Raw genomic sequence first — 228,519 nt, forward strand, 5'->3', positions numbered from 1 at the left:
ACGCCCGGTTACATTCCGAACCCGGAAGCTAAGCCTTTCAGCGCCGATGGTACTGCAGGGGGGACCCTGTGGGAGAGTAGGACGCCGCCGAACAATCTTTGAAGGACCCTTGGTCCCAGCGTGCATGCTGGGACCAAGGGTCCTTTTGTTTTTGCTGGGCCCGCATCAGTGTGTCTGGTGCGGGAGAATGGCTGTAGTACATGAAGACAGGAGTCACGCCGATGTCCACCAACTCTCCCGACGACCGGTCGGGCCGCGAGCCGCGGCGCCGGGACGCCGGCGACCGGCGGGAGTTCCGCGGCTCCGGTCCGCGCCGCGACGGCGGTCGCGGTGGTTTCCGGCGTGACGATCGCCACGATGACCGACCGCGCGGGCCGCGCCGCGATGACGACCGTGACGGATTCCGCCGCGATGACCGTCGTGATGAGCGGCGTGATGATCGTCGCGACGACCGCAGGGACGACCGTCGCGACGAGCGCCGGGATGACCGCAGGGACGAGCGCCCGCGTGGGCCTCGTCGGGACGACGACCGAGGCGGCCGCCCGGGCGGCTATGGGCGCCGCGACGACCGGGGCGGCCGTCCGACCGGACGTTACGAGCGCCGTGATGACCGGCGTGACGATCGGCGCGATGACCGCCGTGATGAGCGGCCGCGTGGGCCACGTCGTGATGACCGCGACGGTGGCTTCCGGCAGGGCGGTTTCCGCCGGGACCGTGACGATCGGCCGGGCTTCCGCCGGGACGACGACCGTGGTGGCTACCGGCGCGATGACCGTCGTGATGAGCGGCCTTCGTACCGCCGTGACGATGACCGTGGCGGGTTCCGCCGTGACGATCGTGATCGTGGCGGCCGGGGTGGCGGCTATGAGCGTCGTGATGAGCGGCCCTCGTACCGCCGGGATGACGACCGCGGCGGGTTCCGTCGTGATGAGCGGCGTGATGACCGTGGTGGGTTCCGTCGCGATGACCGTGATCGTGGCGGCCGGGGCGGTGGCCATGAGCGTCGTGATGAGCGGCCCTCGTACCGTCGTGATGACGACCGCGGTGGATTCCGTCGTGACGACCGTCGTGATGAGCGGCCTTCGCACCGCCGTGACGATGACCGCGGTGGGTTCCGCCGTGACGACCGCCGTGAGGATCGTCGGGATGAGCGGCGTGATGACCGGCCCCGTGGGCCGCGGCGTGATGACCGGGACGGGGGGTTCCGGGGCGGTCGCGACGACCGCGGGCCGCGTCGGCCGTACGGTGGTCGGGTCCGTGACGATCGGCGGGCCGGCGGCGGTGGCTTCCAGCGCCGTGACGACCGCGCGGGGGGCTACGGGCGCCGCGACGACCGTGTCCGGGACCGCGACCGTGAGCCGATCAAGCGGATGCCGATCCCCGAGGACGTCACCGGCGAGGAGATCGACAAGGGTGTGCGGCAGGAGCTGATGAGCCTGCCGAAGACGCTCGCCGAGGACGTCGCCAAGAACCTCGTCATGGTGGCCAAGCTGCTGGACGACGACCCCGAGCGGGCGTACCAGTACTCGCGCGTCGCCCTGCGGCTCGCCTCCCGGGTGGCCGCCGTGCGCGAGGCCGCGGGCTTCGCCTCGTACGGCGTCGGCAAGTACGCCGAGGCGCTCGCGGAGTTCCGCGCCGCGCGGCGGATGACCGGCAACTCCGATCTGTGGCCGGTGATGGCGGACTGCGAGCGCGGCATGGGCCGTCCCGAGCGGGCGCTGGCCATGGCCGGTGAGCCGGAGGTGCAGAAGCTGGACCGGGCCGGTCAGGTCGAGATGCGGATGGTGGCCGCGGGCGCCCGGCGCGACATGGGCCAGGCCGACGCCGCCGTGGTCACCTTGCAGAGCCCGGAGTTGGCCTCGCATGCCATCCAGCCCTGGACCGCCCGGCTGCGCTACGCGTACGCCGACGCGCTGCTGGCGGTGGGCCGCGAGGAAGAGGCCCGTGAGTGGTTCGCCAAGGCGCTCGAGGCGGATCAGGGCGGGACCACGGACGCGTCGGACCGGCTCGCCGAGCTGGACGGCGTCGAGTTCGTGGACGCCCTCGACCTGGAGCAGGAGACGGACGACGAGGCTCCTCGGCCGGTCGAGGAGCCCACGGCCGTCGAGCCCATGGACGCGACGGAGGACGCGGTAGAGGAAGAGGCCGGGGACGAGGCCGAGGGCGAGGGCGCCGAGGAACCGGCCGGAGAGGCCAGGCCGGTGGCGGAGACGACGTCCGAGGACGGTCAGGCCCGGCCCGAGAAGGCCGGCGACGACAGCTGATGCCACAAGGGGGCGGGATTCCACACCGGGATCCCGCCCCCTTCGCATGTCCGCGGCCGTAAGGCTCACGCATGTCCCCGGCTGAAAGGCTCAACCCAGCGTCAGGCTCCGCAGCACCAGCCCTGTCGCCGGTTTCGGCCCGAAGGACGTCGACTTGTGCGGCATCGCGATGCCCTGCCGCGCCAGTTCGTGTACGACGTCCTCGCGCACCGGATGCATCAGCACCGCCGTACCGCCCAGCCGCTCCGCCTGCTCGACGGCCGCCGTCGGGTCGTGGATGTAGCCGATGTGCTCGGGGGTGTCCGGGACGTCCCACAGCTGGTCCAGCAGGGTGTGGTGGAGCACGGTCGCGTCCAGCGTCCGCCATGCCTCCGGCCGTCCCTCGGGGATCGTTCGGGCCAGCCGCTCGGGGTCCGGCCGATCCAGGAGGTGGAAGCGGCCGTCCCCGGCCAGCAGAAAGGCGTTTGGCGCGCCGGGTTCGGCGTGGGCCGCCTCGGCGAGTGTCTCCAGGGCGCGGGGGAGCGGGCCGTCGATCGTCCGCACCCGGAAGGCGCGCCGCGCCGCCGCGAGCGCGTCGTCCGGTGACAGCCGGCGGAGCAGCCGGTGGATGGCCCGGACCCGGAGCGGATAGCGGGCGGTGTCGACGAGCAGGACGAGTCCGTAGTCCCAGGGGCCGGGCTCCCGCCGCTCCTCGCGCAGCCGCAGATAGGTGGCCCAGCGGTGGTGGCCGTCGGCGATGAGGGCCTGGTGGTGGCGGAGGTCCGCGGCGACCTCCACCAGGTCGGTGGGGTCGGTGACCCGCCACAGATGGTGGTCGACGCCGTCCTCGGTGGTCGTGGAGAGCAACGGCTCGCCCCGGATGGTGCGTTCGATGACCCGCGCGGCCCCGCCGACCCCTTCCCCGCCGATTCCGTTCCCGCCCGTTCCGCCACCACCGGTTCCGTACCCGGAGGCTTCGTTCGCCGAGGTCCCGTTCCCGTTGCCGCGGTAGGCGAGCAGCAGCGGTTCGAGATGGGCCGCGGTGGCGCGCATCAGATCGGCTCGGTCCTCGACGATATGCGGCATGACCTCCTCGTGGGGGAGGACGATGCCCTCCTCACGGCGGCTCAGCCGCAGCGCGCCGATCAGCCCGCGCTGGAGGGTAGGCCCGTCGCGCTGCTCGTAGACGTAGAGCGCGGGTTCGGGGTCCGGGGCGAGCACTCCGTCGGCCTGCCAGCGGCGCAGTGTCTCGGCGGCCTGGCGGTGGCGGGCCTCGGGGGTGTCGGCCTGCGGCAGGATCAGCCGGACGATGTTGTACGGGTCCGCCGTCTCGAGCTGGCGTAGTCCGTCGGGTCTGACGACCACGTCGTAGGGCGGTGAGGTGACGGCGGCGAGACTGCCGACCCGCTCCGCGACATAGCGCAGCCCCCGGAAGGGGGTGAGCTGGAGACCCTGTCCGCCAGGCCCTGGAATGCTCATCAGTGAATGTTATGCCCCGGGCGGCGATACGCGATGATCGGGGGAGAAGCGTACAGATTCGCGAGGAGTGGCCCCATGAACCAGCCTGTCCGCACCCGGCCCGAGCCCAGTCGGCGGCCGCTGAACGAGGCGTACGACACGGCCCTGCTGGACCTCGACGGGGTGGTGTACGCGGGCGGCGAGGCGATCGACCACGCCGTGGAGTCGCTGGTCGCCGCGCGGGACGACGGGATGCGGCTGGCGTATGTGACCAACAACGCGCTGCGTACGCCGGCGGCGGTGGCCGAGCATCTGACGCGGCTCGGGATGCCCGCAGGCGCCGACGATGTGATCACCTCCGCGCAGGCGGTCGCCCGGCTGATCTCCGAGCAGTTGCCGCAGGGGGCGCGGGTGCTGGTGATCGGTGGGGAGGGGCTGCGGGTGGCGCTGCGCGAGCGCGGGCTGACCCCGGTGGACTCGGCGGACGACGACCCGGCGGCGGTGGCGCAGGGGTACGGGGGGCCGGACCTGCCCTGGGCGCGGCTGATGGAGGCGGGGTACGCGGTGGCGCGCGGGGTGCCGTGGTTCGCCTCCAACCTGGATCTGACGATTCCCAGCGGCCGGGGCATCGCCCCGGGCAACGGCGCGGCGGTGGAGGTCGTGCGCATCGCGACGGGCAAGTCCCCGCAGGCCGCGGGGAAGCCGCTGCCGCCGATGCACCGGGAGACGATTCTGCGGACCGGCGCCCGGCGGCCGCTGGTGGTCGGGGACCGGCTGGACACCGATATCGAGGGCGCGTACGCGGGCGGGGTGGACTCGCTGCTGGTGCTGACCGGGGTGACCACGCCCGCACAGCTGTTGGCCGCCGAGCCCGGACACCGGCCGTCGTATGTGGACCGCGACTTGCGGGGGCTGCTCACCCCGCAGCCGGAGGTGGAGCCGGACGGGGTGGCGGGCGGGTCGGCGGGCGGCTTCCGGTGCGGGGGCTGGACCGCACGGGTCGAGAACGGCGCGCTGGTGCTGGACGGCGGGGGCGATCAGCCGCTGGACGGGCTGCGGGCGCTGTGCGCGGCGGCGTGGGCCGAGGCGGGGGACGGTGTGAGTGGCGCGGACGCGGGGAAGGCTCTGGCGCGGCTGGGGCTGTGAGCCGGTGCGGTCTGGGCGCGGTAGGGCTGTGCGCCTACGCCGCCGGGCCGTGCGCCGACGCTGTCGGGGGCTGTGAGCCGACAGCGGTCCGGCTGTGAGCGAACTCGCGGTCCAGGGAGCCCGCATGGATGTGGCCAATGGGACTTAGGGTAACCTAACTTAACCTGAGTCCCGATCGGCCGTGCTGTGAGGTGGAGTTCCGCGTGACCCTGGTCAGTCCGGCGAAAGCCGGGCCCGAGACAGCGAGCGCGCCGCCCCGGCGGCGCACCGCGCGCCGTGCGGCCGGGCTGGTCGCCTCCCTGGGCGTGCTGCTGGCGATCGCCGCGGCGTCCATCGCGATCGGTGCCAAACCGATTCCGCTGGACCAGGTGTGGCACGGGCTGTTCCACTACACCGGCGGCGACACCGATGTGGTGATCCGGGACGTACGGCTGCCGCGCACGATCCTCGGGGTGCTCGTCGGCGTCGGCCTCGGCCTCGCGGGCGCGGTCATCCAGGCGCTCACCCGCAATCCGCTCGCCGACCCCGGGCTGCTGGGGCTGAACGCGGGCGCGTCCGCCGCCGTCGTCTCGGCCATCAGCTTTCTCGGCATCACCTCCCTCACCGGCTATGTGTGGTTCGCGTTCCTCGGCACCGCCGTCGTGTCCGTGCTGGTGTACGCGCTCGGCGGCAGCCGGAGCGCCACCCCGGTGCGGCTCGCGCTCGCCGGGATGGCGGTGTACGCGGCGCTTTACGGATACGTCAACGCGGTGGAGCTGCTGGACACCGCGGCGCTGGACAAGATGCGCTTCTGGACGGTCGGCTCACTCGCCTCCGCCAATATGACCGTGGTCCGGCAGGTGGCCCCGTTCCTCCTGGTCGGCGCCGTGCTGGCGGTGGCGCTCGGCCGTTCGCTGAACGCCGTGGCGCTCGGCGACGACACGGCCCGCGCGCTCGGCAGCAACCTCAACCGCACCCGGGCGCTCTCGATGCTCGCGGTCACCCTGCTGTGCGGGGCCGCGACCGCCGCCTGTGGGCCGATCGCGTTCGTCGGGCTGATCGTGCCGCATCTGGTCCGCGCGCTGACCGGGCCCGATATGCGCTGGATCCTGCCGTACGCCGCGGTGCTCTCGCCCGTTCTGCTGCTGGGCGCCGATGTGATCGGCCGGCTGGTCACCCGGCCCGCGGAGCTCCAGGTCGGCGTCGTCACCACCTTCGTCGGCGGGCCCCTCTTCATCTTCCTCGTACGCCGCCGAAGGATGGCCCAACTGTGAACGCGAGCAAGCGCATCAGCAAGCCGGGGACGCGCGGGGTCACGGTGCGCACCGCAGGTCTCTCGCTGCGCCTGGACATCCGCGGTGCGGTCGTGGGGCTGCTGCTGATCGCCGTGGCGCTGGTGATGAGCGTGGTGCTGATCGGCACCGGTGACTTCCCCATCGCCCCCGCCGATGTGGTGCGCACGCTGTTCGGCGACGGCACCGTGGCCCAGGACTTCATCGTCAACGAACTGCGGCTGCCGCGGGTGCTGGTGGGGCTGCTGGTCGGCGCGGCCCTGGGGCTGGGCGGGGCGATCTTCCAGTCCATCTCCCGCAATCCGCTGGGCAGTCCGGATGTGATCGGCCTCGGCCAGGGGGCGGCGGCCGGGGCGCTCACGGCCATCGTGCTCATCAAGGGCGATCCGAGTGTGGTCGCCACCGGGGCCGTCCTCGGCGGGGTGCTCACCGGGATCGCCGTCTACGCACTGGCCTGGCGGCAGGGCGTCCATGGGTATCGGCTGGTCCTGGTGGGCATCGGCACCTCCGCGACGTTCACCGCCGTCAACGGCTATCTGCTCACCCAGGCCCATCAGGAGGACGCGGCGCGTGCGGTGATGTGGCTCACCGGCTCGCTGAACGGCCGCGACTGGGACCAGGTCTGGCCGCTGCTGTCCGTCTGCGCGGTGCTGCTGCCCGTGGTCCTCGGCCATGCCCCGGGGCTGCGGATGCTGGAGATGGGCGACGACAGCGCCTACGCCCTCGGGGTGCCGGTGGAGCGGACGCGGATGGTGATGATGGGCGCGGCCGTGCTGCTGACCGCGTCCGCCACGGCCGCCGCCGGGCCCGTCGCCTTCGTGGCGCTGGTCGCCCCGCAGCTGGCCCGCAGGCTCACCCGCTCACCGGGTCCGAACCTGCTCCCCGCGGCCTGGATGGGCGCCGCACTGCTGGTCACCGCCGACTGGGCCTCACAGCGCGCCTTCGGGGCCGATCAGCTGCCGGTGGGGGTGCTCACCGGGATGCTGGGCGGCGCCTATCTGCTGTGGCTGCTGGTGAGCGAGCGCAAGGCGGGGCGGATATGACGACACGGGGCGCGGGCGCCGGTGGCGGAATGACGCCGGGGCGGATATGACGACTGTGGACACGACCCGGACGGAAGAGGACATGGACAAGGACACCCGGCAGACCGCGGCCTCCAGCCCGAGCGGCGCTCCGGACCAGCGGCAGCGGCTCATGGCGGAGGGGCTGACCCTCGCCTACGACCGGCGCACGGTCGCCGAGGAGCTGTCCGTCACCATCCCCGACCACTCCTTCACGGTGATCGTCGGGCCGAACGCCTGCGGTAAGTCGACCCTGCTGCGCGCCCTGTCCCGGATGCTCAAGCCGGTGGCCGGATCGGTGCTGCTGGACGGGCAGGCGATCGGCTCGCTGCCCGCCAAGAAGGTCGCCCGCACCCTCGGGCTGCTGCCCCAGTCCTCGATCGCGCCGGACGGGATCACCGTCGCCGACCTGGTCGCCCGCGGCCGCTATCCGCACCAGGGGCTGCTGCGGCAGTGGTCGGAGACGGACGAGCGGATCGTCGGTGAATCGATGGCGGCGACGGGGGTGGCGGAGCTCGCCGATCGCTATGTCGACGAATTGTCCGGCGGTCAGCGTCAGCGGGTGTGGATCGCGATGGCCATCGCCCAGCAGACCCCGCTGCTGCTCCTCGACGAGCCCACGACATATCTGGACATCCAACACCAGATCGATGTGCTGGATCTGTGCGCCCAGCTCCACGAGGAGCAGGGCCGTACCCTCGTCGCGGTTCTGCACGACCTGAACCACGCCGCCCGCTACGCCACCCATCTCATCGCGATGCGGGGCGGGGAGATCGTCGCGGAGGGGGCGCCGGGGGACGTGGTCACGGCGGAGCTGGTGGAGGGGGTCTTCGGGCTGCCCTGCCAGGTGATCGACGACCCGGAGACGGGGACGCCGCTGGTCATCCCGGCCGCCCGCCGGTCCCGTACGGCACGGGTCGAGGCGCCTCTGGCGGCGGCCTCGGCGAGCGAGTCCTGAGGGGCGGCGGTGGCTCGGAGGGCGGCGATGGCGTGGAGGGCGGTGGCTCGGAGGCGGCTGGAAGGGCGTCCTCGGCGCGGCTGGGGGTGCGGTGCCCGCCTTGAGGCTGGGGGTGCCCGTCTTGAAGCCGGAGGTGCCCGTCTTGAAGCCGGGGGTGCCCGCCTTAAAGCAGCTTCCGCAGCCGCAGCAGATCGCGCAGCCCGGCCTCGAGCTTGATCCGTCCGCTGCCCCACGCCCGGGCGAAGTGCAGCTCACCGTCGACCAGGGCCACCAGGTCGTCACCGGTCATCGCCAGCCGGATCTGCGCACGCTCGGTCGGCGCGCCCGACAGGGTCGTCACATCCTCGATCCGGCTGTCCACGAGACGGCCGATGAAGGTGGTGTCCAGGTCGGTGATCCAGCAGCTGACGGAGCGATCGAGCGCGGTAGCGCTGCGAAGGTCCCCGTTCGCGGAGGCGAGGTTCTCCGCGAGTTTGTCGAGTGCGCTGCGGCACTGTTGCAAGGTCGCCATCGCGGACGACGTTACCGCAGGTCCCGTACGTCGGAGAACGAGGGATTCGCGGTAGCGTCGGGGTCATGAGCGAGCCGATGCCGGCCGGATGGCCCGGCCCACAGCCCGAGCCGGCGGCCGAGCGGGCCCCGGAGGCCGCGCCGGAGCCGGTTCCCGGGCCCGTGCGGGAGCCCGTTTCCGCTTCCGTGCCCGAGCCGGTTTCGGCTTCCGTGCCGGAGCCGGTGTCCGCCTCCGTGCCCGAGCCGGTTTCGGCTTCCGTGCCGGAGCCGGTGTCCGCCACGGAGCCGGTTGACGCCCCCGTGCCCGAGCCGCCCGGCCCCGCCGATCCGGCCCCGCTCGGCGTGGACCGTACGCCCACCGGCGTTCCCGAGGTGGACGCCCGGCTCGGTCGGCTGGCCGATGCCGACCTCCTCGCGACGAGCGGCCATCTGGAGGTGTACGAGGATGTCCACCGGGGCCTGCGCGACACGCTGACGGCACTCGACCGGCGCCCCGGGCCCCCGCCGCCCGGTCCGCGGCCCCCGTCCGCCGCGTAAACGACCTCGTAAACAACTTCGTAAGCGACCTCGTAAGCGACCTCAGGAGCTGAACCACCCGTGGCAGTGACCCGTCCACGACGCGCACGACTCGACGCGGAGCTGGTCCGCCGCGAGCTGGCGCGTTCGCGTGAGCATGCCAGCCAGCTGATCGCCGCGGGCCGGGTCACCGTCGGAGGGGCGGTGGCGACGAAACCGGCCACTCAGGTGGAGAAGAGCGCGGCCGTCGTGGTGATCGAGGACGCCGGCGATCCGGGCTATGTCTCGCGCGGCGGCCACAAGCTGGCGGGCGCGCTGCACGCCTTCAGCGAGGAGTACCGGCAGGGCGCGGGCGCGGGACAGGACCCCGGGGTCCGCCCGGTCCCCGGCGCGGAGCTGAAGGTTGCGGGGCGCCTGGCGCTGGACGCGGGCGCGTCGACCGGGGGCTTCACGGATGTCCTGCTGCGTGCGGGCGCCGCGCGGGTGCTCGCCGTGGACGTCGGCTACGGCCAGCTCGCCTGGTCGCTTCGGAGCGATGAACGCGTCAGTGTTCACGACCGTACGAACGTACGCGAGCTGACACTTGAGCGGATTGGCGGGAAGCCGGTGGACCTGGTGGTCGGTGATCTCTCCTTCATCCCGCTCGGGCTGGTACTGCCCGCCCTCGTACGGTGCGCGGCGCCCGGCGCCGATCTTGTGCTGATGGTCAAACCGCAGTTCGAGGTCGGCAAGGAGCGGCTGGGCAGCGGGGGCGTGGTCCGCAGCGCCGAACTGCGCGCCGAGGCGGTGCGTACGGTGGCCGGACGGGCGGCGGAACTCGGACTGGGTGTGCTGGGCGTAACGGCCAGCCCGCTCCCGGGGCCGTCGGGCAATGTCGAGTACTTTTTGTGGATGCGCGCCGGGGCGCCGGCACTGGACCCGGCGGATGTTGACCGTGCAGTGGCGGAGGGGCCCAGTTGACCACTTCAGAAGCAGCGCAGGAGAAGGAAGCAGTACCCGACGCGGCGCGTATGCCGTCGACGCGGGCGGCCGAGCCGACGGCGGACCGGACCGTCTTCCTCCTCGCGCACACCGGCCGCCCCGCGGCCATCCGCAGCGCCGAGCTTGTCGTCCAGGGGCTGCTGCGCAGCGGAATCGGGGTGCGGGTGCTCGCTGCCGAGGCCGCGGACCTGCCGCTGCCACCCGCCGTCCAGCGTGTGGACGCGGACCGTGATGTGCTGAACGGCTGTGAGCTGCTGGTCGTGCTCGGCGGGGACGGGACGCTGCTGCGCGGCGCGGAGTTCGCCCGGGTCTCGGGCGTGCCGATGCTCGGGGTGAACCTCGGCCGGGTCGGCTTCCTCGCCGAGGCGGAGCGGGACGACCTCGACAAGGTCGTGGACCGGGTGGTGACTCGGCAGTACGAGGTCGAGGAGCGGATGACGATCGATGTGCTGGTCCGCAACGACGGGCACATCGTGCACACGGACTGGGCGCTGAACGAGGCGTCGGTCGAGAAGGCCGCGCGTGAGCGGCTGCTCGAGGTGGTCACGGAGGTCGACAACCGCCCGGTCTCCCGCTTCGGCGGCGACGGCGTGGTCTGCGCGACCCCGACCGGCTCCACGGCGTATGCCTTCTCGGCGGGCGGGCCGGTGGTGTGGCCCGAGGTGGAGGCGCTGCTGATGGTGCCGATCAGCGCCCATGCGCTCTTCGCCAAGCCGCTGGTGACGTCGCCCAAGTCGGTGCTCGCGGTGGAGGTGCAGCCGCAGACGCCGCACGGGGTGCTGTGGTGTGACGGTCGGCGCACGGTGGAGCTGCCTGCGGGGGCGCGGGTGGAGGTGCGGCGGGGGGCGGTGCCGGTGCGGCTGGCTCGGCTTCACCACGCGTCGTTCACGGACCGGTTGGTCGCCAAGTTTGCGCTTCCGGTGGCGGGCTGGCGGGGGGCGCCGCACTAGGGGGTGTCCGGCGGGTTGTGCCGCCTGCGGCGGGCTGTTCCCCTACCCGCCCCTCCCCGAACCCGGGGCTCCGCCCCGGCCCCCGCTCCTCAAACGCCGGAGAGGCTGAAAGACGGGTCTCGGCCCCGGCCCCCGGGGGCCCCTGCAAAGGGGCGGAGCCCCGCAACCCCGCCCCCGGCGTTTGGGGTGCGGGGCGGAGGTGGAACCCCTCGTTCCAGCCTCCCGGCGTTGGGAGGGCGGGGTTGCAGCCTCCGGTGTTTGGGGTGGGGTCGGGGGCGGAGCCTCATGTTGCAGCTCCTCCGGGGTTTGGAGTGTGGGGTTGGGGGCGGAGTCGCTTCTTCCAGCCCCTGGCGTTTGAGGTGCGGGGCCCGGGGCGGAGCCCCTTGTTGCAGCTCCCGGATTTTTTTTGGGGGGCGGGGTCGGGGGCTTGTCCCTTGTGCCGGCCCCTGGCGTTTGGGGTGGGGGCGGAACGCCTTGTTCCAGCTCCCTTGCGTTTGGGGTGCGGGGCAGGGGCGGAGTTCCTTGTTTCAGCTCCCTTGCGTTTGGGGTGCGGGGTCGGGGCGGAGCCCTATGTTGCAGCCCCTGGCGTTTGGGGTGGGGGGTTGGGGGCGGAGCCCCATTTTGCAGCCTCTCCGGCGATTGAGGAGCGGGGTCCGGGGCGGAGCCCCGGCGGGGGCGAGGGGCGGAGCCCCTCGTTTCGGGAAGGGGCGGGGTGGGGGCTCTCCGCCGGAGGCACCCGCACCCCCACCCACCCGGGCAGATGTGCGGGCCGACCCCATAAGTGGCGCCCCTTCGTCGCATCGCACCGGCCAAACCTCGTATGGTCTTTCACGTGCTGGAGGAGATGCGGATACGTGCGCTGGGCGTCATCGACGACGCGGTCGTCGAGCTGTCGCCCGGCTTCACCGCGGTGACCGGTGAGACCGGCGCGGGCAAGACCATGGTCGTCACCAGCCTCGGGCTGCTGCTGGGCGGCCGGGCCGACGCCGCCCTGGTGCGGATCGGGGCCAAGGCGGCGGTCGTCGAAGGGCGCCTTACGGTCGACGCCCGCTCGGCGGCGGCCGTAAGGGCCGAGGAGGCGGGGGCCGAACTTGAGGACGGCGTGCTGCTGATCAGCCGTACGCTCTCCGCCGAAGGGCGGTCGCGCGCACATGTGGGCGGCCGTTCGGTCCCCGTGGGGCTGCTGGGCGAGCTGGCCGACGATCTGGTGGCCGTGCACGGCCAGACCGATCAGCAGGGCCTGCTGCGCCCCGCCAGGCAGCGGCAGGCGCTGGACCGGTACGCGGGGGCCGCGGTGGCCGGGCCCCTGGAGAAGTACGCGGGCGCGTACCGTCGGCTGCGCGCCGTCTCGGCTGAGCTGGAGGAGCTGACCACGCGCGCCCGTGAGCGGGCGCAGGAGGCGGATCTGCTGCGTTTCGGCCTCGAGGAGGTCGCGGCCGCCGAGCCGCGCCCCGGGGAGGACGAGGAGCTGGCGGCCGAGGCCGAGCGGCTGGGGCACGCCGAGGCCCTGGCGTCCGCCGCCGCCGTCGCGCACACCGCCCTCGCCGGGAACCCGGAGGACCCGGAGGGCGTGGACGCGGCCACCCTGGTCGCGGGCGCCCATCGCGCCGTGGAGACCGTGCGCTCCCATGACCCGGCGCTCGCCGGGCTCGCCGACCGGATCGGCGAGGTCGGCATCCTGCTGTCCGACGTGGCCGGGGACCTCGCCGGGTACGCCGACAACCTGGACGCCGACCCGATCCGCCTGGCGGCCGTCGAGGAGCGCCGCGCCGCGCTGACCCAGCTGACCCGTAAGTACGGCGAGACGATCGCGGATGTGCTGGTCTGGGCCGAGCAGGGCGCCGCCCGGCTGGCCGAACTCGACGGCGACGACGACCGTATCGGCGAGCTGACCGCCGAGCGCGACGCGCTCCGCACCGAGCTGGGCGAGCTGGCGCAGGCGCTCACGGACGCCCGTACGGAGGCGGCGGGGCGCTTCGCGGAGGCGGTCACCGCCGAGCTGGCCTCGCTGGCGATGCCGCACGCCCGGGTCACGTTCGCGATCCGCCAGACCGAGACTGAGGAGGACGGCATTGAGGTGGGCGGCCGCCCGGTCGTCTTCGGGCCGCACGGCGCCGACGAGGTCGAGCTGCTGCTCGCCCCCCACCCGGGCGCCCCGCCGCGGCCGATCGCCAAGGGCGCCTCCGGAGGCGAGCTGTCCCGGGTGATGCTCGCGGTCGAGGTCGTGTTCGCGGGCTCCGACCCGGTGCCGACTTATCTCTTCGACGAGGTGGACGCGGGCGTCGGCGGCAAGGCGGCGGTCGAGGTGGGCCGCCGGCTGGCCCGGCTCGCCCGCTCCGCGCAGGTCGTGGTGGTCACCCATCTGCCGCAGGTCGCGGCCTTCGCCGACCGGCATCTGGTGGTCGAGAAGACCAACGACGGGTCGGTGACCCGCAGCGGGGTGAAGGCCATGCAGGGCGAGGACCGCGTACGGGAGCTGTCGCGGATGCTCGCGGGCCAGGAGGACTCCGAACTCGCGCGGGCGCATGCCGAGGAACTCCTGGAGGCGGCACGCGCCGGACGCTGACGACCCGCGGCGCGCGCGTGACACCGGCCTTTCGTCGCGGGGCATGGCCGCCGCCCCTTCGCTAGGACCCGCACACCGGGCGCTGACGCTTTGAGGCGCGCCTGGGACGCTGGCGGTTCGAGGCGTGTGCGGGGTGCTGCCGGTTCGAGGCGTGTGCCGGACGCTGGTCCTTCGCGGGGCGTGGGGCGCTGGCCTTTCGTAAGGTGGCGCGTGCGGGATGCCGCCCCTTCGTGGCGTGCGGGATGTTGGCCTTTCGCTTCGAAGCGTGCGTAGGACGCTGGCCCCTCGCGGGGCGGCGCGCGCGGGACGTCGGTCCTTCGCGGGGCGCGGGTCGTTGACGGTTCGCGGCGTGCCCGGGACGCTTGCCCTTCACGTGGCGTGGGGCACTGGCCTTTCGCTTCGAGGCGTGCGCGGGACGCTGACCCTTCGCGGGGCGGCGCGCGTGGGGCGCTGGCCTTTCGTAAGGTGGCGCGGGCGGGATACCGACCCTTCGCGGCCGTGCGAGACGTTGGCCCTTCGCTTCGCGGCACACGCGGGAGGCCGACCCTTCGCGGGGCGTGGGATGCCCCCTTCACAAGGCGGCGCGGGCGATACGTCGACCGACCCTCCGCGTCGAGGCGGGTGGAACGCTGACCCTTCGTGGTGGGCGGAACATCGACCCTTCACCCGAAAGGGTGATACCGCGGACGTGCGGACGGGCTCGGGGCAGACATGGCCTGGGGGGCGTTGCGACGAGGGTTCGGTGAGTGCTGGCATCCTTGGGCCGTCCCCTTCTCGACCCGTTCACCATCTCAGGAGCTCCGCCCGCGTGAGCAGTAGCTGCACCCCGGTCCCGCCGCACGGGCAGCCGTCGCTGCACGCCGTCCAGGTGCTGGGTGGTGGGAGTTCGGGCAGCGGGGTGCATGTGCGGTCGCTGGCGGCCGGGCTGGTGGCGCGCGGACTGCGGGTGACCGTGTGCGGGCCCTGGAGCGCCGAGCGGGGCTACGGCTTCACCCAGACCGGAGCTCGGTTCACCGGGCTCGACGCGCTGACGGACGCCGGGAGCATGGCGTCGCTGCGCAAGGCCACCCTCGGAGCGGCCCTGGTGCACGCCCACGGGCTGCGCTCGGGGCTGCTGGCGGCGGAGGCGCTGCGTGGCCGGAATGTGCCGCTGATCGTCACCTGGCACACCCGCCTGGACGCCGAGGGGGCGCGAGCCCGTCTCGTCCGGCTGATGGAGCGCCGGGTGGCGCGGGCCGCCGCGATCGTGCTGGGGGTCTCCTCGGATCTGGTGGACCGGGCCCGGGCCCGCGGTGCGCGTGACGCGCGGCTGGCCCCGGTCGCGGTGCCCGCCCCGCGCCGGGTGCCGGAGACCGGCGATGGCCGCCGTCAGAAGGCGCGGGCCGAACTGGGCGTGGTGGAGCGCCCGTTGCTGGTCACGGTGGGACGGCTGGAGGCGATGGCCGGACATGGCCCACTGCTGGACGCGGCGCGGCGCTGGCGGGCGCTGGATCCGCGGCCGCTGCTGGTGGTGGCGGGGGAGGGGCCGGACCGTGCGGTGCTCCAGCGCCGGATCGACACGGAGGCGCTGCCGGTGCGGCTGCTGGGGCGGCGGGACGATGTGCCGGGGCTGCTCTCCGCGGCCGATGTCGCGGTGCTCTCCAGCCGCTGGGAGGCGCGCTCGCTGCTGGCCCAGGAGGCGCTGCACGCGGGGGTGCCGCTGGTGGCGACGGCGGTGGGCGGGGTGCCCGAGCTGGTCGGGGACGCGGCCGAACTCGTCCCGTACGGCGACCCCGAGGCCCTGGCCGACGCCGTGAGCGGGCTGCTCGCCGACCCGGTGCGCCGGGTGGAACTCACCGCGGCGGGGCGGGCGCGGACGGCCGACTGGCCGACGGAGGACGACACCGTCGCCCATGTGCTCAGCGTCTATGACGAGTTGGTTCAGACCTTTCTGCGTGAAGGGGTTGACGGGCCCGGTCGTTGATCGGCAGGGTGCAGGGCAGGAACGCGAGAGCGCTCTCAACAGCGCGCCTCCCGTCACCCCCCACGCCATTTTCCCGGCAACCCCCACTACGCCGAGGAGCACCATCATCATGATCAGTCGCAGGAAGCTGCTGGGTGGAATCGCTGCCTCCGCCGCCGCCGCGGGAACCGGTCTGGCCCTCGCCGGCGGCCGCGCCAGCGGCGCGCCGAGCGCGAAGGCGGCCGCCTCTCTGCCCCTGACCATTGCCAACAAGACAGGGAAGTACGACAACGGGTCGGTATGGCTCTACATCGTCGGCAACGCGGGCGACCAGCAGGTCCGGGTCACCCCCGACGGCACCACCGCCCCCGTCGCGCTCTCCGACAACGGCTCGGACGGCTTCACCGACTACGCGATCCCGCTGTCCGGAAGCGGGGACACCAAGCTGAACCTGCCTCAGATGTCCGGCCGGATCTATGTCGCGCTCGGTTCGAAGCTCAAGCTCAAGGTGGTCGAGGACGGCGCGGGCAAGGCCGCGCTCCAGTACCCCGCGGGATGGGTGTCCGGCGACCCGAACTTCGACATCCTGCACGACTGCGCGGAGTTCACGTACAACGACTCCGGGATGTTCTGCAACACCACCATGGTGGACATGTTCAGCGTCCCGCTGTCGATCCACCTCACCGGCGCCGAGGACCAGACGACCGGCACCCTCAAGGACGGTGCCCGTGACAAGGTCTTCTCCGACCTCGCCGGAGTCGACGCCTTCAAGAAGCTGATCATCGGCGACAATCTGCGGGTGATCGCTCCGGGCCATGGCATGGCCTCGGGTCTGTTCGCGGAGGACTACTTCGCGTCCTACGTCGACCAGGTCTGGGACGCCTACGGATCGAAGGACCTCAAGGTCACCACCAACGCGGGTACCTTCACCGGCCGGGTGAGCGACGGGAAGTTCTCCTTCACCGGACCGGCCTCGGTCTCCTTCGACAAGCCCTCCACCAAGGACGTGCTGTTCTGCGACGGCGCCCTGGCCGCGCCCAACGACGGGACGACCGGCCCGGTCGCGGCGATCCTCGGCGCGGGCTTCAACCGCAGCACGCTGCACAACGCCGACGCCCAGCCGACCACCGACCCGGCCGCCTTCTACGGCGAGGACGTCACCAACCACTACGCCAAGGCCATGCACGCGGCGACCGTGGACGGCAAGGCGTACGGCTTCGCCTTCGATGACGTGGCCGAGTTCGCGTCCTACATCCAGGACACCGCCCCTAAGGAGATCACGCTCACCCTGACCCCGTTCTGAGCCGCGGTTCGGCACGGAGCGGCCGGGCGGGGAGGTGTCCGCGGCGCCACGGCGGGGCGGCGCCGCGGACGGGTGAGGGAGCCCCTCCCCGCCCGGCGGTACGGGGGGACGCCGGGCGGGGGAGCCCGGGCGCGGCGGGGCGGCCCCGCGAACGCGCGCCGGGGCGGCCCCCGGAACGCGTGGCGGGGCCGCCCCGCGAACGCGTCACCTCACATGGCGGCGGGCCTGGAGGGCCACCCCCAGGGCGAGGACCGTCCGGGGGTCCTCCAGGTCGCTGCCGAGCAGCCGGGAGATCCGGGCCAGCCGGTCGTACAGCGTCTGGCGGTTGAGGTGCAGCGAGCGGGCCGTCTCCGCCTTGCGGCCCGCATGCCGCAGATACGTCTCGAGGGTGGGCACCAGCGGCGGACGGGCGGTGCGGTCATGGGCGAGCAGCGGACCGATCACCCGGTCGACGAAGGCGGCCAGATCGCCGTGCTCCCGCAGTCGCCACAGCAACAGGTCGACATCCAGGCTCCGTACGTCGTACCAGCCCCGGTCGGCCGGACCGCACGCCGCGTTCGCCGCCTCCGCCGCGTGCCGCAGCTCGGCGCCGGCCGCGTCCCAGCCGACCGCGAGCCCGGCGACCACTACCGGCGGCCGGGCGGCGGCCCGCTCCGGCCAGGCCCGCTCCACCGCGGCCCGCAGCGCCGCCGCGATCCGTTCGGCCACCGCGCCGCGCTCGGTGGCGCCGCGCAGCCCCGCCAGCAGCGGAACCCGCCCCTCCGGAAGTCGTACGCCGAGCAGCACCGGCACCCCGACCCCCGCCAGCTCCTCCTGGAGGGCGTGGGCCAGCGCAGCCCAGCTCTCCTGGCCCCCGGCCAGCGGCCGTGGATCCTCCACCAGCCGCATCACCACCGGCAGCAGCGGCCCGCCCGGGCCCGGCCGGAAGCCCAGCACCCGGGCCTGCGCGGGGGCGTCCGACGCCTCGATCCGGCCCTCCGCGAGATCGGTGAGGAAGTCCCCGCGCCCGCGCGCCGCCAGCTCCTCCTCCTGGCGCGCCCGCAGCAGCACCACCGCCAGCAGATCCGCCGTCCGCTCGGCCGCGATCCGGTGCACCGGGCCCAGCGGCCCGGCCACCGGCAGCACGGTCAGCCGCGCCCGTACGGCACCGGGGCCGGGCCCGCCGCCCGGGATGTCGGCCATCACACTGCCCGCCGGAGGTTCGGGCCGCTCGGCCGCGCGCCGCGCCCGCAGCCCCTCCCACACCTGGAGCGGATCGGCCGCGCCCGCCGGGGGCGTACCGCCCGCCCCCGCCGCGTACAGCAGCTGCCCGTCGGGGGTCTCCAGGAAGACCGGATTGGCCGCGAAGGCGGCGAAGTGGCGCAGGATCTCCGGCACCCCGCCGCCGCTCAGCAGCACCTCGGTGGCCTGCCGGTGCACCACTTCGGCCTGGCGCAGCAGGGCGTAGTGCTCATTGACGATCTCGGTGTGGATCTCCTCGGTGACCGCCACGAACGGCACCTCGCGGTGGAGTTGTACCAGCGGCAGCCCGCACGAGCGCGCCGTCTCCACGACCGGCCCCGGCAGCGTGCGGAACCGCGGCCCCAGCTCCACCACCAGCGCCGCGATGCCCCGCTCGGCGAGCCGGCGGACGAAGGCGCGCTGTTCGGCTGGGCGCGGCCCGACCCCCAGACCGGTGGTCAGCAGCAGCTCACCGCCCTTGAGCAGCGCGGCGATATTGGGCGCCTCGCCCGCGTGCACCCAGCGCACCGGGCGGTCCAGCAGCTCTTCCCCGGACACCACCTCGGGGAGCCCGCGGCGCAGGGCGGGAAGGGCGAGGGCTCGCGCCACGGTGATCGTTCCCTGCGGTTCCATGCCGCCACGCTAAGGGGTCCGCTGGGAGTGCTCTGACCTGTCGGCGATCGTCCGCGGCGCCGTCGTGGCTGGTCGCGCCCGCGCGGCGGAGCCGCACATCGACACGGCCCCACGCCCCTTCGGGGCGCCACCGAACCGCAGCCGACTTCCGCCGATCCGCTCAGCCCGCCCGATGCCCCGGCTCGATCCGTCCGGGCCCGGCCGGCTCCGCGGCCCCGACCGCCGGAGCCCCGACCGCCGGACCCCGCCCGGTGTGCCGAACCCACGACCGGATCCCGGCCCTGCGGCTCGCGCGTGCCGAACGTCCGGGCGAGGGCCGCGCCCGGACGGGGAGGGGTGCCCGGGCCCTCAGGGCCCGGGCCGGGGATCAGCCTCCGTACGCGCCGGACGCCGTCAGCCGCAGCGCGGTGTCGATCAGCGGCACATGGCTGAACGCCTGCGGGAAGTTGCCCACCAGCCGCTGGTTGCGCGAGTCCCACTCCTCGGACAGCAGCCCGAGGTCGTTGCGGAGCGCGAGCAGCTTCTCGAAGAGCTTCCGGGCCTCGTCCACCCGGCCGATCATCGCCAGGTCGTCGGCGAGCCAGAACGAGCAGGCCAGGAAGGCCCCTTCGTCGCCCTCGAGACCGTCCACCCCGGCGTCCTCGCCCGCGGTGGGGTAGCGCATGACGAAGCCGTCCTCGGTCGACAGCTCCCGCTGGATCGCCTCGATGGTGCCGATGACGCGCTTGTCGTCCGGCGGCAGGAAGCCCATCTGCGGGATGAGCAGCAGGGAGGCGTCCAGCTCCTTGGAGCCGTAGGACTGGGTGAAGGTGTTGCGCTCGGCGTCGTAGCCCTTCTCGCAGACCTCCCGGTGGATCTCGTCGCGCAGCTCCCGCCAGCGGTCCAACGGGCCGTCCACATCGCCGGATTCGATCAGCTTGACGGTGCGGTCGACCGCGACCCAGGCCATCACCTTGGAGTGCACGAAGTGCCGGCGCGGGCCGCGCACCTCCCAGATGCCCTCGTCCGGCTCGTCCCAGTGGTCCTCGAGGTAGCCGATCAGCTTCAGCTGGAGGATGCTCGCGTAGTCGTTGCGCGCCAGACCCGTCATATGGGCCAGGTGCAGCGCCTCGGTGACCTCGCCGTAGACATCGAGCTGGACCTGGCCCGCCGCGCCGTTGCCGACCCGGACCGGCTGGGAGTTCTCATAGCCGGGCAGCCAGGTCAGCTCGGCCTCGGCCAACTCCCGCTCGCCCGCGATGCCGTACATGATCTGGAGGTTCTCCGGATCGCCCGCGACCGCGCGCAGCAGCCATTCGCGCCAGGCGCGCGCCTCCTCGCGGTAGCCGGTGCGCAGCAGCGAGGAGAGGGTGATCGCCGCGTCCCGCAGCCAGGTGAAGCGGTAGTCCCAGTTCCGGACGCCGCCGATCTCCTCCGGGAGGGAGGTGGTGGGCGCCGCGACGATGCCGCCGGTGGGGGCGTACGTCAGCGCCTTGAGCGTGATCAGCGAGCGGACCACCGCGTCCCGGTAGGGGCCGTGGTACGTGCACTGCTCGACCCACTCCCGCCAGAACGCCTCGGTGGCCTCCAGCGCGACCTCCGGCTCGGGCAGCGCGGGCGGCTCGTTGTGCGAGGGCTGCCAGCTGATGGTGAAGGCGATCCGGTCACCGGGGCCCACCGTGAAGTCGGAGTAGGTGGTGAGGTCCTTGCCGTAGGTGTCGGCCTCGGTGTCCAGCCACACCGAGTCCGGACCCGCCACGGCGACGGTCCGGGTGTCCACCCTGTGCACCCAGGGCACGACCCAGCCGTAGGAGAACCGCATCCGCAGCGACGAGCGCATGGGCACCCGGCCGCTGACCCCCTCGACGATCCGCACCAGTTGCGGGGCGCCGTCACGCGGCGGCATGAAGTCGATCACACGGACCGTGCCACGCGGAGTGTCCCACTCCGACTCCAGGACCAGCGAGTCGCCGCGGTAGCGGCGGCGGTCGGCGGCGGGCGGCTCGCTCCCCGTGGGGGAGGCGGGCCCCAGCCGCCAGAAGCCGTGTTCCTCGGTCCCCAGCAGACTGGCGAAGACGGCATGGGAGTCGAAGCGAGGCAGGCACAGCCACTCAACCGTCCCGTCTCTACAGACGAGAGCGGCCGTCTGCATATCACCAATCAGTGCGTAATCCTCGATACGCCCGGCCACGTGCATTCCCCATTCGAACGGCCGTATTGCCCCGGAGGGCGCTTCTTACGGTCTCGGAAAATTCTGACGAGCTCTTGTACCGGGGGCGTGCTGGTGGTGCCGTGCCGGGGTGGCTCGCATGCGTGCGTCCGAAGAGGATACGACGGCGAGCGGTGATCCGCTTGAGCCCGTCCACATCGTGGCTCGCATCTCGCGCCCGATCGGGTGGCCAGGTCACGCATGGTGTTCGGGCGATTGCGCAGACCGATCGCGGGAACCAGGTCATCAGCGACCGCTCCGGGGCGCTGATACCCTGGTAGCCCGTGGAGCGGCGGGCACAAAACCCCCGAACCTCAGCGACGGCTCCCCCGGACCCCGGAACGGCTGCCGTACGCACACTCACGACGCGACCACGGGAGCCCCCTCTTGGCCATTGCCGCTAAACCCATGACGACCAAGCACCTCTTCGTCACCGGGGGTGTCGCTTCCTCACTCGGCAAGGGCCTTACCGCCTCCAGTCTGGGGGCTCTGCTGAAGGCGCGCGGGCTGCGCGTCACCATGCAGAAGCTCGATCCGTATCTGAATGTCGATCCGGGCACGATGAACCCCTTTCAGCACGGCGAGGTGTTCGTCACCAACGACGGCGCGGAGACCGATCTGGACATCGGCCACTACGAGCGCTTCCTCGACGTCGACCTGGACGGCTCGGCCAACGTGACCACCGGCCAGGTCTACTCCACCGTAATCGCCAAGGAGCGGCGCGGTGAGTACCTCGGGGACACGGTGCAGGTCATCCCGCACATCACCAACGAGATCAAGCACCGCATCCGGCGCATGGCCACCGACGACGTGGACGTCGTCATCACCGAGGTCGGCGGCACCGTCGGCGACATCGAGTCGCTGCCCTTCCTGGAGGCCGTCCGCCAGGTCCGGCACGAGGTCGGCCGGGACAACGTCTTCGTGGTGCACATCTCACTGCTGCCCTACATCGGCCCGTCCGGCGAGCTGAAGACCAAGCCCACCCAGCACTCGGTGGCCGCGCTGCGCAGCATCGGCATCCAGCCGGACGCGATCGTGCTGCGAGCCGACCGCGAGGTCCCGACCTCCATCAAGCGCAAGATCTCGCTGATGTGCGACGTGGACGACGCGGCCGTGGTCGCCGCCATCGACGCCAAGTCGATCTACGACATCCCGAAGGTGCTGCACTCCGAGGGCCTGGACGCCTACGTCGTCCGCAAGCTGGATCTGCCCTTCCGCGACGTGGACTGGACCGAGTGGGACGATCTGCTGGAGCGGGTCCACCAGCCCGACCACGAGGTCACCGTGGCGCTCGTCGGCAAGTACATCGACCTGCCCGACGCCTATCTCTCCGTCACCGAGGCGCTGCGCGCCGGCGGCTTCGCCAACAGCGCCCGCGTCAAGATCAAGTGGGTCACCTCCGACGACTGCAAGACGGCGGCGGGCGCCCGCGAGCAGCTCGATGGCGTGGACGCGGTCTGCATCCCCGGCGGCTTCGGCGACCGCGGGGTGATCGGCAAGGTCGGCGCGATCACCTACGCCCGGGAGAACAAGATCCCGCTGCTGGGCCTCTGTCTCGGGCTCCAGTGCATCGTCATCGAGGCCGCGCGGAACCTCGCGGGCATCGAGGGCGCCAACTCCACCGAGTTCGAGCCCGCCACCACCGACCCGGTGATCTCCACCATGGCCGAGCAGCTCGACATCGTCGCGGGCGAGGGCGACATGGGCGGCACCATGCGGCTGGGCATGTACCCGGCCAAGCTGGCCGAGGGCTCGATCGTCCGCGAGGTCTACGACAACCAGCCGTATGTCGAGGAGCGCCACCGCCACCGCTACGAGGTCAACAACTCCTACCGCGGTGAGCTGGAGAAGAAGGCCGGAATCGTCTTCTCCGGCACCTCCCCCGACAACAAGCTCGTGGAGTACGTGGAGTACCCGCGGGAGGCCCACCCCTATCTGGTCGGCACCCAGGCCCACCCCGAGCTGCGCTCCCGCCCGACCCGTCCGCACCCGCTCTTCGCGGGCCTGGTGAAAGCGGCGGTCCTGCGACAGACCGCAGCTCACACCCGGGGTGCGGGCGTCTGACCGCTACGGTTGACGGGGGCGGGCGGCCGGTGCGGCCCCACCGCCCCGTCACCGCACGTGGAAAGGACGCTGAGACAAGCATGCGCATCCAGGACACTCCCGAGGAATGGCAGGTCACCGCCACCGCCACGCCGTTCACCGGCAACAAGACGAGCGTGCGCACGGACGAGGTGGAGATGCCCGACGGCAGCCGGGTCAAGCGCGACTACCAGGTCCACCCAGGCTCCGTCGCCGTCCTCGCCCTGGACGAGGACGGCCGGGTGATCGTGCTGCGGCAGTACCGGCACCCGGTCCGCCAGCGGCTGTGGGAGATCCCGGCCGGACTCCTGGACATCCCCGGTGAGAACCCGCTGCACGCCGCCCAGCGGGAGCTGTACGAGGAGGCGCACGTCAAGGCCGAGGACTGGCGCGTGCTCGTCGATGTCTACACCTCGCCCGGCGGCTGTGACGAGGCCGTGCGGATCTTCCTCGCCCGGGAGGTCTCCGCAGCCGAGGGCGAGCGGTTCGAGGTCTCCGAGGAGGAGGCCGACATGGAGCTCGCCCGGGTCTCGCTTGAGGAGCTGGTGCGCGGCGCCCTCGTGGGCGAGCTGCACAACAACTGCCTCGCGGTCGGCGCGCTGGCGCTGCACGCCGCGCTCGCCGGTGACGGCATCGACGCCCTCCGCCCCGCCGACGCCCCCTGGCCGGCCCGGCCCTTCGCCGCATAGGCGCAACGGAACCGGCGCACAGGCCCGACGGAACCGGCGCACAGGCCCGACGGAACCGGCGCGCGGGTCCGACGGAACTGGCGCGTAGGCCCGACGGAACCGGCGCGCGGGCCCGACGGAACCGCCGCGTAGGCACCACGGAACCAGCGCACAGGCCCGCGGAGACGGCGCGCGGGCCCGCCGCGCCGACGCCTGGCCCGTGGAACCGGCGCCTGGGGCCCGCCCGGGTCCGGTGAAGATCCGATGGAGTGATTTTCGGTCCGTGCTGTGGGCCGCGAGTGCCGGGTACCTGACGCGGAGTGAACTACGCTCATAGTGAGCCGAAGGGGCTCGTACGCGCAGGTGGACGGGAGTGGGCCCGTGGCTGAGCAGGCGGTCGACACCGATGGGGGGCCGGCGGCCCCCCAAGAGCGGCAGCCGTCGTCCGCCGCGCCCGCTTCGCCCGCTTCGCCCGCTTCCGGCCGTCCGTCCCAGGACGATCCGACGGTCTCCTCCGACACCCCGCCCCGGCAGCGCCGCGCCGCGAGTGCCGGAACCGGGCGCGCGGACGCTCAGGACGGCGGGGTGTGGAGCGGGGCGACCCGGGCCGTGCTGTTCGCGGCGGCGGCCTCCGTGGGGCGGGGGTTCGCCGGGCGGCGGCGGGAGCTGCTCGCGCTGCGGGCCGATATCGAGCGCGCGGGCCTGGACACCCTCGCCGGCCGCAAGGCCGCCCGCAGCCGGGTGCTGCTGATCGCGGGCCGCCCCGGCTGGGGCCGTACGGCGCTGGCCGAGGAGCTCGCCAGGCGGCTCGCCGACGACTATCCCGACGGAGTGCTCGGAGCCCGGCTGACGACCTCCGCCGGAGACCCCGTTCCCACCGAGCGCACCGCCCGCGAGCTGCTCGGACGGCTCGGTGTGACCGCCCCGCCCGGCGCGGACGAGGACGATCTGAGCGAGGCGCTGCGCGCGGCGCTCGACGGCAAGCGGGTGCTGCTGCTGCTCGACGACGTGGCCGGGGCCGAGCAGGTGGACGCGCTGCTGCCCGATGAGCCCGGCTGTCTGGTGGTCGCCGTCTCGCGCGGCCCGCTGACCGGGGTGCCGGATGTGCGGCCGTGCACGGTGGGCGGGCTGGATGTGAGCGCGGCGGTCGGGCTGCTGGCGCAGTACACCGGCCCCACCCGGATCACCTGCGACCCGGTGGCCGCGCAGTCCCTGGTCGAGGAGTGCGCGGGGCAGCCCGCCGCGCTCGTCCTGGTCGGCGGCTGGCTCGCCGCCTGCCCCCAGGCGTCGGTCGCCGACGCCCTGGCCCGGCTGCGCGAACTGCCGCCGGACGAGGGCGACCTCGACCACGGCGCCCGCCCCCTGACCCGCGCCTTCCGGCTGGCCTTCGCCGCGCTGCCGTCCGCCGTCGCCCGGATGCTGCGGCTGCTGGTGCTGGTGCCCGGCGGCTCGGCCGACGCCCAGATCGCCTCCGCGCTGGCCGGGTGCTCGGTGGCCGACGGCGAGGCGGCGCTGGAGGGCTTCGCCGCGTACGGGATGCTGCGCCCGCGCGGACCGGGGCGCTACCAGGTGCCCGGCTGCCTCTATCCGCTGCTGCGGGACCGGCTGGCGGCCGAGGAGCGCCCGGCGGAGGTGGAGCTGGCGCGGGCGCGGATGCTGGAGCGGACCGTACGGCAGCTGCACGCGTGCCGGCTGGCCGCCGACCCCGCCGGTTCGCCGGGCCGTAAGAAGCTGGCCGGGATGCCGAAGCCGCTGCGGTTTTCGTCGTCGGCGGAGGCGGCCGGCTGGCTGGAGGAGCGGCTGCCCACGCTGATCGAGGCCGCCCGGCTGGCCGTGGAGACCGGCCGACTCGACACCCTGGCACGGCGGTTGGTGGCCGCGCTGACCCACGCCCTGACCGCCCACCGGGGCGCCGCGGGTGCCGCGGTGGAGCTGTACGGGCTGCATCAGCTGGTGCTGGACGTGGCCCGGCGCCGCGACCTGCCGGTGGAGCGGGCGGCCGCGCTGCTGAACCTCGGGGATCTGGACGGCGGGGCGGGCCGGGTGGACAAGGCCCTCGCCCGCTACAAGAGCGCCCTGGAGGCGGCCCGCGCCTCGGGCGATCCGTATACGACCGGCCGCGCGCTGGAGTCGATCGGCGGCACATACGAGGAGCTGGAGGACTGGCACCGGGCGGCCGACTGGTACGGACGCGCCCTGGAGCTGCGGCTGAGCCGCCGCGATCTGCCCGCGGCCGCCCGGCTGTACGCACGGCTCGGCACCGTCCACGGCTACGCGGGGAAGTGGGGCGAGGCGCTGCGCGACTGGCGTGCCGCATCGGCCGCCTGCCGCCGCGCCGGGGACCGGCCGGGGTACGCACGGGCGCTCGGCGGCACCGCGGAGGCCCAGGAGCGCGCGGGGCGGCCGAAGGAGGCGCTGCGCACCTGGGCGGAGGTCGCCGCGGCCGCCCGGACCTGCGGTGACACCCGGCTGCACGCCGATCTGGCGCTGCATGTGGCGGACGCCTTGGACCGGCTCGGCGGGGATCCCGCGGTGGCCCGGTCGCTGCGCCGCACCGCCCGCAGGATCGAGGCGGACGGGGCGGAGGACACGGGTTCGTCATCTCAGAGTGACGAGAGAAACCCAGCCGACCTACGAAATCAGTAGTGGTGCTCCAAAAGATTGGTGCATTGCAAGGCTAGACAGTGCGAGGTCCTTCATTAGACTGGCTGTACCGCGATTGTTGCGGTCGTCTCCGGCATGCGGACGCGTTCCGGTTTGCCTGTCTATGGTCGATGGTGTATCGAGCAGTGGCCGGCTATGGCGATATGTTCCTTTTCCCCCATTCAAGGACCGTGGTCGACGTGAAGGTCGGTATCCCCCGCGAGGTCAAGAACAACGAGTTCCGGGTGGCCATCACCCCCGCCGGTGTGCATGAGCTGGTCCGTGGCGGCCATGAGGTCGTCGTCGAGCGGAGCGCGGGCCTCGGCTCCTCCATCGCCGACGAGGAGTACATCGCCGCCGGTGCGCGCGTTCTCGGCACCGCCGACGAGGTGTGGTCCGCCGCCGACCTGCTGCTGAAGGTCAAGGAGCCCATCGCGGAGGAGTACCACCGGCTGCGCAAGGGCCAGACGCTCTTCACCTATCTGCATCTGGCCGCCTCCCGGGCCTGCACCGACGCGCTCCTGGAGTCCGGCACCACCGCCATCGCCTATGAGACCGTCGAGAGCGCCAACCGCGCCCTGCCGCTGCTCGCCCCGATGTCCGAGGTCGCGGGCCGGATCGCGCCGCAGGTCGGCGCGTACCACCTGATGCGCTCGGCCGGCGGCCGCGGTGTGCTGCCCGGCGGGGTGCCGGGTGTGGCCGCCGCGCGGGCCGTCGTCATCGGCGGTGGCGTCTCCGGGTGGAACGCCGCCCAGATCGCCATCGGCATGGGCTTCCACGTCACCCTGCTCGACAAGGACATCAACAAGCTGCGCGAGGCCGACCGGATCTTCGGCAACCGCGTGCGGACCATCGCCTCCAACGCCTTTGAACTGGAGAAGGCCGTCCTCGACGCCGACCTGGTCATCGGCGCGGTGCTCATCCCGGGCGCCAAGGCGCCCAAGCTGGTCACCAATGAGCTGGTGTCCCGGATGAAGCCGGGAAGTGTCCTTGTCGACATCGCGATCGACCAGGGCGGCTGCTTCGAGGACTCCCGGCCCACCACCCACGCCGAACCGACCTTCGAGGTGCACAACTCGGTCTTCTACTGCGTGGCCAACATGCCCGGCGCGGTGCCGAACACCTCCACCTACGCGCTCACCAACGCCACGCTTCCGTACATCGTGGAGCTGGCCAACCGCGGCTGGCGGGACGCGCTGCGCCGGGACGCCGCGCTGGCCAAGGGGCTCAACACCCATGAGGGCCAGGTCGTCTACGGCCCGGTGGCCGAGGCGCACGAACTGCCGGCCGTCGAGCTGGGCTCGCTGATCGGCTGAAGAACACCGGGAGTTCACCGGCCCCCGTACGACGCGCGGAGCGCACCCGGCTCCGGCCGCCGGGGCCGGTGAACTCCCGTTGCCGTTCGGTCAACCCGAACCGTCAACCACATGTCAACAACGGGCATCCGGCCGGGTCTTGTCGATGGGCGAGGCCCGGCCGAAGGCGTGTCCGCTGTGTCCCGTATCGAAGGCCGGCCATGGCTCGGCCAACTCGCCCTAAATGCAACTATTCAGACGCTTTATGCGGTGGTGAAATCTCCGCGGCACCGTTCACACGCCCTTGACATTGGGGTGTTCGATTGCCGACACATCGTGCCGTGTCCGGTGGATTGTGTTGCTGCGGACCGGTGACACGCCATAGAGTCGCCAACCGTCGGCATGGTGTCACGCTGACCTATAGAGAAATTTCCTGGTCACCAAGGAGGTAGGACGACTTGTGAATGAGTCGACATTTTCTCCCGGGGGTGGTCAACCAGGATCGGCTGCGCGGGGCCAGGGTCCCTCGGGGCTCGAGGCTGTCGGCTCCGTCGCTGTCCGTACCTTCGCAACCCACCAGAGCCCGACGACAGCCCACCAGAGCCACAGCATGGACGGCCATCACGTGAACGCCATGGCCGGCGACCAGGGGGGCACGGATCCCGCCCGCTTCGCCGACTACGACGACCTCCCCGACGGGCACTTCTACGACCCGGACGCGGAGTACGAGCCAGACCCCGAATACGCGGCCACGCTCGCGCCCGACGCTGCCCGGCAGCGCCGCGAGCGCATCGGCCCCACCGGGCGCCCGTTGCCGTACTTCCCGATTCCGGGGCCGCTGACCGATCACGGTCCTGCGAAGATCATCGCGATGTGCAACCAGAAGGGCGGGGTCGGCAAGACCACCTCCACCATCAACCTGGGCGCGGCCCTGGCCGAATACGGCCGCCGGGTCCTGCTCGTCGACTTCGACCCGCAGGGCGCCCTGTCGGTCGGCCTCGGGGTCAACCCCATGGAGCTCGACCTCACCGTCTACAACCTGCTCATGGAGCGGGGCATGTCCGCCGACGAGGTGCTGCTGAAGACGGCCGTGCCCAATATGGACCTGCTGCCCAGCAATATCGACTTGTCGGCCGCCGAGGTGCAGCTGGTGAGCGAGGTCGCCCGGGAGTCGACCCTTCAGCGCGCGCTCAAGCCGCTGATGGCCGACTACGACTACATCGTCATCGACTGTCAGCCCTCGCTCGGTCTGCTCACCGTCAACGCGCTCACCGCGGCGCACAAGGTGATCGTGCCGCTGGAGTGCGAGTTCTTCGCGCTGCGCGGTGTGGCGTTGCTCACGGAGACGATCGAGAAGGTCCAGGAGCGGCTCAACCCCGACCTGGAGCTCGACGGCATCCTCGCGACGATGTACGACTCACGCACCGTGCACAGCCGTGAGGTCCTGGCCCGCGTGGTCGAGGCGTTCGACGATCACGTCTACCACACGGTCATCGGCCGTACGGTCCGCTTCCCCGAGACCACGGTCGCGGGCGAGCCGATCACCACGTACGCGTCCAACTCCGTCGGTGCCGCCGCCTATCGTCAGCTTGCCAGGGAGGTGCTCGCCCGGTGTCACGCCGAGTGAGTCTGCCGGGAGCCGACGAACTGTTCCGCACCACGGGAGGGATGGCGCTCCAGTCCTCCTCACCCGCCTCCGGGCGCCGCCAGGCGAACGGCGAGGGCCCACGGGTGCCCCCGCCCGCCGCCGAGCCCGAGGCGGGCGGCGAGCCACGCGACGGGCAGGAGCGGCGCGCGGACGGCGAACAGTCGGGCTCCGGCGAACACACCGGACGGGAGACGGCGGCCCCCCAGGACGCGGTCGGCGAGCGGCGCCCTGCGGCCGGGGACCGGCCCAAGGGCCGCCAGGCCCAGAGCGGTTCGGCCGCGGCGGCCGAGCAGAGCGGCCAGGCCCGCCGCCGCGCCCGTGCGGCGAACCGCCGGCCCAGCGGGCGCGAGCGCCATGACGAGAAGATCACGGTCTATGTCTCCGCCGAGGAGCTGATGGACCTGGAGCACGCGCGACTGGTGCTCCGCGGCGAGCACGGGCTCGCCGTCGACCGCGGCCGGATCGTCCGCGAGGCGGTCGCGGTCGTCCTCGCCGATCTCGAGTCGCGCGGCGACGCGAGCATCCTGGTGCGCCGCCTCCGCGGCCGTTGACCGGGCTGGGCGATAGCCTGCCCGGTCGTACGGGCTGCCCCGCCCGGCCCTGAGCACCCTGGACCGCGATGCCGACGAACGACGCTCCCGCCCCGCCGCCCCGACCCCCTCGCCGCAGCCTCGGCCGGGGCCCCGGCACGGCGCCCCCCACCGCGGGCCCTGACCGTCCCACCGCGCCCCCTTCACAGCACCACGACGCACAGCACCCCGCCCCGGACGCCCCGGCCCCGCAGACGGCCCCCCAGAGCCCCGCTCCGCCGCCCGAGCCCGCCGCCCCGCCCCCGGCGGCCGGGGAGCCGCAGGACGATGCCCCAGCGGCGCCAGAGGCCCCTCCGGAGCCGGTTGCCGCGCCTGAGCCGGTTGCTGAGCCTGAGGCGGTCGCCGAGCCTGAGCCGGTCGCCGAGCCTGAGCCGGTCGCCGAGCCTGAGGCGGTCGCCGAGCCCGAGCAGATGGTCCCTGAGCGGACGGCGGTCGAGCCGACGGTGCCTGAGGCGACGGTGCCTGAGGCGACGGGGGTCGAGCCGGAGCCGGTGCACGCACGGGCCGACCTCGATGTGGCGCCCACCGCGGGCGGGCACGGCGGCGAGGCGGCAGGGGGCGAGAAGGACGCGGGCGACGGGACCGAGGAGGCGGGTGACGGCGCCGGGGCCGGGGAAGTGGGAGACGGCGGCGACCAGGGCGGGCAGGCCCGAGGCGAGCCCCCGGGCGAGACCCAAGACGATGACGGTGGCCATCGGTTCACCGTGCGGCTGGACAACTTCGAGGGGCCCTTCGACCTCCTCCTCCAGCTGATCTCCAAGCACAAGCTGGACGTCACCGAGGTCGCCCTCTCCAAGGTCACCGACGAGTTCATGGCCCATATCCGCGCCATGGGGCCGGACTGGGACCTGGACCAGACGACCGAGTTCCTCGTCGTCGCCGCGACTCTGCTGGACCTCAAGGCGGCCCGGTTGCTGCCCGCCGCCGAGGTCGAGGACGAGGCGGATCTGGCGCTGCTGGAGGCCCGCGACCTGCTCTTCGCCCGGCTGCTCCAGTACCGCGCGTACAAGCGGGTCGCGGACATCTTCAACGACCGGCTGGTGGCCGAGGCGGCCCGCCACCCCCGTACCGTCGGCCTGGAGCCGCACCACGCCGAGCTGCTCCCCGACGTCGTCATCAGCATCGGCCCCGAGGGCTTCGCCAAGCTGGCCGTCAAGGCGATGCAGCCCAAGCCCAAGCCGCAGGTCTACGTCGACCACATCCACACCCCGCTGGTCAGCGTCCGGGAGCAGGCCGAGGTGGTGGTCGCGCGGCTGCGGGAGCTGGGGGAGGCCACCTTCGCCACGCTCACCGAGGACGCCGCCGACGTCCTTACGGTCGTCGCGCGCTTCCTGGCACTCCTGGAGCTCTACCGCGAGCGCGCGGTACTCCTCGACCAGCCGGAGGCGCTCGGGGCGCTCACGGTCCGCTGGACGGGCGAGGCGGGGCAGGAGCCGCTGGTCACCGACGAGTTCGACCAGGAGACCAAGGCTCCCAAGGAGACTGCCGCGCCGCAGAAGGAGAAGGAGGAGGTACCGAGTTGACCGAGCAGCGGACACCCGCCGGGCTCTCCGAGGTCGCCGAGCTGGACCTCAAGCCCGCCCTGGAGGCCGTCCTCATGGTCGTCGACGAGCCCGCCACCGAGGAACACCTGGCCAAGGTGCTGGCGCGGCCGCGCCGCGCCGTCGCGGACGCGCTGCGCGAGCTGGCCGACGAGTACGCGACGCAGGGCCGCGGCTTCGAGCTGCGGCTGGTCGCGGGCGGCTGGCGCTACTACACGCGCCCGGCCTACGCCGCCGCCGTCGAGGGGTTCGTCCTGGACGGTCAGCAGGCCCGGCTCACCCAGGCCGCTTTGGAAACCCTGGCGGTGGTCGCGTACCGTCAGCCGGTCAGCCGTTCCCGTGTCTCGGCCGTCCGCGGCGTCAACTGCGATGGCGTGATGCGGACCCTCCTCCAGCGGGGCCTGGTCGAGGAGGCGGGCACGGAACCCGAAACAGGTGCGATCCTGTACAGGACGACGAACTACTTCCTGGAGCGGATGGGCCTGCGGGGGCTGGACGAGCTCCCGGAGCTCGCGCCGTTCCTCCCCGAGGCGGACGCGGTCGAGGGCGAGTCCCAGGAGGGCGTGCCGTCGTTCGATCCGGACGCCATCGACGGCGATGACGCGCATGACGACGTAGAACACCGAGCCGGCAGCGGCCACTCTCAGACGGAAACTTGATGCGAAGCAGCGGCAGGAACAGCAGGGGCAGCGGTAGCGGCGGCAAGAACTACCGGGGCGCGGGGAACAGGCGCGACGAGCAGCAGCAGCGCGCCGGCCGCCCCCGCCCCGAAGAGCGCCGCTACGACGTGGGCGACGGCCCCAAGGCGGGTCCGAAGGCGGGCCCCAAAGCGGGTCCCAAGGGAGGCGGCCCCAAGGCGGGTCCCAAGGGAGGTCCTAAGGCGGGCTCCCAGGGCGGCGGCCCCAGGGGAGGCTCCCAGGGCGGCGGTCCCAGGACGGGCGGCCCCAGCGCGGGCGGCCCCAAGGCCGGTGGCGGCCGTGGCCGCAAGCCGGGCCCGGCCCGTCCGCGCGAGTACGAGGCGCAGATAGAGGAGCGCAACCGTGCCCGCCACGACAAGCCGCGGGTCAAGCTGCCGAAGACCTTCGGCGAGCAGGAGGGCGAGCGGCTCCAGAAGGTGCTCGCCCGCGCCGGTATGGGTTCCCGCCGGGCCTGTGAGGACCTGATCGACCAGGCCCGGGTCGAGGTCAACGGCAAGATCGTGACCGAGCAGGGGATGCGCGTCGACCCGGAGAAGGACGAGATCAAGGTCGACGGGCTGACCGTGGCCACCCAGTCGTACCTCTTCTTCGCGCTGAACAAGCCCGCCGGTGTCGTCTCCACCATGGAGGACCCCGACGGCCGCCAGTGCCTGGGCGACTATGTGACCAACCGCGAGACCCGGCTCTTCCACGTCGGCCGGCTGGACACCGAGACCGAGGGCATCATCCTGCTCACCAACCACGGTGAGCTGGCCCACCGCCTCACCCACCCCCGCTACGGCGTGCAGAAGACCTATCTCGCCGCCATCCAGGGCCCGCTCCCGCGCGACCTGGGCAAGCAGCTCAAGAGCGGTATCCAGCTGGAGGACGGCTACGCCCGCGCCGACCACTTCCGCGTGGTGCAGAACACCGGCAAGAACTACCTGGTCGAGGTGAGCCTGCACGAGGGCCGTAAGCACATCGTGCGGCGGATGCTCGCCGAGGCCGGTTTCCCGGTCGACAAGCTGGTGCGGACGGCCTTCGGCCCGATCGCACTCGGCGACCAGAAGTCCGGCTGGCTGCGCCGGCTGACCAACACCGAGGTCGGCATGCTGATGCGCGAGGTCGACCTCTGAGGCCCGGTCGCCGCTGACGCCGAGGCCCGGGGCCCGCTGACGGCCCCGGCCGCGATCCCCGGCGTCGTCAGGGGCCCGGCGTCCTCCGCGGACCGTCGGGCGTCTCGCCCAGCGGTCGCGCCGGGAGCCTGTCCGACCCGCTCGTTACGCTGATCGGGAGTGCGGCCGAACGACACGCCGCGCCCGAGGCACGACAGGCACAGCGCGCACAGGGGAGCGAGACGTGACGGTACGAGCGGTTCGTGGGGCCGTCCAGCTGGACCGGGACGAGCCGGAGCACATGCATGAGCAGGTCTCCGCGCTGCTGACCGCCATCCTGGAGCGCAACGCCCTGGACCCCGACGACCTGATCAGCGTGTGGTTCACGGCCACCCCCGATCTGCACAGCGACTTCCCCGCGGTCGCCGCCCGCAAGCTGGGCATCGCCGACGTACCGCTGATCTGCGCCCAGGAGCTGGACATCGAGGGGGCCATGCCCCGCGTCGTCCGCATCCTGGCGCATGTCGAGACCGCCCTGCCCAAGTCCGACGTCGCCCATGTCTACCTCGGCGCCGCCGCCTCCCTCCGCAAGGACATCGCCCAATGAGAACCGCCCTCGTCATCGGCACCGGCCTGATCGGCACCTCCGCCGCGCTGGCCCTGGCCGGCCGTGGCGTCCAGGTGCACCTCGCCGACCATGACGCGAGCCAGGCCCGCACCGCCGAGGCGCTCGGCGCCGGGACACAGGCCGAGCCCGAGGGGCCCGTGGACCTGGCCGTCGTCGCCGTGCCGCCCGCGTACGTGGCCGGCACGGTGGCCGATGTGCTGCGCCGCGGCCTGGCGCGCGGCGTCCTGGACGTGGCGAGCGTCAAGGGCGGTCCGCGCCGCGAGCTGGAGGCCCTCGGCTGCGAGCTGACGCGCTACATCGGCACCCATCCGATGGCGGGCCGGGAGCGCTCCGGGCCGCTGGCCGCCACCGCCGACCTCTTCGAGGGACGGCCCTGGGTGCTCACGCCCACCGGCGGCACCGACACCGAGGTGCTCAACCTGGCGCTCGAGCTCGTCGCGCTGTGCCGGGCCGTGCCCGTGGTGATGGAGGACGAGGCCCACGACCGGGCGGTGGCGCTCGTCTCGCACACCCCGCACCTGCTGTCCAGCATGGTCGCCGCGCGGCTCCAGGACGCCGATGAGACGGCCGTGCGGCTGTGCGGGCAGGGCATCCGCGACGTCACCCGGATCGCGGCCTCCGACCCCGCCATGTGGATCGACATCCTCTCCGCCAACCCCGGCCCGGTCGCCGATGTGCTCGCCGCCGTCGCCGCCGACCTCGACGAGACGGTGCGGGCGCTGCGCGCGCTCCAGTCCGCCGACGAGGCCAAGCGCGGCGACGGCGCGGCGGGCATCGAGGACGTGCTGCGCCGGGGCAACGCCGGGCGCGAGCGGGTGCCGGGCAAGCACGGCGCCGCCTCGGCCGTCTATGAGACCGTGGCGGTGCTCATCGGCGACCAGCCGGGCGAGCTGGCCCGGATCTTCGCCGACGCGGGCCGGGCGGGGGTCAACATCGAGGACGTCCGGATCGAGCACGCCACCGGGCAGCAGGCCGGTCTGATCCAGCTGGTGGTCCAGCCCTCGGCGGCCCCGGCGCTCACCAAGGCCCTGCGGGAGCGGGGATGGTCCATCCGGCAGTAGCGGCGGAGCGGACCGCCGGGCGTCCCGGCCCCGGAGGCTGTCCACAGGGGTGCGAAGCCGCCCGGGGGAAGCCAGTAACCTTGTCCGGGGCCCACATGGCCCGTTCAGCTCAGCCCCGTGCACACGAAAGGTGTCTGTCACCGTGGAAACCGCCGCCCGGACCGCCCCGGCAGCAGTGATTGTCGCGATCGACGGCCCCGCAGGCACGGGCAAGTCCAGTACCTCCAAGGCCGTCGCCGCCAAGCTGGGCCTGGGCTACCTGGACACCGGCGCCCAGTACCGGGCGATCACCTGGTGGATGGTGACCAACGGCATCGACGTCGAGGACGCCATCGCCGTGGCCGACGTCGCGGGCAAGCCCACCATCGTCTCCGGCACCGACCCGGCCGCCCCGACGATCACCGTGGACGGCACCGATGTCTCCGCGCCGATCCGCACCCAGGAGGTCACCTCGCGGGTCAGCGCGGTCAGCGCGGTGCCCGAGGTGCGGAGCGTGATCACCGAGCTCCAGCGGACCATCGCCGCCGAGGCGCCGCGCGGCATCGTGGTCGAGGGCCGGGACATCGGCACCACGGTCCTCCCGGACGCCGATGTCAAGATCTTCCTGACCGCCTCCCCGGAGGTCCGGGCGGCCCGCCGCAGCGGTGAGCTGAAGGGCAAGGAGGCCGCCGATCTGGCCGCCACCCAGGCCGCGCTGGCCAAGCGGGACGCCCTGGACTCCGGCCGTAAGACCTCGCCGCTGGCCAAGGCGGACGACGCGGTCGAGGTGGACACCTCGGAGCTCACCCTCGACCAGGTCATCGAATGTGTGGTCACCCTCGTCGAGGAGAAGCGGACGGCAGCGTGAGCGCCACCGACGCGACACTTCCCAGCGCGGCCGGGGCCGTTGTGGCGCGGCGGATCGGCATCGGCCTGATGTACGGGCTGTGGCGCCCCCGGGTGCTGGGCGCATGGCGGATCCCGTCCGCCGGGCCCGTCATCCTCGCCGGGAACCACTCCCACAACGTGGACGGCCCGATGCTGATCGGCACCTCGCCGCGGCCGGTGCACTTCCTGGTCAAGAAGGAGGCGTTCATCGGTCCGCTGGACCCGTTCCTGCGCGGTATCGGGCAGCTGAAGGTGGACCGTACGAGCGCCGACCGCACCGCGATCGGCCAGGCCCTGGGGGTGCTGGAGCGCGGCGGGGTGCTGGGGATCTTCCCGGAGGGCACCCGGGGCGACGGCGACTTCGCCTCGCTGCGCTCGGGGCTCGCGTACTTCGCGGTGCGCTCCGGCGCGCCGATCGTGCCGGTCGCGGTGCTCGGCACCGCCACCCCGCACGGCGACGGGCGGCCCAGGCCGCTGCCCCGGCTGCGCAGCAGGATCGATGTGGTGTTCGGCGACCCCTTCCAGGCGGGGGACGGCAGCGGCAGGCGGACACGGGCGGCTCTGGACCAGGCCACCGAGCGCATCCAGAAGCGGCTGGCCACGCATCTGGGCACCGCCAGGCGGCTCACCGGCCGCCCGGAACAGACATAGACCCGCGAGCCCCCAGGGGCGGCGCGCGGTACTGAGGGACGACGAGGAAATCTTCATGAACGACCAGATCCACAGCGGCGGCGACGAGCACGGGGAGCTTGGCGACGCCGAGTACGCGGAGTTCATGGAGCTCGCCGCGCAAGAGGGCTTCGACCTGTCGGACGTCGAGGGCGACCTGGCCGCGGCGGGGCACGGCCCGCTGCCGGTGCTGGCCGTCGTCGGCCGTCCCAACGTCGGCAAGTCCACCCTGGTGAACCGGATCCTGGGCCGCCGGGAGGCGGTCGTGGAGGACCGGCCGGGGGTCACCCGCGACCGGGTGACCTACGAGGCCGAATGGTCCGGCCGCCGCTTCAAGGTGGTCGACACCGGCGGCTGGGAGCAGGATGTGCTCGGCCTCGACGCGTCCGTGGCGGCCCAGGCCGAGTTCGCCATCGAGGCCGCTGACGCGGTGGTCTTCGTCGTGGACGCCACGGTGGGCGCCACCGACACCGACGAGGCCGTGGTCAAGCTGCTGCGCCGGGCCGGAAAGCCCGTGGTGCTGTGCGCCAACAAGGTTGACGGGCCCAGCGCCGAGGCCGACGCCGCGATGCTGTGGTCGCTCGGCCTCGGCGAGCCGTACCCGGTCTCCGCGCTGCACGGCCGCGGCACCGGCGACATGCTCGACGCGGTCCTGGAGGCGCTGCCCGAGGCCCCGGCCCAGACCTTCGGCGCGACGGTCGGCGGACCGCGCCGGATCGCCCTGGTCGGCCGTCCGAACGTGGGCAAGTCCTCGCTGCTCAACAAGGTCGCGGGCGAGGAGCGGGTGGTCGTCAACGAGTTGGCGGGCACCACCCGCGACCCGGTCGACGAGATGATCGAACTCGGCGGCGTCACCTGGAAGTTCGTCGACACCGCCGGTATCCGCCGCCGGGTCCACCTCCAGGAGGGCGCCGACTACTACGCCTCGCTGCGCACCGCGGCCGCCGTGGAGAAGGCGGAGGTCGCGGTCGTGCTGATCGACGCCAGTGAGTCCATCAGCGTCCAGGACCAGCGGATCATCTCGATGGCCGTCGAGGCCGGGCGCGCGCTCGTCATCGCCTACAACAAGTGGGACACCCTGGACGAGGAGCGCCGCTACTACCTCGAGCGCGAGATCGAGACGGAGCTGGTGCAGATCCAGTGGGCGCCGCGGGTCAATGTCTCGGCGCGCACCGGCCGCCATATGGAGAAGCTGGTCCCGGCGATCGAGACGGCGCTGGCCGGCTGGGAGACCCGGGTGCCGACCGGGCGGCTCAACTCCTTCCTCGGCGAGATCGTCGCCTCCCATCCGCATCCGATCCGCGGCGGGAAGCAGCCGCGGATCCTCTTCGGGACGCAGGCCGGGACCCGGCCGCCGAGGTTCGTGCTCTTCGCCTCGGGCTTCCTGGAGGCGGGCTACCGCCGCTTCATCGAGCGGCGGCTGCGCGAGGAGTTCGGCTTCGAGGGCACACCGCTCCAGATCTCGGTGCGGGTGCGCGAGAAGCGCGGCCGCAAGAGGTAACGGCGGCCGCGCCGGGAGGGTTCACGCCGACCGGGCCCGGACTCACCGTCCGGAGGAGGCCGGCGGCGGGTCGGTTCCGGCCCGCCGGACGCGCGGGGCGGCGCCACGTCAGTACGCGCGGGGCGGCGCCACGTCAGTACGTGTGGCCCCGCTCCTCGCCCCGGCCGGGCGGCAGGGCGGGGACATATCCGCGGTAGTACAGCTCGTCGGTGTGCCAGGACCCGCTGTGGCCGTCCGGGCGGCCCTGGCCGCCGCTGATCAGGCCCCGGGGCTGGCCGATGGCGGCGAACGCCACGAACTCCATGTTCTCCTCGTCCGAGCGGTCACCGGGCAGCGCCCGGAACAGCCTGCGGTACTCCGCGTACAACGCGTCGTAGATCGGCGTGGCGGAGTGGCGCCAGGGATCGTGCGCTGCCTCCAGCGCGGGGCGCATGGCCGGAATGCAGCCGTATGAGGGGGAACGGTAGGAGAGGTCGTATGCGTGCACGTATGTGCCAACGACCCGGCCGCCCGTCGGATGCGGCATCGGTGGCGAATGGGCTGCCCACCAGGGGTCGGTGAGGTCCGGAGGAAGCTCCGGGACGGCGGGGGCCATGGCGGTCATGTGCCCGCGAGCGGCATCGACGCGCCGACCAGGGCGCCGCGCGCGGCGGCCCGGTCCAGCGCCGCGCGCAGCTGGTCCTCGCGCGGCTGGGTGCCGATCGTGCCCGCGGCCGCCGCGTAGATCAGCACCCGCTGGGAGCGGCCGAGGGCGCTCCGCCAGCCCTCGCTGAGCGGCATCGGGCTGTGCGCCTGCCACCAGGCCACCGGGCGGCCGCCGCCGGGCCCCGGCATCAGCACCGCGTGCAGCTGCCCCATGGCCAGCAGCACCGACCAGCCGGGGTTGGGCGCGGGCGGCCGGCCCAGATCGACCACCGGGGCGAACCCCTGCTCGCTGAGGAGCTGGAGGAATTCATCGCCGTGCCCGGCCGAACCGGGGCGGATGATCGGCGCGGTCGGCTCCACCACCAGCGCCGGGCACGCCTCCTGACCCACCAGCACCACCCCGCTGGTCACCCCGAGCACCGCCTGCTGGGCCGCCGGTGCGTGGCCGGACGGCGCGGAGGTGTGCGAGGCGACGCCGGGCGATGCGGGCGCCACGGGCGATGGGGCCAGAACGGGGGAGGGGGCCGGCCCGGTCGGTGCGGCCGGGCCGGGGAAGTGGGACACCGCGGCATGCGGCATGGAGTCGTAGGGCGCGGAGGCGTGCGGTACGGACGGCACCGACGCCATGGACGGTGCGTGCGGCGCCTCGGCGGCCGACGGCGCGCTGTCCTCACCCGTGATGGACCGCACCGCACCGCGCAACTGGTCTTCCGAGACCGGGACGACCTGGGAGGGCACACAGGTGGCGTGCGCGAAGGCCAGCACCGCCGTCTCCTGCCCCACGAAGAGCACGGTGCTGGTCCGCTCCTGCTCGGTGTTGCCGGGGGTGCGGCAGGACGTGCAGTCGTAAGCGCCCGGGGCGTTGTCCCCGGCGAGCAGCCGGTCGGCTTCTTCGTCGCCGATCTCGGCACGTACGTCATCGCTGACGTCGAGCATGCGCGGCACGGGTGGCTCCTCGGTCTCGGTGGGCGAGCCGGGCGGTCCCCGGCTCATACGTAGACAACGGGCCATGCGGGGCGGGGGTCACGCGCCCCCGGCCGCCCCGGGGTCTGATGCGCGGTCGGGCCGGAAAGTTCCCCCGACTCCCTACCGATTTCACATCTGTTGGAGCACAAGAAGGTGATGAAACCCAACCCTGTGCCACTTTTCGGTGTCTTACACCGTGGTAGGCGGACGACACACTCGTCTGCGGGGAAGCAGTGGGATACGGGGCCGGATGCACATCTCTTTCCTTATTCACAACGCGTACGGGATCGGCGGGACGATCCGGACCACGTACAACCTGGCCCGCACCCTGGGGGAGCAGCACGATGTCGAGATCGTGTCGGTCTTCCGCCACCGCGACCAGCCGATCTTCGACCCCGGCCCGCAGGTGCGGCTCAGCCATCTCGTGGACCTCCGCAGGAACAGCCCGTCCTACGACGGCGCCGACCCGGACCACAGCCGCCCGGCGAAGGTCTTCCCCGCGACCGAGGGCCGCTACAAGCAGTACAGCGCCCTGACCGACCGCCGTATCGCCGACCATCTCCGCCGGCTGGAGGCCGATATCGTTGTCGGAACCCGCCCCGGGCTCAATGTCCACATCGCCCGGGAGGCCCGCCGGGGTCCGGTACGGGTCGGCCAGGAGCATCTGACGCTCAGCACCCACTCCAAGGGGCTGAAGCGGGCCCTGCGCGCCGTCTACCCCCGGCTGGACGCGGTGACCACCGTGACCGAGGCCGACGCCCGTACCTACCGCGACCAGATGCGGCTGCCCGGCGTACGGGTCGAGGCGGTCCCCAACAGCGTGCCCGCATCCGGTCTCGAACCCGCCGACGGCACCGGGAAATGGGTGGTCGCGGCCGGCCGGCTGGCCCCGGTCAAACGTTACGACCTGCTGATACGCGCCTTCGCGAAGGTCAGCGCGGCCCGCCCCGACTGGCGGCTGCGGATCTACGGCGGTGGGGCCCAGCACGCCAAGCTGCGCGCCCTCATCGACCAGCTGGGCCTCTACAACCACGTCTTCCTGATGGGCCCGGCCAATCCGCTCGACCCCGAGTGGGCCAAGGGCTCCATCGCCGCCGTCACCTCCAGCCTGGAGTCCTTCGGCATGACCATCGTGGAGGCGATGCGCTGCGGCCTCCCCGTGGTGTCCACCGACTGCCCGCACGGACCCGCGGAGATCATCGACAACGGGGTGGACGGCCGTCTCGTGCCCACCGGCGACACCGACGCCATCGCCGCCGCGCTGCTCGACCTCATCAACGACGACGAGCTGCGCCAGCAGATGGGGCAGGCGGCGCTGAAGGATTCGGCCCGCTTCGACCCGTCCCGGGTGGCCGGGCGTTACGAGACGCTCTTCTCCGGTCTGATCGCCCGCAGCGGACTGCGAGGCTCCCTGCACCGCGCCCGCGGCTCCCTGGTCAGCGGCGCGTTCGCCACCAAGGACTCTCTGCGGAAGGTGCGTGTCGCATGAGTGCAACGGCCCAGGCAGCGCAGCACGTCGAGGAGGACGGAATGAGTGAGGCCGCCGAGGCCGCCCCCGCCCGCGCCGACTGCGTGGCGGACTCCGCCGGTGGGCTCACCTTCCATATCGCCGACTGGGCCCGGCCCGGGCCGGGCAGCTACGACGACTGGAGCGGTGCGCTGGTGCTGCGCCGCCGGGGCGCGGCGGACGCCCCCGACGGGGAGGTGCGGCTGCCGCTTGGCCCCACCGCGGACGGCCGGCTCCAGGCCGCCCTGCCCAGCAACGTCGCCCTGCCCGAGGGCCGCTGGGACATCCATGTGGCCTACCGGGACGCCGAGCCTCAGCGGCTCGCCCCGGGCCTGAACGATCTGCGCTCGCTCGTCGACCGCCGCCCGGGGCCGAGCACATCCCCGCTGTCCGTCCGCATTCCGTACGCCACCAAACACGGCAATCTCTCGCTGCGCAGCTGGCGGCGGGCGCCGCACGCCGAGGCAGGGGAGATCCGGCTGGAGGACGACACGATGGCCGTGCGGGGGCGGCTTTACCGCGTTGCGTACCCGTCCGAGTGGCTGGGCGGGGCGGTTATCGAGGCCCGCTGCCGCAGGGGCGACGTCCCGGTGCGTACGGCAGCGCTGGAGGTGGACGGCTCGGACTTCTCCTTCGAGCTCCCCTTCGCCGAGCTCGCGCGGAGCTGGGACGGCGGCGCGGACGCCTGGGACCTGTGGCTGCGCCCGGCGGACGAGGCCATGCCCCCGGCGCGGTTGGCCCGGATCCTGGACGATGTGGCGGACAAGAAGGAGATCTTCACCTATCCGCCGCGCACGGTGGCCGGTCCGCACGGGGAGGCACAGGCCCGGCCTTACTACACCCGGGACAACGACCTGGCGGTCCGGATCGAGCCGCCCGCCTGATCCCGGGAAGGTCCGGGGGCGGATTCCGGGGCCCGGGAAGGTCCCGGAAGGGGGTTGAGGACGAAGGCTGTCCTCGACCGGTGGCAGACTCGGCCGCATGCTGGAGACCTCGGCCCGCCTGCTCCGCCTGCTCTCCCTGTTGCAGGCCCACCGCGAATGGTCCGGCGCGGATCTCGCCGACCGGCTCGGGGTCACCCCGCGCACCGTGCGCCGCGACGTCGACCGGCTGCGCGAGCTCGGCTACCCGGTGCACTCCGCGCCGGGCACCGGCGGTGGCTATCAGTTGGGCGCGGGCGCCCAACTGCCGCCGCTGCTGCTCGACGACGAGGAGGCGGTGGCGGTCGCGGTGCGGCTGCGCCAGGCCGCGGGCGGCGGGGTCGAGGGCATCGAGGAGACCTCGGTACGGGCCCTGGCCAAGCTGGAGCAGGTGCTGCCGGACCGGCTGCGCCGCCGGGTGGGCGCGTTGACCGCCTTCACCGTGCCGCTGTCCGGCTGGAGCCCCGGCCCCGGGGTGGACCCCGGGGTGCTGACCGAGCTGGCCGCCGCCTGCCGGGACTGCCATCAGCTGCGGTTCGAGTACCGCGACCACGGCGGTGCGGTCACCCGCCGCACCGCCGAACCGCACCGGCTGGTCGCCGCGCAGCGCCGCTGGTACCTCGTCGCCTGGGATGTCGACCGCGCCGACTGGCGTACGTACCGGGCCGACCGGATCACCCCGACCCCGCCGCACGGCCCCCGCTTCACCCCGCGCCGTCCGCCCGCCGACGACATCGCCGCCTATGTGGCCCGGGGCATCACCACCACCGTCTACGCCCAGCGGGCCACCGTGCTGCTGCGGGTGCCCGCCGAGCGGGCGGCCGAGCGGTTCCCGCCCTCGGTAGGGGTGCTGGAGGCCGTCGACGAGCACAGCTGTCTGCTGCGCACCGGCGCCCACGGCCCCGATGTGCTGGTGCTCCATATCGTGCTGAGCGGCTTCGACTTCGAAGTGCGCGAGCCGGTGGAGCTGAACGACCGCATCCGGGAGATCAGGGACCGCCTGGACCGGGCCCTGGGCTGAGCGGGCCCGGCGGCCCGAGCCGCTGGTCCCGCTGCCGCTCCAGGCGCGCCACCTCGGGGTGGTTCAGATCGAAGGCGGGCGATTCAGAACGGATCCGGGGGAGCGCGGTGAAGTTCTGCCGGGGCGGCGGACAGGAGGTCACCCACTCCAGTGAGCGGCCGAACCCCCAGGGGTCGTCGACCTCCACCTTCTTCCCGTACTTGGCCGTCTTCCAGACGTTGTAGAGGAACGGAAGCGTCGACAGGCCCAGCAGGAAGGCGCCGATCGTGGAGACGGTGTTGAGCGCGGTGAAGCCGTCCGCCGCCAGGTAGTCGGCGTAGCGGCGCGGCATCCCCTCCACCCCCAGCCAGTGCTGCACCAGGAAGGTGGTGTGGAAGCCGGTGAACAGCGTCCAGAAGTGGATCCGGGCCAGCCGCTCGTCCAGCAGCTTCCCGGTGAACTTCGGCCACCAGAAGTAGAACCCCGCGAACATCGCGAAGACGACCGTGCCGAAGACCACGTAGTGGAAGTGGGCCACGACGAAGTAAGTGTCCGTGACATGGAAGTCCATCGGCGGTGAGGCCAGGATGACGCCGGTGAGCCCGCCGAAGAGGAAGCTCACCAGGAAGCCGACCGCCCACAGCATCGGCGCCTCCAGGGACACCGAGCCGCCCAGCATGGTGCCGATCCAGTTGAAGAACTTCACCCCGGTCGGCACCGCGATCAGAAACGACGTCAGGGAGAAGAAGGGCAGCAGAACCGCTCCGGTGGCGAACATATGGTGGGCCCAGACCACCATCGACAGCCCGGTGATGGCCATGGTCGCGCCGATCAGCGTCACATAGCCGAAGATCGGCTTGCGTGAGAAGACCGGGATGATCTCGGTGATGATGCCGAAGAACGGCAGCGCGATGATGTAGACCTCGGGATGGCCGAAGAACCAGAAGAGGTGCTGCCACAGCAGCGGGCCGCCGTACCGGGCGTCGAAGACCACCGCTCCGAACCGCCGGTCCGCCTCCAGCGCCAGCAGCGCCGCCGCCAGCACCGGGAACGCCATCAGGATCATGATCGAGGTGAAGAGGGTGTTCCAGGTGAAGATCGGCATCCGGAACATCGTCATGCCCGGTGCGCGCATCGCCATGATGGTGGTCAGGAAGTTCACCGCGCCCAGGATCGTCCCGAAGCCCGCCAGCGCCAGCCCCATGATCCACAGATCGGCGCCGATACCGGGGGAGCGGATCGCGCTGTTGAGCGGCGCGTAGGCGGTCCAGCCGAAGTCCGCGGTGCCCCCGGGCACCGCCAGACCGGCCAGCACCATCAGCCCGCCGAACAGATACAGCCAGTACGACAGCATGTTGAGGCGCGGGAAGGCCACATCGGGCGCGCCGATCTGGAGCGGCATGATCTCGTTGGCGAATCCCGCGAAGGCCGGGGTCGCGAACAGCAGCAGCATGATCGTGCCATGCAGGGTGAACGCCTGGTTGAACTCCTCCTGCGAGACGATCTGGAGGCCCGGACGTGCCAGCTCGGCGCGCATCACCATCGCCAGCACACCGCCGACCAGGAAGAAGCCGAACGACGAGATCAGATACAGATGCCCGATCTTCTTGTGGTCGGTGGTGGTGAGCCAGTCCGTGAGCACACTGCCCTGTCGCGTCACCGGTGCCGGACCGGCGGCCCGCGCGGTGCCTGTCGCCATCGGGACTCCTCCGTGTCTGGGCAGATATCGCCATGATCGCCCGATGGATGTCGCGATCGGCGGAGCGGCCCTGAGCGTCACTCCCTCGGGGGCAGCAGCGGACCGAGTGGCCCAAGGTCCAGATTGAGATCCGAGGGCGCGATGCCATAGCGCTCGCAGAGCGTGCCCATCCGGTCCTCCAGCAGCATCAGCGTCAGCCCGATCCGCTCCTCCTGGTCCTCCGTCAGATCGCCCTGGTCCACCCGGCGCAGCGCCTGCCGCTCCATGAGCTGGCGCAGCAGCTCCACGACGGTCAGCACCAGCTTCATCAGATCGCGTTCGACGGTGTCCTGGTCCAGCTCCAGCTCGCGGCTCACGGTTCCTCCCAGGGGGACGGCACATTGGCGTTGACCGAGCTGATGAGCGCGCGCAGATCGATACGGACCAGATCGACATCGGCGATCCGCAGGGTCAGATCACCGGTGATCACCACGCCGCCCGCGAGCAGCCGGTCCAGCAGGTCCACCAGGGCGATTTGCTGATGGGCCAAAGGGGCGTCCGGGAGCGCCGCCGTCATCGGTCCGCCCCGGCGCTCCCGGTCTGGTGCGGGGTGATGGTCTCGTCCGCGCTCTCGGTCTCGTCCGGGTCGGTGAAGGAGTACGGCGCCCAGGGGCCGGTCAGCTCCACCCGCAGCTCAGGCGTCCGCCCGGCCAGTTCACCGACCCGTTCGGCGAAGGCGGCGCTGTCCTCGCGCCGCACCAGATACGCGGCGTTCAGCACATTGCGGTCGGACACCCCCGACAGCCGGGGGTCCTGCGACGGATGCAGCCGGGCCCGCTCGGCAAGCCCGCTGAGGGTGTGGTGCACCAGCCGCGCATCCTCCTCCGTATCGCCCCAGCGCCGCTCGGCCGCCTGCCGCTGTGCCTTGCGGCGGCGCAGATAGTCGCGGCCGGACATGGCACCCGAAGCACCCGAGGCACCCGAGGCGCCCGGGGCGCCCGGGGAGTCCGAGGCCCCCGGGGAGTCCGGGCCGTTCGCGGCCCCGGCGGGCGGCTCCTGCGTAGGGGGCGGCGCGGCATACGCCTTGACGCCCCATTCGACCCGGCCCTCCAGCCGGTCCAGCGCCGAGGCGAACCGCTCCCGCCCGGTGGCGAGCATCCGCCGCAGCCCCTCCTCGCCCTGGCAGACGGTGGCCAGCCGGACCGGTATGACACAGGACTCGGCGCCCGCGGTGTCGACCACCCGCTGATGGGCGCGGGCCATGTCCTCCAGCCACGCCATGTCCTCCAGCCGCCTGCGCAGCGGGCCCTCGTCGAAGTCCTCGGCCGGTACGGCGCCCGCCAGTACGGCGAGCCCCAGATGGCGCACGGCGCGCACCGGTTCGCCCGCGACTCCGCGCACCTCCTCCAGGGCGGTGAGGGCGTCCAGGGCGGCCTCCGGCGTACCGGTGTCGCGCACGACCGCGTAGGCGTACCGCAGTCCCTCGGTCATTCGGTGGCCTCCCGGTTCTCCCCACGGGGCACCTCGGTGTTCGCCCGGCCGGTCACCTCGGTCCTGGCGCGTGACGAGAGCGACGGGTCGTGCTCCCACCAGTCGATGCCCATCTCCTTCGCCTTGTCGACCGAGGCCACGATCAGCCGCAGCTTGATCGTGAGAAGTTCGATGTCGAGCAGGTTGATGCGGATATCGCCCGCGATGACCACACCCTTGTCGAGCACCCGCTCCAGGATGTCGGCGAGGTTGGCCCCGCCCTCGCCTCGGGAGGCCGGTCCGTACGGCCCCGAGGAGCCGAGCGACGACGCCAACGACGACGCCGGTGAGCCATAGCCGCCGGCCGTCGGGGCCGCACCGCCCCGGGTGGTCACAGAGTCCCGTTCGCCCACTGGCGCGCCTCCTCCAACCGGTCGAGCAGCGCGTCCTCCTGCCGCTCGAACTCCTTCTGGTCGATCACGCCCTGGTCGAGCCGGCTCTCCAGCTCGGCCAGGGCGCGCTGGATATTGGCCGGGTCGTAGTACTCGCGCTCCGCGGCGGCGACGACCTGCTTCAGCACCCAGACGATCATCAGCGTCAGGATTCGACGAAGCTGTACGGCGGCAGCGGACCGTTGATCCGCAGCTTCAGCCAGGGGTGGGCCCGTTCCACCTCGGCGGCCGCCGTCAGCAGCGGTTCGGCGGCGTCCTTGTCGAGCAGCAGGGACAGGCTCAGGAACCAGCCGCCGCTCTCCGGGCCGGGCCGCACCTCCTCGGCGGCCGGGGCCAGCGCCTCCTCCACCAGCTTGGCGTCCCGCACCTCGCGGGCCCGCACCGCGCCCGCCATCAGCTCGCCGAAGCGCACCCGCTCCTCGTAGGTGCCGCCGCCCGCCGCGCGGTTGGCCTCCGCCGTCATCCGCAGCTCCGGCTCCTCGGCGAGCACCTGGTGGAGCACCGCGTCCTCGTCGTGTACGGCCTTGACGTTGTACTCCACCCGGTCGGCCAGCCGGCGCAGTTGATCCTCATAGCGGTCGGCGTGCGCGGCCAGTACGCCGCGGACGTCGTCGTCGCTGGAGGAGACGCTGCCGAAGCGCATCGGCAGCACCGCACGGGAGTCGCTCACCTCGGCCAGCACATGCTGATGGGCGAGCAGATCGCGGCGCCGGGGCTTGAGCTCGGGCGGGCAGTCGCTGACGATCGCGGCCAGCTCGCCCTCGTTCAGCGCCCGGACCGGCAGCGGGGGGTCGCCGATGCCCAGCAGCCGATCGCCCAGGTCCGGGACCTCACCGCGCGCGATGCCGTAGACATACGTGGTCATGCGGACTCCTCGGACTTCCTCGGCGCCGCCTTACGGGCCGGACGCCGACGGCGCGGCTCCTCCTCCGCTTCCTCCTCCGAGGGCCTGATCGCGTCGGCCACGGTCTGGGCGGCCTTGGAAACGGTGTCCCCGGCGCCGGAGAGGGCGCCCTTGGTCTTGGACCGCGCCCCGTTCTCGGTGATGCCCTCGACCACCTCGGGCAGGCCGGGGGACTTGTTCCGGCCCGCCTCGAGATCGAGCCGGTTGCACGCCTCGGCGAACCGCAGATAGGTGTCGACGCTCGCCACCACGATCCGGACGTCGATCTTGAGTATCTCGATGCCGACCAGGGAGACGCGGATGAACGCGTCGATCACGAGCCCCCGGTCGAGTATGAGTTCCAGGACGTCGTACAGGCCGCTGGTGCCGCCCCCGCCCCTGGATTGCTGTGCCGGGACAACAGTGGTCATGTCGGGTGTGTTCCTCTCCTGTCCGGTGGGCGTCTCCTGTCCGGTGGGCGTCCGGCCCCGCCGCCGTCAGCGGCGGTCGCTCCGGCCGCGCTCATAGCGATGGAGGCGGCGGTAGCCGGTGAGCAGGCCGTCCGGGTCGAGAGTCACCTCGTACAGGCCCATCAGGCTCATCGTGTCCGGCACCCGGGCCAGCTCCACCACCTCGGCCTCCAGCACCCACCCCGCGTCGGTCCGCTCCAGACGGGGCAGGGACTCGGGGTGCCGGCCGGTCAGCTCGACGAGCTGTTCACGGGCGGCGCGCAGGATCGCCGGCGGGCTCTGACCGCCGGCCGCCGTCTTCTTGGGGGTCTCATCGGATCTGTTGGTCATGTTGGCTCCGGTGGCGGCGGGTACCGCGTCCGGGTGGGCGTAAACCTCGGGCTTCGACCCCGGCGATTTGTGGTGGAATTGTGCGCTCCGGAGGGGGCCGGGAGGTGCTTTTCCGGTCGCCGTGTGAATTGTTCGAGAGTTACCGCCGGTGCGCCCGCCGCCCATACCCCGGCCGGTCCATTGGCGCGGGGATATCGACGGAAACTCGCAATCATCTTCGAGCCGTCAACACAAGCCCCGGAAGAGTGATGAAGTCGCCCACAAACCCGGGCGTGTTTTCTGTGACACAAGTGTGACGAATGGCGGCCATGAGAGGCATGAGAGCGCGGCGGTCCCATGGCGTTCCATGGCCACTCTGGGTTTGCCACGCGTAGGGAGCCGCCTACGGTGGCTCTCATGGGACCTGTACCGAACCTTCCGGCCGAACCCGACGACGACCTCGACAGCTATGTGGGCCTCGACGCCCACACCGCCGAGGAGCGGGCGCGCGCACGCGGCTGGAGCACCGTACGGACGCTTCCACCGGGCGCGATCATCACGATGGAGTACCTGCGGGGGCGGATCGACTTCGAGGTGGACGAGGGCACCGTGAAGCGCTGCTGGCGCGGCTGACCCACCTCGTTCGCGCCGGTACGCGCCGGTGCGCCCGGTTCGGACACGACCGCGGCCCCGGACGCTCGGCGGGAGCGTCCGGGGCCGCGGTGTGAGCGGTCCGCGCGGGGGAGGGGGTGCGTACCGCCCCGCGGTCCGGTCGGCGGCTCAGCCGCCCGTGGCCGTCCGGCCGCGGGCCGCGCCGGACTGGCCGAAAGGCGTCGTGGCGCGCGGCACCCGGTCGGGGTGCGGCGGCCGGCGGCTGCCGACCGGGGTGACCGGGGTGCGCTCGGAGCGCACCGTGTGCTGACGAACCGGGTGGTGGGGCCGGGCGTCGGAGCCACGGCCGGTGGCACCGACGGGCCGGACCACGGCCACGGTCTCGCGGGTGGGCAGCTCGTCGTCGCGGGCGGCGCGCGGGGTGGCCAGCGGGCTCCCGGCGACCGGCCGCCCGGAGGGCACCGGCACCGGCGCCCGGCCCGTGCGCACCCGGCGCCACAGGGCCAGCATCAGCACCTCGGCGCGGGCCATGGCCGGCTCCAGCCACGGCAGCGCCAGCAGCACCAGCACCCCGGCGGCCCAGCCCAGCACCACATCGCTCAGCCAGTGGGTGCCGAGGTAGACGGTGGTCATGCCGACCCCGAAGGCGAAGCCCGCGGCGATCAGCGAGGCGACCCTGCGGGCCAGCGGGGTGGTCGCCAGATAGGCCAGAACACCCCAGGTGACCACGGCGTTCGCGGTGTGACCCGAAGGAAATATATCGCCCGTGCGCCACATCTCATTGGATCCGACGGTGGTCGCGTAGTGCGGACCGAGCCGGCCGAAGCCGATCTTCACCGCGCCCACGGTGGCGTTCAGCAGCAGCAGGGACGTGCCCAGCACCAGCAGCGGGCGCAGGGTGCGCTGCCGGTAGCAGCACCACCCCAGCCAGGCGGCGACGGCCACGGCGGTGGGGCCGCGCTGCCCCATGACCACGAAGTAATCCAGGAAGGTGTGGAACTCCGGCCACTGTTTGTAGGGCCGGAACAGCATGACCTGCCAGTCGAGCTTCACCAGCCATGACGTGGTGAGCACGCCGATCACGGTCGCCGCGTAGACCGCCAGCGTGGTCCCGAGGAGCCAGAAGCGTGTTCGGGTCATGCGCGGTCGCGCGAGATCGGGCCTTCGCTCCTCGGTCGCGGGGAGCTTGTCTTCGGTACGCACCTAATCGACGTTACATTGCGTGACAGGTGGGTTCAGTCGATCAGGTCGCTTTGTGATGACGATGTGATGTGGAGTGCGTCTCGTCCGTGCCTTTTGGCCGTGCCCTTTCCGGGGAATGCGCGAGCCTCCGGAACTTTTCCGCTACCACCCTTCCAATGGGCGTGTCTCAGGGCCTTTATGGAATTCTTACAGGGCGTGTTTATCGCCAATTAGCCAAAGCGTTCCCCCAAGTTTCCCCGGGCGTCGCCGGGCGGCCGGGGGTGATCAACCGCAGGGCTCGGCCCGGCCGGTGGGGATGGCCGGATCATGGCGGTCCGCTGCCATGCAGCCAGAAGGCTCCGTACACCGCAGAAGCGAGCCCGGCCGACCCCAGGACCAGCGCGGTCCGCACCGGACGCAGCCGGGCCAGGGCGACCGCGATCGGCAGCAGCAGTGGGAAGGCGGGTATCAGCAGCCGGGGTTTCGAGCCGAAGTACCCCTTCGCGGCCAGCGCCAGGACGAGCACCGCCCCGCCGTAGGCCAGCAGCGGCAGCGGCTGGCGCTGCCGTACACAGCGGACGGCGAGCCAGATCAGCGCCCCGACTCCGAGCAGCAGCCCGAGCCCGCCCACGAAGGGCGGCTCGATCAGCAGCCCGCCGATGAAGCCCGCGAAGGCCAGCCCGCCGTCGAAGCCGTTGCCCCAGCCGCTCTGCACATCGAAGTAGCCGGTGGCGCTTCCGGTCCGGAAGGCCACCCACACCACATAGCCCAGCCAGCCAAGCGGCGCCAGCACGACCCCCGCGAGCAGGCTCCGGTCGTGTCGCCACGCCTGGCGCCAGCGCCCGCCGGGCAGCAGCTCCATCGCGGCCGCCACCCAGACCGCCGCGACCACCGCAGCCCCCACCGGCCGGGTGAGCCCCGCCAGCGCCGCGCACAGCCCCGCGCACAGCCACCGCCGGGTGAGCGCCGCGTAGACCCCCCACGCGGCCAGGGCCGTGAAGAGCGACTCCGAGTACGCCATCGACTGCACGATCCCGACCGGCAGCACCCCCCACAGCACGGCCAGTGTGAGCCCCACCCGGCGTCCGTGGAGCAGATCGCCGATCGCGAAGATCCCCCAGGCGGCGACCAGGGACATCGCCCCGCTCACCAGCAGACCGGCGTCGGCCGAGGCCAGCGGGGTCATGGCCGATATCGCTCGCTCCAGCGCGGGCAGCAGGGGGAAGAACGCCAGGTTGGAGTGGACCGCCCCGTCGGGCAGATGGAGCGTGTAGCCGTACCCCTCCTCGGCGATGCGGGTGTACCACAGCGAGTCCCAGCGCGCGGAGAGCAGCTGGTGCGGGCTCTTGTCCGCGAAGGCTCCCCAGATCGCGAGAACCACCAGCCCGAGCAGGCGCGTCCCCGCGTGGGCGAGCAATGCCGGGGCGGCCCGGCGCAGCGCGGAGCCGGCGGCGCGGCCCGGTCGGCCGTCGTCGCCGAGCGGCGCGGTGCCGGCCTGGGCGAGATCTGTCACGGCGACGATTATCAGGGATGGTCCGGGCCGCCCGCCGGGCCTGTGGACAACGGCCCGCGGAGACGCCGCGGAGGCTGTGGACAACGCCTCGCGGGCAGCCCGCGGACAGCCCGCGGACAGTGCTCCCCGGACGTCTCGCGGACAGGGCCCCGTGGAAAGCGCCCCCGTGGACAGCGCCCCACGGACAACGGGGGGCGAACGGAAGACGGCCACCGGTAGGCCGTAGCGGGGCCGTAGCGGGGCCGCGGAGGGGACGCGGGAGGGACGGCAGAGGTATGGGGGACAAAAGGTGAAGTGTGGAACGTACGCCTCCGTAACGATCCGCGGGGCGGTCCCAACATGACCTGCGGCACACGTCCCGCACGCGGTCTCGCGTACCCTGACCTCTCACTCGCGCCTTCGCCACCGGGACCACCCGGGACGTCCCCACGACGTGACGTGCCGCCCTCCGGCGGCGGACCGCGAGCGCAAGACCCAGGGAGGTGCGTACATGTCCGGGACGACCACGGCCGGCTCTCGGCGGACGGCGGGCGTTCCTCGGCAATGGCGCGGCACCGAGGCGAGCGGCGGGGCCAACCGCTGGGTCGTGCTCCTCGTGCTCTGCGTCAGCCTGCTGCTCGTGGCCGTGGACGCGACCGTGCTCCATGTCGCGGTCCCGGCCGTCACCGAGGATCTGCGCCCCGGCGCGATCGAGCTGCTGTGGATCGTGGATGTCTACCCACTGGTCTGCGCCTCGCTGCTGATCCTCTTCGGCACCCTCGGCGACCGGGTCGGCAGACGACGTGTCCTGCTGCTCGGCTACGGGCTCTTCGGCGCCGCCTCCGCGCTCGCCGCCTTCGCCGGCAACCCCCAGATCCTCATCGTGGCCCGTGCCCTGCTGGGCGTCGGCGGCGCGATGATCATGCCCGCGACGCTGTCGATCCTGCGCCAGGTCTTTCCGGACCGCCGGGAGCGGGCGATGGCCATCGGCATATGGAGCGCGGTCGCCGCCGTGGGCGCGGCGGTCGGCCCGCTGCTCGGCGGCTTCCTGGTGGAGAACTTCTGGTGGGGCTCGGTCTTCCTGGTGAACCTGCCCCTGATGGTCGTGGCGCTGCCCGTCGGCCGCTGGCTGCTGCCCGAGTCCACCGGCGACCGCGACGGGCCCTGGGACGTGCTGGGCGCGGTCATGGCCGCGTGCGGGCTGTTCTGCGTGGTCTTCGGCGTCAAGCGGATGGGCAGCGGCGCGGGGCTGCTGAACGCCGTGACCGCCGCCCCGGTGCTGTTCGGGGCGGTGCTGCTGGTGCTCTTCGTACGCCGCCAGCGTCGCCGTACGCATCCGCTGGTCGACCTCAAGCTGTTCTCCCGGCCCGCCTTCTCGATCTCCGTCGGCTGTATCGTGCTCGCCCTGCTGGCGCTCGTCGGCCTGGAGCTCATAGCCGCCCAGTACCTCCAGCTCGTGCTCGGGCTCACCCCGCTCGAGACGGGTCTGCGGCTGCTGCCGCTCACCTTCGCCGCCATGGCCGCCGGGCTCGTGGGGTCCCGGATGCTCCAGTGGCTCGGGCCACGCGTCATGGTCGCCGTCGGCTTCGCGCTCACCGCCCTCGCCGTTCTCTCGCTCACTGCCATGGGCCTCTCCGACCGGCCCGCCGTGCTCGTCGGCGGCTTCATCGTCCTGGGCTTCGGTCTGGAGACCACGCTCTTCAGCGCGTACGAGTCCATGCTCAACGAGGCGTCCAGCGGTTCGGCGGGCGGCGCCGCCGCCATCGGCGAGACCTCCTACCAGCTCGGCGCCGGTATCGGCATCGCCCTCCTCGGCAGCGTGATGAACGCCGCCTACAAGCCCGGCGTCTCCTCGGTGCCCGGCGTCCCCGCCTCGGCCAGCTCTGACGCGAGCCAGTCGCTGGGCGCGGCGTACAAGGTCTCCGACCGGCTCGGCGGCCACGCCGGGGAGGCCCTGCGCTCGGCCTCCCGCTCCGCCTTCGTCCACGGTCTGCATATCACGCTCGCGGTGAGCGCCGGCCTGCTGCTGCTCGGCGCGCTGGCCGCGCTGCGGCTGCCCAGGACCATGGAGTGCCCCGCCGACGACGAGGAGCCCTCCCAGGGCCCGGACCAGGGCCAGCGGGAGCAGGAGCAGCGGGACCAGGGTCGGCGAGAGCAAGGCCGACGGGACCAGGCCCAGCTGGAACAGGCCCAGCTGGAGCCGGCCCAGCGGGAACCGGGCCAGCGCGAGCAGGGCGGTACGGACGCCCCGGCCCGCCGCGACCGCGCCACCGTCGCCGCCGACTCCTGACCGCCCCTCCGAGTCCTGACCGGCCCCCAAGGCTTGACCGACCCGCCCGAGCCCTGCTGCACGGCGGCCCGCCCGAGCCCCCACCCGGCCCCCAGCCCTGCCCGAGTCCCGCCCCGGTCTGCCCGAGTGTCACAGGAGTGCGGCCCGAGTGCCGCCCGAGTCCTGGTGACCCGGTGCGAGCGGGGCTGGACGCCAGGGGTTACCCGGCCGTAGCGTCGGATCGACCGGGCTGATCACCCCGGCCGCCGGGCGGGAGGACGCGCCCCGGCGGCGGGTGGCCACCCGGCGGACCCGGACCCGCACCCACCGGAGGCCGCCGCCCATGTCCGCTGGCACCCTGCCGCCGTTCGACCCGCGCGACCCACTGGGGCTCGACGATCTCCTGGCCCCCGAGGACCTGGCCATCCGCGACACCATGCGGCAGTGGGCCGCCGACCGCGTGCTGCCGTACGTCGCCGACTGGTACGAGCGCGGCGAGGTGCCCGGCATCCGGGAGCTGGCCCGGGAGCTCGGCTCCCTCGGCGCGCTCGGCATGTCGCTCACCGGCTACGGCTGCGCGGGCGCCAGCCCGATCCAGTACGGGCTGGCCTGTCTGGAGCTGGAGGCCGCCGACTCCGGGATCCGCTCCCTGATGTCGGTGCAGGGTTCGCTGTCCATGTACGCCATCCACCGCTTCGGCTCCGAGGAGCAGAAGGAGCGGTGGCTGCCCCGGATGGCCTCCGGCGAGGTCATCGGCTGCTTCGGGCTGACCGAGCCCGACCACGGCTCCGATCCGGCCGGTATGCGCACCTACGCCAAGCGGGACGGCTCGGACTGGGTGCTCACCGGCCGCAAGATGTGGATCACCAATGGCTCGGTGGCGGGAGTCGCGGTGGTGTGGGCCCGCACCGACGAGGGCGTCCGCGGCTTCGTCGTTCCCACCGACGCGCCCGGCTTCTCGGCCTCCGACATCAAGCACAAGTGGTCGCTGCGCGCCTCGGTCACCAGTGAGCTGGTCCTGGACGAGGTGCGGCTGCCGGCCGACGCGGTGCTGCCGGAGGTCACCGGGTTGCGGGGGCCGCTGAGCTGTCTGGGCCACGCCCGCTACGGCATCGTCTGGGGCTCGATGGGGGCGGCCCGCTCCGCCTTCGAGGCGGCACTGGACTACGCCCGCGAGCGCGAGCAGTTCGGCCGGCCGATCGGGGGCTTCCAGCTCACCCAGGCCAAGCTGGCCGATATGGCGCTGGAACTCCACAAGGGGATGCTGCTCGCCCACCATCTGGGGCGGCGTATGGAGGCGGGGCGGCTCCGTCCCGAGCAGGTCAGCTTCGGCAAGCTGAACAATGTGCGGGAGGCGATCGAGATCTGCCGTACGGCCCGGACGATTCTGGGGGCCAACGGCATCTCGCTGGAGTATCCGGTGATGCGGCACGCCACGAATCTGGAGTCCGTGCTCACCTATGAGGGCACCGTCGAAATGCACCAACTGGTGCTGGGCAAGGCGCTCACCGGAATCGACGCCTTCCGGTGAGCGATGGACCCTAGCTCTGGTTGAAAAAGCCAGTGGCGTGGCCGGACTGACCGCTGACGATCTGGTAGTCCGGCGGGGTGAGGAGGAAGACGCGGTTGGCCACGCGGTCGATCGAGCCTCTCAGCCCGAAGATCAGGCCGGCCATGAAATCCACCACACGCTTGGCGTCGGAGGACTCCATCGTCGTGAGATTGACGATGACCGGCACACCCTCCCGGAACAGCTCGCCGATGCCGCGGGCGTCCCGGAATCCGTCCGGGGTGACCGTGGCGATCCGGGTGCCCTGGTCCCGCGCGGTCTGGTCGGCCACCCGCGCTCGCGGGTCGGTCATCCAGGAGCCGCCGGTCTCGGACCCCTCGGCGTAGTCGTCGTCGTAGTAGCGCTCGTCATCGCTGTCGTCGACGAGGCCAAGCCAGGCACTTGCCTTGCGTACCGATCCCATGGACGCCTCCTCTCCCTGATGGTGTGTACCGTCCGCCCCTCTATGGTCGTCCATGATGCGGATGGTCTGCCACGTGGATTGCGGCCGCACAGGGGATTCGTGACGTTACTGGTGCACAACGGCTGGCGCCATATCAGAGTTCCACCTGCTTAAGGGGGCTGACGGAGCGCTGGGTAGACTCCGCCGCTGCCGGACGGGTGACGTCGGGGACGTACGGGTGAACGGGGGATCGTGTTGTTTGGCATTATCCGGCCTTGTCGGCATCGGCTGTCGGAAAACCTGCGCACCGAGTGGATGGCGCATTTGTGCGGGCTGTGCCTCGCGTTGAGGGGGGACCACGGGCAGTTCGCCCGTGTCACCACCAATTACGACGGCCTGGTGATATCGGTCCTGGTGGAGGCCCAGGCCGGACGCTCGGACGGCTGGCGGCGCACCGCCGGGCCCTGTCCGCTGCGCGGGATGCGGACGGCGTCGGTCGCCCAGGGCGAGGGGGCGCGGCTCGCGGCCACCGTCTCGCTGGTGCTGGCCTCGGCGAAGGTACGGGACCATGTCGCGGACGGCGACGGGGCGTTGGCCCGGCGGCCGGTCGCCGCGGCCGCCCGCCGGGTGGCCGGGCGGTGGGACCGGGCGGGGGAGCGCGGCGGTGCGGCGCTCGGTTTTGATACCGCCCTGTTGCTCGACGCGGTCGGCCGGCAGGCCGAACTGGAGGCCCACGCGGGCCCCGGCACCTCACTGCTGGCCGTCACCGAGCCCACCGAGACCGCGACCGCCGTGGCCTTCGGGCACACCGCCGTCCTGGCCGGGCGGCCCGGCAACCGGGCCCCGCTGGAGGAGGCGGGCCGGCTCTTCGGGCGGCTGGCGCATCTGCTGGACGCGGTGGAGGACCTGGCCGAGGACGCCGAGAGCGGCGCCTGGAACCCGATAGCGGCCACCGGAGCCGACCTCGCCGAGGTGCGCAGGCTGTGCGACGACGCGGTGCACGGGGTGCGGCTGGCGCTGAAGGACACCGAATTCGCGGGCGAGGGCTCCGGCCGGCTCGCCCATGTGCTGCTGGTCCATGAGCTCCGGCGCGCGGTCGACCGCGCCTTCGGCACCACCGGCTGTGCGCACACCGGCCAGGGCTCCACCACCCCGGAGTCCTCCTACGGGCCGCCGCAGTCGCCGTGGATCACCCCGGGAGGCCCCGGCGGCGCACCGCCGGAGCCGCCGCACGGCCGCCGCCGGGGGCTGTTCGCCGGCTGCCTGGTGTGGACCGGGCTCTGCTGCACCTGCCAGGTGTGCTGCCGGGACCCGTACCACGACCCGTGGTCCGGGCAGCCGCGTGAGGGCCTGTGCCATAAGTGCGATGACTGCTGCGACTGTTGTGACTGCTGTGGCAATTGCAGCGACTGCTGTAGCTGCGACTGCTGTGATGGTTGTGACTGCGGCTGCGACTGCTAGGCGGATCGTGCCGCCCGCGGCGGGCCCGCCCCTTCCCACAACTGGGGCCCTGCCACGGACCCAGGGCCGAGGCGAGAAGGGGAGGGAAGGGGCGGGGCGGGGGAAGCATCGTGGCCCGCCGGACACTCTGTGGCCGAAAGATGCACTGAGGGGAGGGGTGGAGCACTGACGTGTGTGGGAAGGCCGGACGCGCGTGACGACGCGGATATGCGGTGGCCACACCGGAGCGAGGGACCGGCGGGCGGGCGAAGCCTCGGAACACTGGGGGAGGGGAATCCCCTACGGCAGCGGAGGCGGGCGGTCAGCCCGAACAGGACGCCGACCACACCCGACCGAAGTCGATGTGGTCGCGCGTGACCAGTCGCCGCCGTGAGTCCATGGGCCAAGTGGAGCAGCCTTCCGCTTGCGCGTCAACCGCGGTGAGACGTGCTGTTCATAGTTCGGACAGCCTTGACAGCCCACGGTGTGGACACCTTAATCTCGGGCTCATGTCGAGCTGAGGGGCTCGTCTGCCGAGCTGAGGGGCTCGGCCGTGTGTGAAGGCCATGCGTGTGTTCACTTCAGAACTCACGGAGCCCTCGCATGTCCGCGAATCCGGACCATCCGCGCCGCTCACCCGCCACGGTCGTCATCGTCGGCGCGGGCCCGCGTGCCACCGGTCTGATCGAGCGCATCGCCGCCAACGCCCCCGAACTGCACGGCGACGGCGCCCCGTTCGAGCTGCACCTGGTCGATCCGCATCCGCCAGGCGGCGGCCGTATCTGGCGCCCCGACCAGTCCCCGCTGCTGTGGATGAACTCCATGGCCGAGGACGTCACGATGTTCACCGACGCGTCGGTGGAGCGCGAAGGCCCCATATGCCCCGGCCCCTCCCTCTCCGAATGGGCCGGACGGCTCCGCGAGGAAGGGCTGCCCCACGCCCTGCCGCCGGAGCTCGCCGCCGAGGCCGCCGCCCTCACCGGGCGCAGCTTCGCCACCCGGCGCCTCCAGAGCGCCTATCTGGGCTGGGTGTACGAGCGGTCGGTGGCCGCCCTGCCGCCCGGAACCACCGTCCATGAGCACCGGGACCGTGCCGTTCGTGTCACCGGGCCGTACGACGGGCGCCAGCAGGTGTGGCTGGAGGGGCGCACCGCCCCGCTCACCGCGGACGCCGTGGTCCTCGCCCTCGGCCACCTCGACGCCGACCCCGACGCCGAGCAGCGGGCGCTCACCGCGTTCGCCGCCGAGCACGGACTGGTCCACCTCCCGCCGGAGTTCACCGCGGACAGCGATCTGAACGCGCTGCGCCCCGGCGAGCCGGTGCTCGTACGCGGTCTCGGCCTCGCCTTCGTCGATCTGATGGTGCTGCTCACCGAGGGGCGCGGCGGGCGCTATGAGCGCGGTCCGGACGGGGAGCTGGTCTACCGGCCCTCCGGGCGTGAGCCCGTGCTGTACGCCGGTTCGCGGCGCGGCGTTCCGTACCACGCCAAGATCGGCTACTCGCTGAGCGGTGAACGGCCCCCGGTGCCGCGCTTCTTCGGCCCCGCCCAGGTCGAGGAGTTGCTCTCGCGCCCCGGGCGGCCGGACTTCCGGCGCGACATCTGGCCGCTGATCGCCAAGGAGCTGGGCTTCGCCCACTACCACCGGCTGTTCACCGCCCATCCGGAGCGCACGGCCGGACCGTGGTCCGCGTTCGAGGAGAAGTACGCCGCCTGCCCGCCCGGCAGCCCCGAACTGGCCGCCCTGGTCGCCGCGGCCGTCCCCGACCCGGCCGACCGGCTCGATCTCGACGTCCTCGATCGCCCGCTGACCGGGCTGCGGTTCGATGATCACGAGGCCCTCCAGCAGGCGCTGCGCGGCCATATCGAGGCCGATCTGGCCCGTAGGCACGACCCCGCGCACAGCCCCGACCTGGCCGTCTTCCTCGCCCTGCTCTCCGTCTACGGCCAGCTGATCCGGTTCGGCGACATCGGCGGCTGGTGGCACGGCTTCTTCAGCTTCCTCGCCTCCGGCCCGCCCGGCCCACGGCTCGAGCAGCTGCTCGCGCTCTCCCGCGCCGGAGTGGTCCGCTTCCTCGGCGCCGAGACGGCCGTGGCCGCCGATCCGCTGCGCGGGGTGTTCCGGGCGAGCTCCGCCAGCGTGCCCGGCCATGTCGTGGAGGCCCGTGCGCTGGTCGAGGCCCGGCTGCCGGAGCCGACCGTGGACCGCTCCCGCGACACCCTGCTGCGCTCCCTGCACCGCGACGGCGCCGCCGCCACCCCGGCCGGACTGCTCGCCGTCAGCCCCGCCGACGCCCGGATCCTGGACCGGGGAGGCCGCCCGCATCCGCGCCGCTTCGCGCTCGGCCCGCACACCGACGCCCGCGCCTCCGGCGCCTTCGCCCGGCCCGGTACCAACGCGCCCGCGTTCCGGCAGAACGACGCGACCGCGCGGGCCCTGCTGCGCTGTCTGCGCGACCTGTCCTGTCGCGCCTCGCTCACCGCCTGAGCGGCGCCCGCACAGCCGTCGGCCCGAGCGGCCCTCGCGCGGTCATCGGCCTGAGCGGCGCCCGCACAACCATCGGCCCGAGCGGCCCCGGCACAGCCATCGGTCCGGGCACCGCCCCGCAGGACCATCTCCCGCACCGCCCTCAGCTCTCCCCCGAAGGACCCTCCATGTCGCTGACGTCCGATCCACCCGTCGGCAAGGCCGCCGAAGGCGGTGCCGAACGCGAGGACTACTCCGCCCTCAAGGTCGTCCCGGTGCGCCACCCCTGGCGCTGGGCCGCCGTGGTCGTCACGGCCGTCCTGGTGGCCCAGTTCGCCCACGGCCTGATCACCAACTCCGGCTGGGAGTGGGACGTCTTCGCCGACTTCTTCACCACCCGGACCATCCTCAAGGCGGTCTGGATCACCATCCAGCTCACCTTCTACGGCACCGCGCTCGGCTTCGCCCTCGGGATCGTCCTCGCCTTCATGCGGCTGTCCAAGAGCCCGTTCCTGAAGTCGGTGGCCTTCACCTATATCTGGGCGTTCCGCTCCATCCCGCTCATCGTCCAGCTGCTCTTCTGGTTCAACCTCACCTATCTCTACAAGCGGCTCGACTTCGGCATCCCCTTCGGCCCCGGCTTCTTCTCCTTCGACACCGCCGGTCTGGTCGGGGCGATGAGCGCGGCGGTGCTCGGACTCGCGCTCCACCAGGCGGCCTACGCCGCGGAGATCGTGCGCGGCGGAGTCCTCGCCGTGGACGGCGGACAGCTGGAGGCGGCGGCCGCGCTCGGCATCCCCCGGCTGCGGCAGCTGCGCAGGATCGTGCTCCCGCAGGCGATGCGGTCGATCCTGCCGAACGCCGCCAACGAGGTCATCTCGCTCTTCAAGGGCACCTCGATCGTCTCCGTCATGGCGATCGGCGAGCTCTTCTACCAGGTGCAGGTCATCTACGGACGCAATGGCCGGGTCGTGCCGCTGCTGATGGTCGCGACCGTCTGGTACATCATCCTGACCACCGTGCTCTCGGTCGCGCAGTACTACGTCGAGCGCCACTTCTCGCGGGGAGCCACCCGATGACCGCCATGGTCGACATCCGCTCCGTCCACAAGAGCTTCGGGTCGCTGGAGGTGCTGCGCGGTATCGACCTGGAGGTGCGCTCCGGGGAGGTGGCCGTGGTCCTCGGGCCCTCCGGCTCGGGTAAGTCCACCCTGCTGCGCGCCATCAACCATCTGGAGAAGGTGGACAGCGGCTGGATCAGCGTCGGCGGTTCGTTGGTCGGCTACCGCCGCCAGGGCGACCGCCTCTACGAGCTGCGCGAACGCGAGATCCTCAAACAGCGCACCCGGATCGGCTTCGTCTTCCAGAACTTCAATCTCTTCCCGCATCTGACGGTGCTGGAGAACATCGTCGAGGCGCCGGTCTCGGCCCTGCGCCGCCCCAGGAAGGAGGCGGTGCGCTCCGCCGAGACGCTGCTCGCCCGGGTCGGCCTCGCCGACAAGGCGGCCGCGTACCCCCGGCAGCTCTCCGGCGGGCAGCAGCAGCGGGTGGCGATCGCCCGCGCCCTGGCCCTGGAGCCCGAGCTGCTGCTCTTCGACGAGCCGACCTCCGCCCTCGACCCCGAACTGGTCGGTGAGGTCCTCGACGTCATCAAGGACCTGGCCCACCAGGGCACCACGATGATCGTCGTCACCCATGAGATCGGCTTCGCACGGGAGGTCGCCGACACCGTCGTCTTCATGGACGGCGGCCGGATCGTCGAGCGGGGCACCCCCGCCGAAGTGCTCGACGCCCCGCGCCATGACCGCACCAGGACATTCCTCTCCAAGGTCCTCTGAGGCCACCGATGTTCCGCCACGGCTACGCAAGGAGCACCCCCGTGAAGACCCGCCGCACCCTCGTCACCGCCGTCGTCGCGCTCACCGCCTCCGCACTGCTCGGCGGCTGCGGCGACGGCGATGCCCAGGAGACGGTGGGCTCCAAGGGCGAGAACAACGCCATCAACATCAGCCCGGACCAGCACCGGATCAGAGGGAAGAAGGTCGACTCGATCGCGGCGAAGGTGCCGGCCTCGATCCGTCAGCGCGGCACCCTGCGCATCGGCGGCAGCGCCGACGCCTCCGCCCCGCTCGGCTTCTACGCGACCGACGACAAGACCCGGATCGGCTCCGAGATCGACATCGCCACGCTGGTCGCCGACACCCTCGGACTCAAGCCTGAATTCCAGGCGGTCTCCTGGGAGAACCTCTTCGTCGGCCTGGACAGCTCCAAGTTCGACGGCGTCTTCTCCAATGTGACGGTCACCGAGGAGCGCAAGGAGAAGTACGACTTCGCCACCTACCGGCTGGACGACCTCGCCTTCGAGGCCAAGAAGGGCACCTCCTGGCGGGTCAAGGGCCCCGAGGACGTGGCGGGCAAGACCGTTTCGGTCGCCTCCGGCACCAACCAGGAGAAGATCCTCGTCGACTGGAGCAAGCAGAACCAGAAGGCGGGCCGTAAGCCCGTGGACATCAAGTACTTCCAGAAGGACACCGACTACTACCTCGCCCTCCAGTCCGGCCGTATCGACGCCTACTTCGGCCCGAACCCCACCTCCGCCTACCACGTCGCCTCGGCCGGCCAGACCCAGATCATCGGCCGGTTCTCGGGCGGTGGCGACCAGGTGCAGGGCAAGATCGCGGCCACCACCAAGAAGGGCAGCGGGCTGGTCGACGCCTACGCCGCGGCCCTGGACCACGTGATCGAGGACGGTTCGTACGCCAAGGTCCTGAAGCGGTGGGGGCTCTCCAGCGAGGCGGTGAGGAAGTCCGAGATCAACCCGCCCGGGCTGCCCAAGCCGTGACCCCTGATCCCCGACCGAGGAAGGCCCCGACCGTGGCCGTACCGACCGGTGGCACACGGCCGGGAGCCCGGCGCGCTCACCGTGCTCGCCGCCGTCGCCGTGGACCTGGCCGGCGGGGAGGGCGCGGCCGGGAGCTCCCCGGCCGCCGCCCCGGCGGTCTCACTGACCGAGACGCCCGGTGGACCGCCGCTGTACCGCGGGGGGCTCGATGACTTCGTGGACCGGGTGGTGCCGCTGCTCCTGGAGCGCGGGGTGTTCCGCACCGTGTACACCGGTTCAACACTCCGGGACCACCTGGGACTTCCTCATCCGGGGGAGCGGCGCTGAGCCGCCGCGCACCGGCCCGGCAGCGGGGATGCGATACGCCGGTGCCATAACGGAACCCGATCGCCCGCGCGTTCGTCTCACCGGATGCCCAAAGGGATGGGAGCACAAGCCCCGGCGGCCTGAACCCGCCGGGGCTATGTGGCGTGTGTTCGGCGGCTGTTCCGAATTGTCCTCTTGCGCGGTGCGCCCACGGCCACGAATACTTCCGGAAGCGCTTGTCAGGGGCACGCCGAATCGGGTCGTATCGGTCATCGGCGTGCTCATTGACTGCGCCTCACGGGCCTGCCCACCCAAGCGGACCCCCGATTCCCCCGGAGGAAGAGTTGAGGATCAAGCGCAACACCCCCCACGCCAAGCAGGCGAGACGCATAGCCCTGATTGCCGCGACCTCCGCCCTGGTGGCCGGAACGGCGCTCGCCGCCCCCGCCGCCTACGCCGGAAGCGACGGCGCCCGCACCTTCAGCGCGGCCGAGGCCAAGTCGGCGAGCAACGCCGTCCTCGAGGCCGATGTCGCGGGCACCGCCTGGTACGTCGACAAGGCGACCAACAAGCTCGTGGTCACCGCCGACAGCTCGGTGTCCCAGAGCGAGATAGCCAAGATCAAGAACACCGCCGGCACGAGCGCCGACGCGATCGAGGTCAAGCGGACCTCCGGCAAGATTCAGAAGCTGATCTCGGGCGGCGACGCGATCTACGCGAGTAGCTGGCGCTGCTCCCTCGGCTTCAACGTGCGTAACAGCAGTGGGGCCAACTACTTCGTCACCGCCGGTCACTGCACCGACGGTGCCGGCACCTGGTGGTCGAACTCCGGCCACACCACCACCATCGGCCCGACGGCCGGCTCCAGCTTCCCGACCAACGACTACGGTCTGGTCCGGTACAGCGGCTCGGTCAGCCCCGAGGGCACCGTCGGCAGCCAGGACATCACCTCGGCCGCCAACCCCACCGTGGGCCAGACGGTCACCCGGCGCGGCTCCACCACCGGCATCCACAGCGGCCGGGTCACCGCGCTGAACGCCACGGTCAACTACGGCAACGGTGACATCGTCTACGGCATGATCCAGACCACGGTCTGCGCCGAGCCCGGCGACAGTGGCGGCCCGCTCTACGCCGGCTCCACCGCCCTCGGCCTCACCTCCGGCGGCAGCGGCAACTGCACCTCCGGTGGCACCACGTTCTTCCAGCCGGTCGTCGAGGCGCTGAACGCGTACGGCGTGAGCGTCTACTGATCGGCGCCGTTCCTTCGCTGATCCTTCGCTGATCATCTGCGCACCAGGCTGAGCGAGAGCCCCCGTCCGGGCCACCGGGCGGGGGCTCTCCGCGCCGTCGGGCCGGGTCGCCCCGGACCATGGGCCGGGCCCTGTCCATGGAGCCGGACCAGGCCCTTTCCGGGCCGCCGGACGGGTCCGTTCCGCGACCCTCCCCACTGTTCGGCGGGCGGACTATCGTGGACATCAGTACCCCACGAGGGGCATTGTTCGCGATACGGACGGCAGGTGGCCGTGATGGTCGATGCGCTCGTGACATTGATAGTGGTACTGGCTTGCCTCGGAGCCCTTGGCGCGCTCGCCGCGGCCCGGGTGGTCAAGCAGTACGAGCGGGGGGTGGTCTTCCGGCTCGGGAGGCTGCGCTCCGATATCCGGGGGCCGGGGTTCACCATGATCACTCCGGTCGTCGACCGGCTCCAGAAGGTCAATATGCAGATCGTGACGATGCCCGTGCCCGCCCAGGAGGGCATCACCCGGGACAATGTGACCGTGCGGGTCGACGCCGTCGTCTACTTCAAGGTCGTGGACCCGGCCGAGGCGCTCATCGCGGTCGAGGACTACCGCTTCGCGGTCTCCCAGATGGCCCAGACCTCGCTCCGGTCGATCATCGGAAAGAGCGATCTGGACGATCTGCTCTCCAACCGGGAGAAGCTCAACCAGGGCCTCGAGCTCATGATCGACAGCCCGGCGGTCGGATGGGGCGTCCATATCGACCGGGTGGAGATCAAGGACGTGTCGCTGCCGGAGACCATGAAGCGGTCGATGGCCCGCCAGGCGGAGGCCGACCGGGAGCGCCGCGCCCGGGTGATCAACGCGGACGCGGAGCTGCAAGCGTCGAAGAAGCTGGCCGAGGCCGCCTCCCAGATGGCCGACACCCCGTCCGCCCTCCAGCTGCGGCTGCTGCAAACGGTGATGGCGGTCGCCGCCGAGAAGAACTCCACACTGGTGCTGCCCATCCCGGTCGAACTGCTGCGCTTCCTGGAGCGGGGGCAGCAGGAGATCCAGGGGGCGGCGGCCCGGACGGACGGTGGTGCGGAGGGCGGCGCCCCGGCCGCCGGTCCGGCCACCACCCCGGAGCGGGAGGCCGCGCCCGCCCAGCCCGCGCAGCCCGCACGGCAGGCGATGCCGACGCTCACCGAGCGCGAGCCGGAGCCGCATACGGTTGAACGGTGAGCCGCCCGGTGGACCGCCGAGCCGTCGCGGGAGTCCGTGAGGGATGGGAATCAGCCCGGGATCAGCCGGGGTGATACCCCCGGTTTGACGGCCCGTCCGGATACCTGATTCGGTGCCCGTACACCCAGAAGGTGTGCGGGCACCGCCATGTCCGGACATGAGGCCGCGGTGTAAATTTCACGCCGATGACGCGAACGCACCCTTGTGCGCACCCGGTGGTGATGGGAATACTCGGCGGCGCAATTTGGCATGGACGCGCCCCCCAGTGGGGAGAAGCGCCATGTCGTTACGCCCTCCGGGCCCTGGCACCCCACTGCCGACGGGCCCAACCCCCCACTGGAAGGCAGAGAGTTGAAGCACCGCCGCATACCCAAGCGTCGTGTCGCCATCGCCGGAGCCGGCATAGCGGCCCTGGTCGCCACGGGCATCACCCTTCAGAGCGCCAACGCCGCGCCCGGTGAGCCCCAGCCCGAGACCCTCTCGGTCGGCGCCGCCGGAAAGCTCGCCCAGAACCTCACCTCCTCGCTCAAGAGCGACACGGCGGGTTCGTACTACGACGCCAAGACCAAGAAGCTCGTCGTCAACGTGGTCAACAAGGCCGTCGTGGACCAGGTCCGCGAGGCCGGGGCCGAGGCCAAGCTGGTCAAGAACACCCTGGCCGAGCTGAGCACGGCTCGTCAGACGCTGAAGCAGAAGGCCACCATCCCCGGCACCTCCTGGTCGGTGGACCCCAGAAGCAACAAGGTCGTCGTCACCGCGGACAGCACCGTCAAGGGCGCCCGCATGGCCACCCTGAACAAGGTCGCCGACGCGCTCGGCGGCAAGGTCGAGGTGAAGCGCTCGGCCGGGAAGTTCTCCACCTTCATCGCCGGCGGCGACGCCATCTGGGGCGACGGTGGGCGCTGCTCGCTGGGCTTCAACGTGGTCAAGGGCGGCGAGCCGTACTTCCTGACCGCCGGTCACTGCACCGAGGCCATCAGCAGCTGGTCCGACTCGCAGGGTGGCGAGGAGATCGGCACCAACGAGGGCAGCGACTTCCCGGGCAACGACTACGGCCTGGTCAAGTACACCAAGGACACCGACCACCCGAGCGCGGTCGACCTCTACAACGGCAGCACCCAGGAGATCAGCAAGGCCGGTGACGCCACCGTCGGCCAGACGGTGACGCGCAGCGGCTCCACCACCCAGGTGCACGACGGCGAGGTCACCGGCCTCAACGCGACCGTCAACTACCAGGAGGGGACGGTCGAAGGGCTGATCCAGACCACCGTCTGCGCCGAGCCCGGCGACAGCGGCGGCGCGCTCTTCGCGGGCGACACGGCGCTGGGTCTGACCTCCGGCGGCAGCGGTGACTGCTCCTCGGGCGGCGAGACCTTCTTCCAGCCGGTGCCCGAGGCGCTTGACGCGTTCGGCGCCGAGATCGGCTGACCTGACGAGCGCTTCGCTCCCGCGGTCCGCCCGCATCTGAACGGAGCAGGCCCCCGGACACCCGTGGACGGTGTCCGGGGGCCTGCCCCTTTGTTCACCCGCGGGTCGTTCAGCCGCGGGCCGTTCAGCCGGTCAGAACTCGAAGACCACCGTCGGGGCCGCACTCTTGAAGCAGTTGTTGGCGAAGGTGTGCTCGTACGACACCCGGCGGCCGTCCCAGATCCCCTCGGCGGTGACGGTGATGGGGTGCCACTCCTTGGTGCACACCCGGCCGGGCTCCGCGCCGGTCCGCAGCCGGCCGAACGTGCCGCCCACGGAGCGGAGTTCGGCGCATGCCTTGGCGCGGGCCGGGTGGGTGCCGGTGGGGGTGGGGCGACAGCTCAGCGTCACCGCCCGCTGGACCTCGGCCGTGGCCGCGTCGGACCCCCAGCCGACCGTGAGGACCAGTGCGGAGGGCGGGTACAGGCTTTTCGGCTTGGCGGGCTCGGCGTTCGCCGCGCCGCTCGTGCCGATCCCCAGCACGGCGCTTACGGCCATGGCGGCTCCCAGTCCGATCGCCCCAGTGGTCTTCCGCATTTCGAACACTCCCTTGCTCGTCGTTGCAGATACCGGACGGAGTCTTACGCGGTGCGCATCAGGAACGCACGTCGATCGAGCACTTCCGGTCGCTACAAGTAGTCGTTCGGTGGCTAATTGTCGCGTGCGGGGGGTGTCCGGACGCGGAACGCCGCGTGGTGACCGGGTGTGCGACGCCGCGCGGGCGCGCGCCCCTCGGGGGTCCCGTCGCCGTCTCGCGCTTCTGCGGATGGCGTGCTCAGTGCGGTGGCAATGCGCTCAAATCGATTCAAGAGCGCTCAGCTGAGCGAGGCTGGGCGAGACTGGGCGATGTCCATGATGGCTCTGGGGCGAGGGCCGCCGCGCACCGCGGCAGGGCGAGAACCTGCCAGGACAAGCCGACCGGCGGAGTGGGGTCAGCCCAGCTCTCCGCTCAGGGGCCCGGTCTGCCGTCCCCAGCCGTAGCCGCGCTCCGCGCGCAACCGCACCACCAGCCGTCGCTCGGCCACCATCGCGGTGCGGAACTCCTCCCAGTCCGGATGGTCGCCCTGGATCGCGCGGTAGACCTCCACCAGCTCGTCGGCGGTGGCGTCATGGGGGTCGGCGGCGACCGGCGTCAGCTCGGCATCGCCCTCGGCCACCAGATAGGAGTAGTGGTCCGCGCTGGTGACGTAGAAGCTCGCACGCGGATCGCGGCGCAGATTGCGGGTCTTGGCGCGGTCGTCGGTGACGGAGATCCGGATCAGGTGTGTGGCGGGGTCATAGGCGAAGGCGACATTGGACAGCTGCGGCCGTCCATCGCGCTTGAGGGTGATGAGCGCGCCGGTGCGCTGCTCCCGCAACAGATCGAGCAGGGATCCCTCCGTCATGGTGATCAGCATACGCACGGGCCGGTGACCGGCCCAGTGGTGTTGACCCGTCGGATTCCGTGCGCCGCCGCGCATCGCCCCCGTACCTCGCCTCCGCATGCCGCGTTCACAAGGCGACACGCGGGATTAAAGGGTGTTTTAGCCGCTTATGGTGGAGGGGGAAGCGCGATCGAGCCGACTCGCACGTCTGTTCGAGAATGGGGTTATGGTGGGGCGTGGGACAAGCAGGGTCGGTCAGGGGGTGTGAGCAGCGGGAGGTGCGGATGCCAGGCTTCACGCATCTGCACACCGCGTCCGGGTTCTCCATGCGGTACGGGGCCGCGCACCCGGAGCGGCTGGCGCAGCGTGCCGCCGAGCGCGGTATGGACGCGATCGCGCTGACCGACCGCGACAGCCTCGCCGGAGCGGTGCGGTTCGCCCGGGCGTGTGAGCGCGCGGGGGTGCGGCCGCTCTTCGGGGTGGACCTCGCCGTACGGATGGAGGCCCCGGAGCCGGGGCGCACCGCCCGGCGCCGTACGCCGGTGCGCGGCGGGGCGTTCATCGACGAGTCCACGCCCAGGGCGGTCTTCCTCGGCCGGGACGGCGCGGCCGGCTGGGCCGCGCTGTGCGGGCTGGTCTCCGCCGCCCACGCGGGGCTCGCCCACCCCGGGACCGCCCGGACGAACGGTGCCGGGCCGCCCCTGCTGCACTGGCGCGATCTGGCCGCCGACCCCGGCGCGCTCGCCCCGCTGACCGTGCTGCTCGGCCCGGACTCGGACGTCGGCCGGGCCCTGGCCGCCGGGCGCCCCGACCGGGCCGCGCGGCTGATCGCCCCCTGGCGTGAACTCTTCGGTGACGCGCTGCGGCTGGAGGCCGTATGGCACGGCCGGAGCGGCACCGGCCCGGGTTCGCTGCGGCTCGCCGCCCGTACCGTCGGCTTCGCCGCCGACCAGGGCATTCCGGCCGTGCTGAGCAACGCCGTCCGCTACGCCGACCCGGGGGAGGGGCCGGTCGCCGACGTCCTGGACTCGGCCCGCCGGCTCGTGCCCATCGACCCCCGCGACCCCGGGATGCTCGACAGCGGTGAGCGCTGGCTCAAGGGGCCCCGGGACATGACGAAGGCGGCCGAGCGGATCGTGGAGGCGGCCGGGATGGGGCGGGACGCCGCGCACCGGCTGCTGGAGGAGACCCGGCGCACCGCCGCCGCGTGTCTGGTCGACCCCGAGGACCACATCGGCCTGGGCAGCGTCCACTTCCCCGAGCCCCGGCTGGTCGGGGCCGGGCGGCGGAGCGCCGAGCGGGTGCTGCGGTCGCGCTGCGCCGCCGCCATGGTGCTGCTGGGGTACGACCGCGACCGGGCGCGCTGGGAGCGGCTGGAGGACGAGCTGCGCACCATCGAACGGCTCGGCTTCGCCTCGTACTTCCTCACCGTCGCGCAGGTCGTCGACGACACCCGGGAGCTCGGCATCCGGGTGGCCGCCCGGGGTTCCGGCGCCGGGTCGTTCGTCAACCATCTGCTGGGCATCGCCCATGCCGACCCCGTGGCCAACGGCCTGCTGATGGAGCGCTTCCTCTCGGTGCGGCGCGCCGCGCTGCCCGATATCGACATCGATGTGGAGTCCGCGCGCCGGCTCGATGTCTATCGCGCGATCTTCGAGCGGTTCGGGGCCGAGCGGGTCGCGACCGTCTCGATGCCCGAGACCTACCGGGTGCGCCATGCCGTACGGGACGTGGGCGCGGCGCTCGGCATGGACCCGGCCGAGGTGGACCGGCTCGCCAAGTCCTTCCCGCACATCCGCGCCCGCGACGCCCGTGCGGCGCTCGCGGAACTGCCCGAGCTGAAGGCGGTCGCCGCTGAGCAGGAACGTTTCGGCAGGCTATGGGAGCTGGTCGAGGCGCTCGACGGGCTGCCCCGTGGCATCGCCATGCACCCCTGCGGGGTGCTGCTCTCGGACGCCGGGCTGCTGGCCCGTACGCCCATCGTGCCGACCAGCGGTGAGGGCTTCCCCATGTCGCAGTTCGACAAGGACGACGTGGAGGAGCTCGGCCTGCTCAAGCTGGATGTCCTCGGGGTGCGGATGCAGTCCGCGATGGCACACGCGGTCGCGGAGATCCGGCGGGCCACCGGGCGGGTCGTGGACATCGACGACCCCGGGCAGGTGCGGCCCGGCGATCCGGCCACCTACGATCTGATCCGCTCCACCGAGACGCTCGGCTGCTTCCAGATCGAATCGCCCGGTCAGCGCGATCTGCTCGGCCGGCTTCAGCCCACCTCCTTCCACGATCTCGTGGTCGACATATCGCTCTTCCGGCCGGGTCCGGTCGCCGCCGACATGGTCCGGCCCTTCATCGAGGCCCGGCACGGCCGCAAGCCCGCGCGCTATCCGCATCCCGATCTGGAGGACGCGCTGCGCGAGACCTATGGGGTCGTGGTCTTCCATGAGCAGATCATCAAGATCGTGTCGATCATGACCGGATGTGAACGGGACCTCGCCGACGAGGCGCGGCGCGCGCTGTCCAACCCCGAGCGGCAGGGGCGGGTACGGGCCTGGTTCCACGCGGAGGCGGAGAAGCGGGGCTACTCGCCGGAGGTGCTGGCGCGCACCTGGGAGATTGTCGAGGCGTTCGGCTCGTACGGCTTCTGCAAGGCGCATGCCGTCGCCTTCGCGGTCCCGACGTATCAGTCCGCCTGGCTCAAGGCACACCATCCGGCCGCCTTCTACGCCGGGCTGCTCACACATGACCCCGGGATGTACCCGAAGCGGCTGCTGCTGGCGGACGCGCGGCGGCGCGGGGTGCCGATCCTGCCATTGGATGTGAACCGGTCGGGGGCCGCCTATCGAATCGAACTGACGTCTGGCGATTCCCGGGGCAGCCGTGACAAGGGGGATGAACACGATAAGAGGGGCGAACGTAATAAGGGAGATGATCGCGGTGAGGCGGGTGAACGCAGCAGCGGGGGCATCGGCATCCGGCTGGCGCTGAGCGACGTCCACGGCATCAGCGAGGCCGAGACCGAGCGGATCGCGGCCGGGCAGCCGTACTCCTCGCTCCAGGACCTGTGGCTGCGCGCCCACCCCGGACGGCCGGTCGCCGAACGGCTGGCCCAGGTCGGCGCGTTGGACGCGTTCGGCGTGAGCCGCCGCGATCTGCTGCTGCACATCGCCGAGCTGCACCGGCAGCAGCGGGGCGCCGCCCGGCGCACCGCGGAGGGCCAGCTTCCGCTGGCCGAAACCGGCCCCGCCGCCCCCGCCGGACTCCCCGACCTCGACGCCGGTGAACGCCTCGGCGCCGAACTCGGCATCCTCGGCATGGACGTCTCCCGCCATCTGATGGGCGACCACCGGGAGTTCCTGGAGGAGCTGGGCGCGATCCCAGCGAAGCGGCTGCGCGACGCGCGGCACGGGGAGGTCGTGCTCGTCGCGGGCGCCAAGGCCGCCACCCAGACCCCGCCGATCCGCTCGGGGCGCCGGGTCATCTTCACCACGCTCGACGACGGTACGGGGCTGGTCGACTGCGCCTTCTTCGACGACAGCCACGCGGCGTGCGCGCACACCGTCTTCCACTCCTGGCTGCTGCTCGTGCGCGGCGTGGTCCAGCGGCGCGGCCCGCGCAGCCTCAGCGTCGTGGGCTCGGCCGTATGGAACCTCGCCGAGCTGGCCCGGCTCAGGAAGGAGGGCGGTCTCGAGGCGGTCGCCGCCGAACTGGCGGGGACGGGCCCGGAGACGGCCGGGGCGGACGCCGGCTCCGGCCGCCGTATCGAGATGTCCACCGGCTACGCCATGCACCCGTGGGCCGACCTCCAGCCCGCGGGCGACCAGGCCGCCACCGGCCGCAAGCTGTGGCATGCGAGCCCGGGGAGCGCGGGATGACTTCCGGCCAGCACTCCCTTGCCCTGCCGGGCGCCGAGGGGAAGCCCGCCGCGCGACTGACCGGTGTGGTCCCGCTGGGCGGTGGCGTCCCGCTCGGCGCGCGGGCCGAGACGCCGCATGTGCTGTATGTGCGGTTCCATCCCGTGCCCCCGGAGGACGTCTACCAGGGGCTGCTCACCCTGCTCGGGGAGTTGACGCCCGTCGTCGAGGCGCTGCCGCCCGATGCCGCGCTCGCGGATGTGCGGGGTGCGCTGCGGTACTTCGGGCGGGACGCGGCGGGGCTGGCCGAGATCGTACGGGTCCGGGCGCTGGCCCGGTACGGCGTGGACTGCACCGTCGGTGTCGCCGCCAACCCCCTGCTCGCCCGCATGGCCGCCCACGAAGCCCAGGAGTCCCAGGGGGCCCAGGAGCCCGGCGGCCCCGGGGGCGGGCGGTCCGGCCGGGCGGCCGGGGCCGTCCGTACCGTTCCCGGCGATCCGGACGCCGTCGCCGAGTTTCTCGCCCGTAAGCCGCCCATCGCCCTGCCCGGGGTGGGGCCCGCGACCGCGCGCACCCTGAGTGCGTACGGGCTGGACAGCGCCGCGCGGATCGCCGCCGCGCCGCTGTCCACCTTGCAGCGGATCCTCGGTGTGGCGACCGCGCGCCGCGTCCACGCGTGGGCGCACGGGATCGACCCGGCGCCGGTCACCCCGAACGCCCCCGCCCGTGCGATGGGCGCCGAACACCGCTTCCGGCGCGATGAGTTGGACCCCGTCCGCAGGCGTCGCGCGCTGCTCACCCTCGCCGACGGGCTCGGGGTCCGGCTGCGGACGAGCGGGCAGGTCGCGGCCGCGATCAGCGTCACCGTCCGCTACGCCGACCGCTCCACTACCACCCGCACCCGCACCCTGGCCGAACCGACCGCGCACACCCCGGCGCTGACCGCCGCCGCGTACGCGCTGCATGACGCGCTCGGGTTGCAGCGGGCCCGTGTCCGGTCCGTGGCGCTGCGCGTCGAGGGGCTGATGGACGCCGGACTCGCCGCCCATCAGCTGACGTTCGACCCCGCGGACGAGAAGTCACGTCGGCTGGAGGCAGCCGCGGACCGGGCCCGTGCCCGCTTCGGCATCTCCGCGGTCCGGCCCGCCGGTTTCCTCGATGTCGCCTAAGCCGCCGCCTTGTCGGGCGTCGTATGCCCCGCCGGTTTCCTGAACGTCGCGTAACCTCACCGGCATCATGGATGTCGCGTAACCCCACCAGTTTCCTGGTTGTCACGTAACCCACCGGATTCCTGGACGTCGCGTGAAAAGGGCGTAGACGTTCCTTCACCGGCAGATGGCTGGATGCCATTGCTACTCGCGCGTAGCTTCGATTGAGCGCACCAAATTCTTGTGATCCGGATCGCAGGGCGCAGCACAAGCGCAAGCGCATCGTCAGCGCGACTCTCTCCCCCCACCAGCGAGGAGTTCATGTGATGCTGCCCCGGAGGCGTATCCGGCGAATCCGGAAGACCAAGCCCCGCACGCTACTGCCCGCCCTGGCCCTCGCGGTCGCGGCGACCGCGGCGACGCCCACCGCCGCGCTCGCCACGGACAACTCAGCGCGGGGGCAGACGCGGGGACAGGCGGTGAGCAGCGGCTGGAACGACTACTCCTGCAAGCCCTCGGCCCAACATCCCCGCCCCGTCGTCCTGGTGCACGGCACCCTCGGCAACTCCGTCGACAACTGGCTGGGCTTCGCCCCGTATCTGGTCCAGCGCGGTTACTGCGTCTTCTCCCTCGACTACGGCCAACTGCCCGCCGTCCCGTTCTTCCACGGTCTCGGGGCGGTCGACGAGTCCGCGAAACAGCTGTCCGCCTATGTGGACCGGGTGCTCGCCGCCACCGGCGCCGCCAAGGTCGACATGGTCGGTCATTCGCAGGGCGGGATGATGCCCCGCTACTACCTCAAGTTCCTCGGTGGCGCGCCGAAGGTGAACGCCCTGGTCGGCATCGCCCCCAGCAACCACGGCACCACCCTGTCCGGGCTCACCAAGCTGCTGGACTACTTCCCCGGGGCCGGTGACCTCATCGCCGAGGGCGCCCCGGGGCTGATGGACCAGGTCGTCGACTCGGACTTCCTGCGGCGCCTCAACGAGGGCGGCGACACCGTCCCCGGAGTGCGCTACACCGTCATCGCGACCAAGTACGACGAGGTCGCCACCCCCTACCAGGCACAGTTCCTCTCCGGTCCGAACGTCAGGAACGTCCTGATCCAGGACCTGTGCCCAACCGACATCTCCGAGCATCTGGCCATCGGCCTGACCGACGGCCTGGCCTTCCACGAGGCCGTCAACGCCCTCGATCCGGATCACGCCACCCCGACCACCTGTGCGTCGGACGACTGACGCCTGACGGCGTACGGATCGTCCTCCGCCATGGCGCGCCCTGCCTCGTTCCGTACGAGCAGGGCGCGTCGGCGTCGGACCGGTCCGCCTCCCGCGGTGCCGGTCCGGCCGGTCCGGCCGTCGTTCGGTTACTCGGCGACGAGCTCGACCTCGATGTTGCCCCGCGTCGCCTTGGAGTACGGGCACGCCTGGTGCGCCTGCTCGACCAGCTTGTGGCCGGTCTCGTTCTCGAGGTCGCCGGGCAGCTCGACGCGCAGCGTCACCTTGAGCCCGAAGCCGCCGTCCGCCTCGTCCTTGCCGATGCCGACCTCGGCGGTGACGGAGATGTCCTTGGTGTCGACCTTGGCCTGGCGGCCGACGAGGCCGAGCGCGGACGCGAAGCAGGCGGCGTAGCCCGCGGCGAAGAGCTGCTCCGGGTTGGTGCCCTCACCGTTGCCACCGAGGGCCGGCGGCATGGCGAGTGCGAGGTCCAGCTGTCCGTCGGAGCTCACGGCCCGGCCGTCGCGTCCGTTCGCCGTGGCCACCGCGGTGTAGAGCGCGTCCATGAAGACCATCCCTTTCGTGTTCGAGCAGTTCGGAGGGAGGCGGGTACTCGGGGTGCCCCGCCTCCGGGCAGAAGTACAGCACACAATTAAGTTGTGCACAACTAAAGGGTACGCTGGACGCATGTCACACCAGTCCGATCGCATCGCCGACCCCGCCGCCACCGGCCGTACCGCCCCGGAGCCGCCGTCCGCCGATGAGCTGCTCCGCCTCGATCGGCAGCTCTGCTTCTCCCTGCACGCCGCATCCCGCGCCTTCGACGGCCTCTACCGCCGGGTGCTGCGCGACACGGGGCTGACCTATCCGCAGTACCTGGCCATGCTGGTGCTCTGGGAGTACGGGGAGATGCCGGTCAAGCGGCTGGGGGAGTATCTGCGGCTGGACTCCGGCACCCTCTCGCCGCTGCTCAAGCGGATGCAGTCGGCCGGACTCGTCCGGCGCGAGCGCAGCGCACAGGACGAGCGCTCGGTGACGGTCCGGCTGACGGCGGAGGGGGCGGCGCTGAAGGAGCGCGCCCAGGGCGTACCCCTGAAGGCGATCGAGGCCAGCGGTCTCGGCCTGGAGGAGGCGGTGGAGCTTCAGGCGCGGGTGCGGCGGCTGACGGCGGCGCTTGACGCGGCGCTGGCGGATGAGGAGAAGCTGTAGCCGGAGGCGGTCATCCGGAGCTCTCCTCGCCGCTGGCGGTGCCTTTGCGAGTGCGGAAGATCTGGCCACCACCGCCAGCGGCGAGGAATCAGCAGAACGGCCGGGCGGGGGAGAACGTAAGAGTCGGTCCCGGGGGTGACGTCATCCTCCCCGGAACCGACTCCGTCCGAACGGCCGCGACTACGGCCTTACGGCCTCAGCCGTGCGACAGCGGCGTACGGCCTCAGCTCTGCGGCGTACGACCTCAGCCGCGGCCTCGGCGTACGGCCGCCTTGCGGCGGTTGGCGACGGCGAACAGCACGGCCGCGCCGCTGGCGAGCACCGCGGCGCCGCCGATGGCCATGGGGCCGGTGGACCCGTCGCCCCCGGTCTCGGCGAGACGCTGCCCGTCGGCGTCGCCCCCGCCCTGCCGCTCGGCGCCCGCGGCCATGACCTCGGCGCTCTTGGCCTCGGGGTGATTCCCCTCCGTGCCCTTCTCGTCTGCCGCCTTGGGCTGGTGGTTGGCCTCGGTGCCGCTGTCGCCGCCGTGGCCGTGGTGATCGACCGTCGACTTCTCGGCGCCCTTGGCTATCTGCGCCTCATTGGGCGCGGAGGCGGCGGGCGCGGAACTCGCCTTCGTCTCGGCCTCCTTCGCGGCCCCGGCTCCGGCCCCGGCCCCGTTTCCGCCGAAGGTCACATCCGAGCAGGTGTAGAACGCCTCCGGGCTGTCCGAGCGCTGCCAGACGCTGTAGATCAGATGGCGGCCCGACTTGTCGGGCACGTTCCCCGAGAAGACGTAACTCCCGTCCTTCAGCGTGGGATCGGTGACCTTGGCGAACGGCTCCGCCTCAAGGTCCGACCAGGTCAGCGGCTTCGTCGGGTCGTAGCCGTCCTTGGTGATGTACAGCTCGAAGCTGCCGCGGTGAGGTGCGGTGGCCCGGTAGGTGAAGGTGTGCTCACCGGCCGTCATGGCGGTGGCGGGCCAGTCGGCGCGCGGCAGGTCCAGGCCCTTGTACTTGTCGCGGCCCGCGCTGCACAGCTTTCCGTCCGGGATGATCTCCTTGTGACGCCCGGCGGCGTCCGGGATGTTGACCTCGTTCCAGTCGTAGAGCGGCTGGGTGCCGCCCGCCTCGACGGCCGCCTTGCAGGCGGCCGAGTCCGGGCTCTCCGGGCCCTCCGCGAAGCACGCCGACACCCGGCTGACCGGGTCCTGCATCGAACCGTGCGCGTCGGCCGGGTCCGCGCTCAGCGCGGTGAGGGCGAGCGGCACCAGACCGAGCACGGCGATCCGGGCGCTTCTGCGGTGAGCGGTGGCACGAGCGGTCATCGTCGGGGGCTCCTTCGGTGGGGGGTGACGCGCGGCATTCGGTGGGGGCGACGCGCGGCATTGGGTGGGGGGTGACGCGCAGCACGCTAGCCCGCCCCACCGGCTCTCCCGCCGGTCTTATGGCGCCGTTAAGGAGCAGCTCAGGCGGAGCTGAGACTGGGCCGGTCCCGGGGGTACTCAAGGTGATCGCCGATGATTGCCGAGCGTTGGTGGCGTGGAAAGGTGACACATATGACCGGAACGAACGCTCCCCGCGGCTCCGGCGCCGCCGACGGTGCCCCCGCCTCCCGCGCCTCCCGTGCCTCGGCCCGCGAGCTGATCGAGGCCGTCACCGACCCCGGCAGCTGGTCCGGCTGGGACGAGCCGGTGGAGATCACCACGGACGACCCCGACTACCGGGCCGACCTGGAGCGGGCACGGGAGCGCACCGGGCTGGACGAGTCGGTCATCACCGGTGAGGGCCGTATCGAGGGGCGCAGGGTGGCGCTGATCGCCTGCGAGTTCCGCTTCCTGGCCGGCTCGATAGGGGTCGCCGCGGGGGAGCGGCTGGTACGGGCCGTGGAGCGGGCCACGGCGGAGCGGCTGCCGCTGCTCGCGGCACCGGCGTCGGGCGGCACCCGGATGCAGGAGGGCACGGTCGCGTTTCTCCAGATGGTGAAGGTGGCCGCGGCGATCACGGACCACAAGGCAGCGGGCCTGCCGTACCTCGTCCACCTCCGCCACCCCACGACCGGCGGCGTCCTCGCCTCCTGGGGCTCCCTCGGCCACGTCACCGCCGCCGAGCCGGGCGCCCTCATCGGCTTCATGGGCCCGCGGGTGCACGAGGCCCTGTACGGCGAGGAGTTCCCGCCCGGCGTCCAGAACGCCGAAAACCTGATGAACCACGGGCTGATCGACGCGGTCCTGCCGCTGAGCCGCCTGTCGGGCGTGGCGGCACGGGTGCTGAGGGTCCTCTGCGCGGGCGAGGTCGCGGCCGGGGGCGCGACGGACTCCGGGCCCGCGCCCGCCACGGCAGCGGGGGCGGGGGCGGCCGCCCCCGGTCAGCCCGGGCCCTCCACCGAGCCCGCGCCCGACCCCGGCACGCCGGGCGAAGCGCAGGCGGTGCCCGAGGCGGCCGCCCCGCCCGCATCAGAGGCCGCCCCGCCCGCATCGGCGGTCGCCCGGGGCTCAGCCGGGCCCGCCGCCGAGGCGGGGACCGGCGCGCCGGGTGATGCGCACGGCGGGCCACCGGGGCGGCGCGGGGGTTCGTCGGCCGGGGGCGGCCCGTCCGCCACATCCGGCAACGGGCGTGGTGGCGCCGAGGCCGCGGAGGCGAAGGGAGCGGCCGCACACGGCGAGGTGGCGGGGGGCCGGTGGGACGCGGAGGCCGGGCCCCCGTCGGCCGCCCCCGGACACGTTGTACCTGGCGGGTGCGGTGCCGAGCGGGGCGCGGATGGCGCCGCCACGGCACAGGCGGTTGGGGCGGCCGAGGGTGTGGCGGCCGGTCACGGTCAGGGCGGGGTCGCTGTCTTCGCCGGGGCGCCCGAGGGTGCGGGTGGGCCGTCCGCGGAGGTGTCGATACGGGCTTCGCGGCGGGCTGAGCGGCCCGGGGTGCGGGATCTGTTGCGGGTCGCCGCCGAGGACGTGAGTCCGCTCAGCGGTACGGGGGTCGGGGAGCACGATCCCGGGCTGTTGCTCGCCCTCGCCCGGGTCGGCGGGACGCCCTGCGTCGTCCTCGGCCACAACCGGCGCAGCGCCCGTAAGGGCGAGAGCGCCGACGGGCCGGGGGAGGGGCAGGCGCTGGGTCCGGCCGGGTTGCGGACCGCGCGGCGCGGAATGCACATCGCCGCCGAACTCGGGCTGCCGCTGCTCACCGTCATCGACACCGCGGGCGCCGCGCTCAGCCGTGAGGCCGAGGAGGGCGGGCTCGCGGCGGAGATAGCGCGGTGCCTCGCCGACATGGTGACCCTGCCCGCGCCCACCCTCTGTCTGCTGCTCGGACAGGGCGCCGGTGGCGCGGCGCTCGCGCTGCTCCCCGCCGACCGGGTCGTGGCGGCGCGCCACGCCTGGCTGTCGCCGCTGCCGCCGGAGGGCGCGTCCGCGATTCTCCACCGCACCACGGAGCGGGCGTACGAGGTCGCCGCCCGCCAGGGCGTACGTTCCGCCGACCTTCTCGCCCAGGGCATCGTCGACCGCATCGTGGAGGAGGACGGGGACGGCTCCCGGGGCGGGGACGGCCCCCGGGGCGTGGACGGTCCCCGGGACGTGGATGACGCCCGGGGCGGGGACGGCTCCCGGGATGTGGGTGACGCCCGGGGCGGGGACGGCTCCCGTACCCCCGACGCACGCCGGGCCACAGATGGCGACCAGGCGCCCCATGCCCCCAGCGTGCCCGATGCCTCCCAGGCGCCTGACGCGCGTCAGGCCCCCGATGCGCATCCGGCTGCCGCTGCCCGCCAGGCGCCCGACGCGCGCTCTGCCACCGATGCCCGTCAGGGCGCCGATGCCCGCGAGGCCACCGACGGCCACCAGGCGCCCGACGCATCCCGCGCCCCCGACGCATCCCGTACCCCCGATGCCTTCCTCCGCCGGCTCGGCCATCTCCTCGGCGCCGAACTCGCGGCCCTGCGCGATCAGGACCCGGCCGAGCGGCTCGCCGCGCGCCGGGTGCGCCATCGACGTATAGGGCTGCCCCGTTGACACCGACTGTTGATGATCTTTGACGGCTAATCAGGGCCAAACGGGGCGGACCGGAACGTCGAATTAGCGGTCTTAGGCATGCCTAACCTAATCTCGGGCCGTGAACGAGAATGATCTCGATGCGGCGTCACGGCCGTTCCCCTCCCCTGCCCGCGGCCGCCTCCCGGCCGCCCCGCGGCCGCCTCGGCTCCACCTCCTCGCGCTCAACCCCACCGACTCCGTCACCGAGGGCTTCCTCCCCGCGGCGGCCCGGCTCGGCCTCGCGGTCACCCTCCTCACCGACCAGCCCGAGGCCCATGAACGCGCCTACGGTCGATGGGACGAAGACGGCGCGGACCCGCGCCCGTTCCCCGCGCTCGACATCGTCCCCTGTGCGGTACGGGACTACGCCGAGGTCATCAGCCGTATCGCCGCCGACGGCCGCCCCACCGCCGTCTTCACCAACAGCGACCACCTCCAGGCCCAGGCCGCCCTCGCCGCCCAGTACTTCGGCCTCCCGGGCAAGGACTGGCGCGCCGCGCTGCGCACCAAGAACAAGGCCGAGCTGCGCCGTGCCCTCGCCGCCGCGGGCCCGGACGTCGCCGACCCCGTCTGGTCCGCCGAACTCGCCACCGGGCAGGACCCCGCAGCCCTCGCCGGGCTCGACGCGCCCTACCCCTGCGTGGTCAAGCCACGCGAGGGCGTGGCCAGCGAGGACGTCGTCCTCGTCGCCGACGCGGATGAACTCGTGCGGCGCTGTGTCGAGATACGGGCCCGGCGGCCGGGGGCGGCCCTGGTCGTCGAGGAGTTCCTCGACGGTGAGCTGCGCACCCTCGAAACCCTCGGCGACGGCCGCACCCTGCACATCCTCGGCGCCTTCCGCACCGAGCTCTCGCCGCCCCCGCACTTCATCGAGGAACGGCTGCATCTGCTGCCCGCCCCGCCCCCGCAGCCCCACACCGACCAGGTGCTGGCACAGCTGCACGCGCTGGGCGTCGGCTTCGGCGTGTGCCACACCGAGTACGTCGTCCAGGGGGACCGGGCCCGCCTCATCGAGGTCAACTACCGCGCCATAGGCGACCAGTGCGATCTCGTCCTCGCCGAACTCCTCGGCATCCCCCTTTTCGAGCACATCCTCCGTACGCACATGGGCGAGCCGCTGCCGGACGACCTCGGCGCGCGCACCGACGGCAGGGTGCGCATGGAGTACGTCATGGCCGACCGCGCCGGGCGGCTCGCCTCCGCCCCTCCGGCGAGTGTGACCGAGCGCGACGGCGTACGGCTGGACTACCGGCCGCTGCGCGGGATCGGCGAGGAACACCCGCTCCACCGCACCAATCGCGACTTCCTCGGCGTGCTCCGGGCCACCGGCACCGATCAGGGGCGGATCGACGCGGCAGTGGCGGAGTTCCTCGCGGCCCACCGATGGGAGATCGTGTGACAGAGGAACGTGTGACAGAGGAAGAGGACCTTCTCGGACGGGTGCTCGACACGCTCCTCCGGGAGGACGCCTACAAGCTGCGCAGCCACGCCACTACGGTGCGACGCGCCGACGGGGACTGGCTGCGCATCGCGCTCGAGGGGGGCGACAGCGTGCTGTTGCCCGTGGAACCCGAGGGTTTCCAATGCGACATCCGCACCCGCCGCCCGGCCCGGCTGCTCTGTGTGCCCGGTCGTCGTTCCACACCCATCGTGCTGACCGGGCTCGATGCCGTCCTCGGGCGGCTGCGGGGGGCCGTGCCCGACGAGGACCGGGCGCTCTACGACGTCTTCCTGAACGAATGCCGTCAGGCACTCGCTGCCATGCGGCTGCACACCCGGGTCCGGCCCGGTGTCGTCGCCGAGTTGGCCGCGCGGCACGGCGTGCGGTGGGCCGGGATGTCGGGGGCCGTCGCGTATGACACGCTCGCCGCCTTCCGGGACCATCCGGTCTACCCGACCAGCCGGGGCCGGTCCGTCTTCACCGAAGACCAGTTACGCGCCCACGCACCCGAGTTCCACCCCACCTTCCCGCTGCGCTGGCTCGTCCTCCCCCGCGAGGCGGTCGGCGGGGACCCGGCGCGGCTGCCCGCCTGGTGGCCCACACCGGCCGAGCTCGGGCCCGGCGCGGGACCAGGCGACGGGCAGCGACTCGCCCTCCCCGTACACCCCCTCACCGTCGGCCGCCCCCTGGAGACCGCGCTGCGCGTGGCCGGGCTCGACGGGGTCGCCCGGCTCGCCGATCGCGGGGTGCTGGACGTACGGCCCACGCTCTCCATGCGGACCGTGGCCGTCGCCGACGACCCCCTCGTCCACCTCAAACTGCCGCTCACCACCTCCACCCTGGGGCTGCGCAACCGCCGGTCCATCAAGCCCGGCACCCTCATCGACGGCGAGGTGGCCCAGCGGCTGCTGGAGGCGGTGATGGCACGGGAACCGCGGTTCGGAGCCACCGTGCTGCTCGCCGATGAGACCACCCACCTCCACGCCGGACACGAGCTGCTGGCCACGCTCGTACGCCGCTATCCGCCCGGTCTGGAGAACGCCACGGTCGTGCCGCTGGCCGGGCTGCTGGCCCCCGCCCCGGACGGCACGCTCGTCATCGACGGGCTCGCCGAGCGCCACTACGGCGGGGACGTCCTCGCCCTGCTCGACGAGTACTTCACGCTGCTGTTCGACTTCCACACCACCCTCTTCGCGTACGGCATCGCGCTGGAGTCCCACCAGCAGAACACCTCGCTGGTCTTCGAGGACGGCGGCGAGCACGCCGGAGCGGTGCCCCGCCTCCGGCTGCTCATCAAGGACCACGACGGGCCCCGCGTCCACGCGATACGGCTCGCCGCCATGATCGGCGGAGGACCCGCCGCCGATCTGTGCGGATTCGACGACCGCAGAATCCTGACGTCAGGGGACGGACCGGTGGCCGATGTGTTCACCACCATCACCGTCCATCTGTGCGCCGCCGCCCCCGTCTTCGAACTCGCCCGCCTCGGCCGGGCCCCGCTCGACACGCTGCTGCGGCGGGTGCGCGACCGGCTCACCGACGCCGTGGACCGGCTCGCCGTCACCCGGCCGGGCGCGGCCGCCGCACTGCTGCGCAAACGCGTGCTGGACGCGGACCGGCTGCCGGTCAAGGCGATGGTCACCGCCGGCACCTTGTTCACCAAGGAGCGCTCGGGCGCCGCGGACATCAACAAGCACTACGTCACCGGGCCCAACTATCTGCCGCGGGGAAGCGGCGGATGACCGCCGCGCCCGAGCGGCCCCCCTTACCCCCGAACCCCATCCGCACCGCCTCCCGTACCTCCCTCGTACCGCTCTCCTCCGCACCCGTTGGAGCCGCCTCATGCCCATGACCTCCTCGCCCGCCGCGACCATGGCCTCCGCCGACCACGCCACCGCCCACACCCTCCTCAACTGTCTGCTCCGTGAGGTGTCGGGGCCGGAGCGCCAGAGCGTCGTGGCCGATGGGTGGCTGCGGCTGAGGCTGCCGCGCTGTGGGGTGCTGCTGCGCGTCGGGCTGCGGCGTGCCTCCCTCATCGGGGCGCACCGCTTCACCGGGCCGGTCAGCGAACAGCGCGACGGCGCCTGGGCCGAGGTCTCCTGGCGTGAGCTGGCCGAGCGCGTCCAACGGGAGCTCCAACTGCGTACCGGGGTGCGGAACGACGAATTCCTGGACCAGGTCGCCTCCAGCCACGCGGGCATGACGGCGGCCTTGGAAGCCAGGGGAGAGCGGAGCGCGCCACCCGCCCCTGCCGATACGACCGCCCATGACGCTTATCTCGCCTCCGAGCAGTCCCTGCTCTTCGGCCACCGCTTCCACCCCACCCCCAAGGCCCGCACCGGCAGCGCCGACTCCTGGTCGCGCTTCGCCCCCGAGGCCGGGGCACGCTTTCCGCTGCACCATCTCGCCGTACGCCAGGAGTACGTCCGCGAGGAGTCCGCGCGTCCCGGGGCGCTCGCCGCGCTGGACCGGCAGGGCGGACAGCGCGGGCAGGACGGGCAGGGCGCCGTCCCCGAGGGCTTCCGGCTGCTGCCCGCGCACCCCTGGCAGTACGCGATGCTGCGTGAGCACCGGGTGCTGCGGGCGGCGCTCGCCCGGGGCGAGGTGCTGGACCTCGGGCCCGGGGGCGCGGAGTTCGCGCCGACCGCGTCGGTCCGCACGCTCTACGACGGCCGGGACTTCCTCAAGTTCAGCCTGAATGTGCGGATCACCAACTGCCTGCGCAAGAACGCCGACTACGAACTGTCCGGCGCCGTCGCCCTGACCCGGCTGCTGGAGCCGGTCGCCGCCGATCTGGCCGCCCGCTTCCCCGGCTGTGAGCTGCTGCGCGAACCCGCGTACCGGACGCTGGACCTCGGCGGTGAGCGGCAGTTGATCGAGGGGTTCGGGGTGATCGTCCGCGAGGGTCTTGCCGCCCGGCTGCGGCCGGGGCTGACCGCGCTGCTCGCGGCGGCCGTCGCCGATGAGTACCCGACCAGCGGCGCCCAGATCTCCCGGCTCCTCCCCGACGTCGGCCCCGACCGGCTCTCCGCGTGGTGGCAGGCGTATCTGGATCTGCTCGTACCGCCCGTGCTGGCCGCCTACTTCGACCACGGTGTGGTCCTCGAACCCCACCTCCAGAACGTCGTCATCGGCGTCGATCCCGCCGACGGCACCCCGCGGCAGGTGCTCTTCCGCGATCTGGAGGGCACCAAGCTGGTGCCCGAGCACCACGCCGCCGCGCTCGCCGCGCTGCCCGAGGCCGTGGCCCGCCCGCTGACGTACGAGCGGGAGCGTGGCTGGGACCGGGTGGTGTACTGCCTGCTGGTCAACCACGTCGCCGAGATGGTGGCCGCCCTCGCCGACCGCTGCCCGGGGCTGGAGCCCGCACTGTGGTCGGCGGTCCGCCGGGTGCTGTGCGAGCGCTCCGCGGCCCATGACCACCCGCCCGCGCTGCGCGCGCTCGTGGCGGGCGTGCCGCTGCCCGCGAAGGCCAACCTCCTCACCCGCTGGGCCCGCCGGGCCGACCGCCACGCGGGCTATGTCCGCATCGCCAGCCCCCTCGCCTCCGAGCTGTTGTCGGAGGCGGCCCACGTGTCGGAGGCGACGCATGTGCCCGGGGCGGGGCATGTGCCCGGGGCGGGGTGCGTGCCCGAGACGGCGCGCGTGTCCGGGGCGGGGCACGTCTCCGAGGAAGCCGTCCACGCGTGCGAGGCGGGGCACGGCCCCGAAGGGCCCCACGTATCCGAATCCGCCCATGTCATCCACCCCGGGAGCAGCCGTTGATCACCTCCGCCGTCCGTACCCTCGCCACGGAGCTCACCGGCGACGACCTTCCCGCCTACGTATACGACCTGCCCGCGCTCCGCGCGCACGCGCGGGCCGTACGGGACGCGCTGCCGCCGGGCCTTGAGCTGTACTACGCCGCGAAGGCCAACCCGGCGCCGCCCGTCCTGCGGACCCTCGCCCCCCACGTCACCGGCTACGAGGTCGCCTCCGGCGGTGAGGTGGAGCATGTCCGCGCGGCCGTGCCCGGGGCGCCGCTGGCGTTCGGCGGGCCGGGCAAGACCGAGGGGGAGCTGCGGCGGGCGCTGACACTGGGCGTGGAGCGGTTCCATGTGGAGAGCGAGCAGGAGCTGCGGCTGCTGGCCGGGGTGGCGGAGGACGCGGGGATCGACGCCGTAGACGTCCTCCTGCGTGTCAACGTCCCCTTGGCCAGTGACGAGTTGGGCGGCGCCGCGCTCGCCATGGGCGGCCGCCCCAGCCCCTTCGGCCTCGACCCCGAGGCCGTGCAGCGGTGCCTCTCCCTGCTCTCCGGGGCGGGCTCACACGGCCCCCTCCGGCTGCGCGGCATCCACGCCCACCTCGCCAGCGGCCTCGACGCCCCCGCCCAGCTCACCGTGGCCGCAGCGATCGCCGACTGGGCGCGGAAGCTGTCCGAACGCCACGGCCTGGACGACCTCACCGAGGTGAACGTCGGCGGCGGGATGGGCGTGGACTACGCCCATCCCGACCGCCGCTTCGACTGGGCCGCCTACGGCAAGGGCATGGCGGACCTCGCCCTGCGCCATCCCGGCCGCACCCTGCGGATCGAGCCCGGCCGGGCGCTGACCGTCTACTGCGGCTGGTACGTCACCGAGGTGCTGGACATCAAGCACAGCGGCGGCGAGGCGTTCGCGGTGCTGCGCGGCGGCACCCACCACATCCGCACCCCCGCCACCAAACAACACGACCAGCCCTTCCAGGTGCTGCCCATGGACACCACGGCCACCTGGACCCGGCCCTGGGCCCGCCCGGCCGTACGGGAGGAGCCGGTCACGCTGGTCGGCCAGCTGTGCACCCCCAAGGACGTCCTGGCCCGCCGGGCCCAGGTCCCGGAGCTACGGGCGGGGGACCGGGTCGCCTTCGCGATGGCGGGTGCGTACGCGTGGAACATCTCGCACCACGACTTCCTGATGCACCCCCGGCCGGGCTTCCACTACCTGGACACATAGCTACCTGGACGCGTAGCCGCGCGTCAGCCTGCGGCGGGCCGGGGCTCGCCCCGGTAGGTGCCGAAGGACCACTTGTTGCCCTCCGGGTCGGCGATGGCGAACTCACGGCTGCCGTACGGCTGGTCCTCGATCGGCCGGAGCACCCGCACACCGGCCGCCGTGAGCCGGTCGTACAGCGCGTCGACATGGTCGGTGACGACGTACGCCCCGAAGGTGCCCGGCTCCAGGCACCAGGTCTTGGTCTCGGGGTCGTACGAGCCGAGCATGATGCCGCCGCCCTCGGGCCAGTCGAGCTGGGCGTGGGCGACGCGGCCCCCGTCCTCGTAGACGGCCGTGCGCAGGAAGCCGACCGTGTCGACCAGGAAGTCGATCAGGGCGACGGCGTCATGGGCCTGGAGCGTGGGCCAGATGGCGGGTTCGCGGGATTGCTTCTGCTGGTTCTGCTGAGTCTGCTGCTGATCCGGTGCGGTGTTCATGGGCTCTACTCTTCGCCGTAGAGATGGCCCCCGGCTTGGATATTCCGGCACTCTTCGGCCAGCCAGGCGGTCGGACTCACCCCGGTGTACTGGTGGAAGTCGCGCACCAGGTGGGAGTGGTCGAAATAGCCGCAGTCGGCGGCGGTCCGGGCCAGGTCCGGCGCCCGGCCCGCCGCCACGGCCCGGACCACTGTGTTCCTGGCGTGCTGGAACCGCATCAGCCGCGCCGCCTGCTTGGGGCTCAGCCCCGTCTCGGCCCGGAACACGCTGGTCAGTCGGCGCGGGCCGAGCGACACATGCTCGGCCAGCCCCTTCAGCGTCCCGGCCCCGCGATGCCGGGCCAGCCAGGCCCACGCCTCGGCGACCTCGCTCCGCACCGGCGTCCCGTCCTCGCCCTCGGCCGCGCGCTCCCGCAGATACGTGCCCAGCGTGGCGAACCGATCCCCCCACGCCCGCTGCTCACACAGCCGCTCCCACACCTCGGTGGCCCGCTTCCCCAGCACATCCGCCCCGGGGGTGACCAGGTCGGAGGCGAGCGCACCGGCCGGAAGCCCCAGCAGCGTGCGCGCCGCCAGCGGATGCACCGCGAGCTGCACTCCGGCCTCGCGGCCGGGCTGGACGATATACGCCGGTCGCTGATGCAGGCCGCCCACGACGATCTCGGTCCGCGCGGCGCCGGGGCCCCGCGCCTGCTCGGGTGTGCCGCCGCTGATGACGGGGCCGTCCAGGGAAAAGATCACCGTCAGATAGGGAGACGGCAGCCCCCGGTGCAGCGTCGGCGGCGCCCCCTGGGACCGGTAGCCGACGGCAGTCACCACCATCTCCCCGAGCCCGAGCCCGAGCCCGAGCCCGGCCCCGGCCCGCACGAACTCCTGGCTGCTCATGCGGCCAGTATCACCCTGCGGGTGAGCTCGCTCGGTGGTCATGTTCCGCGTCGATCTCGCGCAGCTCTGCTTCAGCGGCGGCACGCTCCTCCTCGGTGACTGGCCCGTGCTCCTCTTCGAGCCAATCCACCAGCTCCAGCAGCCCGTCCCGAGTTCGCCTTGTCACCATGTGTGCACCTTAGTGTCACAGGCGGTGCTCCCTGAGAGCGACTACGCTGAGAGCGCACCGCACCCGAAGGAGGCTCCCGGTCATGACCGCGACCCACGATCGTCCGCAGATGCTGCCGGAGGAGTTCGAGGAGTACGCACGGCTGGCGGGCCGCGTGGCGGAGGGGGTGCGCTGGGAGTTCATCAACGGGAAGATCGGGGTCACGCCGGTGCCGGACGGCGATCATGGGCGGATCATCCAGTGGCTGGCGCGGATCTGCATCCAGGCCCATCCCGACCTGTGGTTGCACGACCAGGGCCTCAAGGTCGAGACGTACCGCAATGGCCATGCCCGCCCCGATGGGACACTCGCCCACAGTGACGCGTTCGTCGGTCAGGGGGAGTGGGCCGATGCCGATTCCGTCCTGATGGTCGTGGAGGTCACCTCCTACGACTCCGACACCGACCGCAGGGACCGGGTGGAGAAGCCGCGCGCCTACGCGGAAACCGGCATCCCGGTGTATCTGCTGGTCGACCGGGAGGCCGGTGAGGTCACCGTGTTCAGCGAGCCCGACGGGGTCCGGTACGAGACCACCAAGACCGTGCCGTTCGGCAAGCCGCTCACGCTCCCCGCGCCGGTCGGCGTCACGCTCGACACCGAGCCACTCCAGGGCTGGGTGCGCTGAGGTCCCTGGCTCTGGGGGGTTGCGGTGGCCTGGAATGATTCCATGGCATGTACACCGTTACCCTCTGGGAGTTCGCCGCGCTCGCGGTGGCATCCATACTCGTCGGCTTCTCGAAGTCCGCCGTCAGCGGCGCCAATACCGTCAGCCTCGCGATCTTCGCGGCGGTGCTTCCGGCCCGGGAGTCGACCGGTGTGCTGCTGCCCCTGCTGATCGTCGGCGATGTGCTCGCCGTACGCACCTACCGGCGGCATGCCCACTGGGGGACCCTGCTGCGGCTGTTCCCCACTGTCGCGGCCGGGGTCGTGGTGGGCGCGGTGTTCATGCTGTGGGCCGGGGACGCCGAGGTGCGGACCTCCATCGGGGCGATCCTGCTCCTGATGGCCGGGGTCACGGTGTGGCGGCGCCGTGCGGCCGCCCGTGCGGCGGCCCCCGAGGGCCCGGCCGCCGATACCGCCGACGACGGGGCGGGTGCACGGCTGAAGGCCGGTTCGTACGGGGTGCTCGGTGGCTTCACCACGATGGTGGCCAACGCGGGCGGCCCCGTGATGTCGCTCTACCTGCTCTCCGCCGGCTTCCGGAAGCTGGGCTTCCTGGGCACCTCGGCTTGGTTCTTCCTGATCGTGAACGTCGCCAAGGTGCCCTTCAGCATCGGCCTCGGCCTGATCGACGGCCGCTCCCTGCTCCTGGACGCGCTGCTGGCGCTCTTCGTGGTGCCCGGTGCGTACATCGGCAAGGCGTGTGTGGACCGGATCAACCAGCGGCTCTTCGAGCAACTGGTCATCGGGGCCACGGTCCTGGGCGGACTCCAGCTACTGCTGCGCTGAACTACGGAGCTACGAGGCCCCGTCCGCGGCCCGGCGGACCACATCGGCGAAGTTCGCCGCCAGCCGCCGCGCCGTACGCACGGACTCCGGCTCGACCCGCTCGGCCTCGGCCCGGAGCGCGCGCAGCTCCAGACCCGCGTCGGCCAGGGCGGCTTCGTCCCAGCCGTCGAGGCGGTCCGCCCCGGCTTCCGGATGAAACTGCACGCCCCAGGCCCGCTCGCCCATCCGGAACGCCTGCACCGGACAGGCGTCGCTCGACGCGAGCCAGACGGCACCGGGGGGAAGCGCGGTGATCTGGTCACGGTGGTTCTGGATGGCACGGAACTCACGCGGAACCCCGGCGAACAGCGCATCGGCGTCGGCCTCGGTCCGCAACCGGACGGCACACGAGCCCCGTTCGGGCCGACCGTGATCGCCGAGCACGGTCCCACCCGCCGCGACGGCGAGCACCTGCGCCCCCAGACAGATCCCCAGCAACGGGACCCCTTCGGCGATGGCGCGCCTGGCGAGTTCCCGTTCGGCCGGTAGCCAGGGCGCGTACGCGTCGGCATCCGGCAGGAAGCCACCGCCGAGCAGGACCACCGCGTCGAAGCCATCCGGGGACGCGGGGGCCGACGCGCCGTCCGTTTCGACGACCGTCAGCCCCATCTCCTCCCACCACGGCCGAAACCGCCCCGCACCACTGCGGTCCGCGTTGCGGACGACGAGGAAGCGGCTCACATGCCTGCCTGGTTCTTCAGGCCCGCTATGAAGGCGCTCCACGAGCTGTTGGGGAATATGAGGACGGGCCCGTCGGGGTTCTTGGAGTCCCGGACAGGGACGATGTCGGGGAGGTTATCGGCGACCTCGACGCATTCGCCGCCCCCGTTACTGCTGTAGCTGCTCTTGTGCCACGAAGCGGTTCTCAGATCTGGGGCGGTTCCCATGAGGTCCAGTCCTTCATCACGGCTCGGATCACCGCCTCGGAGTCGAGGGGCGAGAGGGCCATGGCCCTGAGCAGATCGTAGTTCTTCCGACGCTCCGCGACTCGGTCCGGGTCCTCGACGAAAGTCCCGAAGCGGCTGCCTTCTTCGTAGGCCAGCAGTGGTTCGTTCGGCAGTGTGTAGAGCAGCAGGGAACCGCCCGCCTCCACGTGCTGGCCTGCCCTGAACGGCAGGACCTGAATGGTTACGTATGGCTGCGTCCCGCGCTCAAGGAGGGACCCCATCTGGCGGCGCATCACCTCGGGTCCGCCCGCCGCGCGGCGCAATGCCGCCTCGTCCACGATGAACCAACAGTGCGGTGGCCGTGGTTCGGCCAGCCGCGCCTGTCGATCAATACGGGCCTTCGTCCACGCCTCGATCTCCGCGTCGGGGGCGAACCGGTTGCCGATGCGCAGCGACGCCTTCGCGAGTTCGGGAGTCTGGAGCAGGCCAGGGATGGTTGCGCACGCGTATTGCTCGATGGTGACCGCGCGCTTCTCGACTTCAACCACACGGCGCAGCTTCGACGGATACGGCTCATTCTTCGCCAGCGCATAGATGCGCGCGAACATCCCATCCGTCCCAAAGCACGCGTCCAGTTTGGCCGGAAGGTCGTCGTACGGCAGGGACTCCGCCGCCTCGATCCGTGCCAGATGCGATTTGCTGTAGTTCAGCACCTCGGACAGTCGCCGTAACGACATGTCCGCCTTCTCGCGGTGGCGGCGGATCTCCGCGCCGAAGAGGTCTCGTGCGGACCGGTCCGGAAACAGTTCACGCGGCTGGAACGTCATGGTGCATCCCCTCTTGTCCCGCGATCTTGGCTGGGACGTATCGCCTCTTTCCAGCCTACGTGCCGGACGGCAACGCTGTGTGCACACAACGTAATTGGCCGACCGGAAAGACAGGTCAACGTGTTCTCACACACCGAATCCACCGCTCCACGGATGACGATGCGCGTCTACCGCGTCTCGCCGGACGGCGCGGTGGTCACGCAGGAGCTCGGCAGGGTGGTCGTCGTGGTCAAGGACAAGCTCGAACCCTTGCGGTCCAGCCAGTTCCCGCCCTGCCGCTGCCCGCGCCACCGCCAGGGCGCGGACCTGTGACGCAGCTGGGCTGAGAGTTATCGAAGCTCCGGGGCCGGGCCACAGCTCGCGCGTATGACCAGCTCCGCAGGGATCGTCACCCGCACCCCCGGCTCGGGGGTGTGCTCCAGTTGGTCGAGCATCAGGCTCAGACAGCGGCGGCCGATCTCCGTGAAGTCCGTACGGACCGTGGTGAGGGGCGGGAGCAGATGGGCCGCCTCCGGGATGTCGTCGTAGCCGATCACGCTGACGTCCTCGGGGACCCGGCGGCCCGCCTCGTGCAGGGCGCGCAGGACGCCCACCGCCATCTGGTCGTTGGAGACGAACACCGCCGTGACGTCGGGGTCGTCGGCGATTCGGCGGCCGAGCTCATGGCCCGAGTCCGGGCTCCAGTCGCCGAACAGCGGCTCATGCGCCTGCGCCCCCGCGTCCTCCAGGGCGGCCCGCCAGCCGTCCAGCCGGGCCTCGGCGGCGATCCAGCCCGCCGGGCCCGCGATATGGCGGACCGTGCGGTGGCCGAGGCGCAGCAGGTGATCCGTGGCCTGGCGGGCGCCGGACGCGGAGTCGCCCGCGACGACGGGGAAGCGGGCGCCGAAGCTCTTGTCCAGCGTGACCATGGGCATGCCGTGGTCCGCCTCGACCAGGGCCTCGCCCACCGAGCGCTGCGGGGCGATGGCGATGATGCCGTCCGCGCCCTGGCCGAGCAGCCGGTCGACCGCGCCCCGCACGGCCGCCTGGTCGGCGGCGGCGAGGGCGATCGTGGTGACCAGATAACCCGCCTCCTGCGCCGCCTCGTTGATCCCCGCCAGCGTGGCGGCCGGGCCGAAGCGGGCGGCGTCGAAGGAGATCACGCCGAGCGTCCGGCTGCGGCCGCTGGCCAGGGTGCGGGCGCTGGCGGTCGGGCGGTAGCCCAGCTCCCGCATGGCCTCCCGGACCCGCTGACGGGTCTCCGGCCGTACGCGCGGGTGGTCGTTGAGGACACGGGAGACGGTCTGCCCGGAGACCCCGGCGCGGCGGGCGACGTCGGCCATCACCGCCCCGCCGCCCGCCGTGGCCCGGCGCCGCCGGACGCGCCGGGGTTCGCCCGCTTCCCGCTCCGGCTCGTCCATGTCCGTTGTGTCTCCCCTCGTACGTCTCAGCCTTCGTCCGTCCAGCCCAGGTCCGGCTCGTCCGTCAGCCGGGCCACCCGCGTGGTCGCCGCGTGCAGCTCCAGCAGGACCAGCTCGTTCGTCCCCGGCCGCAGCACCGGCGCGGGCACGTACAGGCGGCGCTGCGGGCCGCGCGACCAGTAGCGGCCGAGGTTGAAGCCGTTGATCCAGGCCACGCCCTTGGTCCAGCCGGGCAGGGCGAGGTACGCGTCGGCCGGGGTGTCCACCGTAAAGGTGCCCCGGTGGAAGGACGGACCGGCGACCGGGGTGTCCGTACCACGGAAGGGCAGCTCGGGGAGGTGGTCCAGGGGGAGGGGGTGGCAGGTCCAGTTCTCCAGGGGCTCGCCGTCGAGGGTGACCGGGCCGGTGATGCCCTTGGGGTCGCCGATGCGCGGCCCGTAGTTCGCCCGGCCCATGTTCTCGACCAGGACGTCCAGCCGGGCCCCGTACTCCGGGCTCCGCACATGCAGCGTGTCCTCGTGGCGCTCGCGCTCCAGGACGCCCGCCGGGGCGCCGTTGACGAAGACCTGCGCCCGGTCGCCCACCCCGCCCGTGAAGTGCAGGACGCGGTCGCCGAGCGCGGGCAGCTCCGCGCCGTAGAGGACGAAGCCGTACGCCTGGCCGAGCCGCTCCATGGTGGGCGGGTCGGTGAAGTGCTCGGCGGGGGCGAGAAATTCGGCGCAGACCAGGGCGTTCGCCGAGTCGGTCAGGCGCACTTCGGTCGGCGGCAGCTTGGGCGACGGCTCCGGGAGCGGCTCGTCGGGCACGGCGGCGTGGCGGGCGATGACATCGCGGAACGCGGCGTACTTGGGGCCCGGGTCGCCGCATTCGGTGAGCACCGCGTCGTAGTCGTAGGAGGTGACGGCGGGGGTGTAGGCGTGGTCGTGGTTGGCGCCGGCCGTGAAGCCGAAGTTGGTGCCGCCGTGGAACATGTAGATGTTCACCGACGCGCCCGCCGACAGCAGCGCGTCCAGCGCCGCCGCCGCGTCGTCCGCCGAGCGCACGTGGTGCGGCTCGCCCCAGTGGTCGAACCAGCCGACCCAGAACTCCGCGCACATCAGCGGCCCGCTCTCCTGATGCGCCCGCAGCACCTCGAGCGACTCCTCGACCCGGCCGCCGAAGGTGCCGGTGGACAGCACCCCGGGCAGGCTGCCCGCCGCGAGCTTCGCCTTGTCGGCCTGGTCACAGGTGAACAGCAGCTCCTCGACCCCGCGGGAGCGCAGCGCGTCGGCCAGGTGCGCGAGATAGGCGGTGTCGTCGCCGTAGGCCCCGTACTCGTTCTCCACCTGGACGGCGATCACCGGGCCGCCGCGCGCCGCCATATGGGGAGCGAGGGGCGGCAGCAGCAGATCGAAGTACGCGTCCACGGCGGCCGTGAAACGGGGGTCGCCGCTGCGCGGGCGCACACCGGACCGGGCGGTCAGCCAGGAGGGCAGCCCGCCGCCCTCCCACTCGGCGCAGATGTACGGCCCGGGGCGCAGCAGCACCCGCAGCCCCTCGGCGTGGGCCAGCGCCAGGAAGCGGGGGAGGTCGAGCAGCCCGTCGAGGTCCAGGGTGCCGGGGGCGGGCTGGTGGAGGTTCCACGGGACGTAGGTCTCCACGGTGTTGAGCCCCAGCAGCCGCGCCTTGCGCAGCCGGTCGGCCCACTGGTCGGGGTGGATGCGGAAGTAGTGCAGGGCGCCGGAGAGGATCCGGAAGGGCTCGCCGTGCAGGCGGAAACCGTCGTCGGAGAGGGCCAGGGCGGCGGGCATGGGCGTCAGGGGGTCCTTTCAACGGCGCGGGCGGCCTTGCTGGTCGCGGGTGGCGGGGGCGGTCTCGTCGGACGGGGTGGCAGGGGCGGTCTCGTCGGACCGGGTATCGGGGGCGGCCTGGTCGGACGCGGGTGGCGTAGGGAGTACGGACGGGGCCGCGGCGCGGATCAGCCATCCGGTGGTGATCAGGCACACCGCGGAGACGGCGCAGAGGATCAGCGGTACGGCGCGGACGCCCGCGAGTTCGATCGCCTTGCCGAGCGCGGGCGGCGCGGCGACCCCGCCGACCATCGAGGCCGCCATGACCAGCGCCCCCGCCCGGTGGGCGCGCGGCGCCGCCCGGAGCAGCCAGGGCAGCCCGGTGGGGAAGATCGGCGCGATGAACAGCCCGGCGCCCGCGTACGCGTACGGGGCCGCGGCGGGGATCGCGGCCAGCAGCAGACACCCCGTCATCCCCGCGCAGCTCACCGAGATGATCGCCGGTGCGGACCAGCGCAGGGCGAGCGGGGCGGCGAGGAAGCGGCCGACCGTCATCATCAGCCAGAAGGCGGAGGTCGCGGAGGCGGCGGTGCTCGCCCCGTAGCCGATGGTCTCCAGGTGGGTCGGCTCCCAGCCGCCGACGCCGGACTCGATGGCGACGTGGAGGACGTAGAGGACGACGAAGGCGCCCAGGATGGTGGTGAGGCTGCGGGCGCGGACGCGGCGGCGGGCGCCGCTGGTGTGCCCGCCCGCGCTGGTGCCTCCGCCCGCGCTGGTGCCCGCGCCCGTCTCGGGGTCGCCGCCGCGTGGCGGGGCCTCGTCGCGTACCCCGGCCAGGCACAGCAGCAACGGCAGCGTGAGCGCGGCGAAGCCGAGGAAGACGGCGGGGTAGTTGGCGGCCCCGACCAGGCCGATGAGGGCCGGGCCGAGGACGGCGCCGATGCCGAAGTGGGCGTTGAGGATGTTGAGCATGGCGGCGCTACGGTGCCCGAAGCCGACGGCGAACAGCTGGTTCAGCCCGTAGTCGATCCCGCCGAAGCCCAGCCCCGCCAGGAGCGCGAGACCCAGGGCGAGCGGCCAGGTGGGCGCGAGCGCGAACCCGGCCGCGCCACCCGCCATGAGCAGGTAGGACCAGCCCAGCAGCCGGCGGTTGCCGATCCGGCCGAAGAGCCGGTCGAAGACGAGCACGCCCATGACCCCGCCGATGAAATGCGCGCTGAGGCCGAGCCCGGCGGCCGAGGGCGACAGCCCGTAGGTGTCGCGCAGGGCGGGGATCGACGGCCCGTAGAGCGCCTGGAGCGCGCCGATGAGGACGAACCCGACGCAGGAGGCGGCCACGGCGGCGCGGCTGAAGAGTTGGGGAGGTGGTGGTGAGGGGGCGCTCGTTGGTCGCTCCGGTTGCTCCAAGGAGTCCACGAGGGGGAGTGTTACCGCTAACATGCGGACCGTCAAGGGTGTTTGGCGGCTGTTGGCCAGTGGGCGCTGTGCGGCGGCGTTTACCAGACGACGGGCAGTTCCATCAGGCCGCGCCTGTGGAATGACGGCGTCCAAGCCAGATGGCGGGCAGGTACCGCCAGTCGCAGATCGGGGAACCGCTTCAGGAGGCTGGTCAGGGCGATCTCGCCCTCCAGGCGCGCGAGGGGTGCACCGAGGCAGTGGTGGATGCCGTGGCCGAAGCCGAGGTGGGCGGGGGTGCGCTCAGGACGGAAGCGGTCCGGCTCTTCGAACTGGCCGTCGCGGTTGGCTGAGATGAGGGAGACCCAGACCCGTCCGCCCGCCGGAATGTCGACTCCACCGATGGTGAGGTCCTCGAGGGCGAAGCGTCGCACACCCAGTGTGGAAGGCGGGTTCCAGCGCAGTGTCTCTTCCAGGACGGCGCGGACAGATGTGTGCCCGTCGCGGACCGCGGTCATCGCTTCCGGGTGGAGCAGCAGCGCCAGGGTGGCGTTGCCGATGAGGTTGACCGCGTTGTCGTAGCCCGCGAACAGGATCAGGAACGCCATCGCGACCAACTCGGACTCGCTGAGGCTGTCGCGCTCGTCGCGCGCCTCGATCATGGCGGTGAGCAGGTCGTCGGTCGGGCGGGCACGTTTGGCGGCGATGACGCCGACGAGGTAGTGGTGCATTTTCCGCATCGCGGTTCGGGACTCTACGGCCGCGTCGGGGGCAGATCCGAGCAGGGTGTTGGTCCACCTGCGGAAGTCTCGGCGGTCCTGGGCCGGGATGCCGAGCAGTTCGCAGATCACGACCATGGGTAGTGGGTTCGCCAGGGCCCGCATCAGGTCCGCCGGCTGCTCGGTGACGGCATTGAGGAGTTCATCGGTGCTGGCCTGAACGCGCGGCCGGAGGTTTTCGACATGGCGGGCGGTGAATGCCTTGACCACCAGGCGTCGCAGCCGCGTGTGGTCGGGCGGGTCCATGTTGACCAGGTGTGCGTCCAGCTCCGGCGGCATGGACGATTGGTAGCGGCCGACGGTGCGGGCGTTGGCCTTGTTCAGCGACAGCCGCGGGTCGGTGAGCGCGGCGCGCACGTCTTGGTACCGGGTGACGACCCACACCGGCGCGCCGTCGGGGGTGGTGGTGCGGTGCACGGGGCTGACTTGACGCAGGCGGGCGTATACGCCGTGCGGGTCGGACATGAGGTTGTTGTCGAACAGGGGCGTTGGTGGCGATGTGGGGGTCATGCTCGGCTCGCTTCCGTAACTACGATGTTCGGGCCTGGTGGGGCCTCCTCGGCCGGCTTCGAGCGCTGGAAAGCGTTTGCCACGCGGATGAGCCAATCGCGCTCAACGCTCATGTCGTTTGCGTTCCAGGACGCGTGGTCGGCCGGCTCCGTCCGGACGTCGGTCACCGCACTGTATGTGTCCCTCACCGGAACTCGCGAGGACAGGCTGCTTGTCGGGGGAGCGCCAAGCCCGGAAAAGGGGCTGCGGAGCGGGCCGGGCCTTGCCAAGCTGGGCGGATGGACCGTCAACGCAGATCTCAGCTCGCGCACGCCGACCACCCGATCGCCGCCCCGCTCGCCGATGAGTCGGTGGCCAGGCTGCTCGACCGGGCCGTGACGGACGAGGCCGACCGCGCCCTCGACCTCGGCTGCGGAGGCGGCGCATGGCTGCGGCGGCTGCTGGTCCGTAATCCGGCGATGCGCGCCGAGGGAGTGGACATCCATGCCGCGGCCCTGGAGCAGGCGCGCGAGGGCGCCGAGAAGGACGGGGTCGCGGACCGGCTGGTCCTCCATGAGATGGACGCCGCCGCCTTCGCCTCGGCGCACCGCTTCGACGTGGTGCTGAGCGTCGGCGCCGCGCACGCCTTCGGCGGGCTGCTGCCCACCCTCACCGCGGGGCGCGAACTCCTCGCCCCGGGCGGCCACTTCGTCGTCGGCGACGGCTTCTGGGAGCGCGAACCCGACGCCGCCGCCCTCTCGTCGCTGGGCGCCACCTGGGACGACTACGCGGATCTCCCGACCACCGTGGACCGGGTCGTCGCCGAGGGCTGGACGCCCGTCTACGGCCATGTCAGCACGGCCGGGGAGTGGGACGAATACGAGTGGTCATGGACCGGCTCGCTGTCCCGCTGGGCCCTGGACCACCGCGAGGAACCCGACGCCCTGGACACGTACAAGGCCGCCGCCGAACACCGCTCCGAGTGGCTGAACGGCTACCGCGGCACGCTGGGCTTCGTCACGCTCGTGCTGCGACGGAGCCCTTGAGCGCCATGGTGATGTCGGCCCAGGCGGCTTCGTTGTCAGTGGTGGGTGCGACCATCGCGGTATGTGTGCCGATGCCTCGACCATTGATCGCTCGGACGCCGCCGCCCGGCGCCATGCCGAGATCGTGGACGTCCATCTGATCCTGCGCCGGGGCGGGGACGTCCTGCTCGCGCGGCGTGCGAACACGGGCTATGCCGATGGGCTGCTGCACGCCCCGTCCGGGCATGTCGAGGACGGTGAGGACGTCCGTGCCGCGCTGCTTCGCGAGACGGCCGAGGAGATCGGGCTCAGCCTCGCCCCGGACGAGGTGCGGGCCGTCCTCGTGCTTCAGCACAAGGCGCCGACCGGGGCGGCCCGGACGGGGTGGTTCTTCGAGGCGGAGGTGGGGGAGGGTGGGCCCGAGCCGGTGAACCGGGAGCCGGAGAAGTGCTCCGAGCTCGGCTGGTTCCCGCTGGACGCGCTGCCGGACGACATGGTGGCGTACTGCCGCGCGGGCCTCGACGCGTATCGCGCGGGCCACCGCTTCGCCCTCCACTGGCATGAGCCGGACGACCCCATCGCCCACGCCCCGGAGGGGCCCGGCCGCCTGACCCCGCTCTGACCCGGCTCACCGGGCTCTGATGTCGCTCGGACACCGCTCCGACCTCGTGCGTCAGGGATTACGGGACGTTGTTCCGTTTAGTTAGACTCGGCCGCGAAGGGAAGGTGCGGTGAACGACAACGATCAGGACGCGGGACGCGCGGCGGCTCGGCCCAAGCGGGCGGATGCGCGGCGCAATGAGAAGGCCCTGCTCGAAGCGGCCGCCGCGGTCTTCGTCAGCTCGGGCGTGGAAGCGCCGATACGCGATATCGCCGCCAAGGCGGGCGTCGGGACGGCCACGATCTACCGCCACTTCCCGACCCGTGCGGATCTCATCGTCGCCGTCTACCGGCACCAGGTCGAGGCGCTGGCCGAGGCCGGTCCCGCCCTGCTGGCGAGCGGCGAGACCCCGCACGCCGCGCTGGGCCGGTGGGCCGACCTCTTTGTCGACTTCCTGGTCACCAAGCACGGGCTCGCCGCCGTGTTCCAGTCCGACGACTCCTGCTTCGACCCCCTCCACTCGTACTTCCTCGACCGGCTCCTGCCCGTGTGCACCCAGATGCTGGACGCCGCGGTCGCCGCGGGCGAGATCCACCCCGGGCAGGACGCCTACGAGCTCATGCGCGGGGTCGGCAGCCTCTGCGCGGGCGCCGGCAGCAACCTTCGCTACGACGCCCGCCACCTGGTCGGGCTCCTCATCGCGGGACTGGGCAGAGCGCGCTGAGGAGGTTACGTCGAGAGCTCCCGGACGTAGCGCCACTCCGTGGCCGCCGGTTCGTAGCCGAACCACTTGTTGACCGCCAGCATCGGGCCGTTGTCCCCGTCGTTGCCGGTGAACGCCTCCCGGCAGCCCGCCGACCGGGCGCGGCGCAGCGAGTCGTTCTTGGTCAGCTTGGCCAGACCGCGGCCGCGGAAGGCGCGGAGGGTGCCGGTCATACCCGACCAGTAGCGGCCCCGGCCGTCGGTGTGGGCCACGCTGTAGGAGGCCACGGTGCCGTTCACCACCGCCACCGACGTCAGCTCGCGGTCGAGCGCGGGGTGCCCCCAGCTGAGGGCCAGCCACTCGGCGTACGGCAGCCGGGTCGTGTCCACATCGCCCGGCTCGTCCTCCGTGCACTCCGCGTCCGCCTCGTACAGCGGGCGCGGATCGTCCGCGAAGTCCGCCGCCGTGCGCAGCTCCACCCCGTCCGGCGCCCCGCCCGCGCCCAGCGGCGGCAGGTCGGCCGTGGTCAGGTCCAGCCGCTGGACCCGGGAGCAGCGGCTGCGGCGGTAGCCACGGCGTTCGGCGAAGGTCACCGACCCCGGCTCGTCCAGCGTCCACGCGAAGATCTTCGCCGTGCCCAGCCCGGACAGATACTCCTCCGCGGCCGTCACCAGCGCCGAACCGGCGCCCCGCCCGCGCGCCCCCGCGTTCACCGTCGTATTGGCGAAGGCCAGCCCCGCCTCGCCGCTGTCGTGGAAGACGCCCATCTCGCACGCGCCCACCACCTGCCCGTCCGCCTCGGCGACCAGCAGCCGGTAGTGCTGTTCGACGGGTGCGTTCTCCGACTCCCAGACCACCGTCCGGGGCGTGGTCACCAGATAGGGGAAGGCGGTCTGCCGCGCCGCCGCGACGGCCTCCGCGTCGATGGCACGGAAATCGCGCACAGTCATGGTCATGGTTGCGCAGGCTACGGCCTGTCAGACCGCCCCGCCTCCCAATTTCCGCAGCTCGTGGGCCAGATCACCGGCGATGCGCCGCCCGTCGGCCTGGCACACAATGGGTGCCACAAACCACCATCCGCACACCCGCCCCAGGAGTTCCCACGTGACCTTGCAGATCACCGTCGACCCGGACGCGGCGACCGCCCCCTTCGAGCAGATCCGCGCCCGGATCGCCGAACTGGCCCGCTCCGGCGTGCTTCCCGTGGGCTACAAACTGCCCACCGTACGCGGCTTCGCCGAGGAGCTGGGGCTGGCGGCGAACACCGTCGCCAAGGCGTACCGGGCCCTGGAGGCGGACGGTGTGATCGAGACCCGCGGCCGCCATGGCACCTTCATCGCGGCGGCGGGCGACGCGGCCCGGCGCCAGGCCGCCGAGGCCGCCCAGAGCTACGCCCAGCGGGCGCGGCGGCTGGGCCTGGACCGCGCGGCCGCCCTCGCCGCCGTCGAGGACGCCTTGCGGGCGGCCTACGGTGGCTCGGCCGACGACACCGCCGGTGGCCCGGCTGCTGACTCCGCCGGTGGCCCGGCCGTCGGCTCCGCCGGTGGTTCGGCTGGCGGCTCCGAGGGTGGCCCGGCCGTCGGCTCCGCGGGTGGCCCCGCCTGACATGCTGTCCCCCATGACCAGCGCGATGCCCAACCCCCTGACCGGCGGTACGACCAGCCGCAAAGCCCTCGTCCGGCGCCCCAGCCCGCGCCTCGCCGACGGGCTCGTCACCCATATCGACCGCACGCCGGTCGATGCCGCGCTGGCGTTGCGGCAGTGGGAGGTCTATGTGGTGGCGCTGCGCGCGCACGGCTGGGAGACGATCGAGCTGCCGCCGCTGGACGACTGCCCGGACGGGGTGTTCGTCGAGGACACGATGGTCGTCTACAAGAACGTCGCGGTGATCGCCCGCCCCGGCGCCGAGCCCCGCAGGGCCGAGACCGTGACCACGGAGGAGGCCGTCACCAGGCTCGGCTGCTCGCTGAACCGCATCCGCGAGCCGGGGACGCTCGAGGGCGGGGACGTTCTGAAGATCGGCGACACCGTCTATGTGGGACGCGGCGGCCGCACCAACGGCGACGGCATCCGCGAGCTGCGTGCCGCGCTGGAGCCGCTGGGCGCGCGGGTGGTGGCCGTACCGGTCAGCAAGGTGCTCCACCTGAAGTCGGCGGTCACCGCGCTGCCGGACGGCACCGTCATCGGCTACCCGCCGCTGGTGGACGACCCGGGCGCGTTCGACCGCTTCCTCCCCGTCCCCGAGGAGTCCGGCGCCCATGTGGTGCTGCTCGGCGGCGGCAAGCTGCTGATGGCGGCGAGCGCGCCGCGCACCGCCGAGCGGTTCGCAGATCTCGGCTATGAGCCGGTGCCGGTGGACATCAGCGAGTTCGAGAAGATGGAGGGCTGTGTGACCTGCCTGTCCGTACGGCTGCGGGAGCTGTACGGCTGATGGGCGGCTGCGGAGCTGTACGGCTGATGGGCGGCTGCGAGCCGTACGGCTGGTGAGCGGCCTGCGGAGCCATACGGTTGGCGGGCGGCCTGCGGTGCCGTACGGCTGGCGCGTGGGCTGCGGGTGCCGTACGGCTGGGCCGGGCGCCGACGGGCGTCAGGCTCCCGGTGTCCGTCTCGCGGCGCCCCCGGGGACCGTGCCGCACCGGCCCCCGATGTCCGCCTCACACCGGCCCCCGCGCCCGTCTCACAGATACAGCCCCGCGTTCGACTCCCCCGACTGCGAGGGCACCGCGGCCGGCCGGGTGCCGCGCCGCAGCGCGTACAGCTCCGCGAGCGTGGCCCCGTCCCGCCCGATGACTCCGTCCCGGTCGTCGACCTCCCCGCCCAGCCAGTTGACCGACTCCGCCCGCGTCAGCTTGCCGACCTCGATCCGGGCCAGACACCGGCCGGGCCGGACCACCGCCGGATGCAGCCGCTCCAGGTCCTCGTTGGTGGTCACCCCGACCAGCACATTGCGCCCCTGGCCGAGCAGACCGTCCGTCAGGTTCAGCAGCCGGGACAGCGCCTGCCCGGCGGTGTGCTTGGCCTCGCCGCGGATCAGCTCGTCGCAGTCCTCCAGGAGCAGCAGCCGCCAGCGTCCCTTGGCCGTGCCGTCGTCCTCGCCGATCGCGATGTCCATCAGATAGCCGACATCGGTGAACAGCCGCTCCGGATCCAGGACGCAGTCCACCTGGCACCAGTCCCGCCAGGACCGGGCCAGGGTGCGCAGCGCCGAGGTCTTGCCGGTGCCGGGCGGGCCGTGCAGCAGCAGGAGGCGGCCGGCGATGTCGTCCGGGGTGACCTTCATCAGCCCGTCCATGGCCTCGGCGACCGGCGCCGTGTAGTTGCCGCGGATCTCCTCCCACGTCCCGGCCGAGATCTGCCGCGTGGTGCGGTGCGGTCCGCGCCGCGGCGAGACGTACCAGAAGCCCATCGCCACGTTCTCCGGCTGCGGCTCGGGCTCGTCCTCCGCGCCGTCGACGGCCTGGTGCAGCACCTTCTCGGCCAGGGCGTCGTCGACGGCGGTCACGGTCACATCAGCCCCCCGGTTCCACCGGGAGATCAGCAGGGTCCAGCCGTCGCCCTCGGCGAGCGTCGCGCTGCGGTCGTCGTCACGGGCCGCGCGCAGCACGCTCGCGGACGGCGGCAGCAGTGTCGCGCCCGACCTCACCCGGTCGACGGAGTGGCTTCGGGCGTACGGTTGCTCGCCGGTCGCGAAGCGTCCCAGGAAGAGCGCGTCGACGACATCCGACGGCGAATCGCTGTCATCGACGTTCAGCCTGATGGGAAGGGACTTTTCGGCGGGTGTCGTAGGCAGGGTCTGCCTCCTGAGAACGGGGGGCCTGGTGGGTCGGTCAGCGCACCCGCCCCATGATCCAGGACGGGGGGCGAGGGCGCACCAAGGTTTGCGGCCGTTTACCGAGCTGTTCCAGGGAACCCCACCGGAATGGGGGCGTTCACGGATACTCTTACCCGTTGTGGGGCGTCAGGGAAGGGAACGGGGCGGGGTGGCCAGGTTATGGCAAAAGAGGCGCCGGCGGAGTGGCGCGCCGCTCGGCGTCGGCGTGGCCACGCTGGCGCTGCTGGCGACCACCTGCTCCGGGCCGTCCGGCGGGGGCGAGGGCCGGTCCGGCGGGGGTGAGGGGCCGCGGGGCTCGGAGTCGGCGCGCGGCAAGGGCGGTGCCGGGGCCCCGGGCTGGGGGTTCACCCATACCCAGTACAGCGCCGACCAGGGCACCGACAGCGGCCGCAAGGCGGCGGCCGCCCTGCTGTCCGGCCATCCGATGCCGCAGAACCAGCACATCATGGGCTGGGGCGCGGGCAACCCCGAGCCGTCCCCCGGCCACTACGACTTCTCGGACCTCGACCGCCGCGTGGCCCTGATGCGCAAGACCGGCACCGCGCCCGTGCTCACCCTGTGCTGCGCCCCCGACTGGATGAAGGGCGGCGAGCCGGGGCGCACGGACTGGTCCCGGAAGTCCCTGGAGACCGCGCCCACCCCCGAGCACTACAAGGACTTCGCCGCGCTCGCGGGCAAGATCGCCCGGCGCTATCCGCAGGTGCACCACTTCATCGTCTGGAACGAGTTCAAGGGCTTCTACGACGACGACAAGAAGCGCTGGAACTACGAGGGCTACACCCGGCTCTACAACCTCGTCTACCGGGAGCTGAAGAAGCAGAACGCGAAGAACCAGGTCGGCGGCCCATATGTGGTCGCCGACAGCGACGCCCCCGGCGAGGCCGACGGCCCCGCCGCGGTGAGCGGCCCCTGGGGCACCCTCGACCAGCGGTCCGCCGACGCGATCACGTACTGGAACGAGCACAAGGTGGGAGCGGACTTCGCCGTCGTGGACGGCTCCAGCTACACCCGCGAGGGCGACCGGCTCATCCCGGACGCGTTCGGGGCCACCCGGAAGTTCCGGGACATCACGCGCTGGCTGCGCAAGACCACCGGGCTGCCGGTGTGGTGGGCCGAGTGGTACGTCGAACCGGCCGACGGGGACGACGAGCGGACGGGCTGGAGCGAGGAGCGCCGCACCGCCGTCCAGGCAAGCGCGATGATCCGGCTGGCCCAGGGGGGCACCGCCGCGGCCTTCTACTGGAACCCGGAGACCACGGACGCCGACTGCCCCGGCTGTCTGTGGCGCCCCACCGAACTGGACGGCGGCGGCCGGGCGCTGCCCATGATGGGGCTGCTCGGCCGGTTCGCCCGGGAGTTCCCGCCCGGCACCGCCTTCCGCTCCGTGGACATCGCCGCCGACGACCGGCCCAACGTCCAGGTGCTCGCGGACGATGACGCGGTGCTGGTCGTCAACACCCTCGACCGGCCGATCAAGGCGAAGATCGACGGCCGGTCGTTCGGGATGGACGGATACGAGGTGCGCTGGCTGAGGCGGTGATCCGGCAGTGGCACGGCGGTTCACGCCATGGTCACGAAGCGCTGCACCAGCGCGGCCACCACCACGATCAGCAGCGGCAGCGCGAACCAGAACGAGCCCTGGAGCCAGTGCAGCCGCCGTACGCTCGGCCGCACCGCCACCCGCACCACCTCGCGCGCCGCCAGCAGCACCATCAACGCCACCGCCGCCAGCGCCCCCACCAGCGACCAGGGCGTCCAGGTGACCAGCGGACCGGCCGGGCCCGGAGCGGGCTCCGCCACCGGCCCGCGCGGCTGCCGCTTCAGCTCGTACAGCGCCGCGTCCTCGTTGCCGAACACCCGGCGCAGCTCGGCGCGCCGGTCCAGGGAGCGCCGCAGCCGCTCCTGCCAGTGCTCGTCGTAGCCGGAGTCGAGGGTGAGATAGGTGGACTGGCCGCGGCCCACCATCAGGTAGGAACGCGGCCCGGCCTCGCGCAACGCCGTGACCAGGCCGCCGACCAGCACCGGATCGCGCGGGGCCAGGGTGGGCTCGTAGCGGACCCGCTCCATGTCGCGGGCGCCCCACGGCATCGCGGGGGTCACGTTGTTGACGGTGTCATTGCTCATCCACAGCACCCGCACGGTCGGCTTGTCATGGGCGTAGACGTACTCCATCGCCGCCACCTCGCCCGGTCGCACCCGCTCGAACGTCTCATTGCCCCAGCGCGCCACCAGGAACCCGGACATCAGGGCCAGCCCCGCCAGCAGCGCGGCCGCCGGACCCAGCCCGGCGCGGGCCGCGCCCACCCGGGGGAAGACCGCCAGCGCGCCGAGCACACAGGCGCCCGGCAGCGCGAACATGAAGACGCGCAGCGCCATCTCACCGCCGTAGCTCTGCATGCCGAAGCCCAGGAACGGTACGAAGGTCAGCACCAGCAGCGACCGTTCGGCGAACCCGGCCGCGCGCCGCCGCAGCACCCCCCAGCAGGCCAGCGTCAGCACCCCGCCCGCCAGCGCCACCCGGACGTACAGCACCAGCTTGTGCACGCTGCTGCCGCCCTCGATCCGGCCCGAGACGGACGAGGACACATTGCCGCCCACCCCGCCGACCCCGCCGAACAGCTCGTTCCAGTGGCCCGACCAGTACGGCTCCGCAAGGAACCCCACCCACACGGCCACCATCACCCCGCACAGCAGCGGCAGCCCGTACAGATTCGACCGGCGCAGCAGCACCAGCGCGCTCACCACGCCCAGCATCACGAACGGGGTCAGCTGATGGGCCGCCACGGACGCCGCGAAGAGCGCGATCAGCAGGCCGAGCAGCGCCGTGCGCTGGGCGGGCGTGGCCCGCGCGACCTCGGCCTCACCCGGCCGGCGCTTACCGGGCAGCGCCCGGGGCTCGCGGAACCACACCAGCAGGACGGCGACGAAGACGAGGTAGAGGAGGTAGGTGAACCCCTGCGGCGAGAAGTAGTCCTGCCCCACCCAGCCGCAGAGCGCGAACAGCCACACCGCCGTCCACTTCGCCCGCCAGCTCGCCCGCAGCGCCCGCAACAGCACCATCAGCGGGGCGAGACAGAGCAGTTGGAGCAGCGTGGGCCACCAGCGCAGCACCTCGGAGAGATCGTGCACCCCGGCGGCCCGGGCCAGGAACGCGGCCCCCGCGAAGAAACCGGGCCAGCTCCAGCGCGCGTCCAGATCGGGCACGGCGTGGCCGGTCCGGCCGATGTAGTCCAGGAACCCCAGATGCTGCCATGCGGTGGGGAACCGCGGCTGCGCCTCCAGCACGGCGGGTACGGCGTGCAACGAGACCACGGTCGCAACGAGAACGGCGGTCAGCAGGGCCGGGCGGGGCCGCGCGAGCCACAGCGCACCGGCGAACGCGACGATCAGCAGCGCGGCCCCGAGAAGGGTGGCCCGGGGGAGCACCGAGACAAGCCCGAGGCCGCCCATGCGGTCCAGATCGGCGTCGTCGAGGTGGAGCAGCGGCAGCCAGTAGAGGCCGAGCCCGACGCCCGCGACCGCCCACAGCGCGGCCGCCGCCACTCGTCCCGTCCGTCGCCCGGCCCGCCGCCCGGCGGGCTCGGCAGCGGGCAAGCCCGTCTGGTCCGCGGGCCCCACGGTCCCTCGGCTCGCCCGCGGCCTGGGAGGCTCCGCCGAGGCCGTTTGTCCCGCGGGTCCCGCGGGTTCGGTGGCTGCCCGGCCCTGCGGCCCGGCCGCGCGGGAACCGCCGGCGGCGGCAACAGGGGTGCCGACGGCGGGTGGTGCGGCCGAGGCCGTCCCCATCGATGCCCCGGCTCTTGCCTGCTCCGAGGGCGCGGCCCCCGGCCCCACCCCACCCGCCCCGCTACGTGCCTGGGATGCGTTGGCGCCGCCCCGACCACTGGGTTCGCCGTGTGGCGGGGCAAGGACCGGCCACCGCCACGTGGCCCCGGCGGATTCCCGCCGCGCGGCCACCGCGCCGGAGGCGGGGACGCCCGTCCCGTCGGCCGCGCCGCTTCGTTCCCCACCGGGTTCGTGGGCTGGGCGGTCCGTGCGATCGGTGCTCGGCCGGGGGCCGGAATCCGTACCCGGGACGCCGTCAGCGGATTCCGGGAGCCCGGCGCTCAGCATCCGCCCTGTGTCTCCGGGGACCGGATGGTCGGCTTCGGCGGTGGATGGCCCTTCGGTGGCCGGGGCCTGCGGCCCGTAGCGGGCGGACGGGCGGCGTTCCGAGGGGGCGCCGGGCGGCGGAGCCGCGAAGGGGAAGTCCATGCGGACGCCCAGCACGAGGGTGTCCGTGTCGAGGGCGGCGCGCTGGGCCCAGCGGGTGCCGTAGCCCGCGTGGTCGCGGCGGTGGCGGCGGTGGCGGCGGCCCGGGCGCGCGGGGCGGCGGTCGCCGTCGACCGCGAGGTCCGCGAGATCGCCATCGGGCGCCGTGCGCTGCTCCGGCAGCGGCGGGGGCGCCGGGGGCGCCTGCTTGGTGGCTGTGCCGGGTTGGCCCGTGGCCGTAGTGGGGTGGCCGGTGGCTGTGTCGGGTTGGCCCGTGGGCGTAGTGGGGTGGCCGGTGGTCGTGCCGGGTTGACCCGTGGCCGTAATGGGGCGGTCGGTCGTCGTGCCGGGTTGGCCCGTGGTTGTACCGCGTTGGCCCGTGGCCGTAATGGGGCGTTCGGTGGTCGTGTCGGGGTGGTCGGTGGCTGTGCCGGGTGGGCTCGTGGGCGTAGTGGGTTGGCCGGTGGCCGTAGTGGGCTGGTCGGCGGCTGTGTCGCGTCGGCTCGTGGCCCCACTGGGTTGGTCAGCGGCCGACCCGGGCAGGCCCTTGAGCACCCGGCGGAGCCGTACCGCCGCGATGGATGCGATCACCGACAGGCTGGAGATCTCCGCGACCCCCGCCCCCGTCAGCCCCATCCGCGGCAGCAGCAGCAACGTCAGCCCCAGCACCAGCACACACAGCAGCCCCTGAAGCACCGCCAGCCCCGAAGTGCGGCTCTGTGCCCGGAGCACCGCGAAGTACACCTCGATGACCACCCGCAGCGCCGCGCCCACCGCGAACCAGCGCAGCAGCGGCGCGGCCGCCTCCGCGTAGCCGTCGCCGAAGACCCCGAGGATCTGGGGCGCGAAGACGAAGAGGAAGAGGCAGACCGGGATCATGACGCAGGCCATCCGCCGCAGCGCCGCCCGGCAGTTCTCGGCGAGCCGGGCCGGGTCGTGCGAGCCCTCGACGGTCAGCGAGGAGCCCATGTTGACGGCCAGCAGGTTCGTGGTGCCGCCGATGGTGGTCGTGATGTAGAAGTACGCGTTGTCGGCCGCGCTGACCTGCGAGGCGACGATCACCGGCACGGCGTAGACCACCGCGAGCGAGAACAGCGACCCGGTGTAGTCCCCGGCGAGGAAGCGGCCCATCTCGCGGGGGCCCGCTGGCCGGGCCCTCCCCTTCGTCGCCGCGATGTGCCGGGGCACGAGCCGGCGGAACACCAGCCAGCCCAGCGGCAGTACGGACACCGCGATCGAGGCCACCCAGGACACGAACACCCCGGCCGTCGGGATCGCGGCGGCGAGCGCGATGAGCAGCAGCAGCTTGGCCGCCGAGAAGGCCGTATTGCCCACCGGCACCCAGAACGCGCTGCGCAGCCCGGTCAGCACCCCGTCCTGAAGCGTCAGCAGCGACCAGCCGACGACCGCGACGAGAAAGCCGAGGCCGTGGAGCGAGCCGTGCAGAAAGCGGTACGACGGCCCCCAGGTGTCCAGGGAAAGCAGGAAGACCACCGCGGCCAGCGCCACGACCACCGAACTGGCCGCGTAGGTGGTGCACACCAGCCGGCCCGTGGTCCGCCCGGCGACCGGGATGAAACGGGCCAGCGCACCCGTGAGGGTGACCGCGGTGAGCCCCGCCAGGAGCTTCATCGCGGCGATGGCCGCCGAGCCCTGGCCGACCGCGTCCTCCGCGTAGTAGCGGGCGGCGGCCAGCCAGAAGCCGAGGCCGAGGATCGCGGAGATGCCCGTGTTGAGCATCAGCGCGTAGGCGTTGCGGAACAGCGGGGCGCGCCCGCCGCCCCGGCCGCCGGACGGCCGCTCGGCGGCCGTCCGCTCCTCGGTCCGGGTGGTCGTGTCGGACACGGGTTTACGTCACCTTCCGTAGAACCTGCCGTGGCAGCCGGGAGAGCTGGCGGGACCTGCGGACCAGGGCGTATCCCTTGGTGAGGGCACGGTCCCGGGCGAAGTCGCGGCCGAGCGCCCGCCCGGACACCAGCCGCTCGAACTCCTCGATGCCGGTGGTGCGCCGCACGGTCACCCGGCGCAGCGCGTACGGGCCCTGGCCGCGCGCCGCCAGAGCGTTGCCCACCGCGAGCGACACCCCGAACCCGGCCGAGCGCACCACCCGGCGCACCCGGCGGCTGGAGTAGCCGTACGGGTAGGCGAACGACACGGGTGGACGGCCGAGCCCGGCGGTGAGCAGCTCCCGGCAGCGGGCCACCTCGAACCACAGCCGGGCGTCGGAGAGCTGGTCCAGCTGGGGGTGGGTGTGGCTGTGCCCGCCGATCTCCACCCCCGTGTCGGACAACTCGCGCACCTGGTCCCAGTGGAGCATCAGGTCCAGGGCGCCCGGCACCTCGTACGGGCCGTCGCGCAGCCAGCCCGTGGCCGCGAAGAGCGTGGCCGCGAAGCCGTGGTGGGCCAGGACGGGGAGGGCGTGGCGGTGCACGCCCTCGTAGCCGTCGTCGAAGGTGACCACCACGGGCCTGGGCGGCAGCGCGCGGCCGCCGCGCCAGGCGTCGGCCAGCCGGGCGCAACTGACCGGGGTGAAGCCGCGCTCGCCGAGCAGCGCCATCTGCTCGGCGAACGCGCCCGGCGCGACGGACAGCGCACGGGTGGCCCGTGCGGGGGCGTGGGCCACGGCGTGGTACATCAGGATCGGCACCGGGCCTGTGATCATGGGGCGCCTCCCGTATCGGCGTCACCGCGGCCTGCGGCCGGGACTGTGACGCGTGCCTGGCGTCCGCCAAGGGTCGGCACTGGGCCTGTGGTCATGGAGTGCCTCCCGTACCGGCGCCGCTGCGGCCCGCGGCCCGGGGCCGGGACTGTGACGCGTGTCGGGCGTTCGCCAAGGGTCGGCACCGGGCTTGTGGTCATGGAGTGCCTCCCGTATCGGCGCCGCTGCGGCCCGCGGCCTGCGGCCGGGACCGTGACGCGCGCCGGGCTCCCGCCGGGGGCGCCGTCCGTGGTGGCCCGCCACGTCCCGGTGGGCCCGCCTCTTCCACTCATGCCGCCCCCTCGCGTCTTGACGTCGACTCATGTCTCGACTCGTGCGTGGACTCATGTCTCGACCGGGCGGGTCCGTCGTCGGCTCGGGCATGGGCGCTTGGCGCCGAAGGGTCCGGCGCCGAAAGGTCCGGCACCGCCGCGACCGTGAAGCGGGGGCCGCCGCGGCGGGCGCGGGCGGTGCCCACCAGATAGCCGCCCGCCGCGGCCGCGATGCCCGCCACGATCGCGCCCGCCCGCCCGGCCCCGCCCGCGCGGCCGAGCAGCGCGTCCCGCAGCCCGCGGGCGATCCCCGCGGGCAGTACCCGGGTGGTGTAGCGGCGCTCGGTCTCCAGGCCCGCCTGGGCGCCCACGCTGCGCGTCACCAGGGCCTTGGACAGGCCCTCGGCGTACGTCCGCGACCGGAAGTAGCCGAACCGCTCCCGCGCGGCGGGCACCTTGTGGTGGATCACCGCACGGTCGTCGATCAGCAGCAGCGCGTCCGGCCGGGCGCGGGCCAGCCGGATGCACAGCTCGGTCTCCTCACAGCCCAGCGGCCGCTTGTCGCCGTCCCGGCCGATACCGCTCGCGAAGCCCCCGGCGGCGTCGAACGCCTCCCTGCGGAACGAGGCGTTCCCGCCCAGGACATTGCGCACCCGCACCCGCCCCGGCGGCAGCCCCCGGTAGCTGCACCCCACCACCCAGTCGAACTCCTCGGGGAACCAGACCGGCCGACGGCGCGACGCCCACACCGGGACGGTGCGCCCGCCGACCGCCAAGACCCGCGGCTCGGCGTACGCGGCGGCGAAGTGGCGCAACCAGTCCCGCTCGGCGATCGCGTCATCGTCGAGGAAGGCGATCACCTCGCCGCACGAGACCGCGATCCCGGTATTCCGCCCGGAGGACAGCCCCCGGGACCCCGAGTTGGCAACCACCCGCACCCGCTGACCGGCGCCTGCGTCAGCGTCTGCTTCGGCGCCCACGTCCGCGTCCGACCCGTCGTCGCCGTCCCCGTAGTGGTCCTTGAGGCGCCGCAGTAGGCGGGTGTTGTGGTCCACCACCAGGAGCGTCTCTTGGGCGGGCAGGGACTGGGTCCGTACCGAGTCCACCGCGGCGAGGATGTCGTCCCAGCGCTCCTCGGTGTAGACGCAGATCACCACCGAGATCCGCGTCCCCGGCGTCCCCGGTACCTCCGGCGTCCCCGGCGTCCCCGACGCCGTCCGCGCCGGGCGCATGCTCAAGACGCCTCCCCTCGGAGCGTCGCGGGCGCCACCGCGGGGTGGCGTGGCCGTCGGGTGCCGCGTTCGCGGAGGATCACCTTCAGCACCCGCAGCCCGTCGCGGACCGCCCGCAGGTTGCTGACGCCGTGGATGCGCTCGTACTCATGGCTGGGGATCTCCTGGACCCGCAGCCCCGCCTTGACGACCCGGATGTTCATCAGCGTCTCCACCTCGAACCCCGCGCAGTCCAGGGCGATCTCATCGAGGCAGTGGCGCCAGAAGGCGTTGTAGCCGTAGCAGAGATCGGTGTAGCGGGCGCCGAACTTGCGGTTGACAATCGAGGTGAGCGCGCGATTGCCGAGCCTGCGGATGGTCGTCATGTCGTCCGTGCCGCCGCCGTTGGCGAAGCGCGAGCCCTTGGCGAAGTCGGCGCCCGAGACCAGCGCCGACACATAGCTGACGATCTCCGACCCATCGGCCGATCCATCCGCGTCGATCATCACCACGATTTCGCCGGTGCAGGCGGCGAATCCGGCGATGAGCGCGTCCCCCTTGCCCTTGCCGGACTGCGGCACGACTTTCACCTCGGGCCACAACTCCCGGGCGACCCGGATCGTGTCGTCGGTGGAATTCCCGTCGACCAGGACCACTTCATGGATCCAGTCGGGAAGGGTTTTGAAAACGTACGGGAGATTCGCGGCCTCGTTCATCGCCGGAATCACCACGCTCACCGGTGGCGCGATCGCGAGATGAGAGGACACCGGGCGGTACGGATGTGTACCGGCCGCCGGACCGATTTCCGGTACGGCCGGGCGCACAAAGGAGCTCATGAGTCTGTTTTCCCTCTCGTCCGGTGGACCGCCCGCCCCACGGGCGGTCCTTTGGTGTATCCGGTTCGAAAGGGGGGTTCTCACCCGCCCATGACGGCATGACTGTCGAAACAAGGCCGGGCAAGCTGGCTGGTGTTACTGGCCTCGCGGCCCGCGTGCACGGCGCGTCCCGAAAACCGAAAAGGCTCGGGACAGCCGGACGCGGCACCCCCCTACCGCGTTTCCCGCCCCCGGAACCATCGCGACGCTGTGAAGCCCCTCCCCTGGAGCCGCCTGTGATGATGGTCCCGAACACGGGTGGAAGTGCGACGGTATTGACGTCGCAAGTACGACGGTATTGACGTCGCGAACTCTATGGCAAGCCGATCGTGGCTCCACCCCCCTTGGTAATTTTGTTCGTCAGCCTTGGGAGTTTCTTTCCCGAAGACCGCCCATACGCTTGAGCAGCCGGTCGGCCGGCCCGAAGAACTCCGGCCGGGAAACCACCGTATTGCGCAGCGCACGCACCGGCGCGCGCCGCGCGCTATGGCCGAGCGCCACCGGATGGCGGCGCGTCACCCACCCCTCCACCACGCTGAGATCGCGTGTTTTCAGGGAGTTCTTGTATTCCTTTTCACCGCGCCCGAGATCGAGATAGTCCACACCTTGCGCGGCGGCCCCCTCCGCCATGCGCAGATGCAGCACCAGACCGGGCGAGAATTTGGCGTAGGCCGGGTCGTAGGCCGGGAACCAGCAGGCGAGCACCCGCTCCGAACGCAGCCCGAAGTGCGCGGCCACCGGCCGCCCGCCCGCGTACAGCACCGACAGCAGCCCCTGGCAGGAAGCGCTCCGGGTGTGGAACAGCTGCTCCACCAGCCGGATGATCCATGGGCGGGCGAACCGGTCGCTGCGCCCCGTCCTGCGGTACTGCGCGGACTTCCAGCCGATCAGCGTGGACAGCGCGGCCGGATCGCGCTCGTCGTGCACATAGCGCACCTCGCCCGCGTCCCGGCCCAGTTTGCGCTCCTTGGCCAGCGTGGTGCGGGTGAACTTCGGCGAGCGGGCGCGCAGCCGGGTCAGATACGCCTCATAGCCGCGCTCCACATCGATCACGGGGGAGGGGAAGGAGCCCCGGGCCCCCACCTCGAACGGCTTCTGCCCCTCCACCAGATGGTCGAACTCCCAGACGGCGAGCCCGCATGCGCGCAGCAGCTCCCGGGCGTCCCACTGGAACCCGGGCCGGTGCACCAGGCCCTGGGCGTCCGAGAGACCCAGACCGATCGCCCGCCCCACCCCGAGCCGGGTGCGCTGAAAGGGGAAGAAGGCCACCGGCTCCCCCTCCTCGCGGACCACCGCGATCCGCACCCCGCGTCTGCACCGGCCGACGGCGAGCGTGAACTCCGGTGACAGAAAGGGGTTCGCCAGCTCCGGCGCGCCCAGCAGATGCGCCTGTGACTGCATGGCCGTCCACACCGCCCGGTCGGCGCCGGTCAGCTCCCCCGGGCGGTATACGCCGATATCCACTACGTCCAGTCCTGACTTTGTGTCATACGTCGTCGTCGCACGAGGCGGCCGAGCAGGCTCGGCAGCAGGATCAGCAGGCTCAGCCCCCCGACCGCCGCCACCCCGCCCCGCGCCGACCACAGCCGCAGCGCGAGCATCGCCTGCGCCACCAGCAGATTCAGCGCGAGCGCGCCCGCCACCGCCAGCACCGGGCGGATCAGCGCGTCCAACCCGCGAAGCGCGCAGCCGATGGCCAGCGCGGGCGCCGCGAGCAGGAAGAAGAGCGTGAACGGCGCCCGCAGCGGCGAGTGGACGTCGGCCAGCGCGAGCGCGGCGCCGATGCCCGCGAGCCCGACCGCGGCGCCCACGATCACCGGCGGCCAATCCCCACCCGCCGGTCTGTTGTCAGTGATGGTACGCATTGGCGACTTTGCCCCCCGAAGCGCCGGATGCCGGGCTTCAATGTTGCGCAGTCGACGGATGCCGTCAAGGCGGAGAAAGTGTACGAAGATGGCATACGCGCTCGGTCGGTTGAGCGCTCATCAGGGCTGGTCGCGCTCCATGCGCCGGTGGTGCGCCGGGGGCGTTCGGGCGTCGCGTGATGACTCATCCGGATTCCGCCGGACCTATGGACCTATCGGCCATGTATCGAAAGATTTTTGCCAACTACACGCATAGATTGGCCGCTTGCGCGGGATGACATATCCATGTCACACCGCCGCAACGAACCCAACCTCCACACGGTGTGACTGACGGTTTCGAACGTGATTGCCCGTTTGTCGGGCTATCGCGCCTCATATCGGCACAGCAGTGATCCTGCTAGGGAGATCGAATGAAACTGTCCAGACTCACGGCGACGATGGGTGCGTTCGTCGTCGGTGCCGTCCTCGCCCTCACCGGGGCCGGCTCGGCCCAGGCCACCGAGAACAGCGCGGGCCCCGCCTATGTGGCGCTGGGTGACTCCTATGCGTCCGGCGTCGGCGCGGGCAGCTACGACAGCGCCAGCGGCAGCTGCAAGCGCAGCACCAAGGCGTACCCCGCGCTCTGGGCCGCGTCGCACGCCCCCTCGAGCTTCAACTTCACCGCCTGCTCCGGCGCCAAGACCGGCGATGTGCTGAACAACCAGCTTGGTCCGCTGGGCTCGGGCACCGGTCTTGTCTCCATCTCCATCGGCGGCAATGACGCCGGTTTCGCCGACATCATGACCACCTGTGTGCTCCAGTCCGAGTCCACCTGCATCAACGCCGTCAATAGCGCCAAGACCTTCGTCCAGAACACCCTGCCCGGCAAGCTGGACCAGGTGTACAACGCCATCAGCGCCAAGGCCCCCTCCGCGCATGTCGTCGTCCTCGGCTACCCGCGGTTCTACAAGCTCAACGGCTCCTGCATCGTGGGCCTCAGCGAGGCCGAGCGCGCCGCCATCAACAGCGGCGCCGATGTGCTCAACTCCGTCACCGCCAAGCGTGCCGCCGACCACGGCTTCAGCTTCGGCGACGTCACCACGACCTTCACCGGACACGAGATCTGCTCCGGCAGTGCCTGGCTGAACAGCGTCACCATCCCCATCGACGAGTCCTACCACCCCAACGCCGCCGGACATTCCGGTGGCTACCTCCCGGTCTTCAGCTCAGCCGCCTGACCTGCCCTCGCCACCATTCGCAGGGGAGGAGGTCCCGGTCGCCGGGGCCTCCTCGCAGGCCGTGGAGAAGGAGACATGCCCGGAGGTGCCGTCCTCGGGCGTCCTGGTCTCCACCGCGATCCAGTCCTCACGGCTGCCGCCCGCCGAATACGACAGCTCGGTGTGGCGCACCGTCCGCGACCTGTCGCCGCCGAACGCGACCGTCTTCCAGCCCGGATCGGACACCTTCCCGCTCCCGGTGATCCAGCGGTACTCCACCGTCGCGGGCGCGCGGTTCACGGTGATCGTCGCCGTGAAGGACGGCGCGCTCTCCTCCGGGGGCGGACAACTGCCCTGATACTCCGCCCGCACCGGCTTCACCACGACCGTCACGGACAGGGCGGGCGGCCGGGTCGTACCGCCGGAAGGGGCGTCGGATGCGGTGTGCCCGCCGTCCCCGCTCTCCGCGTCCTCGCCCCGGTCGTCCCCGGACCCGCCGTCCGCAGGGCTCGCCGTGCCCGTGCCGCCGCCCCCGCCGCTCCCGCCGTCCTCATGGCCCGAACCGTTGTCCCGCAGCAGCGCCCACGCCAGCCCGGTCAGCGCCAGCACGGCCAGCAGCGCCCCGGCCACCAACGCGGCCACCGCCGCCCGCTGCCGCCGTGGAGGCGGCGGTTCATCGGTGGGCCCTGGGCTGTCCGGAGCCGGGGGATACGCACCGGGCGGAGGAGACGGGGGCGCCGCACCGGGCTCCGGTAACCGGCCCAGGGGCTCGGTCTCCGCCGTGGGAGCCCGTCCGAACGCGCCCGCGGCCGACACCGAGCCGCCGCCCGGGGTGCCTCCCGCGGCCACCAGCCGCAGCAGCCGCTCCGCCTCCGCCGCCGACAGCCGCCGCCGCGGATCCTTGTCCAGCAGCCCCGCCAGTACGGGCGTGAGCGGACCGGCCCGGCGCGGCTCGGGCAGCGACTCGTCCACCACGGCGCGCAGCGTGCTCAGCGGGGTGTTCTGGCGGAACGGCGAGACCCCCTCCACCGCCGCGTACAGCAGCACGCCCAGCGACCACAGATCCGCCTCCGGCCCCGGCGGCCGCCCCAGGGCGCGCTCCGGGGCGAGGAACTCGGGGGAGCCCACGAGCTCCCCCGTCAGCGTCAGCGCCGAATCGTCCTCCACCACCGCGATCCCGAAGTCGGTGAGCACCACCCGGCCGTCATTGGCCATCAGCACATTGCCCGGTTTGACGTCCCGGTGCAGCACACCCACCGCATGCGCGGCGCGCAGCGCGGCCAGCACCTCCGCGCCGACGCGCGCGGCCCGCGCGGGCGGCAGCGGCCCCTCGGCGTCGAGCACATCGGCCAGCGAAAGACCGCGCACCAGCTCCATCACGATCCACGGGCGGCCCTCCATGGCCACGTCGTACACCGTGACCACATTGCGGTGCGAGACCCGCGCCGCGGCCCGGCCCTCGCGCTCCAGCCTGGCGTACAGCCGGGCGCTGTCGCGGTCGCCGAGCCCGGCCGGAGCCCGGACCTCCTTGATGGCGACCTCGCGGCCCAGCGCCTCGTCGTACGCCCGCCACACCACGCCCATACCGCCCCGGCCCAGCTCGCCCAGCAGACGGTAACGTCCCCCGCCCACCCGCTCGCCCCGCCGCCCGACACCCTCTTCGCTCATGGCCGAGCCCTCCCTCTCAACCGAGCAATTCGGGCTGAATCTACCTCAGCCGAGCGTGGTTGCCGCCCCCCTCAACACCAATCCACACCCCAGCGCGAGTACGACGGCGGCGGTTCCCACGGGCGAGGCGCGGCGCACCGCCCCCAGCAGCCGGTCGATCCGGCCCCCGGGCCCCTTGCGCGCCGCCAGCCGCTCCGTGGCCCGCGCCCCCAGGCGCACCGCGGCGAACCCGGCCAGCGTGAGCGTCAGCGCCAGCCCGAGCCCGTACGCCACCACCAGCACGAAGCCGAACCACGCCTGCCCCAGCGCGGCCGCGCCGACGAGCACGATGACGGCCGACGGGCTGGGGACCATGCCCCCGGCGAAGCCGAGCAGCAGCGTGCCGCGCAGGGTGGGGCGCACCTCGTGGGTATGCGCGTGGCCGTCGCCGTGGTCATGGGTGACTGTATGGGCGTGGCTGTGCGGGTGGGGGTGGGGGTGCGCATGGTCGTGTGGGCGGTCGTGGCCGTACGTGTGCTCGTGGCCGTGGCCGTGCTCATGGTTATGCCCGTGCGCATGGTCGTGGCCGTGGTGATGGGCCTGTACGTGCCGACGGTGGCGCAGCGCCTTGCGGAGCAGCCCCGCCCCGGCCACCGCCACCAGCGCACCGCTCGCGATGCCCAGCCACGAGATCACCGAAGGGGCGGCCGCCGAACCCGCCGTGACCAGCAGCCCCAGCGCGAACACCCCCAGGGTGTGCGTCACCGTCACCGACGCGCCCAGCGCCAGCACATCGCGCAGCGCGCCGCGCCCGCCCGCCGCGGCTGCCGCCGCCATCATCGTCTTGCCGTGGCCGGGGGCCAGGGCGTGCATCGCGCCCAACATCACAGCCGTGGCGAAGGCGGTGAGGGCGAAGCCGAAGGTGATGTCATGGCGCGCCACCATGGAGGTCAGCGCCTGCGTCCACCGGTCCACACCGCGCGGCAGCACCGATGAGCCCACCGCGCCTTCCCGGCCGGATTCCGCCTCCGCCGCGGCGGCGAGCGCGGGGCCGCCCGCCGTGACGTTCAGCGTGGCCGACCGCTGATCGGGCGGCGAGGAGAGCTGCCCCGACGGGTAGCGGGTCAGCCGGTGGGAGGCGGACGCCCTGGGGACATCGGAGTCGGTGAGCGTCATACGGTCGCCCTGCGCGGTCACTTCCCGCCAGCCGGGGCCCGTACCGATGTCCCGGGGGCGATACCCGACCGCCGCCCGTTCGCCGTGCCCCAGGGCGGCCGTCAGCCGGCACTCCACCCGCAGCGTCGGCAGCCCGGCCTGGCCGGGGCGCTGACGGGCCAGGGCGCGCCCGTCGCGCACCGGCACCTCGCGCCCGTCGACCGTCAGCCGCGCCCCCTCCGCCGCGTCCGCGCACCGCCGCGCCGCCCATGCGCCCAACTCCCGCCCGGACAGCGCGTCGTCGCCGTCGCGGTCGATCTCCGGTTTCGCCTGGGCGGAGGGGATCTCGGCGAGGTCCTCGACATGGTCGATCCGCAGCGTGCCGGGGGTGACCACCAGCCCGTCGTAACGGTTGACGGTGAAATTGCCGAGCGGATGCGCCTCGGCACTCCCGGCGGACAACACCACCAGCGCGACACCCCCCACCAGCACTCCGGCAGCCATCACCCGCCAACGCCCGCGCTGCTTCGGGGGCGTGCTCCGCGCTCCGCCGACGCTTGGCCAGCGGGGCTTCGGGCGGGTGGCAGGGGCCTCGTCCTCGGTTCGAGGACGGTTTGTCAGCCGCCAACGGATGCGCTGCCGCGGGGTCGTGCTCGGGGTTTCGTCGGCGGGGGCTTGGGGGCGGAGCCCCGGGTAGGTGGCCGGGGGCTGGGGCCCGGTTCGGGGAGGGGCGGGGTGGGGGAGAGTCATCGGGCACCCCCCAGCCCCTTCAGCGCCGCCTTCGCCGCCCGCGCCCCCGTCGGCGAGAACCCCGGGTTCAGGTCGAGCGCGGCCTTCAGATGGCGGCGCGCCGACCGGCCGTCGCCGAGGGACTTCTCGATGACGCCCCGGTGGTAGAGGAACGCCGCGTTGCGGTAGCCCGGCTCGGCCGCGCGCTCGGCGTACTCCAGCGCCTTCTCGTCCTCGCCGTTGCGGTGCAGCGCCCAGGCCAGCGCGTCGGCGGTGTGCACCGTCCGCCGTCGGTCCCACTCGGCGCGGGCCGCCTTCAGCGCCTCCTTCGCATCGCCGTGGTCGGCCGCGACCAGCGCGCTGTCCAGGTCGGTCGCCACCCCGTTGGCCCGTGCGAGCGCGATCCAGGTGTCCACCACGGAGTACTGTCGGCGGGCCATGACCCGGTCGCCCCGCGCCTCGTACGCCTCGCCCAGCGCCGCGAGCTCCGCGGGCAGCGGATAGCGCCGTACGACCGCCTCCAGATCGCGGATCCCCGCCTTCTGGCGGCCGTCCGCGACCGAGGTGCGGCCGCGGCCCTCCACCGCCGGGAGATAGCCGGGCACGGCGCGCAACGCGGTGGCGTACGCCCGCCCTGCCGCGTCGTACTCGCCCTGGTTCCAGGCCAGTTGGCCGAGCGCCGTCGAGACGTAGGCGATATCGCTTGGCGAGGTCGCGGAGTCCCGCGCGCGCAGCAGCACCCGGCGCGCCCCGGCCGGGTCGCCGCGCAGTTCGAGTACGTAGGCGAGGCGGGTGAAGACGGGGATGCCGGGGCGCAGGGAGTCGGCCTTCTCGGCGGCCGTGTACGCGTCCCGGTAGCGGCCCAGCTCCACGAGGGCGTCCACCCGGACGGCCAGCGCGCCCTGGCAGTAGGAGTTCACCTTCAGGGCCTTGTCGGCGTCGCGCAGCGCACCGTGGAAGTCATGGCGGGCGGCGGCGAGCGAGGCGCGCCCGGCGAGCGCCACGTCGTTGTCGCGCGGCTGGAGGGACAGGGACCGGGCGAACGCCTTGTCCGCCTGCGGATAGCGGGTGGGGTCGCCGCTGGTCCTGGCCTGCTCCACATAGGCCGAGCCCAGCCCGGCCCAGCTCTCCGCGTCCTTCGGCTCGGCGCGCAGACGGGTCTGCATCGCGTCGATCTGCCGGGCGAGGCCGTCGCCGCTGAGCTGCTCGTACCGCGCGGCGGCCGGGCGCACCGCGCGGGCGGTGTCCTGGCCGCCGCCGGACCCGCCCGATCCGTCCGAGGCGTCGATCACGACCGAGGCGGCGGTCAGCCCCGCCGCGAGCGCGACCACCACGGCCGCGGTGCGGGCCGTATGGGGGAGGAATGGCCGAAGAGCCATGGTGACAGCTGCCTTTCGCATGAGCACGAACGCGCGGCGGGGCGGGCGAACGGAGGGGATGGGCTGAGGAGGGGATGGGCTGACAGGAGGGGATGAGGGCCGGACGGAAGAGGAGGAACGTGGGCGCGGCCGCCGCACGGGTGTCGGCGGGGGCCGCGCCCGGTGGTACGGGCCCGATGGCACCCGTGGTTCAGTGCCGGCGCGGACGGGGAGCCCGCCGGCGCGACCGCAGCCACAGGAATCCGAGGCCCAGCAGCAGCACGGCCCCGCCGCCGGCCGCCGCGGACCCGGCCAGCAGCATGTTGTCGTCGGAGGAGGAATCGATGCCCGAGCCGCCGTTCAGCAGCGACTGCCCGGCGCTCTTCTGGACGGCCTTGGCGTCCGAGCCGGAGCTGGGCGGCGCCAGATAGGGGAAGGAGCCGCCGAACTTCTGGTCGTTCTCGTCCACCGCGTCGCCCAGGTCGTTCTTCTTGCCGAGCAGTTCGCCCTCCATGGCCTGGAGCGCGATGTCCAGAACGTCGTCGGAGAGCCTGCGCCCGTTGGGGAAGCCCGCGTTGTCACCGTCCAGGACGCCCAGCCGCTTGGGGCTGCCCGCGGGCGGGATGGAGGTGTTCAGGCGCAGCATCTCGGCGGGGCGGACGTCGGGCGGCTGGTTGAGCTTGGGCACACCGGTGAGGAACGCCTGCACCAGGTCGTCGCGCGGGGCGTCGGGCGCCTTGATCTTGTAGATCTGCTCGACCAGCTTGGGCAGTTCGGGGTCCTGGACGAACTTCAGGAACTGCCCGTCGTCCCACGGCGCGGAGGCGTTGAACTTGTCCTTGTCCTTGCGCGGGATGACCACCTCGTTGACCAGCGGGCTGCCGAGCCGGGAGACCTGTGTCCAGTCGCCGTCGGCGGTCTGGCGGTGGGTGGTGGCCCATACGCCGATCACCGGCTGGTCCTTGGACTCGGCCAGCGCCGACGTCGGCACCTGGAGCGCCATCGACTGGACGTTGTAGCCCTTGAGGGTGTCATTGCCGACCTCGGACATGTCGCCGCCGTACAGCAGGTCGAAGACGCGCAGATCGAGGAAGAAGGGGTCGTCGGACTGGCCGGCGAAGGCGGTCGAGCCCCCGCTGTAGCCGATCTTCCGCACCGCCTGGTCGCGGAGCTTCTGGTAGTCGGGCATGGACGCCTTGCCGACGTTCGACGGGGCGACCGGCAGATCGTGGCCGAGCGTCGCGCGCGCGACGGCCTTCTGCTGCCTCAGCTTGATGACCTCGAGGTCGTATGTCTGGGTGAAGTTGAGGGTCGCGTCCTCGATCGAGTTGACCGGGCCGGTGTTGTAGAGGAACGTGTCGCCGTTCTTGACGTGGTCCTTGAAGGTCCACCGGAACAGCAGATCGCCCTGGCCGTCGCCGTCGTTATCGACGTGCAGGTCATAGCGGGCGTCATGGGCGAACTTGTAGAAGTTGGGGCCGCCCGCCGGGTCCTGGAACGGCAGCACATTGACGACCATGGTGGTCGTATCCGGCTTGTCCGGGCTGACGAACGCGTAGACATCCGTGGCGTCGTACTGCGGCTGACCGGAGATCAGCGGCGCCTCACGGTGGCTCGAAGCCTGCGCCGCCCCCGGCTGGAGTACGGCCACACCGGCGGCGGTGAGCCCGCCGGCGGCCAGTGCACAGCTGACCAGCGCGGCCAGGCTCTTGGTGATTGCGGTCATCCTGTAGGTCCTTCGCACGCTTGTTGGAGCAGTCCTTCAAGCGGCTATTCGGGCCTGGTGAGCGGATGGATTGGTCGGTCCGGGAATTTGTTTGCGCGTGATAGGTATCGTCAACACCCTTGACGTGGTGGTGAATCCGGAACCTGGGATGCGTGGGTGACGGCTCGGGGAGGTAGGGTTACTCTGCCCGGGGCGGGTGCCCTCGTACGGGTGGGGAGTGTCATGGAGCAGATAACGGTACGGAGCAGGCCACGAGTGCCTGCGATCAACTGCGGAAGCGGTGCGTCAAGCGCGCGCCTCGAGCGCCATCTCGCGGTGATGGGCGGCCCTGCCGTCCCCCAGCGGGAGGCGGAGAGTGCTGCGGTGCTGATGCAGGAGCTGATCGCGCGCGATCACACGCGCGCGAAGAACAGCCGGGGTGCGCGGGTGTCGCTGTTCGCGCCGCTGCGTCGGCTGCGCCGTTCGCTGTTCGGCAATCACGGCTGATCCAGCCGGCCCGTAGGCGTCTTCGTCGTCATCCCGGGCAGGCACGGGGTCATCCGGTTCGCTCCAGCCGGTGAGTCCGTGCTGTGATCCACCCCACGCTGCTGCCGTGGGATGCCGACGAGAGGCCGGATACGGCCGCGCCCCCACCGCGCGGCCGTGGCCGGTGACGGGACGGGCGCGTCCGGAGGCGGGCGCGCCGCTCGCGTTTTCAGAGTTTCCGCTTGCGTTTTCAGAGTCTTCGCTCGTATCTCGGAGTTTCAGCGAGATGCGAGCTCAGAGCAGGGCGAACTGCCCCTCCGGGCCCTCCTCGTGGTGGTCCAGTACGGACGCCGGGCGCCGGGCCGCCCCGGGCACCGGCAGCACCCCCGCCTCCCGCAGCTCCTCCGTGTCGATCAGCGCGCCGTCCGCCAGCCGGTCGGCGAGCGCCCGTAGCTCCGGGCGCTCCTCGGCGAGCAGCGCCAGCACGGTGATCAGCTCCAGCAGCTCCGAGGTCCAGACGGACGGCCAGTCCGCCGGGCGGATCGCCTCCAGCGTGCCCGGCTCATATGGGGCGGTGCGCTGCTCGAACCAGGTCTCCAGCACCCGTACCCCGGCCGCCCGGAACTCCCAGGCGGCCCGTGGCACCGGCGAGATCCGGCCCTCGCCCAGCAGCAGGGCCTCTTCGTCCGGGTCGTAGTCCAGGGAGTCCGGCAGCCCGCTCGACGGAAGCGCGGCACGTACATAGGGGCGCCTGCCGCCCGGCATACGCGGGCGTTCGCCACTGTGCGCCCCGCGCGTATGGAGCCACAGCGCACGGCGGCCCAGCTCCACGCCGGACTCCCACACCTCGGGGTCGGCGGTCAGGGGCACGGCGCACGGGGCGCCGCGCGCCGAGGCGGCGGTCCAGGCCAGGAAGTCCTCGGCGGTCACCGGGCGGCCGAGCCGCGCGGTGAGGTGGTCCAGCAGCCCGGGGGCGAGATTGGGCTCCTGTCCGCCGGGGCGGCGGTAGAGCGGACGGATACGGCCGGGGCGGCCCGCGGGGGAGTGGCCGTCCGGCAGCAGTGCGGAGAAGGTGAGCACCGGGTCCGGGTCCGGTCCGGTGGCCTCGACGACATGGATCTGCCGGTCGTCCGCCACCCGCCACAGCTCGGGGCGGGCGGCGTCGATCAGCCGGTGATCCGGTATCAGCCACTGCTGGTCGAACGGCCCGTGCGCGATCCGCACCGGTTCGGGGCACGGGCCGTCCGCGCGCGCCAGCCGGGCGGTGGAGGTGGCCTGGCCGGGCAGCTGCGGTACGGAGCTGTGCAGCGTACGGGCGCGGGTCGGGCGGAACAGCGCGGCCCGCCCGGCCTCGTCCCCGGCCCGTGTCAGCCGCTCCCAGCGCGCCCCGAGCGAGGCCGCGTCCGGCCCCATGACCCAGGCCCGCCCGAGCCGCAGCGGCCCCACGGCCCACGGCATCAGGTCCCCCAGCGGCGGCGCCTCACGTTCTCCCACGCCCGGCATGGTATCGATGCCGCCTTGTCCTTCCAGGGGGCTGCCCGACGTCGTCCGGCCGCCGCTCGGTGGCTCCGGCCGCCGTGGCCACGGCGGAGGCTGGGTGAGGGGCGTGGGGCCGGCGGGGATCTTTCCCCTCCCCGCCCCTCCCCGAAACTGGGACTCCGCCCCAGCCCCCGAGGGGCTCCGCCCCAGGCCCCGGGGGGGCTCTGCCCTAGGCCCGGGGGGGCTCTGCCTCAGGCCCCGGGGCTTCCGCCCCAGGCCGGGGGGCTGCCCCACCCTCGGGGGCTTCCGCCCCAGGCCCCTTGGGCCCAGACCCCCAGGCCCCAGCCCCCTGGCCCCTGGGCCCTAGCCCCAGCCCTCTGGCCCCTGGCCTCTTCCCCTGGCCCTAGCCCTCTGGCCCCTGGCCCCTGGGCCCACCTCAGGCCCAGGCCCACCCCAGGTCCCTGGGCCCCGGGGTCTGGGGTGGAGCCCCAGTTTCGGGAAGGGGCGGGGAGGGGAGTGGCTCGCCGCAGGCGTCGCGGGGGCCGCTGGACGCGGCTGGGGGGAGCGGAGTTGCCGGAGCGGTATCGTCCGCCGCCTTCCGGTGGCCGCGAAGGGGCGCGGGCTGTGTCGATGTGCGGCTTCGCCGTGCTGCGGGCGCGACCGGCCACGGGCCCCAGCCCTCTGGCCCTTGGCCCTTGGCACCTGGCCCTTGGCCCTTGGCCCTTGGCACCTGGCACCTGGCACCTGGCCCCTGGCCCCTGGCCCCTGGCCCCTGGCCCCTGGCCCCTGGCCCCTGGCCCCTGGCCCCTGGGCCCTGGGCCCACCCCAGGCCCAGGCCCACCGCAGGTCCCTGGGCCCTGGAGTCTGGGGTGGAGCCCCAGTTTCGGGAAGGGGCGGGGAGGGGAAGGGCTCGCCGCAGGCGCCGCGGCCGTCGCTGGACGGGGCTGGGGGGAGCGGAGTTGCCGGAGCGGTATCGTTCGCCGCCTTCCGGTGGCCGCGAAGGGGCGCGGGGCCGTGTCGATGTGCGGCTCCGCCGTGCTGTGCGGGCGCGACCGGCCACGACGCAGCCGCGGATGAACGACCGCACCTCGCGACACTTCCGGCGGAGCCTCAGTCGGCCTCGACCGTGACCGAGAACGAGAAGCGGTCGCCCCGGTAGTGGATGCGGGCCACGTCCACCACGCGGCCGCTCTCGTCGTAGGTCACCCCGGTGTAGTGCAGGATCGGGCTGAGCAGCGGGACCTGGAGCAGCCGGGAGGTCTCGGGGTCGGCGAGGCGGGCCTCCACCGTGTCCGTGATCCGGCTGATCCGCACCCCCACCGCGTCCCGCAGCACCTTCGTCATCGGCCAGCGGATGAGGTCCGCGAGGTCGATACGGTCGGCCAGCTCGGGGCGGACCAGGTTCTCCGCCCAGTTGGTGGGCTCACCGCTGTGGCCGTCGCGGCGCAGCCGGCGGTACGCGGTCGCCTCGTCCAGACCGGGGAAGTACTCCGCGAGATCCGCCGGCACCGCCGCCGGGCCGTGCTCGAGCACCGTCGTCCGCTCACCCGACTGCTGGGCCACGATCGCGTCCACCGACCCCAGCAGCCGTACCGGCGTGGCGCGCCGCGCGCTCGGCTCGATGAAGGTGCCGCGACGGCGGTGGCGGCTGATGAGCCCCTCGGTCTCCAGCTCCTTGAGCGCCTGCCGCATGGTGAGCACGCTGACCCCGTAGTGCTCGGCGAGCCGGTCCTCGGTCGGCAGCCGCAGCGGATCGTGCGGGGCCCGCCCGAGTATGGAGGCCCGCAGCGACTGCGAGACCTGGTACCACAGCGGCAACTTGCGGTTGAGGGCGAGGGAGTCGGGGGCGAAGGTGGTCACGCGGTCTCCGGTCATGAGTCGACGGCAGCGGCCGCACGGCGGCGTTCAGGGGCGGAAATGGCGCTCCAGACCCTGCCATACGTCGTCATAGCGCCCCTGGAGGTGGTCCGCCTCCAGCGCCTGCCGGGTGGCCGTGACCGGCCAGCGGGTCTCGAACATGAAGGCCAGCCCGTCGTCCAGCTTCTGCGGCGCCAGCTCGGCCGAGCTCGCCCGCAGATACGTCTCATGGTCCGGGCCGTGCGCGGACATCATGTTGTGCAGCGAGCCACCGCCCGGTACGAAGCCCCCCGCGCCGCCGGTCTTCGCGTCGTACGCGCCCTCGATCAGCCCCATGTACTCGCTCATCACATTGCGGTGGAAGTACGGCGGCCGGAAGGTGTCCTCCCCGACCAGCCAGCGCGGCGCGAAGACCACGAAGTCCACGCCCGCGAGCCCGGGGGTGTCGGAGGGCGAGGTGAGCACCGTGAAGATGGACGGGTCCGGATGGTCGTAGCTGATGGTGCCGAGCACATTGAAGCGGCGCAGGTCGTACACGTACGGCACATGGGTGCCGTGCCAGGCGACCACGTCCAGCGGCGAGTGGTCGTAGGTGGCGGCCCACAGATTGCCGCAGAACTTGTTGACCACCTTCACCGGGCGAGCCCCCTCCACGTCTTCGTACGCCGCGACCGGGGCGAGGAAGTCCCGGGGGTTCGCCAGCCCGTTGGCGCCGATCGGGCCGAGGTCGGGAAGGGTGAAGGGGCGGCCGTAGTTCTCGCACACATAGCCGCGCACCACGGGCTCAAGCGGCTCCACCCGGAACCGCACCCCGCGCGGGATCAGCGCCACATGCCCCGGCTCGGCGCGCAGCAGCCCGAACTCGGTGCGCAGCAGCAGCCCGCCCCGCTCGGGGACGATCAGCAGCTCACCGTCCGCGTCGCTGAACACCCGGTCGGTCATGGGCGCGTTGGCGGCGTAGAGGTGAATGGCCATGCCCGCGCGCTGGGTGGCGTCGCCGTTGCCGCCCAGCGTCCACAGCCCGGTGAGGAAGTCGGTGCCCTCCGGCGGCTCCGGCAGCGGATCCCAGCGCAGCCGGTTGGGGTCGGGCACGGCCTCGGTGAAGGGCGCGCCGCGCAGCGCGCCGCCCTCGATCCGGGTGAACGGCGGATGCGCGGCGGAGGGCCGGATGCGGTACAGCCACGAGCGGCGGTTGACGGCGCGCGGCTCGGTGAAGGCGGAGCCGCTCAGCTGCTCCGCGTAGAGCCCGAGTGGCGCGCGCTGGGGGGAGTTGCGGCCCACGGGCAGTGCGCCGGGCATGGCCTCGCTGCTGTGCTCATTGCCGAATCCGGAGGCGTAGACCAGCCCTTCGGCCGTCTTACGCGCCTGCTCGATTCCTGTCCCGTCGCCCATCGCGCGCTCCCACCGCTCCGCCGCCGCATCGCTTATTCCTTTGTTAGACGATAGGAATCGAAACCCGGGTGCGTCAATGATCGGGCAGGATGGTGGCGTGCCCATACCGCCCCTACGCCGCAATCCGGTCCAGCGCCGCAGCGCCGAGCGCCTCGGCCGGATCCTCGACGCCTGCGCCGAGCTGCTCGACGAGGTCAGCTACGAAGAGCTCAGCACCCGGGCCGTCGCCGAGCGCGCCGGTGTCCCCATCGGCTCGGTCTACCGGTTCTTCTCCAACAAGCGGGCGATGGCCGAGGCCCTGGCCCACCGCAATCTGGACGAGTACGCCGAGCGGATCACCCGGCGGCTGGCCACTTCGGGCGTCTCGGCCACCTCGGCCACCTCGGCCACCTCGGACGCCTCGGCCGCTTCGGACGCCGCAGGGGCCGGGGGCGGCGGCTGGCGGGAGGCGATGGACGTCGTCGTCGACGAGTACCTGGCGATGAAGCGCGGGGCGCCCGGCTTCGCGCTCATCGAGTTCGGGCATCCGGTCCCGGCGACCGAGCCGCCGGAGCAGCCCAACCATCTGGTGGCCGACCGGCTGCGGACACTGCTCGCCGACCGGCTCGGGGGTGGCCGGGACAAGGCGGCCGAGGAGCGGCTGCGGGTGGCCTTCCTGCTCGCGGTCGAGACGGCGGACGCGCTGCTGCGGCTGGCCTTCCGGATGGACCCGGAGGGCGATCCGGCGATCGTGGCGGAGACGAAGGAGCTGCTGCGCGCCTATCTGGCCCGGGTCCTGGACTGATTCACAAACCCCCGGGTGTCCCAGGGCCCCCGGTTCCTCAGGGTCTCCCGGGTCTCCCGGGTCTGCCGGTTGCCCGGGCCCGCCGGGCCCCCGGGTCTGCCAGTTCCCTGGGCCCGCCGGGCTCCCGGCCTGCCAAGTCTCCCGGCCCTTGGATCCCCCGGATTCTCCGGGTCTGCTGAGCCCGGATCCTCCCGACCCCGGGTCCCCGGGTCTCCCGGGTCCTTCGGGGTCCTGGTCCCTCGGGTCCACCGGATCCACCGGGATCCCTCCCCGACATGCCAACCAGTCGGTATGGTGAGCGGGTCCGGCGTGCATCGCCGCCTCGCCGCCGTCCCTGGGAGAGACCGATGAGCACTGCCCTGCGTATCTGCCCGCTCTGCGAGGCCACTTGCGGGCTGACCCTCACCATCGACGAGGGGAGGGTGACCGGGGCGCGCGGCGATCGCGAGGACGTCTTCAGCAACGGCTTCATCTGCCCCAAGGGCGCCGCGTTCGGGGAGCTCGACGCCGACCCCGACCGGCTGCGCCGCCCCCTCGTACGCCGCGCCGGGCGCCTGGAGGAGGCCAGTTGGGACGAGGCGTTCGCCGCCGTGGCGGAGGGGCTGGCCCCGCTGCTGCGCGAGCACGGACCGCAGTCCGTGGGGGTCGTGCTCGGCAACCCCAATGTGCACACCGTGGCCGGAGGGCTCTATCCGCCGCTGCTGCTGGGCGCGCTGCGCACCCGTAACGTCTTCAGCGCCAGCACCCTCGACCAGATGCCCAAGCATGTCTCCAGCGGGCTGCTGTACGGCGACGCCAACGCGCTTCCGGTGCCCGATCTGGACCGTACGGACCATCTGCTGATGCTCGGCGCCAACCCGCTGGACTCCAACGGCAGTCTGTGCACCGCCCCCGACTTCCCCGGACGGCTGCGGGCGCTGCGGCGGCGCGCTGGCCGGCTGGTGGTGGTCGACCCCCGGCGCACCCGTACGGCCGCGATGGCCGACCGCCATGTGGCGATCCGGCCCGGCACCGACGCGCTGCTGCTCTTCGCCATGGTGCAGGTGCTCTTCGCCGAGGACCTGGTGGCGCCCGGCCCGCTCGCCGAGCACATCAGCGGGGTGGAGGAGGTACGGCGGCTGGCCGCGGACTTCCCGCCGGAGGCGGTGGCCGGGGCGTGCGATGTGCCCGCCGAGGAGATCCGCACCCTGGCCCGTGAGCTGGCGGCCGCGTCCAAGGGCGTGGTGTACGGGCGGATCGGCTCCACCACCGTGGAGTTCGGCACCCTCACCAGCTGGCTGGTCGATGTGGTCAATGTGCTCATCGGCCAGCTGGACCGGCCGGGCGGCATGATGTTCCCGCTCTCCGCGACCGGGCGGCGGGAGCGCCCGGCACGGCCCGGCAAGGGGTTCGCGCTCGGCCGCTGGCACAGCAGGGTCAGCGGATACCCCGAGGCCAAGGGTGAACTGCCCACCGTCGCGCTCGCCGAGGAGATCGAGACCGAGGGCGAGGGGCGGATACGGGCGGTGCTGTCGATCGCGGCCAACCCCGTGCTCTCCGCACCGGACGGCGACCGCCTCGACCGGGCGCTGGCCGGGCTCGACTTCATGGTCAGCGTCGATCCGTACCTCAACGAGACCTCGCGCCACGCCCATGTGGTGCTGCCCCCGCCCCCGCCCAGCCGCAGCCCCCACTTCGACTACGCGTTCAACAGCCTGGCCGTGCGCAACCAGGTCCGCTACTCCCGCCCGGCGATCCCGCTGGAGGCGGACCGGATCAGCGAGAGCGCCATCCTGGCGCGGCTGGTGCTGTGCGCGAGCGGGCAGGGCGGCGCGGACCCGGAGGCGGTGGACGCGATGGTGATCCAGGGGACCCTCGGCAAGGAGGTGGCCGATCCGGCGTCCCCGGTGCACGGACGCGAGCCCGGTGCGCTGGCCGCACTGCTGACTGGGGTGGACGGCCCCGAGCGCCGGCTGGACATGATGCTGCGGCTGGGCCCGTACGGCGATGGATTCGGCGCCGACCCCGACGGGCTGAGCCTGGAGAAGCTGCTCGCCCATCCGCACGGCATCGACCTGGGGCCGCTGCGGCCGCGCGTCCCCGGGCTGCTGAAGACCCGCAGCGGCACGGTGGAGCTGTGCCCGGAGCCGCTGGCCGCCGATGTGGACCGGCTGCGCCGGTCGCTGGCCGACCGGCCTTCGGGGCTGCTCCTGGTCGGCCGCCGCCATCTGCGCTCCAACAACAGCTGGATGCACAACGTCCCGGCCCTGATGGGCGGCAGCAACCGCTGCACGCTCCAGGTGCACCCCGAGGACGCCACCCGGCTGGGCCTGGACGACGGCGGGCTGGCCCGGGTCAAGGGCGACGGCGGGGAGCTGGAGGTGCCGGTCGAGGTGACCGACGCGGTACGGGCCGGAGTGGTGAGCCTGCCGCACGGCTGGGGCCATACCCGCCCCGGCGTCCGGCTGTCGGTGGCCGGGGCCCGCCCCGGGGTCAATGTCAACCAGCTCTTCGACGGCTCACGGCTGGACCCGCTCTCCGGTACGGCGGTGCTCAATGGCCACCCGGTGCACGTCTCACCCTCACTACGGCACTGACCTGGGGTTTTGCGCTTATTGCTCACGCGTCAAGACCTTGTTAACGGAAAGTTGCGCCACCTAACGTCGCCTCGACCGCCAAATCTGGGGGAGTTCAAAGGCGAACGTGAGGTAGCCAACTATGCTGACCATCCTCGGCTTCGTCATGATCGCGACATTCCTTGTCCTGATCATGATGAAGAAGATGTCCCCGATGGGCGCCCTGGTGCTCATCCCCGCGCTGTTCTGTGTGCTTGTCGGGAAGGGGGCGCACCTCGGGGACTACGTCCTCAAGGGCGTCGGCGATCTGGCACCTACGGCCGCCATGCTGATGTTCGCGATCATCTACTTCGGGGTGATGATCGACGTCGGCCTCTTCGACCCGATCGTCCGACTCATCCTGCGGTTCTGCAAGGCGGATCCGATGCGGGTGGTGGTCGGCACCGCGATCCTCGCGGCGATCGTCTCGCTCGACGGCGACGGCTCCACCACCTTCATGATCACCGTGTCGGCCATGGTGCCGCTCTACCGGCGGCTCAAGATGAGCCTGGTGGTGATGACCGGTGTCGCGGCGATGGCCAACGGCGTGATGAACACGCTGCCCTGGGGCGGCCCGACCGCCCGCGCCGCCGCCGCGCTCAAGGTCGACGCGAGCGACATCTTCGTGCCCATGATCCCGGCCCTCGCGGTCGGCCTGCTCTTCGTGATCGCCCTCTCCTACGGCCTGGGTCTGCGCGAGCGCAGGCGCCTTGGCGTGCTGACGCTGGACGAGGTCACCGCGGACGAGCCGGAGCAGGTGCTGGTCGGCGCGGGCTCCGGCGGCAAGGGCGCCAACGGCCGTCAGGGCGGCAAGGCCGCGCTGACCGGCGGCGGCGCGGGTTCCGGCACCGACGCGGAGGCGGCGTCCACGAGCGCTGCGAAGGGCTCCGGCGCCCCGGACGCCTCGGACGACGACGAGTTCAAGGGGCTCGACCCCCACCGCGCCACCCTGCGCCCCAAGCTCTACTGGTTCAACGCGGCCCTGACCGTCGCGCTGCTCGCCCTGATGGTGACCGAGACCATGCCGATCCCGGTCCTCTTCCTGCTGGCCGCCGCCGTCGCGCTCACCGTCAACTTCCCGCATATGAACGACCAGAAGGCCCGTATCGCCGCACACGCCGAGAACGTGGTCAACGTCTCCGGAATGGTCTTCGCCGCGGCCGTCTTCACCGGCGTCCTCACCGGCACCGGCATGGTCGAGCACATGGCCCGCTGGCTGGTCGACGGCGTCCCCGAGGGCATGGGCCCGCACATGGCCGTCGTCACCGGTGTGCTGTCCCTGCCGCTCACCTACTTCATGTCCAACGACGGCTTCTACTTCGGCATCGTGCCGATCCTCGCCGAGGCCGGGGCCGCGCACGGGGTCTCCACGCTGGAGATCGCCCGCGCCTCGCTCGTCGGACAGGCCCTGCACATGTCGAGCCCGCTGGTCCCCGCCGTCTACGTCCTCGTCGGCATGGCGAAGGTCGAATTCGGCGACCACACCCGGTTCACCGTGAAATGGGCGGCGCTCACCTCCCTGGTGGTGCTCGCCGCGGGTCTCGCGTTCGGCATCATCTGACCCGTGAAGAGTTCAGAGCCCGGGAGGGGCTGGCTGCTGCGCCTGGTCATCGCCTTCTCGTTCACCCAGGGGGCGGTGAGCATGGCGCGGCCTGCCGTCTCCTACCGGGCGCTGGCGCTCGGTGCCGACGCCCGCGCCATCGGTGTCATCGCCGGTGTCTACGCCCTGTTGCCGCTGTTCGCCGCCGTCCCCCTGGGGCGGCGCACCGACCACGGGCGGTGCGCCCCGCTGCTGCCCATCGGGGTCGCCCTCATCGCCACCGGCTGCGCGCTCAGCGGGACGGCCGGATCGCTGCCCGCGATGGCCGCGTGGAGCGGGGTGATGGGCCTCGGCCATCTGTCGTTCGTCATCGGCGCCCAGTCCATCGTGGCCCGCCAGAGCGCCCCCGACGAACAGGACCGCAACTTCGGCCACTTCACCATCGGCGCCTCGCTCGGCCAGCTCATCGGGCCCATCGCGGCCGGTCTGGTGGTCTCCGAACACGATGGGGCGATGGGCCGCACCAGCGCCACCGCGCTGTTCGTCTCCGCCGCCCTCACCGCCTTCTCGCTCACCTCGCTCTGGCGCATCGAGCGCCGCCGGGCCGGGACGGCGGGGGCACCCGGCAAGGAGGCCCCCGCGCGGAAGGTGTCCGTACGGGGGATCCTGACCACCCGTGGGGTCGCCTCCGGCATGTTCATCAGCCTCGCCGTGCTCTCCGCCACCGACATCCTGACCGCCTATCTGCCGGTCGTCGGCGAACAGCGCGGGATCTCGCCCGCGGTCGTCGGTGTGCTGCTCAGCCTGCGCGCCGCCGCCACCGTGGCCTGCCGGCTCGCCATCACCCCGATGATCCGGCTGATGGGCCGCACCGTGCTGATGGCCGTCAGCTGTCTGGGCGCCGCGCTGCTGTGCGCGGGTATCGCCCTGCCGGTGCCCGCCTGGGCGCTCGGGGTGCTGCTGGCCGGTCTTGGCTTCTGCCTCGGCGTCGGACAGCCGCTGTCGATGACCACCGTCGTCCAGGCCGCCCCGGAGGGGGCGCGCAGCACGGCCCTCGCGCTGCGGCTGACCGGCAACCGGCTCGGCCAGGTGGCCGCGCCCGCCTCCGCCGGTGTGCTCGCGGGGCTCGCGGGCACCGCCGCGCCCTTCGTCATGCTGGGCGGACTGCTGCTGATATCGGCGGCCATAGCCGTCCGGCCGCTGCGCGGGCGCCCGCCCGCGGACCCCGGCGAAGGCCGTTCGGCACCGGAGAAACGGCGTACGGAGGAGTCCCCGGCCTCGCGGGGCACGGGGCGCCCGCCCGGATGAGCCGACGGTGAACCGGCGTCAGGGCCGCTCGCCGTCGACCATGCCCAGCCACGGCTCGAAGGCGTTCCCGAACGGCTCTGCGCGCCCATCGACCGCGTCCATCAGCCACCGCCCCGCCGCCTCGGCCTCCGCTATGACATCCGCCGGATAGCCGTAGCGCACCTGGTGCTCGGCGAACTCGTCCTGGTCCACCAGCAGGGTCGAGCCGTCCGTCCGCTTGCGGAGCACATCGAGGTCCAGGTCCACCATCGTGACCTCGTGGTCGGAGACCCACTGGGGAGGCGTGGCGATATCGCAGTAGACCTCGGTCTCCCGGGGCGCGGCGTTGAACACCGCGGTCCACCACACCTCGTGCGGGAAGAGGATCACATGCGCGCATTCGATTGGCACCGGCGGGCCGTACCCCTTGCGCATGACCGCCCCGGCAGGCAGCCCGAGCCAGACGCCGTGGCCGTCCTCGCCCAGCCTGCGCATCCGCAGATTCCAGTGCAGAGAGCCGTCGTACTTGCGGTAGTTGACGGATACGAGATCGGGCATGAGCCGATCCTAAGCGGTGGCCGCGGGGGCGCGCCGCCTACCATCGGTGCAATGGACACCCCCGTACCTCCGTCGAAGACCTCCAGGGAGGGGCCGCGGGACAGGCCGGTGCCGGATGCGGGGAGTGAGGACTTCCTCGTCCACCGTGAGCTGCTCTTCTCCATCGTCTACAACATGCTCGGCACGGTCGCCGACACCGAGGATGTGGTCCAGGAGACCTGGCTGTCCTGGGCGGCGGTCCAGGACAAGGAGATCGCCCACCCCCGGGCCTATCTGGTGCGGATCGCCGTCAACCACGCGCTCACCCAGATGCGGCGCGCCCGCCGGAGCCGGGAGAGCTATATCGGCCCCTGGCTGCCCGAACCCGTGCTGACCGAACCGGACACCCCCGACACCGCGATCCGCACCGAATCGGTGTCCCTGGCGATGCTGGTGGTCCTGGAGACCCTGACCCCCTTGCAGCGCGCGGTGTTCGTGCTGCGCGAGGCGTTCGCCTACGACCATGGGGAGATCGCCGCGATCCTGGGCCGCAGCCCGGCCGCCGTCCGTCAGCTCGCCCACCGCGCCAAGGAGCGCGTCGAGGCCCGGCGGCCGCGCTACGACCTGGACCGCGGGACCCAGCGGATCGTCACCGAGCGGTTCCTCGACGCGGCCATCGGCGGCGACCTCGACGCCCTGATGGACGTCCTGGCCCCGGAGGTGGTCATGTGGAGCGACGGCGGCGGCAAGCGCCGTGCCGCCCTCCGCGTGATCGAGGGCCGGGAGAAGGTGGCCCGTCTGGTGGCCGCCGTCAGCGCGCAACTGCCCACCTTCAGCGTGCGGCTGGTGCGGATCAACGGGGGCCCGGGGGCGGTCCTGTTCATCGGCGGGACGCTGTACGCGGCCGCGGTGTTCGACCCCGCGCCCGGTGGTGAGCGGGTGCGCGGCATCTACGGTCTGATCAACCCCGACAAGCTGGAGCGACTCGCCGCGGCCGTCCACCCTCCGGCTGAAAGACTGGCCCCATGACAGAGCTGAACGGGCAACCGGCGGGAATCCGCGAGCTGACGGCGCTGGCCATGATCAACTACGGCCACTTCACCACGATGCGGGTGGAGGACGGGCGGGTACGCGGGCTGAGCCTCCATCTGGACCGGCTGATACGGGACTGCGGGGTGCTGTTCGGCACCGCACCGGACCGGGACCGGATCCGCGAACTGGCCCGGCGCGCCGTCGCGGACACCACGGGACCGCTCACGGTCCGGGTGACCGTCTACGACCCCGACCTCGGGCTGGAGCGGCCCGGGGCCGAGGCCGAGCCGCGGATCCTGGTCACCACCCGGCCCGCCGCCGTCTCGTCACCACCACCGCTGAGCGTGCGCACCGCAGCCTACCGCCGCGATCTGCCGGAGGTCAAACACGTCGGGCTGTTCGGGCTGTTGCGGCTGCGCCGCCAGGCCCAGCTCGACGGCTACGACGATGTGCTGCTGACGGACGAGCGGGGTGCGGTGTCCGAGGGCGCGACCTGGAACGTGGGGTTCTACGACGGCCGGCGCCTGCTGTGGCCGGACGCCGTATGCCTGCCCGGCGTCACCCAGGAACTCCTCCGCCGCGGCCACGGCGGCCCGCAGCACACCGAACGGATCGACCGCGAGCGGCTCGGCGACCTGCGGGCGGCGTTCGCGCTCAACGCGGGGGTGGGCGTACGGCCGATCCGGTCGATCGACGGGGTGGAATTCGACCCGGAGCACCCCGTGCTGGACCTCCTGCGCAAGGAGTACACGGCGACGCCCGCCGAACCGCTGTAGGAGGGGCCCGCGTTACGGGGTGCCCGGGGGCTCTTCCCCCTCCCCGCCCCTTCCCGAATCTGGGGCCCCGCCCCAGCCCCCGCCCCGGGACCGTGCCGGCCCCTGGACCGGGGCCGTGCCAGTCCCCGCCTGGGGTCGCGTCAGCCCCTGGACCGGGGTTTGGCCCCAGACTCTGGGCCGGGGTTTCGCTGCGGGTTCTGGTCCGGGGCTCCGCCTCAGCCCCCGGGGCGGGGTTTCGCCCCAGACCGCGGGCTGGGGCTTTGCCCCTGCCCGCGGTATCGATATGCGGCTTCGCCGCGGGGTCCAGGGGCGGGGCCCCTGGTTACGGGAAGGGGCGGGGAGGGGAAAGAACCGACACCGCGTGGACGGCCCGTGCGAGGCGACCGCGTGAGGCAGCCGTAAAGGGCCGCCCGCGGGCGGCGGACCCGTGGGCCGCCATGCGCCGTGGGCCGGTCAGCCGGTCAGGGCTCGGTCGCCGTCGCGCTTCGGCGCCGGCGCCGCGGGCTCCTCCCGCAGGCCGTACCGATCGTGCAGCCGCCGCAGCGCGGCCGGGGCCCACCAGGTGGCCCGCCCGCCCAGCCGCATCGCGGCGGGCAGCACGGCCCCGCGGATCAGCGTCGCGTCCATCAGGACGGCCAGTGGCAGCCCGACCCCGTACGCCTTCACCAGCGAGATGCCGGAGACGGTGAACGCCAGGAAGACCACCGAGATCGCCACCGCGGCCGCCGTGACGATGCGCCCGGTGCGCTCCAGCCCCTGGGCGACCGCGGCGGTCGGCGAGCCGGTCAGCTCGTACTCCTCCCGCATCCGGGACAGCAGGAAGACCTGGTAGTCCATCGCGAGCCCGAAGGCGAGGCCGAAGAGCATCACCGGGATCGTCGCGGCGATGTTGCCGGTCGGGGTGAAGTCGCCGAACAGCCCGGCGAGATGGCCGTCCTGGAAGACCCACACCAGCGCCCCGAAGGTGGCCGTCAGGCTCAGCGCGCTGAGCACCAGCGCGAGGAACGGCAGCATGACGCTCCCGGTCACCAGGAACAGCAGCACCAGCATGGTCAGCAGCACGGTGCCCAGGGCGTACGGCAGCCACTTCTCCAGCGCCGCGGCGGCGTCGTGGTTGGTGGCCGCGGCTCCGCCGACCAGCGTCTCGAACGGTGCCTTCGTCGACCGGATCTCGCCGACCAGCCGGTCCGCGTCGTCCGCGTCGTCCGGGCTCGCCGACTCCGGCACCACCGAGAAGTAGACGGCGTCGCCCGAGGCGAAGCGCGCGTACCGCTGATCGGGCGGCGCGGCCTGCCGCCCCTCGGCGTAGGCGCCGGTGGCGGTGCGGACGGCGGCGACGTGCGGCAGCTCGGACAGCCGCTGTGCGTACGCGCCGACGGCCGCCCGGTCACCGCCCCCCTCGGGCGCCACGACCTGGAGCGCGTTCTGCTCACTGCTGTCGAACTCGGCGCGCACGGTGTCGGCGACCTGACGTGCCGACGAGGACGCGGGCATCACCCGCTCGTCCGGCATGCCGAGGTTGATGCCGAGGAACGGCGCGCCGAGCAGCAGCAGGAACGCGGTCACGATGGTCACGATCGGCACCGGGCGCCGCATCACGGTGGTGGCCAGCCGGTGCCAGAAGCCGCTCTCCACGCTCCGGCCCGCGGCCTCGGGGCCCGTGGCCTCGGGCCCCGTGGCGGCCGTCGCGGGCCGCCGCCTGCGGAACACCCGCCCCTTCTCGATCCGGTCGCCGAGCAGGGCCAGCAGGGCCGGCAGCACGATGAGCGAGGACGCGCCGGACAGCAGCGCCGTGAGCGCCCCCGCGTAGCCCATGGACCGCACCGCCTGGAGCGGGAACCAGGCCATGGCCAGGGACGAGACGGCGACGGTCAGCGCCGAGAAGGTCACGGTGCGCCCGGCGGAGGTCAGCGTCGCCCGGATGGCGTCCGGCGGGGTGAGCCCGGACCGCAGCTCCTCCCGGTAGCGGCTGACCATCAGCAGGCTGTAGTCGATGGCCAGGCCCAGGCCCAGCAGGGTCACCACGCTCGCCGCGAGCGATCCGACGGTGGTGACGCTCGCCAGGATCCATGTCAGACCCATCGTCAGCATCATGGCCACCAGGGCCACGGCCAGCGGCAGCGCCGCGGCCACCGCGCTGCCGAAGATGAACACCAGCGCGACCAGGGTGATCGGGATGGCGACCGTCTCACCGGTGGTGGCGTCCTTCTGGCCCTGCTCCAGCAGCTCCCGCTGGAACTTCGTATAGCCGCCGAACTTCACCTCCAGCCCGTCCCGCGAGCCCTCGTAACGGTCCGCCAGCGCGGCCACCCGCTTCTGCGAGGCGGTGTCGTCCCCGGTGACCGTGCCCATGATCAGGGCCTTGTGGCCGCTCTTGCCGCGCAGCTGCGGGGCCTTCCCGGTGGTCCAGTAGGAGCTGACGTTGGCCACTCCGGGCTCCCGGCCCAGCTTCCGGGTGAGCTCGGTGCCCGCCGCCGTCACCGACGGATCGTCGACCCCGCCCTTCGACGTCACCAGCAGGGTGAGATTGGGCAGCCCCTGCCCGAACCGGTCGTCCAGCGCGGTGATCGCCCGCGAGGACTCCGACTTCGGATCGTCGAAACCGCCGGCCGTCAGCTTGTCGAACAACGTCGTACTCGCCACACCGCCGACCACGGCGAGCAGCAGGCCGACGACCAAGACCGCCAGGCGCTTCCGCACGACGAAACCGGCCAGTCTGTCCAGCATTCCCTCTTCCTTCCTCCAGCGCACGGCGTATGGAAACCCGTATCGGCATCCCAAGACGCCGAGCCCCGCCCGGATGTGACATCCCCGGCCGACATCGCTCCACGAACGGCCGTCAGAACCGGCCCCGGGGCCCCCGAACCGCCCGGTCCACCAGTGGCCCTGCCGCCCCCGGATAGTTCGCCGGGTCCAGCAGGGCGGCCAGCTCCCGCGGCGTATAACGGCCCTCGAGCTCGGGGGCGGCGGCCAGCACCTCGCCCAGCGTCCGCCCGCCGCGCGCCGCCTCCGCCGAGGCCCTGCTCATCAGCTCCTTGGCGGGCCCCTTGCCCAGCACCGGGGTCAGGGCCGCGGCCAGGCGCTCGGAGACGATCAGCCCGCCGGTCAGCCCCAGATTGGCGCGCATCCGGTCGGGGAAGACGGCCAGCCCCTCGACCAGTTCGACGGCCGTATGCGCCGCCCCGCCCGTCAGCCGCAGACATTCGCGCAGCGGAAGCCACTCGGCGTGCCAGGCCCCGGCCGGCCGCTCGTCCTCCGCGAGCATGCACCCCATGACGGCGCCGGCCAGCGGCGGCACCTGGAGCGCGGCGGAGCGCACCAGCGTGGCCAGGGCGGGGTTGCGCTTGTGCGGCATCGCCGAGGACACCCCACGGCCCTCGGCGGCGGGCTCGGCGACCTCGGCCGTCTCGGTGCGCGACAGCAGCTGCACATCCACCGCGACCTTGCCCAGCGCCCCGGTGGTCAGGGCCAGTTGGGCGGCCAGCCCCGCGACCGGCGTACGGGCGGTGTGCCAGGGCAGGGCGGGCTCGTTCAGCCCGACCTGCGCGGCGAACTCCGCCGTCAGCCGCTCCGCGAACTCCCCCGGCCCCGGCGCCCCGGGCCGCGTCCCCCGGTCCATCAGGGCGTACTCGGTGTAGCCCGCCAGCGTGCCCGCCGCGCCGCCGAGCTGTACCGGCAGTTCGTGGTCGCGGATCCGGGCCAGCCGGACCGCCGCCTCCTCCACCCCGCTCAGCCAGCCAGCCGCCTTCAGCCCGAAGGTGGTGGGCACGGCGTGCAGGGCGAGCGTACGGCCGGGCATCAGCGTGTCCCGGTGGGCCACGGCCAGTTCGCGCAAGGCCACCGCGATCCGCTCCAGGTCCGCCACCAGGGGCGCGAGCGTTCTGCGCGCCACCAGCATGGCGGCGGTGTCCATGATGTCCTGGCTGGTCGAGCCCCGGTGCACATACTCCGCGGCGGCCGGGTCCTTCGCGGCCACCAGCGCGGTGAACGCCCGGACCAGCGCCACCACCGGATTGGCCGCGCCCCGGGCCAGCCGGGCGATCTCCACCACGTCCAGGTGCTCGGCACGGGCGAGCGCGGTGATGGCGCGGGCCGCGTCCCCGGGCACCAGGCCCAGCCGCGACTGCGCCCGCACCAGGCCGGCCTCCGCGTCCAGCATCGCCTGTAGCCAGGCGTCGTCCGACGTGGTGGCCTCGGCGGGGGTGCCCGCCCGGGTGGGGCTCAGCAGGCCCGCGTCGGCATGGCGCGGGGCGCCGTCGGTCGCGTCGCTCACGGCGTCGGTCATGGAACGGAAACCTCGATCGTCTCGGGGCCGGTGGGGCCAGTGGGGCCAGTAGGGCCGTTGGGGTCGGTGGGCGAGCCGTCGCGCAGCGCCAGCACGGCACGCGAGATGGCATCGGCATCGGAAAGGATCACAGAGCCGACCCCCGGCCGGACGCCCGCGGCCGTGGCCCAGTGGACGGATTCGGTGGGTACGCCGAAGGCGAACCGCCGTGGATGCGGCCGCCCCGCGGCGTTCAGCAGGTGGTAGGGGCTGGGCCCCACGGCGAGCCCGCCGGTCTCGTGCCCGCCTGTCCCGCGACCGCCCGCCTCGTGACCGCCGGTCTCATGGCCGCCTGTCTCGGGGTCACCCGTCTCGTGACCGCCCCGCCCGTCCCGGGCGCCGCCGACCACGTACGGGACGCACTGACCGTCCGCCAGCAGCCCCGACAGCAGCGGATCGGCGCTGGAGCGCACATCGGTGCCCGGCAGCCGGGCATCGATCAGCGTGGTCACCGGCCGCCGCGAGCCGGGCACGGCACGGGACTCCAGGACGAAGGCGCCCTCCTCGGCGTCGGCGTAGGCCACGGTGCGCGGGCCCAGCACGGTCAGCACACCGGCCTCGATGAGCGCGACCGCCTCCTCGATCCGCCGGGCCGGAGGGCCGATCGATACGAAGGCGTTCAGCGGGGTGTACCAGGCGTCCAGGTCCTCGCGGTGCGAACGGGCCGTCAGCCCGCCGTGGTCCACCACCAGCCGTATCTCGTTGCGCAGATCGCGCAGCACATCCAGGGCCGCCTTCAGCGGGCCGTGCACATTGCCCGCGCGCGCCGCCTCCAGATCCGCCCGCAGATACTCCAGCAGCCAGGACCGGAACGCGGCGGGGGAGCGGAGGCCGTGGGCGGGACAGGGCCGGGCGATCCGGTCCCAGTTCCAGCGCTGTCGGGGCGGGATGCCGCTCTCGGTCAGCAGCCGGTCCTCCTCCGCGCCGCCCCGGGGCGCCGACGGATAGGCGGCGCGCAGCCGGTGCGCGGCCGCCTCGCGCCCCCGGGAGGTGAGCAGCGCCGTGTAGTAGACCGTCTCCACCTCCTTGGAGATCAGCGGCCACAGCTCGGAGCGGAAGTCCAGACCGCCCCGCTCACGGGCGCGCCGCCGTAGCCCGCTGATCACCTCCGGGGTCAGCACCAGCGGGTGGTGACGGCCGTGCGGGCCCTTCTGGTTCTCGCCCCGCGAGTGGAACGGCACGCCCCGGCGCGAACCCGCGAGCAGCCGCGGCTCCCGGCCCGAGGGCCGGTAGACCAGACGCCCCGCTCGCCGTTCGAACCGCCCGCCCCGGCCCTCGGTGAGCAGGGCCAGATAGTCGAAGAAGTTCAGCCCGAGCCCCAGCAGGCCCACGGCCTCCCCGGGCCGGACGCCGGACAGATCCACCTCGGCCGGACCGGCGGGCGGGACATAGCGCAGACCCCGCGCCTCGGCGAAGGCCGCATGGGCCGCCTCCCGCGGTGAGCGCCGCTGCGGCACATGACCCTGGGCCAGCACCACGGCGTGCAGCCCCTCGAGCCGGGTGCCGTCCTCCAGGACGACGGTCTGCGCCCCGCCCGCCGTACGCTCCTCGAGCCCCACCGCCCGCGAGCGGTGGGAGACCGTGCGGACGGAGGCCGGGGCGGTGCCGGTCACCCGCCGGTGGACCCACTCCAGATAGTGCCCGTGGAAGGCGCGGGTGGGGTACGAGTCGGGGGTCAGGCGCCGTGCCTCCGCGAGGACCTCTTCGTCGTACCCGACCTCGTCGAGACCGCCGGTGAGGCTCACGAACCGGGCCCACTCGTACAGACTGGGCCCGGGGAGGACCGGCCCGGCCATCTCCACGGTCTCGTCCGTGAACATGGTGACCTGTCCGGCCACGGTGTTCATGAGCAGATGGCGGGACTGGCCGGAGCGCCAGACCCGCCCCGCCCCCGGCGGATACGGGTCCACCACATGGATGGTGACCGAGGTCGTGGGCGCCGCCTCCGCGGCGTTCGCGCACAGCCGCTCCAGGACCGACAGCCCCCGGGGCCCGGCACCGATGAGACAGACGTCCAGACGTTGTGTGGTCATGGTCATTCTCCGTGGACGAAGGGGCCCGGGACGTGGCTCAGCCCGAGGCCGCGCTGCGGACGGCCGCCTCCTCGTGCTCCCGCTCCCCGTGGCGCGGGGCGCTCCCGGTGGCGAGGCCGCCCGGGGCGTCGGGGATCTCGGCCGGGCCCCGGTTCCAGGCCCACGGCGAGCGGCCCTCCTCGCGGACCTTTCGGTACAGCAGCACGCAGTAGGTCGCGTCGATGGTCCACACGGTCAGGAAGAGGAAGATGAACAGGTGGTGGCCCGGGTACATCACCAGCACCGTCCACCCCGCGAAGAACGAGCCGATGCCCTTGGCGAGCGCCACGTACATCGACTGCCCGAGCGAGGAGCCGCGGCGGTTGAGCATGAAGATGAAGGACAGGCTCAGGAACACATTCAGTCCGGTGCCGGTGTAGATACCGGTGGCGTCCTTGAGCTCATAGGTCGTCATGATGTGGAAGACCGCGGACCATGCGATGACGCCGAAGACCATCCACCGGAAGGTCCGCCGGCTCATACCGGGATAGTCCTTCCAGCCGTAGGCCAGCGTCTGCCGGAGGATGAAGCAGTCGACCAGGAACCAGCTCAGATTGATCGGGCGCTGCACATCGGCCTGGTCCAGGATCAGGGAGAGGGTGAACTCCCAGGCGAGGTTGACCTCGACCACGAAGACGGGAATCCCCACCCGCTTGTCCAGTTTGGCGCGGTAGATGGCGAGTCCGTACGCCACCAGCCAGCCCGATGCGCAGGGGCCCATCAGGATCCAGAAGAGCCAACTCGGCCGGTCCGCCTCCGGCAGGGTCACCGGAGCGATGTTCGGCAGATCGATGAGAGCGGGCGGGAACCACACGGCTAATTACCCCTCGTTCACGGTGGATGCGTTCGTCTCGATGCGTGGTGCGGCGGTACGGCGGTGCGGCGGTGCGGCGGTGCGGTGCGGATCAGGTCCACTGCCCGGTGCCGTAGGTGTCGCTGGAGCCCAGCAGCTGTTCGCGCAGCTCCCCCCGGCGCACCTTCCAGGTGGCGGTGCGCGGCATCTCGTCCCAGGGGACGAGCCGCGGCTTGTCCATCTCGGGCAGGCCCCGGCAGGCCCGGTCCCACTCCTGCGGGTCCAGGGCGTCGTCGCGCATGCACAGCACCGGGATCGGCAGCTGCCCGGGGACCCCCAGCACGATCACCTCGGAGGCCCGGTCCAGCCGGTCGAGCAGAGTGGACTCCAGCTCGATGCAGCTCATCCCGGGGATCATGTCGACCTCGCGGTCGATCAGCCGGATGCGGCCGTAGCCCGCGTACTCGCCCAGATCGCCGGTGTTCCACCAGCGGCCCTGGTCCTTGGCGCGGTGCCGGTCGTCCTCGCCCAGATAGGTCAGACACCGCGACTTGGTCCTGACCATCAGCAGCCCCGGCTTCCCCCGGGACCGTTTGCGGCCGGTCTCCGGGTCCACGACCTTGACCCGGACCAGGGGCGGGAACCCGACGTTGGTGGCGTCATGCGCCCGGGGCCTGCCGGGGCGGACCATGGCGCGGGTGGCCACCCCGGCGGCGATGCCCGCGATCTCCGACTGCCCCACGCCCCAGGCCCACAGCGGGAGCCGGACCCGGGAGGCGCCGAGGAACTTGCGGACGGTCCTGGGGTGCACCGCGTCGAAGGTGCTGATGAAGCGCCGTACGCCCGCGAAGAGTTCGGGCCGGGTGTCGGCCAGCTCCTCCCAGTACTGGAAGACGTTCGGACACGCCTCCAGCGAGGTGGGAGGGTGCGCGGCCAGCATGCGCGCCACATTGTCCAGCCCCGGCTCGGAGAGGATCACCATCTTCTTCGGCCCGCGGAACAGCGTGCCGTTGGTCCAGGACAGATTGCGGTTGTGGGCGAAGGAGATCCCGCTGGCCACCACGTCCCCCGGACGGGAGGTCATCAGCGGCAGCCGGTAGGACTCGATGCGGAACGGCACCGCCGCGAGCGTGGTGGCGGGCGAGTGCACCACCAGCTTCGGCACACCCGTGGTGCCCGAGGTGTGGGTGACCAGCATGGGTTCGTGCACACCGCGGAACCGCACCGGCGGCCGGGCGCCGCCGCGCACATCGTCGATGCGCAGCGTGCCGTCCGGCACCCCCGGGCGGTCCCCGCCGACGGCCACCAGGGTCATCCCCGGGTCGTCCAGCGCGATACCGGCGGCGGTCATCCGCTCCAGCACCGTGGTGCCCATCACCAGCACCTTCGGCGAGACCCTGGTGAGCAGGGTGCGGATATGCGCCTCCGACCTGATGGGCGCGATCATCACCGGCAGCGCGCCGAGCCGGGCGGCGGCCGAGGCGAGCAGGATGAAGTCGTAGTGATTCTCCTTGACGATGGCGAGCCGGTCGCCGTGGCGCAGCCCCGCCCCGTGGAGCCAGCCCGCGGCGTCCTCCACCGTGGCCGCGAGGGCGGGCACATCGAAGCGGGTACCGGAGTCCGGGGCGATGTCGAAGGGCCGGTCCAGATGCATGACCGTCGGCCTGCCCTGTTCGGCGGCCCAGTGGAACAACCGGCCGACGTTGACGGGCCGTTGAGTACGCGCCGCCATGGTCATCTCCTTGGATAGGGGTGCGTAGGGTTGGGGGCTGAAATCAGCCCCTCCGGCGTTTGAGGAGCGGGGTCTGGGGCGGAGCCCCAGTTGCGGGAAGGGGCGGGGAGGGGAACAGCCCGCCGCAGGCGCCAGGATCCGCCGGACATCCCCTAGGACAGGACATACAGCGCGGGCCCAAGCAGACCCAGGAAGCCCAGGTCATACGCGTACAGCCCCAGCTTGCGGGCGCTGAGCCAGCGCCCCCGCAGCGGGCCCTCGCGCAGCTGGGCCGTGTGCAGGACGGTGGCGGGCAGCAGGGTCAGCAGGGTCCACCACGGCCAGGGCGTGGCCAGGCCGAGGAGGCAGATCAGCGTGGCCGACACCAGGACGAGGAGGACCATGACGGTCTTGTAGACCCGCGGCCCGGTCGACGCGGCCAGCGTCCGGCGGCCCACCGAGCGGTCCCCGTCGGCGTCGTTGACGTTGGAGTAGCTGCTCACCATCACCAGCCAGAGCCCCAGCAGCAGACCCGCCAGCACCGCGGGGGAGGACCAGTGCCGCTCCACCGCCAGATAGGGGGCCAGCAGCCCGGCCGTGGTGGCCAGGCACAGCAGGGTCTCGGCACCGCCCCGGTGGTAGCTCAGCCGCAGCCCCGCCGAGTACTGCACGCTGAAGAAGAACCCGACCCCGTACAGGAGGTAGGCCGCGGCCGGGGCCCGCCAGTCCAGCGCCCAGAACGCCCCGATCCCCGCGAGCACCGCCACCGAGGCCGCGCAGACGATGAACCGCACCGCCTCGCGCTCGGTGACCGCCCCGCTGAGCAGCGGCTTGCCGCGGATATCGCGCTTGGTCTCCCCGGACTTGTAGTTGCGCGCGTCGCTGCCGTTGCGGAAGCCGACCAGGTCGTCGGTGGCGCAGGTGCAGGTGACGATGCCCATGGAGCCGAGCAGGAACAGCAGCATCGCGGCGGTGGTCCCCGGGCGCTCGCGCGCCTGCGGGCTCAGGGTGAGCCATGCCATGCCCCACCCGAAGTAGTTCTGATAGACGAAGATCTTCGACAGCCGGAACAGACCGCGTGCCACGTCCCCGCCGCCGCGGGGGCGCGCCGTGGTCCGGCTCTCGCCGGTCAGTGAGGTGGTCATGGCCGCCCTCCCCGGGCCGGCGTCCGCTCCCGCGCCAGGCCCACGTAGTTCTCGGCGAAGGTCCGCGCGGCGGGGGAGTTCACCACGGCCTCGAGCCGGGCGTCCTGGAGCCGACCGTCGAACACCCGGCCCTCCGGGGGCCGGTGCAGCAGCCCCGACATCCAGTCGGAGAACTCCAGGGCCTGCCACACCCCGGGCAGACAGTCCGCCGTATAGCCGTCCAGCGCGGCGCGGTCGCCGTGGGCGTAGAACTCCCGGAAGGCCGCGGCCAGCACCTTGACGTCCGCCACGGCGAGGTTGAGCCCCTTGGCCGCGGTCGGCGGCACGATATGCGCGGCGTCACCGGCCAGGAACAGCCGTCCGTGACTCATCGGCTCGGTGACGAAGCCCCGGAGCGCCACACAGCTCTTCTCCAGGATCGGCCCCTCGGTCAGTTCGGGCGCGCCGTCGATGTCCAGACGGGTGTGCAGCTCCTTCCAGATCCGCTCATCGGGCCAGTTCTCCACCCGCTCACCGGCCTCCACCTGGAGATAGAGCCGGCTCACCGCGGGCGAGCGCATGCTGTACAGCGCGAAGCCCCGGCTGTGCACCGCGTAGATCAGCTCCTCGGCGGCGGGCGGGGCCTGGGCCAGCACCCCCAGCCAGGCGTAGGGGTAGGCGCGCTCGTAGGTGGACAGCGCACCGGGCGGTACGGACCGGCGGGAGACGCCGTGGAATCCGTCGCAGCCCGCGACGAAGTCACAGGCGATCTCCACCGGTTCGCCCGCCACCGTGCACCGCACCGTCGGCGTATCCGTCTCCAGGCCCCGCAGTTCGACATCGGGGACGTCGAACCACAGCCGCGCCCCGGCCTCCGTCCTGGCCCGGATCAGGTCCTTCACCAGCTCCTGCTGGCCGTACATATGCACGGTGCGGCCGGTCAGTTCGGTGAAGGGCATCCGGTGGGCGCGCGAGCCGAACCGGAAGACGAAGCCCTCATGGACCAGCCCCTCGCGGTCCAGCCGGTCCGCGAGACCGGCCTCGCGCAGGAAGTCCACGGTGCCGCCCTCCAGCAGCCCCGCCCGCACCCGACGCTCCACGTGCTCCCGGCTCCGCCGCTCCAGAACGATCGAATCCACCCCGTACCGCTGGAGCAGATGGGAGAGCAGCAGCCCGCCGGGGCCCGCCCCGACGATCGCGACCCGTGTCCTCAGACGCTTCACGGCCGCCCCCTCACAGCACGCTGACGGTGGGGGACCCGGCGGCGTCCGGCGGGCCCGCTTCCTCGGCCAGCCGCATGGCCTCCTCGATCAGGGTCTCCACGATCTTGCTCTCGGGGACGGTCTTGATGACCTTCCCCTTGACGAAGATCTGGCCCTTGCCATTGCCGGAGGCGACCCCGAGATCGGCCTCCCGCGCCTCGCCGGGGCCGTTGACCACACACCCCATCACCGCGACCCGCAGCGGCACTTCCATGCCCTCGAGACCCGCGGTGACCTGGTCGGCCAGCTTGTAGACATCCACCTGGGCACGGCCGCAGGAGGGGCAGGAGACGATCTCCAGCTTGCGCGGCCGCAGATTGAGCGACTGGAGGATCTGCGTGCCGACCTTCACCTCCTCCATCGGAGGCGCCGAGAGCGACACCCGGATGGTGTCGCCGATGCCCTGCCGCAGCAGCGCGCCGAAGGCCACCGCGGACTTGACGGTGCCCTGGAACGCGGGGCCCGCCTCGGTCACCCCCAGATGCAGCGGATAGTCGCAGGACTCGGCGAGCAGCTCGTAGGCGCGCACCATGACCACCGGGTCGTTGTGCTTCACCGAGATCTTCAGATCGTGGAAGTCGTGCTCGGCGAAGAGCTCCGCCTCCCACAGCGCCGACTCCACCAGCGCCTCGGGGGTGGCCTTGCCGTGCTTGGCCATCAGCCGCGCGTCCAGCGAACCGGCGTTCACCCCGATACGGATCGGGGTGCCGTGGTCCTTCGCGGCGCGGGCGATCTCCTTGACCTTGTCGTCGAACTTCTTGATGTTCCCCGGATTCACCCGCACCGCCGCGCACCCCGCCTCGATGGCGGCGAACACGTACTTGGGCTGGAAGTGGATATCGGCGATCACCGGGATCTTGGACTTGCGGGCGATCTGCGGCAGGGCGTCGGCGTCGTCCTGGCTGGGGCAGGCCACCCGGACGATGTCACAGCCGGTGGCGGTCAGCTCGGCGATCTGCTGGAGGGTGGCGTTGACATCGGCGGTGACGGTGGTCGTCATGGACTGCACGGAGACGGGGAAGTCGCTGCCGACCCCCACCGCGCCGACGCGGAGCTGACGGGTGACGCGGCGCTTGCCGAGCACCGGTGGCGGCGCGGCGGGCAGGCCGAGATCGACGGTCATCGGGATTCCTCCTCTACGCGCCGGACGCCCGGCGCACGGTCGGCCGCGATCCGTAACCGGATGGAGCGGGCCAGGTCTTCGGGGCTCAGGCCGCATTCGGCGAGGATGTCGGCGCGTTTGCCGTGGTCCAGGAAGCGCTGCGGAATGCCGAAACCGGACACCGGGGTCGGCACACCCGCGTCGCGCAACTCCTGGGCGAGCAGCGAGCCGTAGCCCCCGACGCGCAGGCCGTCCTCGACGGTCACCACGAGCCGGTACTGCTCCGCCAGCTTGATCAGGGACGGGCTGACCGGTTTGATCCAGGCGGGGTCCACCACGGTGACCCCCAGGCCCTCCTCGGTGAGCCGGCGCGCCGCCGCACAGGCCGTCGCGGCCATCGCGCCCACGGACACCAGCAGGACGTCGTCGCCGGGGGAGCGGTGGAGCACATCGATGCCGTCGTGCTGGTCGACGGCGGGGATGTCGGGGCCCACCGGTCCCTTGGGGAACCGGATGGCGCTGGGTCCTTCGCTGATCGCCACCGCCTCGCGCAGCGCGCCGCGCAGCGACGCCCCGTCACGGGGCGCCGCGACCCGCAGGCCCGGCACGATCCCGAGCACCGGCAGGTCCCACATGCCGTTGTGGGAGGCCCCGTCGTCGCCGGTGACCCCGGCCCGGTCCAGGACGAACACCACGGGGCAGGAGTGCATCGCCACATCCATCAGCAGCTGGTCGAAACCGCGGTTGAGGAAGGTGGAGTACACCGCCACCACCGGCACCGCCCCGGCCATGGCGAGCCCCGCGGCCGAGGTGACCGCGTGCTGCTCGGCGATGCCGACGTCGAAGACCCGGTCGGGGAACTCCTCGGCGTACGCCGCGAGCCCGGTGGGCTGGAGCATCGCCGCCGTCACCGCCACCACCTCGGGGCGCTCCCGGCCGATCTCGACCAGCTCCGCGCCGAAGACCGAGGTCCAGGACGGGCCCGGGGAGCCCAGCGGTTCGCCGGTGGCCGGGTCGCTGACGCCGACCGCGTGGTGGTGGTCGCGCTCGTCGTCCTCCGCGCGCCGGTAGCCGTGGCCCTTACGGGTCAGACAGTGCACCACGACCGGCCCGCCGAACCCGGCGGCCTGCCGCAGCGCGGCCTCCACCGCCGCGATGTCATGTCCGTCGACCGGCCCGAGGTACTTCAGGCCCAGATCGGCGAAGAGCCCCTGCGGGGCGAGCATGTCCTTCAGCCCGGCCTTGACCGCGTGCAGCGCCTCGTAGAGCTTCGGGGTCTGCCGCAGCTGGTGCTTGGACCACTCCAGGAACCGCTCGTAGTCGGGTGAGGTGCGCAGGCCCGCCAGATAGGTGGCGAGGCCGCCCGTGGTCGGCGCGTAGGAGCGGCCGTTGTCGTTCACCACGATGACGACGGGGCGGTCGGGGGCGCCGGAGATGTTGTTCAGCGCCTCCCAGGCCATACCGCCGGTCAGCGCCCCGTCCCCGATGACGGCCACCACCGCGCGGTCGGTCTCGCCCCGCAGCCGGAACCCCTTGGCGAGGCCGTCGGCGTAGGACAGGACGGTGGAGGCGTGGCTGTTCTCGATGGTGTCGTGCTCGGACTCCGCCCGGCTGGGGTAGCCGGACAGGCCGCCCTTCTGCCGGAGCCGGTCGAAACCCTCCCGGCGGCCGGTGAGGATCTTGTGTACGTACGCCTGGTGTCCGGTGTCCCACAGGATGCGGTCCCGGGGGGAGTCGAACACGCGGTGCAGGGCGATGGTGAGTTCGACGGTGCCCAGGTTGGGCCCCAGGTGTCCGCCGGTCCGCAGCACCTTGTCGATGAGGAAGTGCCTGATCTCGCCCGCGAGTTCGGCCAGTTGACCGGCGTTCAGATGCTTGATGTCGGCGGGACCCTCGATGGTCTCCAGCAGTGTCATCCGGGCTCTCTCCCTCCGCGCCGGTGCCGCCACCGGGTGCGGTCGCTGTCGGTGCTCATCGATGGCCATCAGGGCCCTCAGGCGTTCCGGTAGGCGACCTCATGGGCCATGGCGGCCAGTTCCTCCCGCCACTCCGGCTCCAGCGGAGCGGCGCCGATGGCGCGGCAGGCCCGCTCGACGAGCCCGTCGATGTGCTTCTCGACGTCGTCCCGCACACCCGTCTCGACCAGCAGCTCCCGCAGGTGGTCGGCGCCCCGCAGCCGGGCGGGCACCAGCTCCCGGATATGCGCGTTGCGCTGGATGGCCAGGGCCATCAGCAGCGTCATCTTGTGCTGCTCGAAGTCCTGGCCACTGGGCTTGCCGGTGACCTCGGAGTCCCCGAAGGCGTCCAGGAGGTCGTCGCGCAGCTGGAACGCCTCACCGAGCGCGGCCCCGTACTCCTCGAAGGCCGGTGCCGCGTCGGGACGGCCGGCCACCGCGGCGCCCAGGACCAGCGGGCGGTGGATGGTGTAGCGGCCGGACTTGGCGATGGCGATCCACCGCGAGGTCTCCGGGTCCGGCTCGAACTCCACGGACGCCGCGACGTCCATGTACTGGCCGATGATCAGCTCCGAGCGCAGCAGATGCCACTCGGCGGCGACCGCGGGCTCCACCTCGGCCATGATCTCGTCGGAGTAGACCAGGGCCAGATCGCCCGCGAGGATCGCGACGTTCTCCCCGTAGCGCTCCGCCGCGCCCCGCCATCCGCGCTCGCGGTGCAGCGCGGCCTGGCCGGTGTGCACGGTCGGCGCGCCGCGGCGCACCGGGGACTCGTCCATCACATCGTCGTGGATCAGCGCACAGGCGTGGAGCAGCTCCAGCGCGGCGGCGACGGGAACGACGCGCTGGTCCTGCGGATCGCCGCCGGAGGCCAGATAGCCGCTCAGGCAGAACGTCGGGCGCATGCGCTTGCCGCCCGCGTTGACCAGGTCGGCGATGCCGTCGATGGGCACGCTCCAGCGCGGGTCCAGCGCATGCCACCGCTCGTACTCCTTGGACAGGAAGGCGTGCAGCCGCTCCTCGACCCGGGGCAGCAGGCTCATCAGCGTCCGGCGGGCGGAGGTGGCCGGGGCCGAGGCGGGGCGGGGGGTCGCCATCACATGGGCAGTCACTTCGTCCTCCTAGGGGTGCCGGCCGGGGTGTCGGATGGGACCGTCGACCAGGCGTCGTCGAGCCGTTCCCGGTCGTCGGACCGGACGCCGTCGGTGAGCGACAAGGGCATGGCGAAGACCACGTCCTCGACGGCCGTGGATTCGATGTCGACCTGGTCATGACCTAACTCGGCCAGCCGGTCGAGGAGTTGGTGGACCAGGGCGTCCGGGACGCTGGCGCCGGAGCTGACGCCGACGGTGGTCACGCCCGCCAGCCAGCCGGCGTCCAGCCGGGAGACGTCCGGGATCAGCTGGGCGGGGGTGCCGGCCTCGCGGGCGACATCGACCATCCGCTGGGAGTTGCTGGAGTTCTCCGAGCCGACCACCAGCACCAGATCGGCCTGCCGGGCGAGGGATTTGATGCCGGTCTGCCGGTTCTGGCTGGCGTAGCAGATGGTGTCGGTCCCGGGGCCGACGATGTCGTCGAACCGCTCGGTGAGGGCGCGGACGATGTCGGCGGTCTCGTCCACCGACAGGGTGGTCTGGGTCAGATAGGCCACCGGGGTGTCCCGGGACAGCTCCAGCCGTTCGACGTCCTCGACGGTTTCGACGACCAGGGTCCGCCGTGGGGCCTCGCCCCGGGTCCCTTCCGTTTCCTCATGTTCCACATGTCCCACCAGCAGCAGTACCCGGCCGTCCCGGACCACCCGGCGCGCCTGCTGGTGCACCTTGGCCACCAGTGGGCAGGTGGCGTCGATGACCTGGAGATTTCTATGGGCCGCCGCGGTGCGGACCGCGGGCGCGACACCGTGTGCGGAAAAGAGGCACACGGCCCCTTCGGGAACGTCGAATTCCGATTCCACAAAGCGTGCGCCCTGGCGCTCGAGGAGGCCGACGACGTAGTGGTTGTGGACGATCTGTTTTCGAACATAAATAGGCGGGCCGTATACCTCCAGCGCCCGCTCCACCATGGCAATGGCCCGGCGGACACCCGCGCAGAAACCGCGTGGTTCGGCGAGGATGACGCGTTTGCGGGGCGCTCTGGTATCGGGGTGGGAGGTCTGCGTGCTCAAGTGCATGACGTATTGCTCCAACGCCGGCATGCGGCTCGGATGTGAATGGACGCGTCGCTGTGCGGCCGTGTCCCGGCGGGCGGGCACGGCTTTGTCCTGGCGTTTGCCGATGGCCGTCGACGAATTGGCTACTTACGAGTCAGTAATTGCTCGGAAGTGCCTGAAAAGCCCATCTGAACTGGGAAGATGCCGAGAAAGCCACTGCCAGGAGGCAGGGAGTTATGGACGATCTCCGGCGGCCGGCGCGCGGAGACGAATCGATCGAAGAGACATTCACTTACCCCCGTAAGTCTCATTTGACATCCGCGCCGTCCGATGCGGTGCCCCCGTCGGATATGCGCAGGTTCGAAAACACTATAGAAGGCGAGGCCGAGTGCAAGTCTTGCGCATGTGACCTTCGTCACGTTCCGGAATATGGGCGGAACTGTCGCTTACGGTTGAACGGCATTGCTAAGCTCCCTGCCGCGTTGAATCGACCGTCGTCGGCTTGCGCAACGGGGGCTCTGAGCCGGAAATTCCGGTTAATAACCGCTGGTAAACCCTTCCGAGTGATGGAGCAATTCACTCGAAGGAGTGACGGACGTATATCCATCTTTTCAATCTCCGCTGGTCGCGGTTTTGCGACCGGGAGCGGGTTCGTCTGTTTCCTCGGTTCCGTCGACCCGTCCGGCCCGCCGGTTCGGGGGTCCCCACGGGTGTCCCGCGCTGTTGCGGCGCTTCAGCAGGATGTGTCCGGCCCGACCAGTGGAGGCTTCCTTACATGACCGCTCCCGGCCCGACCGCGGAGAAGGTGACCGCTCAGCAGCCGCCGTGGCCCGACCCGGACCGGCTCGACAAGATCCGGCACGCCCTCGGGGAGCGTCCACCGCTGATCCCCCCCGAGGAGACCGGGGAGCTGGCCCGTCGGCTGGCCGCGGTGCAGCGCGGCGAGGCGGTCGTCCTCCAGGGCGGGGACTGCGCCGAGCTGTTCGCCGACGCCACCCCGCCGGTGGTGCGGCGCAAGCTGGGGCAGCTGCGCGAGCTCTCCGCGGCGATCCGCACCGGTCTCGGGCTGCCGGTGGTGACGATGGGCCGTATCGCCGGCCAGTACGCCAAGCCCAGATCGGCGCCGTACGAATGGCTCGCCGACGGGACCCGGCTACCCGTCTACCGGGGAGACGCGGTCAACGGCGCCGCCGCCGACCCGGACGCCCGGATCCCCGATCCGGACCGGCTGCTCACCGCCTACGACCGCGCGGCCGACGTGCTGTCCACGATGCGAAACGAACAGACGGCGCACGACCCGGCCGAGCGGATCTTCGCCTCCCATGAACTGCTGCTGCTCCCCTATGAGTCACCCCTGATCCGCCCCGCCGACGGCGGCCGCTACGCCTCCTCCCTCCACTTCGGCTGGATCGGCGAGCGGACCAGGGACCCCCAGGGCCCGCACATCCGGCTGGCCGCCTCGATCCGCAACCCGGTCGGCGTCAAGGCCGGGCCGTCGGCGACCCCCGCGGACCTCGTGGAGCTGGTCCGGCTGCTCAACCCCGGGCGCCGCCCCGGCCGGCTGACCTTCATCGTGCGGATGGGCGCGGACCGGATCGACTGGCTGCTGCCGCCGCTGGTCGAGGCGGTCGCGGAGACCGGGATCCCGGTGGTCTGGCTGAGCGATCCCCTGCACGGCAACACGATCCGCTCCGGAAGCGGCCACAAGACCAGATCCCTGCGGGCGATCCTCGACGAGGTCGCCGCGTTCCACCGGATCTTGCGGGACCGCGGCCAGTGGCCCGGCGGGCTGCACCTGGAGATGACACCGGAGCCGGTCACCGAGTGCGTCGCACGGGCCGCGGACGCCGGGACCGCCGCGTTCCCCCGGTTCCGCTCTCCCTGCGACCCCCGGCTGAACCCCGAGCAGGCCGCCGAAACGGTCCACGCGTTCACCTCCATGCTCCGCGCCGGGTGAACCGTGCCGGTCATCCAGAGTTCTTGAAGGTACGAGGTTTCGATGCGCACGCTGCTGGTAGACAACTACGACTCGTTCACCTACAACCTGTTCCACTACCTGGCCGAGGTCAACGGCGAGGAACCCGAGGTGATCCGGCACGACGACCCCGGCTGGAAGCCCGAGATGCTGCGGGACTTCGACAATGTCGTCATCTCTCCCGGACCCGGCAGCCCCGAGCGCGCGGCCGACTTCGGCGTCTGCCGCGACATCATCCTCGAAGGCGCCCTGCCGCTGCTCGGCGTCTGCCTGGGCCACCAGGGGGTGGGCCTGCTCAGCGGCGCCCGGGTGGTCCTGGCCCCGGAGCCGAGGCACGGCCGGCTGTCCCGGGTGACACACGACGGCACCGGACTCTTCACCGGACTGCCCGACCCCTTCGACGTCGTCCGCTACCACTCGCTCACCGTCACCGACCTGCCCGAGGAGCTACGGGCCACCGCATGGACCGAGGACGGGGTGCTGATGGGGATCGCCCACCGGGAACGGCCGCTGTGGGGCGTCCAGTTCCACCCCGAGTCCATCTGCACCGAGCACGGCCGGCTGCTGCTGGGCAACTTCGCCGACCTCACCCGGTCCTGGCGGACCGCCCATGGAGTGGAACCGGTACGGCGGCGCGGCCCGCGCTCCCCGCGCGGCGGCGCCGAGCCCACCGCCGCCCGGCGCGGCACCCCGCGCTCCCTGCGGGTGCTGGTGGAGTCCCTGCCCACCCGCTGGTCCGACGAGGTCGTCCACGACCGGCTCTTCCGCGCCGACCCCAACGCCTTCTGGCTGGACAGCAGCGCCGTCGGGGGCGAGCGCGGACGGTTCTCGATGATGGGGGACGCCTCGGGGCCGCTGGCCCGGGTCGCCACCGCCGACACCTGGGCGGGCACGGTCACCGTCACCGCGGGCGGCTCCCGTGAGGTGCTGCACGAGGAGTTCCTGTCCTGGCTGGAGCGCGATCTGCGCGGCGCCCGGGTCGAACTCCCCCCGCTGCCCTTCGACTTCGCCCTCGGCTGGACCGGATACCTCGGCTATGAGCTCAAGGCCGAATGCGGCGGTGAGCGCACCCACCGCTCCTCGGAGCCCGACGCCGCGATGATCTTCGCGGACCGAGCGGTGGTGTTCGACCACGAGACCTCGACCACCTACCTCCTCGCCCTCGCCGAGGACGGCGTGGCCGGTGGCGGTGAGGAGCAGGCCCGGGAGTGGCTGCGCGAGACCGCCGGGAGGCTGGCCGAACTGGCCGGTCAGGAGCCCCGCCACCCCGCCCCGCTCGCCACCGGCTCCGCGGAGGTGCGGCTGCGCCATGACCGCGAGCGCTATCTGGAGATGATCGACACCTGCCAGGAGCTGATCACCGCGGGGGAGACCTATGAGGTGTGCCTGACGAACATGGCCGAGGCGGACGGGCCGGTGGACCCATGGGCCGGGTACCAGTATCTGCGGCGGCTCAGCCCCGCGCCATTCGCCGCCCTGCTCCGCTTCGGCCCGCTGTCCGTGCTGAGCACCTCGCCCGAGCGCTTTCTGCGGGTCTTCCGGGACGGCACCGTGGAGTCCCAGCCGATCAAGGGCACCCGGCCGCGCGGCAGCTCCCCGGCCGAGGACGAACTGCTCCGCGTCGACCTGGCGACCAGCGAGAAGGACCGCTCCGAGAACCTCATGATCGTCGATCTGGTGCGCAACGACCTCGGCCGCACCGCGGAGATCGGCTCGGTGCGGGTGCCCAAGATCTTCGACGTGGAGACCTACGCGACGGTGCATCAGCTGGTCAGCACCGTGCGCGCCACCTTGCGGCCGACCGGTTCCGCGGTCGAGAGCGTACGCGCCGCCTTCCCCGGCGGATCGATGACCGGCGCGCCCAAGATCCGCACCATGCAGATCATCGACGACCTGGAGGCGGGGCCACGCGGGGTCTACTCGGGTGCCATCGGCTACTTCTCGCTGTCCGGGGCGTGCGATCTGAGCATCGTGATCCGCACCCTGGTGGTGACCCCGGACCGGGTCAGATACGGGGTGGGCGGGGCGATCGTGGCGCTGTCCGACCCGGACGAGGAATTCGAGGAGACGGCCGTGAAGGCGACGCCACTGCTGCGGCTGCTGGGCGCGGAGTTCCCCGGCCGCGTGGGCACACAGTTCCCCGACCGGGTGGGCCCGGAGACGGCGGCCGCCCACTGAGCGGCCGCGGAGCACGGCCACTCAGCGGACCAGCGCCCCGAAGGGGCGCGGGGAACTGCGCGACCAGCCACGATGGCGCCGCGGACGCTCGACGGCAGCTCAGGGCACTGCCGGTGGAGCGCTCAACTCGTGCGCCGGGCACCTCTAAGCGCTTGCTCACCCTCCGTGTAGGGTATCCGCCATGGACGCGGAGCCGAAGAACACCGGGGGCAAGATCGAGCCCTGGGGCGATATCACCCCCGACGCCGCACGGCGGCTGGTGAACGCCGCCGTGCACGCCTTCGCGGAGCGCGGCTACCACGCCACCACCACCCGGGACATCGCCGGCCGCGCCGGAATGAGCCCGGCCGCCCTCTACATCCACTACAAGACCAAGGAAGAGCTGCTCTACCAGATCAGCAAGGTCGGCCATGAGCGGGCCCTGAGCATCGTGGAGCGGGCGCGGGACAGCGAGGGCACGCCCGCCGAGCGGCTCGCCGACGCCGTCCGGTCCTTCGTCCGCTGGCACGCCGAGCACCATATGACCGCGCGCGTGGTGCAGTACGAGCTCGGCGCGCTCGCCGAGGAGCACCACGCCGAGGTCATCGCGGTCCGCAAGGCCACCGACGGGGCGGTGCGCTCGATCATCGAGGACGGGGTGAAGGCGGGCGCCTTCGACGTCCCGGACGTCCGTGGCGCCACGGTCGCGGTGCTGTCGCTGTGCATCGACGTCGCCCGCTGGTTCAACGCCCAGGGGCGCAGCACCCCCGACGAGGTCGGCGATCTCTACGCGGGGCTGGTGCTGCGCATGGTGGGGGCGGGCGGTCAGGACCGGCCGTAGACCGGCCGAGCAGGACCGGCCGAGCAGGACCGGCCATAACGGGGGAAGCGCCGCCGTCGGCCTCGGCAGGCGCCGCCGTCACACGTGGAAGCGGACGACGGACTCCGCCACACACACCGGCTTCTCGCCGCCCTCGCGCTCCACGGTCACCGTCAGCGTCATCTGAAGGCCGTCCTTGACCTCGGCCACCTCCAGGATCCGCCCCGTGGCGCGCAGCCGGGAGCCGACCGGGACGGGGGAGGGGAAACGGACCTTGTTCACCCCGTAGTTGATGCCCATCCGCACGCCCTCGACCCGCAGCAGCTGCGGGGTGAACGACGGCAGCAGGGACAGCGTCAGATAGCCGTGCGCGATCGTGGTGCCGAACGGCCCGGCGGCCGCCTTCTCGGGGTCCACATGGATCCACTGGTGGTCGCCGGTCGCGTCGGCGAACAGATCGATGCGCTTCTGGTCGATCTCCAGCCAGTCGCTGGGGCCGAGTTCCTCGCCGACCGCGGACCGCAGTTCATCGGGCGAGGTGAAGATCCTGGGCTCTGCCATGCGTGCCTCCCGGGCAACCACTCACTAAGCGACTGCTCAGCATGCTTGGCTGGCCTGGGCCCTGTCAACGCGGCCCGCGCCGGCGCGGCGTACGGGCGGTCAAGGGACTCCGGGATTCGCCAGATTCCGGGATTCAGCGGATTCCGCGATCAAGGGGATCCCGGGGTCAAGGGGATCCCGGGGTCAAGAGGATTTCCGGGATGGAAGGGCTTCCGGCGCGCTCGCCGGCCACCGGTGCTCAGGACTCCGGCGAGCGCGCTCCCGGCCAGGGGCGGCCGGGCGTCATACGGTGGCGTACCGGCTCATCCGGATCGAGCGCCGGGCCGCCGCCAGGGCCTCGGTGGTCAGCAGCGGCAGCGGCACCACGATGCCGCAGTCCGCGCAGACCGGCCCGGCCGACGGATAGCGGTCCAGGTCCTCGCGCCAGACCAGGCCCCGCTGCGCGCATACCGGGCAGGCCGACCCCGGACCGGACTCCATGGCCGCGATCAGCCGGCGCAGCACGTCGGCGAGGCGGTCGTCGGGATGGGTCGAGGGGCTCTCGCAGGGAATGATGTCGCATCCGCCCCAGGTGCGCAGATGCCAGTCGTCGACGGTGCTCGGCTGGCGAATGCCGAGAAGTTTCTCCTGCCTGCGCCGGGCGGCGAAGTCCGCCTCGTACGCGAGCCACAGCGTGCGGGCCTCCTCGAGCTCCTCAAGGGCCGTGAGCAGTCGTAGGGGGTCCGGCCTGCGATCCTCCGGGGTGATCCCGGAGCGGGTGCACAGATGGTGCCAGGTCGCCCGGTGCCCGTACGGCGCGAACCGTTCCAGGCATTTGCGCAGCGATGTGCGCCGGGCCGTGATGTGTCTGTGTGGATTGCGTACTTCTCGTGCCAGTGCTCTGAAACCGGCCACTTTCTACCACCTCCGCGATTGCGGACCCGACTCGTTGTCGAATGGACGTAACGCAGCGCGATCCGGATCCATCGAATTCCCTGGATCTTCCTTGGCAGTCCTCATCGGGCCTGTCCGTCACAGAAGTTGACGTCCGCTCATCTTCCGGGCCGGTAATACCGCCGGTAACCTCCGTCCGACGGCAATCGGGAGGAGCGCAGATGCGACGACGTACCCCCAGGCCCATCAGAACCCGCAAGCTCACCAGTACCGTGCTCGCCGCGGCCGCCGCGCTCGGGCTCGGGGTCGCCCTCGCGGCCCCGGTGCCGCAGCCGGCCCGGGCGCAGCCGGCCGCGGCGGCCGCCACCGACTACTGCCGGGGCCAGTGCTCCGACATCCTCCCGCCGGGCGCGACCGGCAACGCCACCCTCGCCGACATCCTCGCCAACCGGGTGCTGGGCACCCACCCCGAGCACAGCACCGACCAGCTCGGCCCGTACGGCGAGCTGGCGAGCGGCTACCCCACCCTCACCGACGACAAGCTGACCAGCTTCTTCAACGACTCCTCCTTCGGGGTCCCCGCCGACCAGGTCGCCTCGGTGACCAAACCGCGCGACGACGTCACGATCACCCGTGACAAGAAGACCGGCGTCCCGCACATCCAGGGCACCACCCGCGAGGGCACCGAGTACGGCGCCGGATACGCCGCCGCCCAGGACCGGCTGTGGCTGATGGACCTCTTCCGCCATGTGGGCCGCGGCGAGCTGACCTCCTTCGCCGGCGGCGCCCCCGCCAACCAGGGCCTGGAGCAGGACTTCTTCCGCCAGGCGCCGTACACCGAGGAGGACTACCAGGCGCAGATCGACTACATCCTCGCCCACGGCGGCGAACGCGGCCGCCAGGCGCTGGCCGACGCCCAGGCGTATGTCGACGGCATCAACGCCTACGCCAAGAAGGCCAAGGACGGCCGGTACTTCCCCGGTGAGTACGTGCTCACCGGCCATATCGACGCGATCACCAACGCCGGTGAGATCCAGCCGTTCAAGCTCACCGACCTGATCGCCCTCGCCTCCGTCGTCGGCGCCCTCTTCGGCAACGGCGGGGGCGGTGAGGTGGAGGGCGCGCTCTCGCTGCTCGCCGCCCAGCAGAAGTACGGCCTCACCGAGGGCGCCAAAGTGTGGGAGTCCTTCCGGGAGCGCAACGACCCGGAGGCGGTGCTGACCGTGCGCGACGGCAGCTTCCCCTACGCCGGCAAGCCCGCCGCGCCCGAGGGCACCGCCCTGCCGGACGCCGGCTCGGTCACCCCCGAACAGCTCGTCTACGACCGCGAGGGCGGGGCCGCCACCAAGGCCCGCACCGAGGTCGAGGCGCCCAAGTCATCGCTGGAGCCGCTGCGCGGGATCTACGACGACGGGGTGCTGCCGCGCGATCTGTTCAGCCGCAAGAAGGGCATGTCCAACGCGCTCGTCGTCTCCGGGAAGTACACCGCGAGCGGCCACCCGGTGGCCGTCTTCGGCCCGCAGACCGGCTACTTCGCCCCACAGCTGCTGATGCTCCAGGAGATCCAGGGCCCGGGGATCAGCGCCCGCGGCGCCTCCTTCGCGGGCGTGGGGATGTACATCCAGCTCGGCCGGGGCCAGGACTATGCCTGGAGTGCCACCACCTCGGCCCAGGACATCACCGACACCTACGCGGTCGAGCTGTGCTCCCCGGACGGCTCCACGCCGCCCAAGGACTCCACGTACTACCGCTACCGCGGCGCCTGTGTGCCGATGGACAAGCTGGAGCGGCGCAACGCCTGGAAGCCCACGCTCGCCGACTCCACCGCCGCCGGTTCGTACCGGATGCAGGTCTACCGCACCAAGTACGGGCTGGTCACCCACCGTGCGACGGTCGGCGGCAAACCGGTGGCCTATACGATGCTGCGCTCCACCTACCGCCATGAGGCCGACTCCATCATCGGCTTCCAGATGCTCAACGACCCGGGCTATGTGACCGACGCCAAGTCCTTCCAGAGCGCGGCGCAGAACATCAACTACACCTTCAACTGGTTCTACGCCGACTCCCGCCAGACCGGCTACTACAACAGCGGGCTCAACCCGGTGCGCGCCGCCGGTGTCGACCCCTCGCTGCCGGTCGGCGCCGAGCCCGCGTACGAGTGGCGGGACTTCGATCCCCAGGACAACACGGCCGCGGCCACCCCGCCCTCCGAACACCCCCAGTCCATCGACCAGGACTACTACATCAGCTGGAACAACAAGCTGGCCAAGGACTACAGCGCGGCGGGCTTCGGCAACGGCTCGGTGCACCGCGGCAACCTCCTCGACGACCGGGTGCGCGCCCTGGTCGGCAAGGGCGGGGTCACCCGCTCCGCGCTCACCCGGGCCATGGCCGAGGCCGCCGTGGCCGATCTGCGCGGCGAGGACGTGCTGCCGGAGCTGCTGAAGGTGGTGCGCTCGCAGCCCATCGACGATCCCCAGCTGGCCACCGCCGTACAGCGGCTGGACTCCTGGCAGTCGGCGGGCTCGCAGCGCCGTGAGACCAGCGCCGGCTCGCACACCTATGGGCATGCCGACGCGGTACGGATCATGGACGCCTGGTGGCCGCTTCTGGTCGAGGCCGAGTTCAAACCCGGTCTCGGCGACGGCCTCTACGACGCCCTGCGCGCCAATCTGGCCGTCGACGAAGCGCCCTCGGCCGGGCACGGCCCCACCGGCTCGCACGCCGGGTCCTCGTTCCAATACGGCTGGTGGTCCTATGTCGACAAGGATCTGCGCACCGTGCTCGGCGAGGACGTCAAGGGCCCGCTGGCCCGGCCGTACTGCGGCGGCGGACAGCTGAGCGCCTGCCGCGACGCCCTGCTGACGAGCCTGAAGACGGCCGTCGGCAAGAGCGCCGCCCAGGTCTACCCCGGTGACGACAACTGCTCCGCGGGCGACCAGTGGTGCGCCGACACCATCATCCACCGGCCGGTCGGCGGACTGACCCACAACAAGATCAGCTGGCAGAACCGGCCCACCTTCCAGCAGGTCGTGGAGTTCCCGGCCCACCGCTGAGGCCACAGGGGGCGGGACCTCGCATCCGGCGAGGCCCCGCCCCGGCCGTCACCCGTGTCCGATCCGGCCCGCGCGCAGCACCACCCGGGCCAGCTCCTCATGGCAGATGTCGCTGTGCGCCCCGGCCGGCGGCACCCCGTGCCGTACGACCTCCGAGACATCGACGTTCACACAGCCCGTGGCCGGGAACGGGCCGTCCAGCGCCTCGGCCAGGTCCAGCCGCCGGCAGTCCGCCACCGCCTGGACGCCGTCGTACCCGATCGCCCCCCACCGGGCGTCGCCCGGCAGCGGGGAGGCGGCGTCCCCCGACACCCGCGCCGCCACCGGGTACAGCAGCCCGAGCGCGGTGTCATGGCGGGAGTGGCAGGACACCACGGGCCCGCGCACCCGGTGCGGGGCCGACCGCAGCGCCCCGCCGCGGTCCGTCGCATGCGGCAGCCGCTCGGCGAACGCGTGGTGCGAGAAGGCCCCCTGGAGCAGGGTCATCGACTCCACGGTGGCGCCCTCCGGCAGCCCGGCCAGCGCGTACGACACCAGCCGGCCGCCGAAGCCATGGCCGATCAGATGGAGCCGGGGGGCGGGCCCAAGGCCCGCGAGGGCGCCGAGCACCGGTCCGAGACCCTCCCGCCCGACCGTGCCGGCGCGCCGCTTCATCACGTAGTACGTCGACTGGCGCAGCAGCTCGTGGGCCCCGTCCCAGAGCCAGCCGATCCCACCGTCGGCGACGGCGCGGTCCTCGGTGTCGGTCTTTCCGCGCGCCTCGGTGAGCGCGGCGGCGAACTGCTCACAGACCTCCGTCACATCCTCCTCGAACATCGCCGGTACGCCGTCCGCGTCCGTGTCCGCCGCGTCCCCGGCCGGGCCGAAGTCCCCGCGGAACCGCACCAGCCCGCGCACCAGCACCGCGAACTCGTCCAGCGCCACGAGCCGTTCGGGCCGCTCGGCCAGCAGCTCGGCCAGCCGCGCCACGATCTGCTGCCGCCCGGGGAAGGCCACGTCCAGCGCCTGGTGGGTGTCGGAGTCCAGCCCCGGCGGCGTGCCGGGTGCCGGCTCCCGGGGTAACCCCGCGAGGGACTCGTCGGCGAACCGCATCGACGGCCACACCACCCCCACATAGCCGAGGCGTGCCGGGCCCGCCTCGCCGAGCAGCTCGGGGAAGGGCGCGAAGAAGCGGTCGTAGAACCGTGTGGCCATGGCCCGGGTGTTGTTCCAGCCGTGCGAGAACACCAGCAGATCGGTGAGATCCCGCTGTGCGGCCTGCTCCAGCAGCCGGTCCCGCTGCCGGATGTCGACGTCCCCGCAGGCGTCGAATCTCAGCTCCCAGTACGGCCTTACGCTCATCCCCGTCATCGCTGCTTCCCCCTTGCATCGTCCGATGTGCGTGCATCGTCCCAACTGCCCTGACCGCTGGCCATACGACACGCGTACGGTCGCCGTCGGACAATGGGCCAGCCGTTCGACTTACCCGGAATGGGACGGGTGGAACCTGGAATGCGGGACTCCGTTGCCTTCCGGCGATAGGGAATTCCCGAATATCCATCTGAAGAATATCGCCGCTGTTCTCTGGATCAGTTCCCCGGAAGGGGCTGCACTATGCTGCGGAAGGAAACGTCATTGGGGTGCCGAATACTCTTCGAGCGGAAGGCCGGAATGCCCTTAAAGGATCGATGGCAGTACCCGACGGCGCTGCTGGACACCACGATGGACCAGCTCAGGACGTTGCTCGCGGTCCATGAGGCGGGCACCGCACTGGGCGCCGCCCGGCTGCTGGGGAGGGAGCAGTCCAGTGTGCAGAAACAACTGGACACACTGAACCGGAACTTCGGCACGCTGTGCGGTGAGCCGCTGGTGGTCAAACGGGGACGCAGTCAGAATGTGCTCTTCACCGCGACCGGGGAGTCGCTCGCCGGACTCGCCCGCGGCACCCTGGAGGACTGGCGGGAGGGGCTGTACGACTGCCGCCGCCGGCTGGGCAGCCGGCTCTGCGTCGGCTCCACCCGTTACATCCTCGGCTTTCTGCTGAATGCCGTGGAGTTGGTCACCGCGGAATTCGACCGCCGGGGTGTCGAGCTCAAGGTCGAGCATGTGCGCACCCGCGATCTGCTGGAGCGGCTCGACGCCAAGGAGCTCGACCTTGTCTGCGGCAGTGTGCTCACCACGGCGGGCCACGACAGCCGGCTCGACGGCTTCGAGGTGATGGAGTGGCGGCGCAGCGGGCTGTCCCTGGTCACCAACCTCGACGCCGAGGAGCTGCCCGGCCCCTCGGTCCCGGTGAGCGAGCTGCCCCGGCTGCCGCTCGCGGTCTCGGCCGACGGTCTCATACCCGGCTTTCTGCGCGGCTGGTTCGGCGCCCGCTACCGCCAGGAGCTGCATATCGCCGCCGAGATCGACACCGTGAGCTATGGCCTGGAGCTGCTCTCCTCCGGGGTGCTGAGCGGCTGTGTGCTGGTCACCGAGGGCATCGGCGACGCGGTGGCCGACGGGCGGATCCGGGCCGGTGCCGGGCTGCGCACCCTGGAGCTGACCGATGGCATAGGGCCGGAGCTGGAAGTGCTGATCGGGGTGTTCGTACGGGCCGGTGAGCGCACCGCGCAGGACTCCGGTCATCCGCTCAACGTGCTGTGGGGCGCGCTCGCCGCGGAGAACGCGCGGTGGCGCAGCGTCATGCGCAAGGAGCGCCCCGGCCGGTAACCCGCCGGCCGTCTGCCGGGAGGCCGATGTGCCTCTTCCGTTTACACATACCGACTGGTTAGTCTGCTGCCGCAGATGCCGATCAGAGCCGATCCGAGGAGCGTTGCGATCGTGGGTACCGTGCGTGGGGCGCGTGTAGTGGTCACCGGAGCGGGCGGTGGCATCGGCGCCGCACTCGCCCGGCGCTTCGCCGCCGAGGGCGCCCGGGTCGTGGTCAACGACCTCGACGCCGCCAAGGCCGCCTCCGTCGCCGGGGAGATCGGCGCGACTCCCGTCCCCGGTGACGCCTCCGGTATCGTGCCCGCGGCCCGCGAGGCGCTCGGCGGCACCATCGACATCTTCTGCGCCAACGCGGGCGTCGGCCACGACGGCGGCCCCGAGGCCGACGACAAGCTGTGGCAGCAGTCCTGGGACGTCAATGTGATGGCCCATGTGCGGGCCGCCCGGGAGCTGCTGCCCGAGTGGCTGGAGCGCGGCAGCGGCCGCTTCGTGGCCACCGTCTCCGCCGCCGGGATGCTCACCATGATCGGCTCGGCGCCGTACGCGGTCTCCAAGCATGCCGCGCTCGCCTTCGCCGAATGGCTTTCGGCCACCTACCGCCACCGCGGTATCGGCGTCCACGCCGTCTGCCCGCAGGGGGTGCGCACCGACATGCTCACCGACGCCGGGACCGCCGGGGAACTGGTGCTCGCGCCCACCGCGATCGAGCCCGAAGAGGTCGCCGACGCCGTTCTCGCGGGCATCGAGGAGGAGCGCTTCCTGATCCTTCCGCACCCCGAGGTGGCCCGCCACTACGCGGCCCGCGCCGGTGACACCGACCGCTGGCTGGGCGGTATCAACAAGCTCCAGCGCAAGCTCGAAAAGCTCGAGGCGGCATCCGGGACCTCCCCCGGGACCTCATCCGGGAACTCCGCCGCGGCCTCGGGCTGATCCGCGGCCCCGTCCCTGCCGTACGCTCCGCTCCACCACCCTCACCCCCGTCCAGACAGGGCCGCCGATGACGACGTACCAGGACCAGCCATGGCTCGCTCAGCTCACTGAGAAACAGCGCCGGACGATCACCCCGCGGCCGAGCCCGCTGCATGCGTTCCGGGACGCCGTGCGCAGCTCGCCCGACCATCCGGCGCTCGTCTACTTCGACGGACGGCTGACCTACCGGGAGGTCGACGAGCTCTCCGACGGCATCGCCGGATACCTCGCCGAACGCGGCTTCCGGCCCGGCGACCGCCTCGCGATCATGCTCCAGAACACCCCGCACTTCGTCATCGCGCTGCTGGGGACGTGGAAGGCGGGCGGCACGGTCGTCCCGGTCAACCCCATGTACAAGGGCGCCGAGCTCGCGCACATACTCGGCGACGCCGAGGTGAGCGCCCTGGTCTGCGCCCGCCACGGCTGGGAGGACTACATACGCGAGACGGCCGCCGCCTCCCCGGTGCGGATCGCCCTCACCGCAGACGCCCGCGACTTCCAGACCCGCGACGACGAGCGGGTGCTGCGCGACGAGCCCATTCCGGCCCCCGCGGACGCCGAGGACCTCCTCGCGGCCGCCCGCGCCGGTGCCCGCCCGCCCTCCGTCCCCGCGCCCGGCCCCGACGACATCGCGCTGATCAGCTACACCTCCGGGACCAGCGGCACCCCCAAGGGCGCCACCAACACCCATGGCAACATCTCCTACAACGCCGACCGGCAGCACATCCTCCATGAGCTGCCCGTCGGTTCCACGATCTTCGCGCTGGCCCCGCTGTTCCACATCACCGGCATGGTCTGCGAGCTGTGCGCGGGCATGGCGGGGGCGGGCACCCTGGCCCTGGCCTACCGCTTCGAGACCGGGGTCGTCCTCGACGCCTTCGCCGAGCACCGCCCCCTCTACACCGTGGGCCCCTCCACCGCCTTCATGGCGCTGATGGCCCACCCCCGGGCCACCCGCGACCACTTCTCGTCCTTCCGGATCATCTCCTCCGGCGGCGCCCCGGTGCCGCCCGCGCTGGTCGAGCGGTTCCAGAAGGACTTCGGCCCGTATCTGCACAACGGCTACGGGCTCACCGAGTGCACCGCGCCCTGCGCCAGCGTTCCGCCCGGGGTCCGCGCCCCGGTGGACCCGGTCTCCGGCACCCTCGCCGTCGGCGTCCCCGGCGCCGACACGATCGTGCGCATCGTGGACGACGCGGGGCAGGACGTGCCCTTCGGCGAGCAGGGCGAGATCGTCGTCCGCGGGCCGATGGTGGTGCCCGGCTACTGGCGGCGCCCGGAGGCGACCGAGACCGCCCTCCCGGACGGGGAACTGCGCACCGGCGACATCGGTTTCATGGACGAGGGCGGCTGGCTGTACGTGGTCGACCGCAAGAAGGACATGATCAACGCGTCCGGCTTCAAGGTGTGGCCGAGGGAGGTCGAGGATGTGCTCTACACTCACCCCGCCGTGCGGGAGGCGGCCGTCGTCGGCAAACCCGACGCGTACCGCGGGGAGACGGTCAAGGCGTATGTGAGCCTGCGATCAGGGGTCCGGGCCACACCGGACGAGCTGTCCGCGTACTGCGCGGAGCGGCTCGCCGCGTACAAGTACCCCCGCGAGGTGGAGATCCTGCCCGAGCTGCCGAAGACGACCAGTGGCAAGATCCTCCGGCGGGAACTGCGAGGATGACAGAGAAAGTCAGAAGGGCAGAAGAGAACGGGTGGCGAGCATGGCCAGAGCGACGGACGGTGACGGACAGCCGGTGCCACAGCGGCTGCTGGCCGCTGCGACCCGCCTTTTCGCGGAGCGCGGCTACGACCGGACGTCCGTACAGGAGATCGTCGAGGCGGCGGGCGTCACCAAGGGGGCGCTCTACCACTACTTCGGCTCCAAGGACGATCTGCTGCATGAGATCTACAGCCGGGTGCTCCGGCTCCAGCAGGAGCGCCTGGACGCCTTCGCGGACGCCGACGCACCGGTGGAGCGGCGGCTGCGGGACGCGGCGGCCGATGTCGTGGTCACCACGATCGAGAACCTCGACGACGCGACCATCTTCTTCCGGTCGATGCATCAACTCAGCCCGGAGAAGCACAAACAGGTGCGCGCCGAGCGGCGCCGCTACCACGAGCGGTTCCGCGCGCTGATCGAGGAGGGGCAGCGGACCGGGGTGTTCAGCTCCCGGACCCCGGCCGATCTGGTGGTGGACTACCACTTCGGCTCGGTCCACCACCTGGGCACCTGGTACCGGCCCGGCGGCCGCTGGGCCCCCCAGGAGGTCGCGGACCACCTGGCGGACCTGCTGATGCGCGCACTGCGGCCGTAAGGATGCGGGAAGGGGCGGGGCGGGGAACAAACCCCGCCCCGCCCCTACACGTACCGCTTCGGCTATACGTACCGCTTCAACTCCCGCCGCGCCAGCGACCGCTGATGCACCTCGTCCGGACCGTCCGCCAGCTGAAGCGTCCGCGCGGCCGCCCACAGCTCGGCCAGCGGGAAGTCCTGGCTCACCCCGCCCGCGCCATGCAGCTGCACCGCCCGGTCCAGGATCCCCACCACCGTGCGCGGGGTCGCGATCTTGATGGCCTGGATCTCGGTATGCGCCTCGCGGTTGCCCGCCGTGTCCATCAGCCAGGCCGTCTTCAGCACCAGCAGCCGCAGCTGCTCGACCGCCACCCGAGCGTCCGCGATCCACTCATGGACCTGGCCCTGCTGGGCGAGCGGCCGGCCGAAGGCCGTACGGTCCACGGCCCGGCGGCACATCAGCTCGATACCGCGCTCGGCCATGCCGATCAGCCGCATGCAGTGGTGGATCCGGCCGGGGCCGAGGCGGGCCTGGGCGATGGCGAAACCGCCGCCCTCCTCGCCGATGAGGTTGCTCACCGGCACCCGCACCCGGTCGAAGACCACCTCGGCGTGGCCGCCGTGGTAGTGGTCCTCGTACCCGTACACCCGCATCGCGCGGCGCACCTCGACGCCCGGGGTGTCGCGCGGCACCAGCACCATCGACTGCTGACGGCGCACATCGGCGCCCTCCGGGTCGGTCTTGCCCATCACGATGAAGATCTTGCAGTCGGGGTTCATCGCCCCGGAGATGTACCACTTGCGCCCGGTGATGACGTAGTCGTCGCCGTCGCGCTCGATCCGGGTCTCGATGTTGGTCGCGTCGGACGAGGCGACCTCCGGCTCGGTCATCGCGAAGGCCGAGCGGATCTCCCCGTCGAGCAGCGGCTCCAGCCACTGCTTGCGCTGCCGCTCATCGCCGAACTGGGCGAGCACCTCCATATTGCCGGTGTCCGGGGCGGCGCAGTTCAGCGCGGTGGGGGCCAACTGCGGGCTGCGGCCGGTGATCTCCGCGAGCGGGGCGTACTGGAGGTTGGTCAGCCCCGCGCCGTACTCGGCGTCGGGCAGGAAGAGGTTCCACAGCCCCTGCCGGCGGGCCTCGGCCTTGAGCTCGCCGACGATCGGCGGGGTCAGCCACGGGGAGTCCAGGGACGCGCGCTGCTCCTCCGCGACCGCCTCCGCCGGATGGACGTGCTCGTCCATGAAGGCGAGCAGTTTGGCGCGCAGCTCTTCGGTCCGGGCGTCGAATGCGAAGTCCATGGCGGGATCAGCTCTCCTCGAGGGTGGTGAGGCCGTGTTCGATGAAGGCGGGGACGATGTCGCCGATGCGGTCGAAGCCCGCGCCGACGGTCTGGCCGAGGGTGAAGCGGTAGTGGATGCCCTCGAGGATCACCGCCAGCTTGAAGTAGGCGAAGGCGGTGTACCAGGAGACGCCGCTGACATCGCGCCCCGAGCCCTCGGCATAGCGCTGGATCAGCTCGTCCGTGGCCGGGTGGCCGGGGGCGCCCTGGGTGGAGGAGATGGGGGAGTCGGCGAGATTCGGATGACCGCTGTACATCACGATCAGGCCGAGGTCGGTCAGCGGATCGCCGAGCGTGGACATCTCCCAGTCGAGGATCGCCGTGATCCGGTCGTCGGCGTTCACCAGGACGTTGTCGAGGCGGTAGTCGCCGTGTACGACGGTGGGCGTGGGGGAGGCGGGCAGCGCCTTGCCCAGCCGGGTGTGCAGCTCCTCGATCCCGGGCAGCTCACGGTTGCGCGAGGCCGCCAGCTGCTTGCCCCAGCGGCGCAACTGCCGCTCCAGGAAACCCTCCGGGCGCCCGAAGTCACCGAGCCCGACCTCGGCCGGATCGACGGAATGCAGCGTCACCAGCGTGTCCACGAGGGAGAGGACCACCTCCCGGGTGCGCTCCGGGCCGATGCCGGTGAGCTGTTCGGCGGTGCGGTACGGGGTGCCCTCGACGAACTCCATGACGTAGAAGGGCGATCCGATGACCGACTCGTCCTCGCACAGCAGCACCGGCTCCGGCACCGGCACGGCCGTCGGGTGCAGGGCGCTGATCACCCGGTGCTCCCGCGCCATGTCATGGGCGGTGGCGAGCACATGACCCAGCGGCGGCCGGCGGACCACCCAGCGGGAGGCGCCGTCGGTGACGGTGTAGGTGAGATTCGAGCGGCCGCCTTCGATCAGCTCGGCGCTCAGCGGCCCGCGCACCAGTCCCGCGCGTTCGCGGTCGAGGTGGGCGCGGAGCCGCTCGAGGTCGAGCCCTGGGGGATTGCCTGCGTTCATCGAACCTCTTCCTGGGTTTTCTTTCCTCGGTACTGGTGCGGGGAACGGCGGACCGTCCTGCCACATGATGCCGACCAGTCGGTATGTAGTCCAGTGGGCCTTGGCTCTCGGGGGCCGGGGTCGACTGGGTGCGCCCGGGTGCACGGGTGCACGGGTGCATTGGCCGTATTGGCCGCACAGGGTGCACAGGCCGCACAGGCCGCACCGGGCGTATCGGCCGCACCGGGCGCACCGGGCGCACCGGGCGCACCGGCCGTATCAGGCGCATCGGCCGCGCGGCCGACGTGGGGTCGCGTGGGCGCGTGGCACGGCGGGCCGGGACTACCGTCCGCGCCGCCGCTCGGCCCGCTCCTGGGCCTCGACCACCGCGTCCGCGTACTCCACCGACCAGGCACCGAGCGCCTCGATCGGCCCCAGCAGGGTCTTCCCGAGCGCGGTCAGCCCGTACTCGACCCGGGGCGGCGCCTCCGCGTACCGGCGCCGCTCCACCAGCCCGTCGTCCTCCAGCCCGCGCAGGGTGTCGTTGAGGACCTTCGCGCTGATGCCGCCGATGGCCGCGCGCAGCTCGCCGGGGCGGCGCGGCCCCTCCCGCAGCCCGAAGATCACGACGGCGGTCCAGGTACGGGCCAGCAGATCGAAGCCCAGCCGCGCCCGGCAGTCGGCGATGAACCCGTCCGGGGCGGTGGGGCGCGATGTCGTCGCCGGTTCGCTCACTGATGACCTCCTGGCCGCCGTCCTAGCCCATCCGTCGCACACCTCGCGGTGTGCGACGGACTTCCTAGTGTCGCTGCCCGGCGCCGGACGAGAACGACCGGCGAACACGACTGGCGAACACGGCAGGCGAGACGGGCGAGGGTGAGGAGACCGCGATGCGGATCGGAGTGCTGGGCACGGGCCGGATGGCCGAGGCGCTGGGGACCCAGTGGGCGAGGGCGGGGCACGACCTGTTCATCGGCGGCCGCTCACGGCCGAAGGCGCAGGCACTGGCCGCGCGGATCGGCCACGGCGCACGGGCGGGGAGCCTGCGCGAGGCCGCCGGATTCGGCGAGGTGACGCTGCTGGCGGTGGCGTACGAGGGCGTCGAGGCGACCCTGGAAGCGGCGGGCGCGGCCGAGGGGACGCTGAGCGGCCGGGCGCTGATCGACTGCACCAACGCGATCGTCCCCGGACGCTTCACCCTCGCCACCGACGGCGCACCGGGCATGGCCGAGCGGATCGCCGCGCGGGCGGTCGGGGCGCGGGTCGTGAAGGGGTTCTGCCACTGCGCGGACGCGGTGTGGCGGATGACCCCGCCGGTCTTCGCCGACGGCCCGCTGGCGGTTCCGCTGTGCGGGGACGACGAGGAAGCCCTGGAGGCCGTACGGGCCCTGGTCCGCGACATGGGCTGCGCGCCGCTGGACGGCGGCGGCCTGGAACGGGCCAGCCTGCTGGAGTCCACCGTGGCGTTTCTGCTCGGCTTCTGGTTCGGCGGGATGGAACCGCGCGCCGCGCTGCCGCCGCTGGCGGCGCAGAGTCCGGCGTAGCGGCTGGGGCGGGGGCCGCCGGGGGGCGGGCGCTGCCGGGGCGGGTGCGGCTGGGGCGGGTGCGGCTTGGCTGTACGGCCGGGGCGGTGCGGATTTGCGGTGGCGGTGGCGGAGCAGGAGCGTCGAAGAGGAGGAGCGGGCGAGAACACGCCCGGGACCGACGCGAACGCGAGAGCCGCGAGATCCGCGAGATCTGCGAAACCCGTGAGATCCGCGAATGCCGCGAGCTCCGCGAACGCCGCGAAACCGCGAGAACCGCGAGGACCGCGAGGAGCGCCACATGAAGGCCATCAGCTACCGCCGCTACGGCGGCCCCGAGATCCTGGAGTACGGGGAGCGGCCGGAGCCCAAGGTCGGCCCCGACGCCGTCCTGATCAGGGTCAAGGCCGCCACCGTGAACCCCGTCGACTGGAAGGCGCAGGCCGGATACCTCGAGCCGGTCCTGGACGCGGTCTTCCCGGTCATCCCCGGCTGGGATGTCTCCGGGGTCGTGGAGCGGCCGGGTGCGGCGGTGACGGAGTTCCGGCCCGGCGACGAGGTGATCGGGTACGTACGGGAGGACTTCCTCTCCCGGGGCACCTGCGCCGAATACGTGGCCGCCCCCATCCGCACCCTCGCCCGCAAACCCCGGAACCTCTCCTTCACGCAGGCCGCGGGCATCCCGCTGGCGGGTCTGACGGCCTACCAGTCGCTGGTACGGGCGCTGAAGGTCGGTGAGGGCGACACCGTGCTGGTGCACGCGGCGGCGGGCGGGGTCGGCTCGATGGCGGTCCAGTTGGCGCGGCACATGGGGGCACGGGTGATCGGCACGGCGAGCGAGCGCAACCATGAGTATCTGCGCGCGCTGGGGGCCGAGCCGGCCACGTACGGGGAGGGACTCGCCGACCGGGTCCGCGCCCTCGCCCCGAAGGGCGTGGACGCCGTGCTCGACCTCGTCGGCGGCGACGCGCTCGCCGCCTCCTCCGAACTCCTCGCCCCCGAGGGTCGCCTGGCCTCCATCGCCGACCCCGCCGTCCTCGGCCTCGGCGGCCGCTACGTCTTCGTCCGCCCCGACCCCGACGACCTCCAGGACCTCACCGACCTCGCCGAACGCGGCGCCCTCGGCGTCGAGGTCTCCGCGGTCTTCCCCCTCCAGAAGACGGCGGACGCGCAGCGGCTCAGCATGGAGGGGCACGGAAGGGGCAAGATCGCCATCACAGTGGACTGACCCCGCGGGGCTTCGCCCCGGCCCCCGACGGCCGCCTGGCCGCCGACCGAAGGTATGCCCTCGCCCCCTCGGAACGGCACGCCCGACCGCGGGGCGCACGGTGCGCTTCCGGCGGTGAAGTCCCCTATCCCGCCCCTCCCCGAACCAAGGGGCTCCGCCCCTTGCACCCCGCGGGGCTCCGCCCCGGCCCCGGTTGGGGGCTGGTCGCCGACCGGGGGTATGGCCTCGTCTCTTCGGGACGGTATGCCTGACCGCGGGGTGCACGGTGCTGCCGTGCGGGGCCCTGGGGGCGCGGGGTCGGGTGCGTTTCCGGCGGTGAGGTCCCCTGTCCCGCCCCTTCCCGAACCAAGGGGCTCCGCCCCTTGCACCCGGTGGGGCTTCGCCCCGGCCCCGGTTGGGCGCTGGTCGCCGACCGAAGCATGCCCTCGCCCCCTCTGGACGGTATGCCTGACCGCAGGGCGCACCGTGCCGCTAGGCGGGACGGCGGCGGGTGGCTCAGCCCCGGGGTGTGGGGCGAAGCCCCATGGGGTGCAAGGGGCGGAGCCCCTTGTTTCGGGAAGGGGCGGGGTGGGGGCTCAGCTCGCCGCAGGCGCCTCCGAGCCGCGCATGCCCCCGGCCTCAGGCCAGACCGCCCCGCCCCCAGGCCAGATTGCCCCGGTCTCAGGCCAGACCGCCTTGGCCTCAGGCCGGACCGCCCCGACGCCAGGCCGGACCGCCCCGGCCACAGGCCAGACCGCCCCGTCCCAGACCAGACCGCCCCCGTCCCAAGCCCCCTCAGCGAAGCGTCGCCGCGCCCAGGACGGCCAAGGCGAGGGTGCAGGTCGCCGCGGCCGCGGCCGCCCGCGGGGACAGGGCGGGCGGCCGGGACGCGCGCATGGCCCGGATGCGGCGGTGGGCCAGCGCCAGGAAGGCCAGCCAGACCAGCACCACCAGGGCCAGGACCACGAGCGAGCCCGGTTCGATGCCGGTGTACAGCGCCTGCCGCCCCGCGAGCGACGCGGCCACCGCACACGCCAGCGTCGTACGCCGCCAGGCCAGCCGCGTCCGCTCCGGCTGGAGCCCGGGGTCCCGCGTTCGCGATCCGTGGGTCCCATTCCCTTCCGGCATCGCCTCACACCTCCCGGCTCACCCGCCCCACCCGAAGGCGGCCACGATCACCATCAGCAGCGCCACCACCCCGACCGCGAGCCCCAGCGCCACCGGGAAGCGGGACATCGGCAGGTCCTCGCCGCGCCGCATGGCCCGTTCGCAGCGGACCCAGTGGCTGATGGCCCGCAGGGCGCACACCGCGCCGCCCGCCAGCAGCGTGAGCGCCAGCGCGAGCCGTAGCGGCCGGCCGGTCTCCGGGAGGAACTGGTCGACCGCGAAGCCGCCGCCCACCAGCGCCATCGCGGTGCGCAGCCAGGCCAGGAAGGTCCGTTCGTTGGCGAGCGAGAAGCGGTAGTCGGGGGTGCTGCCCTCGGCCCGCATCCGTTCGGGCGCGAACCACAGCCGCAGGTCCGCGACGGCCGAGGTGCGGCCGTCGCCACGCGGCTCGGCGGGCCGGGAGGGCTCCGAAGGGCCGGAGGGGGAGGGTTCGCTCACGCTTCGACCCTCTCACGGCGCCACTCCACCAGCCGCCGGTACGCCTCCCACCCGTCCGGCACCCACTCCCATTCGGGCAGCCGCCGGGTCAGCTCCTCCTCGGTGAGGAAGGTGTGCCAGGCGACCTCCTCGGCCTGCGGATCGACCGGCGCTTCGCAGCGGACCTCGTAGACCCGGCACCACGAGGTGTGCTCGGGCCCCTCGTAGAGGAACGAGAACAGCGGTACGGGCGCGGGCAGCCCCCGCACGCCCAGCTCCTCCTCCGCCTCGCGCAGCGCCGCCCCGTCGTAGCCCTCGCCCGCGCCGACGACCCCGCCCACGAACATGTCGTACAGCGACGGGAAGACCAGCTTCCCGGCGGTGCGGCGATGGACGAAGATCCGGCCCTGGGCGTCCCGCGCCTGGATGAAGACGCAGCGGTGCCGGAGTCGGTGGGCCATGGCGTCGCCGCGCCGGGCCTGGCCCATGACGCGGTCCCGCGCGTCCACGATGTCCAGCAGTTCATCGGCGGAAAGCGGCTCCTGATCAGGCATACCGCCATACAAGCAGATCGCGGACGCGATCAGCGCCCGTAGCCGCCCCCGTAGCCACCGCCGTAACCGCCTCCGTGCCCACCGCCGGGTCCGCCCCCGTAGCCGCCGCCATAGCCGTTTCCACCGCCATAGCCGCCGCCGTAGCCGTTCCCGTAACCGTGCCCCTGGCCCTGGCCTTGCCCCTGCCCCGGTCCGTACGGCCCGGAGCCGCCCTCCTCGGCGCGCTGCTTCGCCTGTTCCTCGGCCCAGCGGTCGAACGCCTCCACCGCGTCCTGCCAGTCGTCGTACTGCCCCGGCCCCCGGGACGACAAGTCCCGCTGCCAGGACGAGGCGGAGCGGCCGTTGGCGGACGACGGGGTCCGGGGCCGGTCCTTAGTGGCGGACCGCGTCGGGGCCTGGGCCGTCGGCCGGGCCGCGGCGGGCGGCTGTGGCTCGGGCTCCTCGGCGCGCGCACCGCGCAGCGGGGTGTCGCCCACCGCAGCCTCGGCGTACGCGACGGCCTGGCTCTCCGGCTCGTCCGGGACGGCCGACGAGCTGTCGGGTCCGGAGGCGGCCGTCGCCTGCCCGGAGTCCTTGCCCATGAGCATGAAGAGCGCGGTGGCGGCTCCGGTGGCCGACAGCAGAATCGCTCCGGCGGCCGCCTTGCGCCGATTGTCCGGCGGACGGCGGCGGGCGTGCCGAGGCCCGATCACCTCACCGCGGAGCACCTGCGTCTCGTCCGCGGGCGGCCCGGCTTCGAGGGGCTGCGGGCCGGGGGTGACGAGCGTCGGGTTCACCACGCGACGTTCCACCTCGGGCGCCGGCCCTGAACCCTCAGGCCCTGAATGCTCAACGGAGCGGTCAGCCATGGTCGATGATGATGCACTGTTGGCCCAACCGTGTCCAATCTCGGTGAACGATTGTGACCTTTTGTTCTACGCCGAGGTTTCGCGGGGGTAGTTGGCGGTCCGGAAGCGGTCCGAAACCGCTCCCATGCCGCGGGTTGACGCCGTACTAGCCGGTAGGCAGGATCGCGGTCATGACGCCGTCGGCACACCGCCGTCGGGCGTCGGCGGGCTCACGAGAACGGGACACCACACCATGGCGTACGACGCGGATGTGATCGTGGTCGGCGCGGGGCTCGCGGGCCTCGCGGCCACCGCAGAACTGGCCGACGCCGGCCGCAAGGTGATCCTGCTCGACCAGGAGCCCGAGCAGTCCCTCGGCGGCCAGGCCCACTGGTCCTTCGGCGGTCTCTTCCTCGTCGACTCACCCGAGCAGCGCCGTCTGCGCATCCGCGACAGCCATGAACTCGCCTGGCAGGACTGGCTGGGCACGGCCGGGTTCGACCGCGAGGAGGACCACTGGCCGCGCCGCTGGGCCGAGGCGTACGTGGACTTCGCGGCGGGCGAGAAGCGGTCCTGGCTGCACGCCCAGGGGCTGCGGCTGTTCCCGCTCGTCGGCTGGGCCGAGCGCGGCGGCTACGACGCGACCGGACACGGCAACTCCGTGCCCCGCTTCCACATCACCTGGGGCACCGGCCCCGGCGTCGTCGCCCCCTTCGAGCGGCGGGTGCGGGAGGCGGCCGCCCGCGGCCTGGTCGACCTGCGCTTCCGGCACCGGGTGACCGGGCTGTCCCGCAGCGCGGGCACGGTCGACACCGTCACCGGCGACATCCTGGAGCCCAGCGATGTCGAGCGCGGCGCCAGCAGCGGCCGCGAGGTCACCGACGCCTTCGAACTGCGCGCCCAGGCCGTGATCATCACCTCCGGCGGTATCGGCGGCAACCACGACCTCGTCCGCGCCAACTGGCCCGAGCGGCTCGGCTCCCCGCCCGAGCGGATGATCTCCGGGGTCCCGGCCCATGTGGACGGTCTGATGCTCGGCATCACCGAGGGGGCCGGCGGCCGCATCATCAACCGCGACCGGATGTGGCACTACACCGAGGGCATCGAGAACTGGAACCCCATCTGGCCCCGGCACGGCATTCGCATCCTGCCCGGCCCGTCCTCCCTGTGGTTCGACGCGCGCGGCAAGCGGTTGCCGGTGCCGCTGTTCCCCGGTTTCGACACCCTCGGCACGCTCGAACACATCATGCGGACCGGCTACGACTACACCTGGTTCGTGCTCACCCGGAAGATCATCGAGAAGGAGTTCGCGCTCTCCGGCTCCGAGCAGAACCCGGACCTCACCGGTAAGAGCGTCCGCGATGTGATCGGCCGCGCGCGGGACGGGGTCCCGGGCCCGGTCCAGGCGTTCATGGACCACGGCGCGGACTTCATCGTGGAGCGGTCGCTCCCGGCGCTGGTCCGGCGGATGAACGAACTCACCAAGGAGCCGCTCATCGACGAGGCCGAACTGCGGCGGGAGATCGTCGCCCGGGACCGTGAGATCGCCAACCCCTACACCAAGGACCTCCAGGTCACCGCACTGCGCGGCACCCGTAAGTACCTGGGCGACCGGCTGATCCGCACCGCCGCCCCGCACCGCGTCCTCGACCCCAAGGCGGGTCCGCTGATCGCCGTGCGCCTGCACATCCTGACCCGTAAGTCGCTCGGCGGCCTGGAGACGGACCTCTCCTCCCGCGTCCTGACCGAGGGCGGTGAACCGCTGCCCGGCGTCTACGCGGCCGGGGAGGCGGCGGGCTTCGGCGGCGGGGGAGTGCACGGCTACCGCTCCCTGGAGGGCACCTTCCTGGGCGGCTGCCTCTTCTCGGGCCGTACGGCGGGCCGCGCGGCGGCCGAGGCGGTGGCGTGAACCCGGTGGCGTCAAACCTCCCGACGCGGTGGCGTGAACCTCCGGCGCGTGAACTCCGGCACGGGAGAACGCCGACGGGGCGGCGCACGCCGACACGGTGTCGGAGTACGCCGCCCGCGGGCGGGACGAGCCACGGCGGGCAGTCCGCGCATCACTTCGGGTCGCGGTTGAACACCGCCTTCGACCAGCGGTAGCCGAGCGCCGCCAGGACCAGGCACCAGACGACGGTGAGCCATCCGTTGTGGCCGATCCCGGTGCCGAGCAGCAGCCCGCGCAGGGTCTCGATGGTCGGTGTGAACGGCTGGTACTCGGCGATCGGCTGGAACCACCCCGGCATCGCGTCGACCGGGACGAAGGCGCTGGAGATGAGCGGCAGGAAGACCAGTGGCAGCGCGTTGTTGCTGGCCGCCTCCGCGCTCGGGCTGATCATGCCCATCCCGACCGCGATCCAGGTGAACGCCAGGGCGAACAGCGTGAGCAGCCCGAACGCCGCGATCCACTCCAGGACCGAGGCATCCGTGGAGCGGAAGCCGATGGCCACGGCGACGGCACCGACGAGAACCACGCTCATGACCGCCTGCACCACGCTGCCGATGACATGTCCGATGAGCACGGAACCGCGGTGGATCGCCATGGTGCGGAAGCGGGCGATGATGCCCTCGGTCATGTCGTTGGAGACGGACACCGCGGTGCCGACCAGGGTGCTGCCGATGGTCATCAGCAGGATGCCGGGGACGAGATACGCGATGTACTCGGAGCGATCGGCCCCGCCACCGCCGATGCCCGCGCTCATCACATCGCCGAAGACGTAGACGAACAGCAGCAACAGCATGACCGGCGTGAGCAGCAGATTCAGGGTCAGGGACGGGTAGCGCCGCGCGTGCAGGAGGTTGCGCCGCAGCATCGTGGAGGAGTCGCGTACGGCGAGGGAGAGCCGGGTCGGTCGGGCGGGAGCCAGGGGTGCGCTCATCGGGCAGCCTCCTTGGGCTGGTTCGGCTGGTTCGGCTGGTTCGGCTGGGTGGGCACGGCGGAGCCGGTCAGGGCGAAGAACACATCGTCGAGGTCGGGGGTGTGCACGGTGAGCTCATCGGCCTCGATACCGGCCGAGTCCAGCCAGTCGAGGATGGAGCGCAGCTCACGCTGGCTGCCGTCGCTGGGGATCTGTAGCGACAGCGCCTCGTCGTCCCGGGTGATCTCGCGCAGCGCGGTGGCGGCGCTCCGGTACGCGGACGGGTCGGCGAAGCGGAGTCGTACATGGCCGCCGGGGATGAGCCGCTTGAGCTCCTCGGCGGTGCCCTGGGCGGCGATCCTGCCGTTGTTCAGCACCGCGATCCGGTCGGCGAGTTCATCGGCCTCGTCCAGGTACTGGGTGGTGAGGAAGACGGTGACGCCGTCGGAGACGAGTTCGCGGATGATCTGCCACATGTTGTGACGGCTGCGCGGGTCGAGGCCGGTGGTCGGCTCGTCGAGGAAGATGATCCGCGGGTTGCCGACGAGGGTCATGGCGATGTCCAGGCGGCGCTTCATACCGCCGGAGTAGCTCTGGGCGGGCTTCCCGGCGGCGTCGACGAGGTCGAACCGCTCCAGCAGTTCGGCGGCGACCCGCCGTCCCTCCCGTTTGGGCAGATGGTGCAGGTCCGCCATGAGGAGCATGTTCTCCTCGCCGGTGATCAGCCCGTCGACGGCGGAGAACTGCCCGGTGACACCGATCGCGGCCCGTACCCCGTCCGGGGCGGTGGCGACGTCATGGCCCGCGACCTGGGCCTGCCCGCCGTCGGCGGTGATGAGCGTGGAAAGGATCTTCACGGCGGTGGTCTTGCCGGCGCCGTTGGGCCCGAGCAGCGCGAACACCGACCCGGCCGGGATACGCAGATCGATGCCGTCGAGGACGGTCTTGTCGCCGTACGACTTGCGCAGGCCGACCGCGGAGATGGCGGCCGGTGACGGCTGACCGGCCGGACTGGATGTGGGCATGACAGAAGAAGGCATGGAGCCCTCCGTTCGAAGGCTGAAGTGAGCGGGGGATGGGGCCGATTGAGGAGGGTGGCGCTCAGACCTTGGCGCGGCGGATGTCGATGTTGCCGAAGCGGGTGCGGGCGCGGACCTTGACGGTCTCCTCGGTCTCCTCCGGGGCGTCGGAGGCGGTGAGCGTGTTGCGCACCTGACCGGAGCCCGAGCTGACGTCGAGCCAGGCGGCCGTGGACTGGCGTATGCCGACCTCGATGGCGCCGTAGGAGGTCTCCAGCTGGACGGTGCCACGGGCCACTTCGGCCACGCGCAGGGTGCCGTGGGCGGTGGTGGCGGTGACCGAGTCCTCGGCGCGCTGGATGTCGATGTCGCCGTTGGCGCCGCTCACCCGCAGCTCACCGGTCGCGGCGCCGACGGTCGTGGTGCCGTGCGAGTTCTTCAGGACGGCGGGGCCGTCGGCGAAGCCCACGCGCAGGCTGCCGGAGCTGGTGGTGATCTCGGCGGCGCCCTCCACCCGGTCCACGGTGATCGAGCCGTGCGACGCGGTCAGCTTCAGCGGGCCGGTCGTGTCGAGGCGGGCGTCGCCGGACGAGGTCTTCACCCGGACCTCACCGAGCCGGCCCTCGCCGAGCACCTGGGTCCAGGCGCCGGTCAGGTCGACGTTCGAGCCCGTGGGCAGTTCGACGGTCACATCGACGGTGCCGGTGCGGCCGAACAGATTGGACTTGGGCGTCCGGACGGTCAGGGCGCCGCCCGCGTAGCCGACCTCGGTCTGGTCGGCCGTCCGCACGTCCAGGTCCTTCTTCGGGTCGCGGGGCCGCACCTCGACGACGGTGTCGAGGCGGTCGCCCGCGGTGAACTGGATGGAACCGGCCTCCACACGTGCGGTGACCGAGATCGGTGCGGGAGTGTCGAAAGAAGGCATGGCTGTCCCGTCCTCTTGAGTCTGTGGGACGTCCCCGCTGGTGGGACGTGGTGTGGATGAAGTGGAAGTGGTGTGGGTGACGTGGTGCGGGCGGGGCGCTAAGCGGATCGGCGGAAGTCGGCTGCGGTTCGGTGGCGCCCCAAAGGGGCGCGGGGCTGTATCGGTATGCGGCTCCGCCGCGGGGCGCGACCAGCCACGACGGCGCCGCGGACGATCGACGGCAGGTCAGGGCACTTCCAGCGGAGCGCTTAGCGCACCCAGCCCGTGAAGCTCTGTCCGACGCTCCGGGCCTTCTCCGGCGTACGCGGCCGGGTGCCGCCGTCGACCGCGGCCGACACGGCCCGTACCAGCCAGGCGTTGACCGACAGGCCCTCGCGGGTCGCTGCCTCCTCGGCGCGGGCCTTGAGATGGGCCGGCAGTCGCAGGTTGACGCGGGCGGTGCCGCCCTCGTCGCCGTCGGCCGGGGCCGGGGTCCTGAAGGGTTCGGCGGGCGCGGTCGGCTCCGCGGGGGCGCTGCCGTCGCCGGGCGGCGGTGTCACCACGAAGTCGGGGTCGAGCCCGCGCAGCCGTACGTCGACCGAGCCGGGCGCGAGTTCACGGGTGATCTCGTCCATCGCGGCGGAGAGCACGTTGAGCATGGTCAGCCGGGTCGCCGACTCCAGGGGAGCGGTGAGCCGCTCGGCCAGCTCGCGGGCTTCTTCGCCACCGGCCTCGGCGGCCACCGCGAGTTCGCGGCGGAGGGTGTCGACATACGGGGTGAGGTCCATGACGCCATCATGGCACCACAATGGCGCTATGTGCAAGCCTGAATGGCGCCTACCGTGGGGTGGCCCCAGGTGTGGCCGCTCTACCTGCGGAAACGCGTGGAGGGAGCCCTGGCTCATGGCGATGCCATGCGTGCTCACGCGCTTTTGTGGGCCAGGGGTGGCACTGGATGGCGCCGGGTGGCGCCACATGGTGCCGAGGGTGGCGTTGGATAGTGCCATTCGGCGTCAAGTGATGCCACCCCGACCTCCGGCCCCGGAGTCTTACCGAAGTCTGACGAATCCAGGCAGAGGATGGCGCACCACCCCCGCCCGGTGCTCTTATCGACCCATGAACCCCAACACCGGTGCCGGACCCGACGGCGAGGGCACCCCCGTCGGCCGGCGCCTCGTCCTCGGCATGCTCGGGCTCGGCGCGGGCGCGATGGCCGCGGCCCCCTGGCTCCAGAGCGGGCTGGAGACCGCGCTGGGCGCGGTGGCCGACAAGGACCCGACGGGGGTGACCGGACTCCTCCCCAACGGCGGCGGGTTCCGCTACTACTCCGTCACCTCCTCCGTGCCCCACAAGGACGACAGTTCCTACCGCCTCACCGTCGACGGACTCGTCGACAAGCCCGCCGCGTACCGCCTCGCCGATCTGCGCGCGCTGCCGCAGACCCGTCTCGTCCGCGATGTCCAGTGCGTCACCGGCTGGCGGGTGCCCGAGACCCCGTTCGAGGGGGTGCGGCTGTCGACGCTGCTCGACGCCGCCGGGGTGAGCCCGCGCGGCAAGGCCGTCCGCTTCACCTGCTTCGACGGCGCGTACAGCGAGAGCCTGACGCTCGACCAGGCACGGCGGTCCGACGTCCTGGTCGCGCTGAAGCTGAAGGACAAGCCGATCGGGCACTCCCACGGCGGGCCGGTGCGGCTGTATGTGGCGCCGATGTACTTCTACAAGTCGGCGAAATGGCTGTCCGGTATCACCGTCACCGATGAGGTGCGGCCCGGCTACTGGGAGGAGCGGGGCTATGACGTCGACGCCTGGGTCGGCAGGTCGAACGGACGCGACGATGACCCCACCGCCTGAGCGCACGGTGCCGCCCCGGCCGCGGGCCGGGGGCCGGGACGGGTCACGGGTGCCGCGGTTCAGCCCCGCCGAGCGCTGGGTCCACCGCACCACGGCCCTGCTGCTGGGCATGTGCGTGTTCAGCGCGGGCTGTCTCTATCTGCCCGCGCTCGCCGAACTCGTCGGCCGTCGCGCGCTCGTCGTCACCATCCATGAGTGGACCGGCATCCTGACCCCCGTACCGGCCCTGCTCGGGCTCGTCTCCCGCGCCTTCCGCGCCGATCTCACCCGCATCAACCGCTTCGGCCCGCAGGACCGCGTTTGGCTGCGGGCGGCGCTGCGGCGCGATCACCGGCGGCAGGAGCGCCCGGCGGGGAAGTTCAACGCCGGGCAGAAGCTGTACGCGAGTTATATCGCGGGCGCGGTGCTGGTGATGGCGGGCACCGGGCTGCTGATGTGGTTCACCGGGCTGGCCCCGCTGGTGTGGCGCACCAGCGCCACCTTCGTCCACGACTGGCTGGCGCTGGCCGTCGTCGCCGTGCTGATCGGCCATATCGGCAAGGCGTTCGCCGATCCGGAGGCCCGGCGCGGGATGCGCACGGGCCGGGTCGAGCGGGCGTGGGCGGCCCGTGAGCATCCGCTGTGGCGCCCGGACGAGGACCACGGGGACGGCCGTGAGGACGGCCGTGGGGACGGTCCCGGGGACGGCCACGCGGACGCGGAGCACCAAATCGGTGGCCACGAACGCCGCGTCCGCTGAACCGCTGACACCCGGTGCCATGATTCGTCGCATGCGAGAGAAAGGTGCAAGAAAGAGCGGTATGCGGCTTTGGTCGCATGCCGCCGTATGCCTCGTGATGATGCTTCCGCTGAGTGGATGCCGCATGTTCGAGTCCCCGCTGCGGCGGGGCGGGCTCTGGGTGAACCCGGACAGCCCGGCCGCCCGGCAGGCCCATGAGCGGCAGGAGCGGGGGAAGAACGGCGATGCCGCGCTCATCCGGCGGATCGCCCGGCAGCCGGTCGCGGAGTGGCTCGGCCCCGCGCCGCCCCGGGAGCGGGTCCGCCACATCACCGAATCCGCGGCGCGGACCGGGTCCACCCCGGTCCTGGTCGCCTATCACATCCCGTACCGCGACTGTGGGCGCTACTCGGCGGGCGGCGCGAGGAACCCCGCGGCATACCGGCGGTGGATCGAGCAGATCACCCTGGGCATCGGCGGTCGAGAGGCGATCGTCGTCCTGGAACCCGACGCGGTGGCCCAGCTCGTCGACGGCTGTGTCCCGGGCAGGCTGCGCACCGCCCGGCTGGCGATGCTGCGCGACGCGGTCGCCATGTTCGCCGCGCTGCCCCATGTCCGGGTGTATGTGGACGCGGGGAACCCGGGCTGGATCAAGAACCCCCACCGACTGGTGAAACCGCTGCGCGAGGCCGGTATCGAGCAGGCCGACGGCTTCGCGCTGAACGTCTCCAACTTCCAGCCGACCCGGCTCGCCGAGCGCTACGGCCACCGGCTCTCCGCCGCCCTCGACCGGGCCCACTTCGTCATCGACACCAGCCGCAACGGCAAGGGCCCGCTACGGGCCCGTGGCGCGGCCCGGCACGGCATCCGGGCCCGCGACTCGTGGTGCAACCCCCCGGGGCGGGCGCTGGGCGAGCCGCCCAGCACCAACACCGGAGACCCCCTCGTGGACGCCTATCTGTGGATCAAACGGCCCGGGGAGTCCGATGGCACCTGCAACGGCGGCCCTCCGGCGGGCCGCTGGTGGACCGAGTACGCCCTGGACCTGGCCCGCAACGCCCACCACCGCCACTGAGCGCTCCGCCGGAAGCGCCCGCCGCCGGTCACAGCGCGCAGACCGGGGCCTGCTCCTTGTCCTGCTCCTTGTTCTTCCCCTTCCGCGTCCCACAGGGGCTGGCCGCGTCGCGCGCCGTCGGCACCGTACCGCGCGCCGGGCACTTCCGGTCGTGGCGCAACAGCCCCACCGACCAGATCGCCACCGGGGACAGGCACAGCGCGAGGGCGAGCACCGCCCAGGTCCGCATCACCGCATGGGTGTGACCGAGGAAGAACGAGCCGACCAGCGAGGCGCCGAAGACCACCGCCCACAGCAGATGGATGCGGAACGTGGAGAGCCGGTCCGGGCTGGAGGAGTCGCCCTTGGGGGTGACCACGAACCGGCTGGTGCGCCGCAGCACCGCGTCGCACAGCGACTTGGCGTAGATCGGGGCGGACAGCGCCGAGAGCAGCATCCCGGCCAGCCCGCCGGAGCCCTCCGGCTCATGCGGGGAGACGTTGTGCCGCCGGTTCCAGATGTAGAGGCCGATCTGGAGCATCGCAGCGTCGCTGTAGAGCATCATCCACATCTCGGCGGGGATGTGGATCCCGGCGGCGCCCAGCACTAGGAACAGCGCGCACGACAGCGCGGAGAGAAGCCAGTTGACCGCGGTCATCGGGTAGTACGCGATCATCAGCGAGTAGTTGAGCAGCTTGCCGGGCGACAGTGTGAACGGGCCCTTCCAGAACTGCTTGAGCACGGTCTCGTAGGTACCGCGGCTCCACCGCATCTGCTGGGTGAAGAAGTCCGTCCAGGTGCTCGGGCCCTCGCCCACCGCGAGCACATCGGGGGTGTAGACCGAGCGCCACTTCTTCCCGGTCCCGGGGTTGCGGCGGCGGTGCAGCTCGAAACCGGTGGCCATGTCCTCGGTGATCGAGTCGTACAGCCCGCCGATCGAGCGCAGCGCGCTGATCCGCACCGCGTTGTTGGTGCCCACGAACATCGGGCCGCCATATGCGTTTCCGGCCCGCTGGATCAGTGCGTGGAAAAGGAACTGCTGGCTTTCCGCGGCCTTGGTGACCGGGGTGTCGTAATTCCCGTAGACCTGCGGTCCCACGACGAAGGCGATATCCGGATCCCGGAAGTAACCCAGCATGCGCTCCAGGAAGTTGGGCAGCGGTACATGGTCGGTGTCCACACACGCCATGAATTCATACGCATCGCCATGGGCATCCAGCCAGGCGTTGTAATTCCCGTGCTTGGTCCGTGCCCGGAAAGCGCCCTTCGGCTGATTCCACTTCTCGATGCCCTTGCGGGAGAAGTGCCGTACGCCCAGCCGTGCGCACAGCGCTTTGACCTCGTCGTCGTCCCCCTCGTCGAGCAGCCATACGTCCAGCGGCCCGGTGTGCCGGATCCGCACGGCTCCCTCCAGCGTGGCCCGGACCATCGCGATCGGCTCCTTGCCGGGCACGAAGCTGGTCAGGAACGCCACCCTTGTCCCCGGCTCGGGCACCACCGGCACCGGGTCCCGCGCCACCAGCGTGGCATGGGCGTTGGAGACCACCGTGAACAGGCGGAACCCCTCGATCAGCGCGATCGAGACCAGCATCGCGACGTCCGCGGCCCGCTGCCACCAGGGCGCGTAGTCGCGCTCCACCCAGTGGCCGGGGTGCAGCAGCCACAGCAACAGCAACGCCGAGCACACCGGCGCCGCGCACAGCAGCAGCGCGGCACGGAACCGGTGCGGCTCCTGCGCCAGCAGGCTCCGGCAGCGCACCCGGTAGGGGCGGCCGGTGGGGGCGCTGGTCAGCGGGCCCGCCAGCTCGCTGTACCGCCGGTATTCGTACACCGGGGCGGAGGGGTGGTGCGGAACGCGAGAATCCGACGCGGTACGCGCGGGCGGCGGCCCGGCTACGGCGCGTGCGGTGGATTTCCGGGGGGAATCTCTGACGGGGGTCGGTGCAGGCATCTGGGCACTCCCGCGGGGCTGGCTCGAACCGAATGTCGCGCCACGATGACCCATACGGGCCATATTCTTCAGGTCATCGCGCGAGATGAGAAGGTAACAATCCCATGGGTCATGAGCGCGCACATCGGATATTCGGCGCGCCCTTGTCGGCAGCCCATAAGGCATCCACTCCGACGGCCTATCGGTGCGCGTCTTACGTGATTTACATCCCGCCGTCTGGCAGGGTCGGCAGCGATCGAAGCCCATCGGAATACGGAGGATGGGGCGCAGTCGCCCGATGAGAGTCCTGCACATCATCTCCCGCCTCGGGGCCGGAGGAGCCGAACAGCAACTGAGGCTGCTGCTGCGCCATTTGCCGGTGCGCTGTGACGTCATCGCCCTCTCGGGCCCCGGCGCCACCGCGCACGGCATCCGCGCGGACGGCATCCCGGTCACCCATCTGCCCCTGGGCGGCGGGCGCGAGCGGCAGCTCGCCGCGGTGCCCAGGCTCGTGCGGATCATCCGGTCCGGCGGCTACGACCTGGTGCACACCCATCTGTACCGGGCCTGTGTGCTCGGCCGGATCGCCGCCCGGCTGGCGGGGGTGCGGGCGGTGATCGCCACCGAACACGGGCTGGGCGAGAGGAGGATCGACGGCCGTCTCCTCACCTCCGCGCTCCGCACCCGCTATCTCGCCGCCGAGCGGCTGGGCTCGGCGACCGTCGCCGTCTCGGCCGCCGTCGCCGACCGGCTGCGCGACTGGGGGGTGCCCAACCCCCGGATCCATCTGGTGCCCAACGGGATCGACGCCCGCCACTTCCGCTTCGAGCCGACCGCCAGAGCGGCCGCCCGCGCCCGCCTCGGCATCCCCGACCTGGCCTTCGTGGTCGGCGGGGTCGGCCGGCTGGTGGCGGACAAGCGGTTCGACACGGCGGTGCGGGCCGTCGCCGAGGTGCCGGACGCCCGGCTGCTGCTGGTCGGCGAGGGCCCCGAGCGCCCCGCCCTGGAGGATCTGGCCACCCGGCTCGGCGTGGCCGACCGGGTGCGGCTGCTGGGGGAGCGCGACGGCGCGGTGGCCCCCTCCGACGACCGGCCCGCGGGGCTGCCCGGACTGCTGGCCGCCATGGACGTCCTGGTCTCGCCGTCCGCCGAGGAGGCGTGCGGCCTCGCGGCGCTGGAGGGGATCGCGGCCGGGCTGCCGGTGCTGCACACCGTCTGCCCCGCCCTCGACGAACTCCCGGCCGGTGCCGCCCCCGGCGCCCGTCGCATCGCCCCCGGCCCGGCCGCCCTCGCCGCCGCCCTGCGCCACCAGGCCGCCGCGGGCCCCCTGCGCTTCCCGGTCCCGGACGCCCTCGACCGCTACGACATCGCCCGCGCCGCCCGCCGTCTGATGGACCTCTACGACCGCACCACCACCTGCGGCCCGGACGGCTGCCTGCGGGTGCCGTCCGCCGGCCGCCGCATGCCGCGACGCGGCGCACCCGCGGGCTGAGGGGCCCCGGGTCACGGGCGTCAGCCGTTTTGTGGGTCAGCGGTGCTCAGTGTCGTGGTGTCACCTCGTGGTGTGCTTGCGGGCTGAGGGAGGCGTCCTGGGTCAGGGGCGTCAGCCGCTTTGTGGGTCGGCCGTGTTCAGTGCCGTGGCGCTATCTCGTGGTGTGCCTGCGGGCTGAGGCGTCCTGGGTTACGGGCGTCAGCCGTCTCGTGGGTCAGCGGTGCTCAGTGCCGCGGTGTCACCTCGCGGTGCGCCCGCGGGCTCAGGCCGCGCTCGCGCTTGAAGGCGGCGCTGAGGGCGAACGCGCTGCCGTAGCCGACCCGCCGGGCCACCGCCGCCAGGGTGTGCTCCGGATCCCGGAGCAGATCCGCCGCGAGCGCCAGCCGCCAGCCGGTCAGATACGCCATGGGCGGCTCGCCCACCAGCTCGGTGAAGCGCCGGGCCAGCGCCGCGCGCGAGACACCCGTCTCGGCGGCGAGCCCGGCCACGGTCCACGGATGGGCCGGGTTGCTCTGCAACAGCCGCAGGGCACGGCCCACCACCGGGTCGCCCAGGGCCAGGTACCAGCCCGGCGCGCGGGCCTCCGGCCGGGCGAACCAGGCCCGCAGCACGGAGATCAGCAGCAGATCCAGCAGCCGGTCCAGAACCGTCTCCTGTCCGGGCTCGTCCTTGACGATCTCCTCGCCGAGCCAGGGCATCAGCGGGCAGTCCCACATCTCGCGGTCCAGCGCCAGCAGCGGGGGCAGTGCGTCCAGCAGTCGCCCACCGATCTCGCCGTCCAGCTGATAGGTGCCGATGAGCATCGTGGCCGAGCCGTCCGGGCTGTTGCCCCAGGTGCGTACCCCCAGCGCCATCGTCTCGGCCAGATCCACGCCATCCGCCGTGCGGCACACCTCGCTGGGGAGGATCCACGCCCGCGGTGCGGTGGCGGGGTCGTCGGCGACCGTGTACGGGTCGGGGCCGCGCGCGATCGCCACATCCCCCGGGCGCAGCCGCACCGCCTCGCCCTGGTCCGGCACCACCCATGCCTCGCCGCGCGCCATGGTCATCACACACAGCGGGGCCCGGTCCTCGATCCGTACCGACCAGGGCGGCTCCATCACGACCCGCAGCAGAAAGGCCCCCCGGGCCCGCGGGCCGTCCAGCAGACTCACCAGCGCGTCCATGGCGCACAGCGTAGACGCTCACGTATGCGGCCGAGCCTCTTGGCCATGGCCCGTCTCACCGCCCGCGAGTTGACTGTCCGTATGACGACACAGCACCCGGAAACACAGCACCCCGAAACACAGCACTCCGACGCACGGCCCACGGACGCACAGTCCACGGAAACTCGGCACGCGGAAACGCGGCCCGCGGGCCGCCCGGCCGTCCTGGTGCTCGGTGGCACCGGCAAGACCGGCCGCCGGGTCGCGGACCAGCTGATCCGGGCCGGACACCCGGTGCGGATCGGCTCCCGGTCCGGCGGAACGCCGTTCGACTGGGAGGACCGGCGCACCTGGGGGCCCGCGCTGGACGGGGCCGCCGCGGCGTATATCGCCTACTACCCCGACGTCTGCGACCCGGGCGCCGCCACCACCCTCCACGCCTTCGCCGAACGGGCGGCCGAGTACGGCACCCGGCGGCTGGTGCTGCTCTCCGCCCGGGGCGCGGAGGCGGCGCTGCCCGCCGAGGGGGCGGTGCGGGTGCCGGGTGTGGAGTGGACCGTGCTGCGGGCGAGTTGGTTCTGCCAGAACTTCGACGAGGGCGTTCTGCGCGGCGGTGTGCTCGACGGCGAGATCGTCTTCCCGGCCGGGGACGTCAAGGAGCCCTTCGTGGACGCCGATGACATCGCCGAGGTCGCGGTCGCGGCCCTGACCGGGGACGGACACGCGGGCCGGATCCACGAGCTCACCGGGCCGAGGCTGCTGACCTTCGCCGAGGCGGCCGCGGAGATCGCCGGGGCGACGGGCCGCGCGGTGCGCTATGTGCCGGTCTCGGCCGGGGAGTACGGCGCCGCGCTGGTGCGCGACCAGGGGCTTCCGGACGAGCTGGGGGCGTTTCTGACCGATCTGTTCGCGACCCTGCTGGACGGGCGCAACGCGCATCTGGCGGACGGCGTCCAGCGCGTCCTGGGCCGCGCGCCCCGGGACTTCGCCGACTACGTACGCGAAACCGCCGGGAGCGGCGCCTGGGCCGGTTGAGCCCGGCCGCGCCGGTCCCGACCGGCGCGGCCGCCGCGGTCCCGGCGGTCGCCTCGGCGGCTGCCGCGGCGGACTCGGACCGGGGCGGGCCTCCGACCGCCTCACCCGCCTGACCGGCCGCTTCGTTCCCCGTCAGACGCTCTGCGGCGTGAACATCCCGAGATGCTCATGGACGAACTCACCCACCCCGGTCGGGGGCCGTCCCGTGATCGTTTCGATGTCGTCGGTCATGCGGTCGTAGCGGTTCCGCGCATGCAGCCGCGCCATCGTGGCGAGGTGGTCGAAGAGGTGGTCGGGCAGGCCGAGCGCTCGCAGATCGTGGTCGACCCAGGCTTCGTAGGAAACGTCCACATAGCTGACCGGCCGGCCGAGCGCGTCCGCGAACTCCTGCGCCATGGTGGTCATGTCGACGGAGGCCGGGCCGGTCAGGTGGTAGATCCTGCCGATGTGCGAGGTGGGGTCCACCAGGATCTCCGTCACCACCGCGGCCACGTCCCGCGCCGCGACCGGATTGGTGCGCGCGGCGCCGAACGGCAGCCGGATCGTGCCCTCCTCCGCGATCGAGGCGTAGGCGAAGACCTGGAACATCGGGTTCTCCATGAAGATGGTGGGCCGGATGTGGGTGACCGGGAGCCCCGACCAGTTGAGCGCCTGTTCGGCGAGCCACTGCTGCCGCTGCTGGGTCGATTCCGAGGTGCTGGTCAGGTCCATCTGGGAGACCGTCATCTGCGACATATTGACCAGCGCGTCCAGCCGCGCGTACTCGCGCGCGGCCGCCGCCGTCGTGACCGTGGCCTCCAGGTACTTCGCCGATACGCTCATGCCGAAGTACATCCGCCCGCAGCCGTCCAGCGCGCGGACCACATCCGGGGCCCGGGTCAGATCGCCCACCACCACCTCCGCGCCCGTCGTGCGCAGGGCGTCGGCCCGCTCGTCCTCGCGGTGGACCATGGCGCGCACCGGCAGTTCACGGCGGCGCAGCTCCTCCACCACGGTCCGGCCCACGGCCCCGACACCGCCCGCGGCGCCGGTCACCAGGGTCGGTGGCGGGGGCATGGCTACGACACCAGCTTGTCGAGGGTGATGGGCAGTTCACGGATCCGGACACCGGTGGCGTGGTGCACGGCGTTGGCGATGGCCGCGGCGGTGCCCACGATGCCCACCTCGCCGAGGCCCTTGGCCCCCATGGGGTTGGTGAACGGGTCGGGCTGGTCCAGCCAGTGGGCCTCGACCGCGTGGACATCGGCGTGGGAGGCGATGTGGTACTGGGCGAAGTCGTGGTTGACCACATGGCCGAACCGCGGGTCGAGCACGCTGTGTTCGAACAGCGCCATCGACATCCCCTGGGTCATCCCGCCGATCAGCTGGGAGCGGGCCGTCTTGGGGTTGATGACCCGGCCCACGTCGAACATCCCCAGCAGCCGCGCCACCCGCACCTCACCGGTGTCCTCGTCGATCCGCACCTCGGCGAACTGGGCGCCGAAGCTGTGCATCGCATAGCGCTCGGCCTCCGGGTTGCCGCCGGGCAGCTCCGCGGTGACCTCCAGCCCTTCCGGCGGCGCGATACCGTCGTGCTCGGCCCGCAGCCGGGCCCGCAGCCGGTCCGCCGCCTCCCAGATCGCGGTGCCCCAGCTGTTGATGCCCGCCGAGGCCCCGGCGACCGACGCGGTCGGCAGCGCCGAGTCCCCGATCCGCATCTCCACCTGCCCGACCGGGACGCTCAGCGCGTCGGCGGCGATCTGGGTGAGCGCCGTCCAGGTGCCGGTGCCCAAGTCGGCGGCGGCGATCCGCACGGTGTAGCGGCCGTCCGGGCCGATCCGGATCGTGGCCGCGTTCCCGGGGAAGCGGGCGGAGGGATACGTCGAGCAGGCCACGCCGGTGCCCACCAGCCAGCGCCCGTCGCGCCACGACCGGGGAGCCGGGTCGCGCCGGTCCCAGCCGGCCCGGCGGGCGCCCTCGCGCAGACAGTCCGTCAGATGGCGGCTGGAGAACGGCAGCCCGGACTCCGGATGCACCTCCGGCTCATTGCGGATCCGGAACTCCACCGGGTCGAGACCGCAGGCGATCGCCATCTCGTCCAGCGCCGACTCCAGCGCGAACATCCCCTGCGCCTCGCCCGGCGCCCGCATGATCGTCGGCACCGGGACATCCAGCGGGGCCAGCCGGTGGGTGGTGCGCCGATGCGGCGCCGCGTACATCATCCGGGAGCAGACGCCCACCTGATCCGCATACCCCTTGGCCTTGGCGGTCTGCTCGATCACATCGTGGGCGATCGCGGTGAGCCTGCCGTCCCGGCCGGCGGCCAGCCGGATCCGCTGGATCGTCGCCGGGCGGTAGCCGACCAGGGCGAACATCTGCTGCCGGGTGAGGGTGAACTTGACCGGCCGCCGGACGATCCGGGCGGCCATCGCGGCGAGGACGGCGTACGTATGGGGGTAGACCTTCGAGCCGAACCCGCCCCCGACATGCGGCGAGACCACCCGCACCCGCGCCGGCTCGAGACCCAGCACCCCGGAGATCAGGGCCCGGCTCATGGAGACGCCCTGGCTGGAGCAGCGCACGACCAGCTCACCGTCGGACCAGGTGACGACGGCGGTGTGCGGCTCCATCGGATTGTTGTGGTACATCGGCGTGGAGTACGTGGCGTCCACCATGGTCGGCGACGCCGCCAGCGCCGTCTCCACATCCCCCAGCACACTGTCGGCGGGCGAGCCGTCCTGGAGCTCTCCGCCGCCCGTGCCGAAGGCGGCGGCGTGCACGGGGGAGTAGAGGTCGTCGCGGTCGGCGCGCAGCATCACATCGGGCGGCCGGCTCTCGTAGTCGACGCGGACGAGCCCGGCCGCGCGGCGCGCGGTCTCCAGGCTCTCGGCGACCACCGCCCCGATGAACTGGCCGCGCCAGGCGACCTCGTCGGACTGGAGGACCGCGAGCTCCGGATCGTCCGGCCGGGTCAGCGTGGGGGCGTTGAGATGGCTGAGCACGGCCAGCACCCCCGGCTCCGCCTCCGCGAGCGCGCCGTCCACCCCGGTGATCCGCCCGACGGCGATCGTGGACTGGAGTGGATACAGATAGACGGGCTGGTCGAGGGGCCATTCATAGGCGTAGGTGGCGGTGCCGGTGACCTTCTGCTCGCCGTCGATACGGTCCATCGGCAGACCGACAGCGCGGGGACGGGCCGTGACGTCGCTCATCGCGCCTCCTCCAGCAGCTCCAGCAGGGTGCTGACCATCGTGTTGCGGGCGAGTGGAACCTTGAAGGCGTTGCCCGGCAGCGGCCGCGCCGCGGACAGTTCGGCCGCGGCCGCGTCCATGAAGCTCTCCCGGGTCGCGGGCGCGCCGCGCAGCACAGCCTCGGCCGTCGCGGCCCGCCAGGGCTTGTGCGCCACCCCGCCCAGCGCGATGCGGACGTCCCGTACCGACCCGCCGGCGACCTCCAGCGCGGCGGCGACCGAGACCAGCGCGAAGGCGTACGAGGCGCGGTCGCGCACCTTGCGGTAGCGGGAGCGGGCCGCGCCGTGCGGGGGTGGCAGCTCCACCCCGGTGATCAGCTCACCGCGCTCCAGGACGGTGTCCCGCTCGGGGGTGGTGTCCGGCAGCCGGTGCAGTTCGGTCAGCGGGATCCGCCGCTCGGCGTCCGGGCCGGCCACCGTCACCACCGCGTCCAGCGCGGCCAGCGCGACGGCCATGTCGGAGGGGTGGGTGGCCACACAGGCGGGGGAGGCGCCCAGGATCGCCATATCGCGCTGATAGCCCTCCAGGGCCGAGCAGCCCGAGCCCGGGTCGCGCTTGTTGCAGGGGGTGGTGACGTTCTGGAAGTACGGGCAGCGGGTGCGCTGAAGCAGGTTCCCGCCGGTGGTGGCGAGGTTGCGCAGCTGGCCGGAGGCGCCGGAGAGCAGCGCCTGGGAGAGCACCGGATAGCGCCGTCTGACCCGGAGGTCGGCGGCCAGATCGCTGCCCGTCACCGCCGCGCCGATCCACAGGCCCCCGTCGGGCAGCTCCTCGATCCGGTCGGAGGTGAGCCGCCGTACGTCGATCAGCACCTCCGGGGTCATCACCTCGAGCCGCATCAGATCGACCAGATTGGTGCCGCCGGCCAGATAGGCGGCCTCGGGCTCCCGGACCAGGGTGGTGACGGCCGCCGACACCTCATCGGCGCGCTCGTAGCGAAAGGGCCTCATCGGTGCGCCACCTCCGCGATCGCCGGGACGATGTTCGCGTACGCGGCGCAGCGGCACAGATTGCCGCTCATCCGCTCGGCGATCTCCTCGTCGTCGAGCACCACGTCGACGGCGCCCGGATCCTTGCTCACGGCGCTGGGCCAGCCCTCCCGGGCCTCCCGCAGCATCCCGGCGGCCGAGACGATCTGACCCGGTGTGCAGTAGCCGCACTGGAAGGCGTCATGGGCGATGAACGACCGCTGGAGCGGATGCAGCTCACCGTCGGCGAGCCCGGCCGAGGTGACGATGTCGGCGCCCTGGTGGGCGACGGCCAGAGCGAGGCAGCCCAGGATGCGGCGGCCGCCCAGCAGCAGGGTGCAGGCGCCGCACTGTCCGTGGTCGCAGCCCTTCTTGGGGCTGGTGTTCCCCAGCCGCTCGCGCAGGGCGTCCAGCAGCGTCGTACGGGTGTCGACGGTGAGGCGGTGCTCGGTACCGTCCACCCGGAGCTCGATCTCCAGGTCCATGATCCCTACCCTTGATCGTCGTCCGTCGGAACGTCACGCGGCACCCTCATTCTGGGACATATGCGCACTGATCGCCCGTTCGGCGGTATCCCCTGCCCACAGCGGGGCCGCGGCCCACGCCCGGCCGACACCGGTGGACGAGACCGCGGCCCCGGGCCAGGACCTCTTCAGGTGCGCTGGATCACGGCTTCCAGATGGGGCAGATAGTGGTCCATGCGGTCCCTCTTGGTGAGCAGATACGGGAGGTTCTCCTTGTGGGGAGTCATCAGCAGCGGCACCTGCTCGCTGACCCGGACGCCGTACCGCAGCAGCGCCTCCCGCTTCTGCGGGTTGTTGGACAGCAGCCGCACGGAGCGCACCTGGAGGTCGTGCAGAACGTCCGCCGCCACCTTGTAGTCGCGGGCGTCCGCCGGCAGGCCGAGGGCGAGGTTGGCCTCGACCGTGTCCAGCCCCTCCGCCTGGAGCTTCATCGCCTGGAGCTTGGCGAGCAGCCCGATCCCGCGGCCCTCATGGCCCCTCAGATACACCAGAACGCCCCGGCCTTCGGCCGCGATCGCCTTCAGTGCCGCGGAGAGCTGGTCGCCGCACTCGCAGTGCCGGGAGCCGAACGCGTCTCCGGTGAGGCACTCGGAATGCAGCCGGGTAAGCGCTTCCTCCCCGGTGACATCGCCGTATACCAGGGCTATTTGTTCATCACCGCGAACGAGGTCCCGATAGCCGATCGCGAGAAAGTCGCCATGTGTCGTGGACAGCCGGACATTCACCACTCGTTCGACACCCGAGGGGCGGGTGTCGACATCGAACACGCCATCACTTTCTGTCATGTCCCGATCTTATCTGGAAAACCGCCGCACTTGTACAGGAGAATGAGAAAGCCGCGGCAACAGGCTGTCCGGCCGACACATGAAAGGTCCATGAGATATGAGTGGTTCGGGAACGCGCCCGCAGACCGGCAAGGTGTTGCCGACTCGGACGACGGAGGAAGTGCGGGCCGACGGGGCCGATGTCGCGGTTCTTCCGATAGGCAGCTTCGAACAGCACGGCGCATTTCTCCCGCTGGCCACCGACACGGTCATCGCCTGCACGATCGCGGACGAGATCGCCGCCGCGCACCCGGTGCTCCACCTGCCCCCGGTGACGATCTCCTGCTCCCATGAGCATGCGGCCTGGCCAGGGACGGTCTCCCTGTCCGCGGCGACCCTCTACGCCGTGGTCCGCGATATCGCGGACTCGCTCAGGCGCTCGGGTGTACGCGGTCTGATTCTGGTGAACGGACACGGCGGAAATTACGTACTGCGCAACATCGTTCAGGAATCCGCCGCCACCGACTTCCGTATGGCGCTATTCCCTGGATCGGCGGACTGGGATGGTGCCAGGACACGCGCCGGAGTACGCACCCCGTCGAACACCGATATGCATGCGGGTGAACTGGAGACATCCATACTCCTGCATGCCCATCCGGAACTCGTACGGCCCGGTCATGAAACCTCCGACTGGATATCCGACGATCGGAAACATCTGCTCACCCTCGGTATGCCCGCCTATACGGAGTCCGGGGTCATCGGCCGCCCTTCCGAGGCGTCCGCGGACAAGGGAAAGGAACTTCTGGCCGGGCTCGTCGAATCCTTCGCCGAGTATCTTTCCCTGGTCGGTGCCGAGAAGGAGGCGTGATGACCTTTTTGGAGACGGAAGAGGCATGGGAGCGGCTGTGCCAGGTCCGGACCGAGGCGGCCGCCGAGGCCGCCGGTCTGGTCCGGGGCCCGGACGGCCGACGGCGGTGGAGCGAGGCCGCCTCGCCGGAGGCCCGGCTCCTGGCCGACCGTTACCTCCCACTGTGCCTCGCCGGGCCGCGGCTGACCATCGCTCAGCTCGGCCAGAGCCTGGACGGGTTCATCGCCACCCGCACCGGCGACGCCGACTACGTCACCGGCGAGGAGGACCGCCGCCATCTCCACCGGCTGCGCGCCCTCGCCGACGCGGTGCTCATCGGGGCCGGGACCGCCGTCGCGGACGACCCCCAGCTGACCGTCCGCGCCTGCGCGGGCAGCCACCCGGTGCGGGTCGTCCTCGATCCGCGCGGACGGGTGCCGCTCGACCGACGGGTGTTCACCGATGGCTCAGCTCCGACCCTGTGGGTGGTGGGCACCACCGGCGAGCGCCGGCCGGCGCCGCCGGACGGGGTGGAGGTGCTGACGCTCACGGACCCGGACGCCTTTGCCCCCCACCACCTGGTGCGGGCGCTCGCGCGGCGCGGGCTCGGCCGGATACTCGTCGAGGGCGGCGGGGTCACCGTGTCGCGCTTCCTGCACGCCGGGGCGCTGCACCGGCTCTACGTCACTGTGGCCCCGGTGCTGCTCGGCGACGGCATCCCCGGACTGCGCTTCGACGGGACGCCGGTCATGCGGGACGCGCTCCGACCGCCCGTGCGCCGTTCCGCCCTCGGCGAGGACACCCTCTTCGAACTCGACCTGTCGGCCCCGCAACCGGCCGCACCACTGGACGGCCAGCACCGCGAGACCCGGGAGGCTCGCGGCGAAGGTGAGCACACCGTAGACCACGGCCACGGTCAGCCCCTGGCCCGCGCCCAGGCCCGCGGCGCCGAAGGCCCAGGCGGTCACCCCCTCGCGGGGGCCCCAGCCGCCGACGTTCAGCGGCAGCGCCATGGCGATCAGGGCGAGCACCAGCAGGGGCACCAGCTCGGTCAGCGGAGCCTTTGACCCCGCGGCCCGCGCGGCGAGGACGAACGTGGTCAGATGCCCGGCCAGCACCACGACCGAGGCGACCACCACCCCCGGCCAGCTGCCCCGGGCCAGCAGCCCGCGGCGCGCCTCGGCCAGCGCGCCGCGGACCGCGCCCCGCCGCCGCGCGGCCACCGGCGCCGCGCGGTGAGCGCGGCGCCGGACGGCCCAGAACACCATGAGGAGCGCCGGCACGCATACGGCGGCCAGGACCGGCACCGACGCCATCCGGCCGCCCAGCCCGCCGATCAGCCGGTCCGCCCGGTCCAGCGCCAGGGAGGGGTGGGCCAGCAGGATCGCCACCCCCACGCCGATCAGCACCACCTGGCCCGCGACCCGTTCGAGCACCACCGCGCGCACACCCCGGCCGACATCCCCCGCGTCCCGCCCGTGCCGTACCGCGCGGTGCACATCGCCGAGGACCCCGCCGGGCAGCGCGGCGTTGAGGAACAGCGCGCGGTAGTAGTCGGCCACGGCCGGGCCCAGCGGCAGCCGGATCCGCAGGCCCCGCGCCACCAGACACCAGCGCCAGGCGCTGAAGACCGTGGTGAGCAGGCCGAGGCCGAGCGCCGCCAGCAGGGTGGGGCCGTCGATGGTGCGCAGGCCGTCCAGGAAGGCGCCGGTGCCCAGCCGCCACAGCAGCACCCCGAGGATGGCGACGCCCGCGGCCGCCCCGAGCCGGGCCCGCAGCGCGGCGGTCACGCGGCCGCCCCCATCGTGCCGGACGCGGGCAGCGCCAGCAGGTCCCGGTGGTGGACCACCACCCGCAGCGCGCCCGCCGTGGCCATCGCCAGCCGGCGGCGCAGATACGCCTCGGCGTGCCCGGCGAGGTCCGGCCGCTGCTCCACGGCCGCGCCCACCCAGCCGCGCAGCCACTCGGCCGTCAGCGCGGAGTGATCGGGGCCCAGCACCCAGGGGCTGGCCTGGGTCCGTACCGTCGCGCCGTGCCGGGTGAACGCCTCGGAGGCCACCGCCGTCGCGTCGGGGCCCACCAGGCCGCCGCGCCGCTGATGGGCGTCGAACGCCTCGGCGATCTCCGCGTCCAGCGGATCGGCCGGGGCGAGCTCGACCCGCCCCACCACGGACAGCGTCAGTAGCGCCGGGCACCGGGCCTCGGCGCAGGCCGCGGCGATCCGCTCCACCTCCTCCCGGGTGAGCACGTCCAGCAGCGCGGACGCCGTCACCAGCGAGGCGCCGTCCAGCGTGCTCGCGGTCAGCCGGGCGAGGTCGCCGCGTGCCGTCGCGACGGTGACACGGCTGCCGTCGGTGGTCGCCCGGGGCATCCGCACCGCCGCCCGGTCCAGCAGATCGGGGTCACGGTCGTGCAGGATCCACAGCTGCGGGCCGCCCAGCCGGGGCGCCAGCCAGCGCCCCATGGAGCCGGTGCCGCAGCCCAGGTCGTGGATGACCAGCGGCGGGTCGGACAGCCGGGGGCCGAGCGCCTCGAGGAGTTCGGCGGAGCGGGCCGCCGCGTCGGCGCCCTCCCGCAGCTCCAGCCAGTCGGGGGTGTAACGCGGTACGTCGGTCGTCTTCACGCGGCCCTCCGCGGTTCGTCCAGGAGTTGTTCCAGCGCACCGGCCAGATTGCGGGTGGTGTTCGCCCACCCGGCCAGCGCGGTGCGCCGCTCGTGCGCGGCGGCGGTCAGCCGGCGGCGCAACCCGGGGTCGCCCAGCCAGCGGCGCAGCGCCGCCGTGAGCGCCTCGGGGTCGTCCGGGTCGATGAGCATGCCAGGCACCCTGCCGTCGGGCGCCTGCCCGACCGCCTCCGGAACCCCGCCGACGGCCGTGGCCAGCACCGGGATCCCCCGGGCGAGCGCCTCGGTCACCGCCATGCCGTAGGTCTCGGCGTACGAGGCGAGCACCATCGCGTCGGCGGAGCCGTAACCGGCGTCCAGCTGGGCGCCGGTCCTCGCACCGAGCAGATGCACCCGGTCGGCCACGCCCAACTTCTCGATCGACTCCCGGAGCCGGTCGGCGTATTCCGGGTCCTGGTCCAGGGCCCCCACGCAGTCGCAGCTCCAGGGCAGATCACCGATCCGCGCGAGCGCCTCCACCAGCCGCAGCTGGCCCTTGCGCGGGGTCACCGAGGCCACGCACAGCAGCCGTGAGCCATCGTCGCCCGAGGCGGCGAGCGGGGCGATATCGGCGCCGGGCGCCGCCACATGGACCCGGTCCGGAACCAGCCCGTGCAGCTCCACCAGCCGCCCGGCCGCCCATGCGCTGGTGGCCACCACCGTCCGCGCCGAGCGCAGCGTCCGGCCCTCCAGCGCCCCCAGATCCGCGGCCCGGCCGGGGGCCAGACCCGTCTCGTCGCCCAGCGGCAGATGCACCAGCACCGCCAGCCGCAGCCGCTGGGCCTGCGGGACGACGATATAGGGGAGCGCACAGGCCACCAGCCCGTCGAGCAGGACGGCCGTGCCGTCCGGCAGCCCGCCCAGGATCCGGGCCAGCTCGGCGCGGGCTGCGGGGCCCGGCTGGGGCCAGTCGCCCGCCACCGCGTGCTCCTGCACCTCCCAGCCGGTGCCGGGCAGATCCCGGCAGACCCGCAGGTCGTAGACGTTGCCGCCGCTCGGCGCGGCCGGATCGGCCACGGTGCCGGGCATCACGATATGCACCGTGCGCGGTGCGGCCGGCCTCATAGGTCACGCTCGTAACTCGCCCAGGCCACATGCGACTCATGCAGGGTGACCGCGATCCCGGACAGCCCGCGGGCGCCCTCGCCCAGCGCACCGGAGCGCACCCGTTCGGCGAGGCGGTCGGCGATCACCTTGGCGAGGAACTCGGTGGAGGTGTTGACCCCCTTGAAATCGGGCTCGTCGTCGAGGTTGCGATAGCTGAGCGCACCGCACACCTCGCCCAGCTCACGGGTGGCGAGCCCGATGTCGACGACGATGTTGTCGCCGTCCAACTCGGCACGGCGGAAGGTGGCGTCCACGAGGAACGTCGCCCCGTGCAACCGCTGCGCGGGTCCGAAGACCTCGCCGCGAAAACTGTGAGCGATCATGATGTGATCGCGGACGGTGATGCTGAACAACGGATGACCCTCCAGATACGGCGCGTCGGGCCCTCGGCCGGGGCACGCCCTCTAGTACGGGCCTCGCGTTCCCCGTGTTCAGACCGATGACACGGCAGATTCGGCGCCGTAGCGTACCCGGTGGCACAGCCCGGGAATCTCGCCGGAAGCGAGCCTCGGCAGCACCTCGGGAAGCTCCTCGAAGGCGCATTCGCCGGTGACGAGGGCGTCGAAGGCGGGGTCGGCGAGCAGTTCGAGCGCCAGCGCCATCCGGTCGCCGTAACCGCGGCGGTTGCCCCGGGCGGGTGACACCGTCCCCACCTGGCTGCTGCGCACCGTCAGCCGCCGGGAGTGGAACGCCTCCCCCAGCGGCAGGCCGACCCGCCGGTCCCCGTACCAGCTCAGCTCCAGCACGGTGCCCTCCGGGGCGAGAAGCTCCAGCGAGCGGGCGAGCCCCCGTTCGGTGGCGCTGGCGTGCACGACCAGATCGAGGTCGCCCGCCGCCTCCTCCGGGAGCGCGAAGTCCACCCCGAGCGCCCGCGCGACCTCGGCGCGCGCCGGCTCGGCGTCCACCAGCTGCACCCGTACGGCGGGGAACCGGGACAGCACCGCCGCCACGGAGGCCCCCACCATCCCGGCTCCCACCACGGCGATCCGGTCGCCCAGGAGGGGCGCGGCGTCCCACGCGGCGTTCACCGCGGTCTCCACCGTGCCCGCCAGCACCGCGCGCTGGGCGGGCACGCCCTCCGGCACCGGGGTCACCGCGCTCGCCGGGACCACATAGCGGGTCTGATGCGGATACAGGCAGAAGACGGTGCGCCCCAGCAGGGACGACGGCCCCTCCTCGACCAGACCCACATTGAGATAGCCGTACTTGACCGGCCCGGGGAACGCGCCGTCCTGGAACGGCGCGCGCATCGCGATGTGCTGACTCTCCGGTACGCCACCGCGGAAGACCAGGGTCTCCGTACCGCGGCTCACCCCGGAGCACAGCGTGCGCACCACCACGTCCTTCGGCCCGGGGTCGGGCAGGGCCGTCTCCCGTATCTCACCGAGGCCGGGGGAGCGAAGCCAGAAGGCACGGGCGGTGCGCGTCATACGACGTTCTCCTGAGGGGCTGAACAATCGGGCGGTGGCTCACGTACCGATGACCATGAAGCCGCGAACACGGTACGCGGCACCCATTCACTCCGCCACACAGCCCGGAGGGTGCACGGTGGCCCTGAACAATCCCTACAACACGACGCCGTTGCGGAACGAGACGGCGGTGGGCGCGGCCGCCCAGCTGCTGTTGCTCGTCCTGCTCGGCACGGCGATCGACCTGGGGCCCGCGGGCTGGCTGACCGGCCTGGCCTTCGCGGTCGTCACCTGGGCGGTGCTCACCCGCGCCCTGTCGCGGTCCTGGCTCGCCTCCTTCGGCGCCGCCAACCGCGTCACCCTGGCGCGGGCCACGCTCGTCGGCGGTGTGACCGCGCTGGTCGCCGACTCCTTCGAGAGCCCGACGCCGGTCACCGCCCTGGTGGCCCTCACCGCGGTCGCGCTGATCCTGGACGCGGTCGACGGACAGGTGGCCCGCCGCACCGGCACCTCGTCCTCCCTGGGCGCGCGGTTCGACATGGAGGTCGACGCCGTCCTCATTCTGGTGCTCAGCATCTATGTGGCCACCTCGCTCGGCCCCTGGGTGCTGCTCATCGGCGCCATGCGCTACCTCTTCGTCGCCGCGGCACGGGTGCTGCCGTGGCTGAACGGCCAGCTCCCCCCGAGCACCGCCCGTAAGACGGTGGCGGCGCTCCAGGGCGTTCTGCTGCTGGTCGTCGGCGCCGATGTGCTGCCCTACCCGCTGGCCTTCGGCGCCGCGCTGCTCGCCCTGACCCTGCTGAGCTGGTCCTTCGCCCGCGACATCAGGTGGCTGTGGCGTACCCGGGACAGCAGGACCGGATGAGCGCGGCGGTGCCGACGAGCCCCCCGCTCCACCAGGGGAGGGTGCCCGCGCCCTACCAGGGGAGAGTGCCCTCGATGTCGACGTAGCTACCCGTCGGGCCGTCGGGGCCCACCTGCGCCATCCGGACGATGATCTCGGCGCCCTCCGCCACGGTCTGGTGGCCGGTGTGCGCGTTGAGGTCCGTCGCGGTGTAGCCGGGCTCGACGGCATTGATCCGCATCTCCGGGAACGCCTTCGCGTACTGCACGGTGACCATGTTGACCGTGGTCTTCGACGCCGGATAGGCGACCCCGGGGTAGGCGTAGGCGGGGTCGTCCGGGGTGGAGACCCGCTTCAGCGAGGCCAGACCGCTGCTGACGTTGACCACGACCGGGGCGGCGGACCGCCGCAGCAGCGGCAGGAAGGCATGGGTGACCCGCACCATGCCGAAGACGTTCGTCTCGAACACGGTCCGCATCATGTCGGCGGTGACCTCCGCGGCGCCGACCACCCCGCCGTCCGGCGTCCGCTCCTCGATACCGGCGTTGTTGATCAGTACATCCAGGCCGCCGTCGGCCTCGATGGCCTTCACGGCGGCGGCCACGGACGCGTCATCGGTGACATCGAGGACGACCGGCCGCGCCCCCAGCCGTTCGGCGGCCTGGCGGCCGCGGTCGGCGTCCCGGCTGCCCAGGTGGACGGTGTGTCCCGCGGCGATCAGGCGGCGGGCGGTCTCGAAGCCGAGACCCTTGTTGGCTCCGGTGATGAGTGTTGTCGTCATGTCTCCAGGCTCCGCCCGGAGGGTGCGGGCAGCCAGGTGCCCTGTCTTCCTGGGAACGCGAGTACCAGGTTCGTCCCCGGGCCGAGGTGCACACTGGTCACCATGGCGACCACGGAGTTCGGGCAGGCGGTACGGCGCTGGCGCGACCGGGTCCCCCCGGAGGCCGCCGGGCTGCCGGCCGGCGGGCAGCGGCGCGCGGCCGGGCTGCGCCGCGAGGAGCTGGCCATGCTGGCCGGGATCTCCGTCGACTACATCACCCGCCTCGAACAGGGCCGGGCCTCCCATCCCTCGACCCAGGTGGTCGAGGCCCTGGCCAGGGCGCTGCGGCTGTCGGGGGACGAGCGCGCCCACCTCTTCCGGCTGGCCGGGCTGGTGCCACCGGGCCCGGAGACCGTACCGGCGTACATCACCCCGAGCGTCCAGCGGCTGCTGGACCGGCTGACCGGAACTCCCGTCGCCGTGAGCGACGCGTCCTGGACGCTGCTGATGGCCAATCCGCCGTATGTGGCGCTGATGGGCGATCCGTCCCGATGGCGCGGCAACGAGCGCAATGGCGCGTGGCGGCACTTCGTCCGCCAGGTCGGCGGGGCCCGGCAGACGCATGAGGACCGGACCCGGTTCCAGGCCGCGCTGGTCGCCGATCTCCGTACGGCCGCCGCCCGCTACCCGGCCGATCAGCGGCTGCGGCGGCTGGTCGCGGAGCTGCGCGCGAACAGCGAGCGGTTCGCGCAGCTGTGGGACTCCGGCGCCGTCGGCCGCCACGAGGCATCGCGCAAGACCATCGACCATCCGCGGGTGGGTTCGCTGACCCTGGACTGCGATGTGCTCACCGTGGCGGGCAGCGATCTGCGGATCGTGGTCTACACCGCCGAGCCCGGCACCGAGGACGCCGAACGCCTCGCCCTGCTCACCGTGCTCGGCACCCAGACACTCACCGGTTAGCACCTATCTGTTTTTCATATTTGCGTAATTGGATCGCTGCGTTCCGTAAGATTTTAGGCTCATCCGATGCACGAACCGGCGTCCGTGCGCGCTATCTGAACAGAGAGCGCAACACGGCGCACTCGCGGGGCGTGTGGGGGCCACCCTCGTACGACGAACAGAAGGACAACAAGTCCGGTGAATCTTCAAACCGTGGCGAACGTCGTCACCGCCGTGCTCGTGGCACGGGTATTCGGCAGTGACGCCATCGCCCTCCTGCGCCGTGCGGCCGCGATGGGAGTCCGCGTCGGCGTATCGGAACTGCATCGCAGCAACCAGGAAGGAGGGGAGCGGTGACCAACGACTTCCCGCGCTCGCGCGAGACCACCTCGATGACCACCGGACTCCCCGCCGACTTCCGTGCCTTCCACCAACTCCACCGGAAGGCGTACATAGACCGAGCCATGGTCTACCTCGGCAACCACGCGGACGCCGAGGAAGCCGTCGACGCGGCCTTCGAGCAACTCCTGCGCTGCTGGCCCAAGGTCCTGACCATGGAGAACCCGGCCGCCTACGCCTGGAAGGTGATGAAGAACCGGGTCATCGACCTCGCCCGCGCCCGCAACCGGGGCCCCGCCCTGCTGGACAACGCGACCTTCGAGACCGCGATACTCAAGGACGCGGTCGATCCCATAGCCGTGCTCGAGGAGAGCCTGAACCTCTATCAGGCCATCAAGAAACTCCCCGAGCGCCAGCAGGACGTGGTCATCCTGCTCCACTGCCGCGGCTACAGCGTCGCCGAGACCGCCACCCACCTCGGCATCACCGAGGCCGGTGTCCGCTCCACCGCCCGCTACGCCCGCCGCCGTCTCCAGCAACTCCTGGCCAAGGAAGACCGATGACCTCACCCATTGACCACATCCTCGCCCGGGCCCTGCTCAACCCCACCCCTCCCATCGACTTCGAGGCCGCCGAGGCCCGGCTCGCCGCCCGCCACACCGACCCCGGCGGCGCCCCACCCCATGAGCGGCCCCCGCAACACCTCCGGGGGACGGCCGGGGCCGCCGAAGCCGCGGCGCCGGGCGCGGACGAACGGATGGCGCAGGACCTGCACACCCTGTGCGAGGCGATCATGGCCCGCCCCGACGCCCTGACCCAGCTGCGGGACTTCCTCACCCGGCGCATCCTCGAACCGCCCGGCTCCCGTGTCCTGGGGTGCGTCCTCCAGTTGGCCGGGCATGAGGACCACGCCCAGTTCTGGTGGCAGTTCGCCGCCGGTGCCGGGGACCCCGCCGCCGCGTACTGCCTCTACCTCCACCACATGGCGCTCGGCGAGGACGGCCAGGCGCACGCGTGGCTGGAGTGGTGGCATGAACAAGCGGGCAACGACATCCCGCCGGTCACCGACACCGTGGAGGACTGGGCCGCCACCGACCATGAGATGGCCGCGGCCCTGCGCATTCTGCACGGCCTGAAGAGAGGCCAGGAGGTGCCGCCCGCCACCACGGCGGTCATCCACTACGTCGCCCGGGCCGTCGACTTCATCGACGACCCCGATATCGACCTCCCCCTGCCCGAACCGGGGTTCGCCGACCGCATCGAGGACCTCACCACCACCAAGACGGCCACCGCCATGGCGCCCCCGGCCGACCGGGCCGTGCTGCCCGAGCGGCCGCGCAGCGGTTCCCCCGCCTGAGCGGATCGGCGGAATGCGGCTGCGGTTCGGTGGCGCCCCGCAGGGGCGCGGGGAACTGCGCGACCAGCCACGATGGCGCCGCGGACGATCGACGGCAGGTCAGGGCACTTCCAGCGGAGCGCTTAGCGGCCCGGGGCGCGTGGGGAGACGGGCACCGGCCCGAGGTCATCCCTCGAAGCGGTGCACTGTACCGGGCGGCGCCTCCTCGGCGCGGCGGACCGCCGCCCTCCGCTCGTCCATGCTGAAACGGCGGCACGGCGGCACGGCGGCGGGAGCCGGTGGCCGGAGGATGCCTCCGGCCACCGGCTCCCGTTCCTGGGGGCGCGCCACGCCATCAGCGCTCGGCGACGAGATCCTTGAGCGCGATGTTGAGCTCGAGGACGTTCACCCGCGGCTCCCCGATGAAGCCGGCCGTACGGCCCTCGGTCCTGTCCTCGACCAGCTTCTTCACCTGGGCGACGGGCAGCCCGTTCTTCACCGCGACCCGGTGCACCTGGATGTCCGCGTACCGCGGGGAGATGTCCGGGTCCAGACCGGAGCCGGAGGAGGTCACCGCGTCGGCGGGGACCTGGGACGGCTTGACGGTGTAGCCGGGCACCGAGTTGTTCTCGACGACCGCGGCCTTGGCGTCCTTGACCTGCTGGACGAGGTCCTCGCTGTCGGCGGCGAGGTTGGTGGCTCCGGACAGCAGCAGCGAGTACTGGGTGTTGAGGCTGTTGGTGCCCAGGCCGTTCGCCGGACGTCCCTGGAACCACTTCAGATCGGGATCCGGGGTCTCCTGACCCTTCTTCAGCGGCAGGTTGTACGGCTGCCCGATCAGCGAGGAGCCGACGACCTTGCCGTGCGCCTCGATCTCGGAGCCGTTCGCCTTGTCGTGGAACAGCCCCTGGGCGACGCCGGTGACCAGCAGCGGATAGATGACGCCCGTCACCAGGGTCAGCATCAGTAGGGCGCGCAGACCGGCCCCGAACAGCCGGACGGTGTTCGTGACGGAGTTGTTCATGGCGATCAGCCGATCCCGGGGATGAGGGAGATGAGCATGTCGATGATCTTGATGCCGATGAAGGGCGCTATCAGGCCGCCGAATCCGTAGATCCCGAGGTTGCGCCGCAGCATCTTGTCCGCGCTCATCGGCCGGTAGCGCACGCCCCTCAGGGCGAGCGGCACCAGCGCGATGATGATCAGCGCGTTGAAGACGACCGCGGACAGGATCGCCGAGTCCGGTGAGGACAGCTGCATGATGTTCAGCTTGTCCAGGCCCGGGTAGACCGCCGCGAACAGCGCCGGGATGATCGCGAAGTACTTCGCGACATCGTTGGCGATGGAGAAGGTGGTCAGCGCGCCACGGGTGATCAGCAACTGCTTGCCGATCTCCACGATCTCGATCAGCTTGGTCGGGTTGGAGTCGAGGTCGACCATGTTGCCGGCCTCCTTGGCGGCCGACGTACCGGTGTTCATCGCCACCCCGACGTCCGCCTGCGCAAGCGCCGGGGCGTCGTTGGTGCCGTCGCCGGTCATCGCCACCAGCTTGCCGCCCGCCTGCTCGCGCTTGATCAGGGCCATCTTGTCCTCGGGAGTGGCCTCGGCGAGGAAGTCGTCGACGCCCGCCTCATCGGCGATCGCCTTGGCCGTCAGCGGGTTGTCACCCGTGATCATGACGGTCTTGATGCCCATGCGGCGCAGCTCGTCGAACCGCTCCCGCATGCCCTCCTTGACGACGTCCTTGAGGTGGATGACGCCCAGGACCCGGGCCCCGTCGGCGTCCTCCACCGCCACCAGCAGCGGGGTGCCACCGGCCTCGGAGATCCGGTGGGCGATCCGGTCCGCGTCCTCGGCGACCGTACCGCCCCGCTCCCGGACCCAGGCGATGACCGAACCGGCCGCGCCCTTGCGGATCCTCCGCTCGCCCGCGTCCACACCCGACATCCGGGTCTGCGCGGTGAACTCGATCCACTCGGCGCCCACCAGTTCGCCCTGGTGGCGCTCGCGCAGCCGGTACTTCTCCTTCGCCAGGATCACGATGGACCGGCCCTCGGGGGTCTCGTCGGCCAGCGAGGACAGCTGGGCGGCGTCGGCCACCTCGGCCTCCGTGGTGCCGCGCACCGGCACGAACTCCGCCGCCTGCCGGTTGCCCAGCGTGATGGTGCCGGTCTTGTCCAGCAGCAGTGTGGAGACATCACCGGCGGCCTCGACCGCCCGGCCCGACATCGCCAGCACATTGCGCTGCACCAGCCGGTCCATGCCCGCGATGCCGATCGCCGACAGCAGCGCCCCGATCGTCGTCGGGATCAGACAGACCAGCAGCGCCACCAGCACCACCATGGTCAGTCGCGTACCGGAGTAGTCCGCGAACGGCGGCAGTGTGGCGCATGCGAGCAGGAACGCGGTCGTCAGCGAGGCGAGCAGGATGTTCAGCGCGATCTCGTTGGGCGTCTTCTGCCGCGCGGCGCCCTCGACCAGGCTGATCATCCGGTCGATGAAGGTCTCGCCCGGTTTGGTGGTGATCCTGATGACGATGCGGTCGGACAGCACCTTCGTACCGCCGGTCACGGCCGAACGGTCGCCGCCGGATTCGCGGATGACCGGCGCCGACTCACCGGTGATCGCCGACTCGTCGACCGAGGCGACGCCCTCGACCACATCGCCGTCACCGGGGATGACATCGCCGGCCTCGCAGACCACCAGGTCGCCGACGCGCAGTTCGGTGCCGGGGATCCGCTCCTCCGAGCCGTCCCCCCGCAGCCGGCGCGCGACCGTGTCGGTCTTGGCCTTGCGCAGGGTGTCGGCCTGCGCCTTGCCCCGGCCCTCGGCGACCGCCTCCGCCAGATTGGCGAAGATCACGGTCAGCCACAGCCAGGCGCTGATCGCCCAGCCGAACCAGTCGCCCGGGTCCTTGAAGGAGAAGGCGGTGGTCAGCACGGACCCGACCAGCACGACGAACATCACGGGCGACTTGACCATCACCCGCGGGTCCAGCTTGCGGAAGGCGTCCGGCAGCGACCTGAGCAGCTGCCCCGGATCGAAGAGGCCCGCCCCGACACGGTCCTCGGCCGAGGCGTGTCCGGTGGGAACGCCGTTGTGCGGCGCCTTGGTCCCAGTGGCAGTGGACATGGAGTCCTCGTGGTTTTCTGTGCGGGTGGTCATCACGCCAGCCCCTCGGCCAGCGGCCCCAGCGCCAGCGCCGGGAAGTACGTCAGACCGGTGATGATCAGGATCGCGCCCACCAACAGCCCCGTGAACAGCGGCTTTTCGGTGCGCAGAGTGCCCGCGGTGGCCGGGACCGGCTTCTGCTCGGCGAGCGAGCCCGCGAGCGCCAGGACGAAGACCATGGGCACGAAGCGGCCGAGCAGCATCGCGAGGCCGGTCGTGGTGTTGAACCAGTCGGTGTTCGCGTTCAGGCCCGCGAAGGCCGAGCCGTTGTTGTTCGAGGCCGAGGTGAAGGCGTACAGCACCTCGGAGAAGCCGTGCGCACCGGAGTTGAGCATCGAGTTCGGCGGCGTCGGCAGGGCCACCGAGGCGGCGGTGAAGATCAGGACCAGCGCCGGGGTGACCAGGATGTAGCAGGCCGCCAGCTTGATCTCACGGGAACCGATCTTCTTGCCCAGATACTCGGGTGTGCGACCGACCATCAGCCCGGCGATGAACACCGCGATGATCGCCATGATCAGCATGCCGTAGAGGCCGGAGCCCACACCACCGGGCGCGATCTCGCCCAGCATCATGCCGAGCATGGTGATACCGCCGCCCAGACCGGTGAAGGAGGAGTGGAAGGAGTCCACCGCTCCGGTCGAGGTGAGCGTGGTCGACACCGCGAAGAGCGCCGAGCCGCCGACCCCGAAGCGGGTCTCCTTGCCCTCCAGCGCGCCGCCCGCGGCCTGAAGGGCCGGGCCGTGGTGGGCGAACTCGGTCCACATCATCAGGGCCACGAAGCCGACCCAGATGGTGACCATGGTCGCCAGGATCGCGTAACCCTGTTTGACCGAGCCGACCATGACACCGAAGGCGCGGGTCATCGCCAGCGGGATGACCAGGATCAGGAAGATCTCGAAGAGGTTGGTGAACGGCGTCGGGTTCTCGAACGGGTGGGAGCTGTTGGCGTTGAAGTAGCCGCCGCCGTTGGTGCCCAGTTCCTTGATGGCCTCCTGCGAGGCCACGGCGCCGCCGTTCCACTGCTGCGAGCCGCCCATGAACTGGCCCACCTCGTGGATGCCGGAGAAGTTCTGGAGGGCGCCGCACGCCACCAGGACCACGGCGGCGACCGCCGCGATCGGCACCAGGACGCGGACCGTGCCACGCACCAGATCGGCCCAGAAGTTGCCGAGTTCACCGGTGCGCGAGCGCGCGAAGCCGCGCACCAGCGCCACCGCGACGGCGATGCCGACCGCGGCCGACACGAAGTTCTGCACGGCCAGACCGGCGGTCTGCACGACGTGGCCCATGGCCTGCTCGCCGTAGTACGACTGCCAGTTGGTGTTCGTCACGAAGGACGCGGCCGTGTCGAACGCCTGCGCGGGCTCGATCGAGGAGAACCCGAGTGAACCGGGCAGGCTGCCCTGCAACCGCTGGAGCAGGTACAGGAAGAGCACACCGGCCACCGAGAAGGCCAGCACCCCGCGCAGATACGAGACCCAGCGCATCTCGGTGTCGGGGTTGGCACCGATGCCCTTGTAGATCCACTTCTCCACGCGCCAGTGCTTGTCGGAGGAGTAGACCTTGGCCATGTAGTTGCCGAGGGGGACGTAGGCGAGCGCCAGCGCCCCTATGAGGGCGAGCAGCTGGAGCACGCCCGCGAGTACGGGACCCATATCCGATCTCAGAACCTCTCCGGGAAGATCAGGGCGAGGACGAGATAGCCCAGTAGGGCGACGGCCACGATGAGGCCGACGACGTTTTCGACGGTCACAGCTTTGTCACCCCTTTGGCGACAAAGGCCACCAGCGCGAAAACCGCGATCGTGGTGACGACGAAGGCCACATCGGCCATCGCGAGCTCCTGGAAAGAGGTCGGGGAGATCCGCGAACCGCGGATCGGAGGGATAACGGGTAGAAGAAAACCCCGACCTTTGACCGGATTCGAGCGTTGTTGACGGGTCCCATACGGCGATGCGCGCCCCTTTGACGCGCCTCTTACGGACTCCGCGGAGGGCCTCGACGTTCTGCCGGTGGTTGCGGTCGCGGCCGTCGCCCGGGACACGGTCTTGACGCGGCCGGGCGAGGTCGGGCGGGTCGGGCGCGGCCGGGCGGGCCGGGTGCGGCCACCTTCCCCGGCCACCTTCCGGCCACGCTCCCGCCCGCTTTCCCGTCACCTTCGTGCGAGTTGTCCAGAGGGTGCCGTAGGAGATGCTCAGGAGGCGCCGTACGGGATAACGCTGAGTGTCCGCCCCGGTCCCCTCGGCCACGCCCGCCCCCACCGTGACCTCATTCACGGCCGTAGGCGGCGGACCTGCCCTCTTGGTGCACCGCCGGCACCCGCCCCGGCGCTCTTAACGGAGTCTTGACGCCCGCGAGGCGTCTTTTCGAGGGCCAGAACATCACTCTCCGCTACGCTGGTGCGGCCGTCCGTGTGATGGCCGGAACCGCACGCCGAGCCACGGCAGGAGCACATCGATGGTCACCACCGAGGGCCCACCGCGTCGTCTGCGTGCGTGGATGCTGGAGGGTCTGTCCGATATGGGCAGGACGGGCGGCCACACCGGTCCACACGCCGAGCCGAAGCCCGCGCACAAGGGCCAGCCATGGTGGCGCGTGATGTGCCTGACCGGCGTCGACTACTTCTCCACCCTCGGCTACCAGCCGGGCATCGCCGCCCTCGCGGCCGGACTGCTGTCGCCCATCGCGACCATCGTCCTGGTGGTGGTCACCCTGGCGGGCGCCCTGCCGGTGTACCGGCGGGTGGCCGAGGAGAGCCCCCGGGGCGAGGGCTCGATCGCGATGCTGGAGCGGCTGCTGTCCTTCTGGAAGGGCAAGCTGTTCGTACTGACCCTGCTCGGCTTCGCGGCCACCGACTTCCTGGTCACCATCACCCTCTCGGCCGCCGACGCCTCCACCCACCTGGTGGAGAACCCCCATCTGACCAGCACCCTCCATGGCCATCAGATGCTGATCACCCTGCTTCTGGTCGCCCTGCTCGGCGCGGTGTTCCTCAAGGGCTTCCTGGAGGCGATCGGGGTGGCGGTCGCGCTGGTCGGCGTCTACCTCGCGCTGAACGCCGTGGTGGTCGTCGTCGGCCTGTGGCATGTGGCCACCGCGGGCCATGTGGTCACCGACTGGTCCGCCGCCCTGACCGCCGAGCACGGGAACGCCCTCGCCATGGTCGGCGTGGCCCTGGTCGTCTTCCCCAAACTCGCTCTCGGCCTCTCCGGCTTCGAAACCGGCGTCGCGGTGATGCCGCACGTCAAGGGGGACGACAGCGACAGCGAGGAGAAGCCCGCCGGGCGGATCCGGAACACCAAGAAACTGCTGACGGCCGCCGCCGCCATCATGAGCGTCTTCCTGATCACGACCAGCTTCATCACCACGCTCCTGATCCCGGAGAAGGAGTTCGAGGCGGGCGGCAAGGCCAACGGCCGGGCGCTGGCGTACCTCGCCCACGAGTACCTCGGCGGTGCCTTCGGCACGATCTACGACGTCTCGACGATCGCCATCCTGTGGTTCGCCGGCGCGTCCGCGATGGCGGGTCTGCTGAACCTGATGCCGCGCTATCTGCCGCGCTACGGCATGGCCCCGCACTGGGCCCGCGCCGTACGCCCCATGGTCATCGTGTTCACCCTCATCGGCTTCCTGGTCACCTGGATCTTCGACGCCGATGTCGACGCCCAGGGCGGGGCCTACGCCACCGGGGTGCTGGTGCTGATCAGCTCCGCGGCGATCGCGGTGACCATCGCGGCGCGCAAGGCCGGGCAGCGTAAGTGGACGATCGCGTTCGCGGTGATAGCCGCGGTGTTCCTCTATACGACGGTCGTCAACGTCATCGAGCGTCCCGACGGTGTGAAGATCGGCGCCTGCTTCATCGCGGGCATCATCCTGGTCTCCCTGCTGTCCCGGCTGGCCCGTGCCTTCGAACTGCGTGTGACCAGCGTGACGCTGGACCCCATGGCGGAACGCTTCGTCAGGGATATCGCCAGCCGCAAGATCCGGTTCATCGCCAATGAGCCCGACCGGCGCGACCGGGCCGAGTACCGCGACAAGGTCGATCAGATCCGCGCCGACAACGATCTGCCGGAGCAGGAGGACTTCGTCTTCGTGGAGGTGACGGTCACCGACCCCTCCGAGTTCGAGGCGAGCCTGACCGTACGCGGCGAGGTCCTCCACGGCCGCTACCGCGTGCTCACCCTGGAGTCCTCCTCCATCCCCAACGCCCTGGCCGCGCTGCTCCTCCACGTCCGCGAGACGACGGGCCGCACCCCGCACATCTACTTCGAGTGGACCGAGGGCAACCCCTTCGCCAACTTCCTGCGCTTCTTCCTCTTCGGCCAGGGAGAGGTGGCCCCGGTCACCCGCGAGGTCCTGCGCGGCGCCGAACCCGACCGCACCCGCCGCCCGCGCGTCCACACCGCCTGAGCGGGCCGAGCGGCCCCACGGCGATGCCGCCCCTCGCTCGGTCGGCGGCGTGCGCGATCCGGCTCAGCCCGCGGGCTGAGCCACGTAGCCGATCAGTTTGGCCATGTTGGCCACGTAGGCCGCGGAGCTGATGCCCAGCGGTGCCTCCCGCGGCTGGTACGGCGGCTCGGCCGGCGGATCCTGGGGGTTGTACGGCGAGGTGTCCCGGAGATCGCCGACGTTCTTGCTCATATACGCCTTTCCGTCGTACGGCTTCCTGGCGCCGGGCCCCTCGTAGGGGTTGGTCACCGCGTCCAGCCGGGTCAGCCAGTGGTCCCGATCGCCGAGTCCGGCCACCAGAGCGGCCGCCTCGGCGTCCGACACCACCGGCAGCGGGAGAGGCGCGTCGCGCAGCAGGTCGGACAGCTGGATGTCGCGCGGGGAGAAGTAAGGGGGCAGCGGGATCGGCGCATCGCTGACGAGGGGCGAGCGGGCGCGCATCTTGGCCACCTCGGCCGGTGTCATGGAGGCCAGTTGCCCGTATTCGTCGCGCAGTCCCTCGACGTCGACGGAGCGGCCCGCGGAGTAGTGGCTCAGGGTCCCGCGGTGGTCGTAGTCGTGGTAATAGGCGCCGTTGCGGATGTTGGATCCGAAGCGATGGACGAAGCGCGCGCGATTGGTGCCCAGTTCGACGAAGGTCGGGTGGGTACGTCCGGCCAGCAGCGGGTTCTCGGCGATCTGGCGCTCGGTCAGCCGACAGCTGTCCAGCCAGTCCAGCGCTTCCGGGACGCGGCTGAGGTACTTGCGGTCGCCGGACAGCCGGAAGTAGTGGAACAACTGCTGGATGTTGGTCTGGGTGGTGTGCGTGGTCAGCGCGCGCGGTTCGTAGGAGCGGGCACCGGCGGGCGCTCCGGCCGGCCTGCCGTGCTTGGCGCGTGAGAGATGTTGCAGTCCCCAGCCGGCCTGCGGCCCCGGCTGATGCATCCGGCGCAGGCACTCCATGGCCCGCCGGACGGGAGCGATCAGATCGCGTCGGCCCAGAGCGGAGACGCACATCAGCAGGAACTTGATGTTCTCGCCGAGCACATCGTCGTTGAAGGTGACGTGCTGGGTGTAGTCGCCGTCCTCCATGCCGTGCGTCACGTCGTCGGGGAGCCACGAGGGCCGCCGTTCGGGCCACGGCATCCTGCTGACCGAGCCGTGGTACGCGGGGAAGCGCTGCGGCCAGCCGCCGTCGGCGACACCGGTGCCGAACTGGGCGGCCAGCACGAAACCGATCGCGCGGTCCAGGGCCTTTTCGAACCGCCGATCGCCGCGCTCCACGTACAGCCGCAGGATCAATTGGGCGGCGGCTGAAGTGCCCGCGTCGTCGAAAGTGGCGTTCCCGTAGTAGTGCTGGAACTCCTCCAGCCGCCAGCCGTTGGCACCGATCGTCTCGTACCAGTCCTCGAGGGACTTCCCGCCGGCGAAGTCATGGATGTAGTTCCAGCCGCCGACCGGCAGTTGGGCGTCCATGAGGGCGAGTCCGGTGCGCTCTGCGGCCCGGTAGAACACCTCGTGACCGGTGGCGTGGTAGGCGTCGAGCATGCTGTGCCCGACGGACGGGGTACCGGGCGGCTGGACCCAGCACATGGTGCGCTTGGCCTCCATCTCGCCCCATGTCACCGAGAGGTCGGGCAGATAGTTCCAGACGTAGCCGCCCCGGTAGGAGACGGTGCCGTCCATGTACGCGGCGGCTCTGCTCATGGCGCGGATCGTCTCGGTCCGCTGATCGGCGCCGGTCCGGGCGGTGCCGGGGGACGACGCCGCGGCCGCTCCCGGATGGGTCACGGCGGGCATGGCGAGCAGCGGGGTGACGGCGAGTCGACTGAACGTGCGACGGCCCAAGTTCTTCATGACGAAGTGCCTTCCTCACGTACGCGTAGTCCGAAAGGTGGGCGCGGCTGCGGCCGGACAGCGGCCGCACACCGCTGTGCCGTCCTCGCAGCACGAGCGCCCGGTCCACCGACATGAACACGGACGCCTCATTGTCCGGGTGGACGCTAGTGGTTACCTCATCTGACGAACAAGTATGTGGACGCCATTTTGATTCAGGAATTCGCGCCGGACCGGTACGAGCGCCGTCCGGCGCCACTCCCGGCGCACCAGCTGCCGGTGCCGGGTCAGCGGTGTGCCCGGGGTGACCAGCCGATCACGGCGTGGGGCGGAGGGCAGGTGCCACGCGAGGGCGGAGAGCACAAAGTGCTGGCCGAGAGAAAACTCGACCAGCACTATCAGGAAGCCTGTGGGCTATCAGTATGTGTCCGAGGGGGGACTTGAACCCCCACGCCCGATAAAGGGCACTAGCACCTCAAGCTAGCGCGTCTGCCATTCCGCCACCCGGACCAGGTGTTTGTCGGCCGACCCGTGGCCGTTCCGACATGGAAAACCATAGCAAACTTCGGGACGTGCTCGATCACGGCCGATCGCGCCCCGGGCGGCCGGACCGTGTGACGGGGGCATGACGGCGGTATTGCCGCCTTGGGCTGGGCGGGCGAGCGGAGGAGTATGGGCGGGTGACCCCTGTCGTGGGCCCGTACCTGGGCGTTCCGCGGCAGCGCAACAACGAGGAGGCATCGTGAGTGAGTCGCTTTCGGGCGCGACGACGACCGGAACGGTCAGGGGCGAGGACGAGGTGGTCGACCTCTGCCGTGACCTGATCCGGATCGACACCAGTAACTATGGCGACCACTCCGGCCCCGGTGAGCGCGCGGCCGCCGAGTACGTCGCCGAGAAGCTGGCCGAGGTGGGGCTCGAACCGAAGATCTTCGAGTCGCACAAGGGCAGGGCGTCGACCGTGGCACGCATCGAGGGGGAGGATCCGTCCCGCCCCGCGCTGCTCATCCACGGCCACACCGACGTCGTACCGGCCAATGCCGAGGACTGGACCCACCACCCCTTCTCCGGCGAGATCGCGGACGACTGCGTCTGGGGCCGGGGCGCGGTGGACATGAAGGACATGGACGCGATGACGCTCGCGGTCGTACGGGACCGGCTGCGCAGCGGCCGTAAGCCCCCGCGCGACATCGTGCTGGCCTTCCTCGCCGACGAGGAGGCGGGCGGGGTCTACGGGGCCAGGCACCTGGTCGACAACCACCCCGGTCTCTTCGAGGGCGTGACGGAGGCGATCGGCGAGGTCGGCGGCTTCTCCTTCACCGTCAATGAGCAACTGCGGCTCTATCTGATCGAGACCGCGCAGAAGGGCATGCACTGGATGCGGCTCACGGTGGACGGCACCGCGGGGCACGGCTCGATGACCAACAACGACAACGCCATCACCGAGCTGAGCGAGGCGGTCGGGCGGCTCGGGCGCCACAAGTTCCCGGTGCGGGTCACCAAGACCGTACGGTCCTTCCTGGACGAGCTGTCCGATGCGCTCGGCACCCCGCTCGACCCGGAGAACATGGACGAGACGCTCGCCAAACTGGGTGGCATCGCCAAGATCATCGGGGCCACGCTCCAGAACACCGCCGCGCCGACCATGCTCAACGCCGGCTACAAGGTCAATGTCATTCCGGGGCAGGCCACGGCGCATGTGGACGGGCGCTTCCTGCCCGGGTTGGAGGACGAGTTCCTGGCCGACCTCGACCGCATCCTCGGCCCCCGGGTCAAGCGGGAGGACGTGCACGCGGACAAGGCGCTGGAGACCAGCTTCGACGGGGCCCTGGTCGACGCCATGCAGTCGGCGCTGAAGGCCGAGGACCCGATCGCCCGCGCCGTGCCGTACTGCCTCTCGGGCGGTACGGACGCGAAGTCCTTCGACGACCTCGGCATCCGCTGCTTCGGCTTCGCGCCGCTGCGGCTGCCCCCCGAGCTGGACTTCGCCGGGATGTTCCACGGGGTCGACGAGCGGGTGCCGGTGGACGGGCTGAAGTTCGGCGTGCGAGTGCTGGACCGGTTCCTGGATGCCTGCTGAGGGCCGCCCGATCGGCCTAATCGATCACACATACCGACGGAACCAAAAAGGGTGAATGGTGTCGTAGCTTGATAGCTTGATTGCTCCCTCCTCGTTACATGGGGTGTGCGGCCCGTAACCGGGCCGCGATGCCGACAAGGGGGTGGTGCAGTGCCCCGCCTTCGGCAACTACCGCATCGATCACGTGACATCGGGTCACGGTCCACCGGGGTGTGATCCCGGGCGGTCTCGGAGTGTGCGCGCTCCGGGGCGCCCGGGGATGGGGGTGCGGGCGAGATCGCCCGCGCGCGCTCCGGCCGGGACGGAAGGCTAGGGGAGCAGAAAGTTATGCGACAGGTTGCGAAAAAGGGCCTGATCACCGTAGCCGCTGCGAGCGGCGTTCTCGCCGTGACCGGCGGTTATGCCCAGGCGGCGGGTTCGGGCGCCGACGGCGGTGCCATGTACTCGCCGGGCATCGTCTCGGGCAACAACATCCAGGCCCCGGTGCATGTGCCGGTGAACCTGTGCGGAAACACCGTGAGCGTCATCGGCGTCCTCAACGGTGCCGGCGGTGGGCAGTGCGGCGGCGGCTCGGGCGACTCGTCCGGCGGCGGTGCGCAGTCCGGGGGCTCGCAGGCGCAGGGCGTCGCCAGTGGCTCGTCCGGGATCGGCTCCGGCAACAACATCCAGGCCCCGATCGGCGTTCCGGTCAATGTGTGCGGGAACAACATCAGCGCGGTCGGGTTCGGCAACAGCAGCGACGGCGGCGAGTGCGGCGAGACGGTTCCGGCCGTGCCGGAGAACCCGAGTGAGCCGGGCAACCCGGGGGAGCCTGGGAACCCCGGTGAGCCGGGAGAGCCCGGGAACCCTGGTAACCCCGGTCAGCCGGGGAACCCGGGCAACCCCGGGAACCCCGGTGAGCCTGGGAATCCGGGCAACCCAGGGAACCCTGGCAACCCGGGTCAGCCCGGCAACCCCGGGAACCCCGGGGGTTCGAACCCCGGCGGTGGCTCGAACCAGCCCGGACACTCCTCGCCGGGGCACCAGACCGAGCACACGGGGGTCCACGGTGTCGACCCGTCCGCGAACCTCGGCGGCAAGGAGCAGCTGGCGCAGACCGGCGCCGGCCCCGTCGCGCTGGCCATTCCGGCCGCCGCGGGCATGCTGCTCGCGGGCACCGTGCTCTACCGCAGGGCCCGCGCCGCGCAGCACTGATCGCGTACCGAGCACCTACCGATCACGTCTGATCACGTCAAGCGCTGACATGCGCTGACAGGTGTCGTGCGGTGGTGGTCACGCACTACACACCGCGCATCACACATCGGATCCCATACGCCGGGTGATGGTGGCGTCACTCACGGCGGGCTCCGCGCCAAGCGGGGCCCGCTCCGTGTTGTCCCGGCCCGCTACCAGGTGGCCCGGAGCTGGCGGATGATCCGGCGCCGCAATCGCACTCTGCGGCTGCCGTCGGGGTTGAGTCTCAAGCGATCCAACTCCCAGTGTCCGTACTCGGCATGGTCGGTGAGCAGGCGGGTAGTGGCCTTGCGGGAAACGCCCCGCGGCACATACACATCACAGAATTCGTATTCCGGCATCGCATCTATTGTGCGGGAACTGCCCTGCTACGGATAGCGTCTGCACTATGTCTGATGCTGCGCAGCCATCCGCTGCCGAGGTACGTGCCGCCGCTGAAGCGGTGAAAGCCGCACTGGATCGTCACCTCGACGCTGTCGAACGCCGCTCGGGGGAAGGCGATCCGGCCGTCTACGCCGCGTTCAACGAACTGGCCGCGGCAGCCGAGGTCTACGACGAGCTGCTCTATGACGCCTACGACGAGGTGACGCCCTTCGAGATCCCTGGTGATGACCGCCTGCCCGCCTATGCCGGGCCGGAGGAGCCCAGCGCGCTGAGCGTGCTGATCCGCAGGGACTATGTCGTCGCCGAACCGCAGCGACTGCTCTCGCAGGCGCAGCGGATCGCCGACCTGGATCCGGACATCGACACGGGGAACGGCAGGGAAGGCGGCGGGGCGGCCGCCGGGGAGAGTGTGCACACCGCCCTGGGGGTGGTGTTCGGCGAGTTCGAGCCGGATGAGATCGCCTCTCGGCACAAGGAGTTCGGCCTGGAGGAGGGTGATTCCACGCTCTGGGTGGTGGCGGCCGAGGAGCCCCCGGAGCCGGGGGAGTGGCTCTCCGCCCCCTTCGATCAGGCGGATCCGCATATGGTCGTGTGCCGCTTCGACATGAGCTCGGTCTTCGACGAGGAGCTCGAAGACGAAGACGAGGACGATCTGGAGGTCCTGGAACCGGGCAGCTGAACCCCGCGGCCCTGGGCTTCGGGGTTCCGGGCGGCTCTGGATCGCGCGGCTCCAGGGCACCCGGTCGTGGCGACGCTCGGCCCGGGGCGTTGACTCCGGGCCGTTCGGCCTCGGCCAGCTCGGCCCTGGTTCGCCCGGGTCCGGGCTGTCTGGCCCCGGGTTGCTCGGCTCGGGATTGTTCGGCTCCGGGCCACGCGGTCCCGATTCACCTGGCCGGATTCGCCCGGCTCGAATCGTGCTGGCCCCGGACGGCCGGTCTTGCGGCCGGGGGTCCGGGGGCGTGGCGTGTCGGGGGTCCTGGCGGCCCGCTCCGGGCTGGCGCGGGCCGAACGTCAGTCCGTGGGGGCGGTCGGGGCCTGGGCCTGGAGCAGGGCGCGGAGGCGGGTGGTGCGGTCCTTGAACGGGATCTCCGCCACTGCCTTCGGCAGCGCCGACTCCGCGCCGTGCACCACCGACAGATGGCGCTCACCGCGGCCGAAGGCCGTGTAGACCCAGGCTCGGGTCAGCCCCGCGGTGGCGTCGCCCGGCAGCACCACCACGGCTGCGGGCCAGCGCGCTCCGGCCGCCTGGTGCGCGGTGAGGGCCCAGCCGTGCCGCACCAGCTCGCCGACCTCCTCGCGCACCACCACGACCGGCGTGCCCGCGCAGTCCAGACGCAGCCCCTCGGCGTCCGCCGAGACCACGGTGCCGGGCACCGTACGGCCCGGGGCCGGGGAGTACGCCACGCGGTCGCCCGGGTCGAAGCCGCCGAACCGGCCGGGGCCGGGGTTGAGGCGGTCCTTCAGCGCCGCGTTGAGCGCGCGGGTGCCGGCCGCGCCGCCGTGGCCAGGGGTGATCACCTGGGTCTGCTCAGGCGGGATGCCGATCGCACGGGGCACCGAGTCGGCGACGAGCTGCACGGTGCGGTGCACCGCCTCGCCCGCGTCCCGCACGGGCACGATCACGACCTCCTTGCCGGGCGCCTCCACCTGGTTGAGCTCGCCGATCCCGATCCCCGAGATCAACTCGCCGATGGGGCCCGGGTCGGGGGTGCGCGAGACGACCTGCGGGCAGCGGCGGGCCGCCACCAGGTCCGCGAAGACCCGGCCGGGACCGGCCGACCACAGCACCCCGGGGTCCCCGCTCAGCACCAGCCGGGCGCCGTCCGGCAGCGACTCGACGAGCATCGCGGCCGTTTCCACATCGAGCTGCGGGGCGTCCAGCACGGCGAGCAGATCGAGCGCCAGCGTCCCCTCCTCGTCGCGCCCGGGGCCCTCGGCGTCGGCCAGCAGCCCGGCGACGGTGACGGCCGCCGAGGCGGTCTCCGGATCGGCGTCCGGGCCGGTGTCCGGGTCGGAGTCGGGGGCGGCGCTACGGCCGCCGCTCGCGGCCTCGCTCAGTGAGGCCGCCAGCCGCCGTCTGCCGTCCTCGCTGTGCGCGGCCACGTAGGCCCGCAGGCCCATGGCGCGGGCCGCGGCGACCAGCGCCACCGGCTCGGCCCGCGCCGCCTCGCCACCGCTGTGGGCGACCAGCCCGTGGGCCGCGGCGGTACGGATGAGCTCCGCGGCGGATGCGGTCGGCGCGGCGGCGGCCGCGCTCTCCCACCCGGGCGCGCCGGGGTCGCCCGCGGGCGCCTCGTCGTCCGCCGCGCCGCCCTGTGGCGAGGCGAAGGTGCTCGCCAGCCGCGCGAGGCTGTCGGCCAGGCTCTCCTCGGCCAGGGCATAGCGGTCCAGCCCCAGCAGCACCCGCACCGGCTGCTCGGCCTCCTCGTCCTCGGCCGCGCGGGGACGGGCCCCCGGCGCGGCGTCGAGCGCGTCCTGGAAGACTAGGACCACGCCCTCCGCGATCGCGGTGCGCAGTGCCTCGTCCGGGTCCGGCACGGACGCCTTGGCGAGCGCCTCGCGCAGCGCGGACGACTCCAGCGCGGTGTGCCCCTCGAGGGCGGCGCGCTCCAGCAGCCAGCCGGTGAGCGCCAGCGCGCGGCGCTCGTCGCCGGGCTCGCAGTCCGGGCCGAGGAGGGCGCGGGCGAATCCGTCCGCCTGGTCGGGGCGTACGCCGGGTACGGCCAGCAGCTGCCAGGGATCTTCGCGCAGCGCCTCGGCGGCGCGCTCCCCGAGGACTTCGGCGACCCGCCCGGCCAGGGTCTCGGGCGCTCCGCCCGCCGCGAGCACCTGCCGGACGTCGCCGCTGCCGGGGATCTCGCCCCCCGGCCCGGGCGCCGGACGGGCCGACGGCGGGCGCACGGGAGCGGGCGCGGAGGCGGGCGCCGCCGCACGGGCCCGCTCGCGCGCGGGGGCCGCGGGCGCCGCCGGACGCGGTGCCGGGGCGTCGTTGAAGAACGACGCCGCCGACCGCTCGCCGCTCTCCACGGCCCGCACGGCCGCGGCCAACGCCTCGGCCGCCGCCGACCGCCGCCCCTGCCCACCCTGAACGCCGCGGGTGCCCGCCTCGGCGGGGGCTTGGGCGTCGCGCGGCTCACCTGGTGCGGCAGGCGCAGAACCACCGGGGCCCATGCCGGTGCCCGCCTCGGCCGGGCGCTCTTCCGCGTCTCCGGCGCCGCCCGGATTCACCCCTGGGCCGCCGGATGTGCCGCCGTGCCCGGCTGACGGGGCCTGCGCACCCGTCACGGGGCCGTCGGCCTCGTCCGTGGAGGACTGGTCGCTGTGGTCTCCGCCGGCGGTGAGCCCCACGGCCCCGTCCCGCTCGGCGGCCACCGCCCCCGTATCGTCGCGATCCGCCCCCGCAGGGGCGCCCCCCGCGCCCGGCTCGCCGTGGTCGCCGTCCGGGGCGCGCTCCGGGTCCACGACGGCACCGGTGCGGTCCGGGTCCGCCCCGGCGGCGGGCTCGCCGGGGCCGCCCTGCTCCGGGGCTCCGGGCTCACCCGGTGCCGCCGGCTCCGCCGACGCTTGGGGCTTCGGGTCGGCCTCCTCGGGCGCGGATGCGGCCTCGCCGGCGAGGCGGTCGGTAGTCACAGCGTGCTCCAGTCCTGATCGGGATAGCGGTGCACGGGCGCCGACACATCGTCGAGCGCCTGGCAGATCTCGTCCGGAAGACTAAGGCTCTCCGCCGACAACGCCGCCCTCAGCTGCTGTGCGTTGCGCGCGCCGACGATCGGGGCGGTGACGCCCGGGCGGTCGCGGACCCAGGCCAGGGCCACGTTGAGCGCGGTGGTCGCCAGGCCGTCGGCGGCTATGGCGACCGCCTCGACGATCCGGCTCGCCTCCTCGTCCAGATACGGCGCGACGAAGGCCGCGAGCTCGGAGGCACCGCGCGAGTCGGCGGGCGTCGTGTGGCGGTACTTGCCGGTGAGCACACCGCGGCCCAGCGGCGAGGACGGCAGCAGCCCGACGCCCAGATCGAGGGCGGCGGGCAGCACCTCGCGCTCCACCCCGCGCTGGAGCAGCGAATACTCCATCTGGGTGCTGGCCAGCCGGGTGTGCGCACCCGAGGAGGCCAGCTGCCAGGTGGCGGCCTTCGCCAGCTGCCAGCCGCTGAAGTTGGACACCCCCACATAGCGGGCCCGTCCGCTGCTCACCGCGATGTCGAGCGCCTGCAAGGTCTCCTCGATCGGGGTGAACGGATCGAAGGCGTGCACCTGCCACAGGTCGACATAGTCCGTGCCCAGCCGCTCCAGGGAGGCGTCCAGCGCGGCCAGGAGATGGCCGCGCGAGGTGTCGAAGCGTCGGTCGGGGTCGGGCACGCTGCCGGCCTTCGTGGCGATCTGGAGATCGCGCCGGGGCAGCAGCCCCTCCAGCAACTGCCCCAGGAGGTATTCGGCGCCGCCGTCCGCGTACACATCCGCGGTGTCGACAAGTGTCCCTCCCGCTTCCCAGAACGCCTTGATCTGATCCGCGGCGTCGTGTTCGTCAGTGTCCCGCCCCCAAGTGAGTGTGCCGAGCCCGAGCCGGGAGACGCGCAGACCCGTGCGGCCGAGGTGCCTTAGCTCCATGAACGTCGAGATTACTGGCCGGATTGCGCCGCGTGGGTGCCTGTGGATAACCCACCCCTGACGCATCCCGGCGATGCGCGCTAGAGTCCCCGGAACAGCGACGTTACTGATCAGTAAGGGGTGCGGTATGAGGCTCGGCATCAACCTCGGCTACTGGGGCGCCGGAATGGACGCGGACAACCTCGCGGTCGCCCGCGAGGCCGACCGGCTCGGCTATGCCGTCTGTTGGGCCGCCGAAGCCTACGGTTCGGACGCCGCCACGGTGCTCGCGTGGGTCGCCGCGCAGACCGAGCGCATCGACGTCGGCTCCGCGATCTTCCAGATCCCGGCCCGTACCCCCGCCATGACGGCGATGACCGCGGCCACCCTCGACACCCTCTCCGGCGGCCGCTTCCGCCTCGGGCTCGGCGTCTCCGGTCCCCAGGTGTCCGAGGGCTGGTACGGGGTGCGGTTCGACAAGCCGCTCGCCCGCACCCGCGAGTACGTGGAGATCATCCGCAAGGCGATGTCGCGCGAGCGGCTGAGCCACGAGGGCCAGAACTGGACGCTGCCGCTGCCCGACGGCCCCGGCAAGCCCCTCAAGCTCACCGTGCACCCGGTCCGGGAGTACATCCCGCTCTACATCGCGGCCATCGGCCCGAAGAACCTGGAGCAGACCGGCGAGATCGCCGACGGCGCCCTGGTCCTGTTCTACGCGCCCGAGCACGCCGAGGCGACCACCCTCGGCTCGCTGCGCGCGGGCCGGGCGAAGGTGGGCAAGGACCTCGAGGGCTTCGACGTGGTGCCCACCGTCCCGATGGCCCTCGGCGACGACGTCCGCGCCCTCGCCGACCAGTTCCGCCCGTACACCGCGCTCTACGTGGGCGGTATGGGCAGCGCCAAGCAGAACTTCTACAACAAGCTCGCGCAGCGCCTGGGATACGAGAAGGAGGCCGCCGAGATCCAGGAGAAGTACCTCTCCGGGGACAAGGAGGGTGCCGCCGCGGCCGTGCCGCACGACCTGATCGACTCCACCGCGCTGCTCGGCCCCGTCGAGCGCATCGCCGACCGTATGCAGGCGTACGCGGAGGCCGGGGTCACCACCCTGTCGCTCACGCCCTCGGGGTTCACGCTGGAGGAGCGGCTCGCGGGGCTGCGGGCGGGCGTCGAGGCCCTGGAGCGGGCGGGGCTCGCCTAAGGGCTCGCGCAAGCGCCGCGACGAGTGCCGGGTCACGAGCGCCGCGACGAGTGCCGGGTCACGAGCCGCCACGAGTGCCGGGCCACAAACGCCGCGATACGAAGGCCGGGGGCGCCCCGCTCGCGTCAGGACCGACCGGGGCGCTCAGCTCGCGTCAGGGGCGCGAGAGGCGCCCCAAGGACCCGCGAGGCCGCGACGAAGCCACACAGAGCCGTCTCGAGGGCCCTTGGACAGTCGGCTCGGCGCCGGGCGGGGGAAGTACTGCGGCCGTGGTGGGGGCTCGGGGGTCTTCCCCGCCACGGCCGTCGCCCTGCACAACGCCCACGCCGCCCAGGAGTTACGCGGATGTGGCACCCGCGGGATCGCCCGTTCGGCCGAGCCGGGCGCCCCAGCTGTTGCCGCCGCCCCCGACGGGCCGTTGACTTGTGTTGCGCGGCCCCTGCGCGGATGTCGGCACGGAAGCGCACGGCGGCGCCCGACAAGCGTACGGAGGTGGCGGCGATGCTCTCGGCGAAAAGCGTGTTCCAGGAGATCCTCGACAACGACGAGTCGTTCCGGCTCTTCTGCTCCGTCGCGGCCAGCGGGGAGGCCCAGGGAGGCTGGGAGAACGGCCGGATCGCCGCCCTCGTGCCCGAGAGCCGCCGCGACCTCGCGCCCAAGATCGCCCGCCATGGGACCGACGAGGACAAGCACGGCCGGATCTTCAACGCCCTGCTCCGCAAGCGCGGTCTGGAGCCCATGGAGGTACCGCGCGAGACCGACTACACGATGCTCCTGGAGGCGCGCGGTATCGGCCTCGCCCACGACAAGCTGCGCCGCGACGAGCCGCTCACCGACCACGACATCGTGATCTACCTCGCCCACAGCCGGGTCACCGAACAGCGTGCCGCCGCCCAGATGACGATGTTGTGCAGATACTTCGGCGACCACCCCGACCTCGGCCGCGCGGTGCGCATGATTGCCGACGACGAGGACAACCACCTCGCCTACTGCCATGAGGAGCTGCTGCGCCTGGCCGCCGCCGGGTACGGCCGGACCATCCAGCGGACCCTGCGGGAGAGCGCGCTCGTCGAGATGGGGGTCTACCGGGACGTCAGCCTGGCCGTGATGGCCCGGATGGGACGCGTTCTCGGCTGGTCCAGGGCGAAGTCCGCGCCGCTCGCGGCCGGGATCCGCGCCCTGTACGCGTACGAGCGGCTGGGCGGCTGGCGGCGCATGGTGTCGCTGCGGATGCCCGAGCGGCGGAACGCGCTGGGCGGGCCCGAGCAGAGCGCTTCCGGTGCGCCCGAGGCGCCCGAGTTGGTCTGAGCGCCGGCAAACGTCCCCGGGCGCGCGTGGACCGCCCCCGGGCGCGCGCGGACCGGCCGGTGGCCATGGATTTCCTTCCGAGGCGATGGGCAACGCCCCCGGGCGCGCGCGGACCGGCGCCGGTGCCCCCTCAGAGCCAGCCGCGCCGCTTGAAATAGCGGTACAGCAGGGCGATCACACCGCCCATGAGCACGATCACACCCGGATATCCCCAGGGCTGCTCGAGCTCGGGCATATGCGTGAAGTTCATGCCGTAGATCCCGGCGATCATCGTCGGCACCGCGGCCATGGCCGCCCACGCCGAGATCTTCCGCATGTCGTCGTTCTGCCGCACGCCCATCTGCGCGAGATGGGCGGAGAGGATGTCCGACAGCAGCCGGTCCAGCCCCTCCACATGCTCGTTCACCCGGGTCAGATGGTCGCTGACATCGCGGAAGAACGGCCGGGAGCCCTCGTGTACGAATGGCACTCCGGCGCCGGTGAGCCGCTCCATCGGCTCCGCCAACGGCCCGGCCGAGCGGCGGAATTCCATCACCTCGCGCTTGAAGGCGTAGATCCGCCCGGCGGTGTTCTGCCCTCCGCCCGCGTTGGGGGCGAAGACCTCGGTCTCCAGGACCTCCAGGTCCCCGTGCAGATCGTCGGCCACGTCCAGGTAGTGGTCCACGACCGCGTCGGAGACCGCGTACATCACCGCCGTCGGACCGTGCTGGAGCACCTCGGGCATCTTCTCCAGCCGGTCGCGCACCGAGCCGAGCGGATTGGCCTCGCCGTGCCTTACGGTCACCACGAAGGAGTCACCGACGAAGACCATCAGCTCACCCGTTGTGACGGTGCCGGCCTTGTCGTCGTACTGGACCGGCTTGAGCACCAGGAACAGCGAGTCGTCGTAGACCTCCAGCTTCGGCCTCTGATGGGCGCCCAGAGCGTCCTCCACGGCCAGCGGATGCAGTCCGAACTCGCTGGTGACCAGCTCGAACTCCTTCTCGGTCGGCTCATGCAGCCCGATCCACAAGAAGGCGTCCCCTCTCGCGCGCGCCTCGTCGAGGGCGTCGGAGAAGTCGGCGGGTCCCTCGGTACGGCACCCGTCCCGGTAGATGGCACAGTCCACGATCACGCTGCGCATTGTGCCTCGCGCGATGCCGGTACGCACAGGGGGGCCGTGGTCCGGGATCGGGGCGCAGCATCGCTGAGCGGCGCCGGAAGGGTCGTAGGGTGGCAGCCATGCCCATGCTGATCCTCGTACGGCACGGCCGGTCCACCGCCAACACCGCGGGCGTCCTCGCGGGCTGGACGCCCGGTGTCGCCCTTGATGAGCGCGGCACGGCCCAGGCCGCCGCGCTGCCCGACAGGCTGGCCCGGCTGCCCCTCGCCGCCGCCGTCACCAGTCCGCTCCAGCGATGCCGGGAGACGCTGGCCCCGCTGCTCGCCGCCCGCCCCGAGCTGCCGCTGCACCCCGACGACCGGATCGGGGAGTGCCACTACGGCGACTGGTCGGGCCGAAAGCTGGCCGAGCTGGCCGATGAACCGCTGATGAACATCGTTCAGCAGCATCCGTCCGCCGCCGCGTTCCCCGGCGGCGAATCCCTGCGCGCGATGAACGCACGCGCGGTGGAGGCGGTGCGTGACTGGAACGCCCGGATCGAGCGGGAGCACGGCGCCGACGCGGCCTATCTGATGTGCTCCCACGGGGACATCATCAAGGCGCTGGTCGCGGACGCCCTCGGACTCCATCTCGATCTCTTCCAGCGGATCTCGGTCGAGCCCTGCTCGATCACCGCGATCCGGTACACCCCGACCCGGCCCTTCCTCGTCCGGCTCGGGGACACCGGTGACTTCGCCGGGCTGGCGCCGCGCGAGGAGACCACCGGAGACCGCGGCGGGGACGCGGCGGTGGGCGGCGACGCGGGAGCACCGTGATCGCCGTGCGCAGTAGGGTGGTGCCGCGGTGCCAGGGCGCCGTGACAGCCGTGACCGGGCGGTCGTGACACCCAGTGGTCAGCAGTCAGTCAGCCGAGCAGTCGAACCAAATGGAGCAGGACGTTGTCCCGTCAGGTGTTCCTCTATGACCCGCCGGACCGTTTCGTCGCCGGTACGGTCGGGCTGCCTGGTCGCCGCACCTTTTTCCTTCAGGCGTCCGCCGGCAGCCGGACCACCAGTGTCGCGCTGGAGAAGACGCAGGTCGCCGCGTTGGCCGAGCGGATAGACGAGCTGCTGGACGAGGTGGTGCGGCGTACCGGCGGAAACGCCCCGGTCCCCGCGGTCGCACCGACCGAACTCAGCGACACCGCACCGCTGGAAGCCCCCGTGGAGGAGGAGTTCCGGGTCGGTACCATGGCGCTCGCCTGGGACGGCGAGGAGCAGCGGATGATCGTCGAGGCGCAGGCGCTGGTCGAGCTGGAGGCCGAGTCCGAGGAGGACCTGGCCGAGGCCGAGGAGCGGCTGCTCCAGGACGATGTGAACGGCCCGCCCATGCTGCGGGTGCGGCTCACCGGCACACAGGCGCGCGCGTTCGCCAAGCGCGCCCTGGAGGTCGTCAACGCCGGCCGTCCGCCCTGCCCGCTGTGCAGTCTGCCGCTCGACCCGGAGGGACACGTATGTCCGCGCCAGAACGGATACCGCCGGGGAGCGTGATGCCCTCCCGTCTCCCCCCACCACCCTCAACGGACGCTTCGCGCCTCGTGGCCCCGTCCGAGCTGCTGGCCCTCGGTGAGCTGACGGTGCGCGGCCGGGTCCGGGAGGCGTCCAACGCGGTGCTGTACTGCACGGTCGAGTACGAGGGCCACAGCGCCCCCTGTGTCTACAAGCCGGTGGCCGGGGAGCGGCCGCTGTGGGACTTCCCGGACGGCACGCTCGCCCAGCGCGAGGTCGCGGCGTACGAGATCTCCGAGGCCACCGGCTGGGGCCTGGTGCCGCCCACCGTGCTGCGCGACGGGCCGTACGGGCAGGGGATGTGCCAGCTCTGGATCGAGGTCGAGGTGACCACCGGCGCGGCGGGCGGGGACGCCGATGGGGCGGACGGCGATGAGTCCGGCGAGACCGGGGGAGGGGAGCTGCTCGCGCTCGTCGAGGGCGATGAACCGGGCCCCGGCTGGAAGGCGGTGGGCTATGCCGAGGTGGGCGAGGGGCGGACGGCGCTGCTGGTCCACGCCGACGACGTACGGCTGCGCCGGCTGGCCGTCCTCGACGCGGTGATCAACAACGGCGACCGCAAGGGCGGCCATCTGCTGCCCGCGGCCGGTGGCCGGCTCTATGCGATTGATCACGG

At 72.2% G+C, this 228,519-nt stretch carries 190 protein-coding genes, 1 tRNA gene, 1 rRNA gene and 4 pseudogenes (1 of these 196 only partly in view); 100 read left to right on the forward strand and 96 right to left on the reverse strand.

Going from position 1 to position 228,519, the window contains the following annotated elements; all coding sequences use genetic code 11:
• The 3 genes from rrf to AB0E24_RS26735 all read left to right on the forward strand — a co-directional run.
• Positions 1–93 (forward strand): 5S ribosomal RNA (rrf, locus tag AB0E24_RS26725); the annotation flags it as partial.
• A 264-nt stretch (positions 94–357) separates the two neighbouring features.
• On the forward strand, positions 358–1,431 hold the full coding sequence (locus tag AB0E24_RS26730; protein ID WP_359380690.1) for a hypothetical protein: 1,074 nt from the start codon (positions 358–360) through the stop codon (positions 1,429–1,431).
• Positions 1,371–2,264: a tetratricopeptide repeat protein gene (locus tag AB0E24_RS26735; protein ID WP_359380693.1), complete on the forward strand. Its 894-nt coding sequence runs from the start codon at positions 1,371–1,373 to the stop codon at positions 2,262–2,264. Before AB0E24_RS26730 ends, AB0E24_RS26735 begins: the two co-directional genes overlap by 61 nt.
• Positions 2,265–2,354: 90 nt before the next feature.
• Here AB0E24_RS26735 and AB0E24_RS26740 read toward each other — a convergent pair whose 3' ends face one another.
• Positions 2,355–3,722: a DUF1015 family protein gene (locus AB0E24_RS26740; protein ID WP_359380696.1), complete on the reverse strand. Its 1,368-nt coding sequence runs from the start codon at positions 3,720–3,722 to the stop codon at positions 2,355–2,357.
• Positions 3,723–3,797: 75 nt separating this feature from the next.
• On the opposite strand from AB0E24_RS26740, the gene AB0E24_RS26745 reads away from it, so the two are divergent.
• The 4 genes from AB0E24_RS26745 to AB0E24_RS26760 all read left to right on the forward strand — a co-directional run bounded on the left by AB0E24_RS26745 (position 3,798) and on the right by AB0E24_RS26760 (position 8,137).
• Positions 3,798–4,847, forward strand: coding sequence for an HAD hydrolase-like protein (locus tag AB0E24_RS26745; protein ID WP_359380699.1), 1,050 nt, complete (start codon positions 3,798–3,800; stop codon positions 4,845–4,847).
• Between the two features lie 203 nt (positions 4,848–5,050).
• A complete protein-coding gene (locus AB0E24_RS26750) occupies positions 5,051–6,100 on the forward strand; it encodes a FecCD family ABC transporter permease (protein ID WP_069868743.1) in 1,050 nt (349 codons plus the stop codon).
• Positions 6,097–7,161 (forward strand): FecCD family ABC transporter permease, encoded by a 1,065-nt coding sequence (locus tag AB0E24_RS26755; RefSeq protein WP_251773655.1) that lies wholly within the window; start codon positions 6,097–6,099, stop codon positions 7,159–7,161. Before AB0E24_RS26750 ends, AB0E24_RS26755 begins: the two co-directional genes overlap by 4 nt.
• A 151-nt stretch (positions 7,162–7,312) precedes the next feature.
• Complete coding sequence (locus AB0E24_RS26760) at positions 7,313–8,137, forward strand: ABC transporter ATP-binding protein (RefSeq protein WP_087684401.1); 825 nt, start codon at positions 7,313–7,315, stop codon at positions 8,135–8,137.
• A 163-nt stretch (positions 8,138–8,300) separates the two neighbouring features.
• Here the strand turns inward: AB0E24_RS26760 and AB0E24_RS26765 are convergent, their stop codons facing one another.
• Positions 8,301–8,648, reverse strand: coding sequence for a sterol-binding protein (locus AB0E24_RS26765; RefSeq protein WP_069868747.1), 348 nt, complete (start codon positions 8,646–8,648; stop codon positions 8,301–8,303).
• 221 nt (positions 8,649–8,869) lie between these two features.
• On the opposite strand from AB0E24_RS26765, the gene AB0E24_RS26770 reads away from it, so the two are divergent.
• The 6 genes from AB0E24_RS26770 to AB0E24_RS26795 all read left to right on the forward strand — a co-directional run bounded on the left by AB0E24_RS26770 (position 8,870) and on the right by AB0E24_RS26795 (position 16,905).
• Complete coding sequence (locus AB0E24_RS26770; protein ID WP_435865327.1) at positions 8,870–9,184, forward strand: hypothetical protein; 315 nt, start codon at positions 8,870–8,872, stop codon at positions 9,182–9,184.
• Between the two features lie 66 nt (positions 9,185–9,250).
• Positions 9,251–10,123: a TlyA family RNA methyltransferase gene (locus tag AB0E24_RS26775; RefSeq protein WP_069868749.1), complete on the forward strand. Its 873-nt coding sequence runs from the start codon at positions 9,251–9,253 to the stop codon at positions 10,121–10,123.
• A gap of 50 nt (positions 10,124–10,173) precedes the next feature.
• Positions 10,174–11,094 carry an NAD kinase gene (locus AB0E24_RS26780; protein WP_069868751.1) on the forward strand — a complete coding sequence of 307 codons (921 nt, stop codon included), beginning with the start codon at positions 10,174–10,176 and terminating at the stop codon, positions 11,092–11,094.
• An 820-nt stretch (positions 11,095–11,914) separates the two neighbouring features.
• On the forward strand, positions 11,915–13,660 hold the full coding sequence (gene recN / locus AB0E24_RS26785) for a DNA repair protein RecN (RefSeq protein ID WP_359380704.1): 1,746 nt from the start codon (positions 11,915–11,917) through the stop codon (positions 13,658–13,660).
• An 808-nt stretch (positions 13,661–14,468) separates the two neighbouring features.
• Positions 14,469–15,623, forward strand: a complete 1,155-nt coding sequence (locus AB0E24_RS26790; RefSeq protein WP_359380707.1) for a glycosyltransferase family 4 protein — start codon at positions 14,469–14,471, stop codon at positions 15,621–15,623.
• A 109-nt stretch (positions 15,624–15,732) separates the two neighbouring features.
• Positions 15,733–16,905, forward strand: a complete 1,173-nt coding sequence (locus tag AB0E24_RS26795; RefSeq protein ID WP_079257130.1) for a glycoside hydrolase family 64 protein — start codon at positions 15,733–15,735, stop codon at positions 16,903–16,905.
• A 204-nt stretch (positions 16,906–17,109) separates the two neighbouring features.
• Here AB0E24_RS26795 and AB0E24_RS26800 read toward each other — a convergent pair whose 3' ends face one another.
• Both AB0E24_RS26800 and AB0E24_RS26805 read right to left on the reverse strand, forming a co-directional pair.
• Positions 17,110–18,759, reverse strand: a complete 1,650-nt coding sequence (locus tag AB0E24_RS26800; protein WP_359380711.1) for a PucR family transcriptional regulator — start codon at positions 18,757–18,759, stop codon at positions 17,110–17,112.
• 367 nt (positions 18,760–19,126) lie between these two features.
• Positions 19,127–20,935: a glycoside hydrolase family 15 protein gene (locus tag AB0E24_RS26805; protein WP_069868757.1), complete on the reverse strand. Its 1,809-nt coding sequence runs from the start codon at positions 20,933–20,935 to the stop codon at positions 19,127–19,129.
• 420 nt (positions 20,936–21,355) lie between these two features.
• Between AB0E24_RS26805 and pyrG the strand changes: the two genes are divergently transcribed.
• From pyrG to der, 14 genes are all read left to right on the forward strand, one after another.
• Complete coding sequence (gene pyrG, locus AB0E24_RS26810; RefSeq protein ID WP_069868759.1) at positions 21,356–23,011, forward strand: CTP synthase; 1,656 nt, start codon at positions 21,356–21,358, stop codon at positions 23,009–23,011.
• Positions 23,012–23,091: 80 nt separating this feature from the next.
• Positions 23,092–23,718: an NUDIX domain-containing protein gene (locus tag AB0E24_RS26815; RefSeq protein WP_069868761.1), complete on the forward strand. Its 627-nt coding sequence runs from the start codon at positions 23,092–23,094 to the stop codon at positions 23,716–23,718.
• A 360-nt stretch (positions 23,719–24,078) separates the two neighbouring features.
• The gene (locus AB0E24_RS26820) at positions 24,079–26,343 is read left to right on the forward strand and encodes a tetratricopeptide repeat protein (protein WP_435865323.1); all 2,265 of its coding nucleotides are present in this window, start codon (positions 24,079–24,081) and stop codon (positions 26,341–26,343) included.
• 197 nt (positions 26,344–26,540) lie between these two features.
• Positions 26,541–27,656: an alanine dehydrogenase gene (ald, locus tag AB0E24_RS26825; RefSeq protein WP_359380716.1), complete on the forward strand. Its 1,116-nt coding sequence runs from the start codon at positions 26,541–26,543 to the stop codon at positions 27,654–27,656.
• A 589-nt stretch (positions 27,657–28,245) separates the two neighbouring features.
• Entirely contained in the window at positions 28,246–29,262 is a 1,017-nt protein-coding gene (locus tag AB0E24_RS26830; protein WP_020872375.1) for a ParA family protein, read from the forward strand.
• Positions 29,247–29,834, forward strand: a complete 588-nt coding sequence (locus tag AB0E24_RS26835) for a hypothetical protein (RefSeq protein ID WP_079153383.1) — start codon at positions 29,247–29,249, stop codon at positions 29,832–29,834. The genes AB0E24_RS26830 and AB0E24_RS26835 overlap by 16 nt, the downstream gene beginning before the upstream one ends.
• Positions 29,835–29,902: 68 nt before the next feature.
• The gene (locus tag AB0E24_RS26840) at positions 29,903–31,396 is read left to right on the forward strand and encodes a segregation and condensation protein A (protein ID WP_359380721.1); all 1,494 of its coding nucleotides are present in this window, start codon (positions 29,903–29,905) and stop codon (positions 31,394–31,396) included.
• Complete coding sequence (gene scpB / locus AB0E24_RS26845) at positions 31,393–32,073, forward strand: SMC-Scp complex subunit ScpB (RefSeq protein WP_079257126.1); 681 nt, start codon at positions 31,393–31,395, stop codon at positions 32,071–32,073. The genes AB0E24_RS26840 and scpB overlap by 4 nt, the downstream gene beginning before the upstream one ends.
• Positions 32,073–33,227: a pseudouridine synthase gene (locus AB0E24_RS26850; protein ID WP_069868771.1), complete on the forward strand. Its 1,155-nt coding sequence runs from the start codon at positions 32,073–32,075 to the stop codon at positions 33,225–33,227. The genes scpB and AB0E24_RS26850 overlap by 1 nt, the downstream gene beginning before the upstream one ends.
• A 223-nt stretch (positions 33,228–33,450) precedes the next feature.
• Positions 33,451–33,813, forward strand: coding sequence for a chorismate mutase (gene aroH, locus AB0E24_RS26855; RefSeq protein ID WP_069868773.1), 363 nt, complete (start codon positions 33,451–33,453; stop codon positions 33,811–33,813).
• Positions 33,810–34,895 carry a prephenate dehydrogenase gene (locus AB0E24_RS26860; protein WP_069868775.1) on the forward strand — a complete coding sequence of 362 codons (1,086 nt, stop codon included), beginning with the start codon at positions 33,810–33,812 and terminating at the stop codon, positions 34,893–34,895. Before aroH ends, AB0E24_RS26860 begins: the two co-directional genes overlap by 4 nt.
• Before the next feature lie 142 nt (positions 34,896–35,037).
• Positions 35,038–35,742 (forward strand): (d)CMP kinase, encoded by a 705-nt coding sequence (cmk, locus tag AB0E24_RS26865; RefSeq protein WP_251773649.1) that lies wholly within the window; start codon positions 35,038–35,040, stop codon positions 35,740–35,742.
• Positions 35,700–36,413, forward strand: a complete 714-nt coding sequence (locus AB0E24_RS26870) for a lysophospholipid acyltransferase family protein (RefSeq protein ID WP_069868778.1) — start codon at positions 35,700–35,702, stop codon at positions 36,411–36,413. The genes cmk and AB0E24_RS26870 overlap by 43 nt, the downstream gene beginning before the upstream one ends.
• A gap of 55 nt (positions 36,414–36,468) precedes the next feature.
• Positions 36,469–37,932, forward strand: coding sequence for a ribosome biogenesis GTPase Der (der, locus tag AB0E24_RS26875; RefSeq protein WP_069868780.1), 1,464 nt, complete (start codon positions 36,469–36,471; stop codon positions 37,930–37,932).
• 133 nt (positions 37,933–38,065) lie between these two features.
• Here der and AB0E24_RS26880 read toward each other — a convergent pair whose 3' ends face one another.
• Positions 38,066–38,365 (reverse strand): hypothetical protein, encoded by a 300-nt coding sequence (locus tag AB0E24_RS26880; RefSeq protein ID WP_079153419.1) that lies wholly within the window; start codon positions 38,363–38,365, stop codon positions 38,066–38,068.
• 167 nt (positions 38,366–38,532) lie between these two features.
• Positions 38,533–39,522 carry a DUF8842 C-terminal domain-containing protein gene (locus AB0E24_RS26885; RefSeq protein ID WP_079257124.1) on the reverse strand — a complete coding sequence of 330 codons (990 nt, stop codon included), beginning with the start codon at positions 39,520–39,522 and terminating at the stop codon, positions 38,533–38,535.
• 271 nt (positions 39,523–39,793) lie between these two features.
• Here AB0E24_RS26885 and AB0E24_RS26890 point away from each other — a divergent pair, with 271 nt between their 5' ends.
• The 3 genes from AB0E24_RS26890 (at position 39,794) to AB0E24_RS26900 (ending at position 42,991) form a co-directional block, all read left to right on the forward strand.
• On the forward strand, positions 39,794–41,032 hold the full coding sequence (locus tag AB0E24_RS26890; RefSeq protein ID WP_079257123.1) for a glycosyltransferase family 4 protein: 1,239 nt from the start codon (positions 39,794–39,796) through the stop codon (positions 41,030–41,032).
• Positions 41,033–41,073: 41 nt separating this feature from the next.
• Positions 41,074–41,934: a hypothetical protein gene (locus tag AB0E24_RS26895; RefSeq protein ID WP_359380971.1), complete on the forward strand. Its 861-nt coding sequence runs from the start codon at positions 41,074–41,076 to the stop codon at positions 41,932–41,934.
• Positions 41,935–42,031: 97 nt separating this feature from the next.
• Positions 42,032–42,991 carry a helix-turn-helix transcriptional regulator gene (locus AB0E24_RS26900; RefSeq protein WP_100807643.1) on the forward strand — a complete coding sequence of 320 codons (960 nt, stop codon included), beginning with the start codon at positions 42,032–42,034 and terminating at the stop codon, positions 42,989–42,991.
• Here the strand turns inward: AB0E24_RS26900 and ctaD are convergent.
• The 9 genes from ctaD to AB0E24_RS26945 all read right to left on the reverse strand — a co-directional run bounded on the left by ctaD (position 42,960) and on the right by AB0E24_RS26945 (position 48,253).
• Complete coding sequence (gene ctaD / locus AB0E24_RS26905) at positions 42,960–44,669, reverse strand: aa3-type cytochrome oxidase subunit I (RefSeq protein ID WP_251773647.1); 1,710 nt, start codon at positions 44,667–44,669, stop codon at positions 42,960–42,962. The genes AB0E24_RS26900 and ctaD overlap by 32 nt on opposite strands.
• Before the next feature lie 77 nt (positions 44,670–44,746).
• Positions 44,747–45,025: a gas vesicle protein K gene (locus tag AB0E24_RS26910; RefSeq protein WP_069868791.1), complete on the reverse strand. Its 279-nt coding sequence runs from the start codon at positions 45,023–45,025 to the stop codon at positions 44,747–44,749.
• Positions 45,022–45,225, reverse strand: coding sequence for a gas vesicle protein (locus AB0E24_RS26915; protein ID WP_069868793.1), 204 nt, complete (start codon positions 45,223–45,225; stop codon positions 45,022–45,024). Before AB0E24_RS26915 ends, AB0E24_RS26910 begins: the two co-directional genes overlap by 4 nt.
• Positions 45,222–46,139, reverse strand: a complete 918-nt coding sequence (locus tag AB0E24_RS26920; protein WP_283887116.1) for a GvpL/GvpF family gas vesicle protein — start codon at positions 46,137–46,139, stop codon at positions 45,222–45,224. Before AB0E24_RS26920 ends, AB0E24_RS26915 begins: the two co-directional genes overlap by 4 nt.
• On the reverse strand, positions 46,136–46,453 hold the full coding sequence (locus tag AB0E24_RS26925; protein WP_283888846.1) for a gas vesicle protein: 318 nt from the start codon (positions 46,451–46,453) through the stop codon (positions 46,136–46,138). The genes AB0E24_RS26920 and AB0E24_RS26925 overlap by 4 nt, the downstream gene beginning before the upstream one ends.
• Positions 46,454–46,509: 56 nt before the next feature.
• Positions 46,510–46,710, reverse strand: a complete 201-nt coding sequence (locus tag AB0E24_RS26930) for a gas vesicle protein GvpG (protein WP_232638876.1) — start codon at positions 46,708–46,710, stop codon at positions 46,510–46,512.
• A gap of 5 nt (positions 46,711–46,715) precedes the next feature.
• Entirely contained in the window at positions 46,716–47,435 is a 720-nt protein-coding gene (locus AB0E24_RS26935; protein WP_069868799.1) for a GvpL/GvpF family gas vesicle protein, read from the reverse strand.
• Complete coding sequence (locus AB0E24_RS26940; RefSeq protein WP_069868801.1) at positions 47,432–47,884, reverse strand: gas vesicle structural protein GvpA; 453 nt, start codon at positions 47,882–47,884, stop codon at positions 47,432–47,434. The genes AB0E24_RS26935 and AB0E24_RS26940 overlap by 4 nt, the downstream gene beginning before the upstream one ends.
• Before the next feature lie 66 nt (positions 47,885–47,950).
• Positions 47,951–48,253 carry a gas vesicle protein GvpO gene (locus AB0E24_RS26945; RefSeq protein ID WP_079153386.1) on the reverse strand — a complete coding sequence of 101 codons (303 nt, stop codon included), beginning with the start codon at positions 48,251–48,253 and terminating at the stop codon, positions 47,951–47,953.
• Between the two features lie 396 nt (positions 48,254–48,649).
• On the opposite strand from AB0E24_RS26945, the gene AB0E24_RS26950 reads away from it, so the two are divergent.
• A complete protein-coding gene (locus AB0E24_RS26950) occupies positions 48,650–48,865 on the forward strand; it encodes an I78 family peptidase inhibitor (RefSeq protein ID WP_069868803.1) in 216 nt (71 codons plus the stop codon).
• 147 nt (positions 48,866–49,012) lie between these two features.
• Here AB0E24_RS26950 and AB0E24_RS26955 read toward each other — a convergent pair whose 3' ends face one another.
• Positions 49,013–50,047 (reverse strand): phosphatase PAP2 family protein, encoded by a 1,035-nt coding sequence (locus tag AB0E24_RS26955; protein WP_099013299.1) that lies wholly within the window; start codon positions 50,045–50,047, stop codon positions 49,013–49,015.
• A 304-nt stretch (positions 50,048–50,351) separates the two neighbouring features.
• The gene (locus AB0E24_RS26960; protein ID WP_359380735.1) at positions 50,352–51,539 is read right to left on the reverse strand and encodes a hypothetical protein; all 1,188 of its coding nucleotides are present in this window, start codon (positions 51,537–51,539) and stop codon (positions 50,352–50,354) included.
• Positions 51,540–52,029: 490 nt separating this feature from the next.
• Here AB0E24_RS26960 and AB0E24_RS26965 point away from each other — a divergent pair, with 490 nt between their 5' ends.
• Both AB0E24_RS26965 and AB0E24_RS26970 read left to right on the forward strand, forming a co-directional pair.
• Positions 52,030–53,808 carry an MFS transporter gene (locus tag AB0E24_RS26965; RefSeq protein WP_359380738.1) on the forward strand — a complete coding sequence of 593 codons (1,779 nt, stop codon included), beginning with the start codon at positions 52,030–52,032 and terminating at the stop codon, positions 53,806–53,808.
• Between the two features lie 322 nt (positions 53,809–54,130).
• Positions 54,131–55,318 carry an acyl-CoA dehydrogenase family protein gene (locus tag AB0E24_RS26970; RefSeq protein WP_069868809.1) on the forward strand — a complete coding sequence of 396 codons (1,188 nt, stop codon included), beginning with the start codon at positions 54,131–54,133 and terminating at the stop codon, positions 55,316–55,318.
• 10 nt (positions 55,319–55,328) lie between these two features.
• On the opposite strand, the gene AB0E24_RS26975 is transcribed toward AB0E24_RS26970, so the two are convergent.
• Positions 55,329–55,760 (reverse strand): cell division protein SepF, encoded by a 432-nt coding sequence (locus tag AB0E24_RS26975; RefSeq protein ID WP_069868811.1) that lies wholly within the window; start codon positions 55,758–55,760, stop codon positions 55,329–55,331.
• 234 nt (positions 55,761–55,994) lie between these two features.
• On the opposite strand from AB0E24_RS26975, the gene AB0E24_RS26980 reads away from it, so the two are divergent.
• The 9 genes from AB0E24_RS26980 (at position 55,995) to AB0E24_RS27020 (ending at position 66,682) form a co-directional block, all read left to right on the forward strand.
• Complete coding sequence (locus tag AB0E24_RS26980; protein WP_359380975.1) at positions 55,995–57,200, forward strand: DUF5685 family protein; 1,206 nt, start codon at positions 55,995–55,997, stop codon at positions 57,198–57,200.
• A gap of 582 nt (positions 57,201–57,782) precedes the next feature.
• Positions 57,783–59,666, forward strand: coding sequence for an FAD/NAD(P)-binding protein (locus AB0E24_RS26985; protein ID WP_359380742.1), 1,884 nt, complete (start codon positions 57,783–57,785; stop codon positions 59,664–59,666).
• Between the two features lie 167 nt (positions 59,667–59,833).
• Complete coding sequence (locus AB0E24_RS26990; protein WP_069868818.1) at positions 59,834–60,724, forward strand: amino acid ABC transporter permease; 891 nt, start codon at positions 59,834–59,836, stop codon at positions 60,722–60,724.
• Positions 60,721–61,482 carry an amino acid ABC transporter ATP-binding protein gene (locus AB0E24_RS26995; RefSeq protein ID WP_283887124.1) on the forward strand — a complete coding sequence of 254 codons (762 nt, stop codon included), beginning with the start codon at positions 60,721–60,723 and terminating at the stop codon, positions 61,480–61,482. Before AB0E24_RS26990 ends, AB0E24_RS26995 begins: the two co-directional genes overlap by 4 nt.
• 41 nt (positions 61,483–61,523) lie before the next feature.
• Positions 61,524–62,486 carry an ABC transporter substrate-binding protein gene (locus AB0E24_RS27000; protein ID WP_359380745.1) on the forward strand — a complete coding sequence of 321 codons (963 nt, stop codon included), beginning with the start codon at positions 61,524–61,526 and terminating at the stop codon, positions 62,484–62,486.
• Between the two features lie 48 nt (positions 62,487–62,534).
• Complete coding sequence (locus AB0E24_RS27005; protein WP_359380989.1) at positions 62,535–62,813, forward strand: hypothetical protein; 279 nt, start codon at positions 62,535–62,537, stop codon at positions 62,811–62,813.
• 323 nt (positions 62,814–63,136) lie between these two features.
• Positions 63,137–64,042, forward strand: a complete 906-nt coding sequence (locus AB0E24_RS27010; RefSeq protein ID WP_069868824.1) for a S1 family peptidase — start codon at positions 63,137–63,139, stop codon at positions 64,040–64,042.
• Positions 64,043–64,318: 276 nt separating this feature from the next.
• Entirely contained in the window at positions 64,319–65,254 is a 936-nt protein-coding gene (locus tag AB0E24_RS27015) for a slipin family protein (protein WP_069869105.1), read from the forward strand.
• Between the two features lie 351 nt (positions 65,255–65,605).
• A complete protein-coding gene (locus tag AB0E24_RS27020; RefSeq protein ID WP_099013295.1) occupies positions 65,606–66,682 on the forward strand; it encodes a S1 family peptidase in 1,077 nt (358 codons plus the stop codon).
• Between the two features lie 132 nt (positions 66,683–66,814).
• On the opposite strand, the gene AB0E24_RS27025 is transcribed toward AB0E24_RS27020, so the two are convergent.
• Together AB0E24_RS27025 and AB0E24_RS27030 are read right to left on the reverse strand one after the other, a co-directional pair.
• Entirely contained in the window at positions 66,815–67,258 is a 444-nt protein-coding gene (locus tag AB0E24_RS27025; protein WP_069868828.1) for a subtilase-type protease inhibitor, read from the reverse strand.
• 395 nt (positions 67,259–67,653) lie between these two features.
• Positions 67,654–68,106: a PPOX class F420-dependent oxidoreductase gene (locus tag AB0E24_RS27030; RefSeq protein WP_231981509.1), complete on the reverse strand. Its 453-nt coding sequence runs from the start codon at positions 68,104–68,106 to the stop codon at positions 67,654–67,656.
• A 263-nt stretch (positions 68,107–68,369) separates the two neighbouring features.
• Here AB0E24_RS27030 and AB0E24_RS27035 point away from each other — a divergent pair, with 263 nt between their 5' ends.
• The 3 genes from AB0E24_RS27035 (at position 68,370) to AB0E24_RS27045 (ending at position 74,322) form a co-directional block, all read left to right on the forward strand.
• On the forward strand, positions 68,370–71,957 hold the full coding sequence (locus AB0E24_RS27035; RefSeq protein ID WP_359380748.1) for a DNA polymerase III subunit alpha: 3,588 nt from the start codon (positions 68,370–68,372) through the stop codon (positions 71,955–71,957).
• Positions 71,954–73,105 carry a DNA polymerase Y family protein gene (locus tag AB0E24_RS27040; protein ID WP_359380750.1) on the forward strand — a complete coding sequence of 384 codons (1,152 nt, stop codon included), beginning with the start codon at positions 71,954–71,956 and terminating at the stop codon, positions 73,103–73,105. The genes AB0E24_RS27035 and AB0E24_RS27040 overlap by 4 nt, the downstream gene beginning before the upstream one ends.
• Before the next feature lie 305 nt (positions 73,106–73,410).
• Positions 73,411–74,322, forward strand: coding sequence for an esterase/lipase family protein (locus AB0E24_RS27045; protein WP_359380751.1), 912 nt, complete (start codon positions 73,411–73,413; stop codon positions 74,320–74,322).
• Positions 74,323–74,450: 128 nt separating this feature from the next.
• Here the strand turns inward: AB0E24_RS27045 and AB0E24_RS27050 are convergent, their stop codons facing one another.
• Positions 74,451–74,867, reverse strand: a complete 417-nt coding sequence (locus AB0E24_RS27050) for an organic hydroperoxide resistance protein (protein WP_079153420.1) — start codon at positions 74,865–74,867, stop codon at positions 74,451–74,453.
• A gap of 121 nt (positions 74,868–74,988) precedes the next feature.
• Here AB0E24_RS27050 and AB0E24_RS27055 point away from each other — a divergent pair, with 121 nt between their 5' ends.
• Positions 74,989–75,510 (forward strand): MarR family winged helix-turn-helix transcriptional regulator, encoded by a 522-nt coding sequence (locus tag AB0E24_RS27055; protein WP_069868836.1) that lies wholly within the window; start codon positions 74,989–74,991, stop codon positions 75,508–75,510.
• Between the two features lie 244 nt (positions 75,511–75,754).
• Here the strand turns inward: AB0E24_RS27055 and AB0E24_RS27060 are convergent, their stop codons facing one another.
• Entirely contained in the window at positions 75,755–76,816 is a 1,062-nt protein-coding gene (locus tag AB0E24_RS27060; protein ID WP_359380754.1) for a lytic polysaccharide monooxygenase, read from the reverse strand.
• 231 nt (positions 76,817–77,047) lie between these two features.
• Here AB0E24_RS27060 and AB0E24_RS27065 point away from each other — a divergent pair, with 231 nt between their 5' ends.
• From AB0E24_RS27065 to AB0E24_RS27085, 5 genes are all read left to right on the forward strand, one after another.
• A complete protein-coding gene (locus tag AB0E24_RS27065; RefSeq protein WP_359380757.1) occupies positions 77,048–79,495 on the forward strand; it encodes a carboxyl transferase domain-containing protein in 2,448 nt (815 codons plus the stop codon).
• A gap of 100 nt (positions 79,496–79,595) precedes the next feature.
• Positions 79,596–80,915 carry an ATP-grasp domain-containing protein gene (locus AB0E24_RS27070; RefSeq protein WP_359380760.1) on the forward strand — a complete coding sequence of 440 codons (1,320 nt, stop codon included), beginning with the start codon at positions 79,596–79,598 and terminating at the stop codon, positions 80,913–80,915.
• A complete protein-coding gene (locus AB0E24_RS27075; protein ID WP_374344740.1) occupies positions 80,900–82,699 on the forward strand; it encodes an IucA/IucC family protein in 1,800 nt (599 codons plus the stop codon). Before AB0E24_RS27070 ends, AB0E24_RS27075 begins: the two co-directional genes overlap by 16 nt.
• A 100-nt stretch (positions 82,700–82,799) precedes the next feature.
• Positions 82,800–84,722: an IucA/IucC family protein gene (locus tag AB0E24_RS27080; protein WP_359380763.1), complete on the forward strand. Its 1,923-nt coding sequence runs from the start codon at positions 82,800–82,802 to the stop codon at positions 84,720–84,722.
• A complete protein-coding gene (locus AB0E24_RS27085) occupies positions 84,719–85,930 on the forward strand; it encodes a type III PLP-dependent enzyme (RefSeq protein ID WP_359380765.1) in 1,212 nt (403 codons plus the stop codon). The genes AB0E24_RS27080 and AB0E24_RS27085 overlap by 4 nt, the downstream gene beginning before the upstream one ends.
• A 23-nt stretch (positions 85,931–85,953) precedes the next feature.
• On the opposite strand, the gene AB0E24_RS27090 is transcribed toward AB0E24_RS27085, so the two are convergent.
• Genes AB0E24_RS27090 through AB0E24_RS27100 form a run of 3 tightly spaced genes read right to left on the reverse strand, consistent with a single transcriptional unit; the run spans position 85,954 to position 87,459 of the window.
• Entirely contained in the window at positions 85,954–86,406 is a 453-nt protein-coding gene (locus tag AB0E24_RS27090; protein WP_069868847.1) for a VOC family protein, read from the reverse strand.
• A 5-nt stretch (positions 86,407–86,411) separates the two neighbouring features.
• Positions 86,412–87,290, reverse strand: a complete 879-nt coding sequence (locus AB0E24_RS27095) for an AraC family transcriptional regulator (RefSeq protein ID WP_359380769.1) — start codon at positions 87,288–87,290, stop codon at positions 86,412–86,414.
• 10 nt (positions 87,291–87,300) lie between these two features.
• Positions 87,301–87,459: a hypothetical protein gene (locus tag AB0E24_RS27100; protein WP_308311563.1), complete on the reverse strand. Its 159-nt coding sequence runs from the start codon at positions 87,457–87,459 to the stop codon at positions 87,301–87,303.
• Between the two features lie 82 nt (positions 87,460–87,541).
• Here AB0E24_RS27100 and AB0E24_RS27105 point away from each other — a divergent pair, with 82 nt between their 5' ends.
• Both AB0E24_RS27105 and AB0E24_RS27110 read left to right on the forward strand, forming a co-directional pair.
• Positions 87,542–88,123, forward strand: a complete 582-nt coding sequence (locus AB0E24_RS27105) for a Uma2 family endonuclease (RefSeq protein WP_069868850.1) — start codon at positions 87,542–87,544, stop codon at positions 88,121–88,123.
• A gap of 47 nt (positions 88,124–88,170) precedes the next feature.
• A complete protein-coding gene (locus tag AB0E24_RS27110; protein WP_069868852.1) occupies positions 88,171–88,947 on the forward strand; it encodes a sulfite exporter TauE/SafE family protein in 777 nt (258 codons plus the stop codon).
• A 9-nt stretch (positions 88,948–88,956) separates the two neighbouring features.
• On the opposite strand, the gene AB0E24_RS27115 is transcribed toward AB0E24_RS27110, so the two are convergent.
• Genes AB0E24_RS27115 through AB0E24_RS27125 form a run of 3 tightly spaced genes read right to left on the reverse strand, consistent with a single transcriptional unit; the run spans position 88,957 to position 90,700 of the window.
• A complete protein-coding gene (locus tag AB0E24_RS27115; RefSeq protein WP_359380773.1) occupies positions 88,957–89,667 on the reverse strand; it encodes a type 1 glutamine amidotransferase in 711 nt (236 codons plus the stop codon).
• Entirely contained in the window at positions 89,664–89,873 is a 210-nt protein-coding gene (locus tag AB0E24_RS27120) for a DUF397 domain-containing protein (RefSeq protein ID WP_347237248.1), read from the reverse strand. The genes AB0E24_RS27115 and AB0E24_RS27120 overlap by 4 nt, the downstream gene beginning before the upstream one ends.
• Positions 89,852–90,700 (reverse strand): helix-turn-helix domain-containing protein, encoded by an 849-nt coding sequence (locus AB0E24_RS27125; protein WP_359380775.1) that lies wholly within the window; start codon positions 90,698–90,700, stop codon positions 89,852–89,854. Before AB0E24_RS27125 ends, AB0E24_RS27120 begins: the two co-directional genes overlap by 22 nt.
• A 120-nt stretch (positions 90,701–90,820) precedes the next feature.
• On the opposite strand from AB0E24_RS27125, the gene AB0E24_RS27130 reads away from it, so the two are divergent.
• Positions 90,821–91,012 (forward strand): hypothetical protein, encoded by a 192-nt coding sequence (locus AB0E24_RS27130; protein WP_174883189.1) that lies wholly within the window; start codon positions 90,821–90,823, stop codon positions 91,010–91,012.
• Positions 91,013–91,029: 17 nt separating this feature from the next.
• On the opposite strand, the gene AB0E24_RS27135 is transcribed toward AB0E24_RS27130, so the two are convergent.
• From AB0E24_RS27135 to AB0E24_RS27150, 4 genes are all read right to left on the reverse strand, one after another.
• Positions 91,030–92,100 (reverse strand): LacI family DNA-binding transcriptional regulator, encoded by a 1,071-nt coding sequence (locus tag AB0E24_RS27135; RefSeq protein ID WP_359380779.1) that lies wholly within the window; start codon positions 92,098–92,100, stop codon positions 91,030–91,032.
• Positions 92,101–92,126: 26 nt separating this feature from the next.
• On the reverse strand, positions 92,127–93,890 hold the full coding sequence (locus AB0E24_RS27140) for a glycoside hydrolase family 35 protein (protein WP_359380782.1): 1,764 nt from the start codon (positions 93,888–93,890) through the stop codon (positions 92,127–92,129).
• An 18-nt stretch (positions 93,891–93,908) separates the two neighbouring features.
• On the reverse strand, positions 93,909–95,285 hold the full coding sequence (locus AB0E24_RS27145) for an MFS transporter (protein ID WP_359380784.1): 1,377 nt from the start codon (positions 95,283–95,285) through the stop codon (positions 93,909–93,911).
• A gap of 80 nt (positions 95,286–95,365) precedes the next feature.
• Positions 95,366–96,553: a cytochrome P450 family protein gene (locus AB0E24_RS27150; RefSeq protein ID WP_359380787.1), complete on the reverse strand. Its 1,188-nt coding sequence runs from the start codon at positions 96,551–96,553 to the stop codon at positions 95,366–95,368.
• A gap of 278 nt (positions 96,554–96,831) precedes the next feature.
• On the opposite strand from AB0E24_RS27150, the gene AB0E24_RS27155 reads away from it, so the two are divergent.
• From AB0E24_RS27155 to AB0E24_RS27165, 3 genes and pseudogenes are all read left to right on the forward strand, one after another.
• Positions 96,832–97,578 (forward strand): SAM-dependent methyltransferase, encoded by a 747-nt coding sequence (locus AB0E24_RS27155; RefSeq protein ID WP_359380790.1) that lies wholly within the window; start codon positions 96,832–96,834, stop codon positions 97,576–97,578.
• A gap of 106 nt (positions 97,579–97,684) precedes the next feature.
• Positions 97,685–98,179: pseudogene (locus AB0E24_RS27160) on the forward strand (NUDIX hydrolase); the annotation flags it as partial.
• A gap of 109 nt (positions 98,180–98,288) precedes the next feature.
• Positions 98,289–98,882, forward strand: a complete 594-nt coding sequence (locus AB0E24_RS27165) for a TetR/AcrR family transcriptional regulator (RefSeq protein ID WP_174883184.1) — start codon at positions 98,289–98,291, stop codon at positions 98,880–98,882.
• A gap of 5 nt (positions 98,883–98,887) precedes the next feature.
• On the opposite strand, the gene AB0E24_RS27170 is transcribed toward AB0E24_RS27165, so the two are convergent.
• A complete protein-coding gene (locus tag AB0E24_RS27170; RefSeq protein WP_359380793.1) occupies positions 98,888–99,817 on the reverse strand; it encodes a GNAT family N-acetyltransferase in 930 nt (309 codons plus the stop codon).
• Between the two features lie 148 nt (positions 99,818–99,965).
• Here AB0E24_RS27170 and AB0E24_RS27175 point away from each other — a divergent pair.
• Together AB0E24_RS27175 and ddaH are read left to right on the forward strand one after the other, a co-directional pair.
• Positions 99,966–100,334, forward strand: a pseudogene (locus AB0E24_RS27175) (GntR family transcriptional regulator); the annotation flags it as partial.
• Between the two features lie 145 nt (positions 100,335–100,479).
• Positions 100,480–101,292: a dimethylargininase gene (ddaH, locus tag AB0E24_RS27180; RefSeq protein ID WP_335755832.1), complete on the forward strand. Its 813-nt coding sequence runs from the start codon at positions 100,480–100,482 to the stop codon at positions 101,290–101,292.
• A 246-nt stretch (positions 101,293–101,538) separates the two neighbouring features.
• Here ddaH and AB0E24_RS27185 read toward each other — a convergent pair whose 3' ends face one another.
• Positions 101,539–102,651, reverse strand: coding sequence for a DUF5925 domain-containing protein (locus tag AB0E24_RS27185; protein ID WP_069868879.1), 1,113 nt, complete (start codon positions 102,649–102,651; stop codon positions 101,539–101,541).
• Positions 102,652–102,898: 247 nt separating this feature from the next.
• On the opposite strand from AB0E24_RS27185, the gene AB0E24_RS27190 reads away from it, so the two are divergent.
• Positions 102,899–104,233 carry a glycoside hydrolase family protein gene (locus AB0E24_RS27190; RefSeq protein ID WP_359380797.1) on the forward strand — a complete coding sequence of 445 codons (1,335 nt, stop codon included), beginning with the start codon at positions 102,899–102,901 and terminating at the stop codon, positions 104,231–104,233.
• 20 nt (positions 104,234–104,253) lie between these two features.
• On the opposite strand, the gene AB0E24_RS27195 is transcribed toward AB0E24_RS27190, so the two are convergent.
• From AB0E24_RS27195 to AB0E24_RS27220, 6 genes are all read right to left on the reverse strand, one after another.
• Positions 104,254–108,786 carry a lipopolysaccharide biosynthesis protein gene (locus tag AB0E24_RS27195; RefSeq protein WP_435865324.1) on the reverse strand — a complete coding sequence of 1,511 codons (4,533 nt, stop codon included), beginning with the start codon at positions 108,784–108,786 and terminating at the stop codon, positions 104,254–104,256.
• 4 nt (positions 108,787–108,790) lie between these two features.
• A complete protein-coding gene (locus AB0E24_RS27200) occupies positions 108,791–109,603 on the reverse strand; it encodes a polysaccharide deacetylase family protein (protein ID WP_359380799.1) in 813 nt (270 codons plus the stop codon).
• A 325-nt stretch (positions 109,604–109,928) separates the two neighbouring features.
• Complete coding sequence (locus tag AB0E24_RS27205) at positions 109,929–111,143, reverse strand: glycosyltransferase family 2 protein (protein ID WP_359380980.1); 1,215 nt, start codon at positions 111,141–111,143, stop codon at positions 109,929–109,931.
• Positions 111,144–111,145: 2 nt separating this feature from the next.
• Positions 111,146–111,958 carry a glycosyltransferase family 2 protein gene (locus tag AB0E24_RS27210; RefSeq protein WP_359380802.1) on the reverse strand — a complete coding sequence of 271 codons (813 nt, stop codon included), beginning with the start codon at positions 111,956–111,958 and terminating at the stop codon, positions 111,146–111,148.
• 399 nt (positions 111,959–112,357) lie between these two features.
• Positions 112,358–113,461, reverse strand: coding sequence for a GNAT family N-acetyltransferase (locus tag AB0E24_RS27215; protein ID WP_079257090.1), 1,104 nt, complete (start codon positions 113,459–113,461; stop codon positions 112,358–112,360).
• Entirely contained in the window at positions 113,461–113,862 is a 402-nt protein-coding gene (locus AB0E24_RS27220) for a hypothetical protein (RefSeq protein ID WP_283887149.1), read from the reverse strand. Before AB0E24_RS27220 ends, AB0E24_RS27215 begins: the two co-directional genes overlap by 1 nt.
• 410 nt (positions 113,863–114,272) lie before the next feature.
• Here AB0E24_RS27220 and AB0E24_RS27225 point away from each other — a divergent pair, with 410 nt between their 5' ends.
• Positions 114,273–115,079, forward strand: coding sequence for an SGNH/GDSL hydrolase family protein (locus tag AB0E24_RS27225; RefSeq protein WP_069868893.1), 807 nt, complete (start codon positions 114,273–114,275; stop codon positions 115,077–115,079).
• Here AB0E24_RS27225 and AB0E24_RS27230 read toward each other — a convergent pair.
• The 4 genes from AB0E24_RS27230 to AB0E24_RS27245 form a co-directional block, all read right to left on the reverse strand.
• A complete protein-coding gene (locus AB0E24_RS27230) occupies positions 115,068–116,726 on the reverse strand; it encodes a serine/threonine-protein kinase (protein ID WP_359380807.1) in 1,659 nt (552 codons plus the stop codon). The genes AB0E24_RS27225 and AB0E24_RS27230 overlap by 12 nt on opposite strands.
• A 45-nt stretch (positions 116,727–116,771) precedes the next feature.
• Positions 116,772–118,364 carry a HoxN/HupN/NixA family nickel/cobalt transporter gene (locus tag AB0E24_RS27235; RefSeq protein WP_359380810.1) on the reverse strand — a complete coding sequence of 531 codons (1,593 nt, stop codon included), beginning with the start codon at positions 118,362–118,364 and terminating at the stop codon, positions 116,772–116,774.
• Between the two features lie 242 nt (positions 118,365–118,606).
• Positions 118,607–119,968 carry a tetratricopeptide repeat protein gene (locus AB0E24_RS27240; protein WP_359380813.1) on the reverse strand — a complete coding sequence of 454 codons (1,362 nt, stop codon included), beginning with the start codon at positions 119,966–119,968 and terminating at the stop codon, positions 118,607–118,609.
• Positions 119,969–120,158: 190 nt separating this feature from the next.
• Positions 120,159–121,673 (reverse strand): DUF4331 domain-containing protein, encoded by a 1,515-nt coding sequence (locus tag AB0E24_RS27245; RefSeq protein WP_359380815.1) that lies wholly within the window; start codon positions 121,671–121,673, stop codon positions 120,159–120,161.
• 222 nt (positions 121,674–121,895) lie between these two features.
• On the opposite strand from AB0E24_RS27245, the gene AB0E24_RS27250 reads away from it, so the two are divergent.
• Positions 121,896–122,159, forward strand: a complete 264-nt coding sequence (locus AB0E24_RS27250; RefSeq protein ID WP_069868903.1) for a hypothetical protein — start codon at positions 121,896–121,898, stop codon at positions 122,157–122,159.
• 273 nt (positions 122,160–122,432) lie between these two features.
• Here the strand turns inward: AB0E24_RS27250 and AB0E24_RS27255 are convergent, their stop codons facing one another.
• The 3 genes from AB0E24_RS27255 to hmgA form a co-directional block, all read right to left on the reverse strand.
• Entirely contained in the window at positions 122,433–123,641 is a 1,209-nt protein-coding gene (locus AB0E24_RS27255) for a type ISP restriction/modification enzyme (protein WP_359380818.1), read from the reverse strand.
• A 1,086-nt stretch (positions 123,642–124,727) separates the two neighbouring features.
• The gene (locus AB0E24_RS27260; RefSeq protein ID WP_069868908.1) at positions 124,728–125,477 is read right to left on the reverse strand and encodes a GntR family transcriptional regulator; all 750 of its coding nucleotides are present in this window, start codon (positions 125,475–125,477) and stop codon (positions 124,728–124,730) included.
• A 45-nt stretch (positions 125,478–125,522) separates the two neighbouring features.
• A complete protein-coding gene (hmgA, locus tag AB0E24_RS27265) occupies positions 125,523–126,866 on the reverse strand; it encodes a homogentisate 1,2-dioxygenase (protein WP_359380821.1) in 1,344 nt (447 codons plus the stop codon).
• A gap of 76 nt (positions 126,867–126,942) precedes the next feature.
• On the opposite strand from hmgA, the gene AB0E24_RS27270 reads away from it, so the two are divergent.
• From AB0E24_RS27270 to AB0E24_RS27285, 4 genes are all read left to right on the forward strand, one after another.
• The gene (locus tag AB0E24_RS27270; RefSeq protein WP_359380824.1) at positions 126,943–127,650 is read left to right on the forward strand and encodes a TetR/AcrR family transcriptional regulator; all 708 of its coding nucleotides are present in this window, start codon (positions 126,943–126,945) and stop codon (positions 127,648–127,650) included.
• 347 nt (positions 127,651–127,997) lie between these two features.
• Positions 127,998–130,226, forward strand: a complete 2,229-nt coding sequence (locus tag AB0E24_RS27275; RefSeq protein ID WP_359380827.1) for a molybdopterin oxidoreductase family protein — start codon at positions 127,998–128,000, stop codon at positions 130,224–130,226.
• Positions 130,227–130,347: 121 nt separating this feature from the next.
• The gene (locus AB0E24_RS27280) at positions 130,348–131,805 is read left to right on the forward strand and encodes a CitMHS family transporter (protein WP_359380830.1); all 1,458 of its coding nucleotides are present in this window, start codon (positions 130,348–130,350) and stop codon (positions 131,803–131,805) included.
• Between the two features lie 3 nt (positions 131,806–131,808).
• On the forward strand, positions 131,809–133,092 hold the full coding sequence (locus AB0E24_RS27285) for an MFS transporter (protein WP_093705879.1): 1,284 nt from the start codon (positions 131,809–131,811) through the stop codon (positions 133,090–133,092).
• A gap of 18 nt (positions 133,093–133,110) precedes the next feature.
• Here AB0E24_RS27285 and AB0E24_RS27290 read toward each other — a convergent pair whose 3' ends face one another.
• Positions 133,111–133,629, reverse strand: a complete 519-nt coding sequence (locus tag AB0E24_RS27290; RefSeq protein WP_093705877.1) for a DUF402 domain-containing protein — start codon at positions 133,627–133,629, stop codon at positions 133,111–133,113.
• Between the two features lie 51 nt (positions 133,630–133,680).
• On the opposite strand from AB0E24_RS27290, the gene sigJ reads away from it, so the two are divergent.
• Both sigJ and AB0E24_RS27300 read left to right on the forward strand, forming a co-directional pair.
• A complete protein-coding gene (gene sigJ, locus AB0E24_RS27295) occupies positions 133,681–134,637 on the forward strand; it encodes an RNA polymerase sigma factor SigJ (RefSeq protein ID WP_079153396.1) in 957 nt (318 codons plus the stop codon).
• Positions 134,634–135,416, forward strand: a complete 783-nt coding sequence (locus AB0E24_RS27300) for an aminotransferase class IV family protein (protein ID WP_102934154.1) — start codon at positions 134,634–134,636, stop codon at positions 135,414–135,416. The genes sigJ and AB0E24_RS27300 overlap by 4 nt, the downstream gene beginning before the upstream one ends.
• A 453-nt stretch (positions 135,417–135,869) precedes the next feature.
• Here the strand turns inward: AB0E24_RS27300 and AB0E24_RS27305 are convergent, their stop codons facing one another.
• The 11 genes from AB0E24_RS27305 to ispH all read right to left on the reverse strand — a co-directional run bounded on the left by AB0E24_RS27305 (position 135,870) and on the right by ispH (position 151,929).
• Positions 135,870–138,143: an MMPL family transporter gene (locus AB0E24_RS27305; RefSeq protein WP_359380835.1), complete on the reverse strand. Its 2,274-nt coding sequence runs from the start codon at positions 138,141–138,143 to the stop codon at positions 135,870–135,872.
• Positions 138,144–138,255: 112 nt separating this feature from the next.
• Complete coding sequence (locus AB0E24_RS27310; protein WP_251773941.1) at positions 138,256–139,701, reverse strand: nitrosuccinate lyase; 1,446 nt, start codon at positions 139,699–139,701, stop codon at positions 138,256–138,258.
• Complete coding sequence (locus AB0E24_RS27315) at positions 139,698–141,773, reverse strand: FAD/NAD(P)-binding protein (protein WP_359380838.1); 2,076 nt, start codon at positions 141,771–141,773, stop codon at positions 139,698–139,700. The genes AB0E24_RS27310 and AB0E24_RS27315 overlap by 4 nt, the downstream gene beginning before the upstream one ends.
• A 37-nt stretch (positions 141,774–141,810) precedes the next feature.
• Entirely contained in the window at positions 141,811–142,581 is a 771-nt protein-coding gene (locus AB0E24_RS27320) for a transmembrane-type terpene cyclase (RefSeq protein WP_359380841.1), read from the reverse strand.
• Between the two features lie 136 nt (positions 142,582–142,717).
• Entirely contained in the window at positions 142,718–144,337 is a 1,620-nt protein-coding gene (locus tag AB0E24_RS27325) for a class I adenylate-forming enzyme family protein (RefSeq protein WP_359380843.1), read from the reverse strand.
• 152 nt (positions 144,338–144,489) lie between these two features.
• Entirely contained in the window at positions 144,490–145,461 is a 972-nt protein-coding gene (locus tag AB0E24_RS27330; protein WP_069868936.1) for a UbiA family prenyltransferase, read from the reverse strand.
• A complete protein-coding gene (locus AB0E24_RS27335; protein WP_069868937.1) occupies positions 145,458–146,663 on the reverse strand; it encodes a 4-hydroxybenzoate 3-monooxygenase in 1,206 nt (401 codons plus the stop codon). Before AB0E24_RS27335 ends, AB0E24_RS27330 begins: the two co-directional genes overlap by 4 nt.
• 10 nt (positions 146,664–146,673) lie before the next feature.
• Positions 146,674–147,825: a flavodoxin-dependent (E)-4-hydroxy-3-methylbut-2-enyl-diphosphate synthase gene (ispG, locus tag AB0E24_RS27340; RefSeq protein ID WP_079257075.1), complete on the reverse strand. Its 1,152-nt coding sequence runs from the start codon at positions 147,823–147,825 to the stop codon at positions 146,674–146,676.
• On the reverse strand, positions 147,822–149,720 hold the full coding sequence (dxs, locus tag AB0E24_RS27345) for a 1-deoxy-D-xylulose-5-phosphate synthase (protein ID WP_359380846.1): 1,899 nt from the start codon (positions 149,718–149,720) through the stop codon (positions 147,822–147,824). The genes ispG and dxs overlap by 4 nt, the downstream gene beginning before the upstream one ends.
• A gap of 77 nt (positions 149,721–149,797) precedes the next feature.
• The gene (locus tag AB0E24_RS27350) at positions 149,798–150,871 is read right to left on the reverse strand and encodes a polyprenyl synthetase family protein (protein ID WP_232564402.1); all 1,074 of its coding nucleotides are present in this window, start codon (positions 150,869–150,871) and stop codon (positions 149,798–149,800) included.
• Positions 150,868–151,929 carry a 4-hydroxy-3-methylbut-2-enyl diphosphate reductase gene (ispH, locus tag AB0E24_RS27355; protein ID WP_351374935.1) on the reverse strand — a complete coding sequence of 354 codons (1,062 nt, stop codon included), beginning with the start codon at positions 151,927–151,929 and terminating at the stop codon, positions 150,868–150,870. The genes AB0E24_RS27350 and ispH overlap by 4 nt, the downstream gene beginning before the upstream one ends.
• Before the next feature lie 754 nt (positions 151,930–152,683).
• Between ispH and AB0E24_RS27360 the strand changes: the two genes are divergently transcribed.
• From AB0E24_RS27360 to AB0E24_RS27370, 3 genes are all read left to right on the forward strand, one after another.
• On the forward strand, positions 152,684–153,865 hold the full coding sequence (locus tag AB0E24_RS27360) for a 3-deoxy-7-phosphoheptulonate synthase (RefSeq protein ID WP_359380850.1): 1,182 nt from the start codon (positions 152,684–152,686) through the stop codon (positions 153,863–153,865).
• Between the two features lie 42 nt (positions 153,866–153,907).
• Entirely contained in the window at positions 153,908–156,061 is a 2,154-nt protein-coding gene (gene pabB / locus AB0E24_RS27365) for an aminodeoxychorismate synthase component I (RefSeq protein ID WP_359380852.1), read from the forward strand.
• Positions 156,062–156,242: 181 nt separating this feature from the next.
• Positions 156,243–156,881 carry a TetR/AcrR family transcriptional regulator gene (locus AB0E24_RS27370; RefSeq protein WP_093702439.1) on the forward strand — a complete coding sequence of 213 codons (639 nt, stop codon included), beginning with the start codon at positions 156,243–156,245 and terminating at the stop codon, positions 156,879–156,881.
• A 78-nt stretch (positions 156,882–156,959) separates the two neighbouring features.
• Here the strand turns inward: AB0E24_RS27370 and AB0E24_RS27375 are convergent, their stop codons facing one another.
• On the reverse strand, positions 156,960–157,421 hold the full coding sequence (locus tag AB0E24_RS27375) for a MaoC family dehydratase (protein ID WP_079257071.1): 462 nt from the start codon (positions 157,419–157,421) through the stop codon (positions 156,960–156,962).
• Between the two features lie 282 nt (positions 157,422–157,703).
• Complete coding sequence (locus AB0E24_RS27380) at positions 157,704–158,315, reverse strand: hypothetical protein (RefSeq protein WP_069868956.1); 612 nt, start codon at positions 158,313–158,315, stop codon at positions 157,704–157,706.
• Between the two features lie 200 nt (positions 158,316–158,515).
• On the opposite strand from AB0E24_RS27380, the gene AB0E24_RS27385 reads away from it, so the two are divergent.
• The gene (locus tag AB0E24_RS27385) at positions 158,516–161,350 is read left to right on the forward strand and encodes a penicillin acylase family protein (RefSeq protein WP_359380858.1); all 2,835 of its coding nucleotides are present in this window, start codon (positions 158,516–158,518) and stop codon (positions 161,348–161,350) included.
• Positions 161,351–161,398: 48 nt separating this feature from the next.
• Here the strand turns inward: AB0E24_RS27385 and AB0E24_RS27390 are convergent, their stop codons facing one another.
• A complete protein-coding gene (locus AB0E24_RS27390) occupies positions 161,399–162,700 on the reverse strand; it encodes a serine-threonine protein kinase (protein ID WP_359380860.1) in 1,302 nt (433 codons plus the stop codon).
• A 300-nt stretch (positions 162,701–163,000) separates the two neighbouring features.
• Between AB0E24_RS27390 and AB0E24_RS27395 the strand changes: the two genes are divergently transcribed.
• The 4 genes from AB0E24_RS27395 to AB0E24_RS27410 all read left to right on the forward strand — a co-directional run bounded on the left by AB0E24_RS27395 (position 163,001) and on the right by AB0E24_RS27410 (position 167,316).
• On the forward strand, positions 163,001–164,041 hold the full coding sequence (locus tag AB0E24_RS27395) for a LysR family transcriptional regulator (RefSeq protein WP_232639191.1): 1,041 nt from the start codon (positions 163,001–163,003) through the stop codon (positions 164,039–164,041).
• 111 nt (positions 164,042–164,152) lie between these two features.
• Positions 164,153–164,971 (forward strand): SDR family oxidoreductase, encoded by an 819-nt coding sequence (locus AB0E24_RS27400; protein WP_100807700.1) that lies wholly within the window; start codon positions 164,153–164,155, stop codon positions 164,969–164,971.
• A gap of 67 nt (positions 164,972–165,038) precedes the next feature.
• Positions 165,039–166,682 (forward strand): class I adenylate-forming enzyme family protein, encoded by a 1,644-nt coding sequence (locus AB0E24_RS27405; protein ID WP_359380865.1) that lies wholly within the window; start codon positions 165,039–165,041, stop codon positions 166,680–166,682.
• A gap of 40 nt (positions 166,683–166,722) precedes the next feature.
• Positions 166,723–167,316, forward strand: a complete 594-nt coding sequence (locus tag AB0E24_RS27410; RefSeq protein WP_069869110.1) for a TetR/AcrR family transcriptional regulator — start codon at positions 166,723–166,725, stop codon at positions 167,314–167,316.
• 62 nt (positions 167,317–167,378) lie between these two features.
• Here AB0E24_RS27410 and AB0E24_RS27415 read toward each other — a convergent pair whose 3' ends face one another.
• From AB0E24_RS27415 to AB0E24_RS27425, 3 genes are all read right to left on the reverse strand, one after another.
• On the reverse strand, positions 167,379–168,593 hold the full coding sequence (locus AB0E24_RS27415; RefSeq protein ID WP_069868966.1) for an acyl-CoA dehydrogenase family protein: 1,215 nt from the start codon (positions 168,591–168,593) through the stop codon (positions 167,379–167,381).
• Positions 168,594–168,600: 7 nt separating this feature from the next.
• Positions 168,601–169,623 carry a phosphotransferase family protein gene (locus tag AB0E24_RS27420; RefSeq protein ID WP_093706198.1) on the reverse strand — a complete coding sequence of 341 codons (1,023 nt, stop codon included), beginning with the start codon at positions 169,621–169,623 and terminating at the stop codon, positions 168,601–168,603.
• A gap of 321 nt (positions 169,624–169,944) precedes the next feature.
• Entirely contained in the window at positions 169,945–170,337 is a 393-nt protein-coding gene (locus AB0E24_RS27425) for a winged helix-turn-helix transcriptional regulator (RefSeq protein WP_069868968.1), read from the reverse strand.
• A 155-nt stretch (positions 170,338–170,492) separates the two neighbouring features.
• Between AB0E24_RS27425 and AB0E24_RS27430 the strand changes: the two genes are divergently transcribed.
• Positions 170,493–171,146, forward strand: coding sequence for an NADPH-dependent F420 reductase (locus tag AB0E24_RS27430; protein WP_359380871.1), 654 nt, complete (start codon positions 170,493–170,495; stop codon positions 171,144–171,146).
• Between the two features lie 280 nt (positions 171,147–171,426).
• Complete coding sequence (locus AB0E24_RS27435; protein WP_147969341.1) at positions 171,427–172,353, forward strand: NADP-dependent oxidoreductase; 927 nt, start codon at positions 171,427–171,429, stop codon at positions 172,351–172,353.
• Positions 172,354–173,127: 774 nt separating this feature from the next.
• On the opposite strand, the gene AB0E24_RS27440 is transcribed toward AB0E24_RS27435, so the two are convergent.
• The 4 genes from AB0E24_RS27440 to AB0E24_RS27455 form a co-directional block, all read right to left on the reverse strand.
• Complete coding sequence (locus AB0E24_RS27440; RefSeq protein ID WP_069868970.1) at positions 173,128–173,460, reverse strand: DUF202 domain-containing protein; 333 nt, start codon at positions 173,458–173,460, stop codon at positions 173,128–173,130.
• Between the two features lie 18 nt (positions 173,461–173,478).
• The gene (locus tag AB0E24_RS27445; RefSeq protein WP_069869112.1) at positions 173,479–173,823 is read right to left on the reverse strand and encodes a YidH family protein; all 345 of its coding nucleotides are present in this window, start codon (positions 173,821–173,823) and stop codon (positions 173,479–173,481) included.
• 110 nt (positions 173,824–173,933) lie between these two features.
• Entirely contained in the window at positions 173,934–174,470 is a 537-nt protein-coding gene (locus AB0E24_RS27450; protein WP_079257064.1) for an NUDIX domain-containing protein, read from the reverse strand.
• A gap of 29 nt (positions 174,471–174,499) precedes the next feature.
• On the reverse strand, positions 174,500–175,249 hold the full coding sequence (locus AB0E24_RS27455; RefSeq protein WP_359380877.1) for a hypothetical protein: 750 nt from the start codon (positions 175,247–175,249) through the stop codon (positions 174,500–174,502).
• A 301-nt stretch (positions 175,250–175,550) separates the two neighbouring features.
• On the opposite strand from AB0E24_RS27455, the gene AB0E24_RS27460 reads away from it, so the two are divergent.
• Positions 175,551–177,206, forward strand: coding sequence for an FAD-binding dehydrogenase (locus AB0E24_RS27460; protein WP_359380880.1), 1,656 nt, complete (start codon positions 175,551–175,553; stop codon positions 177,204–177,206).
• 151 nt (positions 177,207–177,357) lie between these two features.
• Here the strand turns inward: AB0E24_RS27460 and AB0E24_RS27465 are convergent, their stop codons facing one another.
• From AB0E24_RS27465 to AB0E24_RS27480, 4 genes are all read right to left on the reverse strand, one after another.
• A complete protein-coding gene (locus AB0E24_RS27465; protein WP_069868974.1) occupies positions 177,358–178,176 on the reverse strand; it encodes an ABC transporter permease in 819 nt (272 codons plus the stop codon).
• Positions 178,173–179,195, reverse strand: coding sequence for an efflux ABC transporter ATPase subunit, DrrA-related (locus AB0E24_RS27470; RefSeq protein WP_237287581.1), 1,023 nt, complete (start codon positions 179,193–179,195; stop codon positions 178,173–178,175). The genes AB0E24_RS27465 and AB0E24_RS27470 overlap by 4 nt, the downstream gene beginning before the upstream one ends.
• Positions 179,196–179,256: 61 nt before the next feature.
• Positions 179,257–180,099, reverse strand: a complete 843-nt coding sequence (locus AB0E24_RS27475) for a DUF4097 family beta strand repeat-containing protein (protein WP_079257060.1) — start codon at positions 180,097–180,099, stop codon at positions 179,257–179,259.
• 248 nt (positions 180,100–180,347) lie between these two features.
• Positions 180,348–180,866 carry a toxin-antitoxin system HicB family antitoxin gene (locus AB0E24_RS27480; RefSeq protein ID WP_206331955.1) on the reverse strand — a complete coding sequence of 173 codons (519 nt, stop codon included), beginning with the start codon at positions 180,864–180,866 and terminating at the stop codon, positions 180,348–180,350.
• Between the two features lie 328 nt (positions 180,867–181,194).
• Between AB0E24_RS27480 and AB0E24_RS27485 the strand changes: the two genes are divergently transcribed.
• Genes AB0E24_RS27485 through AB0E24_RS27495 form a run of 3 tightly spaced genes read left to right on the forward strand, consistent with a single transcriptional unit; the run spans position 181,195 to position 183,722 of the window.
• Complete coding sequence (locus AB0E24_RS27485) at positions 181,195–181,929, forward strand: molybdopterin-dependent oxidoreductase (protein ID WP_099013240.1); 735 nt, start codon at positions 181,195–181,197, stop codon at positions 181,927–181,929.
• Positions 181,913–182,668 (forward strand): cytochrome b/b6 domain-containing protein, encoded by a 756-nt coding sequence (locus tag AB0E24_RS27490; RefSeq protein ID WP_283887190.1) that lies wholly within the window; start codon positions 181,913–181,915, stop codon positions 182,666–182,668. Before AB0E24_RS27485 ends, AB0E24_RS27490 begins: the two co-directional genes overlap by 17 nt.
• Before the next feature lie 31 nt (positions 182,669–182,699).
• Positions 182,700–183,722 carry a glycoside hydrolase family 6 protein gene (locus AB0E24_RS27495; protein ID WP_435865325.1) on the forward strand — a complete coding sequence of 341 codons (1,023 nt, stop codon included), beginning with the start codon at positions 182,700–182,702 and terminating at the stop codon, positions 183,720–183,722.
• Between the two features lie 28 nt (positions 183,723–183,750).
• On the opposite strand, the gene AB0E24_RS27500 is transcribed toward AB0E24_RS27495, so the two are convergent.
• Positions 183,751–185,652 (reverse strand): glycosyltransferase family 2 protein, encoded by a 1,902-nt coding sequence (locus tag AB0E24_RS27500; RefSeq protein ID WP_359380889.1) that lies wholly within the window; start codon positions 185,650–185,652, stop codon positions 183,751–183,753.
• A gap of 277 nt (positions 185,653–185,929) precedes the next feature.
• On the opposite strand from AB0E24_RS27500, the gene AB0E24_RS27505 reads away from it, so the two are divergent.
• Positions 185,930–187,123 (forward strand): glycosyltransferase, encoded by a 1,194-nt coding sequence (locus AB0E24_RS27505; protein WP_359380892.1) that lies wholly within the window; start codon positions 185,930–185,932, stop codon positions 187,121–187,123.
• A 224-nt stretch (positions 187,124–187,347) separates the two neighbouring features.
• Here AB0E24_RS27505 and AB0E24_RS27510 read toward each other — a convergent pair whose 3' ends face one another.
• On the reverse strand, positions 187,348–188,289 hold the full coding sequence (locus tag AB0E24_RS27510; RefSeq protein ID WP_359380895.1) for an AraC family transcriptional regulator: 942 nt from the start codon (positions 188,287–188,289) through the stop codon (positions 187,348–187,350).
• 81 nt (positions 188,290–188,370) lie between these two features.
• On the opposite strand from AB0E24_RS27510, the gene AB0E24_RS27515 reads away from it, so the two are divergent.
• Positions 188,371–189,303, forward strand: coding sequence for a Rossmann-fold NAD(P)-binding domain-containing protein (locus tag AB0E24_RS27515; RefSeq protein ID WP_359380898.1), 933 nt, complete (start codon positions 188,371–188,373; stop codon positions 189,301–189,303).
• A 132-nt stretch (positions 189,304–189,435) separates the two neighbouring features.
• On the opposite strand, the gene AB0E24_RS27520 is transcribed toward AB0E24_RS27515, so the two are convergent.
• The 5 genes from AB0E24_RS27520 to ribA form a co-directional block, all read right to left on the reverse strand.
• Complete coding sequence (locus AB0E24_RS27520) at positions 189,436–190,359, reverse strand: NAD(P)H-binding protein (RefSeq protein ID WP_359380900.1); 924 nt, start codon at positions 190,357–190,359, stop codon at positions 189,436–189,438.
• A 2-nt stretch (positions 190,360–190,361) separates the two neighbouring features.
• Positions 190,362–192,494, reverse strand: a complete 2,133-nt coding sequence (locus AB0E24_RS27525; protein ID WP_093706043.1) for a xanthine dehydrogenase family protein molybdopterin-binding subunit — start codon at positions 192,492–192,494, stop codon at positions 190,362–190,364.
• A complete protein-coding gene (locus tag AB0E24_RS27530) occupies positions 192,491–193,480 on the reverse strand; it encodes an FAD binding domain-containing protein (protein WP_079257051.1) in 990 nt (329 codons plus the stop codon). The genes AB0E24_RS27525 and AB0E24_RS27530 overlap by 4 nt, the downstream gene beginning before the upstream one ends.
• Positions 193,477–193,983: a (2Fe-2S)-binding protein gene (locus AB0E24_RS27535; RefSeq protein ID WP_069868985.1), complete on the reverse strand. Its 507-nt coding sequence runs from the start codon at positions 193,981–193,983 to the stop codon at positions 193,477–193,479. The genes AB0E24_RS27530 and AB0E24_RS27535 overlap by 4 nt, the downstream gene beginning before the upstream one ends.
• A 167-nt stretch (positions 193,984–194,150) precedes the next feature.
• Positions 194,151–194,807: a GTP cyclohydrolase II gene (ribA, locus tag AB0E24_RS27540; RefSeq protein ID WP_069868986.1), complete on the reverse strand. Its 657-nt coding sequence runs from the start codon at positions 194,805–194,807 to the stop codon at positions 194,151–194,153.
• A gap of 97 nt (positions 194,808–194,904) precedes the next feature.
• On the opposite strand from ribA, the gene AB0E24_RS27545 reads away from it, so the two are divergent.
• Both AB0E24_RS27545 and AB0E24_RS27550 read left to right on the forward strand, forming a co-directional pair.
• Positions 194,905–195,654 carry a creatininase family protein gene (locus tag AB0E24_RS27545; RefSeq protein WP_069868987.1) on the forward strand — a complete coding sequence of 250 codons (750 nt, stop codon included), beginning with the start codon at positions 194,905–194,907 and terminating at the stop codon, positions 195,652–195,654.
• Positions 195,654–196,289: pseudogene (locus AB0E24_RS27550) on the forward strand (RibD family protein); the annotation flags it as partial. The gene AB0E24_RS27545 and the pseudogene AB0E24_RS27550, both read left to right, overlap by 1 nt.
• A 279-nt stretch (positions 196,290–196,568) precedes the next feature.
• On the opposite strand, the pseudogene AB0E24_RS27555 reads toward AB0E24_RS27550, so the two are convergent.
• The 5 genes and pseudogenes from AB0E24_RS27555 to AB0E24_RS27575 all read right to left on the reverse strand — a co-directional run.
• Positions 196,569–197,423 (reverse strand): annotated as a pseudogene (locus tag AB0E24_RS27555) (lysylphosphatidylglycerol synthase transmembrane domain-containing protein); the annotation flags it as partial.
• The gene (locus tag AB0E24_RS27560; protein WP_100807715.1) at positions 197,420–198,256 is read right to left on the reverse strand and encodes a class I SAM-dependent methyltransferase; all 837 of its coding nucleotides are present in this window, start codon (positions 198,254–198,256) and stop codon (positions 197,420–197,422) included. The pseudogene AB0E24_RS27555 and the gene AB0E24_RS27560, both read right to left, overlap by 4 nt.
• Positions 198,253–199,359, reverse strand: coding sequence for a glycosyltransferase family 4 protein (locus tag AB0E24_RS27565; protein ID WP_069868990.1), 1,107 nt, complete (start codon positions 199,357–199,359; stop codon positions 198,253–198,255). Before AB0E24_RS27565 ends, AB0E24_RS27560 begins: the two co-directional genes overlap by 4 nt.
• Positions 199,356–199,754 carry a 6-pyruvoyl trahydropterin synthase family protein gene (locus AB0E24_RS27570; protein WP_069868991.1) on the reverse strand — a complete coding sequence of 133 codons (399 nt, stop codon included), beginning with the start codon at positions 199,752–199,754 and terminating at the stop codon, positions 199,356–199,358. Before AB0E24_RS27570 ends, AB0E24_RS27565 begins: the two co-directional genes overlap by 4 nt.
• A 78-nt stretch (positions 199,755–199,832) precedes the next feature.
• Positions 199,833–200,831 carry a zinc-dependent alcohol dehydrogenase gene (locus tag AB0E24_RS27575; RefSeq protein WP_069868992.1) on the reverse strand — a complete coding sequence of 333 codons (999 nt, stop codon included), beginning with the start codon at positions 200,829–200,831 and terminating at the stop codon, positions 199,833–199,835.
• Positions 200,832–200,949: 118 nt separating this feature from the next.
• Here AB0E24_RS27575 and AB0E24_RS27580 point away from each other — a divergent pair, with 118 nt between their 5' ends.
• Positions 200,950–201,675 (forward strand): CDP-alcohol phosphatidyltransferase family protein, encoded by a 726-nt coding sequence (locus AB0E24_RS27580; RefSeq protein WP_100807717.1) that lies wholly within the window; start codon positions 200,950–200,952, stop codon positions 201,673–201,675.
• Positions 201,676–201,727: 52 nt separating this feature from the next.
• On the opposite strand, the gene AB0E24_RS27585 is transcribed toward AB0E24_RS27580, so the two are convergent.
• Positions 201,728–202,435, reverse strand: a complete 708-nt coding sequence (locus AB0E24_RS27585) for an SDR family NAD(P)-dependent oxidoreductase (RefSeq protein ID WP_359380908.1) — start codon at positions 202,433–202,435, stop codon at positions 201,728–201,730.
• Positions 202,436–202,537: 102 nt separating this feature from the next.
• On the opposite strand from AB0E24_RS27585, the gene AB0E24_RS27590 reads away from it, so the two are divergent.
• The 4 genes from AB0E24_RS27590 to AB0E24_RS27605 all read left to right on the forward strand — a co-directional run bounded on the left by AB0E24_RS27590 (position 202,538) and on the right by AB0E24_RS27605 (position 205,052).
• Entirely contained in the window at positions 202,538–203,377 is an 840-nt protein-coding gene (locus AB0E24_RS27590) for a helix-turn-helix transcriptional regulator (RefSeq protein ID WP_069868995.1), read from the forward strand.
• Positions 203,378–203,554: 177 nt separating this feature from the next.
• Entirely contained in the window at positions 203,555–203,713 is a 159-nt protein-coding gene (locus AB0E24_RS27595; RefSeq protein WP_167459901.1) for a hypothetical protein, read from the forward strand.
• Positions 203,710–204,258 (forward strand): sigma-70 family RNA polymerase sigma factor, encoded by a 549-nt coding sequence (locus AB0E24_RS27600; protein WP_079153401.1) that lies wholly within the window; start codon positions 203,710–203,712, stop codon positions 204,256–204,258. The genes AB0E24_RS27595 and AB0E24_RS27600 overlap by 4 nt, the downstream gene beginning before the upstream one ends.
• The gene (locus AB0E24_RS27605) at positions 204,255–205,052 is read left to right on the forward strand and encodes a hypothetical protein (protein WP_069868996.1); all 798 of its coding nucleotides are present in this window, start codon (positions 204,255–204,257) and stop codon (positions 205,050–205,052) included. Before AB0E24_RS27600 ends, AB0E24_RS27605 begins: the two co-directional genes overlap by 4 nt.
• Before the next feature lie 334 nt (positions 205,053–205,386).
• Here the strand turns inward: AB0E24_RS27605 and AB0E24_RS27610 are convergent, their stop codons facing one another.
• From AB0E24_RS27610 to kdpF, 4 genes are read right to left on the reverse strand one after another with little or no spacing between them, the layout of a single operon-like run.
• Positions 205,387–206,055, reverse strand: coding sequence for a potassium-transporting ATPase subunit C (locus tag AB0E24_RS27610; protein ID WP_359380914.1), 669 nt, complete (start codon positions 206,053–206,055; stop codon positions 205,387–205,389).
• 5 nt (positions 206,056–206,060) lie between these two features.
• The gene (gene kdpB / locus AB0E24_RS27615) at positions 206,061–208,196 is read right to left on the reverse strand and encodes a potassium-transporting ATPase subunit KdpB (protein WP_359380917.1); all 2,136 of its coding nucleotides are present in this window, start codon (positions 208,194–208,196) and stop codon (positions 206,061–206,063) included.
• Positions 208,196–209,857, reverse strand: a complete 1,662-nt coding sequence (gene kdpA, locus AB0E24_RS27620) for a potassium-transporting ATPase subunit KdpA (protein ID WP_147968876.1) — start codon at positions 209,855–209,857, stop codon at positions 208,196–208,198. Before kdpA ends, kdpB begins: the two co-directional genes overlap by 1 nt.
• Before the next feature lie 8 nt (positions 209,858–209,865).
• Positions 209,866–209,955, reverse strand: coding sequence for a K(+)-transporting ATPase subunit F (gene kdpF, locus AB0E24_RS27625; RefSeq protein ID WP_010351568.1), 90 nt, complete (start codon positions 209,953–209,955; stop codon positions 209,866–209,868).
• A gap of 703 nt (positions 209,956–210,658) precedes the next feature.
• On the opposite strand from kdpF, the gene AB0E24_RS27630 reads away from it, so the two are divergent.
• Positions 210,659–212,611: an APC family permease gene (locus tag AB0E24_RS27630; protein ID WP_147968272.1), complete on the forward strand. Its 1,953-nt coding sequence runs from the start codon at positions 210,659–210,661 to the stop codon at positions 212,609–212,611.
• A gap of 63 nt (positions 212,612–212,674) precedes the next feature.
• Here AB0E24_RS27630 and AB0E24_RS27635 read toward each other — a convergent pair whose 3' ends face one another.
• Together AB0E24_RS27635 and AB0E24_RS27640 are read right to left on the reverse strand one after the other, a co-directional pair.
• Entirely contained in the window at positions 212,675–214,486 is a 1,812-nt protein-coding gene (locus AB0E24_RS27635; RefSeq protein ID WP_359380921.1) for a pectate lyase, read from the reverse strand.
• A gap of 404 nt (positions 214,487–214,890) precedes the next feature.
• Positions 214,891–214,975: transfer RNA gene (locus tag AB0E24_RS27640), tRNA-Leu, on the reverse strand.
• A 232-nt stretch (positions 214,976–215,207) separates the two neighbouring features.
• Here AB0E24_RS27640 and AB0E24_RS27645 point away from each other — a divergent pair.
• Positions 215,208–216,545: a M20/M25/M40 family metallo-hydrolase gene (locus AB0E24_RS27645; protein WP_069869001.1), complete on the forward strand. Its 1,338-nt coding sequence runs from the start codon at positions 215,208–215,210 to the stop codon at positions 216,543–216,545.
• A gap of 327 nt (positions 216,546–216,872) precedes the next feature.
• Positions 216,873–217,739: a chaplin family protein gene (locus tag AB0E24_RS27650; RefSeq protein WP_359380924.1), complete on the forward strand. Its 867-nt coding sequence runs from the start codon at positions 216,873–216,875 to the stop codon at positions 217,737–217,739.
• 191 nt (positions 217,740–217,930) lie between these two features.
• On the opposite strand, the gene AB0E24_RS27655 is transcribed toward AB0E24_RS27650, so the two are convergent.
• Positions 217,931–218,119 carry a DUF5703 family protein gene (locus AB0E24_RS27655; RefSeq protein ID WP_014059547.1) on the reverse strand — a complete coding sequence of 63 codons (189 nt, stop codon included), beginning with the start codon at positions 218,117–218,119 and terminating at the stop codon, positions 217,931–217,933.
• Positions 218,120–218,166: 47 nt separating this feature from the next.
• Between AB0E24_RS27655 and AB0E24_RS27660 the strand changes: the two genes are divergently transcribed.
• A complete protein-coding gene (locus AB0E24_RS27660; protein WP_079257036.1) occupies positions 218,167–218,841 on the forward strand; it encodes a hypothetical protein in 675 nt (224 codons plus the stop codon).
• A 332-nt stretch (positions 218,842–219,173) separates the two neighbouring features.
• Here AB0E24_RS27660 and AB0E24_RS27665 read toward each other — a convergent pair whose 3' ends face one another.
• Positions 219,174–221,447, reverse strand: a complete 2,274-nt coding sequence (locus AB0E24_RS27665; RefSeq protein WP_435865328.1) for a helix-hairpin-helix domain-containing protein — start codon at positions 221,445–221,447, stop codon at positions 219,174–219,176.
• 341 nt (positions 221,448–221,788) lie between these two features.
• Positions 221,789–222,769: an aldo/keto reductase gene (locus tag AB0E24_RS27670; RefSeq protein ID WP_069869005.1), complete on the reverse strand. Its 981-nt coding sequence runs from the start codon at positions 222,767–222,769 to the stop codon at positions 221,789–221,791.
• A 127-nt stretch (positions 222,770–222,896) separates the two neighbouring features.
• Here AB0E24_RS27670 and AB0E24_RS27675 point away from each other — a divergent pair, with 127 nt between their 5' ends.
• On the forward strand, positions 222,897–223,946 hold the full coding sequence (locus AB0E24_RS27675; protein ID WP_069869006.1) for an LLM class F420-dependent oxidoreductase: 1,050 nt from the start codon (positions 222,897–222,899) through the stop codon (positions 223,944–223,946).
• 501 nt (positions 223,947–224,447) lie between these two features.
• Complete coding sequence (locus tag AB0E24_RS27680) at positions 224,448–225,254, forward strand: ferritin-like domain-containing protein (protein ID WP_359380983.1); 807 nt, start codon at positions 224,448–224,450, stop codon at positions 225,252–225,254.
• Positions 225,255–225,384: 130 nt separating this feature from the next.
• Here the strand turns inward: AB0E24_RS27680 and corA are convergent, their stop codons facing one another.
• A complete protein-coding gene (gene corA / locus AB0E24_RS27685) occupies positions 225,385–226,377 on the reverse strand; it encodes a magnesium/cobalt transporter CorA (RefSeq protein WP_069869007.1) in 993 nt (330 codons plus the stop codon).
• A 98-nt stretch (positions 226,378–226,475) separates the two neighbouring features.
• Between corA and AB0E24_RS27690 the strand changes: the two genes are divergently transcribed.
• The 3 genes from AB0E24_RS27690 to AB0E24_RS27700 form a co-directional block, all read left to right on the forward strand.
• On the forward strand, positions 226,476–227,171 hold the full coding sequence (locus tag AB0E24_RS27690; RefSeq protein WP_093702684.1) for a histidine phosphatase family protein: 696 nt from the start codon (positions 226,476–226,478) through the stop codon (positions 227,169–227,171).
• 123 nt (positions 227,172–227,294) lie between these two features.
• Positions 227,295–227,885: an Rv2134c family protein gene (locus AB0E24_RS27695; RefSeq protein WP_069869009.1), complete on the forward strand. Its 591-nt coding sequence runs from the start codon at positions 227,295–227,297 to the stop codon at positions 227,883–227,885.
• Positions 227,849–228,519: the 5' portion of an Rv2133c family protein gene (locus AB0E24_RS27700; RefSeq protein WP_374342448.1), read on the forward strand. The gene runs 262 nt beyond the window's last position; the window shows 671 of its 933 coding nt (coding positions 1–671); it begins with the start codon at positions 227,849–227,851; its stop codon lies off the right edge, out of view. Before AB0E24_RS27695 ends, AB0E24_RS27700 begins: the two co-directional genes overlap by 37 nt.

It is taken from the genome of Streptomyces malaysiensis subsp. malaysiensis (assembly GCF_040653035.1).
Classification (GTDB): Bacteria; Actinomycetota; Actinomycetes; order Streptomycetales; family Streptomycetaceae; genus Streptomyces; species Streptomyces malaysiensis.

What these genes read in the sequence shown, in the direction of transcription:
- AB0E24_RS26730 (WP_359380690.1), top strand. Translation starts at nt 358, where the DNA reads ATGACCGACCGCGCGGGCCGCGCCGCGATGACGACCGTGACGGATTCC.
- AB0E24_RS26735 (WP_359380693.1), top strand. Translation starts at nt 1,371, where the DNA reads ATGCCGATCCCCGAGGACGTCACCGGCGAGGAGATCGACAAGGGTGTG.
- AB0E24_RS26740 (WP_359380696.1), bottom strand. Translation starts at nt 3,722, where the DNA reads ATGAGCATTCCAGGGCCTGGCGGACAGGGTCTCCAGCTCACCCCCTTC.
- AB0E24_RS26745 (WP_359380699.1), top strand. Translation starts at nt 3,798, where the DNA reads ATGAACCAGCCTGTCCGCACCCGGCCCGAGCCCAGTCGGCGGCCGCTG.
- AB0E24_RS26760 (WP_087684401.1), top strand. Translation starts at nt 7,313, where the DNA reads ATGGCGGAGGGGCTGACCCTCGCCTACGACCGGCGCACGGTCGCCGAG.
- AB0E24_RS26765 (WP_069868747.1), bottom strand. Translation starts at nt 8,648, where the DNA reads ATGGCGACCTTGCAACAGTGCCGCAGCGCACTCGACAAACTCGCGGAG.
- AB0E24_RS26780 (WP_069868751.1), top strand. Translation starts at nt 10,174, where the DNA reads ATGCCGTCGACGCGGGCGGCCGAGCCGACGGCGGACCGGACCGTCTTC.
- recN (WP_359380704.1), top strand. Translation starts at nt 11,915, where the DNA reads ATGGTCTTTCACGTGCTGGAGGAGATGCGGATACGTGCGCTGGGCGTC.
- AB0E24_RS26795 (WP_079257130.1), top strand. Translation starts at nt 15,733, where the DNA reads ATGATCAGTCGCAGGAAGCTGCTGGGTGGAATCGCTGCCTCCGCCGCC.
- AB0E24_RS26800 (WP_359380711.1), bottom strand. Translation starts at nt 18,759, where the DNA reads ATGGAACCGCAGGGAACGATCACCGTGGCGCGAGCCCTCGCCCTTCCC.
- AB0E24_RS26805 (WP_069868757.1), bottom strand. Translation starts at nt 20,935, where the DNA reads ATGCACGTGGCCGGGCGTATCGAGGATTACGCACTGATTGGTGATATG.
- pyrG (WP_069868759.1), top strand. Translation starts at nt 21,356, where the DNA reads ATGACGACCAAGCACCTCTTCGTCACCGGGGGTGTCGCTTCCTCACTC.
- AB0E24_RS26815 (WP_069868761.1), top strand. Translation starts at nt 23,092, where the DNA reads ATGCGCATCCAGGACACTCCCGAGGAATGGCAGGTCACCGCCACCGCC.
- AB0E24_RS26830 (WP_020872375.1), top strand. Translation starts at nt 28,246, where the DNA reads ATGGACGGCCATCACGTGAACGCCATGGCCGGCGACCAGGGGGGCACG.
- AB0E24_RS26840 (WP_359380721.1), top strand. Translation starts at nt 29,903, where the DNA reads ATGCCGACGAACGACGCTCCCGCCCCGCCGCCCCGACCCCCTCGCCGC.
- AB0E24_RS26850 (WP_069868771.1), top strand. Translation starts at nt 32,073, where the DNA reads ATGCGAAGCAGCGGCAGGAACAGCAGGGGCAGCGGTAGCGGCGGCAAG.
- AB0E24_RS26860 (WP_069868775.1), top strand. Translation starts at nt 33,810, where the DNA reads ATGAGAACCGCCCTCGTCATCGGCACCGGCCTGATCGGCACCTCCGCC.
- AB0E24_RS26870 (WP_069868778.1), top strand. Translation starts at nt 35,700, where the DNA reads ATGTGTGGTCACCCTCGTCGAGGAGAAGCGGACGGCAGCGTGAGCGCC.
- der (WP_069868780.1), top strand. Translation starts at nt 36,469, where the DNA reads ATGAACGACCAGATCCACAGCGGCGGCGACGAGCACGGGGAGCTTGGC.
- AB0E24_RS26880 (WP_079153419.1), bottom strand. Translation starts at nt 38,365, where the DNA reads ATGCGCCCCGCGCTGGAGGCAGCGCACGATCCCTGGCGCCACTCCGCC.
- AB0E24_RS26890 (WP_079257123.1), top strand. Translation starts at nt 39,794, where the DNA reads ATGCACATCTCTTTCCTTATTCACAACGCGTACGGGATCGGCGGGACG.
- AB0E24_RS26895 (WP_359380971.1), top strand. Translation starts at nt 41,074, where the DNA reads ATGAGTGAGGCCGCCGAGGCCGCCCCCGCCCGCGCCGACTGCGTGGCG.
- AB0E24_RS26900 (WP_100807643.1), top strand. Translation starts at nt 42,032, where the DNA reads ATGCTGGAGACCTCGGCCCGCCTGCTCCGCCTGCTCTCCCTGTTGCAG.
- ctaD (WP_251773647.1), bottom strand. Translation starts at nt 44,669, where the DNA reads ATGGCGACAGGCACCGCGCGGGCCGCCGGTCCGGCACCGGTGACGCGA.
- AB0E24_RS26915 (WP_069868793.1), bottom strand. Translation starts at nt 45,225, where the DNA reads ATGACGGCGGCGCTCCCGGACGCCCCTTTGGCCCATCAGCAAATCGCC.
- AB0E24_RS26920 (WP_283887116.1), bottom strand. Translation starts at nt 46,139, where the DNA reads ATGACCGAGGGACTGCGGTACGCCTACGCGGTCGTGCGCGACACCGGT.
- AB0E24_RS26930 (WP_232638876.1), bottom strand. Translation starts at nt 46,710, where the DNA reads ATGATCGTCTGGGTGCTGAAGCAGGTCGTCGCCGCCGCGGAGCGCGAG.
- AB0E24_RS26935 (WP_069868799.1), bottom strand. Translation starts at nt 47,435, where the DNA reads ATGACCACGTATGTCTACGGCATCGCGCGCGGTGAGGTCCCGGACCTG.
- AB0E24_RS26940 (WP_069868801.1), bottom strand. Translation starts at nt 47,884, where the DNA reads ATGACCACTGTTGTCCCGGCACAGCAATCCAGGGGCGGGGGCGGCACC.
- AB0E24_RS26945 (WP_079153386.1), bottom strand. Translation starts at nt 48,253, where the DNA reads ATGACCAACAGATCCGATGAGACCCCCAAGAAGACGGCGGCCGGCGGT.
- AB0E24_RS26950 (WP_069868803.1), top strand. Translation starts at nt 48,650, where the DNA reads ATGGGACCTGTACCGAACCTTCCGGCCGAACCCGACGACGACCTCGAC.
- AB0E24_RS26965 (WP_359380738.1), top strand. Translation starts at nt 52,030, where the DNA reads ATGTCCGGGACGACCACGGCCGGCTCTCGGCGGACGGCGGGCGTTCCT.
- AB0E24_RS26970 (WP_069868809.1), top strand. Translation starts at nt 54,131, where the DNA reads ATGTCCGCTGGCACCCTGCCGCCGTTCGACCCGCGCGACCCACTGGGG.
- AB0E24_RS26975 (WP_069868811.1), bottom strand. Translation starts at nt 55,760, where the DNA reads ATGGGATCGGTACGCAAGGCAAGTGCCTGGCTTGGCCTCGTCGACGAC.
- AB0E24_RS26985 (WP_359380742.1), top strand. Translation starts at nt 57,783, where the DNA reads ATGTCCGCGAATCCGGACCATCCGCGCCGCTCACCCGCCACGGTCGTC.
- AB0E24_RS26990 (WP_069868818.1), top strand. Translation starts at nt 59,834, where the DNA reads ATGTCGCTGACGTCCGATCCACCCGTCGGCAAGGCCGCCGAAGGCGGT.
- AB0E24_RS26995 (WP_283887124.1), top strand. Translation starts at nt 60,721, where the DNA reads ATGACCGCCATGGTCGACATCCGCTCCGTCCACAAGAGCTTCGGGTCG.
- AB0E24_RS27015 (WP_069869105.1), top strand. Translation starts at nt 64,319, where the DNA reads ATGGTCGATGCGCTCGTGACATTGATAGTGGTACTGGCTTGCCTCGGA.
- AB0E24_RS27025 (WP_069868828.1), bottom strand. Translation starts at nt 67,258, where the DNA reads ATGCGGAAGACCACTGGGGCGATCGGACTGGGAGCCGCCATGGCCGTA.
- AB0E24_RS27030 (WP_231981509.1), bottom strand. Translation starts at nt 68,106, where the DNA reads ATGACGGAGGGATCCCTGCTCGATCTGTTGCGGGAGCAGCGCACCGGC.
- AB0E24_RS27035 (WP_359380748.1), top strand. Translation starts at nt 68,370, where the DNA reads ATGCCAGGCTTCACGCATCTGCACACCGCGTCCGGGTTCTCCATGCGG.
- AB0E24_RS27040 (WP_359380750.1), top strand. Translation starts at nt 71,954, where the DNA reads ATGACTTCCGGCCAGCACTCCCTTGCCCTGCCGGGCGCCGAGGGGAAG.
- AB0E24_RS27045 (WP_359380751.1), top strand. Translation starts at nt 73,411, where the DNA reads ATGCTGCCCCGGAGGCGTATCCGGCGAATCCGGAAGACCAAGCCCCGC.
- AB0E24_RS27050 (WP_079153420.1), bottom strand. Translation starts at nt 74,867, where the DNA reads ATGGACGCGCTCTACACCGCGGTGGCCACGGCGAACGGACGCGACGGC.
- AB0E24_RS27055 (WP_069868836.1), top strand. Translation starts at nt 74,989, where the DNA reads ATGTCACACCAGTCCGATCGCATCGCCGACCCCGCCGCCACCGGCCGT.
- AB0E24_RS27060 (WP_359380754.1), bottom strand. Translation starts at nt 76,816, where the DNA reads ATGACCGCTCGTGCCACCGCTCACCGCAGAAGCGCCCGGATCGCCGTG.
- AB0E24_RS27065 (WP_359380757.1), top strand. Translation starts at nt 77,048, where the DNA reads ATGACCGGAACGAACGCTCCCCGCGGCTCCGGCGCCGCCGACGGTGCC.
- AB0E24_RS27075 (WP_374344740.1), top strand. Translation starts at nt 80,900, where the DNA reads ATGGGAGATCGTGTGACAGAGGAACGTGTGACAGAGGAAGAGGACCTT.
- AB0E24_RS27080 (WP_359380763.1), top strand. Translation starts at nt 82,800, where the DNA reads ATGCCCATGACCTCCTCGCCCGCCGCGACCATGGCCTCCGCCGACCAC.
- AB0E24_RS27090 (WP_069868847.1), bottom strand. Translation starts at nt 86,406, where the DNA reads ATGAACACCGCACCGGATCAGCAGCAGACTCAGCAGAACCAGCAGAAG.
- AB0E24_RS27095 (WP_359380769.1), bottom strand. Translation starts at nt 87,290, where the DNA reads ATGAGCAGCCAGGAGTTCGTGCGGGCCGGGGCCGGGCTCGGGCTCGGG.
- AB0E24_RS27100 (WP_308311563.1), bottom strand. Translation starts at nt 87,459, where the DNA reads ATGGTGACAAGGCGAACTCGGGACGGGCTGCTGGAGCTGGTGGATTGG.
- AB0E24_RS27105 (WP_069868850.1), top strand. Translation starts at nt 87,542, where the DNA reads ATGACCGCGACCCACGATCGTCCGCAGATGCTGCCGGAGGAGTTCGAG.
- AB0E24_RS27110 (WP_069868852.1), top strand. Translation starts at nt 88,171, where the DNA reads ATGTACACCGTTACCCTCTGGGAGTTCGCCGCGCTCGCGGTGGCATCC.
- AB0E24_RS27120 (WP_347237248.1), bottom strand. Translation starts at nt 89,873, where the DNA reads ATGGGAACCGCCCCAGATCTGAGAACCGCTTCGTGGCACAAGAGCAGC.
- AB0E24_RS27125 (WP_359380775.1), bottom strand. Translation starts at nt 90,700, where the DNA reads ATGACGTTCCAGCCGCGTGAACTGTTTCCGGACCGGTCCGCACGAGAC.
- AB0E24_RS27135 (WP_359380779.1), bottom strand. Translation starts at nt 92,100, where the DNA reads ATGGACGAGCCGGAGCGGGAAGCGGGCGAACCCCGGCGCGTCCGGCGG.
- AB0E24_RS27140 (WP_359380782.1), bottom strand. Translation starts at nt 93,890, where the DNA reads ATGCCCGCCGCCCTGGCCCTCTCCGACGACGGTTTCCGCCTGCACGGC.
- AB0E24_RS27150 (WP_359380787.1), bottom strand. Translation starts at nt 96,553, where the DNA reads ATGACCCCCACATCGCCACCAACGCCCCTGTTCGACAACAACCTCATG.
- AB0E24_RS27155 (WP_359380790.1), top strand. Translation starts at nt 96,832, where the DNA reads ATGGACCGTCAACGCAGATCTCAGCTCGCGCACGCCGACCACCCGATC.
- AB0E24_RS27170 (WP_359380793.1), bottom strand. Translation starts at nt 99,817, where the DNA reads ATGACCATGACTGTGCGCGATTTCCGTGCCATCGACGCGGAGGCCGTC.
- ddaH (WP_335755832.1), top strand. Translation starts at nt 100,480, where the DNA reads ATGACCAGCGCGATGCCCAACCCCCTGACCGGCGGTACGACCAGCCGC.
- AB0E24_RS27200 (WP_359380799.1), bottom strand. Translation starts at nt 109,603, where the DNA reads ATGATCACAGGCCCGGTGCCGATCCTGATGTACCACGCCGTGGCCCAC.
- AB0E24_RS27205 (WP_359380980.1), bottom strand. Translation starts at nt 111,143, where the DNA reads ATGCGCCCGGCGCGGACGGCGTCGGGGACGCCGGGGACGCCGGAGGTA.
- AB0E24_RS27210 (WP_359380802.1), bottom strand. Translation starts at nt 111,958, where the DNA reads ATGAGCTCCTTTGTGCGCCCGGCCGTACCGGAAATCGGTCCGGCGGCC.
- AB0E24_RS27220 (WP_283887149.1), bottom strand. Translation starts at nt 113,862, where the DNA reads ATGCGTACCATCACTGACAACAGACCGGCGGGTGGGGATTGGCCGCCG.
- AB0E24_RS27225 (WP_069868893.1), top strand. Translation starts at nt 114,273, where the DNA reads ATGAAACTGTCCAGACTCACGGCGACGATGGGTGCGTTCGTCGTCGGT.
- AB0E24_RS27230 (WP_359380807.1), bottom strand. Translation starts at nt 116,726, where the DNA reads ATGAGCGAAGAGGGTGTCGGGCGGCGGGGCGAGCGGGTGGGCGGGGGA.
- AB0E24_RS27235 (WP_359380810.1), bottom strand. Translation starts at nt 118,364, where the DNA reads ATGGCTGCCGGAGTGCTGGTGGGGGGTGTCGCGCTGGTGGTGTTGTCC.
- AB0E24_RS27240 (WP_359380813.1), bottom strand. Translation starts at nt 119,968, where the DNA reads ATGGCTCTTCGGCCATTCCTCCCCCATACGGCCCGCACCGCGGCCGTG.
- AB0E24_RS27245 (WP_359380815.1), bottom strand. Translation starts at nt 121,673, where the DNA reads ATGACCGCAATCACCAAGAGCCTGGCCGCGCTGGTCAGCTGTGCACTG.
- AB0E24_RS27250 (WP_069868903.1), top strand. Translation starts at nt 121,896, where the DNA reads ATGGAGCAGATAACGGTACGGAGCAGGCCACGAGTGCCTGCGATCAAC.
- AB0E24_RS27255 (WP_359380818.1), bottom strand. Translation starts at nt 123,641, where the DNA reads ATGCCGGGCGTGGGAGAACGTGAGGCGCCGCCGCTGGGGGACCTGATG.
- hmgA (WP_359380821.1), bottom strand. Translation starts at nt 126,866, where the DNA reads ATGGGCGACGGGACAGGAATCGAGCAGGCGCGTAAGACGGCCGAAGGG.
- AB0E24_RS27270 (WP_359380824.1), top strand. Translation starts at nt 126,943, where the DNA reads ATGATCGGGCAGGATGGTGGCGTGCCCATACCGCCCCTACGCCGCAAT.
- AB0E24_RS27275 (WP_359380827.1), top strand. Translation starts at nt 127,998, where the DNA reads ATGAGCACTGCCCTGCGTATCTGCCCGCTCTGCGAGGCCACTTGCGGG.
- AB0E24_RS27280 (WP_359380830.1), top strand. Translation starts at nt 130,348, where the DNA reads ATGCTGACCATCCTCGGCTTCGTCATGATCGCGACATTCCTTGTCCTG.
- AB0E24_RS27290 (WP_093705877.1), bottom strand. Translation starts at nt 133,629, where the DNA reads ATGCCCGATCTCGTATCCGTCAACTACCGCAAGTACGACGGCTCTCTG.
- sigJ (WP_079153396.1), top strand. Translation starts at nt 133,681, where the DNA reads ATGGACACCCCCGTACCTCCGTCGAAGACCTCCAGGGAGGGGCCGCGG.
- AB0E24_RS27300 (WP_102934154.1), top strand. Translation starts at nt 134,634, where the DNA reads ATGACAGAGCTGAACGGGCAACCGGCGGGAATCCGCGAGCTGACGGCG.
- AB0E24_RS27305 (WP_359380835.1), bottom strand. Translation starts at nt 138,143, where the DNA reads ATGCTGGACAGACTGGCCGGTTTCGTCGTGCGGAAGCGCCTGGCGGTC.
- AB0E24_RS27310 (WP_251773941.1), bottom strand. Translation starts at nt 139,701, where the DNA reads ATGACCGACGCCGTGAGCGACGCGACCGACGGCGCCCCGCGCCATGCC.
- AB0E24_RS27315 (WP_359380838.1), bottom strand. Translation starts at nt 141,773, where the DNA reads ATGACCACACAACGTCTGGACGTCTGTCTCATCGGTGCCGGGCCCCGG.
- AB0E24_RS27325 (WP_359380843.1), bottom strand. Translation starts at nt 144,337, where the DNA reads ATGGCGGCGCGTACTCAACGGCCCGTCAACGTCGGCCGGTTGTTCCAC.
- AB0E24_RS27330 (WP_069868936.1), bottom strand. Translation starts at nt 145,461, where the DNA reads ATGACCACCTCACTGACCGGCGAGAGCCGGACCACGGCGCGCCCCCGC.
- ispG (WP_079257075.1), bottom strand. Translation starts at nt 147,825, where the DNA reads ATGACCGTCGATCTCGGCCTGCCCGCCGCGCCGCCACCGGTGCTCGGC.
- dxs (WP_359380846.1), bottom strand. Translation starts at nt 149,720, where the DNA reads ATGACACTGCTGGAGACCATCGAGGGTCCCGCCGACATCAAGCATCTG.
- ispH (WP_351374935.1), bottom strand. Translation starts at nt 151,929, where the DNA reads ATGCACTTGAGCACGCAGACCTCCCACCCCGATACCAGAGCGCCCCGC.
- AB0E24_RS27360 (WP_359380850.1), top strand. Translation starts at nt 152,684, where the DNA reads ATGACCGCTCCCGGCCCGACCGCGGAGAAGGTGACCGCTCAGCAGCCG.
- pabB (WP_359380852.1), top strand. Translation starts at nt 153,908, where the DNA reads ATGCGCACGCTGCTGGTAGACAACTACGACTCGTTCACCTACAACCTG.
- AB0E24_RS27370 (WP_093702439.1), top strand. Translation starts at nt 156,243, where the DNA reads ATGGACGCGGAGCCGAAGAACACCGGGGGCAAGATCGAGCCCTGGGGC.
- AB0E24_RS27375 (WP_079257071.1), bottom strand. Translation starts at nt 157,421, where the DNA reads ATGGCAGAGCCCAGGATCTTCACCTCGCCCGATGAACTGCGGTCCGCG.
- AB0E24_RS27385 (WP_359380858.1), top strand. Translation starts at nt 158,516, where the DNA reads ATGCGACGACGTACCCCCAGGCCCATCAGAACCCGCAAGCTCACCAGT.
- AB0E24_RS27390 (WP_359380860.1), bottom strand. Translation starts at nt 162,700, where the DNA reads ATGACGGGGATGAGCGTAAGGCCGTACTGGGAGCTGAGATTCGACGCC.
- AB0E24_RS27395 (WP_232639191.1), top strand. Translation starts at nt 163,001, where the DNA reads ATGCCCTTAAAGGATCGATGGCAGTACCCGACGGCGCTGCTGGACACC.
- AB0E24_RS27405 (WP_359380865.1), top strand. Translation starts at nt 165,039, where the DNA reads ATGACGACGTACCAGGACCAGCCATGGCTCGCTCAGCTCACTGAGAAA.
- AB0E24_RS27410 (WP_069869110.1), top strand. Translation starts at nt 166,723, where the DNA reads ATGGCCAGAGCGACGGACGGTGACGGACAGCCGGTGCCACAGCGGCTG.
- AB0E24_RS27415 (WP_069868966.1), bottom strand. Translation starts at nt 168,593, where the DNA reads ATGGACTTCGCATTCGACGCCCGGACCGAAGAGCTGCGCGCCAAACTG.
- AB0E24_RS27420 (WP_093706198.1), bottom strand. Translation starts at nt 169,623, where the DNA reads ATGAACGCAGGCAATCCCCCAGGGCTCGACCTCGAGCGGCTCCGCGCC.
- AB0E24_RS27430 (WP_359380871.1), top strand. Translation starts at nt 170,493, where the DNA reads ATGCGGATCGGAGTGCTGGGCACGGGCCGGATGGCCGAGGCGCTGGGG.
- AB0E24_RS27435 (WP_147969341.1), top strand. Translation starts at nt 171,427, where the DNA reads ATGAAGGCCATCAGCTACCGCCGCTACGGCGGCCCCGAGATCCTGGAG.
- AB0E24_RS27440 (WP_069868970.1), bottom strand. Translation starts at nt 173,460, where the DNA reads ATGCCGGAAGGGAATGGGACCCACGGATCGCGAACGCGGGACCCCGGG.
- AB0E24_RS27445 (WP_069869112.1), bottom strand. Translation starts at nt 173,823, where the DNA reads ATGCGGGCCGAGGGCAGCACCCCCGACTACCGCTTCTCGCTCGCCAAC.
- AB0E24_RS27450 (WP_079257064.1), bottom strand. Translation starts at nt 174,470, where the DNA reads ATGCCTGATCAGGAGCCGCTTTCCGCCGATGAACTGCTGGACATCGTG.
- AB0E24_RS27460 (WP_359380880.1), top strand. Translation starts at nt 175,551, where the DNA reads ATGGCGTACGACGCGGATGTGATCGTGGTCGGCGCGGGGCTCGCGGGC.
- AB0E24_RS27465 (WP_069868974.1), bottom strand. Translation starts at nt 178,176, where the DNA reads ATGAGCGCACCCCTGGCTCCCGCCCGACCGACCCGGCTCTCCCTCGCC.
- AB0E24_RS27470 (WP_237287581.1), bottom strand. Translation starts at nt 179,195, where the DNA reads ATGCCTTCTTCTGTCATGCCCACATCCAGTCCGGCCGGTCAGCCGTCA.
- AB0E24_RS27475 (WP_079257060.1), bottom strand. Translation starts at nt 180,099, where the DNA reads ATGCCTTCTTTCGACACTCCCGCACCGATCTCGGTCACCGCACGTGTG.
- AB0E24_RS27480 (WP_206331955.1), bottom strand. Translation starts at nt 180,866, where the DNA reads ATGGACCTCACCCCGTATGTCGACACCCTCCGCCGCGAACTCGCGGTG.
- AB0E24_RS27485 (WP_099013240.1), top strand. Translation starts at nt 181,195, where the DNA reads ATGAACCCCAACACCGGTGCCGGACCCGACGGCGAGGGCACCCCCGTC.
- AB0E24_RS27490 (WP_283887190.1), top strand. Translation starts at nt 181,913, where the DNA reads ATGACCCCACCGCCTGAGCGCACGGTGCCGCCCCGGCCGCGGGCCGGG.
- AB0E24_RS27495 (WP_435865325.1), top strand. Translation starts at nt 182,700, where the DNA reads ATGCGAGAGAAAGGTGCAAGAAAGAGCGGTATGCGGCTTTGGTCGCAT.
- AB0E24_RS27500 (WP_359380889.1), bottom strand. Translation starts at nt 185,652, where the DNA reads ATGCCTGCACCGACCCCCGTCAGAGATTCCCCCCGGAAATCCACCGCA.
- AB0E24_RS27505 (WP_359380892.1), top strand. Translation starts at nt 185,930, where the DNA reads ATGAGAGTCCTGCACATCATCTCCCGCCTCGGGGCCGGAGGAGCCGAA.
- AB0E24_RS27510 (WP_359380895.1), bottom strand. Translation starts at nt 188,289, where the DNA reads ATGGACGCGCTGGTGAGTCTGCTGGACGGCCCGCGGGCCCGGGGGGCC.
- AB0E24_RS27515 (WP_359380898.1), top strand. Translation starts at nt 188,371, where the DNA reads ATGACGACACAGCACCCGGAAACACAGCACCCCGAAACACAGCACTCC.
- AB0E24_RS27520 (WP_359380900.1), bottom strand. Translation starts at nt 190,359, where the DNA reads ATGCCCCCGCCACCGACCCTGGTGACCGGCGCCGCGGGCGGTGTCGGG.
- AB0E24_RS27525 (WP_093706043.1), bottom strand. Translation starts at nt 192,494, where the DNA reads ATGAGCGACGTCACGGCCCGTCCCCGCGCTGTCGGTCTGCCGATGGAC.
- AB0E24_RS27530 (WP_079257051.1), bottom strand. Translation starts at nt 193,480, where the DNA reads ATGAGGCCCTTTCGCTACGAGCGCGCCGATGAGGTGTCGGCGGCCGTC.
- AB0E24_RS27535 (WP_069868985.1), bottom strand. Translation starts at nt 193,983, where the DNA reads ATGGACCTGGAGATCGAGCTCCGGGTGGACGGTACCGAGCACCGCCTC.
- ribA (WP_069868986.1), bottom strand. Translation starts at nt 194,807, where the DNA reads ATGACAGAAAGTGATGGCGTGTTCGATGTCGACACCCGCCCCTCGGGT.
- AB0E24_RS27545 (WP_069868987.1), top strand. Translation starts at nt 194,905, where the DNA reads ATGAGTGGTTCGGGAACGCGCCCGCAGACCGGCAAGGTGTTGCCGACT.
- AB0E24_RS27565 (WP_069868990.1), bottom strand. Translation starts at nt 199,359, where the DNA reads ATGAGGCCGGCCGCACCGCGCACGGTGCATATCGTGATGCCCGGCACC.
- AB0E24_RS27575 (WP_069868992.1), bottom strand. Translation starts at nt 200,831, where the DNA reads ATGACGCGCACCGCCCGTGCCTTCTGGCTTCGCTCCCCCGGCCTCGGT.
- AB0E24_RS27585 (WP_359380908.1), bottom strand. Translation starts at nt 202,435, where the DNA reads ATGACGACAACACTCATCACCGGAGCCAACAAGGGTCTCGGCTTCGAG.
- AB0E24_RS27590 (WP_069868995.1), top strand. Translation starts at nt 202,538, where the DNA reads ATGGCGACCACGGAGTTCGGGCAGGCGGTACGGCGCTGGCGCGACCGG.
- AB0E24_RS27605 (WP_069868996.1), top strand. Translation starts at nt 204,255, where the DNA reads ATGACCTCACCCATTGACCACATCCTCGCCCGGGCCCTGCTCAACCCC.
- AB0E24_RS27610 (WP_359380914.1), bottom strand. Translation starts at nt 206,055, where the DNA reads ATGAACAACTCCGTCACGAACACCGTCCGGCTGTTCGGGGCCGGTCTG.
- kdpB (WP_359380917.1), bottom strand. Translation starts at nt 208,196, where the DNA reads ATGACCACCCGCACAGAAAACCACGAGGACTCCATGTCCACTGCCACT.
- kdpA (WP_147968876.1), bottom strand. Translation starts at nt 209,857, where the DNA reads ATGGGTCCCGTACTCGCGGGCGTGCTCCAGCTGCTCGCCCTCATAGGG.
- AB0E24_RS27630 (WP_147968272.1), top strand. Translation starts at nt 210,659, where the DNA reads ATGGTCACCACCGAGGGCCCACCGCGTCGTCTGCGTGCGTGGATGCTG.
- AB0E24_RS27635 (WP_359380921.1), bottom strand. Translation starts at nt 214,486, where the DNA reads ATGAAGAACTTGGGCCGTCGCACGTTCAGTCGACTCGCCGTCACCCCG.
- AB0E24_RS27650 (WP_359380924.1), top strand. Translation starts at nt 216,873, where the DNA reads ATGCGACAGGTTGCGAAAAAGGGCCTGATCACCGTAGCCGCTGCGAGC.
- AB0E24_RS27655 (WP_014059547.1), bottom strand. Translation starts at nt 218,119, where the DNA reads ATGCCGGAATACGAATTCTGTGATGTGTATGTGCCGCGGGGCGTTTCC.
- AB0E24_RS27660 (WP_079257036.1), top strand. Translation starts at nt 218,167, where the DNA reads ATGTCTGATGCTGCGCAGCCATCCGCTGCCGAGGTACGTGCCGCCGCT.
- AB0E24_RS27670 (WP_069869005.1), bottom strand. Translation starts at nt 222,769, where the DNA reads ATGGAGCTAAGGCACCTCGGCCGCACGGGTCTGCGCGTCTCCCGGCTC.
- AB0E24_RS27675 (WP_069869006.1), top strand. Translation starts at nt 222,897, where the DNA reads ATGAGGCTCGGCATCAACCTCGGCTACTGGGGCGCCGGAATGGACGCG.
- AB0E24_RS27680 (WP_359380983.1), top strand. Translation starts at nt 224,448, where the DNA reads ATGCTCTCGGCGAAAAGCGTGTTCCAGGAGATCCTCGACAACGACGAG.
- corA (WP_069869007.1), bottom strand. Translation starts at nt 226,377, where the DNA reads ATGCGCAGCGTGATCGTGGACTGTGCCATCTACCGGGACGGGTGCCGT.
- AB0E24_RS27690 (WP_093702684.1), top strand. Translation starts at nt 226,476, where the DNA reads ATGCCCATGCTGATCCTCGTACGGCACGGCCGGTCCACCGCCAACACC.